Origin of the sequence: Halarcobacter ebronensis (genome assembly GCF_013201825.1) — a bacterium.
In the GTDB taxonomy this organism is placed as follows: domain Bacteria; phylum Campylobacterota; class Campylobacteria; order Campylobacterales; family Arcobacteraceae; genus Halarcobacter; species Halarcobacter ebronensis.
This window is the reverse complement of the sequence record NZ_CP053836.1, coordinates 461371-692056: the sequence shown is the minus strand read 5'-3', so window position 1 is coordinate 692056 and position 230686 is coordinate 461371. Positions and strand designations below refer to the sequence as shown.

Below are 230686 nucleotides of genomic sequence, written 5' to 3'. Positions count from 1 at the left end.
TTGGTTCAGGAAAACTTATTCAAGTTCTATTTGGTTTAGAGTATGAGTATGCTGTTGTACTTGTTGGGGTAATGATGATTATTTATGTAACTTTTGGTGGAATGCTTGCAACAACTTGGGTACAGATTATTAAAGCAATTTTACTACTATCTGGAGTTTCTTTTATGGGATTTATGGTTCTAAGCCATTTTGGATTTAGTTTTGAAGCTCTTGCAACAAAAGCAGTTGAGATACACAAAGATGGACAAGCAATTATGGAACCAGGAGGATTAGTTTCTGATCCAATTTCTGCAATATCTTTAGGACTTGCATTAATGCTAGGAACAGCTGGATTACCACACGTTCTTATGAGATTCTTTACAGTTGGAAATGCAAAAGAGGCTAGAAAATCTGTTGTTTATGCAACAGGATTTATTGGTTACTTCTATTTAGTAATTGCAATTATTGGTCTTGGTGCAATTGTATTTTTAAACTCTCCAGAGGGAGCTAAATATTTTGTAGATGGTAAACTATTTGGTGGAAATAATATGGCTGCTATTCACCTTTCACATGTTGTAGGTGGAAATGTATTTTTAGGATTTATTTCAGCTGTTGCTTTTGCAACTATTTTAGCTGTTGTATCAGGACTAACTCTAGCAGGAGCTTCTGCAATATCTCATGATATTTATGCATCTGTAATTAATACAAATGCAACAGAAGAGCAAGAGATTAGAATCTCTAAAATTGCAGTAATTGTTATTGGTATTATTGGTGTTTTACTTGGTATTGCATTTGAACAACAAAATATTGCATTTATGGTTGGTCTTGCTTTTGCTATTGCAGCATCGGCAAATTTCCCTATTCTATTTTTATCAATTTATTGGTCAAGACTTACAACAAGAGGAGCAGTTATTGGTGGATTTATTGGATTACTTACAGCTGTAATTTTGGTTATACTTGGACCAACTGTTTGGGTTAGTATTTTACATAATGAAGAGGCTATCTTCCCATACAAATACCCTGCTTTATTCTCAGTAACAGCAGCATTTGTTGGTATTTGGTTCTTCTCTATTACAGATAACTCTCAAAGAGCAAAAGATGAACAAAAAGCTTTTGAAGCACAAAGTGTAAGAGCTGAAACAGGATTTGGAGCAGCAGGAGCTGTTGACCATTAACAAATATATCAAAGGATTTTTTCCTTTGATATTGTAAAATTTTCAAAGGGCGAAGAGGTATAAAATGAGCATACATGAACAAATAGCTTTTATAAAAGAGATTCCACCTTTTGATAATCTTACAAAGTCTCAACTAGATTTTTTTGCAGAAAATCTTGATATTATCTATTTAAAAAAAGATGTTATTCTCCAACAAGAGGGAGTTGAACCCAAAAATCTTTACTTTATCATCAAAGGAATTGTACAAGAAAAACAAGCAGAGGAAGTAATCTCTATTTACTCAAATAGTGAAATTTTTGATCCAATTTCACTTATAGAAAACCGTTCAAAATACTCGTTTGTAACTGCTCAAGAGACAATTTGTTATATTCTACCAAGGGCTGCATTTATAAAAATCTTACATGAAAATCCAGCTTTAGAGAGTTTTTTCTTTCAATCAATTTCACAAAAACTAAATGCAAATATGGATAATGAAAAGAACAAAGATTTAGCAAATATGATGGTTGCAAAAGTAAAAGATGCAAATGTACATAGAGCTGTAATAGTTCCTTTTGAAACCACAATTTTTGAAGCAGTACAAATAATAAAAGATGAAAGAGTTCCAACTCTTTTGTTAAAGGATAACAAAGATGAGATTCATATTGTAACTGACTCTGATTTTAGAGAAAAAGTTATTTTAAACAGAATGGATTTTGATGATATAGTTGGAAAGATTTCAAACTCAGGACTTAAGTATGTAAATGAAAATGATTTTTTGTTTAATGCCCAACTTCTTATGACAAAACATAGATTAAAACGTTTAGTTGTAAAAAATAACAAAGATGAAATAGTTGGAATTATTGATCAAATTTCACTCTCTTCATTTTTTGCAACCCATACTTTTTCTGTCTCAAATGAGATTGATAATGCAAAAAATATTGAAGAACTTAAAAAAGCAAGCCAATCATTTAATAAAATAATTAAATCCCTTCACGCAAAAGGTGTAAAAGTTGATTTTATTTCAAGATTAATCAATCAACTAAATAGAAAAGTGATGAATAAACTTTTCCTTATGTTAGCTCCAAAAGAGTTAATTGGAAAATCAGCTCTTCTTGTAATGGGAAGTGAAGGAAGAGGTGAACAAATATTAAAAACTGACCAAGATAATGCATTACTTATTGATGATTCTTGTGAGTGTACGCAAGAACAAATAGAAGAGTTTGCAAAACTATACACAGAGACTTTGGTTGATTTTGGATTTCCTAGATGTGAAGGAAATATTATGGTTTCAAACCCTTATTGGTGTAGAAGATTAAAAGATTTTAAAGATTTAATTTATGAATGGGTAATGAAACCAAGTGGTGATAATTTTATGAATCTTGCTATTTTTTATGATGCTGTATGTGCTTCAGGAAATAGAGTACTTTTAGATGAGTTAAAAGAGTATCTTTTTAAAATAGGTTCAACTTCAAAAACCTTTTATATGCACTTTGCAAAAATCATTATGGACTTTAATGTTCCCCTTGGTTTTTTTGATGGATTTGTTTTTGACTCAAAAGATAAAGAGCACAAAGATGAAATAGATATCAAAAAAGGTGGTATTTTTATTATAGTTCAAAGTATCAGAACTCTTAGTTTAGAGCATAAATTAATGAGAGTAAACACCCTAAAAAGAATCCAAGAGTTAGAAAAAAAAGGAGAGTTTGATAAAGAGTTTGCCTCTGAAATAACTGAAGCTTTTAACTTTTTACTAACTTTAAAACTAAAATCAAATCTGGAAAAACTAGATAGCGGCAAAAAAATTGACAACTATATAAACCCAGAAAATCTTACAACAATGGAAAAAGATTTACTAAAAGATAGTTTTAAAATTGTTAATAAATTAAAGAAAAAACTTGAACACCACTATAAGTTAAATTATGTTTAAAAAGATAGAAAACTACTTTAATAAAAAAAATCTAAAAGATGAAAAATATCTATATCTTTTTGATAAACCTTCTTGTGAGGAGTATGTCTGTTTTGATTGCGAAACCACAGGATTAAACCCAAAAAAAGATGATATTATCTCAATTGGTGCTGTTATAATAAAAGAGAATACTATTCTTTCAAGTAAAAAATTTATTAAGTTTATAAAACCAAAAACAAAACTTCAAGAGGAAGCTATAAAAGTTCATCACATAAGAGAGTGTGATTTGGAAGAGGCAGAAGATATTGATAACGTTATTAATGAATTTCTTGAATTTATAGGAAATAGAAAACTTGTAGGTTATTTTTTAGAGTTTGACCTTGCTATGATAAATAAATATTTAAAACCCAAAATTGGTATAAAACTACCAAATAGAGCCTATGAAGTCTCTGCAATATATCATGATTGGAAAATTGAAAAAATTCCTCAAAGTAATATTGACCTAAGATTTGATACAATTATGAGAGAGTTACAAATTCCCACTATGGGAAAACATGATGCATATAATGATGCAATCATGACCGCTATGATGTTTATTAAACTCAAAAATCAACCAAAAGTTAAAATAAAATAGATACTTTTGTTGATATACAACATACATACATCTTAGAAAAAATATAAATTTTACACAATATAAAGGAGAGAGTCGATGTTAATTCTTGTTTTAAATGCAGGTAGTTCATCACTAAAATATCAATTAATTAATGCTGAAACAGGAGAGGTTAAAGCTTCTGGACTTTGTGAGAGAATTGGTATTGATGGAGTAATGAAACACGAGATTGCTGAGTATAGAAAATTGGTAATTGATCATCCAATGCCTACACACAAAGAAGCAATAGAGTTTATGTTAAATATCCTAACACATGATGATACACAAGTAATTGCAAGTATTGATGAAATTTCAGCTATTGGACACAGAGTTGTTCATGGTGGAGAGTATTTTAAAAGATCAACACTAATAAATAAAAGTGTAATCAGAAAAATTGAAGAGCTTATTCCACTTGCACCATTACACAACCCTGCACATATTTTAGGTATTAATATTTGTCAAGAGCTAATGCCTGGAAAACCAAATGTTGCAGTATTTGATACAGCATTTCACCAAACAATGCCTGAAGAAAACTACCTTTATGCTGTTCCCCATGAAGACTATACAGAACACCATTTAAGAAAATATGGTTTCCATGGAACAAGCCACTTCTATGTTTCAGGTGAAGCAATTAAAATGTTGGATAAAAAAGATACAAAAGTTATTGTTTGTCACTTAGGAAATGGTTCATCAATTTGTGCTGTTAAAAATGGTAAATCAGTTGATACAACAATGGGATTAACTCCACTTGAAGGTCTTATTATGGGAACAAGAAGTGGAGATATTGATGCAGGTGTTGTGCCATATCTAATGGAAAAAAAGGGTATGGATACTCACCATATTATTGATTATTTAAATAAAAAATCAGGAATCTTGGGAATTTCTGGAATTTCATCTGATTTAAGAGAAGTTATTAGAGCAGCTAATGAAGGAGATCATAGATCAAAAATTTGTATAGAGATGCTTTGTAATAGAATTAGAAAATATATTGCTTCATACACAGCTGTATTAGGTGGAGTTGATGCTATATGTTTTACAGCTGGAATTGGAGAAAATGCTGACTTAATTAGAGAAAAAGTTTGTACTGGTCTTGAATTCTTAGGTGTAGAAATTGATAAAAAGAAAAACAAAATAAGAGAGAGTACAAATAGGGAGATAAACAAAGATAGTTCTAAAGTTAAAATCTATGTTATCCCTACAAAAGAAGAGTATGTAATTGCTCAAGACACATATAAACTTGTAAAGTAAAAGAGTTCTCTCTTTTACTTTAATTTTAAATTCTGCGTTGGTGTTTTATCAAAATAGTTTTTATATGCTCTAAAGAAAGAGCTTGGTTCGCTATATCCTAAATAAAAAGCAATACTGCTAAAATCCATTTTGGTATTGTTTATATAGTGATTTGCTAAATTCATTCTAACAGATAAAAGTGCATCTCTAAATTTTTTGTTCTCTTGTTTTAAACTATATTGTAAAGTTCTAGTTCCCATCCCTAATTTTTGAGCAATAAACTCTATACTTATCTCATTTTCACCAATATTTTTAAGTATCTCTCTTTTTACTTTACTATAACAAGAGCTCTCTTTCATATCATCTAAAATTTTATTTGCTTGCATCTTAAAATACTCAAGCATTGCTGGATTTGAATTATCAACTTTTGTTAAGAGTGTTCTATGGTTAAAAAATATAGAGTTTTCACCTGCATCAAAAAAGATTCTCTCCCCAAATATCTTTTTATACTCATCTAAGTGGGAAACTCTCTCCCCTGAAAAGTAGGTTTTATCTGGAACAATTTTCTTATCTACTATTTGAGAAAGAATTGAAAGAATTGCACTTAAGTGAACTTCTGCATGAAAACTTGGTACAGGAATAGATGGATTTTCATTGATATAAATTGAAAGTTTATAGTACTCTTCACTTAGTTCTAAATGAAACTTAACAAATCCACTAATTAAATTCTGATAATAATTAAACTTCTCTATCATATCTTTTAAGGAATCTGCATTTAACATTAAATAACCAAGAATACCTAAAGAGTGATAGGTTATAGAACTTCCAATTTTTAAAGAGAGAGAAAAATCATTGCTTTTTTCCATACAATATTTAAAGATTTCAGATAGTTTTCTACTATTTATTTGATAATCAGTTCTTAGAATAATCTCTTTGTCTAAATTTGCAACCTCTAACATCTCTTCAATAGATATTTTTGTATTTGCTTGAAGAGCTTTTAATACATAATGAAAGGTTACAGATGAGACTTTTACCATAAAATTACCCCTATTTCGTAAAATGTCAATAGATATTTCACATTATAACATATACTTGCAGTCTTGATTGTGTATAATTTCTACAATTTAATGTATAAAAATTATTTGGAGGAGGATTAATGTCTAAATTAGAGATTAAAGTAGATGAGAGTTATGAGAGTTTTAAAAACATAGATTGTTTTGAAAATGCTTGTGTTGTTATTGATAATATGTTAAGGGTTCTTGAAAATCCAAAAAATATGAATATCTATTGGAAAAAAATCATTCCAATGATTCCTCAAGCATATTATACAAGAGATCCAAAAGCAGATACAAAAGAGGAGTTACTGTATTTGGTATGTTCAAATAGTTTCTATCTTGATGAACTTTTTGAAAAAGCAGAAGATGAAGAGGCAATTCATGCTTTAAGTAAATGTGAGCAGGAGTGTTGTTAAGAAAAGTAACAAAAGTCACATTATGTAAAAATAGTGTCTTTATTCTAAACACTTAATAGGAAAATTAAAATTCTTTATCTCTAAAACTATTTAAAATGCTATTTTTATGCTACGCTTTCATTATGTAATTTATAATGAAGGAAGCGAATAATGGGTTTAATAGAGAGTATTAAAGAGAATGCAAAAAGAGAGCTTAAAACTATAGTACTTCCAGAACCAGAGGATGAGAGAGTCCTAAAAGCTACGGCAATGGTTTTGGAAGAGAAAACTGCAAATGTAATCTTAATTGGAAACGAAGAGAAGATTAAAGCAGATGCAAACTCATGTGGTGCCAACATAGAAGGTGCTACGATTATCGATCCTAAATCTTATGCTGGAATAGATAAATATATTCACGAATTAATGGAATTAAGAAAATCTAAATGTATGACTAAAGAAGAGGCAACTGAACTTATGACTAGTGAGCCTAGATTTTTTGGTTGTATGATGGTAAGACTAGGTGATGCAGATGGCTTAGTTGCAGGATCAAACTCACCAACTGCTGATGTATTAAGAGCAGGAATTCAAGTAATAAAAACAGCACCAGGGATAAAAACTGTATCATCAGCATTTGTAATGGAAACAGCAGATGGTAAATTTGGAGACAATGGACTTCTATTGTTTGCAGATTGTGCAGTATTACCAGAACCAACAGCAGAACAATTAGCTGACATTGCTTCTAGTACAGCAGCAACAGCTAAATCAGTTGTAGGGTTAGAGCCAAGAGTAGCAATGTTATCATTTTCTACAATGGGAAGTGCTTCACATCCACTTGTATCAAAAGTACAAGAGGCAGTTCAAATATTAAAAGATAGAGCTGTTGATTTTGCTTTTGATGGAGAGATGCAAGCGGATGCAGCAATAGTTGAAGCAATTGGAGCAAAAAAAGCGCCAGATTCAAAAGTAGCAGGAAAAGCTAATATATTAGTATTCCCTGATTTACAATCTGGAAATATAGGGTATAAATTAGTACAAAGATTTGCAAATGCACAAGCGCATGGACCAATTGTACAAGGATTAGCAAAACCAGTAAATGACTTATCAAGAGGGTGTTCAGTAGAAGACATTGCAAACTTAGTAGCTATAACAGCAACACAATGTTAATAAAAGAAGGGGAAAAGACATGTTAGTATTTATTTTAAACGCAGGTAGTTCATCATTAAAGTATCAATTAATGAATCCAGTGATAAAAAAAGTTTTTGCATCAGGGATTTGTGAGAGAATTGGTATAGATGGGGTATTAAAGCATGAGTATGGGGATGGCAAAGAGCTTAAGTTAGAGATTGACATGCCTACACACAAAGAAGCTATTGAAGCTGTTTTATCTACTTTAACTGTGGGTGAAGGTAAGGTTATTGATTCAATTGATAGTATCCAAGCAACAGGACATAGGGTTGCCCATGGTGGAGAGTTTTTCCAAAAATCAACACTTGTTACAGAAGAGGTTATTGCTAAAATTGAGGCGCTTATTCCCTTAGCACCTCTGCATAACCCTGCAAATATTTTAGGAATGAAAATTTGTCAAGAGCTACTTCCAGGAAAACCAAATGTTGCTGTTTTTGATACTGTGTTTCATCAAACTATGCCTGATTATGCTTATATGTATGCCTTGCCTTATGATCAATATACTAAACACAAAATTAGAAAATATGGTTTCCATGGGACAAGCCACTACTATGTTTCAAATGAAGCTAGACAAATGTTAGATAAAAAAAGAAACACAAGAATTATTGTTTGTCACTTAGGAAATGGTTCATCTGTAACAGCTGTATTAAATGGAAAATCAATTGATACTTCAATGGGTCTTACTCCTGTTCAAGGTCTTATGATGGGTACTAGATCTGGAGATGTTGGTGCTGGTGCAATTAGTTATATGATGAAACAAGAGGGACTTGATATTGACCAAATAACTGAACTTATGAACAAAAAATCTGGTATCTTGGGAATCTCTGGAAAATCCTCTGACTTAAGGGAAGTTCTTGCTGCTATGCACGATGATGAAAGATGTAGATTAGCTGTTGATATGGTTGCTTATAATATCAAAAAATATGTTGGTTCTTATGTTGCTGCACTTGATGGTGTTGATGCTTTATGTTTTACTGGTGGTATTGGTGAAAACTCTGCACTTATTAGAGAGATAGTTTGTACTGGACTTGATGGTATGGGATTAGTTTTAGACCCAATCAAAAATAATAAAAATAGAAATGATGCAAGGGATATTGCAACAAATAGTTCTGCTGCTAGAATCTTTGTTATTCCAACAAATGAAGAGTATGTAATTGCTAATGACACTTATAAAGTTGTTATGGAATCATAACAATTTATAATAGAAAGAGAATCCATTTTTATTATCAAAAGTAACTATTTTTAACATCTAGAAACATTTTTGTGTAAAATTTTCAAAAAATAATTGCTTTTAGATAAATGCTATTTATATGCTACTCTTCAATATTATAATTCATTCAACTCACAAGAAAGGGCAAGGAATGGGTTTAATAGAGAGTATTAAAGAGAATGCAAAAAGAGAGCTTAAAACTATAGTACTTCCAGAACCAGAGGATGAGAGAGTCCTAAAAGCTACGGCAATGGTTTTGGAAGAGAAAACTGCAAATGTAATCTTAATTGGAAACGAAGAGAAGATTAAAGCAGATGCAAACTCATGTGGTGCCAACATAGAAGGTGCTACGATTATCGATCCTAAATCTTATGCTGGAATAGATAAATATATTCACGAATTAATGGAATTAAGAAAATCTAAATGTATGACTAAAGAAGAGGCAACTGAACTTATGACTAGTGAGCCTAGATTTTTTGGTTGTATGATGGTAAGACTAGGTGATGCAGATGGCTTAGTTGCAGGATCAAACTCACCAACTGCTGATGTATTAAGAGCAGGAATTCAAGTAATAAAAACAGCACCAGGGATAAAAACTGTATCATCAGCATTTGTAATGGAAACAGCAGATGGTAAATTTGGAGACAATGGACTTCTATTGTTTGCAGATTGTGCAGTATTACCAGAACCAACAGCAGAACAATTAGCTGACATTGCTTCTAGTACAGCAGCAACAGCTAAATCAGTTGTAGGGTTAGAGCCAAGAGTAGCAATGTTATCATTTTCTACAATGGGAAGTGCTTCACATCCACTTGTATCAAAAGTACAAGAGGCAGTTCAAATATTAAAAGATAGAGCTGTTGATTTTGCTTTTGATGGAGAGATGCAAGCGGATGCAGCAATAGTTGAAGCAATTGGAGCAAAAAAAGCGCCAGATTCAAAAGTAGCAGGAAAAGCTAATATATTAGTATTCCCTGATTTACAATCTGGAAATATAGGGTATAAATTAGTACAAAGATTTGCAAATGCACAAGCGCATGGACCAATTGTACAAGGATTAGCAAAACCAGTAAATGACTTATCAAGAGGGTGTTCAGTAGAAGACATTGCAAACTTAGTAGCTATAACAGCAACACAATGTTAATAAAAGAAGGGGAAAAGACATGTTAGTATTTATTTTAAACGCAGGTAGTTCATCATTAAAGTATCAATTAATGAATCCAGTGATAAAAAAAGTTTTTGCATCAGGGATTTGTGAGAGAATTGGTATAGATGGGGTATTAAAGCATGAGTATGGGGATGGCAAAGAGCTTAAGTTAGAGATTGACATGCCTACACACAAAGAAGCTATTGAAGCTGTTTTATCTACTTTAACTGTGGGTGAAGGTAAGGTTATTGATTCAATAAATGATATTGAAGCAATTGGGCATAGAGCAGTTCACGGAGGAGAAGAATTCTCAGGTTCAGTAATGGTAACAAATAAAGTTATTGACACAATGAAAAGATTAATACCTTTAGCTCCACTTCATAACCCAGCAAATATTCTTGGTATGGAGATCTGCCAAGAGTTAATGCCTGGAAAACCAAATGTTGCTGTTTTTGATACTGCATTTCACCAAACTATGCCTGATTATGCTTATATGTATGCTCTGCCATATGATCAATATACTAAACATGGTATTAGAAAATATGGTTTCCATGGTACAAGTCACTACTATGTTTCAAATGAAGCTAGACAAATGTTAGATAAAAAACACAATACAAGAATTATTGTTTGTCACTTAGGAAATGGTTCATCTGTTTCTGCTGTTTACAATGGGAAATGTATTGATACTTCAATGGGTCTTACTCCTGTTCAAGGTCTTATGATGGGTACTAGATCTGGAGATGTTGGTGCTGGTGCACTACAATATATGATGAGCCAAGAGGGAATCACTATTGATGAAGCATTAAATGTTATGAACAAAAAATCTGGTATTTTAGGAATCTCTGGAAAATCCTCTGACTTAAGAGAGGTGTTAGATGGTATGACAGCAGGTGATGATAGATGCAGATTAGCTGTTGATATGGTTGCTTATAATATCAAAAAATATGTTGGTTCTTATGTTGCTGCACTTGATGGTGTTGATGCTTTATGTTTTACTGGGGGGATTGGTGAAAATGCTGCACTTATTAGAGAGAAAGTTTGTGCAGGATTAGATGCAATGGGATTAGTTTTAGACCCAGTAAAAAATAATAAAAGAAGAAAAGATGCAAGAGACATTGCAACAAATGGTTCACACTCAAGAATCTTTGTTATTCCAACAAATGAAGAGTATGTAATTGCTAATGACACTTATAAAGTTGTTATGGGAAATAAATCTTGTTAAAAAATTAGAAGTCAAACCTAATACTGAATAATAAGATAAAGGGAGGAGAGTTTTACTCTTCTCCCTTTTTTAATAGGCTTTTAAAGTTGAGTTAAACATAACAGAGAAGTTTGTTACAGCTTCACTTATAACTCTGTCTAAAAACTTATCAAATTTATCCTCTTTTTTCCAAGAAGGCTTATCAACTTTTGATAGTTTTATAATCAAATTTTTTGCATAAGTAAGAGTTGCAACATCATCAACCAAACCAACCTCTTTTGCTTGAGAAGAGGTAAAAATATGTGCATCTGCAAATTTTGTATGGTCTTGAACTTTTAATTTTCTTGCCTTCGCCACATCACTTACAAACATTTGATATGTGTCATTTATAACCTTTTCAAGCTCTTGCTTTTCTGGTTCTGACCAAGCTCTTGTTGGGGTTCCTGACTCTTTATATTTTCCAGCTTTTATTGTTTGGGTTTTAACTCCAATTTTATTCATTAGCTCTTCAAGATTTGTACCTTGAAAAATAACTCCAATAGAACCAATCATAGCCCCAGGGTTTGCAACAATTTTATTTGCCCAAATTGAAGCATAATAACTTCCACTTGCCATAACTCCACTTGCATAAGCTACAACAGGTTTTACAGAACTTAACTCTTTTATTGCATGTGAAAGTTCAACAGAAGGAGCAACTGCACCACCAGGAGAGTTAACATCTAAAAGAACACCTTTTATATTGCTATTTCTTTTAGCTTCATCTATTTGTTCCATAACTTTTTCAATACTCATAATTGGACCAAATAGCTCAATTTTTTGCAAATTTGCCTGTTCTAAGCCATTTCCACTTGTTGCATCATTTGAACTTGAAACAACAAAATAGATGATTGTTAAAAAGACTATTGTTTTAAAATATTTTGTAATAAAATCAAGTATCGCAATAATAGGATAAAATAGTTTTTTTAAAGTATCAAACATCAATACCTCCAATGATAGTTTTATCTGTATTTTTTATATGTAAAATTATATTCATTTCTAAATACTCTTCATCTTCTACCTCATCAGGTAAGAAGATTGCTATTATATCAGCATCAAAACCTTTTTTAAGTTCACCTTTGTTTAAACCTAATGCCAAAGCACCATTTTTTGTAGCAGCTTTAACTAAAAGTTTGGCTAATTTTACAATATCATGTGAAGTATGAATCATAAGTGCATTTCTTAACTCATCAAACATAGACAAAGAGTTATTAGAGCTCAAGCCATCTGTTCCAATAGAAAAAGGAAGATTTATATCTATTAGTTTTTCTATATCAAGTTTAGAGTTATTTAAAACTCTATTTGAAGTTGCACAATGATTTATTACCGCCCCTAACTCTTTTATTTTTTCTAAATCATTGTTTGATGCCTCTACACAATGGGAAAAAGAAAGAGTATCTATTTTACTAAACTGTTCTAAAAACTGCATTGGTTTTGTAACAGCTTTTTCTTGTCCTAAAAAGTTTTTAAAAAACTCTAAAAAACCACCTTCATCTTTATGTAACCACTCAAACTCTTGTGGTGATTCTAAAAAGTGAGCAGAAACTTTTAAATTCTCTTCTCTTGCAAGTTTTAATGACTCTCTTACTAAAAAAGGGTGAACAGAGTATGGAGAGTGAATTGCAACACTAGGATAAAATCCCTCTCTTTTTCTCTTTTTAGAAAGCTCTAATCTAGATTTAAAATCTGAGAAAAGAGTATCTATCATATCTGGTTTGCTTCCAATAACTTCATTAAAATAAACAACATTTAAATCAGATTCAAAACAAGAATCTAAATCAAATGAATAAGAAGAGATTGCTCCAATTGTTGTTGTTCCACTTCTTTTTATAAAGTCCAATTTCTCTTTTATTAGGCTTTTTGTTGCTTTTTCAACAAGTTTTTCCCTTGAGGTTATAACTGAATTAAGCCAAGTTAAAAAGTTACCATATTTTAGTGTTGTTGTATTTGAAGAGAACTCTAAATGGATATGAGAGTTTATAAGGCCTGGCATTAAAACTGAGTTTTCACCTAAATCTTGAATCTCCAAAGAGGGATATTTCTCTTTTATAAATTCATAAGTTGCTACATCAATGATTTTTTTATCATAAACAATAGCACCATCTTTTATAATGGTACTATTTTCATCACAAGTTAAAACCCACGATGCTTTTAATGCTTTCATAGTTATTTTTGTTGAGCTTCAGCTTGAGCTTTTTGTTGTTGAGCTTGAACTGCTTTTACTTCAGAGATAATTTGAGTTAAAGCCATAAGTCCCATATGATAACCAAATGGACCAAAACCTGTAATAACACCTGTTACTGCAGCTGCTGTAACTGATTTTTGTCTATACTCTTCTCTTTTATAAATATTTGAAATATGTACTTCAATTGTTGGTAAATTTACTGCACTTAAAGCATCTTTGATTGCAATAGAAGTGTGAGAATAAGCTGCAGGGTTAATTAAAATCCCATCCACTTCACCTAAACACTCTTGGATTCTATCAACTATTTCACCCTCAAGATTTGACTGAAAAAATTCTAACTCAACACCATTTTGAGCTGCACCAGCTTTCATTTGTTCATGAATTTGTTCTAAACTCATCGGACCATAAATATGTTGTTCTCTAATTCCTAACATATTTAGATTTGGACCTTGAATTACCGCTATTTTCATATTATATTTCCTTTTATAATTTTTGGGTAAGATTATATTCTAATTTTGTTTAATTAAAAGGAAAACTATGAAGAACTACATTTTACTAAATGAAAATGCAATATATTATGAATGTGGCTTCTCATGCGACAATGTAGTTTTTTTAAACCTAGGAGATGACAAATATTTTATAACTGATGCAAGATACACAACTGAGGCAAAAGAGTTTGCAAAAGGGTGCGAAGTTGTACAGAGTTCTGACCTTGTTGAAGATGTAAAAAATATATTAAAAAAATCAAAAATCAAAAAGATAACTTTTGATCCAAATGACTTCAAACTCTCTTTTTATCAAAAAGTAGTAGAAAATACAAAAACAAAATTTGAAGCAATAGAGAATTTTTCTAAACAAAAAAGAATCATCAAAAGTGATGAAGAGATAGAACTTCTAAAAAAAGCTGCAAATATTGGAAGAGCTGGTTTTAAAGAACTTGCTAAATATATTAGAAAAAATGGTTACAATCAAAGTGAAAACTATCTTCACTTTAAAGCAATTGAAAAACTAAGTCATAGTGGCAAATACGATTTAAGTTTTGACCCAATAGTTGCAATAAATAAAAATGCAGCAAAACCCCATGCACTTCCAACAAAAACAAAACTAAAACTAAATGATTTGGTTTTAGTTGATGCTGGAGTTAAATATAAAAGATATTGTTCAGATAGAACTTGTACCTCAAATGTAAATTTTGAAAATTTCAATTTTAAAAGAGAACAAAAATTCAAAAATAAAAAACACCAAAAAATTTATGATTTGGTTCTAAAAGCTCAATTAAATGCAATCCAAAAAGCAAGGGTTGGAATGAAAGCTTCTCAAATTGACCAATTAACTAGGGAAATAATAACCAAAGGTGGTTATGGAGATTATTTTGTACATAGCACAGGACATGGAGTTGGACTTGATATCCATGAGTTTCCAAATATAAACTCAAAATCTGATGTTATTATTGAAGATAACATGGTATTTACAATTGAACCAGGTATTTATTTGCCAAATGAATTTGGAGTTAGAATTGAGGATACTGTTGTTATGAAAAATGGTAAAGCACAAATCCTATAATTTTTGATTTTTTAACAAAAATAAATCTTGACTAATTTTATAATGTATATTTTTTGGAACAAATTATGAAAAAAAAATTGACTTCACAATTAACTATTTTTAAAACTTCCAATTTCCCTAGAAAAATCAAAATAAACTCAAACAAAAAGTATTGTGTAACTATCGGTATTGGGGGAAATATTGGAAATACAAAAAAATTCTTTGATAAACTATTCTTATATTTAAAATCTGATACAAGATTTGATGTACTTATAACCTCTCCCCTACTTCTAAACCCTCCCTTTGGTTTTTTGGAGCAGAATCACTTTTTAAATGGTATAATTGCGCTCAAAACTAATCTAGCACCAAATGCTTTTTTAAAGAGTATGCAAAGATTAGAGAAAAGATTGGGAAGAAAGCGATCCTTTCAAGATGCGCCTAGGACCTTGGATATTGATATAATTTTTTTTGATAATAAAAAAATAAATACAGAAAAACTTATTATACCTCACAAAAATTGGGCCCATAGAGAGTCAGTGACTATTCCTTTAAAATATATGTAGAACAAGTTTTTTGTTCTCTTTAGAATTTTACTACTTTTAAAGTAGATATTAAATTTCAGTTCCTAAAAGGGACTTTTTAAAGGTTAAATATGAAAAAAGTAATGGTTGGGATGAGTGGAGGAATTGACTCATCGGTTACGGCATATATGCTACAAAACGAAGGATATGAAGTAGAAGGAATCTACCTAAAACTTCATAACAGAACAGACGGTTATCACGAAAAAAATCTTGGTTATATAAAAGATGTTGCTAATTTCTTAGGTATAAAATACCATATTTTAGATTTGGCAGATGAGTTTAAAGAGGAAGTTTATGACTACTTTGTTAACTCATACTTAGAAGGAACTACACCAAATCCATGTGTAAAATGTAATAGACAGATTAAATTTGGAGCAATGCTTGATTTTGCAAAAGAGCATGGAGCTTCATATCTTGCAACTGGTCACTATGCAAAAACAGATGGAGAGTTTTTTTATGAAGCTGATGATAAAACAAAAGATCAAAGCTATTTTTTATCACAAGTAACTAAAGAAGCACTTCCTTATATGATGTTTCCACTTAGCACATATAAAAAAGAGGATATTATCAAATTTGGTGAAAAACTAGATTCAGCTTATAAAAGAATTACAGAGAAAAATGAGTCACAAGAGATCTGTTTTGTTGAGACTGTTTATACTGATGTGGTAAAAAGACATGCAAATATTGATATGCCTGGAAATGTTTTAGATGAAGAGGGAAATGTTGTAGGAAAACATAAAGGATATATGCACTATACAATTGGTAAAAGAAGAGGTTTTACAGTTGATGGTGCCCATGAACCTCACTTTGTTACTAAACTAAATCCAACAGACAATACTATTATTGTTGGTAAAAAAGAGGCTTTAGAGATAAATAGTGTTGAGATTGAAAATCTTAATATGTTTATTGATGAAAAAGAGTTTGACTGTACTGTTAAGTTAAGATATAGATCAAAATCTACACCTTGTCATGTAAAACTTGAAAACAACAAAGGACAAATTGAGCTAAAAGAGCCAGTTTTTGGGGTAGCTTCAGGACAGCTTGCAGTTTTTTATAAAGATGAAAAGGTATTAGGTAGCGGGTGGATAAAAAACACTAAATAGTGTATAATTTTTTATGGAAAGTTTAGAAGAATTTTATCAAAGAATATCAGTAGCATTACCCCAAAATATTAATAGTGATATTGGTCATTTTAATATTTTCAAAAGAGGTGATCATTTAAATTGTTCTACTTTACCTTATAGTAGAAAAGATTATTTTAAAATAACTCTTTTAAAGGGGAAAAATAGAATTCACTATGCTCAAAAAACAGTTCAAAGTGACAAATATGCTTTGATGTTCTCTGATCCTTTGGTTCCATATAGTTGGGACTCTTTAGATGGTAAGAAAGATGGATATTTTTGTATTTTTACAGAATCCTTCTTTCACTATTTTGGTAAAGTAAGAGATTATCCCGTTTTCAAACCAAATCAAAACAAACTTTTTTTATTGGATGAAGATAGTTTAATTAGATGTGAAAAAATATTTTTAGAGATGGAAAAAGAGATAAACTCTGACTATGAATATAAAGATGATTTATTAAGAAACCTAACACTAGAGCTTATTCATCTTGCAATGAGAATGGAACCTGCAAAAGAGTCTTATATTGAACCTAAAAATAAAAAAAATAAGATATCAACACTTTTTAATGATCTTTTAGAGAGACAATTTCCTATAAATTTACCCTATGAAAGATTAGAACTTAAAAATCCAAATGATTATTCAAGACTATTAGATATTCATACAAATCATCTAAATAGAATATTAAAAGAGACCACTTCAAAAACTACAAGTGAGATTATTGCTTCAAGAATACTTGATGAAGCAAAAATTTTATTAAAACACAGCTCATGGAAAGTAAATGAAATTTCATACTCACTTGGATATGAAGACTCAGCACATTTCATAAATTTTTTTAAAAAAAGAGTTAATTACACCCCTCAAAAATACCGAACTCTTGAAAATGTTTGAATTGTGCAACTTTTGAGTTGATTAACGCATAAGTTAGATTTTGTTTTTTTGTTAAACTTTTCTTCTTATAAAATTAAATCGAGGTTCTAAAATGATTACAAAAAAACAATTATTAGTAATGTCCCTTTCTACAGGAATAAATGTTGCAAATATTTATTATAATCAACCAATATTAAATACTATTGCACAGGATTTAAATGTAAGCCACATGGCAGTTGGAAATCTACCAACTTTTTCACAAGCAGGATATGGACTTGGTCTTCTTTTAGTTAGTCCCCTTGGAGATAAAATTGATAGAAAAAAACTTATTATTATTTTGCATTATTGTTTAGCTCTAACTCTTGTTGGACTATCTTTTATCACAAATATTTATGTACTATATTTTTTAAGTTTATTAACTGGTCTGTTTGCTGTTTCAGCACAAGTTGTTATTCCAATGGCTGCAGCCATGAGCCCAAGGGAAAAAGGTAAAACTGTAGGAACTATTTTTAGTGGATTATTAGGGGGAATTTTAATAGCAAGAACTTTTAGTGGATATGTAACTGATTTTTTTGGAAATTGGCATTATGTATTTGCAATCTCTGCACTATTAGTATTAATGTGTAATTACTTCATAATTAAAACTTTACCAAATATGGAAACACATTTTGATAAAAGTTACCCTTCATTAATCAAATCATCAATTTTTCAACTAAAAAGATTCTCTCTTTTAAGAAGAAACTCTTTATTGATTGCTCTTTCATTTGGTGTGTTTTGTTCTTTTTGGACAACATTAACATTCAAATTAAGTGAAGAGCCATTTAATTATAACAGTGATGTAATTGGATTATTTGGTATTTTAGCAATTACAGGAGTTATTTTAGCTCCAAAAATTGGAAAACTTGCAGACAGAGTAAATCCAATTTTTACAAAATTTTTATCAGTTATTTTTTTAATTGTAAGTATCTTGGCAATTAGATGGTTTGAGGATTCACTTTTTGCATTTATCTTTGCAACAATTCTACTTGATATTGGTGTTCAAGCAATTCAAATTAGTAACTTAGCTCAAATTTATACCTTAGATGAAAAAGCTCACAGCAGAATAAATACAGCCTATATGTCAATTATGTTTTTAGGTGGAGCAATTGGAACTTTTGTTGGAGTTTTAGCTTGGCAAAATGGTGGATGGAATTATGTAACAGGGCAGTTACTAATATGGTCAATACTAGCTTTGTTTGTGCTGTTATATAGTTTGAAATATAATAAAATAGTAGATAATTAAACAAGCTAGCTATTTTAGATAGCTAGCAAAATTATTATTAGATTTTTTAATAAACTAATTTAAATGATTTTCCCTAAATTATGTATAAGTAATAAGAGGATATAATCCCAAAATAATAATACCACACACAGAAAAATCAAAAGGAAAATTTTATGGCAAAATTTAAGCTTTTTAGCGGTACTGCGAACCGTGAATTTGCTGAAAAAGTTAGTAAATACTTAAATATGTCCGTTGGAGGGGCAAGTATACAAAAATTTAGTGACGGAGAGATCTCTGTTCAAATACAAGAGAGTGTTAGAGGACAAGATGTATTTATTGTTCAACCTACATGTGCTCCAACAAATGACCACTTAATGGAACTTCTTATTATTATTGATGCTCTTAAAAGATCAAGTGCAAAATCAATTTCAGCAGTAATGCCTTATTTTGGATACGCAAGACAAGATAGAAAAGCTGCTCCAAGAGTTCCAATTTCAGCAAAACTTGTTGCTGATATGCTTGAAACGGCAGGAATTGATAGGGTTATTACAATCGATTTACATGCTGCTCAAATTCAAGGTTTCTTTAATATCCCTGTTGACAACCTTTATGGTTCAGTTTTATTTGTTGATTACCTAAGATCAAAAAATCTTCCAAATCCAATTATTGCAAGTCCAGATATTGGTGGGGTTGCAAGAGCTAGATCTTATGCAAACAAATTAGGATATGACTTAGTTATTGTTGACAAAAGAAGAGAAAAAGCAAATGTAGCTGAAGTTATGAATATCATTGGTGAAGTTGATGGGAAAGATGTAATTTTAGTTGATGATATGGTTGATACTGCTGGAACTTTAGTAAAAGCTGCTGAAGCTTTAAAACAAAGAGGAGCAACATCTGTTATGGCTTGCTGTACACATGGAGTTCTATCTGGTCCTGCTTTTGAAAGAATCAATGACGGTACACTTGATGAGCTTGTTATCACTGATACAATTCCAATGAGAGGAAGCAGTAATAAAATTACTGTTTTAAGCGCAACTAGAATTATTGGTGAAACAATTAGAAGAATTACAAACAATGAGTCAGTTAACTCTATTTTTATAGATTAAAATTATTTTATTTACTAAATAAAGAGTTAATTTATTTTTAGATAAAGTGGTGCATACACGCACAAAAAGGAAAAATATGAAAAAAATTCTATTATCTACAGTACTATGTGCAACAATGATGTTTGCTGCAAATAGTGAGTATAAATATGAAGTTACTCCAATGATTGGTGGAGCTATTACAGAAGGAAATCTAGATTTAGATAGACACTATGCAAATGCTGGTATTAGCATTGGTGCAAATTTAGATGAATCTATGTTTGATCAAGTTGAATTAGGATTTTTAAGAAGCCTTGGTGATGTTGACTACAAAAATGGAGTAAATGGTAATACAGATACTTCAGTAACTAGACTTTTCACTAACGTTATTAAAGATTATAAAATCAATGACACTATTTCATTATATGCATTAGCTGGTCTTGGTGTTGAATTTTTTGACAATGAATCAGATAATAATCAAAATGGTGTATTTGGAAACTACGGTTTTGGTCTTAAATACAAAATCAATGAAATGTTATCTCTAAAAACAGATATTAGACACTTAGTATCTTTTGATGGAGGAGACAATAACCTTCTTTATACTGTTGGTCTTGCTATTCCATTTGGTAAAAAAGCAACATCAGCTCCTGTTGTAAAAGAGGAGCCAAAACCAGAACCAATAAAAGAGGTTGCTCCAATAGACAGCGATGGTGACGGAGTTGCAGATATTAACGATAAATGTCCAGATACACCAAAAGGTGATATTGTAGATGAAAATGGTTGTTCATTAAAAGTAAACTTAAACATTCTTTTTGATTTTGATAGTGCAAGAATTAAAAACTCTTACGACTCAAGAATCAAAAAATTTGCTGACTTTATGAAAGCATTCCCATCTGTAAAAGGTAAAATTGAGGCACATACTGACTCAGTTGGTACTGAAGAGTATAACCAAAAATTATCAGAAAGAAGAGCTGCTTCAGTTGCAAAAGCATTAGAGGCTTATGGAGTTGAAAAATCAAGACTTAAATCGATTGGTTATGGTGAAACAAAACCTGTTGATACAAATGATACAGCAGAAGGTAGAGCACAAAACAGAAGAGTTGAAGGTTCTATTCAAAGATAACCTAAAAGTAGTTAGGCAAAAGCCTAACTGCTTACCCATTTCACAATAATTTTTTTACTTAACTCACTCATAACTTATTTTTAGATATAATCGCGGAATTTAATTAGTTCTTATTAGGAAAAAAGTTGCAAAAAAACATTAGAAACTTTAGTATTATTGCCCATATTGACCATGGGAAATCAACCTTAGCAGATAGAATAATCCAAGAGTGTGGATCAGTTACCGATAGGGAACTTAAAGCACAAATGATGGATACAATGGAGATTGAGCAAGAGAGAGGTATCACCATCAAAGCTCAAAGTGTTAGACTTGACTATGAAAAAGATGGACAAAAATATGTTCTAAATCTAATAGACACTCCAGGGCACGTTGACTTTTCATATGAGGTTAGTAGAAGTTTAGCTTCTTCTGAAGGTGCTTTACTTATTGTTGATTCAACACAAGGAGTTGAAGCACAAACTATCGCAAATGTATATATTGCAATGGACAATGATTTGGAACTACTACCTGTTGTAAATAAAATTGACCTTCCAAGTGCAGATCCTATGAGAGTATTAGAAGAGGTTGAAGAGGCAATTGGTCTTGATTGTACAGAACACAATCTAGTTAGTGCAAAAACTGGTCTTGGGGTAAAAGATTTAATTAACTCTATTGTTGACAGAATCCCTGCTCCAACAGGAGATGAAAATGCACCTACAAAAGCTTTGATATATGACTCTTGGTTTGACAACTATTTAGGAGCTTTGGCTTTAGTTAGAGTATATGATGGAAGTATAAAAAAAGGTCAAATGATTAAGATGATGAATACTAAAGTTCAACATCAAGTTTTGAACCTAATGTATCCACACCCTCTTCATAGAAAAGATACAACTGAGATAAAAACTGGTGAAATAGGTATTGTAATTCTTGGACTTAAAACCTTAGATGGAATTGCAGTTGGTGATACAATGACCGATGCAAAAAATCCTACAACTGAACCAATTGATGGATTTGAACCAGCAAAACCCTTTGTTTTTGCAGGAATTTATCCAATAGAGACTGATAAGTTTGAAGATTTAAGAGAGGCTTTAATAAAACTTCAATTAAATGACTCATCTATCTCTTTTGAACCTGAATCATCTGCTGCTTTAGGAAGTGGATTTAGAACAGGGTTTTTAGGTATGCTTCATATGGAAGTTATTAAAGAGAGACTTGAAAGAGAGTTTGACTTAGATTTAATAGCAACGGCTCCAACGGTTGTATATGAAGTTCTTAAAACAGATGGAGAGAAAATTTTAATTCAAAATCCAAGTGAACTTCCAGAACCAAACTATATAGATACAATTTTTGAGCCATATGTAAAAGCTACAATATTAGTTCCTGATGAGTTTTTAGGAAATGTTATTAAACTTTTAAATGATAAAAGAGCTATTCAGATAAAAATGGACTATATAGGTAAAAGAGTTCTTTTAGAGTATGATATTCCAATGAATGAAATAGTTATGGACTTTTATGATAAGTTAAAATCAACAACTAAAGGGTATGCTTCATTTGATTATGAACCAATTGAGTTTAGACCAGGGAATCTTAAAAAACTTGATATTAGAGTTGCTGGAGATATTGTTGATGCCCTATCAATTATTGTTCCAGAAGATAAAGCAGTTTATAGAGGAAGAGAGTTTATTAAAGCACTTAAAGAACTTATTCCAAGACAGCTATTTGAAGTTGCAATTCAAGCAAGTATTGGTAATACAATTATTGCAAGAGAGACGGTTAAGTCTATGGGAAAAAATGTTACTGCTAAGTGTTATGGTGGGGATATTACAAGAAAAAGAAAGCTTTTAGAAAAACAAAAAGCTGGGAAGAAAAGAATGAAAGCTATTGGAAAAGTAAACGTTCCTCAAGAAGCTTTTATGGCAGTTCTTAAAATCTAATATTTAACGCATCTTCTACGTTATAAAAAAGAGTTTTGCATAGTCATTTAGGAGACTAAACTCCTACGACAAAACTCTTTTCTCCGCCTTGAATCTACATCAAATCTTAGATTTTAAAGGTTTAAATTTCAATAAATCCAAAATACTTTTTTTATTAACTAACTCTACTAAGTTTTTCTGCCAACCACATTTTTATTATTGCTTGTCTACTTACTCCAATATGTTGTGCTTCTCTATCTAAAGATTCAACCATCCAAGTTGGGAAATCTATATTTACTCTTTTAGGAGTTTCATTTACTTTTCTAATATTTTTTGTATCAAAATATTCTAATATATCTTCACTGTTTTCATCAAATTTTTCATCTATTTGTGATGCTTTCATATAGCTCTTCCTCTTTTTTTCTTGCTCTTCTAACGGAGATAATTCTAATTTTCTCACCTCTATAGGTTATTATTGCTGCATAGATTTTGGTTTTTATTTTTCCTATTACTAAATATCTATCTTCATCTTCACAATTTTTTGATTTAAGTTCAATTGCAAAGTTATCACTCCAAAGCTCTTTTGCCTCTTCAAAGTCTATGTTATGTTTACTCTTATTTGAATTATTTTTATTTTTATCATACTCAAATATCATTATATTATATCATAATTATATACATTTGGTATAAATATTATATCTTTACAGTATATAATTAAACTCCTTGATTTATAATTCTTTATATTATATAATCTTGAGCATTATGAAATGCTTATCATGTGAACAACTATCTTTTTCTATTATTTGTAAAAAATGCCAAGTAAATTTGCTACAGTCCTCTTTTTATAAAAGAGAGTTAGAGCCTAATTTTTTTAACTACTCTTTTTATGGTTTTTCAGAGATAGAAGATTTATTAACTTCTAAATACTATTTTCATGGAGATAGGGTTTATAATATCTTAGCAAAGCTCTCATTTAAAAAGTTTGCAGCTAATTTTGTCTTTGATGAAGTTGTTTATTCTATTGGTATTGATGAACATACTAGACATGATTTTTCTCAAACTGCAATTCTTTCACATCATCTAAAATCTAAATTTATCAAACCTTTATATGGTAGATTAAAGGCTACAAATATAATAAAATATGCTGGAAAAGACTTGGAATTTAGACAAAAAAACAGAAGAAAATTTAAAACAAATTTAGAAAATGAAAAAATTATCTTGGTAGATGATTTAGTGACAACATGTACAACTATTTTAGAGGCAAAAAAGGTTTTAGAGAAAAAAGGTAATAAAGTTCTTTTCTCTTTAACCCTAGCTGATGCAAAGATTTAGTATAATTATTTTTTCTAAAAAAGATAAACTTTCCACTAAAAAGGACTTTATGTGATTGGAATCATCGATTACAATATGGGAAATCTTGCAAGTGTTTATAATGCCTGTGATATTTTAGATGCAAAAGCTTCATTTGTAACAAAACCTGAGGATTTAAAAAATTATGAGAGAATCATTCTTCCAGGAGTTGGTGCATTTGGTGATGCAATGGAAAATCTAAATAGTACAGGAATGAAAGAGGCTATTTGGGAGTTTTCGAAAACAGGAAAACCTATGATTGGTATCTGCTTGGGTATGCAACTTTTATTTGAGAGTTCTGATGAGTTTGGAGCACATAAAGGTTTGGGACTAATTGATGGAAAAGTTGTAAAATTTGATAAATCTAAAATGCATGAAGATACAAAAGTTCCACATATGGGATGGAATGTAATTAAAACAAGAAATGATCATACACTTTTTAATGGACTTGAGAATCCTTATCTTTATTTTGTACACTCATACCATGCTGTTACAGATGAAAAAAATGTAATAGGTACTACAGAGTATGGTTATGAATTTGTAAGTGCAGTTCATAAAGATAATATCTATGGATTTCAGCCTCACCCAGAAAAATCACATGATAATGGACTAAAAATACTAAAAAACTTTTTTAGTATAAAATAGCTTTTATTGGGATTTATCAGAGAGTACAACCTGATTTTTCCCATCTGTTTTTGCTTTATATAAAGCCTCATCAGAGTATTTATATAAATCTTTAAAATTCTCTAAGTATTGAGATGATTGAACAATAAGCCCGCCAGAGATAGTGACATAATTACTGCAAGCACTCCCTTTATGCTCTATTTTTAAATTCTCTATACTTCTTATAATATGTTTTGCGTACTCCAATGCTTTATCAATATCCATATCACTAAAAAGGATTGCAAACTCTTCTCCTCCCATTCTAAAAGCAAAATCTGTTGCTCTTTTTGTATGTGATTTAAGAACTTTTGCAATTTCACTTAATACCACATCCCCAGAGGGGTGCCCATAAGTATCATTATATTTTTTGAAATAATCAACATCAATAGTTAATAAAGAGAGTGTAGAGTCCTCTCTTTTTATTCTTCTAAGTTCTTTGTCAATCATTGTATTTAAAAATCTTCTATTATAAAGCCCTGTCATATCATCGTGAATAGAGAGTTCTTCCAGTCTTTTTTTATTTGTAATATCTTGTCTAATAGCTATATAATTCTCTATCTCTCCATTTTTTAATATTGGAGTTATTGTAATTTTTGACCAAGATACTTTATCTCCTCTACACTTGTTTTTTATCTCAGCTTTAAAAATATTTCCAGCTTTTATTGTATCCCACATATGTCTATAAAGGGAGTCAGGATTATCTTCATGTTTTAGTATACTATGTGTTTTTCCTATAAGTTCGCTTTTTTCATATCCAACAAAGTGACAAAAGGCACTACTTACATCTACTATAACTCCCTCTTTATCTGTAATAGAAATAAGCACATTTTCATTAATTATATCAAGTAGTTTTTCATTTTCAAAAAGTCTGTTTTGCAAAGATGATGTATTTAGGAAATCTGAAATTGTAGAGAGTAATTCGCTTAAATCAATAGGTTTAATCATAAATTTATCAACTTTAAGTTCAATAGCTTCTAGAAAAAAATCAATATCAGAGTATGCTGTAGTTACAATAATTGATAAGCCTCTTCTATTCATAGATTTTATCATCTCTAATCCACTCATTACAGGCATTTGTATATCAGTTATTACAATATCTGGTTTAACCTCATCAAATAGTTTTAGTCCCTCTTCCCCATTTGCAGCGGTATACAATTTCTTAACATATTTGCTAAGGAAATACTCTACTTCATCTCTAATTAACTCTTCATCTTCAACATAAAGAATAGTAGCATTTTTCAAAATATCTTTATTAATTTCTTTCATACTCTCTCTTAAACATCTACTAAAAAATAAAAATTCACTTTATTTTAATTATACTATCATAACAATTAAGTATCCCCACAGTTTTCTAATCTTTATATAAATCTCTAATAGCCAAAAATCCTTCAAGATTAGTCATAAAAAGTTCAACTAAATTTGGATCAAAATGTTTTCCACTCTCTTTAGTAATTAACAATAAAATATCTTCCAATGGCCAAGCTTTTTTGTAACATCTGTCACTACCTAATGCATCAAATACATCTGCAATTGCAGTGATTCTTCCAAAAATATGTATATCTTCACCTTTTAATCCCCTTGGATATCCTGAACCATCCCATTTTTCATGGTGTGTATAAGAGATTATTGCAGCTGCTTTTAATATAGGTCTTGTTGAAGTTTTTAAAATGTTATAACCAATCTCTGAATGGGTTTGCATAACAACCCACTCTTTTGCATCCAATTTTCCAGGTTTATTTAAAATAGTATCTGGGATTCCAACTTTTCCTATATCATGCATAGGGGAAGCTGTAAATAAAGTATTAATCTCTTCATTATTTAAGCCTGCTTTTTCTGCTAATAATTTAGAATATTCAGCTACTCTTTTTACATGATTTCCCGTCTCTTTACTTCTTGTTTCACCAACCTCACCCAATTTGTATATTATTTCCCTTTGGGTATCTTCCAACTCTTTATGTAGACTTTTTATCTCTGTTATATCATGTCTGATACTTAAATATTCACAAATCTCACCTTTTGCATCTTTTATTGGGAATAACATATATTTACAGAAAAATAAAGAGCCATCTTTTTTTTGGTTTGTAATCTCCCCTTTATAAAATTCATCCCTATATAAACACTCTCTAACCTCTTCTACATGTTTTATATATTCATCATAAGAGATTCTTTTATCTCTTATCTTATCGTATGCTTCCCCTATTAATTCAAGTTTAGAATAACCGCTAATTTCACAAAATGCTTCATTGACATATAAAAATTTCATATCTCTTGATAAACGAATTATTATATTAGCTTTATCAACTGCCTCTCTATAGAGTTTTTCTTTTCTTATACTCTCTTTTAAATTGGAAATATTTTTTTCATTTTGATATTTAAAAAACTCTTTTGATTCCTCAAGTTCCGTGATATCATTTCTTAATGCAATAAATTCAATAATATTTCCATTTACATCTAAAATTGGTTTTATAATACTATCAACAATATAATAGCTTCCATTTTTTTTCCTATTTTTGACTACTCCATGCCAACTTTTTTTAGATAAAATTGTTTCCCACATATCTTTAAAAGTTTCACTTTTCATTGTTTTATGTCTAATTATACTATGGGGTTTACCTATTAATTCTTCTTTTTTGTACCCTGAAATCTCTTCAAAGGGTTTATTTACATAGGTTATAATTCCATTTATATCAGTTTTTGAAACAATTGAACGTTCATCAACAATATCTTTATATTGTTGTAAAGTATTTAAAACTTCATAGTTGAATTTTTCTAAAATAATCCCCTTTGATAGCTCACATAAAATATCAAAAAGTTCATTTAGATCAATAGGTTTTATAAGATAATCATTTATATGTATTTTAATAGCTTCCAAAAAATAGTTTGATTCATTATAGGCAGTTGTAAGGATAATTTTTGCATCTTTGTTGTAGCTTTTAATCTCTTTACACATCTTTATTCCATCAAGTTGTGGCATTCTAATATCGCTTATTACAATATCTGGTTTATATTTTTTATAAAGTTCTAATCCCTCTTTCCCATTTTGTGCAGCATATAAAATTTTGACTTTTGATTCTAAAAAAAATGCTAACTCTTCTCTTATCTCTTTTGTATCCTCAACTATTAAAAGGGTGATACTTTTTAGATTTGATAAAAATTCTTCATTGTTTTTCATTTTAATCCTTATAAATAGGAAGTTTGATTATAAATATAGCTTCATTATCACTATTTATATTAGTAAGACTCCCATCCATATTTTGTTCAATTATTGTTTTTGCCATATAAAGCCCTATTCCTGTCCCTTTACTTTCACTTTTAGTTGTAAAGTATGGTTCAAATATTTTATTTTCTATCTCCTTAGCAATTCCACCTGCATTGTCTTTTATATAGATATAAACATGTTTAAAATCATTTTTTGTTTCAATAACAATTTTACCATTATTGATTTTATTCTCTATAAAGGCATCTTTTGAATTATTTAATAGGTTTAACAAAGATTGTAAAAATTCATTTGGATAACCAAAAACATTTATATTTTCATCAATGATTTTTTCAACTACTATATTGTGGTTTTCAAAAGAGGCATCCACTAGATGTAATGCATTATTTACAGATTCATAAATATTAAATTTTAGTTTTTCTTTATTTGGTTTAAAAAAATTCCTAAAATCATCAATGGTTTTTGACATATTTTTTGTCAAAAGATTTATCTTTTGGATAGATTTATTCATCTGTTTATCATCAACTTCACCCAAGTCAAATGAAAATTTTAGATTTTGAACAACTAAACTTAGTGCATTTAAAGGCTGTCTCCATTGGTGGGCAATATTTCCTATCATCTCACCCATTGCTGCTAGTTTTGATTGTTGTATCAATAATTGTTGCTGTTCTTCTCTTTTTTTTATTTCAGCTATAACCCTATCTTCTAAATTATCATTTAACTCTTTTAACTCTTTGGTTCTCTCTTCCACTTTATTTTCCAAATCAATTTTATAATTTGTTAATCGCTTTTGGGAAAGTTCCAAAGAGGAGATCATCTCATTAAAACTTTTTGCAAGCTCTCCTATTTCATCTTTACTATCTATTTTTACCCTTTGAGAAAGATCACCTTGAGATACCAGTTTTGAAGTATGACTTAGTTTAATAATTGGTTTTGAGACAACTTTAGCTAATAGAAACGAGATAAAAAATATACCCAAAAACATAACAACAATCAGATTTAAAATTTGTTGATTTATCTCTTTTAATTGAAGATTATATTCATCAAGGGATAACTCAAAAATCAAATCTGCCCATTTTATTCCTGTTAGTTCAACTGAATAAACATATCTGTAAACTTGTAAATTAGAGAGTTCAGATTTTACAATACCTGTAAAAAAACTTTTATTTTCAAAAGTATCATTGATTACTTTCCAACTCTCTTTTTTTATTAGAAAACTATTCCCATCTTTTTTTTGTAAAAAAACTGACATTACATCACTGTTTGTACTTACAAAACCAAAAAGTGATTCAAAAATTTTTACCTCATCCTCTTCAATAATATTATTTGAATTTAGAAGGGTTAATATCTCTCCAAAACTTTTTGCTTTATTTTCTAAATTCTTAATCAAAAATGTATTTTGTGAAACCTTTAATTGATAGATAAAAACACCTAAAATTGATGATAAGAAAATAAAAACAATAATAAAAATTTTAGCAAAAAGATCTAATTTCAATTATATTTTTCCTTTAAAGCATAATAATTATTATAATAGATAATCAAATCCTTATAATCATCCTCTGTTATTCTGTAAATAGTAGTGTAATTTAACATTTTAGATATTTTTTTAAAATCTTTATTATTGTTTATATTCTCTTTTATTCTAAAAACGGCATCAACAATTTTTGGGTCACAATCTTTGGAAAAAAAACCAATAGAATCGATTTGCCCTACTTTTGATTTTTCAATAATTTCAACTTTATTTTTAATTGAAGGATTTAATTCAAACATAGTATCCCAAACACTTTTTTTAACCACTGCATAATCACTTTTGCCAAAAAAAACTCTTAGGATAACACTGCTCTCTTTTGATTCATAATATATATTTTTTAAAAGCTTATTTGCACCTTTTTTATTTTTTTCATAAGAGTTTTTGTCAAGCCAGATTGTTCCTAAATCATCATTTTTCCGCATAACTAAAGTTTTATTATTTAGATTTTTAAACCCTTTTAAATTTTTTTGTTTATTGCCTATTAAATAGTAGGTGCTATATTTTTCTTTTCCAATATCTAAACTCCAAAAATCTTTTGCATTTTTGTAGATATCTTCTCTATTCTTAAAAAAAAATGGAGCATCAACTACAATCATATCAAGTTTTTTTCTTTTTAAGTCTTCATACATAGTCCCATTTTCTTCATAAAAATTAACTATAACTTTTCCATTATCCTCTTTTATTAACTCTTCCACCCAGGTTTTTAGTGCTACTCTTCCCTCTTTAAAGATAGAGAGAAGATTTCCACCTGTTATAAATCCAGCATTACCAATATAGTTGTACTTTTGTTCTCCAAAAAGGCAAGTAAAAAAAAATATTATTATTAAGCTTTTTTTCATTAAAATACTCTTTATGCTTATATTAGTGTCCATAATATTATCATAATTAATATTTTTTTTTCTGAATAATAATTTTGTGTTGAAAATATGATTTTTTGAAGTAATTTTAGCCAATTCACTGGAATAACTTTATATAATCTTGATTACAAAATTTTAAAGAGAGAAGAATGGATATACTACCTGCAATAGATTTGAAAGATGGAAAAGCTGTTAGACTTAGTAAAGGTTTAATGGATAGTGCAAAAATTTATTCAGATGAGCCTTGGATTGTTGCGAAAAGGTTTGAAGAGCTAGGAAGCAAATGGGTTCATATTGTTGATTTGAATGGAGCTTTTGCAGGGAAACCAGCAAATCTAGAACAAATTAGAAAGATTAGAGAGAATTGTAATCTGAAAATTGAGCTAGGTGGTGGTATAAGAGATGAAGAGACTATTAAGATGTATGTTGAGCTTGGAGTTGATAGATTAATTCTAGGTTCAATTGCTGTAAAGAATCCTCAGTTTGTAAAGGATATGGCTTCTAAATACCCTATTGCTGTTGGCATTGACGCAATGAATGGTATGGTAGCTGTTGAAGGCTGGGCAGAGGTTAGTTCTATGAAAGCAACAGATTTAGCAAAAGAGTTTGCCAATGCGGGAGTTGAAGCTATTATCTGTACTGATATATCAAAAGATGGTATGCTTTGTGGTGTAAATGTTGAATTTACAGAATCTATTGCAATAGCAAGTGGTGTTGATACTATTGCAAGTGGAGGAGTAAAAGATCTAACAGATATATCAAACTGCAAAGCAAATGGAAATGTGGCTGGTGTTATTGTTGGAAAAGCATTTTATGAAGGAACTTTGGATTTAGAAGAGGCTTTCAAAATCTTATAACACATAACCGTTGTCATTAGATATTTTTACAAAAGGTCAAATATGAATTCTAATAAAAAGATAACTTTGATTATATTTTCAATGGTTACTTTGTTAACTCTTATTATTGTTGCATTAGTAGCTATCGGCTCAAGGGAGAGTGGATATGAGAGTGCTAAAAAGAGAGCTTACTTAACAGCTGATATTGTAAAAAATGCTTTAACCTCCCATATGGTAAATGGAAATATGAATCAAAGGGATGTTTTTTTAGATAGTTTAGAGAGACTTAGAGAACTAAATGAACTATGGGTTGTAAGATCGCCTAAAATCTCTGAACAATTTGGTACAAAAACAAATAATGAAATCCCAAGAGATGAAATAGATGAAGAAGTTTTAAAAGGTGGGAAAGAGAAAGTTGTAATTAATGAATCAATTGAAAGAGCAACATTAAGAATAACTATTCCATATACAGCTTCATCTTTGGATAAACCAAATTGTTTAAGTTGCCATAATGCAAAAGAGGGAGAAGTTTTAGGGGCAATATCAATAAAATTTGATATTGAAGCAGATAGAATGTCAAGTATTAAAATACTACTTAATATAATTGCAACTGTTGTTATATTCTTAATCTTTATTCTTATTTTTATTAGTAGAAAAATCAAACCATATACAACTTCATTTGATTATATAACCGATGTATTAAAACAAGTACATGAAGGTAATTATTCAATTAGAGCAAAAAAAGGTTCTCTAAAAGAGGATAAAGAAGCCTTTATGTGGTTAAATGAAATCATAGAAAAATTAGAAACGGTTTTAACTGGTATTGAAAAAAATCTAACGTCATTTGTACATAATAGAGCTTCAAATGTAAATAATGACAAACTTCTTACTGCAAAAGAGATTATTGAGGATATTTCAGAGATTTACAACTATAAAAAAACTATTGAAACTGATTTATCAAAAGATGATATCTACTACAGATTAATTCAAGTTTTAAAAGATAAACTGAAAATTGAAACCTTCTTTATTTTTGAAAATGATTTAATAAAAGATGAGAGAACTGTTATTTATGCTCCAAATAATAGTATTTTACCATCTTGTAATATTAGAAAAGAGATAAAAGAATTATGCAGAGCTGAAAGAACAAAAAATATTGTTGCTTCAGAAGCATTCCCAGAAGTTTGTAGATTTGCAACTTGTGATAATCAATCTGATTATACATGTATTCCTTTTACAATAAATGACCAAAAATCTATTACAATTCATATTTTATGTAATGGGAAAGCTTGTGTTGACAATAACAAATACCAAATAGGTATTATCAAAAAATATCTTGAAGAGACTAAACCAATTTTAGAGAGTAAAATTTTAATGGATGTTCTAAAAGAGAGAAATCTAAAAGATGGGTTAACAGGTCTTTATAATAGAAAATATTTAGATGAATTTGTTGATAAAACAATCCCTAAAGAGTTAATCCAAAATGTTACTTATGCAGTTATGTTCTTAGATGTTGACTACTTTAAAATGGTAAATGACACTTATGGGCATGATGCAGGAGATGCAATCTTACAAAAACTTGCGCAAACAATGAAGAAAAATGTTTCTGATAGTGATGTTATTGTTAGATTTGGAGGGGAAGAGTTCTTAATAATAATGAGAAATCCAACTGAAGAGAGTGCAAAAGAGTTAGCCCTTAAAATGAACCAAGAGTTTGAAAAAATCATATTCAAATTTAATAATGAAACATTCAGTAAAACTGTAAGTATTGGTTATGCTTTCTATCCAAAAGATACTGACCAGTTCTGGAAATGTATTAAATATGCTGACCTTTCACTTTATGAAGCAAAAGAGACTGGTAGAAATAAAGTGATTAGATTTAGAAAAGATATCCTAAAAAATGGGGATAAAGCAGATTATTAAAACTTAACAGATATAAGCGTTTCGCTTATATCTGTATTGTGTCACTTTTAACGTCATCTTTTCCAATAAACTCTTTTGAGTTTGCGTTATCTAAAACTGCTATTGCAATTTTATCTGTATTTTCAGCTATAGATTTTGTTATATTTGCAACTGAAGCATTCTCTTGTGTTTGTTTATCCAAACTATTAATTGCATCATTGATCTGTTCAATTCCTTGAAGTTGCTCTTTTGAAGCCATTTCAATATCAGAGATAAGTTCAATTGTATGAGAAATATTTTCATTTAATTGAGTATATCCTTCAATCATTTTAGCTGCAATACCTTTTCCATCATTTGCTTTTAAGTTTGCATCTTCAACTAAGTCTTTTATCTCTTTAGCTGCTTCTGCACTTCTTGCAGCTAGATTTCTAACCTCCTGAGCAACTACGGCAAAACCTTTCCCAGCTTCTCCAGCTGTTGCTGCTTCAACTGCTGCATTTAATGAAAGAATATTTGTTTGAAAAGCAATTTGATCAATAATACTAATTGCCTCAGTAATAGCATTTACTTTATCATTTATCTCATCCATTGAACTTGTTGTCTCACTAGCTAATCTCTCTCCATCTTTTGCAGAACTTAAAACACCTTGAGAAAGAGATGACATTTTAGTTATATTATTTGAGTTTTGTCTAATATTTCCTGTTATCTCCTCTAGGGCTGCCGAAGTTTCCTCCAAAGATGCTGCTGCTGAATTTGTAGAGTTATTTAGTTTTTCAACATTTGATAAAAGATTTTTTGAACTTTCATCAAGTTTAAGTCCAACAGATTTGTTTTCAACTAGCATTTTGTTAATAATCTCTGCAAGTTCATTTAACCCTTGTGCAACTAATCCTGTATCATTTTTAACTCTAGCTGTAAAATCAAGCCCTCTATATTTTAATAACACCTCTTTTAATTGATTTACATCATCACAGATATTCTTACTTGTAACATCTAACATCTCATTAAATATTTTTTTAAGTTCTTCAAGGCTTTCATTATGTTTTACCTCTTTTAGTACCCTTTGTTTAAAACTTCCATTTTTTACGCTATTTACAACATTTTTTACCTCTTGAATAAGTGAAGCATCTTGTTCAAGATTATTTTTGATTTTTATTATATTTTTATCTACCTCTTTAGCCATTTGGGCAAATTCATCTTCCCCTTCTAATTGTAATAATTCTGTTTTTGAACTCTCTTTATTTAAAAAAGCAAAAAAACCATCAATACCCAAACTTAGCTTTTTTAGTGGTTTTATTACAATAGAAGATGATAAAAAATATAAAATCAAAGCAATAATTATTAAAGTAACAAGTAAAGAGATTATTATGATTGTTGTTATTTTTGTACTAAAGGCATAAACACTATCTAGGGAATCTGTTGCAACAAGGATTGAACCAAAAGATTTAAGATGTTTTACATAAGCTAACTTGTCATCGCCTTTAAAGGTATACTCTTCAAATCCATCTTTCCCTTTTATCATATTTTGGAATATAAAATTACCTCGGTCATCTTTTGTTTCATAAAGATTTTGCCCTTCTAAATTAGGATGGATTAGAAGTTCACCTTTATTGCTCATCATAAAAGCATAACCAGTTTCCCCTACTTTGACTTTTTTTATCTCATCCTTTAAAGAGTCTAAGACTTTACCAAACTCATAACCTATAAATATAATACCAATTACATCATTTCCTTTTTTAATTGGTTCATAAATAACAACATAATCTTTACCAAACAGTTTTACTTTTCCATCAAAGGTTTTTCCCTCTAACATTGATTGTAAGGCAGGTGATTTTTTCCCAAGCATTGTACCAAATGCCCTTGAACCATCCTCTTTTTTTAATGAAGTTGTTACTCTTACAAAATCATCTCCCAATCTTGCAAATATTGTGGCAACTGCACCACTTTTATTAGTGTAGTTATCAATATCTTTAAAATCATTATTTAGAAGTGTCTCTCCATTATAAAAAGCAGGAGCATCAATATCTCCAACTTTTTCTATTTTGTCTTTTTTTAAGATGAATTCATCTTTGAACTCAGCTTTCATAACTCCAAGTAGACTACTCATAGTAGATTCTAAATTATGGTCCAAAACAGAATATGCCATAGCAATATTGTTTGCACTATTTTTAAAATCTGCTTTAGCATTTTCATTTGCATAGTTAGAAATAATATTTGATAAAATTACTATAACTACTAAAAATACAACAAATAATAATGAGATAGTATAAGCTAGGAATTTGGAACTTAAAGATTTAAAGTTAAACATTTTCAACCCTTTAAAAATTATTTTCTTTGATTATATGTAATTTCTTTTTATATACCTATTAATTGCTTGAATCATGGAAACCTATGTAGAAAGCTTAATATGTATTTACTCTATTCTAATATTATTGAAATTATTTATACATTATTTATACATTTCATTTACTGTTTTAAAAAATTATTTATTTAATCTATCAATTTTTTTATTGATTTATTTAAAATTATTTTCATCTAACATTGTATAATGTAGTTCCAAACCTTTACTTGTAGCAACAAAACCATTTATATTTATTGTGCCTTCATGTACCATCTTATGGTGTTCTTTACAAAGAGGTATTAGATTATATTTATGGTTTGCATTTATATGTCCTATAAAACCTTCTTTATTTGCACGTGCTTGCTCTTTTATATGATGAACATCATCACAAGCTCTGCCACATATTACACAAGTGTTTGCAAATAAATCTTTATTGTATTTAGAAGATTTTCTTTGGGTTAGTCTCTCAATGGCACTATAATCATCAGTTATTCTTTTTCTTATCTCATTTGCCACAGATAAAAACTCTCTATCCATATGAAGTGATTTTGCATACTCTAAACCATACATAGATGAGCCACTTCCATATTTTAGTTTTCTATCAAAAATTAGCTTATCCTCTTCATCTTTATACATTACAGAGAGATGCAATGAGATTATATTTTTTAGTTTTGCTATCTCTTCTATTTCAGGCAGTTGATGCAGGTGAGTTGCAAATACAAAAAGAGACTCTAGTTTTGCTAATTTTAAAATTGCACTTGCAACAATAGAGAGACCACTCATAGTCTCAGTACTATGTGATATTTCATCACCTAAAATTAGTGACTGTTTTGTTGCTCTGTTAAAAATATTTTTTAACTCCAACATCTCAACTGCAAAAGATGAAAGTCCTTTTGCTATATTATCTGCACCACTAATTCTTGTAAATACCGAATCAAAAATAGCAAATCTCATTGATTTACAAGGTACATAAAATCCTGCTTGAGCTAAGATAACTGCAATCCCTATTGATTTCATCAATGAAGATTTTCCAGAAGAGTTTATCCCATAAAGCAAAATTCCATGCATTTTATTGTTATAGATATTTACAGGATTTGAGTTTTTTATAATCACATTGTTTTTGTACTCTTCATTTGTTAAAGAGAGCTCACCTAAGATAATATCATTTGGAACATAAATACCTTGTTCTTCATTTGCTTCTATTATTGGATGTCTTAAATCTATAAGCTCCAAAAAGTTTTCATCATCTTTTGTTTTTACTATTTTAGGACAAACATAGTTATATTTTTTTGCTGTTTTAATATTTGAAACAGTTAAATCAACCTCAGCAATAAACTGAACTAAATCCTCTAAAAGAGTTGCGAATTTTTTCTCAAATTCACAAAGTTTCTCTTTAAAAACAAGTTTATTAAGCTCAATAATTTTTCGTAAATTGTGTACATATTTATCTGAAATTGTATCACTTAAAGAGCAAGAGATTTTAACAGTTGTTGTCTGTATTTTTATACTAAAATCTTTAAATAAAAGAAGTTCATCATCAACTATTAAGTGCGAGTTTAAAAGTTGTTCTTTTATTGAGTTATATCTATTTTTTGTAAGAGATAAGAAAAATCCTTCCTTATCAAGTCTTTGAATAGAGACATAATTTGAATCAGAACTACTTAGAAAACTTAAAATATGAGTTCTTAACAGTTCTAATCTCTCATAAAGTTTGTCATTTTCTTTATTTAACTCATCAATTTTTGTATTTATTCCATCACAAACCATATTGCACTCAACATCTTTGAGCATATATTTGCCAGATACACTTAAATCAAAAGTTGATTCAATAGAGTCAATAAACATCTGTAGTTCCGCTAAAGAGCAAGGAGGAGTTATAAACTTGTAGTTTTCCATAAAACTCACTACCTCTTTAATGCTTAGAAGCGAGTCATACAAATAGTTTAACTCAAAAGGGTGAAGTCTATTTAGTTTTATTCTTCTTGTTAATCTTTCAATATCATAAATATTTGCAAGTTCATTCTCTATTGGAGTATGGTAATCATAAAGCTCTTTTGACAAAGCATATCTTCTTAAAAGCTCTTTACTCTCTTTTATTGGATGGGTTAATCTCTCTTTTAAGAGTCTTTTACCCATAGCTGTTGAAGTGTTATTTATGAGTTTTATCAAACTTGGATTATGGGTTGTCTCTATAATATTTAGTTGTTCTAAGGCGTTGTTTCCTAAGTAGATATATTTACTAACATCAAGTTTAACTGGATATGAAAGTTTTTGAATAATATTTGAATCATGTCCTATTACAAAATCTATTAAAATGGCTAAAGCTTCTGTACTTAAAGGAACTCTTTCCATATCAAGATGTTCAATTGAAGTTAATAAAGACTCTATATTAAAAACATTTTTAAACAGCTCATTTTGGTAATTGATTTTTGGAATAAAAGTTCCCACATGAAAAGTTTTTAACTTCAATTCCAAATAATCAATAACCTCTTTTTGATTTATATTTTTATCTTTAAAAGTTATTACTATCTCATTTGTTTTATGCATATTCATATAGTTAAAGATTTCATCAAGAGCAAAAAACTTATCTTCGCTTGTTCCATGAACTTCGTTGTAAAAACATTTCCCTGTTGTTACATCAATTGCAGAGTAACCAACTAAATAGATACCTTTTATCTCATCAATTATCAATGAAGTGATATTGTTTTCATCTTGGTCTATTACAAAATCAAAGTTTGTACCAGGGCTTATTACAGTATCAAGATATCTAGTTACTTTAGGTGGAACTCCCTTTTGTCTAATTAGAACAACTGTATATTTTTGCTCTGCTATTATTCTTGCAAGATGTTTTTCTAGAGATATTGCAGGAACTCCTGCCATAATTGGGTTCTCTTTTGAGTTATCTAAGATAGCTTTATTTTTTCTGGTTAATTGTATATTTAAAAGTTCAGCTATCTCTTTTGCTTTTCCTATCTGCTCATCATCATTATTTACTTCATATACTTCAAAAAAAGTACCAATTTCCATAAGAACTACAGTATTTTTCCCATACTTCTTTTCAAACATTTTTTGAAGGGTAAAATATGTAACAGTAAGTAAACTCTTTTTATCGTCTAATAACTCTTGAACCTCTTCTCTCAAAACTATTTTCTCACTCCTGTCCAATCTCTAATCATATCTCTTTGTTCTTTTGTTAAATCTGCATCTCCATGAACCCATAAATAACTTCTTAATGGCATTGCAACAAATGCAGTTCTATATATCTCTTTTAATTGTTTCTCTTTTTCTTCTTTTGTATAGTTTTCCCATTCTGAGAAATTTACCCAAGCTCGTCCATCATTTACATGTCCACTTATTACCCAAGAAAAAGGTGCAACATATGAGTACCAAGGCCATTTAACCTCATTTGAGTGGCAATCATAACATGCTGTTTTAAGTATTGACATTATCTGTTTGGGAGCTTTTATCTCTAACTCTTTTGCTGTAACTTTATTGACTTTTTCTGTTTGAATAAATTGCATTACTATAAAAACAGCCAACATAACTAAAAATGCTCTTTTCATTTTTTTTCCTAATCTACAAAAAGTGAATAAGGTCTTTTAATCTCTTCAATAAAAGCAGCTATTGATATATTTCTACTTTTTCTAAAGAACTCTTTCGAGTCAAAAAAGACCAATATAGTAGGAATAGAAAATACCGAAAATTTACTTGCTATCTCTTTATAAATATCAGCTTTTACTTCATAAAGTTCCATTTTAATAAAATTTTGAGATATTTGTTCCTCTATTTTTGGTTTTAAAGCTTTACAAACTGAACAGTTCTCTCCTGAAAAATATATTAGCAAAGGATTCCCTTCACTAATAATATTTTCCATTTCATCAAAACTACAAATGTTCTTCATTTAAAACAGGCTCCACGATTTTAGAGGTTAATTTTTCCTCTTCCTCTTTTATAAGTTTTTCAGTATCATTTTCTGGATTTTTATGATCTTTTCTATTTACAAAAATATCGTGTCTACTTAAACTTATCCCTTTCATATGACTTAAAGGGAAGGCAAAAGCTATACCTTTTCCTGTTGTTGTAATATGTAAAGAGTGAATAATTGATTTTATTACTGGATTTACTAAACTTTGAGGAAGCAAAAATAGTAACATCACACTATTTGCTTCAAAAGAGGATCTATAGAAATTATCCATTTGACCAAGCCCTATACCTTCTGCTCTTAAAACAGTAACACCTGGTGCTCCAGCTTTATTTGCAGCTTGAATGGCATCAATTTTTTTATCTTCAGGAACAAGAATAACAACAGCAGAAAAATCCATTGGTAAAGAGTGTCTTCTATCACTTCCATCAATATTTACTGTTGATAAATCCATATTCTCTGCATCAATTAATGCATCCCTTAATATATTGCTTGCTTCAATCTCTGCATTTGATTTAACTCCAAGTTTTTCTGTAACAATACCATAAAGCATAACTGTTATCATAGGAAAAAGTGAAGCAAAAGCTATAAGTCCAAAACCATCAATTAAAGGACTTCTCCCTTCAATATTTGTAGCAAGACCAATCCCTAAAGCTGCAACTAAAGGTACGGTAACTGTAGAAGTTGTAACACCTCCACTATCATATGCTATTGGAATAATATATTTAGGTGAAATCCAAGTTAAAAGAATAACAACAATATATCCAAAAATAATATAGTAGTGAATATGCCCACCATCAACAATTCTAAATGCTCCCAATGCTATACCAATGGCAACACCAAAAGCAACAAAAATCCTTAGTGCAAAATCATTAATTTTCCCATCACTAATCTCTTTTGCTTTTTTTGCAATTGCCATAAGAGCTGGTTCAGCCATAGTTGTAGAAAATCCAATTGCAAAAGCAAAAGCATATATCATAGTTATTGAATCTGATTTTGTAAGTTGATAAGCCATTGTCTCTCCAAGAGAGAATAACCCCATCTCTAAACCAAGAATAAAAGCATAAAGACCAACTATTACAAGAAAAAAACCTAAAAATACTGTTTTTAGATTATCTATTCTTTTTTTGATAACTCCATATTGAAAGAAAAGAATAATTACTAAGATGGGTGATACATCTTTGATAACTGAACCAATGCCTCTAACAACAGAGTGGATTGTTATATCTGTTGGAACAGAAACTTTTGCATTTACAATAACCGATGCAATCTCTTTTGCATCCACAAGATTGTAAACAGCTATTCCATAGATTTGAACAAAAATCATTGGAGTTAAAGAGGCAAAAGCGATAAGACCAAATCCGTCAATTACAGGATTTCTACCTTTTATATTTGAGGCAAGACCAATACCAAGTGCTGCTACAAGTGGAACTGTAACAGTTGAAGTTGTAACTCCACCTAAATCATAAGCAAGTCCAATTATCTCTTTTGGAGCAAAAAAAGTTATACCAACAACAAAAAGATATCCTATAATAATATAATAATGAATTGCATGCCCTTTATAGATTCTATAAACTCCTAAAAGAATTGCAAAACCTACAGAACCAGCAACAACTAATCTTAAAAAAGTGGAATCAATTCTTCCACTTGATATTGAAGCAGCTTTATCAGCAATAACAACTAACGCTGGTTCTGCAATTGTTGTACCAAAACCAATAAGAAATCCAAATATCAGAACCCATGTCATTGAGCCTTGTTTAGCAAAATCTCTAGCTAAACTCTCTCCAACAGGGAAAATACCAATTTCTAAACCTTGTAAAAAAATAGCAAGACCAACACCAACAATACACAGCCCTATTGTTGTTGAAAGCCACCCTTCTGGAACAGCTTGAATAATTGCCAATTGGAAAAATAAAATAACTACTATTATTGGGATTAAATCCCTAAATGAGTCTTTTAAAAGTTTAAGAAAAAAGTTAAACTGCATCATGAGTTACTCCTTCTAAATACTCTTTATAGACTTTTAAATCTGCACTTTTGCCTAACACAACCAAAACATCTCCTTCATCAATTTTATGGTTTATCCCTTTTGTATTAAAGATAAAGTTTTCTCCTAACTCTTTATCCATAATTCCTAAAATTAGAATATTGAACTTTTTATGTAGAGTTAAATCTTTAAAATATATTTTGTTTAACTTTGACTCCTTTGTTACATAAATTTCTGATATATTTAAGTCCAAACTACTAAAAAGTATTTGATCCAAAACATTTAGCATAAGAGGTTTACTCATATATCTATAGATTCTAAGAGCTCCTAATTCATTTGGATTTAAAACCTTAGTTGCTCCTGCTATTTGAAGTTTTTTTGCCTCTGATTTTGTTTTTGATACAGATATAATTTTTAATTTTTTATCTAAACTTCTTGCTGAGAGAGTAACAAAAAGATTCTTTTTATTACAATCACTTACACAAAAAATAGAGTCAACACTACCATCTGCAACTCCTATTTGTATAAGTTCATCATCATTTAGTAAAGTTGATTCTTGAACAACAAAACCATCTTTTGTAGCTCTTTTTATCTCCTCTTCTTCAAAACTTACAATTGTTATGAAGTAGCCTTTTTGATTAAGAATTGAAGCAATTTTTGAACCTAAAACAGTATATCCATAAATAATTATATTTTTTTTCATTAGTTTCTCGATTCAACTCTTAAAAGTTCAGATTTTAACTCTTTTAAAGACTCTTCAAAACCTATTACAATCAAAATATCTTTTTGTTTTAAAATATACTCTATATTTACAGGGTTAAAAACAAATTCATGATTATTTGCACTATCAATTACACCAATTAGTGTTAGATTATACTCTTCGAAATTTATACTATTTATATCATGACCAATAATATTCATAGTCTCAATAATTTCAATTTCATCAATAAAAGCAGAAATATTTTCATTTAAAAGCATACCATCCAGGGCTTCAAAAGCAACTGGCTGTCCAATAAACTCCCCTGCCACATAAGCTGTGATTTGATTTGAGTTTATTATAAAATCTGCTCCAGCAAGTTTTAATTTACTTTCAACTTCTTGTTCATTTACCAATGTAATTATTCTTATTTTTTTGTCTAATGCTCTAGCACCAAGTACAATAGAGAGATTTGTTGCATCATCTTCACTTAGAGCAATAATAGTTGTAGCACTTTTACCTATTCCTATTTTTTCAAGAAAACTCATATTTGTTGCATCACCTTTGATTGCTAAAACATTTTTATCTTTTGCTTTTAATATTTTTTCTTCATCCATATCTACAACTAAAATCTTCTTTTTTAGTTTTAAGAGTTCCTCTATAAGGTTTTTTGCCATTATGTCATAACCACAAATTACAACAAATTTATTTAGTTTTTGAACCTCATTTTCAACCCTTGTTCGTTTGATATTTTCCATTCTTTCTGCTAAGGCTGTTGTAACAATAGAGGTACTAAAAGCAATTACTAAAAATCCATTAATAACTAAAATAAGAGTAACAAACTTCCCTTCAGGAGTGATTGGAACAATATCCCCATATCCTACTGTTGAAATAGTTATAAGTGCCCAATATACTGCATCAAAATAGTGATTTATTTTATCATTTACCCCTTCTGGCCCTTCATAAACAAAAATAATTGTAGATCCAAAAAAGATTACAATACCAGTTAGGATTGCAAGGGTATATAACTCAAACTTTCTTTCAACAAATATATTTAAAAACTCTTTTAGAGAGTTTGTATATCTAAGTATTTTAAAAAGTCTAAAAAGTAAGAATATTCTAAGAACTCTAAGTGGTCTATATGCAGGAAGGATAGCAAGTAAATCAATGATTGACATGGGAGAGATAATAAAATCTATTTTCTCTTTAAAAGCTTTTTTAAGTGATCTTAAAACACTATATTTTTTTGATAGAAACAAGGCTTGTTCATAATCACTTATAACCCTTTTTCTAATATCACTATAGACCCAAAGTCTACCTAACCACTCAAAGGCAAAGATTCCAATGGCTACATACTCATATAGGTCTAATATATGGATTTTTTTATGGTTTACTTCATAAATCAAGATTCCAATGGTACTTAGAACTAAAAAAATCATACAAAAGTCAAAGTATTTTTTATATTTGTAACTATTGTTTTCTAATATATTTCTTGTAAAAACTTTAAAATTTGTATAATTTTTTGACGATTCAAGATAGTAAGAGAGACTAACTATACTGTTTTTCATAAAACTCTTTCAAAGAAGAGAGACCCTTCTCTCTTCTTTTATAATTTAAACTTGATGTTCTGTTTTTTTGCTTAATCTCTCTTTTTGAGAAAGATAAGAATTAACTGCTCCCAAATATGCTTTTGCCGTTGCAAGCATTGTATCAATACTTAAACCATGACCAACAAACTCAGGAGAAGAAGAGTCAAAAGCTACCCTTGTTGTTACTTTTGCTAAAGCATCTTTCCCTTCTGTTACAGATAATACTTTGTAATCTTTTAATTGACCATCATATCCAGTTAATCTATCTATTGTTTTAAATATAGCATCCATTGTTCCATCACCAATATTTGCATCTCTTAAAATCTCATCATTATGTTTAATTGTAACAGCTGCCATTGGCATTCCATTTGAACAATCAGAGATTTGTAATCCAATTAACTCATAAGTTTTATCTTGATTTAACTCTTCATCTGTAATTAACATTCTTACATCATCATCAGTTATATCTTTTTTCTTGTCAGCTAAATTTTTGAATTTTTCAAATGCTGCATTTAACTGTTCATCACTAACTTTATCAAACCCTAACTGATTTATTTTATCTCTAAATGCTGCTCTTCCACTATGTTTTCCTAAAATCAATGTTGAGTCTTTAAATACTCCAACATCTTCTGGTTTCATAATCTCATAAGTCTCTTGATGTTTTAAAACACCATCTTGGTGGATTCCACTTTCGTGTGCAAAAGCATTTTTCCCAACAATTGCTTTATTTTGTTGAGGCTCAACTCCTGTTATTGTTGCAACTAATCTTGATGTTGCATATATTTCAGGTGTATTTATTGTTGTATATAAATCCCCAAAGGCATCTTTTCTAGTCTTAATAGCCATTACAGCCTCTTCTAAAGCAGAGTTCCCTGCTCTCTCCCCTAAACCATTAATAGTTACTTCTATTTGTCTTGCTCCATTTAAAACAGCAGCTAAAGTATTTGCAGTTGCTAAACCTAAGTCATTGTGATTATGTACAGAGATTCTAGCTCTGTTACCTGCAAAATCACTTAACTCTTTTACCATTGCTCCAAGCTCTGTTGGTAATCTATATCCAACTGTGTCAGGTAAGTTTATTGTTGATGCACCTGCACTTATAACTGCATCCATAACCTCTTTCATAAATGAGATCTCTGATCTTCCTGCATCTTCCAATGAGAACTCTACATCATCCACAAAAGTTCTTGCATATTCAACCGCATGTATAGCTCTTTTAATAACTTCATCAGGAGTCATTTTTAATTTATACTGCATATGTATTGGTGAAGTTGCAATAAAAGTGTGAATTCTATGTAATGGTGCTTTCTCAACCGCAAGACCTGCTTGTTTGATATCATTTTCAATTGCTCTACTTAAAGAACAGATTGAAGACTTCTTAACAACTTCTGCTATTCTACTAACCGCATCAAAATCCCCTGGGCTTGCTGCTGCAAAACCTGCTTCAATAATATCAACCCCTAATTTTTCTAATTGTAAAGCAACTTTTATCTTCTCTTCTGTGTTCATCGAACATCCTGGAGATTGTTCTCCATCTCTTAAAGTAGTATCAAATACATAAATTTTATTTTTATCCATAATTATAACCCTTATAAATGTGTAATATTATACCTTTTTTTTATTGTAAAAAAAGTAAACCTAGTTTGTTGATTTTGTTATTTAATTGATTTTTGAATTAGAGTGATTTTTGAAGGAGCAGAAGAGTATTAACACTTTTTATGAAATTGTTGTTGAAAAAATCAAATATTTTCATTGTACTCTCCTATTTTTTTAAGTAAGGCATTATATTGGTTTAAAAAAAGTTTGTCAAGCTTTTTTTAGTGTTGCTAGTAAAGTTTCTCCCGATTGAACTTTATCTCCAATATTAACAGCTAGTTCAATATTTTTGGTAACTTTTATTGTAACTTCACCTTTTAGAAAAGTTCCAAGGATTTCACCTTTTTTTAGTTTATCTTTTTTTTCTATCGCTAAAAGATTACAAGCACTATGATATATTTGCATTGTAGAGTTTTTAAATTTAATTGTAGTTCTTTCATTAAGAAGTCTTGCCTTTAAACTTCCTAAAGGAAGATTAATTCCTCTTTTGTGTGAAACTTCAACTTTTCCATTTTCAAGGCTTCTTAATGAGTGTGTATCAAAAAATCCAACTTCAATTGTAATAACTTTGTTGAATCCATCTCTATCAATAGAGATTACTTTTCCTGAAATTGGAGCATAAAGTTCGTTGTCATTTAAGTTTGTAAGATTTACAAATTTTAGTCTAAAGATATAGATAAAAAATAGTAGTGCTACAAAAGATACAAAAGTCATAAAACTACACCCAATTAAGTAAAAGAATATTACTAATATAAATGAGCTAATTATTGCTTTTTTACCCTCTTTTGCAACAAAACTATCAAACATTACTATTTGTCCTCTTTATTTTCTTCTTTATTCTCTTCTTCACTATTAACAGGTTGTTCATTTGAAGTAGAATTTTCAGAACTATTTTCCTCTGAAGTTGAGTTTTGTGAATTATCTTCATTTGTTGTTAAATCATCTTCTGTTAATGCTTCAGAGTGTAAATCTTCCTCTTCAAACACTTCCCCACCGTGAGCTTTAATAATCTCTCTTACTCTCTCACCTGTGATTACTTCCACATCAAGTAGCTCTTTAGTCATCTCTTCAATTGCATCACTATTATCTTTTAATGATTGTAAAACAACCTCATATCTCTCATTTAACACTTTTTTAATGTAATCATCAAGATTTTTAGCCATATCATCAGAGAAATCTTTTTGAGATTGTCCGCCTAAAAATTGGTTAGTTCTTTTTTCTAAAACCATAAGTCCAGCAATATCACTCATACCATAGATTGTAGCCATAGATTTTATAATATCTGTTGCTCTCTCTAAGTCATTTCCTGCACCTGTACTTATCTCATTTATAAATACCTGTTCAGCTGCACGTCCTCCAAGTAATACATCCACCTCTGCAATAAGTTCATGTTTTTGCATTAGGTATTTGTTCTCTTCAGGTGTATTTAGTGTATATCCAAGTGCTGCAAGTCCTCTTGGAACAATTGATACTTTATTAACTTTTTTAGCACCTTTTGTAATTTCAGCAATTACTGCATGTCCTGATTCATGGTAAGCAACAATTTTTCTCTCTTTTGGAGAGATTCTTCTTGATTTTTTCTCTAAACCTGCAATTTGTCTCTCAACTGCCTCTTTAAAATCTTCATAGTTTACCTCTTCTTTAGAAACTCTACCAGCAAGTAGTGCCGCTTCATTAACAATATTTGCTAAATCTGCTCCAGCAAGCCCTGCTGTCATTCTTGCTACCTCTTCTAAGTCAACATCACGACCTAGTTTTACACCTTTGATATGAACATTTAAAATCTCTTTTCTACCTTCAAAGTCTGGTTTATCAACTAAAACTTGTCTGTCAAATCTTCCTGGTCTAAGAAGTGCTGGGTCAAGTACCTCTGGTCTATTTGTCGCAGCAAGTACAATAACAGGAGCTGATTCCGTTGAGAATCCATCCATTTCAGCTAAAAGCTGATTTAGAGTCTGTTCTCTCTCATCATTTCCACCCATTGGTCCACCAGCAGCTCTACTTTTACCAATCGCATCAATCTCATCAATAAAGATAATTGCTGGTGCTACTTTTTTTGCTTGTTCAAATAAATCTCTAACTCTACTTGCTCCAACTCCAACAAACATCTCAATAAACGCAGAACCTGAAACAGATAAGAACTGAACATCAGCTTCACCTGCAACAGCTTTTGCTAAAAGTGTTTTACCTGTACCTGGAGGTCCTACTAAAAGAACACCTTTTGGAATTTGAGCTCCAAGTTTAATATATCTCTCAGGTGCAGAAAGAAAATCAACCACCTCTTGAACTTCCTCTTTTGCCTCTTTATTTCCAGCCATATCATCAAAAGTTACATTTGGTTTTTCAGAATTAATCATCTTTTTAGAGCTTCCAATTCCAAGGATTCCTCCTGAACCTCCACCCATAGATTTTGACATTCTTCTAGCTAAAAACATCCAAATTGCGAAGAAGATAAAAATAGGTAACACCCATCCAAATAGAATATCTGCTATTAGGTTCTCTTCATTTATTCCACCATAAGCAATACCTTTACTCTCCAAACTTGGAATTAATGTATCATCTGGAATAACACGTCTTGCAGTATAAGTTGTAACTTGACCATTTGTTGGTTTTCCAACTGCTTTGATTTGAGTATTTCCTATTCCCACATACTCAATTGAACCATTATTAATCAGATTTTTCAAATCAGAATAAGCCACTGTTTTATTTTTTGCTTGTCCAAAAGAAGATATACTCGAATTTTGAGACATCATTGACTGATCATTTCCTTCTGGAAAAACTGCTTTGAAAACAAAAATTGTAACTATTGAAAAAATTACAAAAACTAAAAGTGGATTATTGTTAAAAAAATTATTGTTATTATCTCCACTATTTTTATTGTTTTTATCGCCCATTAATTAATACTCCCTTATTTTTTTAATACTACAGTCATCCACTCATTTTTGTGAATTAACTCTAACTCTTCCATATCTTGAAATTTGTTTAAAACCTTATCAATATGTTTATCCAAAATCCCTGATATTATTAAAATACCGTTATCTTTTAAGCATTTTTTCAAATCACTTGCAATTATAGTTAAAACATCCGCAACTATATTTGCGATAACAACATCATACTCCTTAGTAGCTTTGTTTGCACTACCAATCCAAGAGTTATTAAATATAACATTATTTAAATTATAATTTGTTTTTGTATCATTTATACATACTTCATCTGTATCACAAATGTCAACTTTACACTCAAGTTTTGAAGCAGCTATTGCTAAAATACCACTTCCTGTACCAACATCTAAAACTTCATCATCTCTATCAACAAATTCGCTTATTGCCTCTAAACAACTCGAAGTTGTTTCATGATGTCCTGAACCAAATGATAAAGCAGGATCAATAATAATATTTATTTTACCCTCTTTTGGCTTTTCCCAAGAAGGTCTAACATAAAACTTTCCAACTTCAACTGCTTTAACAGACTCTTGATACTGTTTTATCCAGTCCACATTCTCTTTTTTTGTTAAAGTCGTTTTACACTCAATTTCAAGAGCCTTTGCAAACTCTTTTACACCATATTCGATATCACTTAAATCATCTTCACTTCTTGCAATGATAGAGTTATCATTACACTCTTCAAGTGCCTCATTTGTTAAAGACCCTAAAAGGTCTAAAAACAATTCATAGTTTTTTGATGGTTTAATTATTAATTCGTAGTAATACTCTGACAAATATTATCCTTTGCAAAAAGTTAAATATTTTATCCAAAAAGTTTTTAAAAGAAGTTTTCTATCATGTCTCTCATGATTTGTGGTTCAGAAACTCTATTTATAATATCTCTAAACTCAGCAGCTCCATTATAGCCTTTTGAGTATGAGTGAAGAAGTTTTCTAAACATAATTGCCCCATGTATTCCATGGAAGTTTAGTACTGCATCAAAGTGTTCTAAAATAACTTCTCTTTTTTTCTCTTCACTAATATTTTCTATTCCATGTTTTAGCTGATAAAAAATCCAAGGTTTTCCAATTGCAGCACGTCCAATCATTACACCATCTGCATTTGTATATTTTAATACTTCCTTAGCTTTCTCATAATCTTTTATATCCCCATTTGCAATAACAGGAATTGATACTGCTTCTTTCATTGCTTTTATTGCATCATAATCAACGGGCGCTTTATATTTACCTGCTCTTGTTCTTCCATGAACTGCCATAAAATCAACACCACATGCCTCAACTACTTTTGCAATATCTACTGGAATTTTCTCATTTACGCCAATTCTAACTTTTGCAGTTGTGTACTGCTTTTTATTGTATCTCTTTACTGTTGTTAAAATCTCTTCAAGCTTTTTTAAATCTCCTAAAAGATTTGAACCTGAACCATGATTAAAAACTTTGGGAGCAGGACATCCACAGTTTAAATCAATACCGTCAATACCTTCTATATCATTTAATATCTCAACTGCATCTCTTACTAATTCAGCCTTATTCCCTGCAATTTGAACAATATATGGATCTTCATTAGGAGATTTTTCAATCATTTTTCTTGTTTTTTCTGATTTATATACAAGTGCATTTGAAGAGATCATCTCTGAAATAGTTAAATCAGCACCAAATTTTTTAACAACAGAACGGAAAGGTAAATCTGTATATCCTGCAAGTGGAGCCAACACCATTAAGGGTTGGCTGAAATCTATTTTATTTTTCATTAGTTATTATAAGAGATATTATCCAATGAGTACTGTTTCCCAGCCTCTTTTAAATCAATTAGAGCTCTAAAAGCTACAAGCTCATTTTTATCATGACCACTTAAAATATCTCTTACACTATCAATCATCTCTAATTCACAAAGGATATAAAGATAAGCATCTAATGCCTCTTCATTCTCTTCGCTTAGAGTTTCAAATAGTTCAATAATTCTATCAGGTGATAAAACCTCTTTATAGAGTTTAGCTAAAGTTATAAACTCTTTTTTTGAGTAATTTAAAGGTTTAATAATCTTTAGTAACTCATCTTTTGTAAAACCAAACTCAATATTTTCTGAGTCTTTCAAAAATAGCTTATATGCCATCTCTTTATCAAGTTTTACATTTTCATAAACTTTTTTTATTGTAGTCATTGCCTTATTTTCTAAAACATTAAAAAATGCAATTTTTACTACTTCTTCTGGGTACTGTTCAGATTTTTTTAATATATCCAAAGAGTAATCTGCTTGTTCATTGATTTTATTTATTAGATTTTGTTTTGCTAATTCAGAATTTGAATCTAGTTTTATCTCTTTTTCACTAACAAATTTTCCAGCTTTTATATCTTTGATATTAGAAACAATTTTATTTAATTCTTCACTTGAAGAGGTAAATGTATTATCTTTAACATCAAGTTTTAATTGACTTAAAATATTAAAAACGGTTTTAAACCCATTTGTTGATAATCGATTTTTTTCCTCTTTTTGTAACAGAAAAGTTTTTAATGATTCTAAAATTGTCTCTTCATCTTTTAAATAAGCTCTGTTTTTAAAGTAATTTACTGAACCATAAAAAATAAGATGTAAAAGGCTTAATACAAAAAGGACTATCATAGGTAATAGTACCCAAGCTACAACAGGCAAGTTTAATGAAAAATCAAAAAACTTAACTTCATAATTACCACCTTCTATACCAAATGCTGTAATTCCAATTACAACAATTAAAAGTAAAGAAAACCCTATATATGCTTTAAGTCCCACGTTATATCCTTTATTTCTATATTTTATTGTTCTACTTCATATATCTCTCTGCAAGGTGTACAAAACTTAGCAAATGGCTTTGCTCTAAGTCTTCCTATAGCAATTGACTCATCGCACATTTCACAAATCCCATATGTGCCTTTGTCTATTCTTTTAAGAGCGTCATCAATCTCTTTTAACTCATTCATTTGTTGATTTGCGATAATCCCCTCTTTAAAACTATCACTAGAAACTTCTGCATAATCAAAATCGTCTTTGCATTCAGAATCTTTCAAAGAATCTATACTGTCTCTACTTCCTTGAATGTTTTTAGAAATTTTATCTTTCCTCTCAAGTAAGATATTTTTCAATTCCTCTATTTGTTTACTGTTTGCCATATTTAACCCTATTAAAAAATTTTGCAATTATACAAAAATTTTGATAAATTACTTATGATACGGGTGGTTGTTTTTTATTGCAAGTCCTCTAAAGATCTGTTCCAATAAGACAAGAATGACTATTTTGTGAGCCATTGTCAAGGAACTAAGAGTGAGAGTTTTATCACATTTTTTTAAAAATTCTCTCTCAAATCCATAGGCTCCACCAATAAAAAAATTGATTTCACTTGAGCTTGTAATCAATTTTGAGAACTCAAAACTATCAACTTTATCACCTAAAACATCAAGGGCAATACAAAAACCTTTTAAATATGGTTCAAAAGCTTCACTATAAGATTTTTGTGCCTCTACTTCACTTATTGTCTGGGCTTTTGCTATATTTTTGTTAAAAATTGTATGAACTTCAACTTTTGCAAATTTTGAGCACATTTTAATAAACTCATTAGAGAGTTTATCAAACTCATCTTTGCTTGGTTTAACTATGGTATAGATATTGATTTTTGCCATAATCTACCTAAAAATCAAGGATTTAAAGCCTTGATTTAAAGATTAACTAACATTAGAAGTTTTTGAAAACATTGTTAATAAATCTGATAATGTTTTCTTCATATCATTTCTATTAACAACCATATCAATTGAGCCTTTTTCTAGTAAAAACTCTGCTCTTTGGAAACCTTCAGGAAGATCTGCCCCAATTGTTTGTTTAATAACTCTTTGACCTGCAAAACCAACAAGTGCTCCAGGCTCAGCCATTATAATGTCACCTAAAAAGGCAAAAGAAGCAGATACTCCTCCCATTGTTGGATCTGTTAAAACAGAGATAAATGGAAGGTTAGCTTTATCCATTCTTTTTAGTGCAGCTGATGTTTTTGCCATCTGCATTAAAGAAAAAGTTGACTCTTGCATTCTAGCTCCCCCAGAAGCAGAAATAATTATAAGTCCTTGTTGTTTTTCCATCGCTCTATCAACAGCTCTTACAATTTTTTCACCTTCAACAGAACCTAAACTTCCTCCCATAAATGCAAAATCAAATACAACAATCTGTACAGGAACAGCATTTATAGTACACTCGCCACTTACAACAGCAGAGTTTCTTCCTGTTTTTTTAAAAGCCTCTTCAACTCTCTTTTTATATGATTTTTTGTCTACAAATTTTAATGGATCTATTGGCTTCAAATCAGAATCATATTCAATAAATGAACCAGCATCAGCTAATATTTCTACTCTTCTTTTAGCACCAATTCTCATATGAAAATTACATTTAGGACAGATATTATTTTGATTTTCAACCTCTTTAAAAAACATCAAAGCCGAACACTCTGGACATTTAATCCAGTGTGTTGGTGCATCATTTTTTGTTGGTTGCTCTTTTTTCCCACTATCAAATGTAATTTTACTAAATAAGTTTTTTAAATCCATTATTTCTACCTTCTAAACTAAACTTTTTAATTTCTCAACTTCATCAAGTTTTTCCCAAGGGTAGTCGCTTTGTCCAACTTGTCCCCTAGATGCTACATCAGCATATAAAAATGTATTCTCAGATGGTTTATCTAAACCAAATTTATTTGTTATCCATTTTGGTGTTAAAGGATAGTTAGCCATTACTATTTCAGATAATTTATCATCATCAAATTTAGTAAAAGTACCCATCGTATCAACTGCAACAGAAGTTGGTCTTGCTACACCAATAGCATAAGAGATTTGTACAGTTGCTTTTTTAGCAAGTCCTGCTGCAACAATATTTTTTGCAATCCATCTTGCTGCATAAAGTCCACTTCTATCAACTTTAGTATAATCTTTACTTGATTGTGCTCCCCCACCAATTGGAGAGTATCCACCAAAAGAGTCAACAATAAGTTTTCTACCAGTTAATCCACTATCATGTAAACTTGAGTGATTTACATATCTTCCTGTTGGATTAATATGAATAATAGTTGACTCTTTGTCATACATCTCAGGTGGTAAACCTGTATCATCAATTAAACCTTGAATAAGTTCTCTTACTTCTTCAATTGGCATACCTTCAACAGAAGGTGCACTAACAACAATTGTATGAATCTTTTTAGGTTTACAATTTTCAAAATTCTCTTTTGAACCATAATCAACTGTAACTTGAGTTTTAATATCAACTCCTAGTTTATGATTATGATTTAAAGCATAATTATAAACTTTGTCTGCTAACATTCTTGCATAAGTAATAGCTGCAGGCATTAAATCGGCAGTTTCACAAGAAGCAAAACCAAACATAATACCTTGATCTCCTGCTCCTATTTCACCAGTTGTTTGATCAACTCCTTGAGAGATATCAGGACTTTGTTGGTTTAATAAAACTTGAACTTGTACATCATCTGGATGTAAACACTGCTCTTTTGTAAAAGCTGATTTTCCATCATAACCAATTTTTGCCAAAGCATCTTTTACAATTTTTTCATAATCTGCATTTGATAATTGGCATCTTGATTTAACCTCTCCACCAATTACAACATGTTTTCCAGCTACGAATACTTCCGAAGCAACTCTACTCTCACTATCTTCAATAATTAATCTATCAACGATAGAATCAGCAATAATATCTGCACACTTATCTGGGTGCCCCGGACTTACAACTTCACTTGTAAAAAGGTATTGTTTTTTGTTTTCCATTTTTGTTTTCCTCGTAGGTTTTCCATCTTTGTTTTCCATTAAACATATATCTGCTTTTTATCTTTAAATTAAAAAATAAAAAATTAATATTTATTCAACAGTTACGGACTTAGCCAAATTTCTTGGCATGTCAACATCATTCCCAAGTCGTATTGATATCTCCATAGAGAAAAGTTGCAATACAACTAACATTTCAAAAAACTCCAACATATAATGGTTAGTTTCTTGTATCTTAATAAAATCATCACATAATTCAAACTCTAATGAAGATATAGAACAAATAGTACTATCTCTAGCACTAAGCTCTTCAACATTTGATTTGATTTTGTCATATAATAAATTTTGTGGCATCAAAGCAATTGTAAATAGCTCTGGATCTGCCAATGCAATTGGACCATGTTTCATCTCTCCAGAAGGATAACCTTCCGCGTGAAGATATGAAATTTCTTTTAATTTTAGAGCACCCTCAAGTGCCAATGGGAAAAAGACATCTCGTCCTATAAAGAAAAAACCATGACCATGAAGATATCTTTTAGATAATCTTTTAGTCTTTTCATGAATTCTATCTTCCACAATCAAAGATTTAGGAACCTCTCTTAAAGCTTTTATTTCACTTTGAAGTAATTCACTAGAAATCGAACTGTTAATTTTAGCAAAATAAAGAGCCAACATCCATAAAACTACAGTTTGGGTTGAAAATGCTTTTGTAGAGGCTACACCTTTTTCTATTCCAGCTCTTGTTAAAATAGTAAAATCTGCAACTCTTGTCATTGACGAGTTATCAACATTACATACAACAACAGACTTTAAACCAGCCTTTTTAGCCATTTTAAGTGCTTCAAGAGTATCTGCTGTTTCACCGCTTTGAGAGATAACTATAAAAAGTGTATCTTTTGTTAAAAGTGGTTCTTTATATCTAAATTCACTTGCAATTTCAACATTACACTTAATTTTTGCAAGTCTTTCAAAAAGATAAGAAGAGGTTAAGCCTGCGTGATATGAAGTACCACATGCGCAAATTTTTATCTCATTAATACCATCTAAAAGTTCTGGTGAAATCTCATCAAAATTAATACTATTATCTTGAATTCTTCCTATCATACAATCACTTACAACATCACTTTGCTCATAAATCTCTTTTTCCATAAAAAATCTAAAGCCATCTTTTTGAGCAAACTGTTTTGATGTAGGAAGAGTGTTCCAAGAGTAGTTTTCACTAAAAAACTCAATATCTTGTGCACTTGAAACACCACCAACTCCATCTTCTAAATATACCACTTTTTTAGCAAGCCCAATTAAAGGAGCATCTGAAGAGGCAAACATAACTTCACCCTCTTCATTTCCTTGTGCCACAATTAGGGGACTTCCATTTTTAAAAAAGAAAATTTTTGTTGGATCAGCTTTTGAAATAAGTAGAATAGAGAAAGCACCTTTTAGTCTATTTATTGTATTTTTAAAAGCTTCAACTGTATCATTTAGTCTATTATTAAAATCTTCAAAAAGATGAACTATAACCTCTGTATCAGTTTGAGATAAAAATTTAATACCCTTTGAGATTAGTTCATCTTTTATCTCTTTATAGTTTTCTATAATTCCATTGTGAACAACGTAAGAGTACTCTCCTAAATGTGGGTGTGCGTTAAGTTCTGTTGGTTTTCCATGTGTTGCCCATCTTGTATGTCCAATACCAATTGGATAGGTGTCTAAAGTAGCATTTTCAATCTTATCTACTAGATTTGTAAGTTTTCCAAGAGCTTTAAATACATCTATTTTTTCATCATTTAAAAGAGCCATTCCTGTAGAGTCATAACCTCTATACTCTAACTCTTTTAATCCATCCAATATGAATTTTGTAGTATCTTTCTTACCAATATATCCAACTATACCACACACATTTTAGCCTTTGTTCTCAATTTTTAAAATCACAAATTTTATCTAAAACTTACTAAATAATCACTTCATTAAAACTTCGAGCAATTCCTTATGAATATATCCATTTGAAGCAACAATATATTTGTCCTCAAATAATTTGTACTCGCTATTTTGTAAACTTGTAACTTTACCTCCTGCTTCTTGCAAAATCAATAATCCAGCACTTACATCCCAAGCTTTTAAGTTCATTTCATAATAACCTTCATAGGTTCCTCTGGCAACATAACACAAATCAAGAGCAGCTGAACCTAATCTTCTAATATCTTGACATTTAGGGAGAACCCTTTTGATTTTTTTTATAACATCGTCTAAATCATCTTGATTGGTTCCACTTGTATATGGAAAACCTGTTGCAATAAGTGATTTTTGAAAATCATTTTCCTTTGAAACCTCTATTTTTTCACCATTTAGGAAAGCCCCTTTATTAAGTTTGGCTTCATAAAGTTCATCTAATATAGGATTATAAACAATTCCAATATATGGTTTTTTATTTTTGTAAACTCCAACAGAGATTGCTGTATGTGGTACTTGATTTACAAAATTTGTTGTGCCATCAATTGGATCAATAATAATTGAGTTATTAAATTCAACTTTACTATTATCTGACTCTTCAGCTATTAAATTAAAAGCTTTAAACTCTTTAGCAAACTCTTGCTTTAAAAAGTTTTCAACTGCAACATCATATTTAGTAACTAAATCTTTTTTTGCTTTAAAATTTACATCTTTTTGTGAAGAATAGCCTTCATAAACTATTTTTCCAGCCTCTTTTATTATTTCAATTAATCTATCTTTCATAAGTTTCCAATCAATTCATTTTTTAGAATTTTAACTAAATTAAGTTATACTCCGATTAATTTTAAAGGAGATAATACTTAGTGTTTATAGCAGTCAAAAAACAGACATTCTATTTTGGAGATTGTAAAAATTGTGAAGCTAAGTGTTGTAGTGGGAAAGATGGTATTGTATTTTCTCAAATTCTTTTAGAAGATTTTGAAAAAGTATATAAAAACTTTCCAATAGTTTTTATTTTTGGAAATTTAGGATATATAAAACCTGTAATACTTTTAACTAATGGGAAAGATTATTGTCCATATTTAAAAGATTTTAAATGTACCATTTATGAGAACAGACCACCAGTATGCAGAAACTACCCTTTAAGTGGAAATTTGGATAATAAAATCTACATTGATATTAATTGCCCAGAAGTTAATACAAACTATAGTAAAGAAAAAAAACTTATTGTTAGAAATGAAAAGTTAACTCCTGTATTTTATAATGACTTATATTTCACTTATCAAGATAGATATATTCAAACACATGAAGAGTTTGAAAAACTAAATAAAAATAATTTTCAAGAAATGATTACAATAAACAATATAAAGTTTTTTAAATATATTGGGGCTATAAATAATAACTTTTTAGAGTATCATAAATTATCTTTAAAAAATTTTGATAATTTTTTATAAATAAACTCCATATTTTATTTACATTTAATTTAAAAAGGGTGTATAATTACATTATCTTAAAACAATATGGAGGTGTCAATGATAATAAATTCACTTTTTGGTATTGTTAAATTTTAATAAAGATATATTAATAAATTTACTTACAAGTAGGTTTGTAAATATAGGTTTTATTTACAAATATAATAAAAAAGGGAAGAGGTTTGAAATCTCTTCCCTTTTTTTGTGGCTTGAAATATGCTATTTTCCGCCCTACGTGGTGCTTTTGCACATCACCCTAGTCTGCGTCGGGTAAAATCGTGAAGCAGTTCACGATTTTTTAACCCCAACTTACATCATACCTGGCATTCCCATTCCACCCATATCAGGCATTGCAGGAGTTGGTTTATCCTCTTTTACATCTGTTACTGTTGCTTCAGTTGTTAAAAGAAGAGATGCAACTGATACTGCATTTTGCATTGCAACTCTTTCAACTTTTGCAGGGTCAACAATTCCTGCTTCAAACATATCAACATATTGACCTGTTGCAGCATCAAAACCAAAGTTATCATTATCAGATTTTTCTACTTCATTTACTACAACACCTGCATCAAATCCAGCATTTATAGCAATTTGTTTCATAGGCGCTTTAATAGCTCTTAATACAATATGTGCACCAATCTCTTCATCACCTTCTAAATCTAATTTAACTTTAGATGCAGCTCTAATTAGTGCAGCACCTCCACCAATTACAATACCCTCTTCAACAGCAGCTCTTGTTGCAGATAATGCATCATCAACTCTATCTTTTTTCTCTTTCATTTCAGTCTCTGTTGCAGCTCCAACTTTAATAACAGCAACACCACCAGAAAGTTTTGCAAGTCTCTCTTGAAGTTTCTCTCTATCATAATCACTTGTAGTATTTGCAATCTCTGCTTTAATTTGATTTACTCTTCCTGCTACTGCTTCAGATGTACCACTTCCATCAACGATAGTTGTATTATCTTTATCAATAACAATTTTAGATGCAGTTCCTAAAACTTCAGTTCCACAAGACTCAAGTTTCATTCCCATCTCTTCAGATACAACTGTACCATTTGTTAATACTGCAATATCTTGTAACATTGCTTTTCTTCTATCCCCAAATCCAGGAGCTTTAACAGCCGCAATATTTAATGAACCTCTTAATCTATTTACAACTAAAGTTGCAAGTGCTTCACCATCTACATCCTCAGCAACAATTAATAAAGGTCTTCCAGATTGATTTACAGCTTCTAAAATTGGTAACATCTCTTTTAAGTTAGAGATTTTTTTCTCATAAAGTAAAATAAATGGATTATCAAGCTCTGCAATCATTTTTTCAGAGTTTGTTACAAAGTATGGTGATAGGTAACCTCTATCAAACTGCATACCTTCAACAACTTCTAATTCATCAGAAATACCTTTTGCTTCCTCAACAGTAATTACACCATCTTTTCCTACTTTATCCATAGCTTCAGCAATCATAGAACCAATTGCACTATCTGCATTTGCAGAGATTGTAGCAACTTGTTCAATCTCTTTTTTCTCTGCAACAACTTTTGATAATGTTTTTAAATTAGCTAAAATTGCTTCGCAAGCTTTATCCATACCTCTTTTAAGACTAATTGGATTTGCTCCAGCAGTTACATTTCTTAGACCCTCTTTATAAATTGAGTGAGCAAGTACTGTTGCAGTTGTAGTACCATCTCCTGCTTGATCAGCAGTTTTTGAAGCAACCTCTTTTACAAGTTGCGCTCCCATATTTTCTAAAGTATCTGCAAGTTCAATCTCTCTTGCAACAGAAACACCATCTTTTGTAATAGTTGGTGCACCAAAAGATTTTTGAAGAAGTACATTTCTTCCTCTAGGACCCATTGTAACTTTTACAGCATCAGCTAACTTTTCAACACCTGCGTATAATTTATTTCTTGCACTATCACTAAATTTAATCTCTTTTGCCATTACATAACTCCTATAATATTTTCAATATCAAGCACTAAATAATCTTCACCATCTAATGTAAACTCAGTCCCTCTGTATTGTTCAAATACAATTGTATCACCCTCTTTAAGTTCTTTTACTTCAGAACCAACTGCCTTAACAACAGCTGTGTTAGGTTTCTCTTTTGCTGAATCAACTAAGATGATTCCACTTGCAGTTTTTTGTTCAACTTCAGTTCTTTTTACAAGAACTCTTTTACCTAATGGTTTAAAATTCATTATATTTCTCCTATAAATTTTTATATTTTATTTTTTAGCACTCAAAATTTCTGAGTGCCAAATTATAAAAAATTTTTGATTAATTGTCAAGTAGTATGAGTACATTTGACTAAAGTTTTCTAAAATTAATTCTTGTGTCTATAAATATATTTCAAAAGAAGGTCATTTAAAGAGTCTTTTAATGTTAAATCAAAGCTATTTAGTTCATCTTCACACTTTTTTGCTAAGGTATTTGCACTATTAATTGCCCCATCTAAGCCTAAAAGATTTACAAAAGAGTTTTTTGCCCCATCGTGTTGGGTAGTTTTTCCTGCTTGCTCTTCACTTTGTGTCTCATCAATAATATCATCTTGAATTTGAAACAGAAGTCCTATATCAATTCCAAAATTATACAATCTATTTTGTGTATCCAAATCATATTGGGCAACAATTGCACCCATTTTAAGACTTGCTGCAATTAGTTTTGCTGTTTTGTGAATATGTAAAAACTCCAATTGATTTAGTTCAAGCTTTTGGTTTTCAAAATAACAATCAATTGCTTGCCCTATAATCATTCCATCAATTCCGCCATTACTTCCCAAAGCTTTGATTAACTCTACTTTAATATCATTGTGAAGTGGTGCATTTGCTATTTGATTAAAAGCCTCACTATTAAGAGCATCTCCAACTAAAATTGCTGTTACTTCATCATATTTTTTATGTAAAGTTTTAAACCCTCTTCTTAAATCTGCATTATCCATTGCTGGTAAATCATCATGGATTAAAGAGTAAGTATGAAGCATCTCTAAACCTAAAGCGACAGGAAAAGCATTTTCGATAAGCAGAGGTTTTTTTGATTTAACAACAGATAGTAAAAGCATAGGTCTAAATCTTTTACCTCCAGCTTTTAACATATCTCCTAAAGCTTCTTCAAAATATGGATGAAATGATTTTGATAATGGAAGATTATCAAGAAGATAATCTTCAAAACTTTTTAAAAGTTCTTTCATATTCTACTTTTGACCAAAAGAGTTAAAGCCATTAAACATACTCATGGCCATCATTTTTTTATTGTCATCAGATTGTTTAATCACATCATTAAGTGCAGATATTAAAAGAATTTGTAGAGAGTCTTTATCTTCTAAAAGTGAATCATCAATTTTTAAATCAATTACTTCTGAGTTTCCATTAATAGAGATTTCAACCATTCCTCCACCAGCTTTTGCAGTGAAGATTTTTGAGGCATTTTCCTCTTTGGCTTTATCAGCCATACCTTGAACTTGCCCCATAATTTCGTTTAGATTAATCTTACTTAAATCAATACCATCAAACATGATCACTTCCCACAAGTTCATTTGTTACTGATACGATATCATTCTTTTCATCTACAATAACAACAGTAGGAGAGTAATTTTTTAATTCTTCTTCATTATATGAAGCATAAGAGATAACAATAATTTTATCCCCTATTTCAACTTTTCTAGCAGCTGCGCCATTTAGGCACATATCTCTTTCCCCTGCTTTGCCTTTTATTACATAAGTTGCAAATCTCTCACCGTTATTTATATTTACTATTTCTACTTTTTGTCCAACTCTTAATTTTGAAGCGTTCATCAACTCTTCATCAATTGTAATTGAACCAACATAGTTTAGATTTGCGTCAGTTACAGTTGCTCTATGAATTTTACTATAAAGCATATCAAATGTCATTAGATTTGTCCCTCTATTGAGCTAAATTTATAGGTTCTCCCCAAAATTGTTCTGGAATCAAATATTCTAAAACAGGATTACCACCTACTATATGTTCGTCCACAATTCTATCAATTTTTTCCTTAGATAATTGACAGTACATATGATGTCCAGGTTCAACTAACATAACTGGTCCCATTTGACATCTACCTAAACATGATGTCCTAATTGGTTGAACTGGCCCCATAAGACCTTTTTGCATCATTGATGTTGCTAAATGATTAAATAAGTCTCTACTATACTCCGTAACACATGAAGGTTTTGGCATTCCAGGAGGTGCACTTTGTTCACATTTAAAGATATAAAAAGTTGGTTGTGGAATTGCTGGCATATCCATATCTATTTCCTCTAAGATAATTTTTAAGGCAATTTTAACAAATCTTTTTTAAACTCATCTAAAAAAGATATTTTAATAAGATTTTAAAATCTTACGTTATATACTAAACCCCAAATTCATTTAAAAAGGCTACTTATGAGAAAAATTATTTTTATTTTTTTCACATTTGCGTTATTTCTAAACGCGGCAAATCCTATTGCAATATTTAAGACCACTCAAGGTGATATGACAATAGAGTTAAGACCAGACATTGCTCCAAAAGCAGTTGAAAACTTTGTAACTCATGCTAAAAATGGTTATTATAATGGTCAAATTTTCCACAGAGTAATTAAAAACTTTATGATTCAAGGTGGAGATCCAACAGGTACAGGAAGAGGTGGAGAATCAATTTGGGGGAAACCTTTTAAAGACGAATTTTCTGAAAATGTAGTATTTAGTAAACCAGGTATTTTAGCTATGGCAAATGCAGGAAGAGATACAAATGGAAGTCAATTTTTTATTACAACAGTTCCTACACCTTGGTTAAATGGAAGACATACAATTTTTGGATATTTAATAGATGGTATACAAACACTTAAAGCTATTGAAAACACTCCAACTTCAGGTCAATATAGAGGGGATAAACCTTTAACAGACCAAAAAATCATCTCAATAACTATCAAATAGATATTTGAAAGGGATTATTTCCCTCCAAATATCTTATTCATTAAAGTTTTATCTCCATAACTAAGAATTTCACGCTCAAGTTTTTCTACTTTTTTCGATTCATTTTTAGCTTTCTCTTTCCAATAAGCTAATTTTTGAGATACAGATTCCACAGTTCCTAAAACTTCAACTTTATCTTTTAAAGAGCTTATCTCTTTATCTAAATCATCAATTTTAACTTCATAATTTACTTTTTGTTGTTTTAACTCTTTTCCATGCTCTTCTTGGATGCTCTCTAATTTTAGCTCCAATTTTTTTATCTCAATTTTTAAATCAGTGTTATCTTTTGTAAGTAGCATAAGTTTTTTGCCAATTTCAGGTGATGCAGCACTCATATTTTTTGCTTGTTCAAGTTCACTTTTTATTCTTCTATTTTCTAAACTATATTTTTCAAGGGTATAAATGTAATTATCTTTTTGGTGTTTCTCTTTTTCCAACTCTTGAGAAAGAGACTCTATTTCATAATTTAATTTATTTATTTTTTGATGAAGTTCAGAGACACTCTCTTTACTCTTTTTAAATATTTCACTTTTATCTTTTATCAAAGAGGATTGAATATCTCTTCTTTTTATTGCTTTATCAGTTACATCTTTTTGAATAATCAATGCACCAATAACTTCTGCATCATCATCCAAAAGAGATACTGCTGTTGTATCAGCATAATAGTATGACCCATCTCTTTTTATATTTTTTAGCTCACCATTCCAGGTTTTATTATGGTAAACACAATCATACATTTTTTTATATATTGAAATATCATTTTCATTATATTTTATTGTACTTAGTTCTTGTCCAACAAGTTCACTATTTTCAAATCCAGTAATTTCACAAAAGGTATCATTAACAGAAGAGATAATCATCTTTTTGTCTGTACGAATAACCATATTGTTACTATAAATAATCTCTTTATATTTTTTTAGTTCTTTATTTTGTTGATTAATTAAAAAATCGTGGTAGATATTTCTAGCAATTGAGTCTAATGCAATCATTAACTCTTTTATATCTAAAGGTTTTATTATATATTCAGAGACTTTTAGTTTGATTGCCTCAGATAAAAATTCGTTATCTGAATAGGCAGTTGCAAATATTGCAGGAATATCCTTATCAAACTTTCTAATCTCTTTTAGCATCTCTATCCCTGTTAAAACAGGCATATTAATATCGGCAATTATAATATCAATATTATCTTGCTTCTCTTTGTATAAAGTAAGCCCTTCATTGCCATCTTTTGCAGTATAGATTTTATCAAAGAAATTGGAAAGAAGCGCTGCAAGATCTGCTCTTACAGTGTCATCATCCTCCACATATAAAACTCTTAGTCTTTTTAAAAGTTTTTTATCTATACTTATTGCCATAGGTTATTTAATTTCCATTTCTGTAATCAAATCTATAAATTTAATAAAATCAAATGGTTTTAATAAATAGTGATCAACACCTAACTCTTTTGCCTTATTTATATAATCAGACTCAGTATGTGCAGACATAATAATAATTGGTTTATTATAACCCTTTTTTCTCAACTCTTGAATCATTGTTAAACCATTCATTATTGGCATATTAATATCAGTAATAATAATATCAATATCACTATTTTCTTCGATAATATCTAAAGCCTCTTGACCATTTTTTGCTGATAAAAAATTTACATCAAGTTTTCTTAATGTATCTGTTATAATCTCTACAAGATCAACTTCATCTTCAACAAACAATAGTTTAAGTTTTTTTAATTTTTCAATTTTATGATGCATAGAATTTATCTTAACCTTTTAGTTCATCTTTATTTACAACAGACTCAATATCCATAACTACTAACATTTGGTTGTTTGCTAATCTTACAAAACCTTTTAAGTATTTTGATGGGATAGCTGACCCCATATCTGAAACTGGAGCTAGTGTTGATACATCAATTCTTTGTACATCATCAACTTTGTCTACAACAATTCCTATCATTCTGCTATCTTCAGTTATAACTGCAATAACAGCTGTACTCTCATTATAAACAACTTGTCCTGTTTTAAATCTAACTCTTATATCTAAAATAGGCACAACTTCACCTCTTAAATTGATTAAACCTTTAACCCATTTAGAAGTATTAGGCAATACTGTAATATTGTCCGGATAAGTTAATATCTCTCTAATTTTTGGCAACTCAATTGCATACTTCATTTTTCCAAGTTCAAATGTCATGAACTCGCTTGTATTCGCATAGTTAACTACTTCGTTACTTTCGTTTGTTATATTTGTTCCCATCTATTTTCCCTCTTCTTTATTCCATAGTTTGTAAACTTCCTGAATAGAAGTAATTTCTTCTTTAGAAGGTTTTCTTCTACAAGAAAGATAACCTTTAGAACCATCACAACTTTCAAACGGATATATTGTGGCAAAAACCCAATAATATCCTCCTGATTTAGTAGCATTTTTTACATATCCTGTCCAAACCTCTCCTTTTTGTATTGTATCCCACAAAGATTTAAATGCCTTCTTTGGCATATCTTTATGTCTTACTTTACTATGTGGTTGTCCTATCAATTCATCCAAGCTAAACTCTGCTATTTTACAAAAATCATCATTTGCAAATCTTATTATACCTTTTTCATCTGTCTCACTAACTAAGAATGCGTACTCATCTAAAACTGTCTCTTGTCCTACTGCCATACTTTACTCCTTAGTTAAATTTCTTACTTTTAGCATCATTTACTAACTCTTGAGCTATTGTTGCAACTTCATTTGCAATTTTTTTCACTTGATTCGCTTCATTTGCATTCTCTTGTGTTACTCTATCTAACATTGTTACGGCATGATTTATTTGTTCTATACCACTCATCTGTTCTTTTGATGCCGTACTTACATCTTCTATTATATGTATTGTTTCACTTATATGGGTATTTAACTCTTTATATCCATCTTTCATTTTATCAGAGATTATTTTACCATCATTAGCTTTTTGATTTGCATCTTCTACCAAGGCTTTTATCTCTTTTGCTGCTTGGGCACTTCTACTTGCAAGGTTTCTTACTTCTTGAGCTACAACTGCAAATCCTTTACCTGCTTCACCTGCCGTTGCTGCTTCTACTGCTGCATTTAAAGAAAGGATATTAGTTTGGAAGGCTATTTGATCAATAACATTAATAGCTTCATTAATAGCTGTTACTTTCTCATTTATCTCATCCATTGAGAGGGCTGTTTTAGAAGCCAAATCTTCACCTATTGTAACAGAGCTTCTTACTGTTTTACCTAGGTTTGCCATTTTTGATGCGTTTTCTGCGTTACTTCTTGTTATTGAGGTTATCTCTTCTACTGCTGCTGCTGTCTCTTCTAGGCTTGCTGCTTGATCATTCGCTTTTTTTGCCAAGTTTTCCATTGAGCTTGTCATTATATTAGAATTTTCCTCTAACACTTGTCCATTCTCTAGGTTTGTTCGGGCATTGTTACTTAGAGCATCTCCTAGTTTATTAACACTTTGCATAACCTCTAAGAGGTTCTCTTTTAGGTTTTGTGAAATTTTTACTTTATCTTTAAAATCATCATTTGCATAATGTCCAAGTGTTCTAACAAGTTCTCTCATATTATTTTCAGTAACATCAAGCATTTTATTAATTGTAGTTTTCATTGTCATAATCATAGGATTATCAGAATTTCCACGAATTCTACATTTATAAATACCTTGTTCAACTTTGTCCATTGTTAAAACAATTTCACCAATTACTTTCATATCCTCTTTATTTTTTTTATCAAAAACATCAGCTGCCTCATTTAACATAATTAACATCTGACCAATCTCGTCATTTGTATAAACTGCTGGTTTATGAAATGTATTTATTTTAAATGATACAAATTTTAAAAAATAAGCAAAATTATCTCTAAATTTTTTAATACCATTTGTTACAATTTTTTTGAATAAATACATCGTAATAAAAGTAAATACAATAGTTAATATAACCATTATTCCTAACATTATAAATATTATCTGAGATGAATCATCAAGTAATTCATTAAATTTCTTTATATCTTCACCTATTACATAAATCCCAACAACTCTGCCTTTTATATCTTTAATAGGAAAGCTTGTATAGAAATATTTTTTACCGCTAAAATATCCATCTTTGTTTAGTTTGTTGATATCTATTGTTGAAAGCTCATTAGCAAAATCTTTATTAGCCTCTTTTTGAGAGATAAAATAGTTACTTACTTGATCCTCTTTTGATAAAGCATTACCTCTTTTGAATTTTTCATCCATCAAAACCAAAAGGTATTCATTATCTTTTTTAAAATCTGCAACTATTGAATTAAAGCCTTGAATATACTCTATAGAACCCAAATACTCTTTTTCTAAATTAAAAATTGGAGCCAAACCTCTTAAAACAAGTCCTGCTCTTCCAACTTCAATTGCAGTTAAAGGTTTTTGTGTACTTTTAACTTCAACTATTGTTTCACGAAAAGAGCTTAAATCATCACCATATTTATCAGGTGCCCAAGCTCTAAGAAAAGATTTAATATTTTTATCATGAATATGTATTTTTACATTTTTTAATGATGTTCCATTTTTCATAGCACCATCTATTCCGTTTAAAGATAGTTTAGCGCTGTCCCTATCGTTGTTTTCTAAAGCTAAAATAATATCAGTATTTAAAGAGAGCGTAATTGCATTAGAAAGAGCAATATCCATTTTTGCTTTAATTCTCTCGTTGATTAAAAGTTGAAAATGATTTTTTGCATTGAGTTCAACATTTTTTTTAATATTTGAAAGCATAAAATAAGATACAAGTGCAGCTAATCCAATAATTAAAGCTCCTGCAAGTATAAGTTTAGCTCTAATTTTATTGGCTATTGATTCAGAATTCATACAGTACCTTTTTCCCAATTATTCGTTAATTTTATCTTTTATAAACTTAAATTACTATTGTTTTTTTATGTTTGTTACCCTACAGGAAACTAATGTTTTAGAGCTTTGTAGAGTAATTATGTCATCAATTTTCAACTCTTCTAATTTTGTTATTTTATTATCCATTGTAACTTGAGCATAGCCCTCTAAATTTTTTTTATCGGGATGATTGGATTTGTATGTTTCTTGTAAAACATTAAGAGAGTTTTGTTTCATTTGTAAAACATTTTTAATATAGATTTGAAAATTCTTTTTTAAAAGAGATATCTCTTCTTGAATATAGTTAAACTTTGACTTTAAAGAGTTTTGTTCAAAAAGCTTTGTTATATTCTCCAATTGAGTTTGCTTTTGTAAAAGTTGATTTTTTAATCTATTTTGAAAATCATTTGATAAAGTATCTATATAGATTCTATGTTCATTTATATCAGGCAGTGCTATCTCCATTGCATTTGATGGAGTTGCGGCTCTAATATCAGCTACAAAATCTGAGATTAAAAAATCTATTTCATGTCCAACAGCTGAAATAATTGGTTTTTGACACTCATAAATAGCAGTTGCAACTATCTCTTCATTAAAAGACCATAAGTCTTCAACACTTCCTCCACCTCGTCCCACAACAATTAAATCCACATCTAAAGTTTGAGCAAATTTAATAGAAGAGACAATATCAAATTTTGCTTCATCACCTTGAACTAAAGTAGGAATTAACACAAGTTCAATAAGAGGCCATCTATGACTTGCAACTTTTTTCATATCTTCAATGGCTGCGCCTGTTGGTGAAGTTACAAGTGCAATTTTTTTAGGATATTTAGGCAAAGTTTTTTTAATTTCTGGATTGAAATAACCTTTTGCATGAAGTTTTGCCTTTAGCTGCTCATAAGCCAAAGCTAAAGCCCCCTGCCCTGAAGGTTCAATTTTATTACATAAAAGTTGGTAACTGCCCCTTGGAGTATAAACTGTTATGGTTCCTGTAATTACAACTTTTAGTCCAACTTCCAGCTGAAACTTCAGATATTTTGTATTACCTTTAAACATAACACATGAAATTGTAGAGTTTTCATCTTTTATTGAAAAGTAAATATGCCCTGAGTTGTGGTAAGTTAAATTTGAGATCTCTCCTTCCACATACACATTTATAAAAGTTGTTTCAAGAAGGGATTTAATTTGAGTATTTAACGTTGAAACTGAGATTGGTGAATTCAATTTTCTAACCTTGAAGCTAGAAAATTATAGTTTTCTAGCAATTATCAAAGTTGAAATTTTCATAGAAAAATCTTTTGTATAGATTGGTTCAAGTCCCGCTTGTTTTAACTCTTTACAAAGGTTTTCTGTTGTTAAAAATTCATCAATTGAATTTGGTAAATAAATATATGCATCTTTATTTTTTGAGATGAGTCCACCTAATGTTGGTAAAATTTTATTCATATAAAAATCTGTTAAATGATCAAGAAGTGAAGATTTCTCTTTTTTTGTAAATTCAGAAATTACAACTAATCCACCTTTTTTTAGAACCCTTGAAAACTCATCAAAAGCCTCTTGCCTTTGTACAACATTTCTAATCCCATAAGAGATTGAGATAATATCTGCACTATTGTTATCCAGAGGCATTTGTGCTGCACCAGCTTCAATAAACTCAACTTCTGGAAGTTTCTTTTTAGCTACATCCATCATCCCAACACTTGGATCTACTCCAATAATATTTTTTAAATTTATTCCATTCTCTTTTGCAATTTTTTTCCAAAACTCTATCATATCACCTGTTCCACAAGCAACATCAACTATCTTTTCTATATCTTCTTTATTATAAAGTTCAAAAGCTTTATTACAAGCTTTATTTCTCCAAGATTTATCAATTCCTAGACTTAAAACTCTATTAGCTATATCATATGTTCCTGCTATCTCATTAAACATTGACACAATTTTTTCTTGTTTACCCATTCATTTTCCTACATTTTATAATAAATATTTGCCAACTAAAAGACCAGCTATAAAACCAATATTTAACATGATTATTAAAAAAAGAACTGAAATCTTTTTGTCTTTTTCTGGCAGTTGTTTTAATACTTTTTTTTGCTCTATTAATGAATCATCTAAAGAGCGTCTTGCATAGTCAATACTATCAAAAGAGTTTCTTAGACTAAGTTCTGCTAATTCAAGCCTTTCAACAATCTCTTTGGCTTGTTTAAATGTCATATCACTCATTTTTTAATATCTAACCACTTATCTAAATCATAAAAAATTTTATTTAAAGTATCCAAAACATAATCTTTTGCTTCTGTTTGAATTCTTCTAAAAAAGAGATATTTTCTAGCACTCTCAATGTCACCTAACTCTTTTGCTCTCATTGCTTTTGCTGCAAAGTCAGTATTATTATAAGCCATTTCCCAAACTGTACTTCCTAAATATCTGCTCATTGTAATAACTTTATCATTTTTTACAGGGAAGTATTTTGGTTCTTTTATAAAATCACAAATTACAGAGTTACTCTCTAAATATTTGTGTCCAAAAAAGTTAATAAACTGCTCTTCAATATACTCTTGATCCATTGAAATTGCTCTATTTAAAGCAAATAAAACATTATTGTCAAGATTGTTTTCAATTTTCTTAATTTTCTTTAGCGTTGCAATGGCATTTTTACCATCTAATTCACCATCACCTAAAGGAATAATCCATTTTACATTACCAAAAGAGCCAACTTTTTTAATCTCTTCAAGAACCAATGAAGAGGTTTTATTTCCACCAACATCAACAATAATTTCATGGTTATCGTCCATCAAAATAAGTTCATCTAGTTCTATTAGTTTATTTGTGCCTAACATTCTTTTGTCAACAATTTCAGTTCTTGTAAAAGATTTACTATCATTGTTCTCGTCATCAATTTCAATATATGTTACTTTTTTGCCATGTTTTTTATATAGATATGGCGCAATAACTTGCATAGCAACAGTGGATTTACCTACACCACCTTTAGTTTGTGGAATAATAATCATTCTTTTACCCTTGCTTTTAATCTATTACTTTTCATAAACTCAACAATCTTTCCATGAAATCTGCAATATAGTTTATTTAAAGATATTTCGTAACCGTAAAGTTCAAATATTTTATCTAAATTTTCATTAATTCCATATTCACACCAAGCTTGTAAATCCTCATAGGTTTCAAATTCAAAACCCATATATGAGACTAATTTTTGGGTATATTTATCCACTACCATAAACTCTTGATGACAGGCATAACAAAGTATTGCATCTGCTGTTTCAAAGCCTATTCCTTTTTGCTCTAAAAGCCACTCTCTATTTACACTTTGGCAAAAATTATCAAAAGAGCCAAACTCTTCTAAAATATTTTTTGCTAAAAGTTTTAATCTTTGAGATTTTTGATTTTTAAAACCACTTGGGGCAATAGCCTCAACTAAAACTGTGCTATTTACTTCAATAATAGCTTCGAAATTAAGTATGTTTAATTTTTTTAGATTTTCTAGAGATTTTTCTACATTTGTCCATTTGGTATTTTGAGTTAAAATAGCACCTATTAAAATTTCAAAATCACTACTGCTAGGCCACCAATAAGAAGGCTCTTCTTTCAAAAGATTTTGTTTTTTTAGAAACTCTAATAGCTCATAACTATTGCTTATCTCATTAGATAATTGCATCTGTTTTTATTATCTCATCTTTATTGCAATATTTTTTTAGTTTAAAGGCATTGCTTGCTTTTCCATTTTCTATATCTACAACCATCATTTGAAAAACTGCTTTACAACTGTTTGGAACTTCAAAATGTCCACCTATTCCTGTGGTTGCTTTTTGAATTGGAATTCTCTCATCCATTCCAATTACATTATCTCTACATCCTGTAAGCCCAATATCTGTTAAATAGGCTGTACCTTCACAAACTTCCAAATCATCTGTTCCAACATGGGTATGAGTTCCACAAATAGCACTTACTTCACCCTTTAACATCATAAAAATTACTCTTTTTTCACTTGTAGCTTCACCGTGAAAATCTATAAAAATATTTTTTACATTTTTCTCTTTTAGTTCATCAAGCAATTTTCTAGCTACATTAAAAGGATTTTCAACAATAGGCATACCAAACTGTCCCATAAGGTTTATAACAGCAAGTTTTTCATTATTTACATCAAAGAGTTTGCAACCAGAACCAACTAATCCTTCTGGATAATTGTGAGGTCTTAGGATATTGTTATTCTCTAAAAGTGCAAACATATCACTTTTTTTATCAAAAGAGTGATTCCCACCAGTTATTGCATCAATACCCATTTTTAAAAGTTCATTACAGTTTTTAACAGTAAGTCCAAAACCATGACTAGCATTCTCTGCGTTTGCTATTACAAAATCAATATTGTAATTTTTTCGGATTTTTTCAAGATTCTCTTTAATGATTTTTCTACCTGGACGTCCAACAATATCGCCTATAAATGCTATTCTCAAAGTTACCCTTATCTTTCTAAATTATGCAATTGTATCTAGTATAAGGTTAGTTTTCTCTTTTAGTTTATCTCTTGTAATCTTATTTCAAATACTGCACCACTGTCACTATTGTATGCTTTGATTACCCCTTTTTGTTCATCAATTATTTTTTTTGCAATATTTAATCCAACACCCATTCCACTATGTTCTTTAGTGCTCATAAAAGGTTCAAAAATATTTGGCAAAATAGTTTCATCTATCCCTTTTGCATTATCACAAAACCTTACAACTACTTCGCCATTTTCTCTAAATATATCAATTCTAAGCTCTCTTTTTTCATAATCTTCAATATTTTTTAGCTCATCCAAAGCATTGTTAATTATAATAATCCAAACTTGCTCAAGTCTTTGTTTTTGAACCTTTGCAAAGATTTCAAAATCATTTTTTCCAATATTCGTTAATTTAAACTCTTGGTTATTTAAATAGACTCTTGTTATTAGTTTTGAGACATTGTATGCCATACTTAAAGAGGTAATAAGAGTTGCAAAAATATTGGTTTTTTCTTTAACCTCTGAAGATTGTTGAGACATCTCTCTCATCGATTCAACAATTATTGAAATTCTATCTATTGCATCAGATATTTTAGTGCAGCTTTCAATCATCTCCTCTTTCAATTTTTCATCTTTCACATCATCAATATCCATTTGCAACATCTCAAAATTTCCCTTTAGATATGTAAGAGGGGTATTTATTTCATGGGTTATTCCTGCGGCAAGAGTACCAATTGAAGTAAGTTTTGCACTTTTTAATTTCTCTTCTTGATGAGCTTTGTCTTTATCTATATTTTTTCTAACTTCCTCTTTAACTCTTTTTTCCAAGTTTTGATTTAATTCTTGAAGTTTTCTTTTATCTTCCAATGAGTTTACAACTAGAACAATATTTGATCTATCTGGAAGCATTTTTAATGAGAGATTCAAATATATCTCTTCCTCATTTTTTGTTAAAAAGATTAGTTCCATATTTGTTACAGAACCAAAATCTTTCAACTCTTCAATTATTCTCTCAAGAAGTTTTTTACTACTTTCATCTACAAGTTTAAAAATATTTACAGAGATAATCTCTTCATCTTTGTAGTTAAAAATATCGCAGAAAGCAGAATTTGATTTTTTGATTTCACCGCTTAAATCAATTAGTGCAATACCACTATATACGCTTTGGAAAATTGCATTTAACTGCTCTATTTGATAAAACAGATCTTCATACAGTTTTTCAACTTTTTTATTATCACTAATATCTTTTCTAATAATTGTGTAAGAGATAACTTTTTTATCACTATAATTTGCTTGAATATAAGACTCAACCCAATACTCTTCACCATTTTTTCTTTTTGCTAAAATCTCACCCTTCCAAAAGCCTTTTTTCTTCACAATATCTAATATTTCATTCTCTATCTGATCATATCTCTCTTGTGAATATAAAATAGAGTAATGATGTCCTATTAACTCCTCTTTTTCATAACCATAGACTTTACAAAAATATGAACTTGCATCTTCAATCATATACTTTTTGTCCATTTTTAAATACATCACATGTTGATCTATAATATGAAGACTCTCACTTAATTCAAGACTTTGTTCTTTTATTGAGCTAAAAAGAACATCTTTTTCACTAATAAGTTTTTTATTCATACTTGAAATAGGTAAAGTTAGCGCTGTTGATAATACAAGTGAAATTAAAAACATTAAAAATGCAATACTAATTAACTCTTCCAAGTTGTCTATTAAAAAGTATTTTAAATAAAGAGTTTCAAACTCTCCAACTAAGAGTAAATCCCTATTACTATTTAGTTTTGAATATTTGAAAATATATTTTTCACTAACAAAAAACTCTTTACTGTTTTTATTTATAGAAGGGAAAAGAGCTTCAATTTTTAAATTTGGATTATAATATTTTGACCAAGTGTAAAGGGAGTTTCTATCATAAATAATTTTATCATCTTCAATTAAATAGGAGATATTTTTAAAAGAGTCAATTATCCCATTAATATTGGTTTTTACTACAATAATCTCTTCATCATTAATCTTTTTAAAAACTTCTAAAAGATGAACTATAGGCAGAGTTATCTCATTTTTATCTTTTAATAATTCAATATTGCTAAAAAGAAGTTCATTTTCTTTTAGTTTTGATAATTTAACAAATTTTTGAGTCAGACTATCTTTATATTTCTCTTTTTTTACATTAACTTCATAGTTTAGTTTGCTATTTATAACTGAAATCTCTAAGATATTTTTGTTACTAAGTAAGATTGCTTCTATTGAGTTTTTTAAACTATCTTTATCAAATCTTTTTAGTGAGTTTAATAGAGTAACAGAGTTAACAATATCTTCTAAATTCTCTTTTGTTTTTAACAATTTTTCATCTAAACTTTTAACCTCAGATAAAAACTTATTTACACTATTTTCTTGAATTTTATTCTCAAATAATCCATAACCAAAATATAGAAAAGAGAAAAATACAATTGTACTAAAAAAGAGAAAAGAGAAAAAAAGTTTTGTAGAGAATTTTAGTTTCATAATACTCTCTTACTCTCTTTTTCTCTTTCATTAATATCTAACTCAATAAAAAAGCTACATCCATCATCTTCATTCTCTGCCCAAATTTTTCCATTTGATTTCTCTATTATAAGTTTTGCAAGATAAAGGGGTAACCCATCAACTTTTGTATAATACTTCGTACTAAAATTATAATCAAAGATTTTTGGGAGAATCTCTTTTTCTACTCCTCCTGCATTATCTTTTATTTTGATTAAAACTTTTTTATTCTCTTCACTTAGCGTTATTTGAATTTTTCCATTACTTATATTTTTAGAATGAAAAGCATCTAAAGAGTTAGTTATTATTCCAAAAATAACTTTTTTTAAGTCATGATAAATTCCATAAATTTCTATCTCTTTTGAGCCCACCAAAGAGAGTTGTACTTCTTTACTAGAGACTGATTCAAATACAGAATTTATTAGCCCATACACATTAAATTTATCATTATCTTCATCTTCAATAAATAATTTTCTAAACTCATTTAAGTTTTTTGATAAAAGTCTAATCTCATCTTTTAATAAAAAAATAAAATCTTTCAAATCTTTTTTTGTATATTTTGCCTTATCAACTCTACTATCAAAATCTAAAAGACTTGCATTTATATTTGAGATTGGTTTTTTCCACTCATTTGAAAAAGTGTCTAAAATTCTACTCATAAGTTTAATTTTTGATTCATCAACTTTTAACTTATCCATCGTTTTAATCTCATTTAGTCTCAAAAAAAGCTCTTTTTTAAGCAAAGAATTAACTTTTTGAAGTTGTTTTTCATCTGTAATATTAACTTTGATTGCCCTATAACCAATCACCTCTGATTCATCATTATTATATATAGGAGTAATATTCCCTCTTTCCCAATAAGAATTTCCATTCTTATCCAGATTTTTCACTTCACCTTCCCAAATATCACCTTTGGAAATCTTATACCACATCTTTTCAAAAAAGTTTTTAGAGATATCTGGGTTTCTTATTATACTTATTGGTCTACCTATTATTTCACTCTTTTTATAACCACTAATTTTGCAAAAAGCTTCAGAGGCATAGGTTATTATCCCTTGTAAATCTGTCTCAGCTATAATCACATATTTATCAATACTTTTTGTTATCTCTTGAAGTTTTCTCTGTATTATTAAACATTTACTCTTTTTAAGATTATAAAAATAGATAAACAGACCAAACATTAGTGCAAAAAGGGCTATTGTGATTGAAATCAAATCATATTTAAAAGCTAAATGTGCATATTCATCTGCTTTTCTATCCACAACAAAATAGCCAAGTTTATTATTACTCTTTGTATCAATTATTGGCAAAAATATTTTTATATATTCCAAATCTTGATTTTCATAAAAAACAGAAAATATTCTATTGCTTGCAAATCCTCTTTTTAAATCATTTCTATTTAAAGATAAATTTAGATTATCAACTCTACTACTATAAAAAGATTTTTCATAAACATAATTTGAATCAAGATTGTATTCCTGATAGTTTTCAAAGGCTTTTTTATTTAGACTATCTAAAATATTTTTACTAAAAATAAGTTGCGTAGAGAGCTCTTGATTTAAACTTAGATTGTGTAAATATTTAGGTAAATCAATTGAACTTTCAAAGATTGCTAGCAGATTATATTTATCATCAAAAACAGGTTTTAGAAAATTTAAATAAATACCATATGAAGCCAAAGTTATTTGACTGTTTTTCTCTTGTAAATAGTTATCAAGGAATTCTCTATGTGTAGGTATTATTTCATATTTGCCAAAACTACTAAAAATGAGATTGTAATCTTTCTTATATAAAGAGATTCCCTTTATATAGTAGTTTTTGAAAAAACTATAACTATCTTTTAAAAGTTTATCAATCTTTGTAAACCTATCTTTGTCTTCACTTTTAAGAAGAGCTATAAGTTCACTGTTTTTATAAATATGATTAAAAAAATATATATCGCTATACTCTTCTACACCATTTAAATAGTCTTTATACTTTTTGGTAGTTTCAAAATAGTATTTTGTTAGTATATGCTCTTTTTTTCTATTTTCAATATCTCTTATACCTATTATTATAAGAAGTATTGAAAAAATAGCTAAGAGAGTATAAACATTTATATATCTCTTAATAGACATAATTATTAATCAACTAATATCTTTTGAACCTTACTCTCTAATGCTTGAAGAGAAGAGAAAGGTTTCATTACATAATTTGTTGCACCCTCTTTGTGCGACTTTAGAACTTTGTCTAAGGTAGAGTATGCCGTCATCATACAAACTTTTTGAGAAGGATTTTTTTCCATTATTTTCTCTAATGCTTCAAGTCCATTCATTTGAGGCATCATAATATCCAATAAAATAAGGTCAAACTTTCCTTTTTCAATTGAATTAACAGCTACTACTGGATTTGAGAATGTTGTAACTTTATATTTTGCACTCTTTTCCAAATATTTTTGAATCATTTTTAATATCTCTAGTTCATCATCAATTACAGCAATTTCATAAATTTTTTCACTCATTATATTTCCTTAATTATCAAAAAGTTTTTCTGCAGCATCTCTCATTATTAGATTGTTTTTCTCATCTAAAATTTTATCCAAATAAACAAATACATTTTCACTTGCACTTTCAACTAAATCTACTTTCTCTTCAATAAGTTTTTTAGAACAAGATACAGAGTGCCCTGAACACTCTTTTGCCAAAGAGTTTGCTTCATTATGTACAACTGAATGGTGTTTTTCTAAATTTTTATAAGATGGAACCATACTAAACTGCTCTTTACCAAGTCCTGTTTCGTACCATTTACCTAATCTACAATTATGATGATCAACAGGATTAAAGTTATGCGCTCCACCAAAAATTAATTGATATAGATTGTTTTTATAAATAACATGGTCTAATTTAGCTAAGTTGATAAAGATTCTATTTGAAATACTCTCCACCTCAAAAACAGCTCTATTTGAATTTTTTTGAAAACCATTCATTAAATCACTTAAAACTAGAACTCTATCTTTTGTCTCATTTACAACCACAGAAACATTTTCAGAGCTTGTTTTGATTTTGTTTGTTTCACTTTGAATTGAGTCAACAACAGTTTTAATTTGAGTTGCTGCTTCAGCTGATCTATTTGCAAGATTTCTAACCTCTTGGGCAACAACTGCAAAACCTTTTCCCGCTTCCCCTGCCGTTGCTGCTTCAACTGCTGCATTTAAAGATAAAATGTTTGTTTGAAAAGCTATCTCTTGAATAATATTAATTACATCAGAGATATCTTTACTCTTTGCAACAAGTGAATTTACAATTTCGTGTTCAAGTTTAATTTCATTATGCAATTTCTCTGTATCATTAACTATACTATTTGTAAGATTAAGTCCATTTGTTGAACCTTCTGCTGTCTCTTTTGATTCTATCATCATAGATTTAAGTTCATCAAGTAAAACTAAATAAGTATTTTGCGTGGTTGTAAGAGAGTTTGTCATATTTTTATTGTGTCTCTCTAACAAACTTCCATCTTTTTTATCATGAATTGAAGTCTGTTTTAAAGATACTATTTTATAGTTATTTACATTTTTTGTGACAATTGAAGCTTCACAATCATTTAAAACAACTGTATCTAACTTCTCTTCGATTGCTTTTAAAACTACAGCTTCGTCAACTTCATGATTTTTTGCATTTTTATTTTTAAAAAGTAAGTGATTGTTTTTATCAAATAAAAGAAGCCCTTCTGATTGTGAGAAACCTACACATCCTTTGTATAATTGCAGTTCATTTTTAAGTAAATCAAACTCATCTTTTGTTACAGCTTTTGCATTCTGCGCTTCAAGGTGTGCAACTTTTTCATCCCTTTTTGATATCTCAAGTTTAAGATTTTCTATCTCTTTTTTAAGCTTTGATATCTCCTCATCTTTTATTTTTGTATTTGAGAAAAACATTTTTAATACCTTTAAAATCATGTATATCTTTAACGGCATTATTATAACTATTTTTTATGGGTTAATCAATTAATTTATTATTAAATAATTATGAATCTTTAACTTCACTGTTTAGGTGTTTTGAACAAAGTATTGCCTCTGAGAAGACTATTTGAAAATTATACCCCCCTAATTCTCCCGTCAGATCAAGGCATTCACCAATAAAAAATAATCTATTTTGTTTTTTACTTTCAAAGGTGCTATTATCAATTTCATCGAGTAAAATTCCTCCACTTGTAACTTCTGCTTTTGTGTATCCAAAGGTTCCAGCTGGACTAAACTGATAATTTTTCAATAATTCAAGTTTATTTTTTTCCTCTTTGCTTAAACTATTCACACTTTTATCTTCTAAAGAGATTGAAGTTAAAAACTCACTTAAGAATCTTTTTGGAAGAGGTAAAGCTGTACTTATTTTTTTATTTCCTTGTAAAAAACTTCCAATCTTTTTATTAGGTAAAAAATCAATTACAATTTTTCCTTTTTGCCAATATAAAGAGCTATTTAATACTGCTGGTCCAGAACAACCTTTGTGGGCAAAAAGTAAACTTCCAAAAAAACTTTTATTATCCACTTTTATCTCAACAGGAGTTGAAATACCACTTAAGTTTTTAAACCAAAACTGCTCTTTTTGAACTGTAAATCCAACAAGTGCTGGTTTTGTATTTGCTAGTGTATGCCCAAACTTTTTTGCAATATCAAAAGCAAAAGAAGAGGCTCCTAAACTCTCATAAGATAAACCACCACTTGCTACAACAACTCTTTTTGCTTTGATTGTATTTTTTGCGGTTATAATTGTAAAATCTCTATCATATTCAATATCTAAAACTTTTGTATCTAAATATTTTTTTACATGGGTTGTTAGTTTTGAGAACATCTCTATTACATCTTTTGATGAGTTACAAAAGTATGTTCCTTTTACAATTTTTGGATTTATTTTAGGATGAACGCCATTTTGATTTAAAAAATTTAAAAGCTCTTTATTTGAAAAGTTTTTTAGAATATTTTCACAGAAACTTTTATCACCTAAATAGTTAGAAGCTTTTACTTTTTCATTTGTTATATTGCATTTTGCTCCACCACTAACTCTTATTTTTTCGCCAATTTTTGAGTTTGAATCAATTATGCAGATATTTTGGTTTTTTAAATTGGATGCAAGCATTAAACCACTTGCTCCTGCACCTATTATTGCGATATCAAATACTATTTTTTTTCCTTTATGCATTTGAAAATATTTTTATTATCTTTATATTCATATTCAAGGTGATAGTTGTTTGCTCTTAAAATATTACTTACAATATAAAGTCCTAAACCAAATGAATTTTTCTGTTTATCTTCATTTGCAAAAAATGGTTCATAATAACTTTCCAAACTATATTCCAAAGGTTTTCCACTATTTTCAAATATTAAATTTTCATCTTCATTACTTATCATCACTTTTTTATCATCTGAATATTTAATTGCATTATCAATTAGATTTTTAACAGCAATTGAAAAGAGTTTGTAATTTATCTCTAGTTTTATATTTTGATATTTTTCAATAACTAAATTATCATCTAACATTAAAATATCTTTTGCATTATCAACAATATCATTTATAAAATAGTTCTTTTTCTCAAGAATTTTTGAAGATGAAATTAACTCTTCTATTGAAGCAAACTCATTAATTAAAGTCTCTAATCTGTTAAATACCTCTTTTAATTTTTCATAGTTCTCTTCATTTCTCTCAAGCTCAGTTAAAAACTTACCTTTTGTAATTGGAGTTTTTAGTTCATGCATTATATTTCTTATAAATACATTTCTTGCCTCTTTAAGATTTTGGAGTTTTTTGGCACTTCTTTTAAACTCTTTTGCAAGCAAAGAGACCTCATCTTTTCTATTTGTATCACAACACTCAAAATCAAAATTTTCATCACCTAAAGTACTTACTTTGTCTTTTAAAATTTTAAGAGGTATAAGTTTTCTAAGAGTTACTAGAAAAGATAAAATAAGTGCAATTAAGACAATTACGAAACCTAATATAATATATATTTTTGGATCTGTTGTTGTTTCCTCTTTATCCTCAATTAAAAATAGAATATTTCTTTTTTTAAGATACAAATATTGTTTATCTTTTAGTTTTAATACTCTAAAAAGTATATTTTTAAACTCCCTTTGGGCAAGAACTTCTGTATCTGGGTTATAAGAGATTTTATTTATTATGTCTCTATTTGTAATCAAATCAAAATTTACTGATTTTAGATCTTCTGTAAATTTTTTATTTTCTATATCTTTTCTAAAATGGTATCGCATAACCATTTGTGCAACGGGTCTATATTTTTCAAAAAGATAGTGTTCAACTCTTTTTTCATTTACTATCATTAAAATAGAAAAACTGATTATCACAAGAATAATTGAAATTATAAAACTTATTGTAATTGTAAAAAATATTGATTGTCTATTCATTTGTAAACTTATACCCCATTCCTCTTATTGTATGTAGATATTTAGGCTCTTTTGGATTATCTTCTATTTTATGTCTTATTCTGTTTATAATTACAGCTAGTGAACCTGAACTATCGTAATCTGAATTTAATAAATCTGAGTTTTCAAAAATATCGTCTCTACTTATTACAAAACCTTCTCTTTTCATCATTAAAGATAAAACCTCATATTCAGCAGCAGTCAATTTAATATATTTACCATTTTTTGTAATCTCTTTTTTATCCATATCTAGGTGGAATAGTTTTACTTTTTCCTCTTTTATATCTTCACTGTTATTATTAAATCTTCTAAGTATTGTTTTTATTCTAACTTCAAGTTCTCTTGGATTGTATGGTTTTGGTAGATAATCATCAGCTCCAAGCTGTAAAGCTGTGACTTTGTCAGTTATATCACTTCTTGCACTAGATATTATAATTGGGATATTAAAGTTTTTAACTATCTCTTTACAAACATCAAGTCCGTCCATTCCAGGAAGTGTTAAATCAAGTATAATTAAATCATACTTCTTTATTCTAAGACTACTAAGAGCCAAAAATGGCTCTTCATAGTTAGTTACTTCAATATTATACTGCTTTAAGTATTGAGTTAAAACTTCTGCTAGTTCTAAATCATCTTCTACCATAGCAATTTTTATCAAATTAATCCTTTTATCTATTCATCATTGGAGAGATTGGAGGCATTCTATTATCTCTTAAATCCATCAAAACTTTTAACTGCTCTTTTTGTTCAGGAGTCAAAATTTTGTAAATTTTACCAACCATTTTTGCTCTTGATTCTAACATATTATCTCTTTGTTGTTTCATTAACTCAAGATATTTATCTTCATCAAAACTATTTTTAGTAAATGCTGTTGATGGTTTTACTCTATTTTTAAACATCTCTTGTCTTAATAAAGCAATCTCATTCATTTGCTCAGGAGTTAAATTTAATTCTCTTAATAAAGAGATAATTCCATGACCCATAAATGGTTTTCCCATTTTCATTTTAGCATTGCACATACCCATAGGTGAAGGCATACCACCATTTTGCATTCCTGGCATTCCATTACCATAAGCAAAAAGTCCAGTTCCTAATAATCCTGTAAGTGCTACAGAGAGTAAAAGTTTATTTTTCATTTTAAATCCTTTTGTCTTTTTTTAGTAATCTTCTTTTAATTACATTGAAATTATGACATCAAGGGTTTAACTCATTTTTAATTCTATTTTAACCATATATTAACAAATACTATTTTCTTAAATATTGTAAAGTAGTTGATATTATGTCATCATCATCTTTTGATGGCGATTTTATGGTCTCTTTTGTATCATCAGCTTTTGTAAAAGTAATATTCATCTCATAAGAACTAATTGTTTTAATTCCTTTTGATAAAGCTAGTATTTTTATAATAATTAACTCTAAAAATTGTTTAGTTGGAGTATCTGGTTTACCAAATCTATCCTCCATCTCCTCTTCTATTATATAAACCTCATCTCTATTTTGACATTTAGAGAGTCTTCTGTATAATTCAAGCCTTACTCTATCTTCATAAATATAATCACTGCTAATATAGGCTGAAATAGCAAGTTTTATATCAACAGTTTTACTCTGCTCTTTTAGCTCTCCACTTAAAGTTGCCAAAGCATCTTCAAGCATTTTTAAATAAAGACCATAACCTATTTGTTTAATATGTCCACTTTGGGCTTCACCTATGATATTTCCCCCACCTCTTATCTCTAAATCTTGGTGAGCAAGAGCCGTTCCACTTCCTAAATATGAGTTTGATTCTAGTGCTACAAGTCTTTTGATTGCATCATTTGTGATTTTCTTTTTATCTTCAACCACATAATAACAAAACCCTTCTTTGTCACTTCTTCCAACTCTTCCTCGAAGCTGATGTAGATCTGCAATACCAAATCTATCAGCTCCATCTATTATAATAGAGTTTGCATTTGGAAGATGAAGTCCTGACTCAACAATAGAGGTTGCCAATAAAATATCAAACTCTTTATTATCAAATCTTTCTATTATCTTTTCAGCCTCTTCTGGTTTTATTTTTGAGTGAATTATCTCTACTTTTATATTTGGCAATAGTTCTAAAATATCAGCTTTTTTTGCCTCTATTGAAGCAATATTATTATGAACATAAAAGAGTTGTCCTCCTCTTCTTTTTTCCCTTAAAACAATCTCTTTGATAAGTTTGTCACTATACTCTTTTACATAAGTTCGCACTCCTAATCTCTCTTTTGGAGGAGTTAAAAGTGAACTCATACCTTTTAGTTTAGATAAAGCAAGATTTAGAGTTCTTGGGATTGGCGTTGCGCTCATAGAGAAAATATGTACATCTTCCCTTAACTCTTTTAGTTTCTCTTTTTGTTTTACACCAAACTTGTGCTCTTCATCTATTATTACAAGGGCAAGATTTTTTGTTTTGATTCCAAGTAAAGAGTGAGTTCCAACAACAAGTTGCAACTCCCCATTTAAAAGAGCATTTTTAATAGAGGTTTTCTCTTTTGCAGATGTTTTACCATCTAGTTTTGCCATTTTTACACCAAAACTTTCAAATCTTTTTCTCATACTTAAAAAGTGTTGTGAAGCCAAAAGTGTAGTTGGACAAACAAAAATAGCTTGATATCCATCTAAAACTGTTGCAAGTATTGCATTCATGGCAACTTCTGTTTTACCAAAACCAACATCACCACTTAAAAGTCTATCCATAACTCTTCCAGAGCTTAAATCTTCATAGATTTCTCTTATACTTCTAGTTTGATCTTTTGTATATTCAAAACCAGAAGTAAGAACAAAGTCGTTTAAGATTTTTTTATCTGTATTAATTTTTATACCATTTACAAGCTCTCTTGCTGCTGCTATTTTTATAATATCATTAGCAATTGCAAAGAGTTTCTCTTTTACTTTCTCTTTTAGTTTTGCAAAACTTCCACGCCCTAGTTTATCAACAACAGCATAAGAGTTTCCATCGGCAACATATCTATCTATGGAATCTATGTTTTCAACAGGCAAAAGAAGTTTGTCATTTCCTGCATAAGTAATTACAACAAAATCCCTTTTTGCTCCCATTACAACAACAGGCTCTATTCCTTGATATTGACCAATACCATGTTTTTCATGGACAACAAAATCACCATTTTGAAGCTCATCAATTACAAGTTTAATTCTCTTTTTTCTTCTCTTTTTTATCTCTTTATTTAAAGAGATAACAACTTCACTATTTCCAACAACATTTATAATAAATGAATCAAAAACATAGTTGATCTCTTTATTTGTTAGATCCAAATCAAAGGCTTTTACTTTGGCTTCAGTGGATGAGATAATAGTTACTTTTTTACCTTCATGGAAAGTTAAAAACTCTTTTATATTTGCTGGTGCAATCTCTTGATACTCTTTAGCTTTGTATATTTGAGGAAGGGTTAAAAACTTATCTTTATTTACTCTTTTCTCTTCAAAAACATAAGCTTCATCTAACTCATCTAAGGCTTCTTGGCTTATAAAAGAGTTTAGTTTTTGAGGAAGATACTCTCCAAGCTCACCTAAATACCAAAATCCCAAAGAGTGAATATCTTTGATAAAAGCATCAGATTCTACTTTTTCTATTTGTTCATTTATCTCTTCAAGTGTTTGTTCATCTAAAGCTAAAAAAGCTGGGGTTATTTTAAAAGAATCTATCTCCTCTTTAGAAGATTTTTGGTCTTCTATATCAAACTTTCTAATACTTTCAACTTCATCATCAAAGAGTGAGATTCTATATCCACTATCACTGCCTAATGGACAAATATCAATAATATCTCCTCTAATAGAGGCTTCTGCTTCAGAGGTTACAATATCTACAAAGTAATATCCCCAGTTGTATAGTTTTGATTTTAACTCTTCAATATTTATTGTATCTGCAAAAGAGATTTCAAAAGAGTCAAAACATTTCTCTTTTGGCAAAGGAAAAGAGATTGTTCTAAGTGGAGAGATTAAAATTTTATCCTCTTTTTTATATGAGTAATACTCATTTAAAACTTTTGTTATCTCTTGAAGTTCAGTTGAAAAAGAGAGTAAATCATCTCCAAAGTTTGCTCTAAAATCACTTAGAACAAAAGGTTTAAAACCTAAAAAAGAGACAATATCTGAAGCCATTTGAGCTTGAAGATCATCATTTACAACAAGAAGTTGACACTTTTTTAAACTATTTTGCTCTTGTAAATTTTTTAAAAATTCATAAATACTATTCACTATTTCTCTTCTTGTGCTAACTCAAACTCTTTTGTTGTTAAATCATAATAATAAGCTGGATAAGGCATCTCATTTAAAAGAAAAATTAGATTTGCTTTTCCTTTAAACTCTTGTTTTTGCAAAGCAACTTTAAAAACTTCCAAAATAAAAGCTTTTGTAGAAAAAAGAGTTGTAGTTGATTTTCCTGTATATGCAAATGACTCTCCTTCAACAACAATAAAACCCTCTTTTTTCAGATGTTTTTCAAATCTTGCTTTATCCTCTAACCCTTCAATTTCCAATAATACCAATAACTCTATTTGTTTTTCTTCCATTTTATCCTACCAATCTACTTAAAAGTCCAATAAGACCACCAAAAACTGCTCCCCAAATAACAAGCCAACCAAGATACTCTTTGATTATATCTTGTACCATCTGTTTTACCATTTTGGGAGTTAATTCATCCAATCTTTTATTTACTATTAGACTTATTTTTTCATTTATATCTTCATTTAAATTTTCTGATTTTAGTGTTTCATTTAAAATCTTTTGAAAAGAGTCACTTTTGCTTATATCAATAATTGATTTTTTCAGTTTTTCTACAAAAGGTTCCCTTAGAGGTTCTAATGCAGCTTCACCACCAAACATCCCAAGCATTCCACCAAAACTTGATTGCATAACTGCCTCTTTTAGGGAATCATAAGCAGGTGTAAAATCTGTTTTATCTAAAATCTTTTCAAAATCCACACTCTTTTTTGCACTATTAATTTCAACTTCAAAAAAGTTTTTTAAGTTCTCTTTAGAGAAAAATTGATTTATAATCAAATTATGAATAGAAGTTTTAAAAGCTTCAAATTTCTTCTCTATAATTCCTGAACCGTATAAAAAAGGCACCTTTTCAAAAAGCATATGAATAGCCAAAGTATTTGTAATGGAACCACTAAAAGCAAAAAGTCCAATATAGTAAATAAGCTCATAGTTATTTGCATAACCAAAGGCTAAAAGAAGGATTGTTACTAAGTTTGTTATAGTTGATTTGTTCATTTTGACAAAACCCCTTTTTGTAATAAAAAGGGATTTTATCATAAATTAAGTAATGAATCTATTTAAAGACCTTTACAGTTTGCATAGTAAGTAATTGTTGCTGGCCAATCTGAAAATATTGCTTTTACTTTTACTTTTACTTTTTGAGCTAATACATCAATTAATTCATACATATCACCATCATTGTTTATGGCTTCTTTTATTGAAGAGTAATACCACCCTCCTCCATTTGCTAGTGGTCCTGAACGCTCCATACTCCAAGTTATAATTCCAATACCATATTTTTGAGCTTCAAGGGCATACTTTGACGGAACAATTTTTTTATTTTCATCAAGAGTAACTAAGATTTGAAGAGGTGGAGCAATATATTTAATACCCATTTTAGAAAACTCTTTCATACTTGAAATCTGTTTTTGCATTCCATCTTTCTCTTCATAAACATCATCATCTAAATATACGGCTTGTTTTGCAAACTCTGGTTCATTTTTAATCCAATATTTTATATCTTCTATATCAAAAGATTGTGCAAAAACATCACTTGCTTTAACACCCGCTTGTTTATACTCATTAATCATCTGTTGAGCATAAACTTGTTGGGTATAGTTTCCATCAAATGGCATTTTTACACTTGGAGTTTTAAGTTCAGGAGTCATCTTAACTCCTAATTTTTTAAAAAGTTCTATACTCTCTTTGTGAGTCATTAAAGTTCCATTTTGAGTATAAAGGTCAGTTCTCCAAGATGGTGTTGAGTTCATATACTCTTCAACTGTTTTTGCACTTTTATCTTCTGAATCCATTTTTCCTTTTAAAGATTTAAACTGTTTTAAAGTAATATCAGAGGTACAACATAAAGCACTTGCCTCTTTGATAAGCTTTCCATCTTTATCAAAAACTGCTGGAGTAAACTCTTTTGTACACTGTTTAGCTAAAGGAGTTGACAAAATATTTGTTGTAGTGTGTAGATCACATTGAGAGTGTCTGCATACCAACTCTTTGTCTTTTGTAAAAGCAACATCACACTCTAAAATTCCTGCACCCATTTTAGCTGCAGCCATATAAGACTCTTTTGTATGTTCGGGAAACTGTAGTGGAGCACCTCTGTGTCCAATAGAAAAAAGTGTTCTAGATGGAGTTTTATCAACACAAGCTTGTAACTCTTTTTTTAGAATTCCCTCATCCATATCCTCTACTAAATAGTAGGGTCTAACACCTAGTTGAATATTCTCTTGTGCAAAAGCAGAAGAGAAAAAAGCCAAAACTAAACCAAAGAAAATTTTTGCGTATTTTCCCATTTTTCATCCTTCATTTTTATAATAAGGATGATTATAATGATGAAGAGTTACAAGATAATAACAATTCTACAGTATTATTTTGAAAGCTTTGTTATCATGCTCCACTGCTCTTGTGTAAATATCTTTTTAAAAGCATTTAGAGCCTCAATTTTTATATTTATGGCTTCCCTTTTTAATTGTGCAATTTTATCTAAGTCCTCTTTTAATTCATCAGGAGTTGCTCCTTTTAAAACTTTTCTTTGAACTCTTTTTTCAATAGGAAAAGCCTCTCTAATCAAAGCTTGAAACTTTGGAGGAAATATTTGTTTTACCTCTTTTGAAACACGTTGCATCTGTATATCAGTTACATTTAACTCTTTTAGATTATCTTTTAACACTTTACCAATATGAGGTAAAATTATTAACTCATTAATTTTAAATTTATCTGTTTTACTCTTTTGTTCTTGAGCATTTAATGTTAGCGCAAAAAGCATTACCAATATTATTGTCTTTATCTTCTTCATTTTCTCTCCTTAAAATTTATATTTTATCCCTGCATAAAAGTTTGATTGTGGGATTAAGCCTAAATAGTCATCCATTTGCTTGTCAAAGATATTATCAACTCCAACAAAAAAGTCTGTATCTTTCATAATATTTGTCACATTTAGTTTCAAATTTGTAATTGTATATCCACCAAGTTTAACCTCATCACTACTATACTGTTCTCCAACATATTTTGTTATTGTTTTTAATTCTACACTTTTTGTTAGTTTGTACTTTAAGGTTAGACCTGCAATTGATTTAGGAATTTCTACTAACTCTTTGTTTTCTATTTCATTTTTTGCATCAACATAAGCAAAACTCATATCAATATAAAAATCTTCTAAAGGGGAGAATGAAAGAGCAGATTCAACTCCTCTTATTTTAGTATCACTTATATTCTCAAAACTAGTATAGTTACTATATGTAACTTCTGAAATTCTATCATCTACATCCGTTTGATATGCATTAATTTCAAAGTCTGCAATATCAAAATCTGCTAATAATCCAACTTCAAAGCTCTTACTCTTTTCAGATTTAAGCTTATATTGTGAAGTTTTACCATGCGAAGAATCAATAACTTCAGCTCCAAGCTTCTTCTTTCCTGTAGGTGTTGTTTGATCAACATAGAGTTCTCTATCATCAGGACTTCTAAAACCTTCTGAGTAGTTTGCTTTTAAAAATAGATTATTAGTTAATCTATATACTCCCCCAAAACTAAAAGAGACTTCATCCTCATCAATTGATGTTTTATCATATCTTGCACCATAAATAAGTTTTAAATTTTTTAAAATATCATACTCATGTTGAGCAAAAAATGAAGTATATGTTCTATTATTTACATTAAATGCTGTTGAAGTAGTATCATTTATTCTATGTTCTGCACCTAAAATATATCTATTATTTTCACTTATAGTATGTGTAAATTGAAGGTTGTTATTTAAATATTTAATTACCGACTCATTCACACTAAAAGCAGATGCTTCATATGATGAGTAACCTAGTTGTGAATATAAAGGAGTATATGATTTTCTATCTTTTTTATATCTTGAATATGCTATATTATAATTTAAATGCATATTGTCATTAATAAAGTAGTCTAATCCTGAGGCAATATCTAATCTTTTGTTTTTGTTATATTGATGTGCAGGAACATACTTTGTCATAATATTTCCAGAACCTCCTGCATAAGCAGTAGCATAACTATCACTTATATACTCCCCATCTTTTTCCTCTTCTAAATATGAAAAATCAAAATATAAAGATATTGCATCATTTAAATTATGAGAAATTTTTGTTCCAATATTTTTAACTTCTAGGTTATATAAATAGTCATTATTAACACTATAAGAATCTGATAATGCTGAAGCTAATGTGCCATAATTACCTGTGGCAGGAAGAGTAGAATTTGAAGGTGATTTTTCCACCCCTGAATGCATAATTTTTATATTTGCAACTTTATCTTTACTATAGCTATCCCTATTTATATAGTTAGTAAAAAGTGTAAATGAAGTATCTTTAAACTTTTTTGAGACAATAAAATCAGCACTTCTTTTGTATTCTCCACCAATAACTTGTATAGACCCACGAAGTTTGTCTTTTGTTGCTTTTTTAGTGATAATATTAATTACTCCACCCATAGCATCACTACCATAAAGTAGACTTGAAGTACCTTTTAGTATCTCAACTCTTTCAATCATATCCGCTGCAATTCTCTCTAATTCAAAAATTTTTGAAAATTCACCATTTACTCTTCTTCCATCAATTAGTATTAATGTATCTGCATGCTCCATTCCCCTAATACGATATGTACTACCTGAAGGATTAATATATACACCTGCAACACTACTTAATATTTCAGATAGATTTGAAGCTCCACTATTTTCAATTTGCTCTACAGATATAATTTGTACAGCAGTAGTAAGCTCTTTTGCACTATTTTCAGTCTTCGTTGCAGTTATTACTACATCATTAAAAGATTGTAGACCTTCTGAGTACAAATACATTGATGAAACTACACTTGAAAGAAATAATCTATTAATATTCATCTTTATCCTTTATTATGATAATTATTATCAATATAATAATTAATAAAGAATTAGATTACTCTTAAATATTACATAAATTTATAAAATAATTATAAGTACTGATTATATATGTAGAAAAATAGATATAAAAAAGAAGCTTCATTTAGAAGCCCCTTTTTAATTGTCTATATTGTTTAATTAATTTGTTTGATGATTAAATTCAGGAACTATCTCTTTTAATTTAGAGATTTTATCTTTACATATAAGAAGTTCTTGAATATCTGCATTTAGTTTAGTAATGTCATATGCTGTAGAGCTTGCAACCATTATTGATTCATAGTCAGTTTTTTTATCACTATCATTAATAAGAAGTTCTTCATAGAGTTTTTCTCCTGGTCTTAAACCACAAAATTCAATATTTATCCCCTCTTTACCACTTAACTCTATCATTTTTTTAGCTAAATCTACAATTTTTACAGGCTCTCCCATATCCAAAATAAAAAGCTCACCACCCTTTCCAATAGAGGCTGCTTGAAGTACTAACTCACAAGCTTCTGGGATAAGCATAAAGTATCTTGTAATATCAGGATGAGTTACAGTAATTGGTCCACCTTTTTCAATTTGTGTTTTAAACTTAGGGATTACACTTCCGCTACTTCCTAAAACATTTCCAAATCGAACTGAGACTATTTCTGTATTTTTGTTGTTCACATTTTGAGCATAAAGCTCACAAACTCTTTTTGTAGTACCCATCACATTTGTTGGACGAACTGCTTTGTCTGTTGAGATTAGAACAAACTTTTGAATCGAATATTTAATGGCTAAATCAATAGCATTTTTAGTTCCAATAATATTGTTTGAAATTCCTTCTAAAATATTGCTTTCAACCAAAGGAACATGTTTATATGCAGCTGCATGAATAACTATCTGAGGTTTATATTTTTCAAAAGTAGTCTCTAGAAGTTCAAAATTTCTAACTGTTTGCATAACTGGAACTACAATATCACTTTTGAGCTCATCTGTAATCGAGTAAAGATTAAATTCACTATGGTCAACTAAAATAAGCTGTTTAGCTCCATATTTTTTGCACTGTCTGCTTATCTCACTACCTATACTTCCACCAGCTCCAGTTATAAGAACTACCTTATCTTTTATAAAAGTTTCTATTTTTTTCTTATCTAAATCTTTTGGATGCCTTGCCAGCAAATCTTCAACTGAGATGTTTTTAAGCTGTTCACTAAAAGCTTTATTTGATAAGATATCTGAAAGAGAAGGAAGAATTCTAATCTCTTTAAAGTATGGACTTAATTTCTCATAGATTTCTTTAATTCTATCTTTTGAGGTACTAGGCATAGCTATTACGAGCATATCATATCTTTGATTAGCAAGCTTCTCTTTTAATACTTTTGGCGAAATTATAGGAATAGAGTCAATAGTTCTTTTTTGTAAAATCCTATCATCATCTACAAAGTATTTAACTTTATATTTACTGTTTTTAAACTCTTCTTCAAGTTTAATACCAGCCTTACCAGCTCCATAAATAACTGCCTTTTTTGTTTTTTCAACTCTACTTCTATTTACTAAATAGTAATATGAATACATTGAAAAGTTTATACCAAAAAGATAAAAAGCAAGTTCCGAAGCCATAAAAGCAAATCTATATTCTCCATAATAAAAAGGCATATAGATACAAAAAGCTATTATATAAACAGTACTTTTCATTAAAAAAGTTTTTTGACTAGCTTTACTCCAAGACAGAGAGTAATCTCTAAAAATAAGAAAAGAGCAAAGAGCTCGTATTAAGACTACACCAAATACAACATCTAAAGAGAAGTGAAGATGAAAAATAAAAAATGTCCACCAAAAAGTTATAATAGAAAGTGAAATAATAACTACAAAATTTAAAATACGTTTATCAATAAAATACATTATGAAAAAGCCTTTTTACTATTTATGAATTGCATTATACTAAATAATAATATTAAAGATAATAAAAAAGCTACGTAAATATTAGGAATAAAGTAAACAAATCCCAAAATAATAAGGTTTATAATAATTGAATAATTTGTAACTTTAAAATGACTCCAGTTTGCTTGAGTAAGTCTTTGATAAGCATGTTTTTTATGTGCTTGGGAAAGTTTTTCTTTGTTTAATTTTCTTCTTATAAGAGTATAAGTTGCATCAAACCAAAAAAGAGAAAAAAGAGTGATCCAAATCCAAAAATTTAAAGAATCTTGATTTGTGTAATAGATTGTAAATATTGCAATATTAAAACCTAAAAGTGTACTTCCCACATCTCCCATAAAAATTTTAGCTTTATTATAATTCCAAAATAAAAAACCTAGAACTGCAACGACTAATATACCAAAATGATAACCACCAAAAATTAGTAAACCAGCAAGACCTAAAAATACTGCTTCACTTCCGGAATAACCATTAATGCCATCTAAAAAGTTATATAGATTTATAAACCAAATAATCATAAAAAATGCAAAAATATTTGTAACAAAATGATTTTCGATTGTAAAAAAGCCTAAATTTAAACTATTAAATCCACCTAATAAGAATAAAGCCAAAGCTGCAACAGAAGCCTGAATAAGAAGTCTAAATTTGGCACTTAATTCATAAATATCATCAAAAAAACTAACAAAAGAGATAATAAATCCTACTAAAAGTGTATTAAAAAGTGTTTCATCAATCTGAGATGTAAACTTTAAATAAACAAGTCCTATAAACCAAGTAATTGCAATTGCAATTCCTCCCCCATGTGGAGTTGGAGTGGTATGTGAACTTCTTTCGTTTACCGATGCAACTAAAGATTTTTTGATAGCATAGTTTTTTATTAGATAAGTTAAAATAAAAGAGAAAATAAAAAGAAGTAAATAAAACAACTATTTTTCTCCTTTTATCATAAACTCTATTCCCTCTTCAATTCTATAAGGATTTTTTAGATTTAATCTCTTTTTCGTAAGAGTATTGTTAACTTCTAAACTGCCATAAAGTCTTTTATGAAAGCTTGGTTTTAATAGTTTTAATAAAAATTCAAAAAATGGTACTTTTATTAGATATATCTTTCTATCAAGATTTTTAGCTATTAATTCAATAAGTCTAGTAGTACTTATTGGCTCATCATCACTAGCCAAAAAAATTCCACTTTTTTGTTGAGTTGCAACTTCATCAATCATATGACATAAATTTTGAATAGATATGAAGCTTCTTTTATTTTCAATTCCACCAAGAGGTATGATAGGAATTTTTTTTACTAGTTTTACTAAACTATCTATATTTCCAGGTGCGTCCTTACCATAAACCATAGGTGCTCTTATAACACTTACTACAAAATTATCCTCATTTAGTTTCAAAAGCTCTTTTTCTGCTTCTAGCTTACTTTTTCCATAAGGTGTTATTGGATTACAAATAGTATTTTCATCTAGTTTTTCTTTTTCTTCACCATAAACAGCAATAGTGCTTATAAATACAAACTGTTTTACACCATTTTCTTTTGCTAGTTTTGCTAATTTTACAGGATAATCTACATTTATCTGATAATATTTTTCATAATTATGCTCTATTTTTTGATGTACAAGAGCAGCACAATGTACTAATACATCAATTTCTGTAAAATCTATATTCTTTAATTCTTGGTTTAATAGTGAAAATTTTGCAATAACATATTTATTTTTAATATAATTTATAAAATTTCTTCCAACATACCCATTACTTCCTGTTATTAATAATTTCATTTAGTTTGAGATCTCCAATTCTTACGTATAAGATGTGCATATATAGTATTTTTTTCAATATAATTAAAATCTTTTTATCAAAGAATAATATATATAATGAATAAAATAATAACTACTTTTAAAAATATTTAAATTCAAATTATTCCTATATATATTCCATGTCCAACTTAATACTTTAATTTTATTAGAAGAAATAGATTTATTTAAAATTCTATACTTAGCTAATGATTCATTTAATCCTTTTGTATAGTTTATATCTTTCATTATCTTAAGCCATAAAGTATAATCTTCATGTCTTACATCATCCATATAATATTTACCAATTTTATTAGTATCATATATACCTGTTAAATTTCCTATTCGATTCGATTTTAACATGTCTTTATAAGTTATAACTTCTTTTATATATCTTGTATTAATATGCTTGTTATTTTCATTAATTGTTTCATAAGCACTATATGTTAAAACTAAATTATTCTTTTTCATAAAATCAATTTGTTTTTCAAGTTTATTATTAAACCAAATATCATCACTATCTAAAAATGCGATATATTTACCTCTTGCTTCTTTAGTTGCAATATTTCTTGCAACGGCAGGACCTTTATTTTTTTTCAGTTTTATTAATCTAATACGATTATCTTTTTTAATATATTTATTTATTATATCATTAGCTTTGTCAGGAGAACAGTCATCTACTATTATCATTTCCCAATTTTTATAAGTTTGAGCTAAAACTGATTCTATAGTTTCAGATATAAACTTAGCTGAATTATAAGATGGTGTAATTATAGAAACTAATTCATTTTGCATTATTTTTATCCTTAATTATATTTTCCCAAGTATTGAAATATTTTTGCATAATTTTATTAACATCAAATTTTTCTATTATGTTTTTTTGACCTTTTTTTGTAATATTTTCTAAAGAATTATGATCAAAATCAATATTATTAAGAAAGTTACACACTTGTTCTTTATTCTCAAAAATAAATCCATTTTCTTTATTTTTTATAAGCTCTTCGATACCTATTGTATAGGTAGTAATACAAATACATTTTCTAAGCATTGCTTCTTTCAGAACATTTGGTAATCTTTCTGCTTTATATCTTGACATTAAAATAAAAAAGTTTGTTTTATTCATATAATTGAATAATTCATTCTGCGATATATGACCTAAAAATATAATATTCTTTTTTAAAGAATATTGTTCAATTCTTTTTTGCAAATTTTCTTTATAAGGTCCAGCACCTGCAATAAAAAGCTTTGAAGAAGAATACTTTTTAACAAAATCTGCAAATACATCAATAACTTCATCAATCCCTTTCTCTTTAATAAGTCTTGATGCTATTAAAAAAGTGATATTTCCACTTTCAAGTTTTTTTTCATTTACATTATCTATTATTTCATCACTTACTACCGTTCCACGATGTAATACTTCTATTTTTTCTTTTTCTACTCCCATAGTTATGAGTGCTTCAACATTATCATAAGAGTGAGTAAATACTTTTTTGGCATAGTGTGACATTTCTACACTTCCTTGGTATTTTGTCTCTAAGTCATGAGCACCCAAAAACATAGTAAAAGGAACATCGGGCATATACTTTTCTAAAAGATATAAAAGCATAGATGGATAATGTCCCCAAAATAGATGCACAATATCAGGTTTATTTTTTTTAAGTAGTCTATAAATAAAAAATATTGAAGGTAACAGAACAATACTTTTTATAATATCTTTTAGATTACAATTTACTTTAATAATCCATTCTATTATTGAAAATAATTTTAAAGGATTAGATATCATAAATATTATTGCCATCACAAAGTTTAAGAAATCTAGATGCTTAATAGTTAAATCATCACAATCTTTATGCCTTTGGTTCATCAATTGATTAAATTGTTTATGCTTTGGTCTAAGACAATAAACATCTATCTTGTTACCTAACTTTAAAAGTGCATTTACATCTAAAGAAGCAAAGGTTTCACTTGGTACTGGAAACTGCATACTTATGTATGAGATTTTCATTATAAGCTACTTTCTTTTAATTTCTTACTTTCCATCACCATACTTGAAATAAATAAAATATAAAATACAAAAGTGATATAAAGATATGATGTACTTTTTGTAAAATGTACAATGAAATATAAGAGTGTAAATCCTAGTAAATATCGTTCTTTATTTTTATTCAAGATTATTAATCGCATTGCCAATACAAGAATAATCCCCACAAAAGAATAATACAAAATAGATGTAATGAAACTTCCTTCAGAATCATCATAGTTAGTATTAAATCCTGAGATGCTAGTTCCAATGAAGTTCTCTGAAATTAACATCTTATGATGTATTCCTATACTTTGTAATCCTGTTGACGAAGTAAATTTATTGAAAATAGATTTTTCAAAAGTCGTATTTTCTATATAATCAACTAGCCAAATAGTTGAAAACACTATAAACACCAAACCAATAACTTTAAATGAAAACTTGCTCTTAAATAATGTATATAAAATAAATATCATCAATAAAATAATATAAGCTGTAAGTGATGAAGTTAAAATAACGGCAAATATAATAAAAAATTGAAATAAAACTTTTCTTTTTATATTTATTAAGTGTATTAAAAATATAACAGGAGAAGCTAAAAATGCAAATTGTTGTGGTTCTTTACACCATGATGATAACTTTAAAGTAGGTAATCCAAAAATGGTAAAAGAATTATTTGAGTCTATATCTAAAAGTGATAAATATAATGGGAAACTATATATTCCTCTTGGATCATTATCTATCCCTCTTACTAAAGATTTATCGACTATCCACGCTGTCAAATCAACACTATTTGATATAATCAAAATAAATGCTACAAAAGAAAATATTGACATTATTATCACTAAATAAATATATGGTTTTAATATTAAATCAAGAATTTTCTCTTTTTCATAAATATATTTCATACTAAATAAGACAACTAAAATTGTCATAGCATTAAGAATGATTTTTGTGTTAAATGTCATTGAAGGAAAATCCATACTTACTACTGCATTAATATTTTCAAAAATGAGTAAAAAAAAGAAACTGAAAAAAAGTAAATTAATTGTAGTAATAGGAAAAGCTATTCGTGTTTTTTTCAATCGTGAGAAAACTAGTAAAATGGCAAGCATTAAAGCTATATTTACTATTGTAGGATGATATGCATCTATAAATCCAAACTTTACTAGATATGGGAAAATAGTAAAATCCACAAATAAAAAATGTAATAATGCAATTGTAATTAAAAAATTATAGACTTTGTACAAACTAAGCATATTATAATTATCCTAATTTTTTATAAGTTTCAATATATTTATCGACAATAATATCCCAATCAAATTCTTTGGCTTTTAAAATATTATTTTGAGCAAACTTTTTATATAAATTATCATCATTCATAATATGGATGATTTTATAAACAAAATCAACACTACTTTCAGGATCCAATAGGTACCCATTTTCTCCATCACTAACTAAATCTCTACATCCTTCAACATCAGTCGTAACTATTGGCAACCCTGCCGCCATTGCTTCTATGAGAACTATTCCAAAAGTTTCTATGTAGCTTGGAAATACGAACAAATCACTTGCTTTATATAAACTAATCAAATCCCTATGCGGAATTACAGGAACCCCATCTTCAAAGTCTATCCCAAATGAATCTAAAAGTAAAATATTTTCTTTTATATCATCAGTTAAATATTGATATAGATCATCTGAATTGTCTCCTACTATTACAAAAATAAATTTCGTAAAATTTCTATCTCTTAATCCTTTAGCCACTTGAAATAGCAGTTTGAAATTCTTTTTTGGATGGTTTCTGCCTACAGATAAAAATAGTTTGAAATCTTTTGGAATATTATATTTTGTATATATTTTTTCTTTGTCTATTTGTATTTCATCAAATAAATTTGTACTTACTCCATTTGTGATATTCACTATACTCTCATCAGATACATTTAGTTTTTTATACTCTTCATATACTGAGTTTGAAATAGATATCAAGCATGGCATTTGAATTAGTTTTATTTTTATAAACTCATCTATTTTGCTATTTCTTCTTACCCCATAGTCTCCTCTATCTGAGACTTGTATATCAGAACCTGCACATCTTACAAGATAGGGAATTTTGTATTTTTTTGCATAATCAACAAATGAAACACCAGCAGGATACCCCATAGTGATATGCCAAATATCAAAGTTATATTTTTTTTGTAAATAACTATAAACAAAAGTATATATGGCTTTAGCCACACACTCTGAAAGATAACTAAAAAGATGAAATATCTTTGGAGGCAAAATATATACCTCATAAGGTAATTTATCTAAATATTTGAAATTTTTAGAGTTATATGGAGCTATTACAACAGGTTCAAGTCCTTTTGATATAAGCCTTAGAGCAATATTATGAATTCCAACCTCCACTCCACCAATAGAAGGAAAAAAGGTAGAAGTTAAGAGTGCTATTTTTTTAATATCTGTTTTCATTTTTTATTTTGTTGATTATATTAAAATATTCTTCATCAATAACTTCAGAAGATGTTTTTTCTAATATTTCTTTACTATTATATATTAAATTTTCTCTAGTTATTTTATTCGCTTCTATAACCTTTTTGGCAAATTCTTCTTCATTTAATTCTAAAACAAAACCTCCAATGTTATCTTTAATCGCTAGATTAGTTACATCTTCTATAAAATTTGAAACTACAGGGACACCACATGCCTGTGCTTCGTATATAGGTGTCCCTAACCCTTCAGAGAGAGAAGGAAATAAAAAAATATCACTCATTTGTATATATTCATTAAAATTATCTATAAATCCACTTTGTAAATCAATTCTATTCTCTAAATGACACTCTCTTATTTTATTACTTATCTTTTGAAAATTACCAATATCCTGCTTTTTTAGAGGTCCAGCTAAAAGCAATTTAAAATTATTAGGAAGATACTTCATCATCTCTACAAGAAAGATATGATTTTTTGAAGGTCTATAGTTAGCTAAGTGTACTAATACTATATCATCTTGACTAAATTTAGATAGATTAGCCCTTAACATATATTTTTTGTCATAGTTTATAAAAAACTTCTTTTCGTCAATTGGATTTGGTCTTTGCCATATATTTTTTATATCAAATCTTTTGCATACATATTCAAGTCTTTTTGAGATAGCCACCATTAATGTATTCTCTTTTTTAAAAGTTTTGCTCATCTGTTTTTCAAATATAGGTGGATAAAGAGGATTATCCATTTCATTACAAAGTTCTCTTATTATTGGTTTATCTAAATAATTAAAATAAAGTGTAAAAAAAGTAACTGACCAACTATTTCCAAAAGTATGAACTAAGTCAAATTCATCTTTTCTATCTTTTATATATTTCCATGATTTATAAAGCTCTCTTATCATATTAAATAGAGTGAAAATTTTTCTTTTTATGAGATTACAATTATCAACTTTAAATTTTCTGCCTATTCTATACACATTATCATAATATTTATCATTTTTATATATTAAAGAATTAGTTACGATACTATAGTCAACGTTAAACTTTTTTGAAAGTCTTTTATAAGTATTTTCAGCACGATACCCTGATCCTGAGTATTCAGGACGAAATTTGCTACTCACCACTAATACTTTCATTTCTTTTTAAATCCTATGTATATTTGATCCACATTATTAAACTCAATTTTGGGAAGAATTTCATTAGATTCTTGCTTATACTTATTGAAAAAGTAATCATACTTATCCGATATATTTAATGGATTATTAGTTTTACTATTATGTCCAAATATTAATATTGCATCATTATTCATCACATTATAAATTTTATCAATTGCTTCTATTAATTTATCACTTTCATTTAATCCCCACCCATAAACTCCATTGAATTGTATAATATCAATAAAATTATTTTGAATATATTTATCAATGTTCTCAATATAATCATTAATAAAAAAGGCACGTCCTGAACATTTTTCTTCTTTATTATTAGGTTCAATAATATATACATCATTATTTAAGTAAAAATAAGAATAATGTAAATTATACTTCATTGAACCAATAAGTAGTATTTTTTCATTTTTTGATGAAGGATAGTACTTAGGCATTATTTCTAATTCTAAATACTTTCTTCCTAAACCATTTTTTCTACATAAATTAAAAAACCTTATAAATTTCATATATGTTAATCTACTAAATAAATTATTCACAAAATGTAGCATACCACTGTAAAATAGAATTTTTAACATAATAAGAGAAAGATTACATTTCATAATATGCCTTCAATTTTTCTTGTAAAATACTTACTGGTTCATTATGAATACCTATTCTTTTTATATAATATTTATCAAATAAATTATTATCCCCTTTTTCTGTAGTAAAAATATTTAACTTTCTTGATTGACAAATTTTTATACTATCAGAATTAAAATGTATGGCTTTCCCAAAAGGGTAAGCAAAATTAGAAATCTTTGTATTCAATTTTTTTTCTAGTACATTTATTGATCCAATTATTTCCTCATGTTGCTCTTCATATTTCAATTTTGATAAAATTGGGTGAGTTTTTGTATGTGCGCCAAAAGTCACTAAGTTTGAAGAGTTCATTTCAAAAATTTGATTCCAATCCATAAACATATCTCTAATTTGACTATTCTTTATATAGAAGTTTATTTTTTCAATATAACTATACTTAAAAAATAATTTTAAAATATTGACAATATTATACTTAATTAATAATGGAGTTAAGAAAATATTAATTTTTGATAAAAAGATAAAAGAAGATTTTTTTTGTTTAACATATTTCAATAATAAAATCCAATAGCCATTTGTCTTTGATACAAAATCAGTTGATATAAAAAATAATATAGGTATTTCATACTTTTTTAGTAAGGGGAAAACATACTTAAAATTTCCAACATATCCATCATCAAAAGTAATCAATAACTTTATTTTAGAAGTCTTTTTATAAATATTATTCACATCAACTATTTCAAAAGTATTCCTATAAAATTCTAGATGATCTATAAAATTATCGATACTTGTACATAATGAATTATCTAAAAACTCTGTATTTATTGGGAGAACTTCATGATACATAACAACAATTATTTTATTTTTCATTTTTATCACCTTTAAAAAAGTTATCATACCAAAAACTGAAATTTATTACATTATAATAGGTCCTAAAATCATTCTTAATTATTTCATCTAAACTCATTTCCCACAAATCATAACCTAAAATATCATTAACTATTATTTTAACATCCTCGTTTATATTATCAAAAATCATACTAATTTTTTTATTATTTTTCATATATTTCTTATAGTCTAACCAAGAGCCACTTGAATTATTTTTATTAGACTGCAAAATATTTTTAAATTTTTTGAAAATAAGTAATAATGATGCAACGTATTTATTAGTTCCTATTCTCATTTTTTTATCAGAATGTACAATATCTAAAGTAAGAATATTCAATTTTTTCAAAACTTCATTATATAAATCACCATCAATTTTATACATAATAGGAGTATTTAAATATACTTCAATAATATCATTATCTACAAATACAATATCCCAATCAAATTCTCTTTGTAAAGAAATCCTTGTAGTAAACGTTTCTTCCTGAAACAAGGGAAAAATTCTTCTCTGTTCAATTTCAAATGGTAAATCAAAATTATTGTTAAATATTTTTTTTTCTCTATTTAATATTTTTTGAAAATAATATTTCTCTACTTCTACATCCGTACCAAAAAAAGATCTCTTATAATTATCTAATTTACTAATTGGAAATTCTTTATTAAAAATTTTTATTTTATGTGTATTCAAGGCTATACCTTTAAACATCCAATCTGCAAAACATCCCGTTAAAATGGAACTATATTTTTTTAATATTTTATTATCTTTTTCATGAATAAAATGATCATGTCTGAAACAAGACATACCACAATTATTTTTAACAGAATCATATAAGCTATCTACATAATAATCTTTATTTCTTTTTATTAAAATATGTTTTTTTGATAACCTATTTGTAATTTGCTTAGAAATATAAAGTTCAAAATTTTCTTCATCATAAAATGTTATTGCCTCAATATCATTATTCAAGCTATTAGTAAGAATAGTTCGAGAATCACCTCCACCACTTAGCATTACTGCCTGTGTACCATACCATTTAGTAGTTCTTCTTTGTATTGACATTATTAATGCCTTTGCAAACTTATCAATCAAAACTTGTTTGTCAAAAATAAATTTAAATTTGAAATCAAAATATTTATATTTATTATAAGTTTTTTTTGAAAAGTCCCAACAAATATAACTAGAATTATCTAAACTTTTAATTTCACTATAATACGTGTTTGGATGATAGATAAATCCCTTATTTATGAACTCTGCTATAGAAACTTTATCTAGAGTTTTTTTATTGATATATCTCGATAAAATATCTGGATTTGTAGAAATCTGAAAATTATATATATCTTCAGCTTCGTTAATATAAACAGGAAAGACGCCTACTTTATCAGTAATTAATATCATTTTATTTTTATTATAATCTAAAATAACTATTGTAAATGCTCCATTTAAATTTTTACAAAAATTATTTAATTTACTTTTACAATATTTATTAATTAAATGTTTTGTTATATAAGATTTTTCATTCTCTTTATAATTACACCATTCACTAATTTCAATAACAGGTCTACCAAGAATAATCATTCTAACATTTAATTCTATATCAAAAAATTCATTCCAATGTTCTAAAGAATAATTTTGTTCTAAATGGATGAATTTTCCATTAAATTCTATATCTGTTAGAATATTAATAGGTTCATTTAATATTGTTAGAAAATTCAAGTTAATTCCTTAACAATTTTAGCTGGATTCCCAGAAATTAAACTATTATCCACAAATATACCTCTTACTATTGATCCAGCACTAACTACACAATTGTTACCTAATCTTGAACCTGGTAAAATTATACTGTTTGCCCCAATCCAACAATTATCTCCAATGATAATTGGTTTTGAGTTTCCTTCTGTATTTATTCTATTCTGAGGATTATCAACATACAAATCATGACCACTTCCATCAAAGATTTGACAATTTGCTGCAATCAAACAATTTCTCCCAATCTCAATATATTCATATGAATGAATACAACTACCATGTATTCTAGTATTTTCTTTTATAATAATTTTAGCGCCTTCTCTATCTGCATATAATTTAACAGGAGTATACATATTTAAATGATATTTCAAATTATCAGAATTTAACTTAACACCATTTCCCAATTCTAGTAAGCACCCATTTTTAATATTAATTATTGGTTTTTTTATAATTGAGATTTTGCCATGAGTTTTAATATTTTTGTTAAAAAAAAGCATTAATTTAAATAAACGAGAAAAAATTTTTCTAAACATTTTTTATTAACCTTTCAATTTTAACTAAGAACTTCAATATTTTTTTTCTAAAAGTTTCAAAAAAGTATAATTTATCTTTTGTAAAATAAAATATTTTTTCCGAAAATTTTAATTTCTTAATGCATCCAAATTCTTTTAAATAATCAAGATATTCAAACTTAGAAATTTTGTTAGTTTCTTCTAAAAACATAAATTTTTCTGAATATTGAGATACAAAATTAATTTGTGAAGATTTAAACTTTTTACTGTTTAGAGAATATTCCTTTACAATATTCTTTAATCTTACATCAAGATATCTAAAGAAAATATATTCTCTCCAAATAGTTTTTAAAATAGAATTATTTTGTATATATTCAGAACTTTTTTTAAAATTTATTCTAAAATTCTCAAATTCTTGATTCCTTAAGATACTAATACTCATTGCACTTATTTTATAAGGAATTATCTTTATCTCAAATATCTTATTATTAATAATGTTGATATTTAGCAAATACCCTATTGTCTCCATATATCTGCTCTTTTTTCTAAATATTCCAAAGTTTCCTAATGAATAAAATATAGGAACATCTTTATATATTTCAAGCCCTTGTGGAACATGAGGGTGATGTCCAACAACTAAATTAGCCCCCTCATCAACAAAAGTTCTATATAGTTCTTGTATATGAGGAGGAGGAGTCGGGATAAATTCAACCCCAGCATGTGCAATAAGGATAGTAAAATATCCTTGTTGTTTACACTCTCTTATTTGGTCTATTATATTATAAGATTCAATATCTGAAGCTCCAATATGCCCATTGTATTTTTCATTTGATTCTTCGCCTTCTGCTGTATTTATAACTGCTATTTTTTGACTATTTTTTTCAAATAGATAAGGTTTATAAATATCCACTTTTGATAATCCTGCTCCTACATATTCAATTTTATATTCTCTTAAGTGTTTGATAGTTTCCGTTAATCCTTTAGCCCCATTGTCCAGAATATGATTATTTGCCAGACATGCAAGATGAGTATTAATACTTTTTAGAGAACTTAAGACTTCTGGTTTATCAATAAGTCTTACAGCACTTTTTTCAAAATCTCTTTCTTGAGTATCTATAACTGTTTCAAGGTTTACAATATTTAGATCTCCATTATGAAAATACTTAACCAATTCTCCATAATAAGCTTCTTCTTTTTCTATTAAGATATCTGAAATATTGCCAAGAGAAGGAGCCCAATCTCCTGTGATGTTTATGTTTAATATATTTGTAAATTTATAATCTTCAGTATCATTTACTCTTAAATTTGCATTGTTTACTTTTAACAATTATTTTTTCCTTATATGAAGTGTCCATATGTTTTTTTAGAAAAATCTTCAACTTCAATAGAATCTTTTTTTGTAAAATAATGATTTCTCCAGAGAGTACCATTTGTGTCAGGATATGGATATGGCATAGTCAAAGGCTTATTTTCTTCTACTAGTCCTTTGTTTGTAATCAAATATGCTTTATAGCCAAAACTTTTCATAAGATTGAACAACTTATATTTATCTCTATCTAAAATCATAATTTCTAAAATAAAATCAATATTATTTGTATCTAATGTATCTAAACTATTTTCTAATACATTTAGTTCATTGCCTTCAATATCTAATTTGACTAAGCTTCTTTTACTATTGGTTAACAATGTTTTCAAACTAATAGTTTTTACAGTTTTTATTTCATATTGTATAAGCTTATTTCCTTGAGAACTCCTAAAATCCTTATCTACTGAGCCAATTGCGGAAAGCTTATTTTCCCCCATGTTTAAGGGTATATAAAATTCTACACTTCTATCATCATTAGCGTCTATTGCTTTTGAAACAATATCAAAGTCAAAGTTATTACGACTTTTCAACTTTGTAATATAGTCTATATTTCTATCAAGTGCTTCTACTGCTATACACTTTACACTATTGTGGTTAAGTGAAAATACGATTGAATAAAACCCTATGTTTGCTCCACCATCAACAAAGGTATCTATGTCAAAATTATACTTTTCCATAAATATTTTCAATTCTGGCTCATGCCCCCACCATCCGTAAGATGCTATTTGCTTAAGAACTGCATTTGAACCTATATCATTAAGCATGATTTTTTGTCCACAATATTCAGTATCAACTTTTTTAATTAGTCCAATATCTATAAGTTTTGATTTAATATAACCTAATAAAAACTTTTTAGCACTAACTTCTTCATACATTTTATTTCCTTATATTTAGTATTTTGATTATTACTCATTATCCAAGTTTATATTTTGATTATTACACATTTTTTTAAATTCACAATTTGTGTGGTACAGTTCAAAGAAATTGCCACTAGCTTCAATTTTACCATTCTTTAAAAAAATTATTTCATCCATTTTAAATAAAGTAGATAGCCTATGGGCAATAACAAATGTAATTTTATCATCTTTTAAAGAGATAATATTTCCCATAATCTCTTTTTCAGTATTTGCATCTAATGCACTTGTTGCCTCATCTAAAATTAATACATCAGGCTGTTTAATTAATTCTCTAGCTAAACAAATCCGTTGTTTTTGTCCACCAGACAATGTAGTTCCAAAACTTCCTATATTTGACTCCAAACCAAGATCATCTACCAATTTACTTAGCGCTGATATTTTAATATATTGTTCTACATCCTTTTCATACTCTTTATTCCAACTTATTATATTATTCAACAAAGTATCTTCAAAAACAAAATTTTCTTGTGAAACATATGCAATTTTTTCAGATAATTTTCTAATATCAATTTGATTTACATTTGTATTATTATATTTCATACAATTATCTTCTGCTATATATAAACCGCTTATCAAATTAATCAATGTTGTTTTACCTGCCCCAGTATTACCGACTATTCCATAAATTTTACTTCTCTCAAACTTATAAGAAATATTATCTATAATTTTCTTGTTTTCTATTTTGAAAGATAAATTATTTAGTGTAATTGTTTTAAGTAGTTCATTAAAATATATTTTATTTTCATTATTTTTATTTTGTGAATTTTTTAAAGTATTTTCAAAATCTATAATTTTAAAAGTCGATGCATGTACAGCTAAAATTTTTTGGTACATATACTGAAAATTTGTAAAAGTAGTAAAAACTTTATATAAAAAAAGAGCCACAAAGGCTATTTCAATATTTGATTTCCCTTCATAAATATTATTATAAGAAACCATCAAAAGTATCATTAAAATACCTATAGGTTCACTAGAACGTTTTGTTAATCCACCTAAAAAAGCTTGTTTATATTTTATATGTGAATACTCATCACTTGATTCTTTCATATATTTATTGTAAGTATTAATACAATTTGTCACTTTCAAATATTTTAAATAAACAATTAACTCTGTCAGATATTTATTAATTCTTTCTGATTTATTTAATATTTCATAGGAATAATATTTAACTTTTCTATTTAACTTTTTATAAACCAACATTATAAAAATACCAAAAATGATCATTACTAAGGTATATTTAACATTTAAAAAAAATGCCATACTTAAGTATCCTATCATTAATGTACATACAACAGATATTTGCATAATATAAAAGAAAAGTTCATAAGCTTTTTCTGTCTCTTTTGTCAATAAATTATTGATTTCAGAAAAACTATATTTATTAACTTTTAAATAATCTGCATGCGTAATGATATCCACGATTTTCTTCCGTATATTCGATAAAAAAATATTCGAAATCTTATGGTATTTATACTCTTGAAATACAGATATTATAAATTTGCTTAAAAAAATTATAAAAATAAAGATTGATAAGTTTATTATATTATAATTGATATTAAATAATGAAAGTGTATATTTAATATACTCTGCAAATTTACCGTTATAATCAGGTTGAAAAATAGGTAATAATAAACTCATTCCTATTAATTCAAAGAAGCTTACTATTATCCCTAATATAAATAGAAATAATAAACTATGATCAATATTATTTTTAAAGAAATAGTACAATTTCAACACCGTTTTTTAAACCTCTGAAATAAAACTTTAAAAAAATGTGTTATTGAAACCTCAAATTTATAGCTAATTAATTTTTTATAAAATCTTATTGTATAATATGGGTTTAACATTCTTTTTATTCCTAATTCTTGAGAAATAAGATTTTCAATAATATAATTTTGTATGTAATTTGTGGGATAAGATAATAATTTTCTATTCTCATCACTTAAACATTTTTCAAACATTTCACAATACTCTTTTTGAACATTAAAAATATCAAATTTTTTAAAAGTATTATTAGCATGTTTCCTATAATACATTAAAGAATCAGTATTATAAGCAATATATCCTTTATTTTGTAAAAGTTCAAACCATAAATGATAATCAAAAGATTTATATTCATTTTTAAATTTATACTTATTAAATACCCATCTTGGATACATAACACTTGAACAAACTATACTTGGCTTATTTTTAATACAATATTGAAGGTATTCAATATTTGATATATAATCTTTTGTATGTAATATCTTAACTTTTGACCCTTGATTAATATCATTACTAAAATGTTTTGTAAGGACATGACACATCAAAACATTATCTTTTTCTAAAAAATATTTTAATGAAGTTTCTACAATATCTTTAGAATAAATATCATCATCATGATAAATGCAAATATACTCTCCTGTTGCTTGTTTAATTAAAAAATTCCAATGATCTTCCATAGGTATTAATTCTTTTTGTTTAATATATATAATTCTTTTATCTTTAATATTTTTAATATACTCTTCAGTATCTATACTATCAGGATAATTATCAGATATTATAATTTCAATATTTTTATATGTTTGATTAAGTATAGATTCTAAACTACTTTTAAATAAATCCGTTCTATTTCTTGTCGGTATTAAAATTGATACTTTAGAATCACTATTCACATCCACTCCTTAAACTTTGATCACTCCATAGATATTCCCATTTTCCAAAACGACCAACTGTTTTTATATTTAATTTTTTTAAGTAGTCCAAAACTAATTTTCTATCATCTTCCATATAGTGGTAGAAAATAACATTTCCATATTTTAAAATTTTACAATCTTTCACAAATATATCTTCTTTATTAAAAATATTCATTTTTTCGGATTTTTCTATAATATGATCAATTAATTCATTATTAGATAAATTTAAAGTTTTATCTTTTGAGAAATAAATCTCAAATTGAAAAGAGCTACATCCAACTGGTACATTATTTGAAGATTTTATACTAGGACTATAACATCTAGATGCTAAGATATCTTCATCATAGATATAAAACCACAGGTATTTCGGGATATTAGGTTTTCTTAAACCAATAGAAACTAAAGCTATACTTGTGTATTTTAATTTTTCACATGCATTTTTTACTATAGTTGGCATATCTTTGATTAAATTTTTATATTCTGGCAATGGAATACTAGATATTAATTCACTATAGCTTTGACTAGTTTTATCTTCAAAATAGACAATTTTATTTATAGAATCAATCTTAATTACTTTTTTATTTAATCTAATATCACAATCTTTTCTCATAAAGTTTAAAAAAGATTTATAACCGCCTTTTACAGGATATCGCATTTCATTTGCATAATATGTATTTGGCGTTTGTTTTTCAAATGCACCTCTTAAAACTTCTTTTATATTTGGCTGATACATTCTATTTCCAACCCATGAAATACTCAATTCCTTTGCTTCTAATGTCCAATACTTTTTAGTATATTCTAAAGGAAATTTCTCACTAAAATAGTTACCATATTGAGCCCTTAACCACTCTTCATAATTTTCTATATTGCATTTTTTATTTGAATTTTCTACAAAATCACTTATTATTTTAATTTTTTCATTTAAACTTAATGGTTCTAAATTATTCTGAGCAGGGTGCTTTAGCCAACTCCCCTTATAATAGTTATATGCTAGTGGATTATGAGTAATATATTCAGTAGATTTTGAAAACAATTCTTTCACATACTCATCACTTGTAAAAGATAAATGTATTGCTTTATCAAATCTAAAGCCATCTATTCCAAAATTTCCACATAGTCCACCCCAGTCATCATCTTTTTCAAAAACTATGTTTTCTATACCTTTTTGATTTAAATGATAACTGGCTGATATACCAGAAATTCCAGCACCTAAAATTACAGTCATTTATTTACTTTCCACAAATTCTCTAATTTTTTTAATCATATAGTTAATTGCATCATCACCCATACCAGGATACAAACCTATCCAAAAACTATCATTCATAATTTTATCTGTTACTTTTAAATTCCCAACTACTCTATAATCAGTATTTAAAACCATACTATCAAACATAGGATGTTTTGTCATATTCCCTGCAAATAGATTTCTTGTTTGGATGTTATTATTTTCTAGGTATTCAACTATCTCATTTCTTGTAAATTTTGCTTCATCTGTAAGTGTCATCATAAATCCAAACCAGCTAGGATCTGAATTTGGCTGAATTTCTACAAGTTGAAGTTCTTTAAGGTCTTTGAGCTCACTATATAATTTCTTTTGATTCTCTTTTCTTTTTTCCACAAAAGTTGGGAATTTTTCTAGTTGTGCAACACCAACAGCAGCTTGCATATCAGAGACTTTTAAATTAAATCCAAAATGGGAATAAACATATTTATGATCATATCCTTTGGGTAATTTGCCAAATTCTTGTTTAAATCTTTTTCCACAAGTATTATCAATTCCACTTTCACACCAACAATCTCTCCCCCAGTCTCTTAATGAAAGCATAATTTTTTTAAGAAGTGGATTATCTGTATATGTTGCACCCCCTTCACCCATTGTCATGTGATGAGGAGGATAAAAAGAGCTTGTACCAATATCTCCCCATGTTCCTGTTAATTTTCCATCATATGTTGAACCAAGAGCATCACAATTATCTTCAATCAACCATAAGTTGTGTTTATCGCAGAACTCTTTTACAACCTTAATATTAAAAGGATTTCCTAGAGTATGAGCTATCATAACAACTTTTGTTTTAGGACTTAACGCTTTTTCAAGTTCATTTACATCTATATTTGCACAAGTTAATTCCATATCAACAAACACTGGAACTGCTCCATACTGCACGATAGGAGCTACAGTAGTAGGAAATCCAGCAGCTACAGTAATAACCTCATCACCTCTTTTAACTTGTCGCTCTTTTAAAAGTGGTGAAGTCAAAGCATAAAAGGCAAGTAAGTTTGCACTACTTCCAGAGTTCACTAAAAATGCCCATCGTACATTTAAAAACTTCGCAAGATCTTTTTCAAATTTTTTAGAATAATCTCCATATGTAAGCCAAAAATCTAATGAACTATCTATTAAATATTGCATTTCCTTTTCGTCAAAAACTCTGCCCGCATAGTTAACTCTAGATTCACCTTCAATAAACTTTTTATCTTGCAGTGGTTTATGAACTAACTCATAATATTCTTTTGTTTTTTGTAAAATTTCTTGCTTCAATTGCTCTTGCTTTGTCATCAACTTTTCCCTTCAATTATTCTTTTTATTCCCTCTTCAAAAAAAACTTTTGGTTTCCATCCTAAATTTAAAATTTTATCAAGATTTACTTCTATATTCATATTTTCATTATCTCTATAAGGAATTACTCCAAAATTTAACTTAGTATTTAAAACTTGTTTATTATAAATTTCTTCATAAATCTTTTTAACAAATTTTTTAACTTCAATACTATGTCCACTTCCAAGTTCAAACTCCTCATAATTTGAGAATTTATCGATATTTCCAATAATAATTTTATATGCATTAACAATATCATCAATATAAATAAAATCTCTTTTTTGAACTCCTGATGTTAAATCAATTTTTTCTACATTTTGCTCTAATTTATTAACCAACCAATAAATAAATTTATTTTCATCATCTTCAAGTCCATACATATGTTCTATTTTTATATTTATCATTTTTGTATTTTTATTTGATAGAAATTTCATCCAATCTACAAATTGGGCTTTTGAAAGAGCATATGCATTTATTCTCCTATCAAGTAGTGTATCTGCATTTACAAATGCTTTTATATTTGATGCAATCGATACTTCCAAAAGATTCAAATTAAACATTAAATTTGTATCTAAAACAGATGTTAATTTATTATCTTTTCTACCATAATTTATAACTGTATTAACAACTATATTAATTTTGTGATTTTTAAATATTTGTGATAATTCTATTTTATCAATATCATAAATTACTATACTGTTCAAAAATTTGTCAATTCTAGAAATATTTGAAGTACTTCTTTTTAAAGCAATTACCTTATAACCATCTCTTATAAATAATTTAAGAAGATAGCTTCCTAAAAATCCTGTTGAACCACTCAATAATATGGTCATTTATTTAATAGCCCATTCAATATTTTTAGCTTTTGCATCAGTAATATAACTTTCTAAATCTTTTTGGGTTAAAACTTTTTTATCTTCTTCATAGTATGCTTTATACCATTTTACAGTTTTTTCAAAGGTAGTATCACTATCCCACACATCTTTCCATTTAAGTTTTATATGAGCTTTTGAACAATCAAGTTTAAGTAATTTTGCTTCATGAAATTGATTTGAATCTTTATTTATCTCATAATCTATTTTATTCCAATGTTTCTTTACATTTTTTACTACTTCTTCAACAGTAATACTTCCTTCATCACTTGGTCCAAAATTCCAAGCTTGGGCAAACTCTTTTTTTTCTTCTAAAAGCTTTTGACCAATATGTAAATATCCACTTAAAGGTTCTAATACATGTTCCCATGGTCTCGTAGCATATGGATTTCGTATACTTACTTTTTTATTAAGACTAACTGAAACCATAATATCAGTAATAAGTCTATCTTTAGCCCAATCTCCACCACCTATAACATTTCCTGCTCGACATGTTGCAAGTAATGTATTATGAGTTTTCTTATATTCTTTTAAATTAAAGTATGAATTTCTATATGATGATGCTAATAAATCAGCACATCCTTTAGATGAACTATAAGGGTCATATCCCCCCATTGGGTCATTTTCTCTATATCCCCATATCCATTCTTTATTTTCATAGGCTTTGTCACTTGTTATATTTACAATAACCTTTAGATTATGTTTTCTACAAGCTTCAAAAACTTTCAGTGTTCCTATTACATTTGTCTCATAAGTTTCAATTGGATTTTCATAAGATAGTCTTACGAGTGGTTGAGCTGCAAGATGAAATACAATATCTGGTTTATACTCATCAAAAACTTCATTTAGCTTATCTAAATCTCTAATATCTCCAATAATTGAAATAATATCTAAAGCCAATAGTTCTATATGACTTGGATTTGTTGGTGTTTCTAATGAGTATCCAATAACTTTTGCTCCCATTTTATGAAGCCAAAAACTGAGCCAAGAGCCTTTAAATCCCGTATGTCCTGTAACCAATACAGTTTTGTCTTTATATATTTTAGAAAATAAATTTTCTATTACCAAGTTTTCCATGGAGCCTTACCACTTTCCCATAATTCATTTAAATCATTTTTATCTTTTAATGTATCCATTGGTTTCCAGAAACCTTTATGCTTATAAGTAAACATTTCTCCATCCAATGCTAAATTTTTAAGTGGTTCCTGTTCAAATGTAGTTAAGTCATTTTCTATGTAATCAAATACTTTAGGCTCACATACAAAAAATCCAGCATTTACCCAATGTCTATCCCCTTTTGGTTTTTCATGAAAACTTTTAACTTGATTATCCTCGGTCATTTCTAGTGCACCAAATCTACCATCAGGTTGGGCAGAAGTCATTGTAATTAATTTACCATGTGATTTATGAAATTCCAAAAGTTTTAAAATATTTATATCACTTACACCATCACCATAAGTTAACATAAAAGGTTCATCCCCAACAAACTCTTTTGCTCTTTTTACCCTTCCACCAGTCATACTATTTATACCTGTATCCAAAAGAGTTATTTTCCAAGGTTCACTAGTATTATTCAATACTTCAATATTTCCATTTTTCATATTAATTGTAATATCCCTTTGATGAAGAAAATAGTTAGCAAAATATTCTTTTATAAGATACCCTTTATACCCAAGTAAAACAACAAATTCATTAAATCCATATTTTGAGTATATTTTCATTATATGCCAAATAATTGGTTTACTACCAATTTCTACCATTGGTTTTGGCTTTAAATCTGTTTCTTCACTAAGACGTGTTCCAAAACCACCTGCTAATAATAATACTTTCATCACTTTAATCCTTATTAATGTAGTATTCTTTTATAATATCATCTTTGTCATTATCTTCAATATTAAAAAAATTTATTGTCTCTATTAATATTTTCTCATCTACTTTTAATATATTATCTTCCCAATATCCTTCTACTATTTTTACTGCTTTTTGTAGATTTCTTTTATTCTTTATATCAAATGGACGTTGTAGTGTATCTATAAGAATTATATCTTTCCCTGCACATAATGACTCAACAAATGCACTCCCAGCCATATCACAAATAACAATATCTGCTTCACTTAAAGCTTCTATCATAAGATTAGTAGATTCATGCTTTGCTATTTTCCCTAAAATATTTTCCTCTTGAAAAAAGCCTTTTGGATGTTTTTTATATATTACATCAAAACCATTTTTTTGCAACATATCAATTAAATATTTTTGCCAATCAAATAATAAGGGGTCAATAATTTTAGCATAAGGAAACTGTCTTAATTCCCCAACAAAAGAGTTTGGAATATATAGTATCCTTTTTCTATTCCCTATTTTCTTACCAAAATATTTATTATATATTTTAGTATGGTATTTAGATCCCAAAGATATCACATCAATATTTTTATTTAATTCATAGACTTTATTCTTTGCAAAATTTCCCCACTTTTTACCATATGTATAAAAATAATCTGTTTGAAAAAATTCACTTTCCCAGTACCAAGGATCATTAAAAAAGCACCTGTCTCCACCGTGGTAAAAACGAGAAACTTTACAATTTTCTTTTTTAGCGATTGTCGATAATAGCCTGTTATAGTAATTGTTCCCTGTTCCAGTAATTACATTTTTTGCACTTTTTAAGAATCCATTATAACTTTTTAAATCATTATGTGCTCTTGATAAAAGAGTATTTATTATAAATTCTATTGATGCTTTATGATCTTCAAATAGTTTAAAATATTCATTTTCTATTTTTTCTATTAAATTATTTGCCAACTTTTTAGCTATTTTATCTGTAAAATAACTTCTATTTGTATTTATTTTAAAATAATAACTAGGAGACAGATATATAGTCTTTAAATTACTTTTATTTACAAACTCCGTAACTAATTGATTTTTAGAAATAATTATTGCATCAAAAAAATTTTTTGGAATATATTTAATTAAAAAAGAATACAAAGATTTGATTTTACTTCTTTTAAATCTTTTTTTCTCTAATTCGATTGAAAATATACTATCAATAACTTGTTTCTTCCAGATTTTATCTATATAAATACTACTATCTTGAGAGTAAAATATATGCTCTCTTTTCTCCTCCAATATTATATAATCATAAACATGTGTTAAATATGTAGATAAAGATTGATATATTATAGGTGATGAAATATTAAAAAGCTCAAATTCTTTATCATCTAAATCTATTTCGTATAACCACTTATAAATATCTTGTGCAAATTCATCATACTTTTTATGACTTATATGCCAAGTTAACCTATCATTGTTTTCAAAATAATTTAACACTATTAAAGAGTTTATATCTAAATATCTATTCATATTTCCCCACTTAACTCAATATTGCTATTAAACTTTTTTAGCATTACTAGTGTAATAAATTTTGTCCATCCTATTTTTTTATTAAGAAATAAATTAATATAAATATTTTCATTAAATCCTATATCATTAACAATAGTTTCAAGCCATTCCCCATAAGGTATACTAAAGCCTTTTTTATCTCTATATATAATTTCAGAAGGAAGTTCTTTTTCAAATGCTTTTGCTAACAATACTTTTGATACTTTTTTATCATATTTTATAGAAGGCTCTATTTTTGTTACATAATCAACTAAATTCGTATCTAAAAAAGGTATTCTAATTTCTAAAGAGTTTGCCATGCTACTCATATCATCTTTGGCTAAAAGTTGATTTTCTAAATAGAGTTTAACTTCATAATAAGATACTTTATCATCATACGCAAGGATATTTGAGCTATCAAATTTCATAAAACAATTTAATATTATTAATAATACTTTTTCAATTTTAAGGTTTAATATATTTGCAATTTGTGAAGGGGTAAAAATTTGCTTGCCCGGTAAATATAAACTTAAATCAATATTTTTTAAATACAATGATATATCTTTAGGTATTTTTTTTGATCTTATTAATTCTTTAAATTTTCGTAATAAAAATATCCCATAAAGAGGGCTTTTATTTTCTCGAAGTTTTTTTGCATTTAAAAATGTATCATAACTATAAAAAATTTCATCTGCACCTTGCCCTGCTAAAATAGATTTTAATCCTGCTTTTCTAGCCATTTTTGATGCTAAATATGTATTAAAACCATCCATATTTGGCTGATCCAAAATTTCTAAATATTGTAGAAATTCTAATTGAAAAATTTCTTTTGTAATATGATAATCATAATGTTCGGTTTTGAATTTGTCTACTACAAGTTTTTGATAATAATCTTCAGAAAAAATTTTATCTTCAAATGAAACTGAAACAGTTTTTAACTTTGTAACGTATCTTGATGCAATTGCAGTAATTATAGAAGAATCTAAACCTCCAGACAAAAATGTTCCTACCGGAGTATCACTTACTAAATTATTCTTTACTGCATTTGTTGTAAGGTCATGTATATTTGCAATAATATTTTTATAACTGTCTTTTATCTTAGGTTGATATTCAATATTATAATATTGCTCCAATATTAAATTATTTTTTTTGTACCAAGCATAATGCCCTGAAGGAAATTTTTGAATATACTTATTAATAGTTATTTTAGGAGGTAAAGATCCTAGTAAAAGGAACAAAACAGAAGATTCCAAACTTTTCTCATCGGAAATATATTTTTCGAGTGGCTTAACCTCTGAACAAAACCAAAAGTCTTCATTCTCATTATAAAAGAAAAGTGGTTTTATTCCATACCTATCTCTTGCAAGGAAAAATATATTTTCAATATTATCATAAATAGAAAAGGCAAACATTCCACTCAATTTTTCAACAATTTTCTCTTTAAATTCAATAAAGCCATTTAAAATAACTTCTGTATCTCCATTTGTTATAAAATTATAACCTAACAACTCTAATTCGTGTTTAATCTCTTTATAATTATAAATTTCTCCATTATAAATAATTGTATATCTTTTATCAAAACTTGACATAGGTTGATTAGATTCTTGATGTAAATCTATTATAGAAAGCCTTACATGCCCTAAACCTACTTTATTATAGAATTTAAAACTTTTGTTATCTGGTCCACGATGCCTAATCCCGTCCAAAATATTTTTTAGTATCTCTTGTGAATTATTTCTTAGTGAAGAAAAACCTATAATCCCACACATAATATATTACTTTTCCAAACTTTTAAAAATTGCTAATATTTTATCCGTATTTTCTTCAATAGTATATTTTTTAGCCTCTAATAAACTATTTTTAGAATATATATCATACAATTTTTTATCATTAATAACTTTTTCTAAAGAATCACAAATACTTTTAATATCACCAAATTTACATATCAAACCATTTAAATCATTTTTTACTAATTCGTTTACTCCTACAACATCCCACCCAATAGTTGGTAGAGAAAAATTCATAGCTTCTATTATAACATTAGGACAGGCTTCACGATGTGTCAAAAATAAAAAAATATCACTTGTTTTATATAAATTAAAAACATCTTTTCTCAGTCCAAGGAAATTAACATACTTATTATATTTCTCTATTATGCTATTATAATAATTTATATCATTGTATCCACCAACAAAAATAAACTTATAGTTTGTCTTATTTGAAAAATATTTTGCAACCTCACAAAAGTCTTCAACTCCCTTAGCTTTTGTTACTCTTCCAACAGACAAAATCAATATATCACTATCGTTGTATCCTAATTCTTTTTTTAGACTTTTATAATTATTTTCATTGATTTGTGTTATACCATTATACACTACATCAATTTTATCACTTTTCATACCATATTTAAACGAAGCAGTTTGTTTTGCAGCATAACTAACTGCTATACATCTATCAGCTTTAGAAAAATCAAAACCAATTAATTTATTGTATAAGTTTTTTAAAACTTTCTTTGGATACAAAATTTCTTTTATATTAAAAAACTCAAGTATCTTGTTCTCATTAAATGCATTATGATGATGTATAGTAATTGGAATATTCCATTTTTTATCTAAAAAACTTAAAAGATAAGGAAAGTGTACATGAATATGAATAATTTTTTCTTCTTCTATAATGTCTTGTATTCTTTTCTTTACTTCTCTTATTTTAAAAATACTTTTAATTGACATTGAAGGAAAATTTACATATTTGACATTTACATTATTTTCTAACATTAAAGTATAAAATTCATCTTTAGCATTATATAATACTAAATATGGGATATTTCTTTTGTTTAATTCTATACACCTATAAAAAACATTTTTTGCACTACCTTCAATACCGCTTTTAGTTCTTTGCTCTTTTATAAATAAAATTTTCATCTAATTATTATTTCCTAAAATATATTTGCTAAACTCTCTCACTACACCTTCTCCACCTTTTTTTGATAACTGTATAATATTTAGTATATTTTTAATTTCGCTTAATGAATTAGCTGGACAAGCTGCTACACCTACCTTTGAAAGAAGCTCTTTACAATTTATATCATCCCCGATATATGCAACTTCATCAAGGCTAATACCTTCTTTTTCACAAATATTTTTTGCTACTTTTAACTTTCCTCCATGCTCCACACCTTGGTACAGATAATCAACTTTCAATTTTTTTGCTCTATTTTCAACTATTTTTGTTTTTTCACTTGTGATTAATCCTGTCTTTATGCCTGCTTTTCTTAAAAGTTCAAAACCTTTTCCATCATGGGTATTAAACTTTTTAAATTCCCCTCTATTTGAGCTATAATACATTCCAGCATCTGTTAATGTCCCATCCACATCACTTAAAAAGAGTTTTATTTTTTTGCATTTTTTACTATTTTTCTCTTTTAATATATGCTCTCTCATTAAGCTTTCAGCAATATGCCAATCAAGAGGTTCATCTATTTCTACAGAGGTAAACTCTTCCATTACATACAAATCGATCTCTCCTGAAAGCCTATTTTTACTCTCTAAAATATTTTTTACTCTATTTATATAAAAAGCTCCATTTTCTAAAAAATAGCCTTCAAAGTTCTGTCTTCTAGGTCTTTTCTTATAATCATAATTTAAAGACTCACCAGCTTTATTCCAAAAAAATCTTTTTTGATTTACAACTGTTAAAAGGGAATCTTTACCAGACTCTTTTAGTTGATTAATTGCCCCATCAAAATCCTTTGCCTGAGTTAAAGGAGAAGTTGCTTGAACAAGTATAAAAAAGTCCTCATCATTTTGTTTATGCTTTCTTAAGAATTCTAACATCGCATCTTCTGTAGATGAACTATCCTGTGCATTTACTTCATCTCTTTTATATATAACACTCTTTTTAAAATTAAACTCTTTTACCTTTTTGGCAATCCCATCACAATCAGTAGCTACATATACTAAATCAATATTTTTTGACTCTTCAATAGCTTTTAAATTCCAATAAACCAATGGTTTGCCACAAAACTCTTTTATATTTTTAAAAGGGATGGATTTACTCCCACATCTAACTGGAATAAATGCTATATTCATAAAAATCCTTTTTTCTCTTCTGAACTAAGATTTCTAAAATTAATATTATATTTTAATATTTTTGCAGGATTACCACCAATTAAACAATTATCTGGAAATTGTCCAATTACTAATGAATTTGCTTGTATAACACAGTTATTTCCTATCTTAGTATTTTTTAAAATTATACTATTTGTACCAATCCATACATGTTCACCTATAAATACATCTGCACAAAAACTTTTTTTTATTTTAGAATTATATAAAATTTGATGAAAATCACTTCCTAAGATTTGGCAATTCCATGAAATTTCACAATTATTTTTAATAATTATATTAGCATTACCATTGGTTTTTATCATAGTATTCTCATTAATATTTGTATCAAATCCTATCTCAATTACACCTTTACCATTATTCTCTATTTTACAACCTTCTCGAATAATACTATTTTTATTAATTTTTATCTGTCCACCATTTTTTGAAGTAATGATAGTTTTACTTAAACCTTTTTCACCTATTTTCTTAGCATCAATGTTTATTGCATATTTTAAGCCATTTATATACACTTCACCTAAATTACACATTTCTGATATAGAATATTTATAGTAGTAAAATTTATTTCTTAAGTATCTCATTATCATAAACTTTTAAATTATAATGTAAAACTTGCCATTAAAGTATCCGTTGCACCTAAACTTGCTAGTTGACTTTCATAAGCTTTAGTTAGTTGATCAGAATCTAAAAAATTATCCCATTTTTCATGCCCACCTGGCTTATTTTTGCTTAGCCAATAAAGATGATTAGATAAAGGATACCTTTGAATATGTTTTATAAATTCTACTTTTAATCCAGCTTGTTTTGCCAATATAGAAAGAGTATGCTGTGTATATAAATATAAATGACAACTCCAATAAGTAAAATTGGAAAAAGCTTCACTTTCATAAATTGTTAGTAAGGCATCATTAGCATTTGGAACTTCAATTATCAGTTTTCCATTTTCTTTTAGTTTTTCTTTTAGTTTTTCCAATATTTCTAAAGGCTCTTTTATATGTTCAATTACATGAAAAGAGGTGATAATATCAAACTGTTTATTACACTGATCAAGACTACTATAAAGTTCAATATTTTCTTTTTCATAATAAGGCTTAACAGCTTTTTCTAACTCAACTCCACAAACATCTTTAGCTAAAGTTTGTGCCTGTTTTAAAAATCCACCATTTCCACTACCAAAATCAAGAATCTCTTTATTTACAATACTGTTTTTTATGAAATTAAACCTTCTAGTATCATCCTCATTTGTTTGTTTTCTCCATTTTAGAAAATCAAAACTCTCATGCATATTTGATAACTCATAAAAATTATCATCAATTATATCTTCAGATAAAAAAACTAATCCACAATCACAACATTCAAAAATCTCTAAGTTTTTGTTGTCTCTTACACTACCTTCTCTTTTTTTATGATTTTGACTACCACAAAGTTTACATTTCATTTTATTTACTTTCTATTTTTTAACTTATCTCTTTGTACTTGTTCAATTGGAAGAATCTCATCATTTTTATAATGTAAAGATTCATATGCTTCATTTAAACTTTTAACTAACAATTTTAATTCATCAGGTTCTAAAGAAGCCCCATGGTCAGTACCTTTCCAAGTTTTATCTTTTGTAAAATGTCTTTCAATCCATCTAGCACCTAAAGTATATGCAGCTACATCTAAGGCAACACCTAAATGATGTCCTGAGAAACCTATTTCATTTACTCTTTCTCCATAATTTTCATATAACCAGTTGATTTCTAAAAGAGATACATCTTTAGCAGGTACGGGATATCCAGAAGTACATGAATAAATCAATAATCTACTTTTTGCTTGATTAGTTTCTTCAAAAAACTTTACTATCCCTTCAACTTCCTCTTTAGTAGTCATTCCAATAGATAATTGAACTTGTCCTTTATATTCATCTCTTAGGACTTTTAACATTTCAAAGTTATTATTACAAGCAGAAGGAACTTTTAGAAACTCTGGATTAAACTCGCACATCTCTTTAGCACTTGTTACATCCCAAACAGATGTTGAATAAATAACACCTATAGAATCACAATAATCTTTTAACTGGGAATGTTGTTTTTTAGTAAACTCTAAAAACTCTCTATGTTCTCCGTATGTTTTTCCATATGAATTTTCAAGAACAGGATGAGGAGTATCATATTGTTCTTTTGTTAATAACTCTTTATTATTTCTTTTTTGAAATTTAACATATTTTGCTCCAGAATCTTTTGCTAAATCTATTAATTCTTTTGCAATATCAATCTCACCTTTATGATTACATCCTATCTCTGCAATAATTTTTGGTTCTTTATAATCATATTCAAATCTCATTTTTATACCTTATCATATTTATTTTCTACCATATTTATCTCTATATCTTATAATATCATCTTCTCCAAAGTATTCACCAAGCTGAACCTCCGAAAAAATTAGATTCTCGCTACTTTCATTAATTATTTGATGCTTGCACTCTTTTGGAATATATACATATTTACCAGGAGATACACGTATTTCTTCTTCTCCTAATATTACTTTCCCTTTCCCTTTAATAATTATCCAATGCTCATCTCTTTTTGCATGCTTCTGAAAACTTAGCTCACTGTGAGGGAATACTATTATTATTTTACTTTGAGCATCAGGTGTTAAGATAGTACTTTTGTAAAAACCCCAAGGTCGATTATATATCTCATGTTCTAAAGTATTTTCATTAAACTGACTGAAATCATAACTTAAATTAAAATCTATATTTTCTAAAAGCATTATATGAAACTGCCTTTTTGTAATTATATTAACCAATTTTTTATCTTTATTAATTATTGGGAGAAAATCAATCTTCTCTGATTTAAATTTTTCACAAACCTCACTAAAAGAAGATGTTAGATATAAATATTGAAAATCATGGCAATAAACATTATCAATTTTATCTTCTAAAGTAAAAGAATTTAAAAATGCACGCCTTATATCCCCATCTGTAACTACTCCTAATAAATATTTTTTATCATCAAGGCAAATTAAAAATCTTTTTTTATTCTTCTGTAATTTTTCTAATGCTGTTTTAATAGTATCATTATGCATTATTATTATACTATTCATTTTTATTATAATTTCCCATCTGATTTATCTAAAATTGATTTAATATCAAATACTACATTTTTTTTTGTTTTTAATTTTAATTTTCTAAACTCATTATGTGCAACTGCCAACACTATTGCAATATACTCTTTCAAATTTAAACTATTATTTGGTATTAAATCAAAACCATACTCTCTTTTAACGTCTTTTGAGTCAGCCCAATAATCAGTAACTGATACATCACATCCAAACTCTTCTAATTCTTTTATAACATCAATAACTCTACTATTTCTAATATCTGGACAATTTTCTTTAAAGGTAATTCCTAATACTAAAACTTTTGAGCCCTCAATTTTATGTCCTCTTTTTATCATAAGTTTTATAACTTGATTAGCAACATAAATTCCCATATTATCATTTAGTCTTCTACCTGCTAGTATAATTTCAGGATTATAACCAACACTTTGAGCTTTATGAGTTAAATAATATGGATCAACACCAATGCAGTGACCCCCAACAAGCCCCGGTCTAAAAGGTAAAAAGTTCCATTTTGTACCTGCAGCTTCTAAAACATCATTTGTATTAATCCCTAATTTATTGAAAATAATTGCTAATTCATTTACAAATGCAATATTAATGTCTCTTTGAGAATTTTCAATAACTTTTGCCGCTTCTGCAACTTTTATAGTTGGGGCTAGATGAGTACCTGCCGTAATAATTGAAGCATAAAGCTCATTTACCTTTTTCCCTATTTCAGGTGTACTTCCAGATGTAACTTTAAGTATTTTTGTAACTGTATGTTCTTTATCACCTGGATTAATTCTCTCTGGGCTATATCCACAAAAAAAATCTTTATTAAAAATAAGATTTGAAAACTTTTCAAGTACAGGCACACACTCTTCTTCAGTAGCTCCTGGATAAACTGTTGATTCATAAATTACTATATCATCTTTTTTAAGAACTTTTCCAACTGTTTCACTTGCCTTTATTAAAGGAGTTAAATCTGGTCTTTTATTTTTATCAATTGGAGTTGGAACAGTCACTATATAAATATTACAATCTTTTATATCTTCCATATCAAGTGTAAATTTCATTCCATTAGAAAGAGCCTCTTTTACTTGAGTTTCATTTAACTCCAAAGTTCTATCATATCCACTATTTAATTCATCTATTCTCCAAGAAGAGATATCAAATCCAACTACGCTATATTTTGAAGAAAATGCATGGGCTAAAGGTAGCCCAACATATCCTAAACCTATCACACAAATTTTAATCATCTATTTTATTTCCTTTACTGTCAAAACCAAAAAAGTCTAAGTACCAATCAATAAAACTATTCACCCCATTTTGTACTGAAATTTGGGGTTTATAATTTAAATCTTCTACCAAATCACTTACATCAGCATATGTTGCAGGTACATCTCCTGCTTGAATTGGCATCATGTTTTTTTCTATCTTTTTACCTAGTTTATTTTCTATAGCTTCGATGAAGTCCATAAGTTTTACAGGATTATTATTCCCTATATTATAAATTTTATATGGTGCAGATGAAGTAGATACTTGCCCACCTTTCCCGTTCCAATTTTTATCTATTTTTGCTGGATTATCTATAACCCTAAGAACGCCTTCAACAATGTCATCAATATATGTAAAGTCGCGTAACATTTCACCATTATTAAATACATCAATTTTTCTGTTTTCTAAAGCTGCTTTTGTAAAGAGGAAAAGCGCCATATCAGGTCTTCCCCATGGCCCATAAACAGTAAAAAACCTAAGTCCTGTTGTAGCTATACCATAAAGATGAGAGTAAGTATGAGCCATAAGCTCATTTGATTTTTTTGTAGCTGCATATAAAGATATTGGATGGTCCACATTATGATTTGTTGAGAAAGGTAACTCTTCATTTAATCCATAAACAGATGAAGAGGAAGCATAACAAAGGTTTTTAACATTATTATGTCTACAAGCTTCTAAAATGTTTATAAATCCAACAATATTACTATCAATATAAGCATCAGGATTAGTCAAACTATACCTAACACCAGCTTGAGCTGCAAGATTACATACTGCATCAAATTTTTCATTTTTGAAAAGACTCATTAAAGCTTCTTTATCTTCAAGATTTAGCTTAATAAATTTATAGTTAGAATTTTTATTTGAAGTTAAAAGTTTACCGTAAGGTATATCTTTACCCTCCTCCAAAGTATCAATAATTCCACATCTTTGAAGTCTTCCATACTTTACATTTTGGTCATAGTAGTCATTTATATTATCAAGTCCAACTACCTCATCACCTCTTTGAAGTAATTTTAAAGCCAAATGACTACCTATAAAACCTGCTGTTCCTGTAACTAGTATTTTCATATTACATTTCTCTTTTTAAATCTTTTAGAAAATTAATAAAAAATACTAAAAAAATAGATAATAAAAAAGAAGTTACAAAACTAATAATAATCATTAATCTTTTTTTTGGTTTATTAATTAGTTGATCTCCAATTTTTATTTTTCCAATTTTTTTAGTATTAAAATATTCTTTATCTTTATATAAATTAATTTTTTCTTTTTCAATCTCTATTATTTTATTATAAATTTCATTTATTTTATTTTCTATTTTTTCTCTTGCATTATCCTCTACACTTATTTCAAGTAATCCATAACTTCTATTTGGAATTTCAATAATACAGTTGAAATCTTTTTCTAAAATATATTTTAAATTATATGGTTTTTCAATCAAATTAACACTATCTAGTTGATTATTGTATTCTCCAATTTGAACTAAAAGAGTTCCTTTAAAAATTGGAATATAGGGTTTAAAATAAAACAAATATAAAATTGACATTAATGTAACAAAGAAAGTAAAAAGCATTATAAACATTCGATTATTCCAAAGCAGTTTTATTAATTCTTTTAAATCTATTTCGTCATTTTGAATTATATCTTTATTCTCCAAGCATATCCTTTCTTTTATTATAAGTCACTATTAAAAAGATCTCTAGTATAGACCTTCTCTTTTACATCTTCTATCTCTTTAGACAACCTATTTGCTACTATAACATCAGAGACCTTTTTAAATTCATCTAAGTCTTTTATAACTTTAGAATTAAAAAAACTCTCATCTTTCAGATTTGGTTCATAAATTACAACAGGGATACCTTTTGCTTTTATTCTTTTCATTATTCCTTGTATTGCAGAACTTCTAAAGTTATCAGAACCTTCTTTCATAACAAGTCTATAAATTCCTACAATTTTTGGATTTTTGACAATTATTGAATCTGCTATAAAATCCTTTCTTGTTGTATTAGCATTTACTATTGCTTCTATTATATTACTTGGTACATTTTTATAATTTGCAAGTAGTTGTTTTGTATCTTTTGGTAGGCAATAACCACCATAACCAAAGCTTGGATTATTGTAGTGGTTTCCAATTCTTGGATCTAATCCTACTCCTTCAATAATCTCTTTTGTATTTAAATTATGCATTTGTGCATAAGAGTCAAGTTCATTAAAATATGCAACTCTCATTGCTAAATATGTATTTGAAAACAGTTTAACAGCTTCAGCCTCAGTTGAGTCTGTAAAGAGTATTGAGATATCTTTTTTAATTGCCCCTTGAGCCAAAAGATTTGCAAAAACTTCTGCACGTTCTGATTTTTCACCCACTATTATTCGTGAAGGGTATAAGTTATCATATAAGGCTTTACCCTCTCTTAAAAACTCAGGTGAGAAAACAATATTATCTGTTTGAAACTCTTCTCTTACTTTTTTTGTATAACCAACAGGAATTGTTGATTTTATTACCATTGTTGCATTTGGATTTATCTCTAACACATCTTTTATTACATACTCTATTGATTTTGTATTAAAGTAGTTTGTTTCAGTGTCATAATCAGTTGGCGTTGAAATAATTACAAAATCAGCACCTTTATAAGCCTCTTTTTTATCTAAAGTAGCTCTAAAATTTAAATTATCTTTTTTTAAATATTCTTCTATCTCTTTATCTTCAATGGGAGAGATTTTTCTATTTAATAATTGAACTTTTTCAGAAATTATATCCAAAGCTATCACTTCATTATGTTGAGCCAACAAAAGCCCATTTGATAGTCCAACATATCCTGTACCAGCAATAGTTATTTTATACTTTTTATTATTCAATATTAATCTCTTTATTATGTGTTTGTTGTATTTAAATTAAATGCGATTTTAACTAATATAAGCTTTTTTTTTACTAAATTCACTTTACAATAAACCAGGGATTTAATAAGTCAATTTTGTTATAATAAAGTGGTTTTTTATTTTCAAATTGATAAGTCATTTTTCCACTCTCTCTAACTATTGCATCAGCTGCTGCTGTATCCCATTCCATTGTTGGTCCAAGTTTTGGATAGATATCTGCCTCGCCACTAGCAACCATACAAAGCTTTAGTGAACTTCCTTTTGAAATTTGAACTATCTCTTTTGTTTCCAAATTATCTATAAACTCTTGCGTCTGTTTCGTTTGATGAGACCTTGAAGAAACTACATGTAATAGACTTTTCTTATTCTTATTTATTTTTATTGGTAACTTAATTCCATTTTTAAAAGCACCCTCACCTTCCTTTGCCCAATATAAATCATTAAGAGCTGGGGCATAAACAACACCTAATACAGGAATACTCTTTTCTATAAGTGCAATATTAATTGTAAACTCATCATTTTTTTTAATAAACTCTTTAGTTCCATCAATTGGATCAATACAAAAATAATACTCCCAATTTTTTCTAATCTCAAAATCAACTTGTTTATTCTCTTCTGACATTATTGGGATATTAGGATAGAGTTTATATAAAGAGTTGCAGATAATTTCATTTGCTTGTAAATCTGCTTTTGTTAAAGGTGAACTGTCTTCTTTATAACAAACATCGAAATCTTCATTATAGATTTCCATCACTGCTTTTCCAGCCTCAATTGCTATTTTTTTTATATCTTCAATATTAATATTTTTAATCATAATAATATTATATTAAAGAATCTATTAGTTGTGCATTAGTTGTCAATTTTTTCTAGCTTTGTAGGCTCACCCTTTTCTACTTTTTTATATACATTTATTAATGGTTTTACATGAGCATCTCTTCCATATATAAAGCTTTGTTCATCAACTATTATTTTATATGCTTTATTTAACTCCAAAGCTCTACTTTTTGAGGGTAAAATTAAATATGAAATATCATTTTTTATTTTTTCTATTTCATCTTTTTTTACTCTATTCTCTTTAGTAAAAAATCTATTTTTCACTTCACTATTTGCTCTAAATTCATCTCCTGAGTTATTCTCTTTTAAATATCTTACATACTCAGTATTTTCATCTTTAAGCTTTTTATCTTTTATTCCTATTAAACCTTTTTGACTCCAATGATACCAACCATTAGCAAAAGAGTCATTTTCAAGTTTTCTTTGAAAAACAAATGTTGAGTCTGCAATTACCCCAAGATTACTATGACACCCCATACAAAAAAGTGTCTCTTCATAACTTTGTGGTCGAAGTTCTCCTTTAGCATCTTCAATAAAACCTTGATAATACCAACCCTTTTTATTATTAAGACCACGTTCAATATCTCCAATATAAACATCAATTCTATCTGGAAAATCATGTGCTTCTTTTATCTCTTCCATTCCTAAATTTTTTAGTTCTCCATAGGTAAACCAAGAGGTTTTTTTTGCATATCGAAACTCTTTTATTCTATCTGCCATTTTTATTTTTTCATCAGCTTCAATATCTATATATCTAACAGTATGAGCAAACTCTGTTCCAACAGGATAAAGACCTGGGGCAATTAAAATTTCACTATTAAGAAGTTTTTGCCTTGCCTCTCCCACATAACTCATTGAAAAATCTTTTATTTTTTTTGCTTTAAAATCATATTTAGGTTTTAGCCATTTAAAAACTATTTTTGAAGCAAGGTCTAGTTTTCCATTTTGATTTAAATCTACCCCATAAACTTTTTCATCAACCTCATCAATACTTATATCTTTTTGTTTTATTAGAGACTCAATAATTGAAAGATTTAGTTTGTAAACTTCTAAATCAAAAGCTTTTTTTTCATTTGTTTGAAAAAGTTTTGGAAGTCTAATTAGAACATCATCAGTACTTCCATTTGTTGGCCAAAAAGTTCCTAAAAAAGGTCTATAAGCAAAGGCTCTCCAACCTGTAAACTCTTTACTGTTTGTTCTGTCAAACCCCTCTTTATCAAAACTAAAATTTACATCTGGAATATATCCATCCCATTTTCCATTATTATTAGAATCCCAATTCTTATCAAGATTTTCCAATTTTGATTTTAAAATAATATTTCCATTTTTATCTTTGTAATTGTCTTCCCTTATATATTTTAATATCTCTTTATCGCTTATATTTTTTACCTCTTTGGTTCTATCTTTAAAAAGATTTATCCAAGGATTTTTTAAAGCACTCTCCGGGAAATCATAACTCTCTTGTAACTCTTCATCACCTAAAGTATAGTTTGGCTCTTTATTTTTTGTATGGCAAGAAAAGCAGGGATTATGTAAAATATTTTTATTTGTTTCATCCACTGTTTTTGTATAACATTGACTTGTAATATAGGCAGTTGGATTATATAAAACTCTGTTTTTCAAATCAAATGCATTTGCAAAATGGGTATAAAATAATAAATTAAATAACAGTAAAAATCTAATCATTTTCTCTCTTTTTTAAATTTTCAATCTTCCATTCTACTTTTTCATTATTACAAGTTGATAACAGTTTTTAAATCTTTCATTTATGTAACTTTTTTGTAATGAATTTCATTTAGAATTACAATATATTTCAAGGAGAAAAAATGATTGATGTGCAAAAAGAGATTGAGAAAAAGTTCCCAAAGGTTGCAAAAAAACCAAACTTTTTAAGTAAGTCCTTAATAAAGATTGCAAAAAAAGTGATCCATGAAAACTCAATAAATGAGTTTTTAGAGAAGAACTCGCACTTAAAAGGTTTAGAGTTTATAGATGCTGTACTTGATTATTTTGAGTTTGATTATACTGTTTCAAGTAATGATTTGCAAAATATCCCTTCATCAGGCAAAGTAGTAATTATTGCAAATCACCCTTTAGGTGGACTTGATGCCCTATCTTTACTTAAACTTGTAAGTACAGTTAGAAAAGATGTAAAGATTGTTGCCAATGATTTTTTAGTTGGAATAGATGCTTTAAGTTCACTTTTAATCCCTATTGATAACTATAAAATGAGGCAATCAAAAAAAGATATTCAAAAGGTTTATGAAGCTTTAAACAACGAACAAGCTGTTATTATTTTTCCAGCTGGTGAAGTAAGCAGAGCAAGTGCAAATGGGGTGAAAGATCCTTCTTGGAACAAAGGATTTTTAAACTTTGCAATGAACTCAAACTCACCAATTCTTCCTATTTTTATTGGAGGGAAAAACTCTAAAACTTTTTATACTATGTCTTTAATAAATAAAACATTTTCAACCCTTCTTTTATCTAATGAGATGTTTAAAAAACAATCAAAAAATATAAATATCAAAATTGGTGAGATTATCCCAAATGAGAACATAAAACCAAGAGGATTGGATAAAAAAGTTATTGTAAATCTTTATAAAAGACATATTTATGCCCTAAAAAAAGGTAAAAAATCTTTTTTTCTAACACAAAAAGCTATTGCCCACCCACAAAAAAAAGATGAGATTTTAAAAGAGTTAAAGAAGTCTCAACTCTTAGGTGAAACCCTTGATGGGAAAAAAATCTATTTATATGATTATGAAACAGATTCTGTTGTTTTAAGGGAACTTGGAAGATTAAGAGAGCTTAGTTTTCGAAGAGTTGGTGAAGGAATAAACGCAAAAAGTGACACAGATAAATATGATATCTATTACCAACATATTATTCTTTGGGATGAGAATGATTTAGAGATTGTTGGCTCATATAGAATTGGTAATGGAAACCTTATCTTAGAAAAAAAAGGCTTAAAAGGATTCTACTCAAATACTCTTTTTAAATATGACACCAAATTTGAACCCTATTTAAAAGACTCAATCGAACTTGGACGTAGTTTTGTTCAACCAAAATATTGGGGAACTAGAGCTTTAGATTATTTGTGGTATGGAATTGGAGCTTATTTAAAAGCACATAAGGAAATAAAATATATGTTTGGACCTGTATCTATTTCTGGAACCTTTCCTTCATTTGCAAAAGATATGATGATATTTTATTATTCACACTACTTTGCAAATGATGAAGAGATAGTTGAAGCAAAACTTCCTTACCAATACTCATCACATATTATGGATTTAAAAAATGTATTCCAACTTGATGATAGAAAAAAAGATTTTAAAGTTTTAAAATCTACACTAAATGATATGGGTGTTGCAGTGCCTACTTTATTTAAACAATACTCAGATGTTTGTGAGGATGGGGGAGTTAAATTCTTAGCATTTAATGTTGATCCAGATTTTTCAAACTGCATAGATGGAATGATTTTAGTTGATGTTTCTACACTAAAAGCAAGTGCAAGGAAGAGATATATAGGAGAGTAATCTCCTAATCTCTTTTTATAATATTATCTTCAATAAAGTCTATTTTGCACTCTTTTGTTTCATTAACCAAAGCTCTTGCTACAATATCATCTTCAACAATAATATGCTCCAAATGTAAATTCTTAAGCTCCTCTTTCTCTGAAAATCTTGTAACTTTTACAATAGTTTTTGTATTTAGTGTCAAATCATTAATAACTTCACATATTAGATGAACTTTTTCAGGATTATCAATGGCAACAATAACTGCACAAGCTTGTTTAATATTAACCGATTCTAAAATATGTTTATGAGCTGCATTTCCAAAAATAATTGGTTCATCATCCAAATATCCCATCTCAAAATATTTTAGGTTGTGTTCTACTATTACATACTCATGTCCATCAACTCTTAAATTACTTGCTATCTCTTGTCCTAAATGTCCATATCCAATAACAACAATATGACCTTTTGTATCTTTATCTATATTGTAAGTATTTGATATGGCAAGAGTATCTTCTGGTATCAACTTCCCTGCCAAATTTGACATATTTTTTAAAACTATTGGGGTTAATATCATAGAGATCACTATTGTTACAATAAGTATTTGAGAATAGGTTGGATTTATCAAACTTGAACTTCGTGCAAGTTCTAAAATTGCTAAAGAGAACTCTCCTATTTGAACAAGTGAAAGTGCTGTTTTAAAAGCAACTCTTTTTGTATCATCTATTCTAACAATGGCATATATAATTATATATTTTAAAGAGAGTAAAACTGGAAGTAAAACAAGAATAATCAAAATATTGTTAGCAATTACAGAGAAGTTTATCTGCATCCCTACAGTTATAAAGAAAACCCCTAAAAGAAGATTTCTAAAAGGGGTTAAGTCAGCTTCTACTTGATGTTTAAATTTTGTTTCACTAATCATCATACCTGCAACAAATGCTCCAAGAGAATAGGTAAAGCCAAAATGGTTTGCTAAAAAAGAGGCACCAATTGCAATTAGTAGAACAGAAGCAACAAAAAGCTCATCTGATTCAGCCTTTGTAACATGTTCAAAAAAAGGCTCTAAAAGATATTTCCCAACTATATATAATAAAGCTATTAAAACAAAGGCTGCAACTGTTGTATTAAAAATAAGCCCTACAACATCTTTTCCTGTTGTGGTAAAAAAACTAAGCATAAGTAAAATTGGAATTACTGCAATATCCTGCATAATAAGAATTCCAAGAACTCGCTGACCATGACGTTTTTTTATCTCATTTGTCTCATTATAAGTTTTTAAAACAATTGCCGTTGAAGATAGAGATAAAGCTGCACCAATTACTAAAGAGGTTTTTAAATCAAATCCTAAAATATACATACAAATAAGTACCACAAAGGTAGTTGTTACAATAATTTGCAAACTTCCTGTTATAAATACCTCTTTTCTCATTCTCTTTAGATGTTCAATAGAAAACTCTAAACCAATTGTAAACATTAAAAAGACTACACCAAACTCTGCAATCTCTTTTAGATCATGATTATTAACTGCATTATGTAAATCAAAAACATAGGCTATTATAGTTCCTGTTACTATATAACCAATAATAGTTGGCAAATGAACTTTTTTTAATATTATGTTTACAATAATTGCAATTAAAAGTGTCCATACTATAATACCTAACATCTTTTACCCCAAACTAAATGTAGTGCATCTGCTTATACCCTTCAAGTCTTTTTTTATAAGCTGAATTAAGCATTGCGTTTTTATTATCAAGGAAATCTATTGCTAAACACTCTTGATTTCCTCTACCTATTCTTCCTAGATATTGAACTAGTCTACCATAATATGAGATTGGTGTTGCAAAAATTATTGTATTTAGATGGGGAAAATCTATCCCTTCACCAAAATATGAAGTAGTTGCCAAAATCAAACTCTTCTCTTCAACAAGTTTGATTTTCTCTTCTTGCTCTTTTTTACTTAAACTCCCATGGATAGACACATAATCAATATTTTTGGCATTTAACATCTCTTCTAAAATATTAATATGTTCTATTCTATCAGTTAAAAGTAAAATTTTCCTTTTACTATTTAAAATAATTTGTTCAAGAATCAAACCGTTTCTTTTTTCATCTCTTGATAAATCATTTATAAGTTCTGCATAGGTTTCACTACTACTTCTAAACTCTGTTTTTATAACCTTTAGATGATTTGTTCCATCCCTTTTACTTTTATATTCATAGGCAATTTCACCAAGCTGTTGAAAAAGTATTGGTTGAAGACCATCTTTTCTATTTGGAGTTGCGCTAAGTCCTAAAATATATCTTCCAAAAAAGTTTTTAACAATTTGTTCAAAGGTAACTGCTGGAATGTGATGACACTCATCAACTATTACAAAAGAGTACTCATTGATAATATCAGGGGAATTTTTTAAACTCTGCATTGTTGCCACATCTATTTTACCATTTAGACTATTTTTACTTTTACCCAAATATCCTATTTCACTCTTTTTATAGCCAAAATAGTCAACAAATCTCTGTCTCCATTGATCAAGTAACATATTTTTATTTACAACTATCAAGGTTGAACACTCTCTTAATTCAAACATTTTTGCTCCAAGCAAAGTTTTCCCAAAACCAGGAGGTGCTACACAAATACAAAAATCATTTTTAGATATTTTTTCTATTGCTTCTTGTTGCTCAGGTCTTAATGTAAACTCAACTTTTTTTGTCTCAATTTTTTCTAAATATGTTCTATTTTCTATCAGATAATCTACACTATACTCTCTAAAAAACTCTTTTATTTGATAAATTAAACCCCGTGGAAGTTTTAGATACTTTTCGTCCTCTTCAAAATTTTTTATAACCTTTGGAGTGTTATACAAAGGTTTTCTTAATTTCAATAAAACTTTTATTTGTGGGTTATCAAAAGAGGCAAAAGCTTTAAGCCTATTAATAAAAGTTTTTGAGAGATTTTTTGTTGGTATATATAAAAAATCATAAAGTTTTATCTCCAATCTAAAACTTGGTGTCTCTATATCTTCTAAAATAGGATTTATTGAACTTACACTCTCAAAATCTATATATTTTTCTACAGTTTTCAAAGGCAATCTTTTTATTTTTTGCAAAACTTCCCACTGGTCATCATAAATAGAATTTGTAAAAGCATCAAAAAATACTGTTCTATTCTCATCTCTAAATTTTAGATGTAGAGGTAATTCAATTGGCTCTTCTAAAGAGGCTTTTGATGAGAACTCTTTGTTTGGATATATTTTTGCACTAATATTTGTTTTTCTTAAAATATACTCTGCAAATTTTCTTGCCTCTTTTGCACTAATGCTCCTTTCAAAAAAGAGCCATGCAAAAACAGAATTATAAGAACTATATTCAAATAAAAAGTTCTCTTTTAAAAGAGTAAAAGAGTTTAAAATCTTTGGAATATCACTTTGCAACAGTTCTAAAACAACAAATCTAACTCTATTTTCATCATCAATTAAGTATGAGGCAAGTTGAACTTGACCCCTTAAATGTAGTTCTAAATCTTTGTTAGTAATAGGAAGAAAGTTATTACCCTTAAAGCTTTGGCTAACTGGGTAAAAACTCTGTTTTAAGCCATCTTTGCTTATCCATTTTTTCGCAAAGATGCTTTGGGTATTTATAAATGTATTTTTAAAAAGATCAATCTTCTCTTCTTTAGTAAGCTCTCTTTTAAATCTACTTTTAGACTCTTCTAACTTATCCTCAAGCTCTTTTATTTCAGCTTCAATTTTATCCTTTTGAGAATAAAGCTCGTTTAAACGCTCATAAATTTTTTCGTTCATGTTCAAGTTGTTGTGCAGGACTTAATATTATATTGTTGATTTTATTTTCAACTTCATCATATTTACTAGTAAGGTTTGACCCTTTTCTAATTCCCTGACCTTCAAATTTCCCATCTTCTTCTATAATTAATTCATTATATTTCATATTTCCAATTACTTTACCCTCTGAAAGTATTTGAACCTGATTACAATCTATTTTGCCATCTAAAAGACCACTTACTATTAGATTATTTGCTTTTATATCACCAATTACTTCACCAGTTCTTCCAATTGAAATCATATCCGCTTCAAGAATAACACCTTCAAATTTTCCATCAATATGGATACTTCCTTCAGTTGTAATACCTCCAATAATGCAGGTACCTTGTGCTATTACGGTTGCACCATTTTGAACTGTTCGTTTATTAGCTTTACCAAAGATTCCCATTGAACTCTCCTTTCTTCTGTAAAAATACTATTATAATTTCCTAACTCCCAAGAAATAAAATTTTTTGGGTCTAAAACTTTCAAACCTGATCGTACTTCATAGTGTAGATGTGGAGCAGTACTTCTACCACTATTTCCACTAAGTCCTATCTCTTGATTTTTCCTTATTACATCTCCAGTGTTTACATTAACTTTATATAAATGCGCATAAATTGTCTCAAAACCAAAATTGTGTCTTATTTTTATTACCCGTCCAAAATCACCATCATTTTTTGTTTGAACATAACTTACAACACCATCTGCTGTTGCGTAAACAGTTGTTCTTCTTGCTGCTTTTAAATCTATTCCTCTATGAAATTTCTTTTTGTTTGTGACAGGGTGTATTCTATATCCAAAGGGAGAAGTAACTCTTGTCTCTTTTAAGGGGGAACCACTTGGTATTGATGTTAACATATACATTCTTACAATTGGGCTCATTTTTCTTAAGGTTTCAGCAGTTATTTGTTCTTTCTCTTTATCTCCTTTAAGTCCAATCATCTCTTCTATGTGATCTAATTTAGAACTTAAAGCTTCTATATCTTTTACTTTTCCTTTAATTTGTAGAGAATAGAACTGATTTTGAGCTTGCAGTTTTTTTTCTTTTTCAACAAGAGTTTTAATCTCGTCCTCTTTTAGACTTATTTGCTTCTCTTTCTCCTCTTTTAAATTATCCATTCTAGTATTTAATTCAGAAATAAACCAAAAAGAAGCTCCAATAACAACTACCACAGCTAAAATAATAATTATTATTAGTTTTTTTATTACTTGATGTACATTAAAGGCCCTTGTACCTTGTACATCAGAGATTGTTATTATTAATCTATCTTTCATCTACACTCATATTTTTTAAAAAATTTTCTACAACTGAGAATGATCCAAATACTAAATATTCTTCATCAGCCTTGATACTATCATAAGTAGATACTATTATATTCAAATTTTTACAAATTTCTAATAAATTATTTTCATCTGCTATTCTTTTATTCACAATTTTGCAAATAGTAAGCTTAGAAATTATAGGTTTTAGTATCTCTAAAACAGATTTGTAATCTTTATCTTTATATGAATTATAGATTAGATGTACTTTTTTTTCTTCAAACTCTTTAACTAAAACTTTTGCTGCAAGCGGGTTGTGTCCCACATCAATGGTTATATTTGAAGCAATTTTTTGGCATCTTCCAAATAGTTTAATATCTTCAAAAAGTGATAAATCTATTTTTATATTTAACTGCTTTAAACTCTCTACAACCAAAGCTAAATTTCTATTAATAAACTCTGGAAATTTTTTATTTAATCTATATTTGTCAAACTCTTTTACAGAAATTATCTCAATATCTCTATCAAACTCTTTTTTTAGTTCCTCTTTTACTTTTATAGCTGTAGAATAAACTTCATTATGAATTTGATAGCCAATTAAGATTTTATTATCCGCTGAACGCATCTTTGTTTTTGCTATTTTTTCAATTGAATCTCCAAGAAAATCTTGATGGTCTAAATCTATTGTAGTAACCAATGTTTGTTGGCTTGGAACTACATTTGTTGCATCAAATTCTCCTCCAAGTCCAGCTTCAAATACTAAAAAATCTAATCCATCACTTAAAACTAAAGATAAAAGAGTTGTATATTCAAAGTAGGTAAGTTTTTCTAAAAGAGGCGTTGTCAAATAGTGCTGAAGCTTTTTATTTGCAAAATTTAATTCAAAATCTAAACTATCTCTTCCATTTATCCAAATTCGTTCATTAAATTTTAAAATATGTGGAGAGCTGTAGTGTAGTGTTTTATATCCATTTTTAACTAAATAGTGAGAAAGAAGTCTTCCTGTACTTCCTTTTCCATTTGTTCCAACAATATGAATAAGGTAAGGAATTTTTATAAACTTTGAGAGAATTTGCCAAGATTTCTTTACAATAGAGAAATCTATTTTGTCATAATACATTGTTTTATGACTTAAAATCTCCTCCAAAGAGGATGTTTTTATATTCAACTCAATCCTCTTTTTTAAAAGAATAGATAGCAATTTTTGAAACTACCTCATCTAAAGCTTTACTAGAGGCTTGTCTAATAGCATTAAATCTGTTTGCATCACTAATTTCAGCTCCAGCGTCAATAGAAAAATTATAATCTCCCCTAACTGAAAATGATTTTTTTACTCCCCTTTTATTTAGATTTACAAGAATATTTACAACAGCTTTATAAACTTTTTCATAACCTTGATTATCATATTGTACAACTCCCATAGATACAGAATTTAATTTTAAATCTAAAATTGTATCTGCTTCATTTGGGTTAGTTACTATATTTGAGCCTAATCTATGGATTATAATCTCATTCATACTATCTTTTATAATTGCCGCGTTTCTTGGATCTTCTAATGAAATTATTAAGTTTACAAAAACTTTATTTCCTATTTGATCTTTTGCATAATCAACTGAAGGTTTATAACCACACCCTTGAAATAAAATAACTGCAAAGAAAAAGAAAAGTATATGACTAAGTCTCATTTTATCCCTTTATAACCAAGTTTACAAGTTTGTTTGGAACAACAATCTCTTTTATTATCTCATTACCTTCCAACCATTTAGCTGAATGTTCTTTGGCAATTGATAAAATTTCATCTTTTGAAGCATTTGGACTAACTTCAATTTCACATCTTTTTTTACCATTTATTGTAACTGCAAGGATAATAGAATCTTGTTCAAAAACTTCATCTTTTATCTCTATCTTATTATTAAAGTTCTCTTTATTAAATAGTTTATCCGAAAGCTCCCAACATAAATGTGGAATAATTGGCTCTAAGATATTTGTTAAAATATAGTAACCTTCTGCCCAAACAAGTTCATTGTTTTGTACTTGAAGAGCATTCATTGCTTCCATTGATGCAGCAATTAGAGTATTAAAAGCATATGTTTTATTAAATACATCATTTGATTTTTGTAAAGCTTCATATACTTTTCTTCTAGCCTCTTTTTCCTCTTTATTAAGTGTTTTATGCTCTATCTCTTTAAAGTTTTTAACTGCATTTTCTGTAACATTTGAACTTCTGTCAGTAAATCTTTTTATAAATCTAAAAGCTCCATCAACTGCACTATCGTTCCACTCTAACTCTTTTGTTGGTGGTGCTGCAAAAAGGATAAACATTCTAGCTGTATCTGCTCCATATTTTTCAACAATTAAATCTGGATCTACAACATTCCCTTTAGATTTAGACATTTTTGCCCCATCTTTTAAAACCATTCCTTGAGTTAATAGTTTTTTAAATGGTTCCCTTGAGTTTGTATATCCTAAATCATTTAATACTTTAGTGAAAAATCTTGCATAAAGTAGGTGTAAAATTGCATGTTCAATTCCACCAATATATTGGTCAACATCCATCCAATAATCACTATCTGGTTTTGAAATCCCCTCTTTAGTCCATTTTTGCGGATTTGTTGCATATCTTAAGAAGTACCAAGATGATTGAACAAAAGTATCTAATGTATCAGTCTCTCTTATTGCATCTTTCCCACATTTTGGACATTTACACTTTTTCCATGTTGGATGATTATCTAAAGGGTTTCCTTCCCCTGTAATCTCAACATCTTCTGGAAGAGCTATAGGAAGATTTTCTGTTTTTTCGGGAACTAAACCACAAGAGTCACAATGAACAAAAGGGATTGGAGCTCCCCAATATCTTTGTCTTGAAACTCCCCAATCTCTTAGTTTAAAGTTAATCTGTTTTGTTCCAAGTGAATTTTGTTCAAAATGGTACATAATAGATTTTTTTGCTTTTGTATTTTTATGCCCTGTGAAACTCTCTGAATCTATAAGTTCGCCCTCACCTGTGTAAGCTTCACTCATTTTTTCAATTATCCCATCAGGTCCAACAATTACTTGTTTGATTGGAAGGTTATACTCTCTTGCAAACTCAAAATCTCTTTGGTCATGTGCTGGAACAGCCATAACAGCTCCCCCACCATACGAACTTAATACAAAGTTTGCAACCCACACAGGTATTTTTTTTGCTGTTAAAGGATGAATTACATCTATTTCTAAAGAGATACCCTCTTTTGGCATAGTTGCTCTATCCCTTTCACTTACTTTTTGCATAGCTTTAATAGCTTCAATTTTTGAATCAGGAAGTAGTTTATTTTCAACTATATATTTTACAATTGGGTGTTCAGGAGCAAGTGCTGAGTATGAAACTCCATAAATTGTATCTGGTCTTGTTGTAAATACTTTATAAGAAGCAAACTGTTTATCAAGTTTATATCTAGACTCTTTTGATAATTCAAAACTAAACTCTAAACCTTCACTTCTTCCAATCCAGTTCTCTTGCATTGTTAAAACTTGTGATGGCCATTGTCCCTCTAAAGTTTTTAAATCATCAAGCAGTTCTTGAGCATATTTAGTAATTGCAATGTAATAACCTGGCATCTCTTTTTGTTCAACAGGAGTATCACATCTCCAACAACAACCCTCTTCCACTTGTTCATTTGCTAAAACAGTGTGGCAAGGTTCACACCAGTTAACTATTGTAGATTTTCTATATAAAAGACCAGCTTCATACATTTTGATAATAAACTCTTGTTCCCATCTTGTATACAACTCATCTGAAGTAGCAAACTCTCTTTTTGTTGAAAAAGATAGTCCAAGAGCTTTTAACTCATCTCTCATATAATCAATATTTTCATAAGTCCATTTTTTTGGATGTAGTTTGTGTTTTATTGCTGCATTTTCTGCTGGCATACCAAAACTGTCCCAACCAATCGGGTGAAGTACATTAAAGTCTGCTTTTCTAAAATATCTTGCAAAAGCATCACCTAAACAATAGTTTCTAACGTGTCCCATATGAATTCTACCACTTGGGTAAGGGAACATACTCAAAATATATTTTTTCTCTTTTTTTAAATCATTTAGTGGTTCAAAACTTCCATTTTCATTCCAATAATTTTGCCACTTAGCCTCAATTTCCTTTGGATTATACTCCATTAATATTCATCCTTATCTTGACTTTTTGCGCTCTCAATTAATGCTAATGCGATTGAGAATAGATTTGCTACAATTGCACCTATTGCAAGGGCTGTAGCCATAGGCTCATCACCAATAAAGGTTAATACCATAAATGCAGGAATAAGGTGTAAATCTGCAACCAATGAACTTGCTAATAACTCTGCTGCGAGTAAGTTTTTAACACCGATTTTTAAAATAGTTGATATAACATTAACCCCTGCAGCTAAAAAAAGCGCCACAGCATTTGGCTCATAAAGAAACCCTGCCGTTGTAGTTAAAGACATAAGTGAAAAGAATATGTAAGTGACCTTACCCCAATCCATGATATAATCCTTCGTATTTGTTCTTAAAGGAGATATTTTATCTAAAATATCATAAAAAAGAGTTTGTAAGCGCCTATCTTATTTGATTACTCTGTTATTCTTAGCACTTATTATTAATTGATAAATTAGATAAAGAATAACAAGTTTTAAAAGAAGTTCCAAAATCAAAACTGCGCCAAAATCTAACTCAAAAAAGTGAAGTGGGTTTAGATTATTTAAAAGAAACTGTAGTGAAAAATCATTTGTTACAACAAAATAAAGACCAACCAAAGTTATTATTAGAAGTCTAAATCTATTTTTTGCACTATCAAAAAAGACAATATTGAAAATACAGTACCAAACAAAAGCAGTTACAGCCAAACCAACTAAAATCTCAGTTGTAAGAGTGTGAGGAATATCTACAGAGTACTCTACATACTTGTCAACAAATATAAACTCTACAATAGCAGCTACAACTTCAAATAAGAATATCCAAAATAAAACTAACTTCCAGTTTGTTGAGTTTTGTGAAGTTATTTTATCAAAGTTATCTTTTACTTTTTTTAGTTTCTCTTTATTCATAGTGATTTCTCATTTTAAATGTAGTTTTAATATTTTATTATTTTTTAAATTATAACATTAATTAGTATTAAAAGGGTGTTAAAAAATAGATATTTTTTAGAAATCATTTTTTACTTTCGTCTTGTATTTTGTCTAATTTATAAAATCTATTGTTTTTAATCTATGCGTAAAGTTTCCTTGTGACATTAAGTCACAAGATTTCCTTTTCTTCTGTGCCAACTGAAATTGGTCACGCTTACAACCTTTTTACCTGCAAGCAGGATTACATGTTGAAAAAGGTTGTGCCTTGTGCTTGCACTCTCTTTGAGAAAAGCAATCAAACAGTTGTTAAAGCTCTTACAGAGTTTCTTCGATTTTTACTTTTTAAAGCTAGTCTGAACTAAAGAGTTAGTCGCGAAATTTAAAGAATTAAAAAATCTTTGATTTTTTATCAATATCCTTTCCAACCTCTACAACTACCAAAAAGATAGAAAAATATTTATGAAACCGCGTGAGGATTGTTTGACGAAAGAAAAGATACTAAATGTATCTTTTATGAAGGAGTTCCGCAACGCAATAAATATTTTTATATTTTTGAGGGTATTTGCTTTAGCAAACAGTGAAGCCGTTGGTGGTTTTTTGCAATACTTTTTTCTATAAAAAAGTATTAAAGCGCTATTCTTTGCAAGAGAGAGCAAGAGAATTTAAAAGCTTCAGCTTTTAGAAGAAGAAGTTCTTTCCATAAATAAATGTCACAAAAATATTTCTATATAAAGGTTTTTATTTATTTAAATTTTGAGGATAAATCAAGAAAGAAAGATGATTTATAAGTGATTTTACTGAAGTAAATGAGCGAAATAAATCATCGCATCTGACGACGATTTATTCCAAAAGGTGAATAAAGAAAAATCTTTATTAAACTGTTCCCTTCTCATACATAGCTCTCATTTTCTCTTTCTCTTTTTGTCTTTTTAACTTATCAGCCTCTTTAGCTCTAAAGTTTGTAACAGAGAATTTTAACTGTACCAAAAATGATGCAGCGATAAAGATAGATGAGTAAGTACCTACAATAATACCTACAACAAGTGTAAAGGCAAAACCATGGATAATTTCTCCACCAAAAGCAAATAGTGTTACAACCACAAAGAAAGTTGTTAATGAAGTAAGTGTTGTTCTAGATAGTGTTCTACTTACTGATTCATTTACTACACTACTAAGTTCAGTCTCTTTTGAACTTTGAATTCCCTCTCTAACCCTGTCAAATACAATAATTGTATCGTTTAGTGAGTATCCAAGAAGAGTTAGAATTGCTGCTAGAATATCTAAGTTTACTTCCACACTAAAAAGAGAGATAGCTCCCATTGCTATTGTAATATCGTGGGCTAAAGCTAAAATAGAAGCAACTGCAAATCTCCACTCAAATCTAAAAGATACATAAATCAAAATTACAAAAAGTGAAAGACCTAGAGCCATAATCCCTTTTTCTCTAAGTTCTCCACCAACTTTTGGTCCAACCATATCAACTCTTCTTACTTCAAAGTTTCCTGTTGAATCCAAAATTTTGTGCATTTGGTCACCAATATCATTTTTAAGATTTGATGAAGAACCTGTTATTCTTATTACTACTTCTTGAGGTGAACCAAACTCAGTTATTGATGAACCTTTGTATTCAGTATCGTTTAAAACATCTCTAATTTTATCAATTGGAGCTTTTTGGTCATACTTAACTTGTACAATAGTACCACCTGCAAAGTCAATACCAAAATTTAATCCTTTTGTTGTAAGAAAAAAGATTGAAGCAATAAGTAAAATAGCTGACAAACCAAGAAATGGGATTCTTTTTCCCATAAAATCATATACTTTTTCGTTGTTAAAAATTTCCATTATTTAATCCCAAACCATTTTCTTAAGTTTTTATCTTTGGCAATTTTTGGCATTAATGCTTCATAAATACCATGAGTTCCTAAAATTGCAGTTAACATTGAAGCTAAGATACCAATAGAGATAGTTACAGCAAATCCTTTAACTGGCCCAGTACCATAAGCATATAAAATCACAGCTGCTAATAAAGTTGTAATATTTGCATCAAGAATTGCGCTCATTGCATTTGAGTATCCATCCTCTACAGCTTTTGGTATAGACATGCCACTTCTTAAAAGTTCTCTTATTCTCTCACTGATAATTACATTGGCATCAACAGCCATACCAACTGTTAATACAATACCAGCCATCCCTGGAAGTGTCAAAGTCGCACCAAACATAGCCATAATAGAGATAATAATAAAGATGTTTGATACTAAAGCAACATTTGCGATAACCCCTGCATTTCTATAATAAACGATCATAAAGATAAATACAGCAGCAAAACCTGAAATAAGAGCCATCATTGAAGCATTAATTGAATCTGCACCCAAACTTGGTCCAACACTTCTTTTTTCAAGTAGTTCAACTGAAGCAGGAAGAGCACCAGATCTTAAAGCAATAGCAACATTTCCAGCTTCTATAGTTGAGAAACCACCAGAAATCTGACCACTTCCTCCACCAATTCTTTCTCTGATATTTGGAGCAGAATAGACTTTTCCATCAAGAACAATTGCCAATCTTTTCCCCACATTTTTACCTGTAAAATCACCAAAAATTCTTGAACCACTTGAATTAAGTGTAAAATTAATAATTGGTTGGTGAGATTGATCAAAAGCAACTTTTGCATCTATTACTTGACTTCCATTTAAGATAGGAATCTCTTTTACTAGATATTTAATTTTTGGATTTCTACTATCCTCTAAAATAATATCTCCATATTGTGCTGCTTGATAAGTTGTTAAAGCATAAACTTGATCAGCTCTCTCTTCATCAACAGCCATTAGCTCAAGATTTGCTGGCTTTGAGATAAGTTCCCTTGCTGCTTTTTCATCTTCAGCTGTTTTGATACCTGGAAGTTCAACAACAATATCAGTTTCACCTTGTCTAATAACAGTAGGCTCAGCTAAACCAAACTGGTCAAGTCTATTTCTAATAGTTTCAACAGCTTGTGCAACAGCTAAATCTTTTGTTGTAACTTTTTCTGCTTCTGTTAAAGTAACGTTATAGTTTAAGTTCTCTTTTGTTACTTTAAGTCCTTTTATGTTCTCAAGCATTGTGTCAACTTTTGGCAGTTCATCTTTATCTAAAACAGTAAATTGAACACTTCCATCTTTAATAGATAATTCATCTATTAAAATCTCTTCATCCTCTGCAAAATATTTTATAGAGGTAGCAACTGATTTTACTTTTGATGTTACGGCTTCTTCAGTTTTTACTCCAAGAAGCATATGTAATCCACCTTGCAAATCAAGTCCCAAAGAGATTTTTTTACCAGAATCAGTTTGTAAAAAAGAGGGGATAGAGAATGCAACTCCAAAAATAATACTCAGCATAAAAATAATTAGTCTATAATTAAAGATTTTCAATCTTAGTCCTTAGGTGTGAGTGTATAAAACATAGAAAGTTAAAACATGTAAGGATACATGTTTTAAAATTTCATTTAGTCTAATAGTTTAGCGACAAACTCTTTTGCAAGCTTCATCTCGCTTCCATCATGGTTTTTAACTAATAAAAATTCATCTTCGACTTTAGTAATTTCTACCATTAAGCCACCATTTGTTACAATTTTGTCACTTTTTTTTAATTCTGCAATCATTTGCTTATGCTGTTTAGCTTGTTTTTGTTGCGGTCTTATGATTAAAAAATAAAAAATTGCGAATAACGCCACTAGAGGTAATAATGAGCTTATTAAATCTGCACTTGAACCTTGCATTAGATTTCCTTTTAAAAGAGATTATTCTATGTTTTTAGTAAAACGCGACAATTTTAACAAAACTTATATAATAAAAGGCTTGATGATAGCTTTATTTTTTAGTGCCTTTATATATCTAGCTCATTTTAATCTTGAATCAAAACTTTTTAATACCATACTTGGATTACTTGGAATATATTTTGTTTTAATATCAAAAAAACAGACACTTTTTTTTACTGGTTTTTTTATTGGACTCTTTTGGTTTTATTGGGTTGGAAACTCATTTGTTTATTATGATTTAGCTTACTTAAAACCTATTGTTCCCTTTGCTTTTGCTCTTGTTTATGGTTTTTTATTCTTTCTTATCTCAATTGTTGAATTTACCTTTTATAAAGCTGCTATTCTTTTTATTTTTTCATATATTCACCCCTTTGGTTTTAACTGGTTTGTTCCAGATTTAGTCTTTATAAATAGCTATTTTAAAGCAGACAAACCCTCTTTTGCAATTGTTTTAATCTCTCTTTTTCTTTTTATAAATTTTAAAACCAAATGGAAAGTTTTTGCTTTGCTTCCTCTTCTTTATATCTATACAAATAGTGGAGAGTATATAGATAATCCTAAACTAAAAATCTCAATGCCACAAATAAATGTTAATCAAGATAGAAAATGGGCAAAAGATAATCTTTCAAATGTTATTGATGAAAATTTTAGATTAATAGAAGAGGCAATAAAAGAGAAAAAAGATTTGATTATTCTTCCAGAGACTGCTTTTCCCATTGTTTTAAACAAAGATGAATTTGTTTTAACTAGACTTTTTGAGTTATCAAAACATATTAACATAGTTGTTGGAGCTTTATATTATGAAGATAATAACTACTACAACACCACCTATTATTTTAATAAAATGAAAGCAAAAATTGCCAAAAAAGTTGTTCTGGTTCCTTTTGGAGAGAAGATTCCTTTACCAAAATTTATGGTTGACTTTATAAATAATACTTTCTATAATGGAGCTCAAGATTATAAAGAAGCAAAAACTCCAACTGATTTTGAGATTAATGGAATCAAATTTAGAAATGCTATTTGTTATGAAGCTACAAGCGAAACACTTTTTAAAAATTTAGATGGAATTAAATATATGATAGCAACTTCAAATAATGCTTGGTTTACCCCTTCTATTGAGCCAACTCTACAAAATTTGCTTTTAAAATATTATGCAAAAAGATATGATATTACAATCTTACACTCAGTAAATGGGAGTGAAAACGGGATAATTAGACCTTAAAGCTCTTTTTTATCTCTTCTAATATCTTATCTTTTTCTAGTTCATCTTCAATTTGTAAGTTTAAAGCGTAATCCAAAATCTCTTTAAACTTTTTATTTGGTTTAAATCCAAGTTTTATTAAATCTCTTCCTTGAACCAAAGGTTTTACACCTTCATGGGAAATATTCATTAGCCTTGCATGTTCCAAAAGCCATTTTACAGCCTCATCACATTTATCTTTATTTTTTATTTTTCTGCCTTTGCAATCTGCAAGACAAACTATACAAAGATCTTCAATACTACATTTAAGAGATAACCTTTTTACAGCTTTTAAAGAGGAGTCAGCTTTAAAAAGTTGAAAAGGTGCCAAGTGATTTTTTACTAAAGGAACTACTTTTTCTATAAATTTTTTCTCTCTTGTTAGTTTTTGTAGAAAAGATATTGTTGGTTCAACACCCAAAGTCTCATGCTTATGAGAGGTTATTCTTCCATCTATCTCTTTAGTGCAAAAGGGTTTTCCTAAATCATGGCATAAAACTGCAAAAAATAGATAAAGGTCTTTATACTCATCTCCAGTTTTTAATTTTGCCATCTCATCAATACTAAGTAGAGTATGAACCCAAACGTCACCTTCGGGATGAAACTCTTTATCTTGAACACAATTAACCAATGCCTCTAATTCACTATAATATTTCAAAATACCTAACTCTTTTAAAAGCTCTAATCCAAGTGAAGGTTTTTGTGATTTTAAAAATAGTTTTTTAAGCTCTTCAAAAACTCTCTCTTTTGGCAAAGATTCAAACTCTTTAGTTAAAACCATCTTTTTGCAAAGTTTAGAAGTTGAACTATGAAGGGTTAGATTAAATCTTCCAACAAACTGAACAGCTCTATAGACTCTAAGTGCATCCTCTATAAAAGTTTCATCTTTTATATGTTTTAAAATACCGTTTTTTAAATCTTCTAATCCATTGTATGGATCTAAAAACTCTTTTGTAAAGTAGTTATATCCTATTGCGTTTATAGTAAAATCTCTTCTTAAAGAGGCTTCCATAAAAGAGAGTTTTGAAGAGGTTATAACTTCAAAAGCTCTATGCCCCTCTCCAACTTTTTTTTCGACTCTTGCTAAGGCAAAATCAAAGCTATACTCTTTTGTTGTTAATAGAAGAACACCAAAAGATTTGCCAACCTCTTTGAGCTGTCCAAACTTTTTTAAAGAGTCTTCAATTTGCTCTAAAGAGTCAATATTATATAGTTCAATATCATAATCTTTTGATGGAATATTTAAAATGTGGTCTCTAACACAACCACCAACGAGTATTGGCAAAACACCAATACTCTTTAATTCATATAAGATATCCTCTAAAATTTTAGGGATATTAATCTTTGTTGTAGTGATGAACATCCCGTTGAGGATAAGGGATAGTTATCCCCTCTTTATCTAATGTAAGTTTTATATTTTCAGTTAAATCAAATTTAAAAGCCCAATAATCAGGAGTATTAACCCAAGCTCTAACAACAAAGTTTACAGAAGAGTCAGCCAATTCTGATACAGCTACTGTTATATCTTTCTCTTTTAATACTCTTTCATCTGCTTCAACAATAGAAGTTAAAATCTCTTTTGCTTTTTTAATATCATCATCATAAGAGATTCCAATAAGCAAATCAACTCTTCTTTGAGGTTTTGCATTAATATTTGTTATTGATCCACTTGTAATTGAACCATTTGGAATAATCATCTTTTGATTATCAGGAGTAATCATAATTGTATTGAAAATTGATACCTCTTCAACAGTTCCTGTAACTCCAGCTGCATTGATAACATCTCCAACTTTAAATGGTCTAAATAGAATAATCATAACACCAGCTGCAAAATTTCCTAAAGAGTCTTTTAGAGCTAAACCAATTGCAAGACCAGCTGCACCTAAAATTGCAAAAAATGAAGTTGTATCAACACCTAGTTGTTTTAGTGCTGTTAAGATAACAATAACCATTAAAACATAGTAGATAATGTCATCTAAAAAATTTGCCAATGTTTTATCAAACTTATCATTTTTAAGCATAAGTTTTTGCGTGATATCAGCAATTTTTTTTGCTAACCATTTTCCTATAATAAAGATTACAATTGCAATTGCAACATTTAAAGCATAAAGTCCTATCATATCCGAAACAGTCTCAACACTTCCCATTTTATCTCCTAATTTTTTTGGCAATTATACCATATATAGTTACAAATAAGCTTCAATATTATTTAAGTTTTTCTAGTAGATAGTTTGTAACCTCATCAACTTTTATTTCAGTTTTTTCCAAAGTTTTTCTATCAACTACTTCAACTAAACCATCTTGAAGTTTTTTACCAACTACAACTGCATAAGGGAAACCTATAAGCTCAAAATCACTCATTTTGAAACCAAATCTTTGTTGAATTCTATCATCAATCAAAACCTCAACTCCTGAAGCTTTTAAAGAGTTATATATTTTCATTCCCTCTGCTAACTCATCTTCATTTTTTGCATTTGAAACTATTATATCAACCAAAAATGGAGCTGTCTCTTTTGTCCAAATACAACCTTTTTCATCATGGTTTTGTTCAATTACAGCTGCAACTAATCTACTAACTCCAATTCCATAACATCCCATAACAAAAGGTTGTGCTTTTCCATTTGAATCTAAGAATTTTGCATCCATTGCTTGTGAGTATTTAGTTCCAAGTTGGAAAATATGTCCAGCTTCAATCCCTTTTTTATACTCCAATTTTCCACCACAACAAGAGCAAGTATCTCCCTCTTGAACTGCAATAAGATCTGCAAAATTTAGATTTTGTAGTGAAGTTAAATCTACACCTTTATAGTGATAGTTTTCTTCATTTGCTCCACAAACTAGATTATTATCCTCTTTTAACTCATTATCAACAAATACTTTGATATTTTCAGGTAAATCAATAATTCCACAATATCCTGGAACTAAGCCTGCTGCTTTTACCTCTTCTTCACTTGCATCTTCCAAACTTAAAGCAGCGACTGCATTACAAGCTTTTGTCTCCTCTAGCTCATCTACTCCTCTTACAAAAAACAGAACAACTTCAGATGAGTTTTCATAAACAGCTTTTTTCATAACTGCTTTCATTGAATAAAAAGCATCTGCTTTTAAAAAATCACTAACTTCTGCTATTGTTTTACAATTTGGTGTTTTTACTTTTTCTAAAGATACTGTTTCCAATGGCTCTTTTTTGTTTGGTTTTCTAACTGCTGCTTCAATATTTGCTCCATATTCACAACTTGGGCAAATTACAAGAGTATCTTCCCCTGAGTTAGCTAAAACCATAAACTCTTTTGAACCACTTCCACCAATAGCTCCACTATCTGCTGAAACTACTCTATAATCAAGTCCTAATCTATTGTAAACATTTTTATATGTTTGCTCCATAAGATTGAACTCTCTTACTAAATCTTCATGGCTAGCATGGAAAGAGTAGGCATCTTTCATTAAAAATTCTCTACCTCTCATAAGTCCAAATCTAGGTCTTGCTTCATCTCTAAATTTTGTATAGATTTGATAAAGATTAATTGGTAAATCTTTATATGAAGTGATTCTGTTTTTTACCATATTTACAACAGCCTCTTCATTTGTTGGGCTTAAAACAAATCCCATACCTTTTCTATCTTTGAATTTTAAAAGTTCAGCTCCCATGGCAGTTGCTCTACCTGACTCTTCCCAAAATGATAAAGGAGTTACAAAACCAAATTGCACTTCATTTGCACCGCTTTTGTCCATCTCCTCTTTTACAACTGCTCTAATTTTATCTAATACAATTTTTCCTAAAGGCATATAATCATAAATACCAGCACCAGTTTGAAGTATAAAACCAGCTCTTATTAAAAATTGATGCGAAGGAAGTGTTGCATCACTTGGTGTCTCTTTTGTTGTTGGTATAAACATTTGAGAAAATTTCATTTTTATTTAATCCTATTAATTTATTTTAAATTTATCACAGTCATGACTACTTGACATATTTACATCAGATTTTAATCCAAAAATTGATTGTACTGTGCCAACTACAATATCACACTTATTCTCTTTAGAGATAGTTTTTATTTGATTTTGAGGTTGATGTAAATACTCTGCAATTACTGTTTGGCAAAGTTTTCTAATATTTTCCTCATCATCTTTTCTAATAAATCTCTTTTTCAAAGCAGTTTTTATCTTTTTTTCTATAATCTCATCAGCTTTTAAATACATATGTTTAACAACTGGTTCAATCTCTAGTGATTTTAACCACTCAAAAAACTCTAAAGACATTTTATTTACTATTGAGTATGCAGTTTTCGCCTGCTCTGCTCTTAAACTCATATTACTATTTACAATATCTTGTAAATCATCTACAGAATAGATCATAAGATTTGGTGATTCAATATCATCTATATCTCTTGGAACAGCAATATCAAACCAATATCTCTCAAAACTACAATCTTTTGTCATCTCTTGGGTAATAATTGGATATGGAGCTGAAGTTGCTGTTATCATAACTGGGAATTCATTTAATAACTCTTCTAATTTACTATACTCTTCAACTGCCACATATTGTTCGTAAGTATCTGCAAGCATTTGTGCTTTTTTAATATCCCTACTTGTTAACACAACATCAAAACCTGAAGAGAGAAGGTGTTTTATTGTAAGTTCACTCATCTCTCCTGCGCCAATAACAAGTGCTTTTACCCCAGAAGTATTTCCAATAATCTCTTTTGCTTTTGCAACAGCTGTACTTGCAACTGATACTGAACCTGTTCCTAAACTTGTAGCATTTCTAACTGCTGCTGCACACTTAAATGAGTAGTGCAAAGCTCTTGGAAGGTTTTGGTCACAGTAATCTTTTGCCAAAGAGAATCTAAAGGCATCTTTTAACTGTCCAACAATTTGTGTTTCACCAATAACCAAAGAATCAAGAGCAGAAGCAACTGAAAAAAGATGGTGAATTGCCCCATCATTTTCATAAATATCTGCTCTATCATATAGATTGTCAAAATCTATTTTTGAGTAGTCACTTAATTTTTTTATAATAGCTTTTGAGGCTTTATCCGTACTATTTACAGAGGTAATTATCTCAACTCTATTACAGGTTGAGAGAAGGATTGCCTCTTTTACATTTTCATCACTTACTAACTGTTTTAAAAATCTATCTTTATTCTCTTCATTTGGAAATGCCAGTTTCTCTCTTGTTTGAATATCTGTATTTTTGTGTGAGAAACTAATACTTAAATAACTCATAATTAAACTCTCTTTGCATATCTATATTTTAAAATTCTCTATTTATCATTGCATACATAATTTGAACTAAAGACTCATTGTTTTCATCTTTTACTGCATCAATTGCTTCAAGTCCTAGCTCTTTTGCTAGTTTTATTGAATCTTCTAAAGCTTTTGTTTGAATCATCTGTTCTTTTATCCAATTTGACTCTTCTAAACTTAAACTCTTTTTGTATAAAGATTCAAGTTTTGTTTTATCTTCAACTCTTTCATGAAGTAGAAGATATGGAATAGTAACTTTACCTTCAACAAAATCTAACATAGCAGGTTTTCCTAAAGTTTCACTATCTTGAGTAATATCCAAAATATCATCTATCATTTGAAAAGCAAGACCTAAGTTTTTTCCATAAAGTGCATATTTGCTTTTCTCTTTTTTAGACAAAATTGCAGCTGCTTTTGCTGAAGCCTCTATAAGTGAAGCTGTTTTTTTATAAATCATATCAAGGTATTTTTCATAAGAGGTATTGAAACTTTGTGTTAAATCCACATCTAACATCTCTCCAATACTTAAAAGAGTAACTGCATTTGCAACTGTGTAAGCTATCTCTTTATCCATTTGACTAAGTTCAGTAAAGGCCTTTGAGTAAAGTACATCTCCAAACATAATTGCTGTTTTATTATCAAACAAAGCATTAATAGAGGCTTTTCCTCTTCTTGTATCTGCTTCATCTATTACATCATCATGTAGAAGTGAAGAGGCATGAATCATCTCAATAACTGCGCAAAGTTTTATTGACTCTTCATTAACTCCCGTAATTTTTAGGATAAGTTTACTTCTTAACATCTTCCCTGTTGCAAGTAAATCAAGTAACTCTAAACTCTTTTTATCATTACACTCAACTACAAACTTCTTTATCTGCTCTTTAACTTTTTCTAACTCTTCCACAATAAACCTTATGAATCTAATCTAGTGACTATATCTCCTGTTAATTCAACATATAGTCCTTTTTTCATCTGCTCTACTTCATCTAAATTTCTAATAACATACTCTTTGATTACTCTATTTATATCAAACTCTTCATCCATCTCTTTTGATAAAAGTAGCTCCATTACTGCAAGTTTCTCCAAGAGTTTGTCAAATTCATCTTCAACAATCTCTTTATTTGCACTTCTTGCTATATCAAAATATTTAGATTTTGCAGATCCAATAAAAATATCATCTTCATCCTCTAAAAACCAATCTTTTGACATACTATTTACTCCTTTAAAAGGTCCCATTTTAAAGGGACCTTTTATTTTATAACTTCATTAAAGAGAACAACGAGTTGTTCTTAGCTTTCTAATCTAACTCTTACAGATTTTGCATGAGCTGTTAAACCTTCTGTATCAGCTAATATGGCACAAGCTTCACCAAGCTCATTTATAGCAGCTTTTGAGAAGTTTATAATAGAACTTTTTTTCATAAAATTTTCTACATTTAAAGGACTATAAAATTTAGCTGTACTTCCTGTTGGAAGTGTATGATTTGGTCCTGCTATATAATCTCCTATTGGCTCAGGAGTATTCTCTCCTAAAAATATTGCACCAGCATGTTTAACTTTTGGCAAAATTTCAAAAGGATTTGCTGTCATAACCTCAAGGTGCTCAGGAGCAATTTCATTCATTAAATCAATTGCCTCTTGCATATTAGAAGCTACAATTATTGCTCCCCTATCTTCTATAGATTTTCTTGCAATTTTTTCTCTACTTAGAGTTTTTAAATAGTTCTCTACCTCTTGTGAAGTTTTATTTGCAATCTCTTCATCAATTGTAATCATAATAGAGCTTGCCATCTCATCGTGCTCTGCCTGTGAGAGTAAATCAATTGCCAAATATTTAGGATTAGCGCTACTATCACTTAAAACTCCAATTTCTGAAGGCCCAGCAATCATATCAATATTTACTTCACCAAATACAAGTTTTTTTGCAGTTGCAACAAAAATATTTCCAGGTCCTGTTATTACATCAACTTTTGGAATTGTTTGTGTTCCATAAGCCATAGCTGCAATTGCACTTGCACCTCCAACTTTGAAAGCTTTACTTACTTTACAGATGTGACATGCTGCAAGAAGTAACTCATTTACTTCATTATTTGGTGTTGGAGTACAAACAACTATCTCTTCAACTCCTGCAACAAGTGCTGGAATTGCATTCATTAAAAGTGAACTTGGATATGCAGCTTTGCCTCCAGGAATATAAAGCCCTGCTCTATCAACAGGAGTTACTTTTTGACCTAAAATTGTTCCATTTTTTTCAAAATCTAACCAAGATTTAGGAAGTTGTTTTTCGTGATATGTTTTGATTCTATCATAAGCTGTATGAAGAGCTTTTTTTAAGTTTTCATCTAACTTTTCATAAGCTTTTTTCATTTCATCTTGTGAAATCATAAGCTCAGAATCACTCTTTACTTCCCATTTATCAAACTTTGCTATATGAGATTTTAGAGCTTCATTTCCATTTTCAATAATCTCATCAATAATTCCTGTAACTATTGCGGAAACCTCTTTGATATCTGTTTTTGCTCTTGATAAAATATTTTCAAATTCTGTTTTAAAATTTGAATTTGTTGTCTTTATAATCTTCATTACATCTTTCCTAATATCTCTTTTGTTATCTCTTCTATTGTTCTATTCTCTACATTTACTATAATATCTGCAACTTTTTCATAATCTTTAACCCTTTGGCTATAGATATTTTTTGCCTCTTCTAAATTTGTAAGAAGTGGTCTTTTTTTAAGTTTTGCTTGTGCATTCTCTGAATTATTTATTCTTTTTAAAATACCATCAAAGCTAGATTCCAGGTAAATTATTTTCCCAATATTATGGATATTTTCTTGTCTAAAAAAACCACCACCAGTTGAGATGATTGTATTATCTACATTTTTTTCAAGCCAAAGTGCGCACTTTTTTTCTAAGTTTCTAAAGTAAGGTTCACCCTCTTCACTAAAAATCTTTTTAATCTTTTTGTTTTCAACACTCTCTATTAAATCATCAGTATCTATTGCAAAATAATTTGATGCTTTTACTAAGGCTCTTGCTATTGTGCCTTTCCCAACACCCATAAAGCCAATTAAAATTATATTGTTTTTTTTATCCAATTAAAATTACCTTATATCAAATGCGCAGATTATACCTAAAGTTAAGTAAAATATTAATTTTTATTGTAAAGGCAGCCTCATTATAAACTCTGCACCTTTATAGCTTTTATCATTGTAATTAAAATATGTAGTTCTTGCTTCTATTGAACCTTCCATATGTTTTTCAATAATCATCTGCGTCATATATAAACCTATTCCAGTACCTTGTTTTTTATGTTTTGTTGTAAAATATGGCTCAAAAATACTTTTAAGTATCTTTTCATCTATTCCACCAGCATTATCTTTGATACTTACAGTTATATTTCTCTCACTCTTTTTAATATCAATAAAGATATATTTCTCATCTTCAACTTTTTCTAAAGCATCTTTTGCATTATAAAAAATATTTATTAGTGCTTGTGTAAACTCATTTTCATAGCTGTTGATTGTTATATCCTCTTTGTTTAAAAAAACAAGCTCAATAGAGTTTGTTTTTAACATACCCTCTATTAGACTTATATTTTTTTCAACTGCTTTTAAAATTGAAAAATCAATCTTCTTTTTATCTGTTTTGAAAAAATTTCTAAAATCTTCTATGGTTTCAGATAAGTGCTGTGAAGTCTCATTTATTCTACTTAAATCTTTTAATTCATCTTCTAAAGTTGATATTCCTAAATCTCTTTTTAGCTCAATCCCCGTAGCTAAGGAACTAATTAAACTAAGTGGTTGTCTCCATTGGTGTGCAATATTTTCAAGCATCTGCCCCATTGCTGCCATTTTTGACTGTTGGAAAAGAAGCTGTTCTTTCTGTTTTGTCTCTGAAATATCCACAACAACAGAGATTCTTACACTCTTTGAGTTGATAATTGCATTTGTTCCTTTGGCTATAACATCAATAATTGTGCCATCTCTTTTTATACCTTTAGCTTCATAACTTTTATAATAATTGCTTGTTCTATTTTTTGCAATAACTTTATAGGTTTCAATAGGAACAAAGGTTCTTATATGTTTACCAATAATATCTTTTTTTGAATCATAACCAAACATTTTATGAGCTACTTCATTAGAGTCAATACAGATATCATCTTCAAAAATAAATATTGCTTCATGAACAGAGTTAATCATTACTTCAAAATCTTTTATTGAATTCTCTAATTTCTTTTTTGTTTCAATTAACTCAGTATTAGATTTATTAAGTTTTTTCTGCTGTTTTTTTAGTACTTTATTATGTTTTGTAACTTGTAGATGTCTATAAAATAAAAAAATACCTATTATTAAAAGCAGTAATCCCATTTGATAAAAGAGTTCATAATCAAATCCTGATTCAACTTTTATAGAGATATAGTTATTGATTATCTCTTGTTTTGTCTTCTCATCTATTGATGCCACTGCTTTTTGTAAAATTTCAAAAAGAGTTGAATCATCATTTCTAACACCAATACTTAAATCAGAATTATAATCAAACTTTCCACTGATTTTTAGTTCTCCAATATACCTATGTTGGAGATTATATGCAACTGTAGGCAAAGCACCTACAAAACCAAAAAGTTCCCCTTTTGCAACTTTTTTTAATCCCTCTTCAATATTTTCTACATCAACTATTTTATTCTCTGGATAAGCACTTCTTAAAAGTTCATTTATTGCATACCCTTCAACTATACCTACATTCTCTTTTTTTATAATTTTACTTGGTTCAGAAATAAAAAGCTCATTTGTATTAGTTGCTATAACTAAAGGAAAAGAGACATAAGGAGTTGTAAAATTCATATATTTTAATCTGCTTGGAGTAGCTAAAGCAAGAGAGAAGATATCACATTTTCTCTGTTTTGCAAACTCCATTGACTCTTTCCAAGTTTTTGTAGGAATAAGTTTTATTGGGATACCAATTTTTTCTGATATTATTGACATAAACTCTGAAGTCATTCCTATATGTTTACCGTTCTGTATTTTTTCATAAGGCATCCAATTTGGATCGATACACATATTAATAACTCTTTTATTAGCTATATACTCTTTTTGCTTTGAAGACAAAGATAAAACAGAATCTTTATTCTGTCCAAAATCAAAAACTATATCATCTATATTTACATCATTATTTTTAATCAAACCATCACTAATTAGCTCATTTAAATTTCTTTTTAATAGTTGTTTATTAACTTCACCAATCTTATAAATAGTTGGCATAATAAGTTTATCAATCTGTTTTGCCTCAAAGCTAAGTGCTGCTTTCTCTTTTCTTTTTGAGTATTTGTTATATATAACATCAACTATTTCATCTTTATGTTTAAGGGCATATTCCCAACCTCTATTTGTAGCTTCAACAAATTTTTTTACTAAGTCTGGTCTTTGTTTAGTTGTCTCTAAAGTTGTAAAAACATTAACTCCAGAACCATAAATTCCATAGGTTTGAGGATCAATAATATTATATGGAATATTTGATTTCCTAATATAATAGAGTTCATTTGATAAATATGCACTCATGGCATCTATATTACCCTCAATAAACTCTTTTGCAGAGTAGCTATGTTGTATAAAATTATATTCATTATTTTTGATATTAAATTTTTTAAAAAGTGTATTTAAAGTTGAAACTTCCATCTCATTTTTTTCAGCCATTATTCTTTTGCCTTTTAAATCAAAAGGAGTAACAATATCTTGCTTTGTAACAAGAACTAAAGCTGAACGTTTAAAATAGTTGGCAATAAGTTTTAAAGAATCTTTCCCTTTTTCCAAGTTAAGTAAAGAAAAATCATAAATAGAAAAGGTACTCTGTCCTGACATTAAATCTTTAACAATATCAATACCATCTTTAAACTCTTTTATTTCAACATCAAGTCCTACTTCTTTGTAAAAGCCTTCCTCTTTTGCAGCAATAAATCCTGCATATTCAAATTGATATTTCCAATTTAATTGAACAGAGATTTTTTCAAGATTTGTTTCGGAAGAGATAAGGGATTGTACACACAAAAAAAAGAGTAAAAGTTTTTTTATCAAGTTGAAATTCCCCTATGAATTTTTTCTTATAGTATCAAAAACTTCATTAAAATTTATAGGTCAGTCAAATTTTCTTTTGTATCTTTCAAGCATAGTACTATTGCCTAAAATTCCACCTTGATGGATATAAAGTATCTTTTTATTTTCAAAATAATCACTTGAAGTTAAAGCTAAAAAACCCAAAGGATCATAGAGTAAATCAAACTCAATATTGGTACTTGTTTTAAGCTCTTTCCAAATCTCATAAAACTCTTTATAAAGTTTTCCAAAATGGTATTTTTTAGGCATTTCTATTATTTTTGGATGAAACTTTTCATCTTTTTCCAAATGAAAAAACTGTTTTTTAAGATAACTGCTTCCCCCCACGCAAGCAACAGTAATAACCTCAAAAGGAAGATTTTTTTGTAAAAATAGTGCCGTTGTACCTGTACCGCTTGGAAGAGCTATTTTTAAATTCTCAATTTTATTATCTTTTGCCCAATTTTTAATCTCTTGTGCAAGAATTTTTATACCATACTCAGCCTCTTTTACTCTTCCACCCTCTTCTATAAAAAGTTCCTCTTCTTTTAGATTATTTTGTATAAATTCAAAAATGTCACAATCATTTTTTTCAATTATATTTGCACCATTTTCTAAGGCTGCTTTGTAATTTCCCTGGGGATTTTCTTTTAAAAAACTTGCAATATGATTTACATAAAAATCAAGTTTAACTTCTTTTAGTTTTGCTAATACAGATAATGAGTATAGTGAGTTTGCTTGAGGGGAACCATAACCAACAATCTTTTTTATACCACTAATATCTTTTTGTAAAAAGTAGTAAAACTTTCTAGCTTTATTGCCAGAAAAATTTTCATCAAGGAGGTCATCTCTTTTAATATATATCTCTTTGTCTCTTAATTTGACTTTTTCTATTGGTGAGTTTTTATAATTCATTAACTTTATTATACTAAAATACGAGAAAAATATTATAAGAGGATATATGAATTTAGTAGAATATATAGATAAAGGCGGAATCATCGTCTATATTTTGATTTTTTTAAATGTAATAGGGTTTACAATTATTCTTTGGAAATTTTTAACAATTCCAAGAAAAAATGCAATGATTAAAAATATAAAATCAAAACTTGATTTAACAAATAGAAGTACTTTAGAGATACAAATAGAGTATGAGATTAAAAAATTAGAATCTGGGCTTACTTATATAAAAAATATCGCTTCTGTTGCACCTTTACTTGGTCTTTTAGGTACAGTTTATGGAGTATTTAAAGCTTTTGAAGAGATTACACAAAAAGGTTTAGGAGACCCAACAATTTTTTCAGGTGGAATCTCTGTTGCTCTTATTACAACTATTGCTGGTTTAATTGTTGCAATTCCCCATCTATTTGCCTATAACTATTTTATTTCAACAATTGATACAATTGAATTAAAAGCAAAAAAAGAGTTACTTGAAAAATGAAAAGAAGAGAACCTATTGGTATAGATTTAACACCAGTAATTGATGTTGTTTTTATACTTTTGATATTTTTTATTGTAACTTCTGTTTTCAAAAAAGAGGAGTTGGCTTTGATGCTAAATCTTCCCCAATCTAGTGCAAAAGCAGCCCAAATAGATAATGATCAAATCTTTATTGAATTAAACCAAGACAAACTTGCAATTAGAGGTATTAGTGTAAATTTTGAATCATTAGAAGAGAGTTTAAAAGTAATCAAAAATAAGAAAAAACCAGTAATTATTAGAATTGACAAAGATACAAAATATGATAGAGTTACAAAGGTTTTAGATTTGCTTCAAAAGTATGATTTAAATAATTTAGCTTTAGTTACGGAAGAAAAAGAGTAAGGACTAGTCAAAAGACTAGTTCTTACCAATTGAACACAAATCAGAATAAGCTACTTCAAGTCTAGCTATCATGCTCTCTTGTCCTGCTCTTATCCATTTTCTTGGATCATAATAAGATTTATTAGGTTTATCTTCACCCTCAGGGTTTCCAATTTGTCCTTGTAGATAATCATAGTTCTTAGCTACAAAACCTCTAACTCCATCCCAAAATGCCCATTGTGTATCTGTATCAATATTCATTTTAACAACCCCATAAGTGATTGCATCTCTAATTTCATGAAGAGCTGAACCTGAACCACCGTGGAATACAAAGTCAACTGGTTTTGAAGTAAGATTTAATTTTTCTTGAATATATTTTTGTGAGTTATCTAAAATAACTGGACTTAAAACTACATTTCCTGGTTTATAAACCCCATGCACATTACCAAATGAAGCTGCTATTGTAAAGTTTGGTCCAACTTCACTTAGTTTTTCATAAGCATAACAAACCTCTTCTGGTTGAGTGTATAAAAGTGCATTATCAACATCAGAGTTATCAACACCATCCTCTTCTCCACCTGTAATTCCAAGTTCAATCTCTATTAGCATATCAATTTCACTCATTTTTTTAAAGTATTCAACACAAGTTGAAACATTCTCTTCCAATGAATCTTCTGATAAATCTAACATATGAGAAGTAAATAGAGGTCTTCCTGTTTTTTCAAAATGTGTTTTTCCAGCTTCTAAAAGTCCATCTATCCAAGGTAATAATTTTCTAGCTGCATGGTCTGTATGTAAAATTACAGGAATTCCATATGCTTTAGCTAAAATATGAATATGTTGAGCACCACTTATTCCACCTAATACTGCTGCATCTTCACTCTTAAGACCTTTTCCAGCAAAAAACTGTGCTCCACCATTTGAAAACTGAATAATGATAGGAGATTTAACTTTAGCTGCAACTTCTAATACAGCATTTACAGAATCACTTCCAACAACATTAACTGCAGGTATTGCAAAATTATTCTCTTTTGCATAAGCAAAAACTTTTTTTGCTTCACTACCACTTAAAACACCAGCTTCAACGATATCTAACACACCCATATGTTTCTCCTGAACTATTTAATTATGATTTTTGCTTTTGTTTTTAACTCTTCTGCCTGAGCTCTAATCTCATCTTGAAATTTTTCTTGAAAAATTACTTGATTGATTTTCCCTTTTACTTCATCAAAAGTCAAAGTTTTTGGAGCTTCTTTTCCCTCTAAATAGATTACATGGTATCCAAATTGAGTTTTTACAGGTACTTTTGTATAAGTTCCAACTTTTAATGCACTTGCAGCTTTAGAGAATTCAGCAACCATTTGATTCTCTGAGAATTTTCCTAAATATCCACCTTTTGGACCACTAGGACCAACAGATTTCTCTTTTGCTAATTTAATAAACTCTTCTTTTTTGTCTTTTGCTTTATCTAAAGTTTTAATAATATCTTTAGCTTCTTTTTCATCTTTTATTAAAATGTGTCTTGCTTCAAGTGTAGCTGGTACATTGAATTTATCTTTGTTTTTATCATAAAAATCTTTTAGTTCTTTATCTGAAACTTTGATTTTTTTTGCTTCATTTTGCATCCAAATCTCTAGAGCCAACTCTTTTTCAAATTTTGCTAAAGTCTCTTTATATTTAGCATCTGAAGAAACACCAGCTTTAATAGCTTTTTCTGTTAAAAGTTTTTTCTCAACAATTTGATCTAAAACTTGATTTTTTGATTTTTTTGGAAGTTTTTCAAAATCTATATTTGGATTTCTAAGTGCGATTGCAATATCTTCTTTAGTTATCTCTTCACCATTTACTGAACCATAATCTGCAGCATTTAAAGAGATAGCAGAAATAGCCAATGTAGCTATTATACTTGTGACAATTTTTTTTGTTTTAAACTTAATCATAATATTCCTTATAATTTTAATAGCGCTTATTCTATCTTTTTTTTACTAATAAAAAGTTAACTAGGTAAAATTAAGTAATCAAGTTGGAGCCATTTTAAGATTTTTTTAATGAAGATAAATTTTTCTTTTAATATAAAAGTTAATTTTATTATTATTTTCTAACTATTTTTTTGCATTTTTACTAACATTTTTTACAATTTCCAACATAATTTTGCAAATTTTTAAAATTTAGCTTAAAAGACCTTTAATTTTTACTAAATTTATGATATAATTCCGTCAAAGTTTAAACTTAACTTAAATTTAAGCTAACGAATAATAAGGGAAATCTATATGAGAATATTAATTATCGAAGATGAAATCACGCTGAATAGAACACTGCAAGAGGGATTAACTGACTTTGGTTACCAAGTAGATGCAGCTGAAAACTACAAAGATGCTGAATATTTCATTGATATTAGAAACTATGATTTAGTATTAACAGACTGGATGTTGCCAGATGGTGATGGTATAGAACTTTGTAAGATAGTTAAAAATAGAAGCTCTAGAACTGCGGTTGTTATTCTTTCAGCAAGAGACGATAAAGATTCAGAAATTGAAGCATTAAAATCAGGAGCTGATGATTATATTAAAAAACCTTTTGATTTCGATATTTTATTAGCAAGAATTGAAGCAAGATTAAGATTCGGTGGAACAAATGTAATTGAGATTGAACAACTTTCAATTAATCCAGACGAAGAAAAAATTGAATTTAACGGTGAAGAGATTGAATTAAAAGGTAAACCTTTTGAAGTATTAACTCACCTTGCTAGACATAGAGATCAAATTGTTTCAAAAGAGCAATTATTAGATGCAATTTGGGAAGAACCAGAATTAGTAACTCCAAACGTAATTGAAGTTGCAATTAACCAAATTAGACAAAAAATGGATAAACCATTAAATATTTCTACAATTGAGACTATCAGAAGAAGAGGATACAGATTCTGTTATCCTGATTCAAACGAAGAAGCATAATCATTTAAATGACTAAGATTATGCATGTGAAGAGCATTTACAAACAGTTTCACCAGAAACTTGTACTTGCTACTTCACTTCTTATTTTAATTTTATCTGCAATTTTTTACGGCTATACAAAATCAACTATTTTTGATGAGATTCAAGACTCTTTATACAAAGATGCACAATTAATATATAAAATCAGTAAATCAACAAATGTTGATACAAGAAGCTTTAATATAATTACTCACAGTGGTATTAATGTTGATATTGTAAAATTGGAGCATATTCCACAATCAGCATATACAACTTTTAAAGTTAAAGATGACCATTATATGCAAATTTTATATCTTTTTAATCCAGCAACAAATGAATATATTAAAATAGTTAAAAATATAAATTCATCTCTTGATATGCTAAATAAAATTTTTAACAACCTACTTCTAATTTCACTTGGTGGATTGCTAATGGTTGTATTTTATGCATTTACAGTTTCTAAAACACTTCTTAGACCAATTATTCAAATTACAAATAAATTATCAAATATGGATGAAAACTATCTATCACAAATAAAAAAAGATAATCTTCCAATTGAGTTTCATCCACTTGCAAACTCTATTAACTCTTTAATGACAAGAATAGAGACTAATATAAAATTTAAAAAAGAGCTTTTTATTGGAGTAGCACACGAACTTAAAACTCCTCTTGCAGTAATGAAACTTAAAAATGAAGTTACACTAATGAAACCAAGAGATCCTGAAAAATATCAAGAGACTATGAAGTTAACAATTGAACAAATCAATGATATGAATAAAATGATCACTTCTATTTTAGATATTGGTAGAGCAGAAGGTGCACAGTTTGAAAAACCTGAAGAGATAGATTTAGTACAATATCTACAAAGAAAAACAAATGATTATAGAATGCTAAGTGCTAAAAAGAAAATTATTTTAACATTTTTCTCTAATGTAAATCATCATGAAGTATATCTTCAACCAACACTAATTAATCAAATTATTCAAAACTTTGTTCAAAATGCAATAAAATTTACACCAGATGATAAATCAATTGCAATTAGACTTAATAAAGCAAAAGATTCAACTACAATAACTATTACTGACGATGGTCAAGGGATTGATGAATCAATAGACCTTTTTGCACCGTTTAAAAGAATGGGTAAAGAGAGTGGTGCAGGACTTGGACTATTTTTGGCAAAAAATGCAGCAGATGCTATAGGAGCAACAATCACACTTAAAAATAGAACTGATGATAAATCAGGTTGTGTGGCAACTATTACTTTACCAAACAAACCTAGACATAAAAAAGATTAAACAAAATCCTCTCTTCTAAATTAGTATTTATAAAATAAAAACTAACATTTTATATTATATTCTTGTTATTTTCTAAAAGTACTGTTTTTTTTCATATTATTCTAAATTTTATTATTATTCTAATACTATCATCTGATAATCTTCTATTAATAAAAAAATACAAAAAGGAGTATTAGATGTTTGGTTTTGGTAAAAATGAAGAACAAGCAGGAAGATTATCTGCAATGGAAGAAAACTTTGCAATAATCTCTTTTAAACCTGATGGAACAATATTACATGCAAATAAAAATTTTTTAGATGCTTTAGGATATACATTAAAAGAGATTGTAGGGCAGCACCATAGATTATTTTGTGATAAAAATTATATTAAGTCACTGGAGTATTCAAAATTTTGGGAAGATTTAGCAAAAGGAGTCTCTCAAATTAATGAATTTGAAAGATTTAGAAAAGATGGTAGTTCAATATGGATACAAGCATCTTACACACCAGTAAAAGATAATAAAGGGAAGGTTATTAGAGTTGTAAAATTTGCTCAGGATATAACCGATTCAAAAAAAGTAATTGATTCAGTAAAAAAATCTATAAATATTGCAAAAACAGGAATTTTGAATCAAGAGATAAAAGAGACAACAACTAATGAATCAATTGAAGAACTAAAAAATGGAATAAATGAACTGTTTCATATAGTTTCTACAAAGGTTGCAGGGGATCTAAACAAAGTATCAGAAGCTTTAAACTCTTTCCAATCATTAGATTTTTCATATAGAATATCTGATGATGAAGGTGAAACCTCTATTGGTTTAAATAACCTTGCAAATGTTGTAAATGATATGCTTGTTGAAAATAAAGCTAACGGGCTAACTTTAGATGATAGTTCAAATGTACTGCTTCAAAATGTAGATATTTTAAATCAAAACTCTAATGAAGCTGCTGCATCATTAGAAGAGACAGCTGCTGCACTTGAAGAGATTACAAGTAATATTTCATCAAATACGCAAAATATTATTAAAATGGCAGAATTTGCAAACGAAGTAACAGCTTCAGCAAATGAAGGAAAAGAGTTAGCACAACAAACTACAAAAGCTATGAATGATATTGATGATGAAGTAAATGCAATAAATGAGGCAATTACAGTAATTGACAAAATTGCATTTCAAACAAATATTCTTTCACTTAATGCAGCTGTTGAAGCAGCAACTGCAGGAGAGGCTGGAAGAGGATTTGCTGTTGTTGCACAAGAGGTTAGAAATCTTGCAAGTAGATCTGCTGAAGCAGCAAAGGAGATTAAAAACTTAGTTGAAAATGCTACATCAAAAGCAAATAATGGAAAAGTTATCTCTGATAGAATGATTAAAGGTTATATTGGTTTAACAGAAAATATTTCTAAAACTATTGAATTAATATCAAATGTAGAATATGCTTCAAAAGAGCAACAATCAGGAATTGTTCAAATAAATGATGCAATTAATAATCTTGATCAACAAACACAACAAAATGCAACAATTGCTTCACAAACCCATGATATTGCAATGCAAACAGATGAGATAGCGAAGCTTATTTTAAAAGATGCAAATGAAAAGAATTTTAAAGGGAAAGATGCTGTAAATGCAAAAATTATAAAAAGTGTCCATGCCTCTTAATTAAAAAAGTAGAGATAATAACTCTACTTTTTTTAAAATTAAACAAAAATCTCTCTATGTTCTATTTTAGTACACTTATTTTGTACTACTTTCATGCCTGCTTCAATTGCTTTTTTTGCTGCATCATTATTTACTAATCCAAGTTGTGTCCAGATTGTATCCACATCACCTCTTTTTATTGCAGCATCAACAACTAAGCCTATAACATCAGGTTTTCTAAAAATATCCACCATATCAACTTTAAAAGGAATTTCATCTAAACTTCTATAGACTTTTTCTCCTAAGATTTGATCCTCTTTAGGATAAACAGGAACAATTTTAAATCCTGCATTTTTAAGATATTTTCCTACCATATTACTTGCTTTGCTTTCATCGGGAGATAGTCCAATAATAGCAATTGTTTTTGTATTATCAAAAATCTCTTTTATCTCATCTTTGTTACTGTTTACAGAAGGAAATTCGCACTCCATAATAATCCTTTTTTATTTTTATGCTTATTATAGCAGATTTGAATAATAATATTTATAAAAACTTTCTAAGCATTTTTGCCTAGAAAGTCTTCTAAAGTTTTGGTTATTTTTATTTGTTTTTTGTAGAGAGATATAGAGCTAAACTGTTTAGTTGCTCATCATTAATTTCAGTTTTTCTAAAAAATGGCATACTAAATTTTCCATTTCTAACTATATATTTTACAAAATCTGCATCTAACTCTTTTCTTTCTTCTAGTACAGGAGAAATATCTGTTCCTTTATATACTATTTTTAGTGCGTCTGTTGCAGGCATTCCCACTCCATGGCAATGGATACACCATTTATCAAATACTTTTTTACCTTGGTCAAATTTACTTGAATCACTTGCATACACTGTTGCAGAAGCAAGGAGTAGCAGTAATAATATTTTATATATATTTCTAAGCATTTTTATCTCCTCTTAATCTTTTTGGCCAAATTCCTCCTCTACCTGGAGCAATAATACCATTTGGATCTATGGTATCTTTTAATTGTTCTGCAAATCTTTTTAGAATATTGTCATTGAAGTTATAAACTCCTGATACAATATCTTGGAATGGTGGTGCAGCTCTATAATCTCCCCAACCATGTTTAGCAGCAACTTTTACCATAGTTGTATAAACTTTTCTCATTTTTTCATTTATCTCTTTATCTTCTCTAGAGTTAGCAAATCCAATCATAAAACAAAAGGCTCTATACATCCAAGTTCTTGGGTGTGAGAATGGTGTAATCATAGACTCCATTCCAAGTTCATAGAAAGTATCAATATAAATCTCTTGACATTTTAAAAGCTCTTTACCATCCCTTGGAATAATAGGTGAGAACCAAACATGGCCATCTTTTGGACCAAGCTCTTCCCCTCTAGTACTTAACCAGAAAATCTCTAAGTTTGGAATACCTAAAGTTACTTTATGTTTCAAAGATTTTTTTTGCTCTTCTGTCAATGGTAGGTCATAATCCTCAGTAACTTCGACTTTTGAGCCCTTGATTGCTTTTGAAAATCTCTCTTTCATATAGTTTATATTTGCAGCGACTGCATCTTTTGTACCATATAAAGAAACATCAATTCTCCAATATGGAATTTCATTTCTTAATGCATAATCTTGAATTTTTTCAATATCTGGTTTTCCATTTTTAGAAGTTAAATATGATTTTAATTCAGGATTCATAGGTTTACCATACTCTGGATTTAATGGACTTCTATACAAAGGCCATCCAACAATAGAGGAGTCCTCCAAATAGTTTAAAATCTCCACTAAAGGGATTAAATCATCTCTTCTTGGAACTGTAATAGCAGCTAAAGTATAGTGCTCAGGTTTTGGCATCATCCAAAATCCCATTTTTGTTACAATCCCAAAATTTGATTGAGAAAAAAGCCCATCCACATATGGTCCATACCCATATTTATTCTCTGCGAAGGTTTTTGCTCCTGGTAGAGCTCCCATTGCAGTTCTCATTAGTTCACCATTTGGAAGTACTACCTCCATACCGCAGTGATTTCCAAAGTGATCCCTAAATTGTCCATGTAAATAACCCCATCCATGGTCAAGTGAGTTTCCAACGGGACTTCCCCAACCTGGATCTGGTATATCCATCATAACATTTAGATTATTCTCTTCAATATAGTTATAAAGGTCAAAATATGAAACCCCTGGCTCTAAGATACAGTAATTTCTTTTATCATTTACCTCAATAATTTTGTTCATTCTTTTTAAATCCACAACTACATCACCCCTATTATTTGGAGCTGATGAACCATATCCTAAGTTTTTACCTGTTGATATAGGGAAAATAGGAATTTTATATTGATTTGCAACTTTTACTATCTCTTGTACCTCTTCAGTACTTTTTGGAGCAACTGCAAGAGAAGGGATTGGTTCCTCTGGTTCATCCCAATATGGAGAGTAAGCATCCCTATATAAATAAACATCTTCTTTTGATTTAAATACCCATTTTTTACCAACAATTTTTTCAAACTCTTTAATTGCTGCTAAAAAATCCTTTTTATTAACTCCATTTGGTAATATCATAGTATCTTCATTTTTTGACATATCTTCTCCTTTAACTAACTCTTGGTGCAATTATCCAAGAGTATAAAATCTCTTTATTGGCACTGCTATCTGCCACACTTTTTAAATCACTTCTTATTTGTGCTTTTTCATATGGATAACTATTCATATTTAAAGCCAAAGTCTCTGTCCAGCTATATTTTCCTAAGTTGTTTTTGATTTTTGCAAATTGATTTTTTGTAGTTTTAATATTATGTATTGCATCTTTTCCATCAATTTTATGTTCCGCATTAAAATATAGAACCATTCCCCTATCAAAAGCAACTTTTTGTAAAACAAACAGAGTCTCATAAGTAGTCAATCCTGCAATTGCAGTATCATTTTTTATACCCCAAGTAGGTCTTATGACTTCACTCCACAGATTGGAAATATCACCATTAATCTCATAGGTTTTAGTTCCCAGTGCTGCCATTTTTTTGGCAAACTCTTCACTTCTTTTAACACCTTTATCATAAATCACATAGTCCAAATCAATTATGTTTTGTTTTTTGTTATCAAATATTAGTGTCGATAAAGGTTGTGAGAAAGCTTGTGTAGCAAAAATAGTCATTCCTAAACTCGTACTTTTTATAAAAGAACGTCTAGAAATATTGTTCATCTTGTCTCCTTTCTTTTTATCGATAGTAAAATTGTAAATGAAAAAAATCTCAAAAAACTCTCATATTAAGATTTATTTTGTATCTAATATGAAAAGTTATATAATCTTTTCTATTCTTATAGATATGTAGAGGAATCTAATGTTCAATGAAATCCTAAATATTATTGCTAAAATTCCAAATGAGAAAAAAGCAAAATTATATTCACTATCTTTTTTATTAATAGGTATATTTGGGATCTATCTTGTAAATAGTGTATCAATGTTTATAATCCAGCATACAAATAAATTTGAGGGCACTAAACTTCCACTACTTTTAGGAATCACTTTTTTTATAGTTGCAAGTATATTTTTATACTTCTTTTTAAGAAGTATTGCAAAAATAGAAAAAGAGGCAAAAGAGAAACTAATACTTTTTCAAAAACAGGAGAGTGAGAATCTAAAGCTTATAAACTTTGTACTTGATAATACTGCAGATGCCATATATTGGTTTAAATTTGATGGGAATATTGTATATGTAAATAATAGACTATGCAAAATGCTTGGGTATAAAAAAGTTGAACTACTTGACATGCATATCTCCAAGATAGATAAAAGATTTGATGAGATAGAAAAAACCATTATTCAAAAGAAAAAACAGTATAACTATTTTGAGTCTCAACTAACCACAAAAGATGGAATAACCTTTCCTTGTTTTATAGCTGCAAACTACTTTTTAGTAAATGAAGATGAAGAGTATGTTTGTGCTTTTGCAAGGGATATTACAGAACAAAAAAGAAAAGAGAATATAATAACTACCTCTTTAAAAGAGAAAGAGATTTTAATAAAAGAGATTCACCATCGGGTAAAAAACAATCTTCAAGTTCTCTCTTCACTACTTTCAATGCAAAAAAGAAGAGAAAAAGATAGCAATATAAACAGTCAACTTGACAAAACAAGAAGTAGAATCTATGCAATTGCTTTAGTACATGAGATTTTATACCAAGGTGATAATTTAAGTGAAATTGATATGAATCAATACCTTGAAAAACTTTGTCTTGCTATGAAAGATATCTATAATCTAGGCGATAATATAAAAATAAATATTGATGTTTCAAAAGATGTAAATTTAGGAATAAATTACTCGGTTTTAACAGCCTTAGTTATCCATGAACTACTACTAAACTCAATCAAACACGCTTTTAAAGAGAAAAAAGAGGGAGAGATAGATATTTTTATTCATAAAAATGGTGATGAGATTAATTTTGGATTGAAAGATACAGGTAAAGGTTGTAGTAAAGAGGATTTAAAAAATAGCAACTCTTTGGGATGGCAACTAATTGAATCTATTGCAGAACTTCAACTAGAAGGTGAACTAAAATTAGATACAAAAAATGGCTTTTACTGTGAAATTACCTACAAACTTAGAGCTGAAGAGAATTAATGAAAAAAAGTATTTTAATAGTGGAAGATGAAATTGTAACAGCAATGGATATAAAAGAGGCGCTTGAAGCCTTTAGGTATAATGTAATTGGTATTGCTAGTAGTATCAAAAAAGCTTTATCTTTATTGGAGCAAAATCGATGTGATTTAGCCATTTTAGATATAACATTGAAAAAAGGTGAAGATGGTATAAGTTTAAGTGACACTATTTCACAAAAATACAATATACCATTTATCTTTTTAACTGCAAATGATAAAAACCATACAATAGAGAGAGCCATAAAACATGAACCATATGGATATATTATAAAACCCTTTAAAGATGCTGAACTAAAGGCTGTAGTTGAACTTGCATTAACAAAATTTTCAGCTAAGCAAAAACTTGAAAAAGAATTAGAGACAAATCAAAAACACTTTATGGCTTTAGAAAAAAATCTAGAGGAGAGTGAAAAAAGATATATAAAAAAAAGATTTTGTACTTTAAAGTTTGGTTATCTCTTTGATAGAGAAGAGAACAGACTATTTTTAGAAAAAAAAGAGATTCCACTAAATAAAAAAGAGATTATGCTTTTTGATATTTTGCTTGATAATGAGAATGCCATTGTAAGTAGTGAAGCCATAGAAGATTACTTATATAATGGAGACTTAGTGGGAGAAGGTGCACTAAGAAATGTGCTATTTAGATTAAGACAAAAAGTTGATAAAGCCCTCATTACTAGACACTCAGGAGTTGGATACAAAATAGAGATAAAATAGTCCAATAATTGCGATTGTTTTTGTATTATCAAAAATCTCTTTTATCTCATCTTTGTTACTGTTCACAAAAAGGGATTCGCATTCCATAATAATACTTTTTGTTTAGCTTATCACTAAATATACAAATAAAAAAGAAAAATTGAATTTTAATACTTAAAATAAATTAATTTTATTAATTAAGACAATTTCCATATTCCTTCCATATTTAATTTTTATAATTAAGCAAATTTATTTAAAGGAGAAGAATGAAAAAGATTACATCAATCGCATTAACAACATCACTATTAGTAGGAGTTGCTTTTGCAAATGAAAATAGCATGAAGCATGAAGGAATGAATCATAGTGGAATGAATCATGAAAAGATGATGAATAACAACAAAATGGATAATACTCAAATGATGAATAATGGTAATATGAATCATGAGGGAATGAATCATAATGAGATGAAAAATCAAAATGAAATGACAAATCATAATATGATGAATCATAATGAAATGACAAAAAGCAAATAATTTTTACTTTTAAATATATAACTATATAAAGATAGTTTTAAATTTAGAAAACTATCTTAATAGTTAACAGATACATAAAAACTCATATCAAACTCATTATCCAAACTTAGAAAATTATTTTTATGATAAATTATATATGAGGGTTTTGTTGTTGTCTCATAATCGCTATTTAAAAGCCACTCATGGTAAACCCAATTTATAAATTTCAGTATATCTCCTTGGTGCCCTTTTAAATCAAACTTTGCATAAACTCCACTTGAGATTTTGAATTTTGGCACTCTTTGAGATAATAGTTCACTTTTTTCATCAGTTTTAATACAAGCAATATATTGGCACTCATTAAGTGGAGTAATAACTGGGTTATCATGTAATAGTGCAATATGTTTATACTCTTTTATATCATTATTTAAAGCCAAAGTATGCAACTTTTGCCAAGTTGGTTTAATATTTATATTATAACCTTTATTTCTAATGTAATAACACTCAATCTCTGGCATCTTTACAATACTTGGTATTAATCTTGAAAATTCTGCTTTTGACTCCATAGCTTTTTTAGATTGACTCATAATTTTATTTGAATATACTTTATAACCTCCACTTCTCCATAATTTTGGTGACATCTCAAATCTGTTTGTGAAAGCTTTAATAAAAGAGGAGTGAGAACTATATCCACACAAATTTGCAATATTTGAGATAGTTGAGTATCTGTTTGTCAAAAGAAGATTTGCAGCTTTTTGAAGTCTAATTGATTTAATACTCTCATAAATATTTTTTCCAAAAGCCTCTTTAAAAATTCTATGCATATGAAATTTACTAATATTTAAATCATAACTTAACTCTTCAATATCAATATGGGTGTCTATATGAGTATAAATATAGTACATAATATCATTTGCAATTTTGGTTCGTTTTTCTAAGGTCTCTTTTTTCATAAATTAATAATATCAAAAATAGAATAAATTTTAAGCACTAATAGACAATGTTATAAGCATAATTAAATAAAATATTTAGCATAAAAGATAAAGATTTTTTGATTTTATAATCTTACAATATGGAAAAAATAAATAAAAGGTTCAATATGAATAAGATATCAAAAGTTTTAATAGCAAATAGAGGTGAGATAGCTCTTAGAATAATAAGAGCCTGTAAAGAGTTAGAGATTACAAGTGTTGCAATCTTTTCAGAGGTAGATGTTGAAGGAATTTGGGTAAGAAAAGCAGATGAGTGTTATCCAATATTAGGAGATGTTCTACAAGCATATCTAAACTATGAGACAATTATCTCTGTTGCTAAAAAAGCAAAATGTGATGCAATCCATCCTGGATATGGATTTTTAAGTGAAAATGCAGATTTTGCAAAAGCCTGTGAAGAAGCTGGTATCATCTTTATTGGTCCAAAACCTGAACATATAGCACTTTTTGGAGATAAGATGGCATCAAAAGTTGCAATGAAAAAAGTTGGTGTTCCAGTACTTGAAGGGACTAATGAACCAATTGAAGATAAAAAAGAGGCAAAAACAATTGCTTCTAAAATAGGTTATCCTGTTATTATCAAAGCTGCCTTTGGTGGAGGAGGTAGAGGGATGAGAATAGTAAGAGCTGAAAATGAGTTTGACAAAATGTTTGAAGCAGCTACAAATGAGGCGGTTAAATTTTTTGGGAATGGTCAAGTATTTATAGAAAAATATGTTGAAAACCCAAGACATATTGAAGTTCAAATTATTGCAGACAAATATGGAAATGTTGTGCATTTGGGAGAAAGGGATTGTTCTATTCAAAGAAGACATCAGAAAGTAATAGAAATAGCTCCATCTCCAAAACTAAATAATGAAGTAAGAAAAGAGCTTTTTAGAATCTCCACAAAGGCTATGTTTAAACTTGGATATGAGAGTGTTGGAACAGTTGAATTTTTGATTGATCAAAATGATAACATCTACTTTATTGAGATGAATACAAGAGTTCAAGTTGAGCATCCAGTAACAGAGATTATAAGTGGTATAGATATTATTCAAAGAATGATAGAGATTGCAGATGGTGATAAAATGAAATATATGCAAGAAGAGATAAAATTTAGAGGTTATGCAATAGAGTTTAGAATCAATGCAGAGAATCCTCAGAAAAATTTTATGCCTTCAACAGGTACAATAGAAAGATATTTAACTCCAAATGGACCAGGAGTTAGACTTGATTCAAGTGCCTATACAGGATATAAAGTTCCTGCAAATTATGACTCAATGATTGGAAAACTTATAGTTTGGGCACTTGATTGGGGAGGTGCTGTTAAAAAAGCAAAAAGAGCATTGGATGAGTTTACTTTGGAAGGTTTTCCAACTAATATTCAACTTCACAGAGAAATTGTAAGGGATGAAGAGTTTAAAAAGGGGAAAATTACAACTAACTATTTAGATAAAAATATGGATAAATTTACCCTTGATGCAAAAAATCACCTTGAAGAGGAAGAGAAAAAAATCGCTTCAATTATGAAGTTTATTGATAGTGTAAAATCAAAAAATGTAAAAGTGAGAATGTAAAGTGACTATAGAGGATTTAAAAGAGGGGAACAAACTCTTTAAAAAAACAAAATTTAACGACTACAAAAATGACTTTAGAACTCTTGTTGAGAAAGGGCAATCTCCTGAGATTTTATTTATAGGTTGTAGCGATAGCAGAGTTGTTCCTGATCTAATTATCTCTTCTAAACCTGGAGATATGTTTATTGTTAGAAATGTAGGAAATTTTGTACCTCCATATAAAAATGACAATGACTTCCATGGAACAACAGCTGCAATTGAGTTTGCCTTATCAGTTTTAGATGTAAAACATATAATTATCTGTGGGCACTCATATTGTGGAGCATGTAAATCTTTATATATGGATTTAGAACATAATGACTCTTTGGTTCATATGAAAAAATGGCTACAACTTGGAATGAAAGCAAAAGAGATGGTATTAAAAGATTTTGATATTAAAATTGACGAACAAAGAGTCTACAGAGAGACTGAAAAAAAATCTGTAATCTGTCAATTGGAAAATCTTTTAACCTTTCCCGAGGTTAAAAAAAGAATTGATGAAAGAAGATTGAGTATTCATGGCTGGTACTACAAAATAGAAGATGGTTCTATTGAGTACTACAACAGAGAAAAAAAAGTTTTTGAATAGTTTTTATTTAAGTGAATCTAGTTTATCTTGTATAAACTTTTTCACTTCGTTGTAGTCAATACTCTCTTTAAAATCATCAAATTTACAACCAGCAGCATTTGGATGTCCACCACCATCTGCAAGCTTTTGTGCAATAAAAGATACATCAACTTTTCCATCAGCTCTAAAAGAGGTATTTCCTTTTCTACTTATATCAATAAAAAAATCATAATCCTCATTTGCAACTAAAAAAGCATTTGCAGGAATCGATATAGAACCTAAAGTATATGTTAAAAGTCCTTTATGCCCTTTATATGTTACAGTTAAGTTCTCTTTTAAACTCTCTAAAGATTTTACCAAATACTTTGCACTTAGATTATCAATGGTATCATCATTCCCATCACCCATTAAAAATCTCTTCTTTAAAAAATGGACATCATTGTCAAGTTTTATATTTGCACTATTTTCATTAATATATTTAGCAGACTCTTTTAATAAAAAGTGTCTAAACTCTCTATTTAATTCTGGAAATAAAATTGCATTTACCTCTTTTACTTGACTAACCATAGATAGTAATACTTTTCCAAACTCAAAGCTTGAAGTTCCAACATCCACCCAAATATCAATTGCATTTATACTATGAATCAATGGTTCAAGCCAAGTTTTTGTCTCTTGTGAAAAACCATCAAGCTCTTTATTTATGTAACTGTAAGTAATAAGTGTAGCACATCTTGAAGTATCTAAATAATACCAAGAAAACTCTTCTGCACTCTTTTGCCCAGTTCCATGATGATCCAAAAGTTGAAGTTTTATATTAAAACCATCACTATTCATCTCATCAATTTTTTTATTTAAATCTTTTGATTCTTGTGAAGTCAAGTTTAAATCAGTAATTAAAAAAAGAATTTCATCACTTTTATATGCTTCAATGTCATTAAACATTTTATTTAGATTTAGTTTTACCTCTAAACCATAATTTGCATTATAAAAAAATCCTTTTTTAAAATACTCTTTTGTAATTAACTGACAACCATATCCATCTAAATCGGTATGCGATAGGTGAAAAAGGGTCATGAAGCAATATCCTTTAGCGTTAATTCCTCTAAAAAGACATTTATTCTACTTTGTAAGTTGTTCAAAACTGGCCATAAATTACATGCATTTGCTAAATCTGAAGGGCAAGAGTTTACTGATGGAGAACACTCAAAAACAGAAGGAATTTTCTCTTCTGCAACAGTTGTAATCTCTAAAATTGTAATCTCATCATAGGGTTTTTTTAGTACAAAACCACCATTTACTCCCCTGTGAGAAATAACAATATCATTTTTTGCTAAATTTTGCATGATTTTAGCCAAAAAAGATTTAGGAATATTAAGCTCACGAGATAACACGTCCACGTTTTTAGGGGTATCACTCTTTGCAATTGAAATTAATGACAACAATGCATATTCGCTCTTTTTTGTAAGTAACATATATTTCCTAAACTTTTGAATTTTTAATAAATATCTATTTTACTAGAAGAAATATTAATTTAGTTTATTTTTTTCAATTAATTTTAAACTTTATTAAAAAAAAAGGTTGCAAGATAGCTTGCAACCTTTTATAATAGTTATAAAAAGCTAATTATTTAGCTCTAATTCCTAAGTCAGCTACTAATGAAGTAAATTTAACATAATCAGTTCTTCTTAAATATGCTAAAAGTCTTTTTCTTTTACCAACCATTTTTAAAAGACCTAATCTTGATGAGTGATCTTTTTTGTTAGTTTTTAAATGCTCAGTTAAAACTTTAATTTGCTCTGTTAAAATAGCAATTTGAACTTCTGCTGAACCTGTGTCTTTATCGTCTCTTCTGTATTTCGCAATAATATCTGCTTTTACTTCCTGATCTAAAGCCATTTTCGACCTCCTAATAGGTGTATATAATCTCACTTAAACTTAAGTGGAGGCGTATTTTATTCTATTTAACATTAATATTTGTTTAATTAAATAGTTAACTATAATATGAAGAAAAATTTGGTATTATTTCTAAAAAACAAAGTACAACTATGAATGAAAATTTAAAAATTATTGATTTTGAAAATATATATGTAAGTTATGAGATAACACCTGTGCTTGAGAATATCAATTTGACTATAAATCAAGGGGAACATTGGGCCATTTTAGGACAAAATGGAAGTGGAAAATCTACACTTATAAAACTAATATCAAATGATTTGTATCCAAATACTAAATATAAATTTAGAAAAAATCTTTTTGGAAAAGAGAGATGGAGTATTTTCGAACTAAAAAAGAATTTAGGGATAATTACAAATGATTTACACAACTATTTTGAAAAACATGGAAATTTTTTAACAGCCTATGAAGTTGTTCTAAGTGGTTATTATAGTTCAATAGGAATATTTAAACACCAAGATTTTACCAATGAACAACATGAAAGAGCTTTGGAAGTATTAGAGTTTTTAGAAATTTTAGAGATAAAAGACAAGAGAGTTCACCAAATGAGTACAGGACAACTAAGACGTTGTGTAATTGGAAGAGCTTTAATACATAAACCAAAAGCTTTTATCCTTGATGAACCAACAACAGGACTTGATATAAAAGCTCAAGTTAGTTTTTTGAATATTATTAGAAAACTATCTAAGAACTCTTCAATTATTATAGTAACTCACCACTTTGAAGAGATTTTTCCAGAGATTGACAATATTGCATTGATGTACAATAAAACAATCTATAAAAAAGGGAAAAAGGCTGATATTTTAACATCAGAAAATATCTCAAAAATTTTTGATTCTAAAATAACTCTTGCAAATGAAAATAACAGATACTATGTAAAATCAATTAATTAATCTCTTCCCTTGCAAAAAATCTCTTTTTGTGTTACAATTTGTATAAATTTAATCTAAATTAAAGAAAAGGAGAGATTATGGAAAAAATTCCTGAAATTTTAAATAACCCAATTAATCCCTCTTTTAATTTAGCAGAGATGGAAATCTATAATTTAAAAGAGGCCTTAGAATTAATAGAATTAGAAAAACTTTCATTTTCTATTTTTGTAATCTGGCAATGTGCCATTTCAAATCTTCAAAGAAGAGTTGAAACTTTTAATATTGAAACTTTTTTAAATACCAACAAAAATAGAGAATTGTATAACAAATCAGCCTCATCATTAAAAGAGAGATGGCAAAATATAAATGAATATGAGATAATAGAATTTTGTGAAAAATCATCTATTATTACAAAGGTTTCAGCCCATATAATAAGAACACTATATTGGATGAAATTCTCAACAGAAAACGAAAAAATTTTTACAAAAAATGAAATTTTCTCTCTTCTTTATCTTTTAGAACAAAATCTATTTTTATCAAAATTCAAAATTGATAAAAGAGAAAACGTTTTAGAAAGTAGTACAGAATTTAAAAGAAGAAAAGAGGATGAGAACAATGAAATAAAAAACGCAACTACTCATCAAGAGTTAGTTCTTAAAAATGGAATGAGAGAATTCCAAAATACTCTTTTAACTAATAATAAAAATGATACACTATTAACTGCTTATATTTAAAAAAGGTAGTTATTAGTGCGCATTTTTATTCTTGAAAAAGGTTTTATATATAAACTCTTTATGTTTATTGCATTTTCAATTTTTGCTTTAGTGATGTATCAAGGATACTTAAAAGGTGAGTTTATTTATAAACTTCTATTTTTTGGCTCAATTGCTCTTTGTTCATTTCAAATTGCTTCTATTTTTTATGTTATTTTCGTAAAAAGAGAGATTGAAATCTCTATTGATGAAAATTCAGTTTCTTGGAAAATTTTTGATAATAAAAAAGTTGTAAAAGAGGTTACAATTATTAGAAAAACTATTAAAGAAGTTAAAACAGAAATTGCCTATTTAACTGGAAATATCTACTCAAACTTTGCTGTTACATTTATTTTAGATGATAAACAAGAGATAAAACTAACAGATGGTTTAATATATGATTTTGGACTTACAAAAGCTGAAGAGTTAACAAAATTTCTTCTAGAAAATGATTTAGGAGATAAACAAGATATAAAACTTACAAAACTTGTAAAAGAGTTAAATATAGATTTAACAAAAGAACAAAAATTTACAAAAAAAGCTGGTGATTCTTTCTATTTAGGGGTTATTTCGAAAAGAAAAAAAGAGTTTCTATCTTTAAGACTTCAAATTGAGGCTTTATATAAAGATTACACTATTATTGAGACAAACACAAATAATGCCTACTTAATAAAAAGTTCAAAAAATGGCAACAGTTTTATCTTCTTAAAATCAAATGTTTTTGGCTACTTTATAGAGTTTTATAAAGTTGAAAAAATTGAACAGATAAAAATGTTGCAGGAGATGGGAAGGCAAAAAATTAGCCTTCTTTAATATCATCCCCCTGTTTCATAAAATGCCCTTGAAGAGATTTTTGAGTCTTCTGACCATCTATTCTTTTCAGGTTTTTTTGCCAATACATCTTTTAAAATTTCAACTGCTTTTTTAATATCTTTATTTTTTATAGCCTCTTTGATACTTTGGGCATCTTCAAAATATAGACATGGAATTAAAACTCCACTTGCAGTCAATCTTATTCTATTACATGTAGCACAAAAATCATCTTTATGGGGTTCAATTATCCCAAAAACATAACCATCTTCCATCTCATAATCTTGTGAAGGTGAACTTCCTGTTCTTTCAACTTTTTTAAACTTGTAATCTTTCCCAATAATCTCTTGAATTTGCTCAGAAGTATAACCCTTTGCACCACTGTGTGCATGTTCATTTTCCATAAATTCAATAAATCTGATTGGATATTCTCTTTTTCTACAAAATTCAATTAAATCAACAAGTTCTTTATCATTTACGCCCCTCATTGGAACACAATTTATTTTTATTTTTAAACCTGCATCATCTGCTGCTTGAATCCCTTCTAAAACTTTTTTTAGAACATTCTTTTGTGCAATTTTTTCTGCAACTTCTTCTTTTAATGAGTCTAAAGATACATTTATTCTTTTTAGCCCAGCCTTAGCTAATTTATCTGCAACTTGAGGTAAAAGATACCCATTAGTTGTTAAAGCCAAATCAATACCATCTTTATACTCTGCAATCATTTTTACAAAGTTATCAAGCCCTTCTCTTAAAAGTGGTTCTCCTCCTGTAATTCTTACTTTTCTTATTCCTTCGTCAATTGCGACTTTGACGAATTCAAACAACTCCTCATAACTTAAAAGTTCTTCCCTGGGAACCCATGAGAAAGGTTTTTCTGGCATACAATACTGACATCTAAAATTACACCTTTCAGTCACGGAAACTCTGAGGTAATCAACTTCTCTTCCATGCCCATCGATTAACATCTGCTTTCCTATTCAAAATTTTTCTAGCTTAATATAAATAAACTTAAAGGTCCTAAAATATGTTAAAGTAAATTAAAAATTAAACATTGTATATTATCTAATATTCGAAATAAAATTTATACTAAACTAAATAAGGTATAATTTTGCCAAAAAGAGAGTTAATGAAAGGTAAAGTTTATTTAACCGGTGCTGGACCAGGTGATATTGATCTTCTTACAATTAAAGCACTAAAAATGATTCAAAGTGCAGATATAATAATATATGACAGACTTGCAAACCCCGAAATTTTGAATGAAGCAAAAAAAGATGTAAAATTAATATTTGTTGGAAAAGAGAAAGGGCACCATAGTGTTCCTCAAGATGAAATAAATGAAATAATTTATCAAAGTGCCCTAAAATATGAGTCTGTAGTAAGACTTAAAGGGGGAGATCCTTTTGTTTTTGGAAGAGGAGGAGAAGAGGCCTTGTACTTAAAACAAAGGGGAATTGAATTTGAGATTATCCCTGGAATAACTTCAGCTATTTCAGTTCCAGCATATGCAGGAATTCCTGTAACAAATAGAGGAATCACTCCCTCTTTTAGAGTTGTAACTGGACATAGAAAAAGTAGTGAAAATATTGCAAATATAAATTGGAACTCTTTTATTGAAGATGAAACTATTGTTTTTTTAATGGGTTTACACAATATTGAATTAATAGTTTCAAAACTTTTAGAGGTAGGAAAACCAAAAAATTATCCTTGTGCAATCATTTCAAATGGAACAACAAAAAATCAAAAAGTAATTGTTGGAACTTTAGAAGATATTGTAAAAAAATCTAAAGAGGCTATCTCCCCTTCTATTATAATTATAGGAGAAGTGGTAAAATTAAGAGAAGATCTTAAATGGTTTAACTAATCTTTGAAATTCTCTTCAAAATATTTATCAACCATATTTTTTAAGTTTTACATTCTCTTTTCACCTTTTGGATGAGTTTTTCTATACTCATCTAAATAGTTTAAAAACTCTCCAAAATTTTTAGGAAGTTTACTTTTACAAAAATATATCATTTGCTGTAACTATTACAATATCAAAACCTTCTATGTCCCCTTTTTTTATACTCTCTTTTTAGATAATTTAAACTATTTTGTACAATAAAAGTATCTATTTTTTCATCAGTTGGTGGTGAGATTATTGTTACATCTTTGCAAAATTTTAGAACCATTTCTAATCTTTTTAATGCAATTTTTCCTACTCCAACTATTAAAATCTTTTTATTTTCCAGTGAGTAAAAAATCGGTAAATAATCCATTTTACGCCTTTTTTATGATGTTATATCATAACAAATAATTCTTTTTTATTGAAAATTGTAAATTGCATATTAATTATACAAATAATTACAGAAAAGTTGCATTTTGCACATTATAATTGTTAATGCTATTTGGTTGCTACTAAGAATATATATAATAGTAACTCCAAAACCAACAAAAGGAAAAAATATGAAATTACTTAAATCTGTGTCGTTGAGTATTGCTGCTTTAGCTATTGCAGCAACTGTATCACAAGCTGATACTTTAGATACTACTAAGAAAAATGGTTACTTAAGTTGTGGCTTAAATACAGGGTTACCTGGTTTTGCATCTCCTGATTCAAAAGGTGTATGGGCAGGAATCGATGTTGATGCTTGTAGAGCTGTAGCTGCTGCTATTTTTGGTGATGCTTCAAAAGTTAAATATGCTCACTTAAACGCAAAAGAGAGATTTACAGCACTTCAAAGTGGTGAAGTAGATTTGTTGGCTAGAAATACAACTTGGACAGCTACAAGAGATACTTCATTAGGTTTAACTTTCGCTGCTGTTAACTACTATGACGGTCAAGGTTTTTTAGTTTCAAAAAATATTGGAGTAAAATCAGCAAAAGAGCTTGATGGAGCAACTGTTTGTATTCAAGCAGGTACAACAACTGAGCTTAACTTAACTGACTACTTCAAAGCAAACAAAATGGAGTATAAACCTATTACATATGATACATCAGCACAAACTATTGAAGGTTTTGAAGCTGGTAGATGTGATGTTTTAACTTCTGATGCATCTCAACTTTATGGATTAAGAACAACTTTAAAAGATCCAAATTCAGCTATCGTTTTACCAGAAATTATCTCTAAAGAGCCTTTAGGTACAGTTGTAAGACAAGGTGATGATAAATGGTTTAAAATTGCAAGATGGGTACATATTGCAATGTTAAATGCTGAAGAGTTTGGTATTACATCTGCAAATGTAGATGAGATGCTAAAAAGTGAAAATCCAGATATTAAAAGATTTTTAGGTGTAACTGGTAACTTTGGTGAGTTTTTAGGTCTAGATAACAAATGGGCTTACTATATCATTAAAGAAGTTGGTAACTACGGTGAAGTATTTGAAAGAAATGTAGGAAAAGGTTCTCCTTTACAAATTAGTAGAGGTCTTAATGCATTGTGGAAAGATGGTGGAATCCAATATGGAGCTCCAATTAGATAATCTAATTATCTCAAAGCTACTAATTTTTTACAAATCTAAGAGGGGGAAGTGTTCTTCCCCTTTTTTCTTTTAAGGTGAAAAAAAATGACAAAACACAAAAAAAAGCCACAAGCATCCGTTGCTTTTTATAATAATCCTGAAAATAGAGCACTTATCTATCAGGTTATAGTATTACTAGCTATTTTTTTATTTACATATTTTGTTTTAAACAATATGTTTGTAAATATAGAAAAACGTGGGATTAATACAGGATTTGATTTCTTACATAATGAAGCAGGATTTGGTATTTTACAAACTCTTATACATTATGATGAATCAGATACTCATGGAAAAGTATTTATAATTGGACTTCTAAATACACTTTTAGTATCTTTTATATCAATATTTTTTGCAACAGTTATTGGACTTCTAATTGGAATTGGAAGACTTTCAAAAAACTTTATGGTTGCAAAACTATCAATGGTTTATATTGAAACCTTTAGAAATATTCCTATTCTTTTGCAAATTCTATTTTGGTACAATGTTGTATTAGCCTCACTTCCAACTCCTAAACAATCACTATCTTATTTTGATACAATTTTTTTCAATAATAGAGGTCTTTATATACCAAGACCTATTTTAGAAAGTGGTTTTATAGCTGTATTTATTGCATTTATTCTAGGGATAGTTGCAGTTATATTTTTAAGGAAATGGTCAAAGAAAAGGCATGAGGAAACAGGAGAAGAGTTCCCAATAGTTTGGACATCAATAGCTATATTAATAATAGCACCAACATTGGTTTTTTTTATTAGTGGAAGTCCTGCAACTTTGGATTATCCAGCTTTAAAAGGGTTTAACTTTAAAGGTGGATGGAGTTTAATTCCTGAACTCTTAGCTTTGACTTTTGCACTTAGTATTTATACAGCAACATATATAGCTGAAGCAGTAAGAGCTGGTATTGAAGCTGTTCCAAAAGGACAAAAAGAGGCTGCAAACGCCTTAGGATTAAAAGATTATATAATTCTAAAAAAAGTTGTTCTTCCTCAAGCTCTTAGAGTAATAATTCCTCCTGTAATCAATCAATATCTTAACTTAACAAAAAACTCTTCCCTTGCAACTGCAATTGGATATCCAGAGTTAGTTACTGTTTTTGCAGGAACATCCCTAAATCAAGTTGGACAATCAATAGAGATTATTTTGATGACAATGGCAGTCTATTTAACAATTAGTATTTTCATCTCTTTAATTATGAACTACTTCAATTCAAGAACAAAGATAAAGGAGAGATAATGGCTATCTATAGTAAAAAAGAGAGCCGACCAGCTCCTGTTAATACAAAAGGTTTTACATATTGGGTTAGAGAAAATCTATTCTCTTCACTATCTAGTACAATATTAACTATTCTGTCTTTTGCACTTATACTTTATGTTGTGCCACCACTTCTTAATTATTTGATTTTTGATGCCACTTGGAGTGGAACAAAAGAACAAATAACTGGTCATGGTGCAAGATGGATATATATTTATGAAAAATTTAATCAATTTATATATGGTTTTTATCCTGAAGATCAATATTACAGACCAAACTTAATTGTTGGTATTTTTATTCTTTATATTGTTCTTTTTAGAAAAATTAGAAATATTAAATTTAGAATTTTTATTATTGTATCTTTCCCTTTAATTTCCCTTTTACTTCTACATGGAGGATTAGGTTTAGAGATTATTCCAACGCAAAAATGGGGTGGATTACTTTTAACAATTGTTGTTGCTTCTGTTGGTATTCTTGCCTCTTTTCCTATTGGTATTGTTTTTGCTTTAGGAAGACAATCAAATATGCCAATTATTAGAACAATAAGTGTTATGTATATTGAGTTTATTAGAGGTGTTCCTTTAATTACACTTCTATTTATGTCATCAGTAATTCTTCCTCTATTTTTCCCTGAAGGGATGGATTTTGACAAACTTCTTAGAGCTTTAATTGGTATTACTCTATTCCAATCAGCATATATTGCAGAGGTTATAAGAGGTGGTCTCCAAGCTATTCCAAAAGGACAATATGAAGCAGCAGATTCAATAGGTCTTTCATATTGGCAAACAATGGGGTTAATTATTCTTCCTCAAGCGCTTAAAATATCAATACCAAATATTGTTGGTGCATTTATTTCACTATTCAAAGATACAACTCTTGTATTGATTATTGGTCTATTTGATATGCTTGCAATGGTAACACTAACAGCAACAGATGCAAATTGGCTAGGGTTTGAAACAGAAGGATATGTTTTTGTAACCTTAATTTACTGGATAATTTGTTTTAGCATGTCAAAATATGCTAAATCAATAGAGAATAGATTTAATACAAATCATAGATAATAGGAAAAGAAAATGGCAAAAATTATAGATAATATGATTGAAATGAGCAATGTTAATAAATGGTATGGAGATTTTCACGTACTAAAAGATGTAAATCTTCAAGTTAAAAAAGGGGAAAGGATTGTAATTTGTGGTCCTTCTGGTTCTGGTAAATCTACAACAATTAGATGTATCAACAGGCTTGAACCTTTTCAAGAGGGTAGTATTATTGTAAAAGGTATGGAATTAACAGAAGATGTTAAGAGAATTAGAGAGATTAGAAAACATGTTGGAATGGTATTTCAACACTTTAATCTTTTCCCTCATTTATCTATTTTAGAAAACCTAATTCTTGCTCCAACTTGGGTTTCAAAAGTTCCAAGAAAACAAGCAATTGAAACAGCAATGCACTATTTAGAGAGAGTAAAAATTGCTGAACAAGCACACAAATATCCAAACCAATTATCTGGTGGACAACAACAAAGGGTGGCAATTGCTAGATGTCTTTGCAACAATCCAGATATTATGCTTTTTGATGAACCAACCTCAGCACTAGACCCTGAAATGATTGGAGAGGTTTTAGATGTTATGACAGAACTTGCTCAAGATGGAATTACTATGGTTTGTGTAACACACGAAATGGGATTTGCAAAAAAAGTTGCTGATAGAGTAATTTTTATGGATGCAGGTCAAATAGTTGAAGAGAATACTCCAATTGAGTTCTTTGAGAATCCACAATCTGATAGACTTAAACTATTTTTAGAACAAATTTTAGATCACTAAAAGAGAGTTTTCTCTTTTAGGTTCTTCCTTAACTTGATGCTAGCCAGATACCAATTCCTATCATCATTGTTCCAGCTATTTTATTTATAAGTTTAACATTCGAACTATTTTGTAAAATCTTTCTTAATGTACTTCCTCCACTTGCATAAATAATAAGACATGAAAACTCTAAAGATAATATCATTAATATCAAAATTGGAAGCTGAGATATCATAGGTAATTTTTCATCAATAAAAGGTGGAAGTAATGCAATAAAAAATGCCCACCCTTTTGGATTTGCAATTGCTGTTATAAATCCTTGCATTGCAAGAGATTTTTTTGAAATATCATATTGGCAACTTTTATCAAGTTTAAGTGCCATTTTACCCTTTGACATCCACATTTGAATACCCAAATAACCTAAATACAAACCTCCACCATATTTTAAAAATAGAAATATTGTTGGGTATTTAAGCATAATAGTTGCAACACCAATTACAGAAGAAGTTGCAACAAGACCAACACCAAGTAACTCTCCATACATCATATAAAAAGTTCTTTTTAATCCAATACTCATTCCCATGCTAAGAGCCAAAGTCATACACATTCCAGGAGTAATTGAAACAAAAAAGAAAGTTGGTATAAAAACTAAAAGTAGTGTGAAATTTATTAAATCCAAAATAGTGCCTTTTAAAATTTGGATTATATATCAAAAAAGATAAAAAAGAGGAGAATTTTCTCCTCTAGTCTTTAGTTTAATTAAAATGAAATAGCTTCGTAAGCTATACCTAAACTCTTTGCAACAGCCTCATTTGTCAATTTTCCATCATAAGTATTAAGACCATTTAATAGATGTTTATCATCAGATAGAGCCTTTTCTAATCCTTTATTAGCTATTGCTAAACCATGTCTTAATGTTGTTGCAGTAAGTGCTAATGTTGAAGTTAAAGATACAGCACCTGGCATATTTGCAACACAATAGTGAACAACATCATTTACAACAAAGGTTGGATTATCATGGTATGTTGCTTTTGAAGTTTCAAAACATCCACCTTGATCAATTGCCACATCCACAATTACAGAACTTTTTTTCATAAGTTTTAAATCATCTTTTCTTACAAGTTTTGGAGCTGCTGCACCAGGAATTAAAACTGCACCAATTACCAAATCAGCCTCTTTGATTGCTTTTAAAATATTTGCTCTATTTGAAAATAGTGTATTAACTTGAGAACCAAATAAGTCATCATAAAAAGCAAGTCTTGAAGCAGAAATATCAAGAACTGTTACATTTGCTCCTAATCCAACTGCCATTTTGCAAGCGTTAAGACCAACAATTCCACCACCTATGATTACAACATTACCCCTTTGTACACCAGGAACTCCACCTAAAAGAACTCCTCTTCCACCAAAAGGTTTTTCTAAATATTTTGCACCCTCTTGAGCTGCAAGTCTTCCTGCAATTTCACTCATTGGAGTTAAACAAGGAAGTCCACCCTCAGGACTTGTAATTGTCTCATAAGCAACTGCTTTTACTTTTTTATCTAATAACATTTGTGCTTGTGGTTTATCTGCTGCTATATGTAAGTAAGTATAAAGGATTTGCCCTTCATGGAAAAGGTCATACTCCTCTGGCAATGGCTCTTTAACTTTTACAATCATTTCACTTTCATCAAAGATTTTCTTTTTGTCTGCTTCAATAATAGCTCCAACTGCTTCGTATTCAGAGTTTTCAAATCCTGCACCAATACCTGCATCTTTTTCAACAAATACAGTGTGTCCATTTTGTACATAAGCCTCCACACAACTTGGAGTTAATCCAACTCTATATTCATGTACTTTGATCTCTTTAATCAAACCTATTTTCATTTTAATTCCTTTAAATATTTTAATTTAATTAAATTATATCATACATTTTAATCTAATAATGGATATTTTTTAAACAAATTAAATTTTTTTAATGGGTTTGATTGTTAGCTGAAAAGAGGCATTTGCCTCTTTTATGAGAATAGTTTTTTAAAGAAATTTATAAAATTTCCATCTTTTACATTTAACATCTCGTAAGCTTTGTTAATTGAATCAACTCTTTTTGTTGTAAAAAGTAAAATTGCTACATTTAGTTTAACTATTTTAATTAATTCAGGAGTTGGATTGTTAATGATTTCAACCATTCCTTCCAGAGCTAAATCTTCATATGTTTGATTATATTCAATATCCAAATCTAAGAGTTTAATACTCTCTTCAACTATATTTCCATCTTTTTTAATCCAATATTTAAAATCATTAAATACTTCAGGTGCACCTTCACTACCTTTTATGATTACCAAGTTTTCATAACTATCACCAAAAAGTTTATTATACTTTTCCACATAGGGTTTATGAAAAGCAGAAGTAAGAGCGTATTTTGAGTTTGCAGGATTTAAAAGTTTTTCTACTGTATTAAAAATAGTTCTCATATATAGTTTTTTTCTAAGTGAAGTAAGAGCTGAAAGCTCACTAAAGTACTCTTTTCTATCAAAAAAGTGTATTCTTTCATCTAGCTTGACAGCAGTTGCTAACTCTTTTACTGTTACTCCATTTTTTGCAGGTTGAAGTTCATCTCCACTTATTACAATATCAAAAGGTTCAATATCCTTATATCTACTAAAAAAATCATTTAATATTGGAGCGTATAAAGGAAAAAGATAAGGTTGATTTGATTTTCCATCATAAGAGTAACCAAGCTCAACTGATTGAGGAAGAGTTTCTCTTTTTATATATTTTTTAAAGGTTTGTAAACACCCTTTTAACTCATCATCAGATTCAAGTTTTACCCTTAAAAGCATTAAAAAAGCTGCTGCTTGTTCACTCTCACACTTCTGTTCTAGAATACCTTCTATAGCCTCTTTAATCTCTTCTTTTGTTAAATCTCTATTTGATTTTGGTCCAGTTCCTACTGCTTTTATATATTTAAAAAAATTCATTGCATATCCATTTTAAAAATTTATCCTATTTTATCACAATATAAATAGAAAAATATTGTAGAATAAAATATGAAAAATCTTATTTTGATAATTGCTATTTTAAGTATCAAACTATTTGCTTTTGAAACCAATATAAAACAGATGTTTGCCATAGGAATTTTTGACGAAAATGGAGTTGGCGAAAATATCCAAAATGTTAGAAAAACTAAAAGAGATTATAATGGTACTTGCTATACAAAGATATTTTTAAGAGGAGAAATATCTAATACCAAACCAACTGTTAAAATTGGAGACTCTATAGGTCATTATGAAAATTCTGAACCTATTACGAATAAAAATAATATTATTATAGGAAAAATAATAACTTTTAAACACTATACAGTAACAAATGGAGTAATAGAAGTTTTTCTAGGAAAAGATCTTTATGATGCAAGAGTATTTGTTAAGTAAATCATAATATTCACAAGTTATAATAACTAGAACAAAATTTAAAATAATAAAATAGGTTAATATGGATTATCAAAAAGAATTCTCTAATAACTTGCTTCTTGAAGCAAAAAATTTAAAAGTTTTGTATGCAGAAGATACTCTCTCTGTAGCAGAGGCAGTGTCAAATATCTTAAAGATTTTTATAAAGAATATCGATCTTGCACAAAATGGTAAAGAGGCTCTAGAAAAATTTAGAAAAGATAAATATGATCTGATATTAACAGATATTAATATGCCAATAATGAATGGAATTGACTTAATAGAGCATATTAGGGAGCTTGATTTACATATTCCTATTATAGTTATCTCTGCACATGGGGAGCAGGAGTATATGGTAAAAGCTATTCAAGCTGGAATTGATGGCTTTATCTTAAAACCACTTGATCCAACCCAATTTAAAAATGTTATTTTAAAAGTATTGGAAAAAACACTTGTTTATAAAGAGAGTAAAAAAAATCTTGCACTTTTGAATCAGTATAGAGATATTACAAATAAAGCTTCAATTATTTCAAAAACAGATACAAAAGGGATAATTACCTATGTAAATGATAATTTTATAAAAATATCAGAATACTCAAAAGAGGAACTTATAGGAAAATCTCACTCTATTATAAGACACCCAGATAATCCAAAAGAGTTTTATAAAAAGATGTGGGAGACTATAAGTATTGAGAAAAAACCTTGGGAAGGTGTTGTTAAAAATCTCTCAAAAAGTGGAAAACCTTATTTTGTAAAAACAATTATAAAACCTCTTCTTGATGACGAAGGAAATATTATTGAATATATTGCACTTAGAAATGATATAAGTGAAATAATGAGTGAGAAAAAACAACTATTAAGTTACCTAGAATCAACAAAAAACTCCCTTTTGATTATGATTCAAATAGAAAATTTTGATATTTTGGATAAATTTTATGATGCAAAAACAATTGAAAAAATTGAATCAATCTATGGGAAAACTCTTTTAGACCATATGCCAAATAATAAAAGTTTTAGTAGAATTTTTACTTTAGGAGATGGGTGTTTTGCCCTACTAGAGGATTTTGATGAAGCGGACACTTCATACTCAAAAAAATTGATTCATATCCAACTAGCGCAGTTTGTAAACAATGTAAAAGAGAGTACTATTGAACTTGAAAATATTGAATATGATATAAGAGTTATTGTAAGTTATAGCTTTGGACATAATAATTTATATGAAAATGTGCGATATGGGATAGAAAAAGCAGTTGAAGAGAATAAAAATCTAATCTTTGCAAATCAACTTCTTGAAGAGGCACAAGATACTGCAAAGAGAAATCTTGAAACAATTCAAATGGTAAAAAAAGCTTTAGACAACTCAAGAATTGTATCTTTTTTCCAACCAATAATAAATAACTCAACAAAAGAGATTGTAAAATATGAGTCTTTGGTTAGACTTATAAATGAAGAAGGAGAAATTGTCTCTCCATATTTCTTTTTAGATGTTTCAAAAAAAGGGAGTTATTATACAAAAATCACAAAAAGAGTTATTGAAAACTCTTTTGAAATATTAGATCATATAAAAGATAATATAAGTATCAACCTCTCTGTTTTAGATATAGAGAATCAAATTATTAGAGATACTTTATATAAACTAATTTCAAAAAGAGAGTATAAAGGAAGAGTAACCTTTGAACTTTTAGAAGATGAAAACATAAAAGATTTTAGACTTGTAAAAGATTTTATTAAATCTGTAAAAAGTATTGGAGATGTAAAAATTGCCATTGATGACTTTGGTAGTGGTTACTCAAACTTTGAAAGACTTTTAGAGTACTCTCCTGATATTTTAAAAATTGACGGAAGCCTAATTAAAAATATTGAAACAGATAATTTTAGTAGAAACTTAGTTGAAACTATTGTAACTTTTGCGAAAAAACAAGGGCTTGAAACTATTGCAGAGTATGTTGAAAATGAGAAAATTTATAATATTTTAACAGAACTTGGAGTTGATTACTCACAAGGTTTCTATTTTGGTAAACCTATGAAGTTGATGTAAGAAGTCTCCTTCTTACATATACTTTTCTAAAACTGCAGGTATTTTTACGCTACCATCTTCTTGTTGATAATTTTCCATAATAGCCACAAGTGTTCTTCCTACAGCTAAAGATGAACCATTTAAAGTGTGAGCTAAAGTATTTTTCTTTCCATCTTTATATCTGATTTTTGCTCGTCTTGCTTGAAAATCTCTTGTATTAGAAATAGATGAAATCTCTCTATATTTCCCTTGTCCTGGAAGCCAAACTTCAAGGTCAATAGTTTTAGCTGCACTAAAACCTAAATCTCCACTGCAAAGCATCACTTTTTGGTGAGCTAATCCTAAAGATGTTAACAGATCACTTGCACATGAAACCATCTTTTCAAAAATCTCATCAGACTCTTCTTGTTTTGTAATTGCCACCATTTCTACTTTGTCAAATTGATGTTGTCTAATAAGTCCTCTTGTATCTCTTCCTGCACTTCCTGCTTCTTTTCTAAAACAAGGAGTATATGAAGTCATCAATAAAGGTAACTCTTCTATTGGAAGAATCTCATCATTATATAAATTTGTAAGGCTAACCTCTGCTGTTGGAATAAGATATAGATCCTCTCCTTCAATTTTAAAAAGATCCTCTTCAAATTTTGGAAGTTGCCCTGTTCCTTGAAGAGTATTAGTATTTGCCATAAAAGGAACATACCACTCTTCAAAACCTCTACTTCTATTAAAATCTAACATATAGTTAATAAGTGCTCTCTCTAATCTAGCACCCTGCCCTTTAATTGCAGAAAATCTTGATTTTGCTAATTTAACACCTCTTTCAAAATCAAGCCAGCCATTATTTAAATCCCAATGCTCTTTTGGTTCAAAATCAAATTTTGGTTTTTCTCCTATTTGTCTAAGTACTACATTTTCACTCTCATCAAGCCCAATAGGAACAGTGTCATCAGGAATATTTGGAATACCAAGAATTATAGAAGAAAGGTTATCTTCCAAAACTTTTACCTCTTCTTCAAGTTCTTGTTTTTTTAATTTTAAACCATTTATCTCATTTTGAAGAGAAGCAATATCTAAGCCCTCTTTTTTATATCTTCCAAACTCTTTTGACAATCTGTTTTGAGATGCTGTAACATCTTCCATCTCTTGTCTTTTTGTTTTTGTATTCTCTGAAAGACTTTTCAAATTATTTAAAATCTCTGCATCTACTCCTTTTTTTATTAAAGATGCAGCTACTGTATCAAAATCATTTTGAAGCAATTTTATATCAATCATAATACTCTTTCCAAATTTTTTGCAAATTATATCTAATTTTTTACATAATAAGTTAAAGCAAAACTCTTTATAAATCTTAGTTGTCATGAAAGGTAATAAATTAAGACTTTTTTTACTTACAAATGATTACAATTATCAAAATTGAATTAGGTATAAAATTGATTGATAAAATAAATTTACTATATAAAGAGCTAAACAAACCGCTGTTAAACAGCAAGAAAATAGGACTTTTTATAACTTTTTGTGCAATACTTGGTGGTCTTCTGGTTGCTTACACTGCAATGACTTTTTTGGTATATATTATTCCAGGAAGTTTGGGAGAGTCTATTACTATGCCACTATTATTTAATACTTTAGCTTGGTCAATTGCAGCACTTTGGATTTCAGTGTCAGCTTCAAAACTAATTGCTCTAAAAAGAGTAATTATACCTACAACAATATTTATCATTTTAATTTTTATATTCTATTTAAGGTAAATAATGACTCATAACTTATCAAAACAAGAGAAAAATAAAATTTTTAAACAAAAACTCCAAAGGGTTCATGCAACAACTGGAATAAGTTTTTCACTGCTAATGTATATGGCTCTCTTTTTTGGAATTTTTGCAATTTTGTTGCCTTTTATTCAAGTTTGGGAAAAACCTTCAAGACATTTTAAAGCAGCTGATATTACAAAGATTGACTACTCTTCAATGATTGATCCTGTAATCTCTGACCCTGATTTTCCAAAAAACAATATAATAATTACCTTGCCTGGATACCAACATGATCCTGTGCTAAAAATATCACATCAATTTGTTGAGCCAATAATTTTTAATCCAAATAATTCACAAAAGTTAGAGAATGAAGGTGATCAATCTCAACTTGCAAGTTTTTTAAATACAATGCATTATGGTGGTCCATTAAAGAGTTTTGGATATACAGTTTTTGGTTTTATGGCAGTTGCAGTTATGTTTTTAGTAATTGGTGGTTTAGTTCAAGTTATCACAATAAAATATAAAGATAATGGAAAAAATAATCAAAGCAAATTTTCAAAGTGGCATAGGAAAATTTTTACTTGGCTTTTCCCTCCTTTTATAATAATTACCCTAACGGGAGCTATGATGAATATAGGTTTTATTGGTTCAAAACCAATGACATATATTACATCAAAAGGTGAATCCTCAGAGATATGGAGATATGTAGGACCTGTTTTATATCCTCAAATAGCTCATATAGAAAGAACTAATGAAAGCTCTACAATGTTGCCAATAAGTGAACTTATTAAAAAAGCTCAAAAAATAAACCCAAATGTTGATTTTCAAAAACTTACTTTAATAAATTGGAAAGATAGTAGTGCAAGGGTAAAAATAGAAGGGTATAATCCATATATGCCTTTTTTAAATGGTATCTCAAATAGACCAAGTATAACCCTTAGTGCGAAAGATGGTTCACTTATTGAAGATAAAAGAGTATTGGACAAACACTGGTCCTCTTTGGTTTATGATAGTATCTATTTTTTACATCTTCTTTTTGGTGTAGATACTGCAACTAGACTTTTAATCTCACTTTTAATGCTTGCTTCGACTTTTGCTTTGGGATTTGGTGTTTTATTGTATTTGGAGAAAAAAAGTAGAAAGTTTCCAAAAAAAATCCCTATATATAACTGGATGGGAAAACTCTCTTTAAGTGTTATGGTAGGTGTAATTCCTTCAACTGGACTTCTCTTTTTACTTCAATGGATTTTACCATTTGATTTACAAGATAGATTTATATGGCAAAAGGGTTTGTTTTTTATTTTTTGGCTTTCAACTTTAATGTGGTCTTTTTATAGATTGGAATCATATAAAGCAGCAAAAGAGTTTCTGCTTCTTGGAGCAATTTTCTTTATATTAGCACCCCTTGCACATTTTTATGGAAGCGGTTTCTCTCCTGAATCTTTATATAAAGAAGAGATGTATGAAATTTTAAGTGTTGATATTGGACTTTTTCTATTTGGAATTATTCTATTTATAATCTCAAAAATACTTCCTAAAAATAGAGAACAAATAGAAATTTTTTGGAAAAAAAGACTTTAAAAGGAATTCTTATGAAAAAATATATGTTACTTACAATACTCTTTTGTTCATCTCTTTTTGGACACTCATTATTAATGAATGTAATGGATAATGAAGATAATACAATCACCATTGCAGGTGAATTTACAACAGGACAATTAGCTCCTGGAGCAATGCTTAGACTAGAATCATTAGTTAATGGAACTATCCTTTTTAAACAAAGACTCCCAGAGTCAAGTGAACTAACAGTTGAAATACCCAAAGAACCTTATCAGATAGTTCTTGATGGTGGACCAAGTCACCAAGTTGTTGAAAAAGGAATTCCTCCACAAGAGGGTTTCAAAAAAGAGGCTCTTAATAAAGCTTTAGTAAATAGTAGTACTCTATCTCAACCAAGAAGTACAACAAATGAATGGAATAACTCTACAGTAATACTATTTATATTAGCTTTCATATTAATTGGTTTTACCATATATTTTAGTAGATTGAACACAAATAAGATATTGGCACAAATAAAACAAAAAGATTAAAATTTTTATGTTGCACTACTATAAGGAGATTGAAAGATTTGTCCATAAAATAATTGGAAATAAAGAGTATGTAACAGATATTGTTCAAGAAACATATTTAAAAGCTCTTGAAACTAATTCAAAAACTTCAATAAATAATAAAAGAGCTTTTTTGTATAAAATTGCAAAAAACTTAGTTATAGATACAGCAAGAAAAGAAAAAAATATTAAAAAAATTGTTTTTGAAGAAGAAAAGTATGTAACTCCAAATGAAGAATTTCCTGAAGAGCAAATTCTTGAACTTGTTAAACAAAATATGATAAAAGAAGCTATAGAAACTCTTCCTTCAAGAAGTAAGCAAGCCTTTGTTTTGCATTTTGTAAAAGGATTAGATACACAACAAATCTCTAAAAGTATGGGAATAAGTGTAAATGCAACACAAAAACATATAAGCCGTGCAACACTAAAAATAAAAGAATATATCACTTTCCAAGGTTGGGATTTAAATGAATAATAAAATAGTGGAAGAACAAGCTTCATATTGGTTTGCCTGTAATAAAGAAAATATCACTTTAGAAGAAAAACAAAAATTTAGAAAATGGCTAGATGAGGATAATACTCATAAACAAGCTTACAATTATTTAATAAAAATCGAATCCCTTTGTAACTCTTTAGATGAAAAATATTTAGATAATCTAATAGATGAAGCTCAAAAAGGAGCAAAAAAAACAAAATTTTTTGAATATACAAAAAAATACTCTTTTGCTGCAACGTTACTTGTTCTAATATTCTTTTCTATATTTCAAGGAGTAAACTACTATTCTCCAATATATGAGAGTAATCTTAAAACAAATATTTTAACAAACCAAATAACTCTTTTAGATGGAACAAAATTAGAAATTGATGCTAAAACTAAACTAGATGTAAAACTCTATAATAAACAAAGAGTAGTCAAACTTTATTATGGTCAAGTGATGTTTGATGTTGCTAAAGATAAATCAAGACCTTTTAATATAATATCAGAAAAGACAAATATAAGGGTAGTAGGAACTGCATTTGAAGTTAAGAATCTTGATAAAATTACAACAATAAGTGTAAAAGAAGGAGTTGTAAAAATTTCTAAAATTATGGAGAATGACACACTCCAAACTCTTGCACTACTTAGTAAAGGAGAAAAAATTATTCTTGATGAATATGGCAAAATTCTAAATTTGTCAACAATACCAATTGAAGATATTGCCACTTGGAAAAGTAACTATCTCATATTTGATAATACTTTAGTTAAAGATGCAATAAAAATATTCTCAAGATATACAAATGACAAAATCAAGATTAATTATGAATTCCAAGAAAAACAACTAATTACAGGACAGTTTAAAAATTCACAAATAGAAAAATTCTTTGATTCTTTAACAACTCTTTATCCAATTGCCATTGAAAAAAAAGAAAACACTATTAGTATCAATAAAAAACAATAACTATAAAATTTTAAAATTTATATATTTTTGATGTCCTCTTTTTTAAATATCTCCGTCTTACATTATAGAGAATAATTCTCAAAATCATTAGTTAAAAAAATAAGGAAAGAAAAATGAATCTTTTGAAAAAATCTTTAATTGTGCCAGCTTTAACACTGCTTTTATACTCAAATGTATATGCTGAAAAGATTTACAATCTAGAATCTATGCCTCTTAAAGAGGCAATAGAAAGAATAAGTGAAGATATTGGATTACCATATATTGTAGATAGTAATCTACTAAAAGATAAAAAAATACAAAAAATGGAAAATATAAAAGGTTCTAAAAATGCACTTTCAATTATCTTAAAAGAGTGTGGACTTGAAGCAGAAATAAAAAATGACACTATTATTATCAAAGAGAAAAAATCTGAAAATACAAATTCTTTAGGTGAAATAAATGTTCTAGCGAGTGCTGATGGTTTAGCTGAAGACGGATATCTATCAAAAGATATTTCAGGTATAGGTCTATGGGGAAATAGAAGTTTACAAGACACCCCTTATCAAATGAGTGTTGTTTCACAAGATATGATAGAAAACACTGCAAGTGGTATTGACCAAGTTTTTAAAATGAATCCTGTTGTTCAAGTAAAAACAACTTCTACTTCTTCACATAGTTGGAATACTCCAAATATGAATATAAGAGGATTTGATGTATCAGGAAATCATATATTAGATGGTATTCCTTTTTCTTGGGTAGAGGGTGTTACAACTGAAGAACTTGAAAGATTAGAAGTATTAAATGGTTTAACAGGGTTTTTATATGGTGTGGGTTATGTTGGAGGAGCAGTAAATTATGTAACAAAAAAACCAACTTTAGAGCGACATACAAATCTTACTATTGGAACTACTGGAAATGAAGCAGCTTATATACATGCTGATTTAGGTGGAAAAATTGATGAAAAAGGAAAATTTTCTTACAGATTAAATGCTTTAAAACAAAATGGTGAAACATCAATTGAAAATCAAAAAATAGATAGAGAATTAGTAGCTGGTGCATTGGATTGGAGAATTACTGATGATTTAATTTTTACATTTGATGCATCTCATAAAAAAAATAATACAGATAAATTAACTAGCTATTTTGTAAGTAGTCAATCTGCAACTATTTTAAATCCTAAACAAGGTTATGCACCAGATTGGACTTTTTCTGATAGTTCACAAGATAGATTGGGATTTAAATCATTATGGCAAATCAATGACAATATAAAACTTAGAACTGCATATATTCATCTTGACCATGAAAATGATATGTCTATGCCTTATGTTTATGATAATTCTGATGGAACATATAGCTTCAATTATTATAGAGCTTGGCCACAAACATCAACAACTCAAGGTGCTTATGTTTATGCAGATATTGATTTTAATACATTAAAAGTTGAGCATACTTTAACTATGGGAGTTTCAGGTAATAAAACTAAAAGTAATAGCATTGATGGTGCTTGGGAATGGGTTAATTTAGGAAATTATACATTAGAGCAATTAAACAATATTTCAAGACCAACTTATGTAGGAAATGAAAATAATAAAACTTATCTATCAAGTCGCAATGAAAAAACAAATATTATGATAGGTGATGATATAAGATTTAATGAAAATTGGAGTGCATTAGTTGGTTTTAATTATGCAAAAGTGGAAGAAAAGAATTACAATATTGATGGTGAAAAAACAGGTGGATATGATGCAGATGATATTACTCCCAGTATATCTTTAATCTATAAACCATTTGAAGATCTAACAACTTATGCAACTTATATGGAATCTTTAGAAAGTGGTACAATTGTTGGAGATTTATATTCAAATGCTGGAGAGATATTTAATCCTTATGTAAGTAAACAATATGAAGTTGGAGCAAAATATTCTCTTTCAGAAAATTTACTTTTAAGTTCAGCACTCTTTAGAATAGAAAAAGCAAACTCTTATGAAGAATCAGAGGGAACAGGATTAAAATTAACACAAGATGGTTTAGTAATTCATCAAGGATTAGAATTAACTTTAACTGGAAAAGTAACAGAAAATTTAACAGTTGTTGCTGGTGGAACAATTATGGATTTAGAAATAGATAAAGCCAATGCAAACGAAGGTAAAAAGCCAACAGATACAGCTTCTAAAATGGCAAAACTATATGCAGAATATAATATTCCATTTATTCAAGGGTTAACAATAACTGGTGGAGCTTATTGGACAGGAAAATCATATAGAGATGGAGCAAATACAGATGTTATTCCATCTTATACAGTTTATGATGGAGGATTAAGATATAAAACTAAATTGGATAAATATCCAACAACTTATATTGTTAATGTTACAAATCTAACCAATAAAGAGTATTGGAGAAGTTCAACATCTTTTGGTGAACCATTAAATATAGCCTTTTTAATGAAAATGGAGTTCTAACTATAAAGAGACTAAACCTTAACTAATATAAATATTATGAAAAGCTGAATATAAAATAAACATATAAAAATTGTTTTAACCTTTACTATTGTAAAATCTCCATTTATGAAGGAGTATTAATGAAAGCAATAGAGAAATTTTTGGCCAGTTTTTTAAGTGAAGATATTGGAAAGTTACTACTTAGATTTATGTTAGGCTTTTTAATGTTATTTCATGGTTTATTCAAATTTCAAAATGGTATAGAGGGGATAAGAAGATTAGTAGCTAACTCAGGTTTCCCTGAATTTGTTGCTTATGGAGTATATGTGGGAGAAATTATTGTACCGATATTACTTATTTTAGGTCTTTACACAAGAATAAGTAGTTTTATTTATGCTATTACAATGTTTTTTGCAATCTATTTAGCTCATAGTTCATCTATATTTGAACTAAATTCAAAAACAGGTGGAGTAGTTGTTGAAACTCCTCTTTTATTTCTACTTGGTGCTGTTGTTCTTATGTTTATTGGAGCAGGTAAATATAGTGTTGACAAAAACTAATTACTATATTGATTAGATTTTTACACTAAAACAAGCACCCAATTTTTTATTCTCAACCGTAAGTTCTCCCTTGAAATGAGAACTTATGATTGTTCTTGACATATAAAGCCCTATTCCACTTCCTGCATCTTTTGTAGAAAAATATGGTTCAAATATTTTATCTATTATTTTGCTATTAATCCCTCCGGCATTATCACAAACTGTAGTTATACTTTTATTCTCTACAAGATCAACTCTAATTACAATTTTTGGATTTGTAATTGATTTTAATATTAGTTCATCTTTTGCATTAGTAATTAAATTCAAAATTACTTGTGAATACTCATTTTTATACGACCTTACTTTTTTATCTTTAATAACTATAAATTCTAGTTTTATATCATAAATATCTAAAAGTGGTTTCATAATATCAATTGAGTTTTGTACAGCTTGAGAGATATAAAAAAGCTCTTTCTCTTTTTCAGGTTTATAAAAATCTCTAAAACTATTAATTGTATTAGACATAAAATCAATTTGTTCATTAGACTCACAAATTTTATCTTTTACAAACTTTCTATCTATTTTTTCATCTTCTAAAGCCAGTTGTAAATTCATATTTATATAGCCAAGATGTGTTAGTGGTTGTCTCCATTGATGGGCTATATTATTTATCATTTCACCCATTGAGATTAATTTACTTTTATGAATAAGAAGTTTCTCTTTTTCATTTTGTTCATCTACTAAATCTCTTAACATAAGACCAAGGGCAAAACTAAAAATCAAAGACTCTAAAGGCGTAGCAATATGGATACCATATATACTACTAAAAGGGAACATATAATTTTGTAATATAAAAAGGAAAAATGACATAATAAGCCAACCAAAGGTGTAAAAAATAGCTTGTTTATTCCCTTTGTATACTGCAATTACTCCTGCAATACTTGGAATAATAAAACCAACTGAAAATGACATATATTCATATAAGATTGAATATTTAAATATTGTTATAGCAAAAAGATCAACAACATTTAGATATATAAAAAAGTTTAGCAACTTGTCCATTTTGGGCATTAACTTTTTTGTCTCTAAAACCTCTTTTGCAAAAAGTAGTGTTAATAGAAAAGCAGATGTTTCAAAAAGATCTATCACTGCTTGTTCAGTATTTGTTACATAAGGTCTAAAGCTTAAATATGTAAAACCTATCAAAGAACAAAGAACACAAAACTGCATTAAAGAGTAATATAAAAAACATTTTCTTTTTGTTGAAAAAAAGATTACAAGATAATAAAGAAAAGCACAAAAGATTATTCCATACGCTACGCCATATAATATCCCTTCATAAGGGAGAAGATATCTATATTCAAACTGATTTAATGGTGTAAATCTAAACTCACCTCTTTTTGGTTTTTCATAGTTGTAATTAAAAAAAATTGTATTTGGTGTATTCTTATCAAGTTTTATTATCGCAATATTATTTACTCTTTTATACTCAACATTTGTATAAATTAGAGAATCAAAATCAGAGATAATGCTCATATAATACGTTTCATTTTTTAGCTCATCTTTTTTTAGCACCATTTTTATAGAGAACTCTTTTAATTTAACATTATCATACTCTTTATAGTTATACTTTGTTAACAATTTATAAGTTTTAAAATCTTCTGAAATATATAAAGCACTAACAAGTTTTTTATAAAGATTTGATGAGTATAAACTAGAGATAAAAAAAAGGACAAAAAAGAGTGCTTTCATAAAGTTAATCTATTTTATACCCTATCTTAGAAATATTTTTAATAGTATCTTCTGGAAGTTTTTTTCTTAAGTCTCTAACTAATAATCTTATTGCATTTTCACTCATATACTCTTCACCCCATACAAAATTTTGTAACTCCTCATAACTAACAGCTCGCGGTGATTTTTTACAAAGCAATCTTAAAAAAGCTTGTTCATTTTTTGCTAGTTTTATGCATTTTTCATTATCTATTAATAACTCCGATGCCATATCAAAATAGCACTTTTCATTAAAATATTTTTTATTATCCTTATTATCAAAAACCAACTTTGCACAACTCATTAATAGGGGATAAATTACCTCATGGCGTATAGGTTTAGGAAGGTATTTTACAAGTCCTAAATCAATAGCATCAAGAAGATATTTTGTATCTGTAAAAGCTGAAAGAACAATAAACTGCGTATTTTTATCGCTCTGTCTTATTTTTCTTACCATATCCAAGCCATTTAATTTAGGCATTTTAATATCAGTAATTACAACATGAGGTCTCTCTTTATTTATTATCTGCATTGCCTCAATTGCATTACTTGCCTCTAATACAGTATTGAATAAACGATTTAAATAAGAGACTGCATTTTTTCTAATTAACTCTTCATCTTCAACATATAATATTTTTAAATTTTTATACTCATTTTTTGACATAAGGAATTATACATAAAAAATTCTTTAATTTTAATAGTGATTATCATTAGTGAATAAACAGACAGAGAAAATCCCTGTCTGTTTATTTTAGAAAGTATATTTAAGTGTTAGCATAGCACTTCTTGGTGTACCATATACCATACCATTAGCTCCAATTCCATCATAATATTTTTTATCAAAAAGATTATCAACATTTAGTTGTAAAGATGTACTTTTATCAATTTTATATGAAGCCATTGCATTAACTAAAGCAAATGCATCTTGTGTAATTCGTCCTAATGTAGTATCAGTATAGTATTTACTTTTATAATTAACTCCTGCTCCAATTGCAAATTTGTTAAAGGTATATTTTCCAAATAAGTTTGCAGTTGTTCTTGAAGCTTTTGTATTATATTTTGTTCCATCTGCTTCTTTTGCTTCAAAATTTGCAATTCCAAAATCTAAAGTAAAATTATCAGTTACTTTTCCTGAAACATCAAATTCAAAACCTTTACTTGTTACTCCATCAGCTTCAATACTTGCAATTGTTGTAGTCCCTGGAACAAAAACTCCACTTGGATTATCTTTTGCTACTTTATCTTGTTCTATTCTAAATATTGATAATGAAGTATTTAATTTTCCATCAAAATATTCACCTTTAATCCCTGTTTCATAAGATTTTCCTTCAATTGGATTTAAGTAATTTCCACTACTATCTTTTGAACTTTGAGGTTGAAAAATACTTGTATAACTTGCATATACTGAATGATTATCATCTAATTCATATACTAATCCCACATAAGGAGTTACTTCATTGTCAAATTTTCTACTCTCTGTAGAGGGATTTGAACTTGTATATTCCCACGATGATAATCTTGCTCCAGCAATCAATTTTAAATCATTTGTCAAAGAGAATTTTCCTGCTAAATAGACCCCTTTTTGTTCTATTTGTTCAGGGGCCGTAATATAAAGAATATCAGATGCAGTCGAAGTAGGATAAGCAATATTATAGTTAAAATAATTTGTTAAAGCTGTATAATATCCATCTGGATAAATTCCATCATACTGAGTAGTTTTGTTTAGATTATATGAAGCACCTAAAATCAATTGTTGAGTTAATCCACCTAGTTCAAAAGGAACATCTATATTTACATCATAGTTGTCTTGTACATTTTCAGTTTCAGCGAGCCAATCCATATATTGTATACCACTGCCATCAGCTTTATTAATTGCTCCATTAAAATATAAAAGTGCTGTATCACTACCAATAATATCGTGAGAATAAGAAGCATTAAAAGTTATATCTTTATATAAGTTTTGTTTTAAATCTGCAAAAACAGATTTAATTTCACTATTCCAATATGTCCAATCTTCTGATACTGTTTGTGATCTATCAAAATCTGTTCTAGTTCCATCAGAATAAAAAGCTGGTAAACCTCCCCATCTAATTCCACTTCTATCTAACTTTTGATATGAACCTCCAATTGATAAGTATGTTGTATCTGTTAAATCTGCATCAATTACACCATATATAACATTGTTCTCTTTTTCATATTTATCCATGTAAGAATCACTACTTTCATGTTTTACAACCAATCTTCCTCTTACACTTCCGCTCTCATTTAATTTTGAGCCAATGTCTGCAGTTAAACCATAAGAGTTCCAAGAACCAGCACTTAAAGAAACATCCCCTGTAAACTCTTTACTATTTGCTCTTTTTCTAACTAAATTAATACTCATTGAAGGGTTTCCTGAACCAGTTGTTAGCCCATTTGCTCCTCTAACTATTTCAACTCTTTCGAAAATTGCTAAATCAATGTCTCGTTCATTATATTCACTATAAGTTGGCATACCATCAATTTTGTAGTAATCAATTGTAAAACCTCTTGCAGTTGAATGCATTCTTTCATCCCACTGATCAATTGTAACTCCTGTCACATATCTTAGCATTTGCTGATATGAAGTAACTCCCATATCCTCAAGTTTTTGTGCTGTTAATACACTTACAGATTGGGGCGTATTTCTTAATGACAAATCCAATTTTGTTGCCGTGCTCATTGAATTAACTGTATATGACTCCTCTTGTGAATCTGTTGCTAAAACCTCAACATTCCCCAATGATTTTTTTTCTGTGCTCTCATTTTCACTTTGTGCATACAATCCTGACTGTAATGCCAAAGCAGTAAAAACAGATAGTGCGAATATCTTTTTATTTTTAAATTTCATAAGTCTCCTTTTTATTGATACCAATTATCAAAATCTATAATTATGGAATTATTTCTGAATTTTTCTTATATCATCTTTAGCTTTTACACAATCATGACAACTAAAAAATAAAATGAAAATTTTTGTAGTCTACACATCTTTTTCACATCTTTTTCAATTAAAATATAAAATGTCAAAATTAGAATTTATAAACAGTCCCATTAGAAATGCAAAACTTGAAAAAGATAAATTAGAGATGATTTGCAGCTGCTTTGTGGAAGATTTTACAGCAAGTCAAACTGCAAAAAAAATCAATATAAGTAGACAAACAATAAATAGTTACTACAAAATATTAAGAACTTATCTTATTGATCAACAAAAGATGTTAGATAATATATTTTTATCTACTATTTCAAATAAAAGTACTCTTACTATTAAATACTTTATTTATAATAGCAATGTGATTTTTTATGTGCAAGACAATGACAATACTTACTTTTTAAGTAATGAAAATACTAATAAACTTGATATTTTTATAAATAGTTCTCTTAAAGATTCTTTACTTAAACATAAAAGAGCAAACTGTGCAAGAGTTCTTTATAATACAAACACTAAAGAGTATTATGTATCAGGTTTTTTAAAATCTTCCCATGATGTAGATAACTTTATAACCAATCGACTAAAAAAATTTAGAGGAATAAACAAAGAGAACTATGTTGTGCATATTTCAGAATCTTTTATAAGATACAACAATACCAACTCTTCATTAAAAAAACAGCTGCTAGACTTTTTAAATATTAAATACTAATTTCACCATTTTTTGTATTTTTATATTAATGATTGTAAAATCACTCCATGAATGAAGAACTAAATATCCCATACTACAAATTAATTAATTTAGTAGAAAAAGTAATAAACCCTTTTTCAAGGGAGACTATAACAGAACAAATTAAAAGTGAATATGGAAAAGGCTTTTTGATTTGGCACAATCTTGGTAATGGTATTGCTACTTCTGCAAACAACTATACTCTTAACAAAAACTACATAATATCTTTAGAATCAGATGTTCCTGGTGCAGTAATTATTTTTAATTTGGGAGAAGATATTATCTATAGATTTAAAGATGGCAAAAAGTACGAATTAAAGAAAAATAGATTCTTTGTTGGTTTCTCTTCTGATGAATTTATAGTTCAAATGTTACTAAAAAAAGATTTTAATTACAATACTTTAACTATAGGAATAAAAGAGGAACTTTTTTTAAGACTTACAAATAATTTTGAAATTCTAAAAGAGAAGATGGAAGAGGCAAAAGAGAAAAACTACTCTATTTTAGATGGAAGTGAAATTGATCCTGACCAATTGGAGATGTTAAGTAGTTTTAAAGAAAAAATAGTAGATGAAAATTTACTAAACAAACTCTACTTTGAATCAAAAACAACAAATTTAATACACTATACAATAAATAAACTACAAAAGATTATCAATACAAGTTCAATATTAGATACTAGAAAAATTGACTCTTTAGAGAGAGCAAAACAGATTATATTAACAGAATATAACAGTTCTTTATCTATAAAAGAGATTGCATATAAATCTGCAATAAATGAGTGCTATTTAAAAAAAGATTTTAAAAGCTATTATGGAATGACAATCTATGAAATGCTTCAAAAACATAGAATGGAGATGGCAAAAAAATTTTTAAAAGAGAACTATAGCGTTAAAGAGACAGCTTTAAAAGTGGGTTATAAACATATTGGTAACTTTAGTAAACTTTTCACTTCATATTTTAATACAACTCCAAGTAACTATAAAAAAGAGTTAGAAAACTAAATTTTTCCCTATTTTAGATAAAAATTTCCCTATTTTGATATTACAATATTGATAATAAGTATCAATATATGATAATATTCGCTCCAATTATTCACATAGGAGCAAAAATTTATGAAAGTTAGTAATTTCAAAAGTAGTATATCTATTACACTTTCTGCATTGCTTACAACTTCACTTTTAGCTGATGAAGTAAAAAGCAAAGAGACTGAAAAACTAAATGATGTCACAATTGTTGAAAAAACAACAAGTGATTATAAACCTGTAGGCAAAGTTGAAATAAACAGAACAAATATTGGTTTAGAAGATAGTGCAAAATCAATTCAAGTATTTAATGAAGATTTCTTATTTGATTATCAACCTCAAACTTTAACAGACATTGTAACAATGTCATCAAATACATCTTTTAGTGGAGATAACAATGGAAGAAACAATGTCTATATTATAAGAGGTTTTTCTGGAGTTCCTGTTTTAAGAGATGGATTTAACTTAAATAATGCAATTACAAATACAGAGATTTTCAATTTCGAAAGAGTTGAAGTTCTAAAAGGACCTGATTCTTTACAATATGGGGAAGCTAATCCTGGGGGATTAATAAATTTAGTAAAGAAAAAACCTCAAAAAGAGAATCATGGAGAGATACAACTTGAAGTAAAATCAAACCCATCATTTAGCCCAAAAATTGACGTTGGTGGAGCAATAAATAGTGATGGCTCATTAAGATATAGATTAGTATCATCATATCTTTATGAAGAGGATACAAAAGATTTTAATACAGATACAAAAAGAGTCTTTATTGCACCTTCTGTTGCTTATGATATAAATGACCATCACACTGTGACATTTATGACGGAGTATTTAGATGAAACTACTCCTGCTGATTACGGTACTTTTGTAAATAGTAAAGGGAAAATTGTTGGAGATAAAAATTTAGTTACCTCAAGTCCAGATGCCGAATTTGACAAAACTCAACAAATTATTGGGTTTGATATAACTAGTACTTTTGATACTTGGGATTCAAATTTTAGATATAGATATATTGACTTATCAAGGGATAATGACTCTATTTATAATGTAAGTAGCTATAACGAGACTACAAATCAAATTTTAAGATATTTTGCAACACAACACTTTGATTCTGATGAACATGCAGCGCAGTTTACAATCAATAAAGAGTTTAAAATTGCTAATATGAGAAATAGAATTAGTTTAGGAGTAGATGCAAAAAGATCTGACACTGAGACAAATGGTTATTTTGATACTTCAATTCCATACTATCTAAATGCAAGTAATCCTGTATATATACCACTTACTTCACTTTCAGACCATCCTGCTGCTTTTGAATATGTAAATACAAATACTATTACAAAATCTTTTGGTGGTTTTATTCAAGATCATTTGAATATTACAGATGATTTAATCTTTAGTGCAGGTATTAGATATGACAAAGTAAAATCTGAAAACCTAAATAGAGTTAGAGCTACTTTCCAAGAGTATAATAGTTCTGCTTATACTCCTCAATTTGGCTTAGTATACAAGATTACATCACAAACTTCTATTTATGCTAATTTTTCAAAATCATTTAATCCTCAATCTTCTACTTATATAAGTAGTGATGGTGAACTTTTGGATCCAGAAGAGGGAAAGGGGTTTGAAGTTGGGTTAAAACAAAAACTTTTCAATGACAATTTTACTCTTACATCAGCACTATTCAAAATTGAAAAAGAGAATGTTGCTCAAACTGATCCAGCCAATGCTTTATATTATGTTGCAAGTGGTAAACAAAAAAGTGAAGGATTTGAAGTTGATTTAGCTGGTGAAATTTTACCTGGATGGTCTTTGATTGGATCTTATGGATATACAAAAACAAAAGATGTAGATAATTCAAACAATGAACTAACTGGTGTGCCAAAACATAGTGCAAACTTTTTTACTACATATGATTTAGGACAAATTGGATTAAAAAATATGTATGTGGGAGCAGGAGCAAGATTTTTAGGAACTAGATATGCAAATACAAGTAACACTATAAAATTAGACTCTACAATTATTTATAATGCAATGCTTGGATACAAAAAAGACAATTGGAAAGTTAATCTAAGCCTTAAAAATATAACAGATGAATTGTATGCAGAAACAGCTTCTACAAGTAGAGTTCAAATTGGTGAGCCAAGAAGTGCAATGTTAACAGTTAGTTACTCATTCTAATGGATTTTTTTAAAATGAGTACCCTTTACAAATATCTCTGCACACCTGAAAAAAATGGTAGAAAGATTGGATTGTTTAGAATTCTTAGCGCAATTTTTGGAGGATTAATAGTGTCATATTTAGGTATGACACTATTGGCATTTATAATCCCCGTAGAGATTGCAAAGAGTGCAATAATCTCAATTATGTTTAACACTTTTGCTTGGGCAATAGCTGCTACTTGGATAAGTTTGTCTTTTACAAAACTTGAAGCTTTGTTAAGATTTTTAGTTCCCTCTTTCATCTTTGCAATTTTGCTCTATATTTTATATTAGGGCAGAACAGATGAAAAAATCTCAACTATTTAAACAAAGACTATTTAGAGTCCATATAGCAGCAGGCGTAACCTTTTCTTTGATAATGTATCTTTCACTCTTTTTTGGAGTATTTGCAATAATGCTTCCTTATATAAAAAATTGGGAAAAACCCTCTAGACATTTACAAACAGTAAATATCACAACTGTAGATTACAACTCTATGATTGATGAAGTTTTCAAAGATCCAAACTTTCCACAAGACAATGCTTTAGTAAATCTACCTGGTAGAATGAATGACCCAATGGTAACAATTTCACATAGATTTGTTCAACCAATTGCTTTTAATCCACTTACTGGAGAAAAAGTAGAAGATGAGAGTAAAAAAACATCAGATTTAGCAAATTTTTTAAATGAGTTGCATTATGGAGCTCCACTTAATTTTATTGGAAGACTCTCTTTTGGTTTTGTTGCTGTTGGAACAATGGTTCTTATAATAACAGGTTTAGTTCTAATTTATCTATTTAATTTCAACAATCAAGGGAAAAATCAACAAGCTATTTTTTCAAAAATACATGTAAAAGTTTTTACTTGGCTCTTTGTTCCTTTTTTTCTAATAGTTCTTAGTGGAGCAGTTATGAATGTGGGATTAGTAAGCTCTTCTGTGATGTCAAAAATATTAACCAAAGGGGAAGCTAATGCCATTGATGGCGTTGTAGGCAAAGTTCTTTTTTCTCAAAAAGCACCAATAAAAAAAGAGAATGAAAAAACAAAGATGTTACCACTATCTCAACTTATAACAAAAGCTCAAAAGATAAATCCAAATTTAACATTTAAGCAAGTTAAACTTATAAATTGGAATGATAAAACAGCTAGAGTTGAAATAATAGGTTATAACCCCTATAAACCATTTTTAAATGGAGGTGTTTTCAATCTACCATCTGTTACTCTAAGTGCAGTTAATGAAGAGCTAATTGAGAACAAAAAAGTTTTAGATAATAGTTGGCCTGTTTTTGTTGCAGAAACTATATTTTTCTTACACTTTCTCTTTGGAATTGATATTTTTTCAAGAGTAATAGTTGCTTTAATGATGGTTCTATGTTGCATTGCAATAGGTTTTGGAGTTATGCTTTGGCTTGAAAAAAAAGCAAAAAAATTTGACTCAAAAATCCCTTTTTATCACTGGATGGGAAAACTCTCACTGGCTTGTATGATTGGAGTTATTCCTGCAACTGCAACACTTTTCCTCCTTCAATGGAGTTTGCCTTTTGATTTAGAAGATAGAGTTTTATGGCAAAAAGGGATCTTTTATAATGTATGGTTATTTACACTATTTTGGTCTTTTTACCGAATAAATTCATATAAAGCAGCAAAAGAGTTTCTTTTTATAAGTGGTGTTTTTTTTATATTGTCATCACTATTTCACTATATATATTTAAAAACAACTCCTATTGCTTTAGTAGAAAATAGTATGACAAATATATTTGGGGTTGATTTTACACTTGTAATTTTTGGATTAATACTTATTTATGTGGCAAAAGTATTACCAAAAAACAGAGAAAATGCCAAAATATTTTGGCCTAAAAAAGAAAAAAAGGTTATAAAATGAATAGACTAATAAAAGTGGCAATAGTTGCCCTCTTTCCAATTTATCTGTATTCTCACTCTTTAGTTTTAAATTTAATGGACAATGAAGATGGAACAATTACAGCATCAGGTATGTTTAACACAGGAGAGAGTGCTGCTGGGGCAATGGTTAGAATTCTTGCCATTGAGTCACAAGAGATTCTGTATGAAAAAAGGCTTCCTGAAAGTTCAGAATTGACAATTCCAATTCCAAATATTGCATATACAGTTCTCTTAGATGGTGGACCAGGGCATGCGGTAAGTAAACCAGGTATTGAACCCCAAGGCGGTTTTGTAAAAGAAGAGATGCCAAAAGAGGGGAAAAACAAAAAAGAGCAACCTAGTAGAACTAATATGCAAATCTCATCTAGCAATGCAGTGACATACTCTATTATAGTTGCTTTTCTTTTACTTTTTGCAACAATATTTATAAGTATAAAAAACACAAATAAGTTGCTACAAGAGCTAAAAAAATAGTTATAAAAAAGAGCATGACAAGAGTTTAAATGTATACAAAATATATAGCTATTTTGTGATTCTTGTCATGTTTTAAATAAAAATAAGTTTAGTTTTACATAATATTGATTATAATTCTCAAAATATAAACTTGAAGGATGTTTTATATGCAGTTAGTTAAAATAACTCTTCTTTTACTTTTTGTAAATAGTTTAGTTTTTTCAAATCAAATTGAAAAATCTATGGAAGTAATTGAAAATACGAATAATAAATTGGTTGATTATCAAAAACAGATTGATGTTCATGATGAAAAACACACACAGTTAGTTGGTGAATATCGTTATGTTAACGAACAACTCAAAAGTACAAAAAAATACAATACCCAACTCTCAAATATAATAAGTTCTCAAAAAGAGGAATTAGCAGATATTGCTCAACAAATAAAAGATATTGAGCAAACTCAAAAAAATATTTACCCTTTGATGAGTGATATGATAAAAAGTCTTAAAAAACTTGTTGAATTGGATATCCCTTTTTTAATGCAAGAGAGAGAGGAAAGAATAAAAACTCTTGAAGAGACTTTAGATAGAGCTGATATCAAAACAGCTGAAAAATTCAGAATAATCCTAGAAGCTTTTAAAATAGAGTATGACTATGCAAAAAATATAGAAGCCTATCAAGAGATTTCAGATGGTAAAACTTTTAACTACTTAAGAATAGGTAGAGTTGCTTTATATAAACAATCATTGGATTCAAAAGACTATTTTGCATGGGATAATGAGTCTAAAAAATGGGATGAGATCAATGATTCAAATGTACAAACAAATATTAGAAAAGGTATAAAAATTGCAAAAAAACATGAAAATGTTGCCTTTTTACAACTTCCATTTAATAAAAAAGAGGAGTTCTAATGTTAAGAACATTTATACTATTTACCCTATTTACTGGCTCAATTTTTGCTTTACAGTTAAATAACCTACTAAATGATATTAAAAATGATGCGTCAGTTGAACTACAACAAGAGAAACAAAGACTTCAAGAGTTTATTCAAAATGAAAAAGAGCAACAAAAACTTCTAAATGAGGCTAAAACTGTTTTAGCAAATGAAAATAAAAGAAGCATTGAACTAAAAAAAACATTAGACAAAAATGAAGAACTTTTAGCTTCACAAGAGGCTATTTTGTTAGAAAAGACTGGAGACTTAGGTGAAATGTTTGGAAGTGTAAGACAAACTTCTGCAGATTTTTTAACAAACTATCAACACTCTCTAACTGCTTCACAAGGGGAAAGCAAAGAAGCCCTTTTTGAAAAGTTTTCAAACTCAAAAAGACTACCAAATATAGAAGAGCTTAAAAGTTTATGGCACGGGATGCTTGATGAGATTATTAAAAGTGGAAATGTTGAAAAATATAGCGCAAATGTTATTTTAAATGATGGAGAAAGAGTTATTCAAGAGGTTACAAGAGTTGGTCTTTTTGCAGCAAAATCTGATGGAAAATATTTCAACTATTCAAATGATATGAAAGCTTTAGTTGAACTTGCAACACAACCAGAAGAGAGTGGTTCTTTATTTGGAAGTGATGAAAATCTTTTTGTAATAGATCCAACAAGAGGAACTCTATTTGAACTTTTAAATAATCAACCAACTTTAATGCAAAGGGTAAATCAAGGTGGAGTTGTAGGTTATATAATCATTGCTCTTGGACTTATAGGACTTGTTTTTGCAATCTATAAAAGTGTTGTTTTAAATCTTTATCTAACAAAAATCAAAGCTCAAATGAAAGATTTGGCAAATCCAAAAGAGAACAACCCTTTAGGTAAAGTTATCTCTGTATTTAAAAAATACAAAGATTATGAAATAAGTGATTTAGAACTTAAATTAGCTGAGTCAATTCTACAAGAAACAACAAAAGTACAAAAAGGACAAAGTTTTGTAAAACTTTTATCTGCTGTAACTCCTCTTTTAGGACTTTTGGGAACTGTAACAGGGATGATTGCTACATTTCAAGCAATCACATTATTTGGTACAGGTGATCCAAAACTAATGGCTGGAGGAATCTCAACTGCACTTATTACAACAGTTTTAGGACTTGTTGCTGCAATTCCTTTATTATTTACATATACATATATCTCTTCAAAATCTGAAGCAATTGTTTCTATATTAGAAGAACAAAGTATGGGAATGTTAGCAAAGAGTATAAAGTAGATGTTAGGGCTTATATTTGATGATTTTAGCTCTTTCTTTGATAAAGGGGGAGTTGTACTTTATGTGGTATTTATAGTTGCAATATTTCTTTGGACTTTGCTTCTTGATAGATATATTTATTTATATCATGGATACAAAAAATATAAAGATACTCTTTTAGCAAATATAAAAATTGAAAATTTTGAGAGTAGATTCAAAGATCCAATAAAAGAGTATTTGGTTGAAGAGTCTAAACAAAAACTAAACTATGGTTTGAGTTTTATAAAAACTCTTATTATAGTTTGCCCTTTAATTGGACTATTAGGAACAGTTACAGGGATGATTGAGGTATTTGATGTAATGGCTGTACAAGGTACAAGTGATGTTAAATCTATGGCAAATGGAGTCTCAATGGCAACTATTCCTACAATGGCTGGGATGGTAATAGCTTTAAGTGGAATTTTGTTTGAAAAAAGACTTGAACTTGCAATTAAATACCAAATAGAAAAACTACATATTGATATTTCAAAGGTTATGTAATGAGAAAGTTTTCACAAAAAATAAATAAAGAAGAGACAGAGATAAACCTAACTCCAATGTTGGATGTTGTTTTTATTATGCTTATCTTTTTTATTGTAACAACATCTTTTGTTAAAGAGGCTGGAATAGATGTAAATAGACCAAGTGCATCTACAACAGAACAAAAAACAGAAGCAAATATTCTAATTGCAATAAAAAACAGCAATGAAATATGGATTGATAAAAGGGTAGTTGATTTAAGAGCTGTTAGGGCAAATATTGAGAGACTAAAAGCAACAAATACTCAAAATAGTATTGTAATACAAGCAGATAAAGAGGCAAAAACAGGTCTTCTTGTAAAAGTTATGGATCAAATTAGACTTGCAGGGATTACAAATATTTCTGTATCAACTCTAAAGAATTAAAATGCGTCTTTTTTACTCTTTTATATTAGCAATTTTTATTAGTGTATCTATCTTTTTTGGAATGCAGCAGATGATTAGTGCAAACAACAATTTACAAACAAAAAATGAAAAGCCAATAGTTCTAAACTATTTAAGAGAACAAAAAGATATCAATGTTGAAAAAGAGAAAAGAGTTAAACCAAAAGAGCCTGTAAAAAAAATTGAGCCTAAAAAACTTGATATAGTTAAAACTGATATGGAAAAAATCAATAAAGATGTAAAAATCAAACCTTTAACTCTTGCAAGAAATATTGATCTTTCAGCAATCTCTTCACTAAATGGGGCACAAATTGCAGTAAATAGTGGGCTTTTTGATGCAAATTCACTTCAAACTCTAAGCAGAATAAACCCTGTTTATCCAAGAAAAGCAAAAATTAGACAAAAAGAGGGATTTGTTCAACTTCAATTTCATATTTCTAAAGAGGGACAAGTTTCAGAGGTTGTAGTTTTAAAATCTGAACCGGAAGGTTTTTTTGAAGACTCTTCTATAAATGCCATTAAAAAATGGCGATTCAAACCAAGTGACAGTGCAAAAGATGCAACAATTACATTCAATTTTAGGTTGGCAAAATGAAAAAAATAGGAATTCTTTTACTACTTTGTTTTAGTTTAGTGTTGGCAAAAAGCTCAAATAGTATGTCTAAAAAAAGTTACGAAACGCTAATAGAGTCTCAAAAACTTATGGAAACAGGCAAAGATAAAGAGGCAAAAAAAAATCTTCTTGAACTTTTAAAAACAGAATTAAATGGTTATGAAAAATCTTTTGTTTTTCAAACTTTGGCAAATATTGAGATAAATGCCAATAACTATAAAGGGGCTATAAAATATTATAAGACAATTATTGAATTAGATGTTTTAGAGCCAAAAAGTATAGATAATATGAAGCTTTCATTGGCAAAAATTTATCTAAGTGAAAACAACTATAAAACCTCTATAAAGATTTTAACTTCACTGCTTGAAAGTGAATTTATCAATAAAACTGATGTATATGAAAATCTTGCTTATGCAACTTACTACGATAAAGATTTTAAAAAAAGTATTCTATATATAAACAGTGCAATTTCAAGTAATAAAGAGCCTAAAGAGAGCTCTTATCAGATTCTTTATTCATCTTATGTTGAGTTAAAAGAGTATAAAAATGCAATTAATACTCTTAAGTTTATGGTAAATAATTGGCATAAAAATGAGACCTATTGGCTTCAACTAATTGCTTTATACCAAGAAACAAATGAGCTAAAAAAAGCTCTGTCAACTTTTGAATTAGCATATAAAAAAGGTGGTGTTGCTCCTAATAAAAACACCCTATATTTTGTAAATATTTTAATTCAAAATGAGCTCTATTTTAAAGCTGCACAGACTTTAGAAGAGGCTATGAATAAAGGTTATGTTGAAAATAGTAAAAAGAATTTTGATCTGCTTATCTCTTGTTATGATTATGCAAAACAGAAAGATAAAGTTAAAGAGATTTTAGCAAAATCAGATTATGCAAGAAATAGCAAATATCAACTTCTATTGGCAAATATTCACTTTAATGAACAAAACTATAAAAAAACCATTGAGACTTTGGAAAAAGTCTCTATAAAACAAGGAACAAAAGAGGATGGGCAAAGAAATACTCTTTTAGCTCTTAGTTATTATGAGTTAAATGAGAAAAATGAAACTGTAAAATATTTACAAAAAGCTATAAATAATCCCCATGAAAAAACAAGAGCTTTAAATATCAAAAAAAGCTTACAAATCTAATACAAAGGAGACAAATGAAAAAAGGAATTCTATTTTTTTTATTTTTTTATTTTTTCAATAGCTATTTATTTGCACATTTTCAACTAATCTATACCCAAGAGAGTGCACTAAAAAATGGTAAAAAAATTGAGTTAAAAGAGGTATTTACTCACCCTTTTACAGATGAATATACTATGGATATGGAAGGTGTTGAAGAGTTTTATGTTGTAAATAAGGGTAAAAAAACAGATTTAATTAAAACTCTTGAACCTATAACTTTTCAAGGGAATAATGACAAAGGAAAAGCTTATAGTTCAAAGTATAAAGCTTCTAGAATGGGTGATCATCTTTTTGTTTTAGTTCCAAAACCATATTATGACAAAATTTCAGATGAGTATATTCAACAATATACAAAAATGGTGCTAAATGTAGCTGGACCACCAAGTGATTGGGATACAGAACTTAAGTTAGATGCAGAGATAGTTCCTTTAACAAAACCCTATGCTATTTGGACAAATAGTAATTTTACAGGGATAGTAAAACAAAAAGGGAAACCAGTACCTTATGCAAAAATTTATGTTGAGTACCTAAATAGAGATGTTGATACAAAAAACAATAAAATGGGCCCATCAAGAATTGAAGCGCCACAAGGAAGTTTTCTTTCACTTGAGATAAAAGCAAATAAAGATGGTGAATTTACTTTCTCTATACCAAAAGCTGGTTGGTGGGGATTTTGTGCCAAAGAAGTTGGTGCTAAAAAAGAGTACAAAGGTAAAAAGTTAACTCAAGATAGTGTTATCTGGGTTCAAGCAAAAGATATGAAATAGTATTTTTTATTATTCATTAAATCTCTCTTTTATGACTATTTGATATAATTTTTATATCTTAAGTTTGAGAGATTTAAATGAAAAGATTTTTTGCAATTAGTTTTCCAATAGTTCTTACTGTATTTATACTATTTTATATTACTTCACAATTTATTCAACCAAGTCCAAAAAAAGAGATTACAATTGCCACAGGCTCAAAAAATGGCACATATTATAAAACTGCACTAGAGTATAAAAAACTCCTTGAAAAAGAGAATGTAAAAGTAAATATCTTAACAACTGCTGGTTCAATTGAAAATATCAAACTTCTAGAAGAGAAAAAAGCTGATATTGCTTTTATTCAAAATGGTACAACAATCAATGAAGAGAATAAAGATATAAAATCTTTAGCTTCAATATATTATGAACCCCTTTGGGTCTTTTATAGAAATGAAGGGTATCAAGTTGATTATATTATTCAGTTTATTTCAAAAAAAATTTCAATTGGAAATATTGGCAGTGGAACAAGGGATTTAGCAAGTAAAATATTAGCTGACAATAGTATAGATGAAAAAAATTCTACAATAGTTGATATAGATAATAAAGATGCAAAAAACGCTTTACATGATGGAAAAATTGATGTACTTTTTATTGTCTCATCACACGAATCAGAACTTATAAAAGAGCTATTAGCAGATCCTAAAATAAACCTATTTAGTTTTAAAAGAGCAAAAGCATATAGTAGGAAATATACTTTTTTAGAGGCTTTACCTTTATATGAAGGGACTCTTGATTTATATAAAAATCTTCCAGATGAAGATATAAGCCTTCTTTCAACAACTGCAAATTTAGTAACAAGAGCCGAGTTTTCTGATGAGTTAAAAAGACTCTTTTTAAAAAAAGCAATGCAAATTCATAGTAAAAAAAGCCTTTTTGCAAAGGCAATGCAATTTCCAAATTCATACAATATGAAAATTGATTTGGATGAAGAGGCACAAAGATATTTTGAGTATGGAGATACTTGGCTTGAGAAAATATTTCCCTATTGGATTGCTTCAAATATTGATAGATTAAAACTTTTGATTATTCCTCTTCTGACTCTGCTATTTCCTCTTTTTAAAGGAGTTTTTCCTCTATATAATTGGACTATGCGTTCAAAAATATATAGATGGTATGAAGAGATTAGAGAGATAGACAATGAAGTTGACAAACTAAAAAAAGATGAACTACAAAATTATCTACAAAGACTTGAAAAACTAAGAGAAGAGATAAGCAAAGAGACTAAAGTTCCACTTTCATTTATGGGGGAATACTATAACTTGCAGCTTCATTTAGACCATATAAATACTAAAATTATCAAATTATGCCAAGAGGCTGTTTAACAAGCTCTTATTATTATTTTTGATATAATTCCCAAAAATTAATTAAGGGACATATTTTGAGAATATTATCAGGAATTCAACCAAGTGGTATAATTCACATTGGTAACTATTTTGGAATGATTAAAAAAATGGTTGAATCACAAGATGATGGTGAGCTTTTTGCTTTTATTGCATCATACCATGCCTTAACTTCTGTAAAAGATAAAGAGTTTTTAGAAAGAAATATCTTTGAAGCAGCAGTAAACTTTTTGGCTCTTGGTATGGATCCAGAGAAATCTACTTTTTGGGTTCAAAGTGATGTCAAAGAGGTTCTTGAATTATATTGGCTCTTATCAAATCATACTTCAATGGGGCTACTTGAAAGAGCTCACTCTTATAAAGATAAAACTGCAAAAGGGATTCAGGCAAATCATGGTCTGTTCTCTTACCCTGTACTTATGGCAGCAGATATTTTACTTTATGACTCAAATGTTGTTCCTGTTGGAAAAGATCAAATCCAACATGTGGAGATGACAAGAGATATTGCAACAAGTTTTAACAATGTATATGGTGATGTTTTAGTACTTCCAACTGCAAAAGTAGATGAAATTGTTGCAACAGTTCCAGGAACAGATGGCGCTAAAATGTCAAAATCTTATGGAAATACAATTGATATGTTTGGACCTAAAAAAACAATTAAGAAACAAGTAATGTCAATTGTAACTGATTCAAAAGATTTAAATGAAGCAAAAGATTATACAACTTGTAATATATATAAACTTTGTGAACTATTTATGAGTGAAGATGAGCTAAAAGAGTTACAACAAAGATATGCAACTCCTGGAGAAGGTTATGGACACTTTAAACTAACCCTTTTAGATAAAATAAACGAACATTTTGAACCATATGCAATAAAAAGAGAAAAGCTTTTAAATAATCCTAAAGAGGTAAAAGAGATTTTGGCTTTTGGAGCAAGTAAAGCTAGAAAAATTGCAAGTGCAAAAATGGAAATTATAAGAGACCTTGTAGGATTATAATGAAAACAATACCATCAGTTTATGAAATTGCTGTAACAGATGTAATAACTGTAGATATGGATAAAACCCTTAATGAAGCTATTGAAAGAATGGCTTTATCAAATCTTAGAACAATTGTAATTATAAATCAAGAAGAGAATACCTTTCATATTTTAACTACAGTTATGTTATTAAATTTTAAGATTTTTAATATTGATAAAAGTACCCCTTTAAAAGATTTATCAATACCTCAAGCAAAAGAGTTAGACAAAAATCTAAATCTACTTACAGTATTAAACTATATAGATTTCAGTGATGAATATATGGTAATTACAGATAAAAATAAACTTGTTGGAATTGTATCATATACAGATATTGTAAATAATATCGACCCACAATTTTTAATGGAAAAACAAACGATTTTTTCATTGATTCACCAATATAAAGCAGTAACAACCAAAAAAGAGAATAGCACTTTTAAAGTGATTAATCTAATGAAAGATTATAATAGTGACTCTGTTGTAATTGTTGATGAGAAACAAAATCCTATTGGAATCTTTACAACTAAAGACTTTATACATATTATTCATAATGATTATGATTTAGAAAAACCTGTTAGCAACTATATGAACTCCCCTGTTGAAACCTTAAGTGATGATACAACAATCGCTGAGGCAATCAATTTTATAAAAATGAAACATTATAAAAGGGTTGTTGTTGTAAATAAAAAAAACCAAGTGATGGGGATCATTACCCAAAAAGAGTTATTAAGGGTTGTATATAGTAAATGGGTTGAGATAATAAAAGAAGAGGGTGCAAAAATCTCAAAAACAAATGAGCAACTTTTAAAAGCAACAAATGAACTAAAAGAGAAAGTTTCTTTAGATTATTTAACAAAAATATATAATCGAAATAAATTTGAGGAGCTCCTTGACCTTTATATTAGCAACTATAAAAAAGATCAAAAAATATCTTTTTCTTTACTTATGATAGATATTGATAATTTTAAACTTCTAAATGATACCTTTGGGCATCTTTTTGGAGATAATATTTTAAAAGAGATGTCAAAAATTTTGACTTCTAGCTCTAGAAACAGTGATGTTGTTGCAAGATGGGGTGGGGAAGAATTTGTAATTATTTTACCTAACACAACGCTAAAACAAGCAGTAGCTGTGGCAGAAAAACTAAAAACAAAAATTGAAAAACACCAATTTGAAAATGAACATAAAATAACTTGTTCTTTTGGAGTTGCCCATTTTAATAAGACTGATAATAAAACTGAACTATTTAGAAGAGCTGATGAAGCACTTTATAAAGCTAAAAAATCGGGAAAAAACAGGGTTGAAGTGGAACAACTATAATTATTATCTTTAGTTTTTTTTACAAATAAAAATAAGTTTATCAGTTTGTTCAAACCCATGAAGATTGAACTCTCTTACCTCTTCAATAGAAAAGTTCGCTCTTTTAAGTAGTTTTTTTAATGCCTCTTTTGAGTGATAATATTGAGTAATAAAATCAGACTCTTTTTTATATAAGTCATCTTTTGATTGGGAAAACAGAGTAATATTAGTAATAAGTTTATCATCTTCAAAAATTGCATCAAGTGCTATGAATTTATCTTCTAAATCTATTGTTATGCACCCTTGGGCAACCTCATCAAAACCAAATAGTGAGTTTACATCAAAGATAAAATATCCATTGTCATTTAAAACTTTATATGTATCTTTAAAAAATTTCTCTAACTGTTGTTTTGGAATATAGTTTATTACATCAAAAATTGCTGTGGCACAATCAAACTTTTCAGATAGATCCTCTAAAGCAATAGATTGAACATTTTCAATCCCTCTTTTTTTGCAAGCTTCAATTTGATCTTTACTTAAATCGATCCCAAAAGAGTTTATACCATTTAGAGTTAGATTCTCTAAAAAATAGCCCTGACCACAACCAATATCTAAAATATTATTAAGCTCTTTAGTCATAACCAAAGCCATAAATTCGCGATGAAGAGCATAAACTTCTTCTTGGAAATCTAAATATGGCTCAATTTTTGAATAAAGATTTAATCCCATTAAAGTACCGCTTCTATTCTATCTTTTAGATTAAATATTAAATCTTTTTTTGCGTAATATGAGTTTTTATTTACTATTAAATGAGCTGAACTTTCCATAATAGTTGGTCCCACTTCTAAACCATTTTGTTTCATAGTTGTTCCAGTTTCAACAATATCAACTATACAATCAGCTAAATTAACTAAAGGTGCTAACTCAATTGAACCATAAAGTTTTATGATTTTAACTGCCATTGCTTTGTTTTCAAAATATCTTTTTGCAATTTTTTCATGTTTTGTTGCAACTGTTATTTGACTCTTTGTAAAATCTAACTCTTGACCTTTTAGTAAGCCAAAAGCAACTTTACAACGTCCAAGTTTTAAATCAAGAAGTTTTATTAAGTCATACTCTTTCTCTTCAAGTACGTCAAGTCCAACAACACCTAAATCTGCTGCTCCATGCATTACATAAGTTGGTACATCTTGGTTTCTTACATTCAAAAATTTAAATCCAGCTTTCTCTAAAATAAGCTTTCTATCTTCAAAAATAAATTTTTCACCAAAAGCTTTTTCAAACTTATCAAGTGTCTCTTCTGCAATTCTACCTTTAGGTAATGCAATTGTTAGCATCAATTATCCCTCTCATATTATTAAAAATCAAATCTCTTTTATAGTTACTGTTTTTTATAAACGTACTTAAAAACTCTCCATCACCACCTGTGAAAATAACTTCTTGTTTTTTACTTATTTTTTTTATAGGTTCAATTATTGATTGGATTATTCCATAAGATATAGCATCTTGTGTACAAAGTGGGATTTTATCTAAATTTACCTTTGTATTAAAAGCAAAGGACAATTTCTGAGATATTTGGGGATAGACTTTTTTAAGAGAACTTAATCCTGGAAGTATAAATCCCCCTTTGTGTTTTCCTTTTTTTATAATGTCAACAGTAATTGCACTTCCTGCATCTACAATAATGGCATTTTCTACTCCTAAACAGGCCATTTTTCTATCAAGTCCCATTCCAGAATAAGAGGTGTCAAAGTTTATATAAGGCTCTAAATCAATAGTTTCTTTATAAAAGAGTTTTAACTTTGTAGTTGCTTTTTCATTTACAGAGATATAGTAAACTTTCCCATCTAAACTTGGAAGAGTGGAATCTAAACTATACATTTGCTCTTTGTCATCTATAAAAAAATGAAAATTGGTATTTCCAATATCACATAAAATCAACTCTTACTCTCCATTTATTGTCTTCTAAAAATTTTTTTGCTTTTGAACATAAAGCAGTTTGAATTAATAACTCTTTTTTCTTAAAATTATGTTGCATATAACTTGATAACTTTTCTTCTAATATAAATAGCTCTTCTGCATTTTTTCTAATAAATCTACTCTTTGAATCATATACAAAAAGGGCATAATATTCCCCTTTTATTGATGTTGCAACAAAAATTTTTATTTTTTTTCTTGAATTTAATTCTTTTGGAGAAACCTCTTTAAAAGCTTTAAATAGAACTCCATTTTTATTATAATATTGAGTTAACTCTTTCAATATTTACCTTTTTTCTTTTATGGTTCTAATTATATTAAAAAAAAGATTATAGAGATAATTTTATATACTCCTTTCCAAATAAAATTTGTCAAATATACAAAAATAATTTTATCAATATGTTATTTTTTATACTTTGTTTTACATTTTTGTAACTTATCTTTGTTATAATAACCCCTTAATACATAATTAGGATTAAAATGAACCGAGTATTTAGGTTTCTTTCAATTTTGCTTTTGCTAACTAGCTTTTTATATTCTGCACAAACATCATTTAAAGTATCTTATGCCCCTGATTATGCTCCCTTTTCATATTTGGAAAATGGCAAACCAGAAGGTTTGTTAGTAGACTATTGGAAACTTTGGGCAGAAAAAAATAATTATTCACTTGAATTTATAAATGGAAAATATTGGGGAGATGCTATTGAGTTAGTAAATGAAGGTAAAGTTGATTTTTTTTTAGGAACAAATCCTTATAAACCTTGGATGAAAGCCTCAAAAAGTATTTACAAAACCACTATTTCACTTTTTATCAATAAAGATTTCAGTAAAGATTTTAATCTAAATGCACCCTATTTAATTGGTATTATAGGTAAAGGTTTAGAAGAAACTACAAAAAAGAACTTCCCAAATTCTGAAATTTTGGTATATAAAAACTATACAACTCTATTTAAAGATTTTTTGGCAAAAAAATTGGATTTGATTTTTGATGACAAAACTGCAATTGAGTTTTATTCTTTACGAAATGGTTTTTTTCACAAAATAAAATCTTTAGATCTATTGCAAATTCCAACTCCTATTTATGCAATATCAAAAGAGGAAAATCTTATTGAAGTATTTAATAAAGGTTTTGAAAAAATAACTCAAGAGGAACTTTATGATATTGAAAATAAATGGATTATAAATAATGAATTTCAAATATATAAAAAAAGTTTTGAATTAACAAAGGAAGAGAAAGAGTTTCTAAAAAATCATAAGTTTAATGTCTCAATATCAAAAGCTTGGGAACCTTTTACTTTTATTTCTAAATATAATAAACCAACAGGAATCTCTTATGAAATCTGGAATATTTTTGTTAAAAAACTATCTTTAGATTGTACTTATCATGTTGATAACACTTTTACAAAACAATTAAATTCTATAAAAACAAAAAAAAATGATATTATTTTTAGTGCTGGTGAAACTGAAGATAGAAAAGAGTATGCCCTATTTACAAAACCATATATTGAGTTTCCTATCTCTATAGTAACGTTAAAAGATGAGAACTTTATAGAAAATATTGAGACAATTTTAAATAAAAAAATTTGCCTATTAGAAAACTCAACTGCCCATAAACTTTTAAAAGAGAAATACCCTGATGTTGATAAAAATCTAATTTTGGTTAAAAATACTAAAGATGGTTTACAAAAAGTTATTCATAAAGAAGCATATGCCTATATTGGAATTAAACCCAATCTTCTATACAATATAAATAATCTTGGTCTAAATGAATTGAAAATAAGTGGTAACACTGGTCTGACATATAAAATCTCAATAATGGTTAGAAAAGATTATCCCCTTTTAAAATCTGCTTTAGAAAAAACAATAGATTCAATAGACAAAGAGAGTATTTCAGATATTGTTGGGGAATGGACCAATATTCAGTTTAAAGAGAAGTTTAATTATAAAACATTAATTATTATACTGATTATTGTATTTGTGATTTTTATTGTATTAATCTATATAAATCAAGCTAATATAAAAAGAAATAAAATACTTAAAGATTTGGTTGATGAGAGAACCAAAGAGTTAAAACTCTTAAATCAAGAATTGGAAAAAAGAGTTCAAGAGAAGACAAAAGAGTTAATAAAAACTAACTATTTACTTGATGAAGCTCAAAAAATAGCAAGGCTTGGAAGCTTTAGTTATAACTTTAAGAAAAAAGAGCTAATTTGGAGTGATGAACACTTTAAAATTTTTGGTTTCTATCCAAATGAGATAAGACCCTCTATTACAAAATTTATCTCTTTTATTCACGATGATGATAAACAAAAAGTTAAAAAACATCTCTTTAAAATTATGCACAATGACAAAAGAAAAGTTATTGAATTTAAAATTATTCTAAGGGACAATACAAAAAAATATCTACAACTTAGTACAAAAGTTTCAAAATATGACTCCAACGGTAAAGCACAAATAATCTTAGGAACAATAATAGATTTAACAAAAGTAAAAGAGCTGGAACTTCAAAAAAGAGAAAAAGACTCAATGCTAGCTCAACAATCAAAAATGGCAGCATTAGGTGAAATGCTTGAAAATATTGCCCATCAATGGAGACAACCTCTTTCAGTTATTTCAACAGCATCAACAGGATTACAGTTACAAATAGAACTAAATGACGAAATCCCTAGAGAAACTCTTTATCAAAGTGTAAAATCAATAAATGAACATACTCAATATCTCTCTAGAACTATAGATGATTTTAGAAACTTTTTTAATCCTAAAAAAGAAAAAACCTTCTTTAATATCTCTTCAACAATTGAAAAAGCACTCTCTTTGGTAAGTTCAAGGATCAAAAAAGAGAGCATCTGTATAATCCAAGAAGTTGAAAAGGTTGAGATTAAAACTATAGAGAGTGAACTTATTCAAATTTTACTAAATATCTTCAATAATGCCATTGATGCTCTTACACAAAATAACATAGAAGATAAATATATTTTTGTGACCGTTTTTAGAAAAAATGATTATCTACACATTAAAATAAAAGATAATGCTGGAGGTATCCCTAAAAAAATCATAAACAGAGTTTTTGAACCATATTTTACAACTAAACATAAATATCAAGGTACAGGTATTGGACTTTATATGTCAAATGAGATTATTACAAAACATCTAAATGGAATAATTAAAGTTTCAAACAATAAATTTGAACATGAAGAGAAGGATTATACAGGGGCATTGTTTGCCATCTCAATACCAATTAGTGAATAATTAATCATACAGTTATTAAGAATATAATAGAATTTTAAAAAATCCCCATTAAAGTTGAGAAGAATTTGACATACGAAGAACAAACAAAAATTACAAAAACTGTAATAAAAGCCGCCGTACTAATGCTTGAGTATGGAGCTGAAAGTAGACTAATAGAGACTGTTGCCCAAAGATTAGGGCACGTATTAGGCGTTGATTCAGTTGAAGTTTCATTAATTCCTTCTGCAATTGTACTAACAACACTTAGCAATAAAAAAACACAATCTTCAACAACAACAAGAAGAGCTCATCATAAACCAATAAATATGTCTATAGTTTGTGATGTACAGAAGATGTGTTATAAAGCAGAAAAAGAGAATCTTGATATTGATTTTATGATTAAAACTATGAAAGAGATTGAACCAAACTACTATAACAGTTGGTTGATAGTTTTTATGGTTGGTGTCTCTTGTGCTTCATTTGCATATCTTCATGGTTCTGATTTAATGGGTATACTTATTACTTTTGTTGCTTCTTCTGCTGCTATGTTTACAAGACAAGTTTTAGCAAGAAAAAAATTTGTTTTAATAATCACTTTTGGAGTTACTGCTTTTGTGGCAACTTTTTTTGCCGCAATGTCACAAATTTTTCATCTAAGTTCAACTCCTGATATAGCGCTTTCTTCAAGTGTTCTTCTTCTAGCCCCTGGTTTTCCTTTTGTAAACTCTGTTTTAGATGCAGTAAAAGGTTACTTAGCAATGGGTTGGGGACGTTGGATGCAAGCTGTACTTCTTACTTCTGCAACTGCTGTTGGAATAGTTTTAGCTTTTACTCTATTAAATATGGAAGGTTGGTAAGATGAGTGCAATAATTATTGATTATCTATTAGCGGCTATCTTTTCAGGTATTCCTGCTGTTGGTTTTGGAATGGTATTTAATGTTCCAAAAGAGACTCTTTTGAAATGTGCTTATGGTGGAGCTATTGCTTACTGTTCTAGAAAGTTTTTAATGGATCTTAACCTATCTTTGGAGCTTTCAACCTTTTTAGCTTCAACTATTGTTGGTATAGTTGCTCTATATTGGTCAAGAAAATATATTGTTCCAAGACCTGTTTATACTATTGCATCAATAATTCCTATGCTTCCTGGAACTTATGCCTTTTCTGCAATTATAAATTTAATAACAATGAATGCCCACGGAGTAACACCTGAACTTATTACAACTTTTGTTGATAACTCACTAAGAACAATTATAGTTTTAGGTGGAATTGGTTTTGGACTTGCACTACCATCACTTTATTATATAAGATATAATCGTCCTATTATTTAGGACTTTCTTATATTAAAAAGTGCTTTTATAAAAAAATATAAAACAAAAAGGAAAACAATAGGTAGAAGTATAGTTTGAAATACAAAAACAATAATCAAATCAACAATATACTCACTTGAATTATTAGCTGCATCTGTATACTCTTCTATCTTTTTTTCATAATAGGAGCTATCAAATTTTTCCATAACTTTATTTATAAAAGAACTTTGTTCTTTCTGTTTAATTGTTTCTTGGGTTACGCTACTTACACTATCTTTTACTTGAATAATATTCTCATTTAACTTTTCTATATTGTATTGTGGTTTTACAAAGTAGTTGTAAGAGATATCATTTACATAACTTATCATGGGTATTGCAAATCTTAAAAAGAGTAAAACAAAAGTTGCTTTGAAAAATATCTCTCTTATTTTTTCATCTTTTTTAAAACGTTTAAAAAGCCATATATTAAAAGTTACAATAAAAACTAAAAGAGTTATATTATAAATATCATTTGTTACAAAACCCAATAAAATCTTTTGGATACCAAGAGATATCATACTTGCAAGCATTACCAAAGAAAATTGTTCAACTAAATCATTTATAGGATCTAAAACTTGCCCTATTGCAACAACTACAAAAGGCAAATCAAGCTCAGTTCCTTGAGCAAGTGAGATTACTCCATTTAAAGCCTTTGCACTTCCAAATACAATAACAGCTTGTTTAAAAGAGTTATCAACTAACTTTTTTGCATCATCATCAATAGTAAAGCAAAGAGCCAAAGCTAAGGCTAAAACTGTAAAAATAGAAAGTAATACCCTATTCCAGTTATTTAAAATAAATTGTTTCATAACTATTTCTTTAAAATCTCTAATCTTTGAGGACGAATGGTAATATCAGTAATAACACCATCAAAAGCCAAAATATCTAAAACTGTTTTTGCTATATCTTCAGGTAAGATATGAGCCTCTTTGTTTTCACTTGGTTGAAAATTTAGAGTATCAAAGAAGTTTGTTTTTGTCAAATCTGGATTTATATTTGTAACCTTTACATCACTTCTTCTTAACTCTTCAAATAGTGCCAAAGAGAAATCTCTAAGTCCACTCTTTGTAGCAGTATATAGTGCTGAAAATTTAGAGTGTCTTGTTGCCTCTATTGAAGCAATATTTATTATATGCCCTTTTGTTTTTTTAAGGCTTCTAAGGCATAAATTTGCAAGAATAATTGGTGCAGTTAAATTAACATCAATTAACTCTTTTATTTTTGATAAAGAGATCTCTTCATGGGGTTTAAAAACTCCAACTCCAGCACAGTTTATTAAAACAGAGATATCTTTATCTTTTAATATCTCTTTTAGCTCTGCTTCTAAAGCTTTTATATCTTCAAGTCTACTTTTTAATCTAATGATTTCAAAATCACTTTTTTCTAAACTTTCACAAATAGCTTTTCCTATTCCTGAAGAGTAGCCAGTGACAATTGCTCTTTTTTTCAACTTTTTCTCCACTTTTTAATAAGCCCTTTTTTCATTTTTATTCTAATATAAAAAAGAATCATAATGGCTAATAAAATTAAAACTGTAACTATAATTACTTTTAAATACTCATCAATTAGCTCTTTATTTGAACCAATAAAGTAGCCTAAAAGAGCCAAAATTAGTACCCAAATTCCAGCACCCAAACTTGTATAAAGTGAAAATTTCCACAAATTCATCTTTGCAAGTCCAGCAGGAAGTGAAATATATTGTCTAACAGCAGGGATTAATCTTCCACTGAAAGTTGAAATATGCCCATGTTTTGCAAAAAAATCTTCCATTTTTTCTAAAGTTTGCTCTTTTATTAAAACATATTTCCCATATCTACTTAAAAACTTTCTTCCAAATTTCATTGCCAAATAGTAGTTAAAAATTGCTCCGCAGAGACTTCCAGCTATTCCAGAAAGAATTGCAAAAACTAAATTCATCTCACCTTTATAGGCTAAGTATCCAGCTGGAATCATAACAATTTCAGAAGGAAAAGGGAAAAAAGAACTCTCTAAAAACATCATTATAAAGATTCCTAAATATCCTAAACTTCCAACAGTATGAACAATAAGATCTACAATATTAGTTAACAATATTATCCTTTATTTTTCTAATTCCTGATTCTACCAAAATTGAATTAATTGTATCTTGAATAAATTCAATACTTACCTAAAGTATTGTAAAGATATTTTAAGTAAGTATTGAATAGTATTTGAAAAAAGGATATTACAATATGAAAAAAACACTAATAATTTTAGCACACCCAAATTTTGAAGAATCTAGACTAAATAAAACCCTTATTAATACAATAAAAAATGAAAAAAATATAACTATAAATAATCTATATTCGGAATATAAATCATTTGACAAAATTGATATAAAAAGGGAACAAACACTACTTTTAGAACACGATAGAATAGTATTCCAATTCCCATTTTATTGGTTTAGTTCACCAAGTCTTTTAAAAGAGTGGCAAGACAAAGTTTTAGAGTATGGTTTTGCGTATGGGAGTGAAGGGGGAAAACTCAAAACAAAAGAATTTAAAATTGTAACAACAATGGGATCACCTGAATTTGCATATCAAGCAGGTGCATATATTCAAGTAAGTATGAACGAGTTATTAAAACCTTTTGAGACAATGGCTAAATTTACAAGGATGAGTTATACTATGCCCTTTTATGTATATAAAGCTTTAAAAATAAGTGATGAAGAGTTAGAACAAAAAGCTTTTGAATATAAACAAACTCTTCTTAATGAAGATTGGAGTTCCTCTTTATCAAAATATTTAAATAGCTAAATTATTTACTAAGGGGCAATTTTATAGTAAACTCTGCCCCTTTGTGTATCTCCCCTTTATACTCATAAGTTACATTATGAACTTCAATACTACCTTTTAACTGTTTAGTAATAATTTGATAGGTCATATAAAGTCCTAATCCTGTTCCTATTGATTCATGTTTAGTTGTAAAATATGGGTCAAAAATTTGATTTAATACTTCCCTTTTTATCCCCCCTGCATTATCTCTAAAATGCAAATGAAGGAGATCTCCCCTTCTATGACTTGAAAGGAAAAAGAGTCTTTTTCTATTTTCATCAACATTCTCTACTAAAGCATCTTTGGCGTTATTATAGATATTAATCAAGGCCTGGGTTAATATATTTTCATTGTTTTCTACAAATAAATCCTCTTTATTACTATCTTGTATAAAGGTAATAAAACTATGAGAAAAAGAGTCTTTTGTTAGATTTAAAAGTTTTTCTAAAGTATCTCTTACATTAAATACTTTTATTTGTGTCATATCCCCTTTAAAGAAACTTCTAAAATCCTCTATTGTATCAGAGAGATATTGTGTATATTTATTAATATCATCTAAAACATTTAAAACTTTCTCTTTTGGTATCTCATTGTTAACATCCATCTCTAAAAGTAATTTTAAACCACTTGATGAAGTTGAGATTATTGATAAAGGTTGTCTCCATTGGTGGGCAATATTCTCTAACATCTCTCCAATTGCTGCTGTTCTTGATTGTTGAAGAATTAGCTTATCTTGTTTTCTCTGTTTTGTAATATCACTAAAAAGTCCTATATAGTTGCAGATATGCCCATTTTCATTATATATTGCATTTATTGTTAACAACTCTTGGTAGATTTTCCCATCTTTTCTTTTGTTGTGAATCTCTCCACTCCAATAACCATTTGTTTTAACCTCTTCCCAAAGCTCTTTGTAAAACTCATCATCATGAACACCAGATTTTAAAATAGAAGGATTTAATCCAATTACCTCTTCTAGTTTATAACCTGTAATCTTCTCATAGGATTTGTTTACATTTAAGATATTTCCATCTTCATCGGTTACTAAAATTCCATCATGGGTATGTTCAAATACATTGTGAGCTTGTTGCAAGTCACTCTCCAACTCTTTTCTTTTTGTAATATCTTGAATTGTTCCAAAATAACTTGAGATTTTCCCATTTCTATCAAAAGAGAGTTCACCTAACATATGAACCCATTTTATTGCTTGTGTTTTTCTGTTTACTACTCGATATTCAATATCAAACTTATCTTTTAAAGCAACTACATCTTTAAAATATTTTGTAACTCTTTTTCTATCCTCTTGATGAATAAGAAGTTGCCAAACTCTTAAGCTCTTCTCTTTGTTGTTATCAAAACCAAAAATTTCATCAATAATATATGAATTTGTAAAGATATCTTTATTTGCATTATAATTATAGTGCCCTACCCTTGCAATCTTTTGAGCCTCTTCTAGCTCCTCTTCAACTTGTTTTAGTTCAGTTACATCTTGCACAATCCCAGTTATTCTAACAACTTGATTATTTTCTACTATTGGATTTCCAATAACCCATATTTTTCTAATCTCATCACTTTTATAGATTCTATACTCAAAGTTAAAAGAGAGTTTCTTTTTTACAGCTCTGTTAAAAATTCTTCTATATCGTCTTTTATCATCTTTTACAACTAACTTTTTAAGTGTCTCAAAATCTACAAATTGACCTGTTTGAATTCCAAAAATATCATTTGCAATTTTTGAAAACTTAATTATGTCTTTTTTTATATCCCATTCCCAAGTACCAAGTTTTGCAATTTTTGCAGCGTTATCTAGAGTCTCTTTTACTGTTTTAAGCTCCAAGTTGTTTTGTTTGATTATATTTTTGTCAGTTATATCAATACTAAAAATAGAATATCCAACTCTCTCATTATCATCATTTTTAAGAGCTGAGATAGTGCTAAAAATCCAATATGTAGTTCCATCTTTTTTTAGACTTTTGCACTCCTCCTCTAAGATTTCATTATCTTCTAAATTTTTTATTTTTTTTATAAATTCATCTTGTATATCTGGATACAAAAATTTTGAATATGATTTGCCCAAAAGCTCTTCTTTAGTATATCCTGATACTTTGCAAAAAGCATTTGACACACTAGCAATTACTCCATCTAAATCTAAAGTTGCACTAATAATAAATTTATCAATCAAATTTATATGTCTCTCAATAGTCCTATTTATTTTTTGTACTTCTATTCTTTGAGTCTGTTCTTGTTTATATTTTTTGGTTAAATCTTGATTTAATTTATCTAAGCCGTTATAACTCTCTAATTTTTTCAGACTATCCATAACCATAGTCATATCATTGTGAGCACCAATCATTCTAATTGGTTTACCATTTTCATCTCTAATAGCCAAACCTCTACATCTAATCCAAACTACTGAACCATTTGCATGTTTATATCTTAATATTTGATCATAGGGATAAGAGGAATCTTCTAAGTGTTTATGAAAGTTGTCAAGAGCTAATTTTAGATCTTCTTCATGGACTAGTTTTTGCCACTCAATAGATTTATGTTCTTTATCTTTTGGATCAAAGC

215 protein-coding genes and 1 pseudogene (2 of these 216 running past the window's edge) are annotated in these 230686 nt (G+C 28.7%); 72 read left to right on the top strand and 144 right to left on the bottom strand.

Annotated elements, in window-relative coordinates; translation table 11 throughout:
• The 4 genes from AEBR_RS03435 to AEBR_RS03420 all read left to right on the top strand — a co-directional run.
• A protein-coding gene (locus AEBR_RS03435; protein ID WP_129088006.1) for a cation acetate symporter crosses the window boundary here: on the top strand, positions 1-1154 show its 3' portion. 496 nt of this gene lie to the left of the window's left edge; only the last 1154 of its 1650 coding nucleotides appear in the window; the start codon falls outside the window, past its left edge; the stop codon is at positions 1152-1154.
• A gap of 64 nt (positions 1155-1218) precedes the next feature.
• Entirely contained in the window at positions 1219-3060 is a 1842-nt protein-coding gene (locus AEBR_RS03430; RefSeq protein WP_129088007.1) for a putative nucleotidyltransferase substrate binding domain-containing protein, read from the top strand.
• The gene (locus tag AEBR_RS03425) at positions 3053-3673 is read left to right on the top strand and encodes a 3'-5' exonuclease (protein WP_129088008.1); all 621 of its coding nucleotides are present in this window, start codon (positions 3053-3055) and stop codon (positions 3671-3673) included. The genes AEBR_RS03430 and AEBR_RS03425 overlap by 8 nt, the downstream gene beginning before the upstream one ends.
• A gap of 75 nt (positions 3674-3748) precedes the next feature.
• On the top strand, positions 3749-4936 hold the full coding sequence (locus tag AEBR_RS03420; RefSeq protein ID WP_129088009.1) for an acetate/propionate family kinase: 1188 nt from the start codon (positions 3749-3751) through the stop codon (positions 4934-4936).
• A gap of 14 nt (positions 4937-4950) precedes the next feature.
• Here AEBR_RS03420 and AEBR_RS03415 read toward each other — a convergent pair whose 3' ends face one another.
• The gene (locus AEBR_RS03415) at positions 4951-5952 is read right to left on the bottom strand and encodes an AraC family transcriptional regulator (RefSeq protein WP_129088010.1); all 1002 of its coding nucleotides are present in this window, start codon (positions 5950-5952) and stop codon (positions 4951-4953) included.
• Positions 5953-6071: 119 nt separating this feature from the next.
• Here AEBR_RS03415 and cowN point away from each other — a divergent pair, with 119 nt between their 5' ends.
• From cowN to AEBR_RS03390, 5 genes are all read left to right on the top strand, one after another.
• Positions 6072-6386: a N(2)-fixation sustaining protein CowN gene (gene cowN, locus AEBR_RS03410; protein ID WP_128982279.1), complete on the top strand. Its 315-nt coding sequence runs from the start codon at positions 6072-6074 to the stop codon at positions 6384-6386.
• 150 nt (positions 6387-6536) lie between these two features.
• Positions 6537-7529, top strand: coding sequence for a phosphate acetyltransferase (pta, locus tag AEBR_RS03405; protein ID WP_129088011.1), 993 nt, complete (start codon positions 6537-6539; stop codon positions 7527-7529).
• Positions 7530-7548: 19 nt separating this feature from the next.
• Positions 7549-8742 carry an acetate/propionate family kinase gene (locus AEBR_RS03400; RefSeq protein WP_128982283.1) on the top strand — a complete coding sequence of 398 codons (1194 nt, stop codon included), beginning with the start codon at positions 7549-7551 and terminating at the stop codon, positions 8740-8742.
• Positions 8743-8911: 169 nt separating this feature from the next.
• The gene (gene pta / locus AEBR_RS03395) at positions 8912-9904 is read left to right on the top strand and encodes a phosphate acetyltransferase (RefSeq protein ID WP_129088011.1); all 993 of its coding nucleotides are present in this window, start codon (positions 8912-8914) and stop codon (positions 9902-9904) included.
• A 19-nt stretch (positions 9905-9923) separates the two neighbouring features.
• Positions 9924-11129 (top strand): acetate/propionate family kinase, encoded by a 1206-nt coding sequence (locus AEBR_RS03390; RefSeq protein ID WP_129088012.1) that lies wholly within the window; start codon positions 9924-9926, stop codon positions 11127-11129.
• Positions 11130-11198: 69 nt separating this feature from the next.
• On the opposite strand, the gene sppA is transcribed toward AEBR_RS03390, so the two are convergent.
• From sppA to aroQ, 3 genes are read right to left on the bottom strand one after another with little or no spacing between them, the layout of a single operon-like run.
• Positions 11199-12086, bottom strand: coding sequence for a signal peptide peptidase SppA (sppA, locus tag AEBR_RS03385; protein ID WP_129088013.1), 888 nt, complete (start codon positions 12084-12086; stop codon positions 11199-11201).
• Positions 12079-13308: an aminofutalosine deaminase family hydrolase gene (gene mqnF, locus AEBR_RS03380; RefSeq protein WP_129088014.1), complete on the bottom strand. Its 1230-nt coding sequence runs from the start codon at positions 13306-13308 to the stop codon at positions 12079-12081. Before mqnF ends, sppA begins: the two co-directional genes overlap by 8 nt.
• A 2-nt stretch (positions 13309-13310) precedes the next feature.
• Positions 13311-13799 carry a type II 3-dehydroquinate dehydratase gene (gene aroQ / locus AEBR_RS03375; RefSeq protein WP_128982291.1) on the bottom strand — a complete coding sequence of 163 codons (489 nt, stop codon included), beginning with the start codon at positions 13797-13799 and terminating at the stop codon, positions 13311-13313.
• 52 nt (positions 13800-13851) lie between these two features.
• Between aroQ and AEBR_RS03370 the strand changes: the two genes are divergently transcribed.
• From AEBR_RS03370 to lepA, 8 genes are all read left to right on the top strand, one after another.
• Positions 13852-14892, top strand: a complete 1041-nt coding sequence (locus tag AEBR_RS03370; protein WP_267284948.1) for an aminopeptidase P family protein — start codon at positions 13852-13854, stop codon at positions 14890-14892.
• Between the two features lie 65 nt (positions 14893-14957).
• Complete coding sequence (folK, locus tag AEBR_RS03365; RefSeq protein ID WP_129088016.1) at positions 14958-15434, top strand: 2-amino-4-hydroxy-6-hydroxymethyldihydropteridine diphosphokinase; 477 nt, start codon at positions 14958-14960, stop codon at positions 15432-15434.
• Between the two features lie 89 nt (positions 15435-15523).
• On the top strand, positions 15524-16555 hold the full coding sequence (gene mnmA, locus AEBR_RS03360; protein ID WP_129088017.1) for a tRNA 2-thiouridine(34) synthase MnmA: 1032 nt from the start codon (positions 15524-15526) through the stop codon (positions 16553-16555).
• Positions 16556-16568: 13 nt separating this feature from the next.
• Positions 16569-17462 (top strand): helix-turn-helix domain-containing protein, encoded by an 894-nt coding sequence (locus AEBR_RS03355; RefSeq protein WP_129088018.1) that lies wholly within the window; start codon positions 16569-16571, stop codon positions 17460-17462.
• Positions 17463-17553: 91 nt separating this feature from the next.
• Positions 17554-18723, top strand: a complete 1170-nt coding sequence (locus tag AEBR_RS03350; protein WP_129088019.1) for an MFS transporter — start codon at positions 17554-17556, stop codon at positions 18721-18723.
• A gap of 152 nt (positions 18724-18875) precedes the next feature.
• Complete coding sequence (locus tag AEBR_RS03345) at positions 18876-19808, top strand: ribose-phosphate pyrophosphokinase (protein WP_128982305.1); 933 nt, start codon at positions 18876-18878, stop codon at positions 19806-19808.
• Positions 19809-19884: 76 nt separating this feature from the next.
• The gene (locus AEBR_RS03340) at positions 19885-20907 is read left to right on the top strand and encodes an OmpA family protein (protein WP_129088020.1); all 1023 of its coding nucleotides are present in this window, start codon (positions 19885-19887) and stop codon (positions 20905-20907) included.
• A gap of 125 nt (positions 20908-21032) precedes the next feature.
• On the top strand, positions 21033-22820 hold the full coding sequence (gene lepA, locus AEBR_RS03335) for a translation elongation factor 4 (protein WP_129088021.1): 1788 nt from the start codon (positions 21033-21035) through the stop codon (positions 22818-22820).
• A gap of 154 nt (positions 22821-22974) precedes the next feature.
• Here lepA and brnA read toward each other — a convergent pair whose 3' ends face one another.
• Both brnA and AEBR_RS03325 read right to left on the bottom strand, forming a co-directional pair.
• Positions 22975-23202, bottom strand: coding sequence for a type II toxin-antitoxin system BrnA family antitoxin (gene brnA, locus AEBR_RS03330; RefSeq protein ID WP_129088022.1), 228 nt, complete (start codon positions 23200-23202; stop codon positions 22975-22977).
• A complete protein-coding gene (locus AEBR_RS03325; RefSeq protein WP_129088023.1) occupies positions 23180-23455 on the bottom strand; it encodes a BrnT family toxin in 276 nt (91 codons plus the stop codon). The genes brnA and AEBR_RS03325 overlap by 23 nt, the downstream gene beginning before the upstream one ends.
• 106 nt (positions 23456-23561) lie before the next feature.
• On the opposite strand from AEBR_RS03325, the gene AEBR_RS03320 reads away from it, so the two are divergent.
• Together AEBR_RS03320 and hisH are read left to right on the top strand one after the other, a co-directional pair.
• Positions 23562-24131: a ComF family protein gene (locus AEBR_RS03320; protein WP_129088024.1), complete on the top strand. Its 570-nt coding sequence runs from the start codon at positions 23562-23564 to the stop codon at positions 24129-24131.
• A 51-nt stretch (positions 24132-24182) separates the two neighbouring features.
• Positions 24183-24794, top strand: coding sequence for an imidazole glycerol phosphate synthase subunit HisH (gene hisH, locus AEBR_RS03315; protein ID WP_129088025.1), 612 nt, complete (start codon positions 24183-24185; stop codon positions 24792-24794).
• A gap of 3 nt (positions 24795-24797) precedes the next feature.
• On the opposite strand, the gene AEBR_RS03310 is transcribed toward hisH, so the two are convergent.
• The 4 genes from AEBR_RS03310 to AEBR_RS03295 all read right to left on the bottom strand — a co-directional run bounded on the left by AEBR_RS03310 (position 24798) and on the right by AEBR_RS03295 (position 30399).
• Positions 24798-26078, bottom strand: coding sequence for a GGDEF domain-containing response regulator (locus AEBR_RS03310; protein WP_129088026.1), 1281 nt, complete (start codon positions 26076-26078; stop codon positions 24798-24800).
• An 85-nt stretch (positions 26079-26163) separates the two neighbouring features.
• Positions 26164-27984: a PAS domain S-box protein gene (locus AEBR_RS03305; protein WP_129088027.1), complete on the bottom strand. Its 1821-nt coding sequence runs from the start codon at positions 27982-27984 to the stop codon at positions 26164-26166.
• A 1-nt stretch (position 27985) separates the two neighbouring features.
• Positions 27986-29524 carry a HAMP domain-containing sensor histidine kinase gene (locus tag AEBR_RS03300; protein WP_129088028.1) on the bottom strand — a complete coding sequence of 513 codons (1539 nt, stop codon included), beginning with the start codon at positions 29522-29524 and terminating at the stop codon, positions 27986-27988.
• Entirely contained in the window at positions 29521-30399 is an 879-nt protein-coding gene (locus AEBR_RS03295; RefSeq protein ID WP_164969519.1) for a PhnD/SsuA/transferrin family substrate-binding protein, read from the bottom strand. The genes AEBR_RS03300 and AEBR_RS03295 overlap by 4 nt, the downstream gene beginning before the upstream one ends.
• Before the next feature lie 167 nt (positions 30400-30566).
• Between AEBR_RS03295 and hisA the strand changes: the two genes are divergently transcribed.
• Together hisA and AEBR_RS03285 are read left to right on the top strand one after the other, a co-directional pair.
• The gene (hisA, locus tag AEBR_RS03290) at positions 30567-31274 is read left to right on the top strand and encodes a 1-(5-phosphoribosyl)-5-[(5-phosphoribosylamino)methylideneamino]imidazole-4-carboxamide isomerase (protein ID WP_129088030.1); all 708 of its coding nucleotides are present in this window, start codon (positions 30567-30569) and stop codon (positions 31272-31274) included.
• Between the two features lie 42 nt (positions 31275-31316).
• Positions 31317-33173, top strand: a complete 1857-nt coding sequence (locus AEBR_RS03285) for a GGDEF domain-containing protein (protein WP_129088031.1) — start codon at positions 31317-31319, stop codon at positions 33171-33173.
• Positions 33174-33198: 25 nt separating this feature from the next.
• On the opposite strand, the gene AEBR_RS03280 is transcribed toward AEBR_RS03285, so the two are convergent.
• The 19 genes from AEBR_RS03280 to AEBR_RS03190 form a co-directional block, all read right to left on the bottom strand.
• Positions 33199-35460, bottom strand: coding sequence for a methyl-accepting chemotaxis protein (locus AEBR_RS03280; protein ID WP_129088032.1), 2262 nt, complete (start codon positions 35458-35460; stop codon positions 33199-33201).
• 207 nt (positions 35461-35667) lie between these two features.
• A complete protein-coding gene (locus tag AEBR_RS03275; protein ID WP_129088033.1) occupies positions 35668-38634 on the bottom strand; it encodes a MutS-related protein in 2967 nt (988 codons plus the stop codon).
• A gap of 2 nt (positions 38635-38636) precedes the next feature.
• Positions 38637-39056 carry a heme-binding domain-containing protein gene (locus tag AEBR_RS03270; protein ID WP_129088034.1) on the bottom strand — a complete coding sequence of 140 codons (420 nt, stop codon included), beginning with the start codon at positions 39054-39056 and terminating at the stop codon, positions 38637-38639.
• An 8-nt stretch (positions 39057-39064) separates the two neighbouring features.
• The gene (locus tag AEBR_RS03265; protein WP_129088035.1) at positions 39065-39394 is read right to left on the bottom strand and encodes a thioredoxin family protein; all 330 of its coding nucleotides are present in this window, start codon (positions 39392-39394) and stop codon (positions 39065-39067) included.
• Positions 39378-41405: a DUF1538 family protein gene (locus AEBR_RS03260; RefSeq protein ID WP_129088036.1), complete on the bottom strand. Its 2028-nt coding sequence runs from the start codon at positions 41403-41405 to the stop codon at positions 39378-39380. Before AEBR_RS03260 ends, AEBR_RS03265 begins: the two co-directional genes overlap by 17 nt.
• Positions 41392-42105 carry a potassium channel family protein gene (locus AEBR_RS03255; RefSeq protein WP_129088037.1) on the bottom strand — a complete coding sequence of 238 codons (714 nt, stop codon included), beginning with the start codon at positions 42103-42105 and terminating at the stop codon, positions 41392-41394. Before AEBR_RS03255 ends, AEBR_RS03260 begins: the two co-directional genes overlap by 14 nt.
• Positions 42105-43667 (bottom strand): NAD-binding protein, encoded by a 1563-nt coding sequence (locus AEBR_RS03250; RefSeq protein ID WP_129088038.1) that lies wholly within the window; start codon positions 43665-43667, stop codon positions 42105-42107. The genes AEBR_RS03255 and AEBR_RS03250 overlap by 1 nt, the downstream gene beginning before the upstream one ends.
• Before the next feature lie 45 nt (positions 43668-43712).
• Entirely contained in the window at positions 43713-45266 is a 1554-nt protein-coding gene (locus AEBR_RS03245) for a 2-isopropylmalate synthase (RefSeq protein WP_129088039.1), read from the bottom strand.
• A 228-nt stretch (positions 45267-45494) separates the two neighbouring features.
• On the bottom strand, positions 45495-46091 hold the full coding sequence (locus AEBR_RS03240) for a phosphatidylserine decarboxylase (protein ID WP_129088040.1): 597 nt from the start codon (positions 46089-46091) through the stop codon (positions 45495-45497).
• A gap of 2 nt (positions 46092-46093) precedes the next feature.
• A complete protein-coding gene (gene ftsH, locus AEBR_RS03235; RefSeq protein ID WP_129088041.1) occupies positions 46094-48178 on the bottom strand; it encodes an ATP-dependent zinc metalloprotease FtsH in 2085 nt (694 codons plus the stop codon).
• A gap of 14 nt (positions 48179-48192) precedes the next feature.
• Positions 48193-49002 carry a 50S ribosomal protein L11 methyltransferase gene (locus tag AEBR_RS03230; protein WP_129088042.1) on the bottom strand — a complete coding sequence of 270 codons (810 nt, stop codon included), beginning with the start codon at positions 49000-49002 and terminating at the stop codon, positions 48193-48195.
• A gap of 44 nt (positions 49003-49046) precedes the next feature.
• On the bottom strand, positions 49047-49979 hold the full coding sequence (locus AEBR_RS03225; protein ID WP_129088043.1) for a tRNA dihydrouridine synthase: 933 nt from the start codon (positions 49977-49979) through the stop codon (positions 49047-49049).
• On the bottom strand, positions 49979-50995 hold the full coding sequence (locus tag AEBR_RS03220; protein WP_129088044.1) for a hypothetical protein: 1017 nt from the start codon (positions 50993-50995) through the stop codon (positions 49979-49981). Before AEBR_RS03220 ends, AEBR_RS03225 begins: the two co-directional genes overlap by 1 nt.
• Before the next feature lie 23 nt (positions 50996-51018).
• Positions 51019-51372 carry an RNA polymerase-binding protein DksA gene (gene dksA / locus AEBR_RS03215; RefSeq protein ID WP_128982355.1) on the bottom strand — a complete coding sequence of 118 codons (354 nt, stop codon included), beginning with the start codon at positions 51370-51372 and terminating at the stop codon, positions 51019-51021.
• Positions 51373-51420: 48 nt separating this feature from the next.
• Entirely contained in the window at positions 51421-51879 is a 459-nt protein-coding gene (locus AEBR_RS03210) for a 23S rRNA (pseudouridine(1915)-N(3))-methyltransferase RlmH (RefSeq protein WP_129088045.1), read from the bottom strand.
• Between the two features lie 42 nt (positions 51880-51921).
• On the bottom strand, positions 51922-52791 hold the full coding sequence (accD, locus tag AEBR_RS03205) for an acetyl-CoA carboxylase, carboxyltransferase subunit beta (protein WP_129088046.1): 870 nt from the start codon (positions 52789-52791) through the stop codon (positions 51922-51924).
• Between the two features lie 12 nt (positions 52792-52803).
• Positions 52804-54015, bottom strand: coding sequence for a methionine adenosyltransferase (gene metK / locus AEBR_RS03200; protein ID WP_128982361.1), 1212 nt, complete (start codon positions 54013-54015; stop codon positions 52804-52806).
• Positions 54016-54105: 90 nt separating this feature from the next.
• Complete coding sequence (gene glmS, locus AEBR_RS03195; RefSeq protein ID WP_129088047.1) at positions 54106-55908, bottom strand: glutamine--fructose-6-phosphate transaminase (isomerizing); 1803 nt, start codon at positions 55906-55908, stop codon at positions 54106-54108.
• Between the two features lie 60 nt (positions 55909-55968).
• Positions 55969-56742 carry an inositol monophosphatase family protein gene (locus tag AEBR_RS03190; RefSeq protein WP_129088048.1) on the bottom strand — a complete coding sequence of 258 codons (774 nt, stop codon included), beginning with the start codon at positions 56740-56742 and terminating at the stop codon, positions 55969-55971.
• A gap of 80 nt (positions 56743-56822) precedes the next feature.
• On the opposite strand from AEBR_RS03190, the gene AEBR_RS03185 reads away from it, so the two are divergent.
• Complete coding sequence (locus AEBR_RS03185) at positions 56823-57413, top strand: YkgJ family cysteine cluster protein (protein WP_129088049.1); 591 nt, start codon at positions 56823-56825, stop codon at positions 57411-57413.
• A gap of 327 nt (positions 57414-57740) precedes the next feature.
• Here the strand turns inward: AEBR_RS03185 and groL are convergent, their stop codons facing one another.
• The 6 genes from groL to AEBR_RS03155 form a co-directional block, all read right to left on the bottom strand.
• Positions 57741-59372, bottom strand: a complete 1632-nt coding sequence (gene groL / locus AEBR_RS03180) for a chaperonin GroEL (protein ID WP_129088050.1) — start codon at positions 59370-59372, stop codon at positions 57741-57743.
• On the bottom strand, positions 59372-59629 hold the full coding sequence (gene groES, locus AEBR_RS03175; protein WP_128982372.1) for a co-chaperone GroES: 258 nt from the start codon (positions 59627-59629) through the stop codon (positions 59372-59374). The genes groL and groES overlap by 1 nt, the downstream gene beginning before the upstream one ends.
• Positions 59630-59754: 125 nt before the next feature.
• Positions 59755-60618 carry a polyprenyl synthetase family protein gene (locus AEBR_RS03170; protein WP_129088051.1) on the bottom strand — a complete coding sequence of 288 codons (864 nt, stop codon included), beginning with the start codon at positions 60616-60618 and terminating at the stop codon, positions 59755-59757.
• Between the two features lie 3 nt (positions 60619-60621).
• The gene (locus AEBR_RS03165; RefSeq protein ID WP_128982376.1) at positions 60622-60942 is read right to left on the bottom strand and encodes a YbaB/EbfC family nucleoid-associated protein; all 321 of its coding nucleotides are present in this window, start codon (positions 60940-60942) and stop codon (positions 60622-60624) included.
• Positions 60935-61318, bottom strand: coding sequence for an aspartate 1-decarboxylase (panD, locus tag AEBR_RS03160; protein ID WP_129088052.1), 384 nt, complete (start codon positions 61316-61318; stop codon positions 60935-60937). The genes AEBR_RS03165 and panD overlap by 8 nt, the downstream gene beginning before the upstream one ends.
• 13 nt (positions 61319-61331) lie before the next feature.
• Positions 61332-61694, bottom strand: a complete 363-nt coding sequence (locus AEBR_RS03155) for a (2Fe-2S) ferredoxin domain-containing protein (protein WP_129088053.1) — start codon at positions 61692-61694, stop codon at positions 61332-61334.
• 135 nt (positions 61695-61829) lie between these two features.
• Here AEBR_RS03155 and AEBR_RS03150 point away from each other — a divergent pair, with 135 nt between their 5' ends.
• Positions 61830-62360, top strand: coding sequence for a peptidylprolyl isomerase (locus tag AEBR_RS03150; RefSeq protein ID WP_129088054.1), 531 nt, complete (start codon positions 61830-61832; stop codon positions 62358-62360).
• 14 nt (positions 62361-62374) lie between these two features.
• Here the strand turns inward: AEBR_RS03150 and AEBR_RS03145 are convergent, their stop codons facing one another.
• The 60 genes from AEBR_RS03145 to AEBR_RS02850 form a co-directional block, all read right to left on the bottom strand.
• Positions 62375-63754, bottom strand: coding sequence for a response regulator (locus AEBR_RS03145; protein WP_129088055.1), 1380 nt, complete (start codon positions 63752-63754; stop codon positions 62375-62377).
• A 3-nt stretch (positions 63755-63757) separates the two neighbouring features.
• Positions 63758-64147, bottom strand: coding sequence for a response regulator (locus AEBR_RS03140; RefSeq protein ID WP_128982386.1), 390 nt, complete (start codon positions 64145-64147; stop codon positions 63758-63760).
• A gap of 10 nt (positions 64148-64157) precedes the next feature.
• Positions 64158-64649 carry a chemotaxis protein CheW gene (locus AEBR_RS03135; protein WP_228712199.1) on the bottom strand — a complete coding sequence of 164 codons (492 nt, stop codon included), beginning with the start codon at positions 64647-64649 and terminating at the stop codon, positions 64158-64160.
• Entirely contained in the window at positions 64650-65054 is a 405-nt protein-coding gene (locus AEBR_RS03130; protein ID WP_129088459.1) for a PAS domain-containing protein, read from the bottom strand.
• A gap of 10 nt (positions 65055-65064) precedes the next feature.
• Positions 65065-67242 carry a methyl-accepting chemotaxis protein gene (locus AEBR_RS03125; RefSeq protein WP_172658843.1) on the bottom strand — a complete coding sequence of 726 codons (2178 nt, stop codon included), beginning with the start codon at positions 67240-67242 and terminating at the stop codon, positions 65065-65067.
• A 54-nt stretch (positions 67243-67296) separates the two neighbouring features.
• Positions 67297-68484 carry an exodeoxyribonuclease VII large subunit gene (xseA, locus tag AEBR_RS03120; protein ID WP_129087018.1) on the bottom strand — a complete coding sequence of 396 codons (1188 nt, stop codon included), beginning with the start codon at positions 68482-68484 and terminating at the stop codon, positions 67297-67299.
• A 24-nt stretch (positions 68485-68508) separates the two neighbouring features.
• The gene (ubiE, locus tag AEBR_RS03115) at positions 68509-69219 is read right to left on the bottom strand and encodes a bifunctional demethylmenaquinone methyltransferase/2-methoxy-6-polyprenyl-1,4-benzoquinol methylase UbiE (RefSeq protein ID WP_129087017.1); all 711 of its coding nucleotides are present in this window, start codon (positions 69217-69219) and stop codon (positions 68509-68511) included.
• 15 nt (positions 69220-69234) lie between these two features.
• Positions 69235-69474, bottom strand: coding sequence for a hypothetical protein (locus AEBR_RS03110; RefSeq protein WP_228711979.1), 240 nt, complete (start codon positions 69472-69474; stop codon positions 69235-69237).
• A gap of 5 nt (positions 69475-69479) precedes the next feature.
• A complete protein-coding gene (locus AEBR_RS03105) occupies positions 69480-70271 on the bottom strand; it encodes a nucleotide-binding protein (RefSeq protein WP_129087016.1) in 792 nt (263 codons plus the stop codon).
• Positions 70268-70933 carry a 3-methyladenine DNA glycosylase gene (locus AEBR_RS03100; protein ID WP_129087015.1) on the bottom strand — a complete coding sequence of 222 codons (666 nt, stop codon included), beginning with the start codon at positions 70931-70933 and terminating at the stop codon, positions 70268-70270. The genes AEBR_RS03105 and AEBR_RS03100 overlap by 4 nt, the downstream gene beginning before the upstream one ends.
• Positions 70920-71729: a TIGR00282 family metallophosphoesterase gene (locus tag AEBR_RS03095; protein ID WP_129087014.1), complete on the bottom strand. Its 810-nt coding sequence runs from the start codon at positions 71727-71729 to the stop codon at positions 70920-70922. Before AEBR_RS03095 ends, AEBR_RS03100 begins: the two co-directional genes overlap by 14 nt.
• Before the next feature lie 59 nt (positions 71730-71788).
• On the bottom strand, positions 71789-74281 hold the full coding sequence (locus tag AEBR_RS03090) for a PAS domain-containing sensor histidine kinase (protein WP_129087013.1): 2493 nt from the start codon (positions 74279-74281) through the stop codon (positions 71789-71791).
• A complete protein-coding gene (locus tag AEBR_RS03085; RefSeq protein ID WP_129087012.1) occupies positions 74278-76416 on the bottom strand; it encodes a PAS domain-containing protein in 2139 nt (712 codons plus the stop codon). The genes AEBR_RS03090 and AEBR_RS03085 overlap by 4 nt, the downstream gene beginning before the upstream one ends.
• A 5-nt stretch (positions 76417-76421) precedes the next feature.
• A complete protein-coding gene (locus tag AEBR_RS03080) occupies positions 76422-76799 on the bottom strand; it encodes a response regulator (protein ID WP_129087011.1) in 378 nt (125 codons plus the stop codon).
• A gap of 9 nt (positions 76800-76808) precedes the next feature.
• Entirely contained in the window at positions 76809-78212 is a 1404-nt protein-coding gene (locus AEBR_RS03075; RefSeq protein WP_129087010.1) for a methyl-accepting chemotaxis protein, read from the bottom strand.
• An 88-nt stretch (positions 78213-78300) separates the two neighbouring features.
• A complete protein-coding gene (locus AEBR_RS03070) occupies positions 78301-79473 on the bottom strand; it encodes a BaiN/RdsA family NAD(P)/FAD-dependent oxidoreductase (protein WP_129087009.1) in 1173 nt (390 codons plus the stop codon).
• Entirely contained in the window at positions 79452-80693 is a 1242-nt protein-coding gene (locus tag AEBR_RS03065) for an ArsS family sensor histidine kinase (protein WP_129087008.1), read from the bottom strand. The genes AEBR_RS03070 and AEBR_RS03065 overlap by 22 nt, the downstream gene beginning before the upstream one ends.
• Complete coding sequence (locus AEBR_RS03060; protein WP_128980177.1) at positions 80686-81369, bottom strand: response regulator transcription factor; 684 nt, start codon at positions 81367-81369, stop codon at positions 80686-80688. The genes AEBR_RS03065 and AEBR_RS03060 overlap by 8 nt, the downstream gene beginning before the upstream one ends.
• A 10-nt stretch (positions 81370-81379) precedes the next feature.
• Positions 81380-81847: a Spy/CpxP family protein refolding chaperone gene (locus AEBR_RS03055; protein ID WP_129087007.1), complete on the bottom strand. Its 468-nt coding sequence runs from the start codon at positions 81845-81847 to the stop codon at positions 81380-81382.
• Between the two features lie 109 nt (positions 81848-81956).
• A complete protein-coding gene (mfd, locus tag AEBR_RS03050) occupies positions 81957-84944 on the bottom strand; it encodes a transcription-repair coupling factor (RefSeq protein WP_129087006.1) in 2988 nt (995 codons plus the stop codon).
• On the bottom strand, positions 84944-85258 hold the full coding sequence (locus AEBR_RS03045) for a hypothetical protein (RefSeq protein WP_129087005.1): 315 nt from the start codon (positions 85256-85258) through the stop codon (positions 84944-84946). The genes mfd and AEBR_RS03045 overlap by 1 nt, the downstream gene beginning before the upstream one ends.
• A gap of 1 nt (position 85259) precedes the next feature.
• Complete coding sequence (locus AEBR_RS03040; RefSeq protein WP_128980169.1) at positions 85260-85967, bottom strand: DUF445 domain-containing protein; 708 nt, start codon at positions 85965-85967, stop codon at positions 85260-85262.
• A gap of 62 nt (positions 85968-86029) precedes the next feature.
• On the bottom strand, positions 86030-87259 hold the full coding sequence (locus tag AEBR_RS03035; protein WP_129087004.1) for a glycerophosphodiester phosphodiesterase family protein: 1230 nt from the start codon (positions 87257-87259) through the stop codon (positions 86030-86032).
• Positions 87260-87333: 74 nt separating this feature from the next.
• Complete coding sequence (locus AEBR_RS03030; RefSeq protein ID WP_129087003.1) at positions 87334-87762, bottom strand: hypothetical protein; 429 nt, start codon at positions 87760-87762, stop codon at positions 87334-87336.
• 9 nt (positions 87763-87771) lie between these two features.
• Entirely contained in the window at positions 87772-89826 is a 2055-nt protein-coding gene (locus AEBR_RS03025) for a TonB-dependent receptor plug domain-containing protein (protein WP_228712171.1), read from the bottom strand.
• A gap of 177 nt (positions 89827-90003) precedes the next feature.
• Positions 90004-91734 carry a UDP-N-acetylglucosamine 4,6-dehydratase (configuration-retaining) gene (gene pglF, locus AEBR_RS03020; RefSeq protein WP_129087002.1) on the bottom strand — a complete coding sequence of 577 codons (1731 nt, stop codon included), beginning with the start codon at positions 91732-91734 and terminating at the stop codon, positions 90004-90006.
• Positions 91734-92696 (bottom strand): MraY family glycosyltransferase, encoded by a 963-nt coding sequence (locus tag AEBR_RS03015; protein WP_129087001.1) that lies wholly within the window; start codon positions 92694-92696, stop codon positions 91734-91736. The genes pglF and AEBR_RS03015 overlap by 1 nt, the downstream gene beginning before the upstream one ends.
• Positions 92697-93548, bottom strand: coding sequence for an NAD-dependent epimerase/dehydratase family protein (locus AEBR_RS03010; RefSeq protein WP_129087000.1), 852 nt, complete (start codon positions 93546-93548; stop codon positions 92697-92699).
• Between the two features lie 63 nt (positions 93549-93611).
• On the bottom strand, positions 93612-94358 hold the full coding sequence (locus AEBR_RS03005; protein WP_129086999.1) for a glycosyltransferase family 2 protein: 747 nt from the start codon (positions 94356-94358) through the stop codon (positions 93612-93614).
• Positions 94348-95568 carry a glycosyltransferase family 4 protein gene (locus AEBR_RS03000; RefSeq protein WP_129086998.1) on the bottom strand — a complete coding sequence of 407 codons (1221 nt, stop codon included), beginning with the start codon at positions 95566-95568 and terminating at the stop codon, positions 94348-94350. Before AEBR_RS03000 ends, AEBR_RS03005 begins: the two co-directional genes overlap by 11 nt.
• On the bottom strand, positions 95568-96779 hold the full coding sequence (locus tag AEBR_RS02995) for a hypothetical protein (RefSeq protein ID WP_164969470.1): 1212 nt from the start codon (positions 96777-96779) through the stop codon (positions 95568-95570). Before AEBR_RS02995 ends, AEBR_RS03000 begins: the two co-directional genes overlap by 1 nt.
• Before the next feature lie 70 nt (positions 96780-96849).
• On the bottom strand, positions 96850-98055 hold the full coding sequence (locus tag AEBR_RS02990; RefSeq protein ID WP_129086996.1) for a glycosyltransferase family 4 protein: 1206 nt from the start codon (positions 98053-98055) through the stop codon (positions 96850-96852).
• Entirely contained in the window at positions 98039-99205 is a 1167-nt protein-coding gene (locus AEBR_RS02985) for a glycosyltransferase family 4 protein (RefSeq protein WP_129086995.1), read from the bottom strand. Before AEBR_RS02985 ends, AEBR_RS02990 begins: the two co-directional genes overlap by 17 nt.
• A complete protein-coding gene (locus AEBR_RS02980) occupies positions 99202-99837 on the bottom strand; it encodes a hypothetical protein (RefSeq protein ID WP_129086994.1) in 636 nt (211 codons plus the stop codon). Before AEBR_RS02980 ends, AEBR_RS02985 begins: the two co-directional genes overlap by 4 nt.
• Entirely contained in the window at positions 99827-100684 is an 858-nt protein-coding gene (locus AEBR_RS02975) for a polysaccharide deacetylase family protein (RefSeq protein ID WP_164969469.1), read from the bottom strand. The genes AEBR_RS02980 and AEBR_RS02975 overlap by 11 nt, the downstream gene beginning before the upstream one ends.
• A complete protein-coding gene (locus AEBR_RS02970) occupies positions 100674-102416 on the bottom strand; it encodes an asparagine synthetase B family protein (protein ID WP_129086992.1) in 1743 nt (580 codons plus the stop codon). Before AEBR_RS02970 ends, AEBR_RS02975 begins: the two co-directional genes overlap by 11 nt.
• On the bottom strand, positions 102413-102982 hold the full coding sequence (locus AEBR_RS02965) for an acyltransferase (RefSeq protein WP_129086991.1): 570 nt from the start codon (positions 102980-102982) through the stop codon (positions 102413-102415). Before AEBR_RS02965 ends, AEBR_RS02970 begins: the two co-directional genes overlap by 4 nt.
• Entirely contained in the window at positions 102975-104288 is a 1314-nt protein-coding gene (locus AEBR_RS02960; protein ID WP_129086990.1) for a CapA family protein, read from the bottom strand. The genes AEBR_RS02965 and AEBR_RS02960 overlap by 8 nt, the downstream gene beginning before the upstream one ends.
• Positions 104289-104299: 11 nt before the next feature.
• Entirely contained in the window at positions 104300-105202 is a 903-nt protein-coding gene (locus AEBR_RS02955) for an FkbM family methyltransferase (protein WP_129086989.1), read from the bottom strand.
• Positions 105203-105232: 30 nt separating this feature from the next.
• Entirely contained in the window at positions 105233-106981 is a 1749-nt protein-coding gene (locus tag AEBR_RS02950; RefSeq protein ID WP_129086988.1) for an ABC transporter ATP-binding protein, read from the bottom strand.
• Positions 106975-107898 carry a glycosyltransferase family 2 protein gene (locus AEBR_RS02945; protein ID WP_164969468.1) on the bottom strand — a complete coding sequence of 308 codons (924 nt, stop codon included), beginning with the start codon at positions 107896-107898 and terminating at the stop codon, positions 106975-106977. Before AEBR_RS02945 ends, AEBR_RS02950 begins: the two co-directional genes overlap by 7 nt.
• The gene (locus tag AEBR_RS02940; protein WP_129086986.1) at positions 107891-109144 is read right to left on the bottom strand and encodes a protoporphyrinogen/coproporphyrinogen oxidase; all 1254 of its coding nucleotides are present in this window, start codon (positions 109142-109144) and stop codon (positions 107891-107893) included. Before AEBR_RS02940 ends, AEBR_RS02945 begins: the two co-directional genes overlap by 8 nt.
• The gene (rfbH, locus tag AEBR_RS02935; protein WP_129086985.1) at positions 109145-110476 is read right to left on the bottom strand and encodes a lipopolysaccharide biosynthesis protein RfbH; all 1332 of its coding nucleotides are present in this window, start codon (positions 110474-110476) and stop codon (positions 109145-109147) included.
• Positions 110476-111348 (bottom strand): NAD-dependent epimerase/dehydratase, encoded by an 873-nt coding sequence (locus AEBR_RS02930; RefSeq protein ID WP_129086984.1) that lies wholly within the window; start codon positions 111346-111348, stop codon positions 110476-110478. Before AEBR_RS02930 ends, rfbH begins: the two co-directional genes overlap by 1 nt.
• Complete coding sequence (gene rfbG, locus AEBR_RS02925; protein WP_164969467.1) at positions 111349-112464, bottom strand: CDP-glucose 4,6-dehydratase; 1116 nt, start codon at positions 112462-112464, stop codon at positions 111349-111351. It lies immediately after the preceding gene.
• Positions 112449-113219 (bottom strand): glucose-1-phosphate cytidylyltransferase, encoded by a 771-nt coding sequence (rfbF, locus tag AEBR_RS02920; RefSeq protein WP_129086983.1) that lies wholly within the window; start codon positions 113217-113219, stop codon positions 112449-112451. The genes rfbG and rfbF overlap by 16 nt, the downstream gene beginning before the upstream one ends.
• A gap of 4 nt (positions 113220-113223) precedes the next feature.
• The gene (locus tag AEBR_RS02915) at positions 113224-114744 is read right to left on the bottom strand and encodes a hypothetical protein (protein ID WP_129086982.1); all 1521 of its coding nucleotides are present in this window, start codon (positions 114742-114744) and stop codon (positions 113224-113226) included.
• The gene (gene asnB / locus AEBR_RS02910; RefSeq protein ID WP_129086981.1) at positions 114741-116531 is read right to left on the bottom strand and encodes an asparagine synthase (glutamine-hydrolyzing); all 1791 of its coding nucleotides are present in this window, start codon (positions 116529-116531) and stop codon (positions 114741-114743) included. Before asnB ends, AEBR_RS02915 begins: the two co-directional genes overlap by 4 nt.
• Before the next feature lie 6 nt (positions 116532-116537).
• Positions 116538-117683: a glycosyltransferase family 4 protein gene (locus AEBR_RS02905; RefSeq protein ID WP_129086980.1), complete on the bottom strand. Its 1146-nt coding sequence runs from the start codon at positions 117681-117683 to the stop codon at positions 116538-116540.
• Positions 117684-118850 carry an acylneuraminate cytidylyltransferase gene (locus AEBR_RS02900; RefSeq protein WP_129086979.1) on the bottom strand — a complete coding sequence of 389 codons (1167 nt, stop codon included), beginning with the start codon at positions 118848-118850 and terminating at the stop codon, positions 117684-117686. It lies immediately after the preceding gene.
• The gene (locus AEBR_RS02895) at positions 118847-119467 is read right to left on the bottom strand and encodes an acyltransferase (protein WP_164969466.1); all 621 of its coding nucleotides are present in this window, start codon (positions 119465-119467) and stop codon (positions 118847-118849) included. The genes AEBR_RS02900 and AEBR_RS02895 overlap by 4 nt, the downstream gene beginning before the upstream one ends.
• A gap of 17 nt (positions 119468-119484) precedes the next feature.
• Positions 119485-120324 (bottom strand): class I SAM-dependent methyltransferase, encoded by an 840-nt coding sequence (locus AEBR_RS02890; protein ID WP_129086977.1) that lies wholly within the window; start codon positions 120322-120324, stop codon positions 119485-119487.
• Between the two features lie 5 nt (positions 120325-120329).
• Positions 120330-121211, bottom strand: coding sequence for an N-acetylneuraminate synthase family protein (locus tag AEBR_RS02885; RefSeq protein WP_129086976.1), 882 nt, complete (start codon positions 121209-121211; stop codon positions 120330-120332).
• Between the two features lie 18 nt (positions 121212-121229).
• Positions 121230-121973, bottom strand: a complete 744-nt coding sequence (locus AEBR_RS02880) for a CBS domain-containing protein (RefSeq protein ID WP_129086975.1) — start codon at positions 121971-121973, stop codon at positions 121230-121232.
• Between the two features lie 5 nt (positions 121974-121978).
• Positions 121979-123229 (bottom strand): nucleotide sugar dehydrogenase, encoded by a 1251-nt coding sequence (locus AEBR_RS02875; RefSeq protein WP_129086974.1) that lies wholly within the window; start codon positions 123227-123229, stop codon positions 121979-121981.
• A complete protein-coding gene (locus AEBR_RS02870) occupies positions 123222-124316 on the bottom strand; it encodes an NAD-dependent epimerase (protein WP_129086973.1) in 1095 nt (364 codons plus the stop codon). Before AEBR_RS02870 ends, AEBR_RS02875 begins: the two co-directional genes overlap by 8 nt.
• A 1-nt stretch (position 124317) precedes the next feature.
• Complete coding sequence (locus tag AEBR_RS02865) at positions 124318-124902, bottom strand: Wzz/FepE/Etk N-terminal domain-containing protein (RefSeq protein ID WP_164969465.1); 585 nt, start codon at positions 124900-124902, stop codon at positions 124318-124320.
• Positions 124903-124919: 17 nt separating this feature from the next.
• Entirely contained in the window at positions 124920-126104 is a 1185-nt protein-coding gene (locus tag AEBR_RS02860; protein WP_129086971.1) for a nucleotide sugar dehydrogenase, read from the bottom strand.
• A gap of 79 nt (positions 126105-126183) precedes the next feature.
• Positions 126184-126939 carry a 3'(2'),5'-bisphosphate nucleotidase CysQ gene (gene cysQ, locus AEBR_RS02855; RefSeq protein ID WP_129086970.1) on the bottom strand — a complete coding sequence of 252 codons (756 nt, stop codon included), beginning with the start codon at positions 126937-126939 and terminating at the stop codon, positions 126184-126186.
• A 35-nt stretch (positions 126940-126974) separates the two neighbouring features.
• On the bottom strand, positions 126975-128645 hold the full coding sequence (locus tag AEBR_RS02850; RefSeq protein WP_129086969.1) for a hypothetical protein: 1671 nt from the start codon (positions 128643-128645) through the stop codon (positions 126975-126977).
• 140 nt (positions 128646-128785) lie between these two features.
• On the opposite strand from AEBR_RS02850, the gene olsF reads away from it, so the two are divergent.
• On the top strand, positions 128786-130495 hold the full coding sequence (olsF, locus tag AEBR_RS02845) for a bifunctional ornithine lipid synthase OlsF (protein ID WP_129086968.1): 1710 nt from the start codon (positions 128786-128788) through the stop codon (positions 130493-130495).
• A gap of 4 nt (positions 130496-130499) precedes the next feature.
• Here olsF and AEBR_RS02840 read toward each other — a convergent pair whose 3' ends face one another.
• The 12 genes from AEBR_RS02840 to yajC all read right to left on the bottom strand — a co-directional run bounded on the left by AEBR_RS02840 (position 130500) and on the right by yajC (position 144387).
• The gene (locus tag AEBR_RS02840; protein WP_129086967.1) at positions 130500-132140 is read right to left on the bottom strand and encodes a cation:proton antiporter; all 1641 of its coding nucleotides are present in this window, start codon (positions 132138-132140) and stop codon (positions 130500-130502) included.
• Positions 132141-132153: 13 nt separating this feature from the next.
• Positions 132154-134274: a DEAD/DEAH box helicase gene (locus AEBR_RS02835; protein ID WP_172658841.1), complete on the bottom strand. Its 2121-nt coding sequence runs from the start codon at positions 134272-134274 to the stop codon at positions 132154-132156.
• The gene (locus AEBR_RS02830) at positions 134255-134701 is read right to left on the bottom strand and encodes a bactofilin family protein (RefSeq protein WP_128980078.1); all 447 of its coding nucleotides are present in this window, start codon (positions 134699-134701) and stop codon (positions 134255-134257) included. The genes AEBR_RS02835 and AEBR_RS02830 overlap by 20 nt, the downstream gene beginning before the upstream one ends.
• Complete coding sequence (locus AEBR_RS02825) at positions 134647-135570, bottom strand: M23 family metallopeptidase (RefSeq protein ID WP_128980076.1); 924 nt, start codon at positions 135568-135570, stop codon at positions 134647-134649. Before AEBR_RS02825 ends, AEBR_RS02830 begins: the two co-directional genes overlap by 55 nt.
• Positions 135560-136723, bottom strand: coding sequence for a bifunctional folylpolyglutamate synthase/dihydrofolate synthase (locus AEBR_RS02820; RefSeq protein ID WP_228712168.1), 1164 nt, complete (start codon positions 136721-136723; stop codon positions 135560-135562). Before AEBR_RS02820 ends, AEBR_RS02825 begins: the two co-directional genes overlap by 11 nt.
• 1 nt (position 136724) lies before the next feature.
• Positions 136725-137240 (bottom strand): LPS assembly lipoprotein LptE, encoded by a 516-nt coding sequence (locus AEBR_RS02815; protein ID WP_129086966.1) that lies wholly within the window; start codon positions 137238-137240, stop codon positions 136725-136727.
• Position 137241: 1 nt separating this feature from the next.
• Positions 137242-139707 (bottom strand): leucine--tRNA ligase, encoded by a 2466-nt coding sequence (gene leuS, locus AEBR_RS02810; RefSeq protein ID WP_129086965.1) that lies wholly within the window; start codon positions 139705-139707, stop codon positions 137242-137244.
• Entirely contained in the window at positions 139707-140051 is a 345-nt protein-coding gene (locus AEBR_RS02805; RefSeq protein ID WP_128980070.1) for a DUF6394 family protein, read from the bottom strand. Before AEBR_RS02805 ends, leuS begins: the two co-directional genes overlap by 1 nt.
• 78 nt (positions 140052-140129) lie before the next feature.
• Entirely contained in the window at positions 140130-140612 is a 483-nt protein-coding gene (locus tag AEBR_RS02800) for a hypothetical protein (protein WP_129086964.1), read from the bottom strand.
• A gap of 894 nt (positions 140613-141506) precedes the next feature.
• Positions 141507-142475, bottom strand: a complete 969-nt coding sequence (gene secF / locus AEBR_RS02795; protein ID WP_128980064.1) for a protein translocase subunit SecF — start codon at positions 142473-142475, stop codon at positions 141507-141509.
• On the bottom strand, positions 142475-144007 hold the full coding sequence (gene secD, locus AEBR_RS02790; protein WP_228711975.1) for a protein translocase subunit SecD: 1533 nt from the start codon (positions 144005-144007) through the stop codon (positions 142475-142477). Before secD ends, secF begins: the two co-directional genes overlap by 1 nt.
• A 107-nt stretch (positions 144008-144114) precedes the next feature.
• Complete coding sequence (gene yajC / locus AEBR_RS02785; RefSeq protein ID WP_129086963.1) at positions 144115-144387, bottom strand: preprotein translocase subunit YajC; 273 nt, start codon at positions 144385-144387, stop codon at positions 144115-144117.
• A 28-nt stretch (positions 144388-144415) separates the two neighbouring features.
• Here yajC and AEBR_RS02780 point away from each other — a divergent pair, with 28 nt between their 5' ends.
• Positions 144416-145648: an apolipoprotein N-acyltransferase gene (locus tag AEBR_RS02780; RefSeq protein WP_129086962.1), complete on the top strand. Its 1233-nt coding sequence runs from the start codon at positions 144416-144418 to the stop codon at positions 145646-145648.
• Here AEBR_RS02780 and AEBR_RS02775 read toward each other — a convergent pair.
• From AEBR_RS02775 to AEBR_RS02730, 10 genes are all read right to left on the bottom strand, one after another.
• Positions 145638-147029: a CCA tRNA nucleotidyltransferase gene (locus AEBR_RS02775; RefSeq protein ID WP_129086961.1), complete on the bottom strand. Its 1392-nt coding sequence runs from the start codon at positions 147027-147029 to the stop codon at positions 145638-145640. The genes AEBR_RS02780 and AEBR_RS02775 overlap by 11 nt on opposite strands.
• Positions 147004-147813 carry a mechanosensitive ion channel family protein gene (locus AEBR_RS02770; protein ID WP_129086960.1) on the bottom strand — a complete coding sequence of 270 codons (810 nt, stop codon included), beginning with the start codon at positions 147811-147813 and terminating at the stop codon, positions 147004-147006. The genes AEBR_RS02775 and AEBR_RS02770 overlap by 26 nt, the downstream gene beginning before the upstream one ends.
• A gap of 58 nt (positions 147814-147871) precedes the next feature.
• Complete coding sequence (locus AEBR_RS02765) at positions 147872-149578, bottom strand: proline--tRNA ligase (RefSeq protein WP_129086959.1); 1707 nt, start codon at positions 149576-149578, stop codon at positions 147872-147874.
• A 15-nt stretch (positions 149579-149593) separates the two neighbouring features.
• Positions 149594-150889 (bottom strand): glutamyl-tRNA reductase, encoded by a 1296-nt coding sequence (gene hemA, locus AEBR_RS02760; protein ID WP_129086958.1) that lies wholly within the window; start codon positions 150887-150889, stop codon positions 149594-149596.
• 28 nt (positions 150890-150917) lie between these two features.
• Complete coding sequence (locus AEBR_RS02755; RefSeq protein WP_129086957.1) at positions 150918-151814, bottom strand: polyprenyl synthetase family protein; 897 nt, start codon at positions 151812-151814, stop codon at positions 150918-150920.
• Positions 151815-151822: 8 nt separating this feature from the next.
• Positions 151823-152119 (bottom strand): DUF2018 family protein, encoded by a 297-nt coding sequence (locus tag AEBR_RS02750; RefSeq protein WP_228712167.1) that lies wholly within the window; start codon positions 152117-152119, stop codon positions 151823-151825.
• Between the two features lie 80 nt (positions 152120-152199).
• Positions 152200-153492 carry a histidinol dehydrogenase gene (hisD, locus tag AEBR_RS02745; protein WP_129086955.1) on the bottom strand — a complete coding sequence of 431 codons (1293 nt, stop codon included), beginning with the start codon at positions 153490-153492 and terminating at the stop codon, positions 152200-152202.
• Positions 153492-154004 (bottom strand): shikimate kinase, encoded by a 513-nt coding sequence (locus AEBR_RS02740; protein WP_228712166.1) that lies wholly within the window; start codon positions 154002-154004, stop codon positions 153492-153494. Before AEBR_RS02740 ends, hisD begins: the two co-directional genes overlap by 1 nt.
• A 60-nt stretch (positions 154005-154064) precedes the next feature.
• Positions 154065-156977, bottom strand: a complete 2913-nt coding sequence (locus tag AEBR_RS02735) for an ABC transporter substrate-binding protein (RefSeq protein ID WP_129086954.1) — start codon at positions 156975-156977, stop codon at positions 154065-154067.
• A 60-nt stretch (positions 156978-157037) separates the two neighbouring features.
• On the bottom strand, positions 157038-157910 hold the full coding sequence (locus AEBR_RS02730; protein WP_129086953.1) for a 1-aminocyclopropane-1-carboxylate deaminase/D-cysteine desulfhydrase: 873 nt from the start codon (positions 157908-157910) through the stop codon (positions 157038-157040).
• 46 nt (positions 157911-157956) lie between these two features.
• Between AEBR_RS02730 and AEBR_RS02725 the strand changes: the two genes are divergently transcribed.
• Together AEBR_RS02725 and AEBR_RS02720 are read left to right on the top strand one after the other, a co-directional pair.
• Entirely contained in the window at positions 157957-158433 is a 477-nt protein-coding gene (locus AEBR_RS02725; RefSeq protein WP_129086952.1) for a MotA/TolQ/ExbB proton channel family protein, read from the top strand.
• Positions 158430-158816 carry an ExbD/TolR family protein gene (locus AEBR_RS02720; protein WP_129086951.1) on the top strand — a complete coding sequence of 129 codons (387 nt, stop codon included), beginning with the start codon at positions 158430-158432 and terminating at the stop codon, positions 158814-158816. Before AEBR_RS02725 ends, AEBR_RS02720 begins: the two co-directional genes overlap by 4 nt.
• Before the next feature lie 15 nt (positions 158817-158831).
• On the opposite strand, the gene fbaA is transcribed toward AEBR_RS02720, so the two are convergent.
• Together fbaA and AEBR_RS02710 are read right to left on the bottom strand one after the other, a co-directional pair.
• Positions 158832-159899 (bottom strand): class II fructose-bisphosphate aldolase, encoded by a 1068-nt coding sequence (gene fbaA / locus AEBR_RS02715; protein ID WP_129086950.1) that lies wholly within the window; start codon positions 159897-159899, stop codon positions 158832-158834.
• 14 nt (positions 159900-159913) lie between these two features.
• On the bottom strand, positions 159914-160735 hold the full coding sequence (locus tag AEBR_RS02710; RefSeq protein WP_172658840.1) for a peptidylprolyl isomerase: 822 nt from the start codon (positions 160733-160735) through the stop codon (positions 159914-159916).
• A 330-nt stretch (positions 160736-161065) separates the two neighbouring features.
• On the opposite strand from AEBR_RS02710, the gene hsrA reads away from it, so the two are divergent.
• The 3 genes and pseudogenes from hsrA to AEBR_RS02695 all read left to right on the top strand — a co-directional run.
• On the top strand, positions 161066-161746 hold the full coding sequence (hsrA, locus tag AEBR_RS02705; protein ID WP_128980027.1) for a homeostatic response regulator transcription factor HsrA: 681 nt from the start codon (positions 161066-161068) through the stop codon (positions 161744-161746).
• Positions 161747-161754: 8 nt separating this feature from the next.
• Positions 161755-163059, top strand: a complete 1305-nt coding sequence (locus AEBR_RS02700; RefSeq protein ID WP_228711974.1) for a sensor histidine kinase — start codon at positions 161755-161757, stop codon at positions 163057-163059.
• Positions 163060-163235: 176 nt separating this feature from the next.
• Positions 163236-164672 (top strand): annotated as a pseudogene (locus tag AEBR_RS02695) (methyl-accepting chemotaxis protein); the annotation flags it as partial.
• A gap of 65 nt (positions 164673-164737) precedes the next feature.
• Here AEBR_RS02695 and AEBR_RS02690 read toward each other — a convergent pair.
• From AEBR_RS02690 to AEBR_RS02675, 4 genes are all read right to left on the bottom strand, one after another.
• Positions 164738-165169, bottom strand: coding sequence for a CoA-binding protein (locus AEBR_RS02690; protein ID WP_129086947.1), 432 nt, complete (start codon positions 165167-165169; stop codon positions 164738-164740).
• 109 nt (positions 165170-165278) lie between these two features.
• The gene (locus AEBR_RS02685; protein WP_129086946.1) at positions 165279-165617 is read right to left on the bottom strand and encodes a c-type cytochrome; all 339 of its coding nucleotides are present in this window, start codon (positions 165615-165617) and stop codon (positions 165279-165281) included.
• A complete protein-coding gene (locus AEBR_RS02680) occupies positions 165610-167259 on the bottom strand; it encodes an FAD-binding oxidoreductase (protein ID WP_228712165.1) in 1650 nt (549 codons plus the stop codon). Before AEBR_RS02680 ends, AEBR_RS02685 begins: the two co-directional genes overlap by 8 nt.
• A gap of 10 nt (positions 167260-167269) precedes the next feature.
• Entirely contained in the window at positions 167270-167875 is a 606-nt protein-coding gene (locus tag AEBR_RS02675; protein ID WP_129086945.1) for a hypothetical protein, read from the bottom strand.
• A 139-nt stretch (positions 167876-168014) separates the two neighbouring features.
• Here AEBR_RS02675 and AEBR_RS02670 point away from each other — a divergent pair, with 139 nt between their 5' ends.
• The 3 genes from AEBR_RS02670 to AEBR_RS02660 all read left to right on the top strand — a co-directional run bounded on the left by AEBR_RS02670 (position 168015) and on the right by AEBR_RS02660 (position 170562).
• Positions 168015-169295 (top strand): sensor histidine kinase, encoded by a 1281-nt coding sequence (locus AEBR_RS02670; protein WP_129086944.1) that lies wholly within the window; start codon positions 168015-168017, stop codon positions 169293-169295.
• Positions 169295-170050, top strand: a complete 756-nt coding sequence (locus AEBR_RS02665; RefSeq protein ID WP_129086943.1) for a response regulator transcription factor — start codon at positions 169295-169297, stop codon at positions 170048-170050. The genes AEBR_RS02670 and AEBR_RS02665 overlap by 1 nt, the downstream gene beginning before the upstream one ends.
• Before the next feature lie 245 nt (positions 170051-170295).
• The gene (locus tag AEBR_RS02660) at positions 170296-170562 is read left to right on the top strand and encodes a hypothetical protein (protein WP_129086942.1); all 267 of its coding nucleotides are present in this window, start codon (positions 170296-170298) and stop codon (positions 170560-170562) included.
• 56 nt (positions 170563-170618) lie between these two features.
• On the opposite strand, the gene AEBR_RS02655 is transcribed toward AEBR_RS02660, so the two are convergent.
• Complete coding sequence (locus AEBR_RS02655; protein WP_129086941.1) at positions 170619-171494, bottom strand: AraC family transcriptional regulator; 876 nt, start codon at positions 171492-171494, stop codon at positions 170619-170621.
• A gap of 146 nt (positions 171495-171640) precedes the next feature.
• Here AEBR_RS02655 and AEBR_RS02650 point away from each other — a divergent pair, with 146 nt between their 5' ends.
• Both AEBR_RS02650 and AEBR_RS02645 read left to right on the top strand, forming a co-directional pair.
• Entirely contained in the window at positions 171641-173092 is a 1452-nt protein-coding gene (locus AEBR_RS02650; RefSeq protein WP_129086940.1) for an acetyl-CoA carboxylase biotin carboxylase subunit, read from the top strand.
• A 1-nt stretch (position 173093) separates the two neighbouring features.
• Complete coding sequence (locus AEBR_RS02645; RefSeq protein ID WP_129086939.1) at positions 173094-173720, top strand: carbonic anhydrase; 627 nt, start codon at positions 173094-173096, stop codon at positions 173718-173720.
• A 3-nt stretch (positions 173721-173723) separates the two neighbouring features.
• Here the strand turns inward: AEBR_RS02645 and AEBR_RS02640 are convergent, their stop codons facing one another.
• From AEBR_RS02640 to rpsO, 3 genes are all read right to left on the bottom strand, one after another.
• Entirely contained in the window at positions 173724-174773 is a 1050-nt protein-coding gene (locus tag AEBR_RS02640) for a DHH family phosphoesterase (protein ID WP_129086938.1), read from the bottom strand.
• On the bottom strand, positions 174770-175171 hold the full coding sequence (locus AEBR_RS02635) for an Rrf2 family transcriptional regulator (protein ID WP_129086937.1): 402 nt from the start codon (positions 175169-175171) through the stop codon (positions 174770-174772). The genes AEBR_RS02640 and AEBR_RS02635 overlap by 4 nt, the downstream gene beginning before the upstream one ends.
• A gap of 151 nt (positions 175172-175322) precedes the next feature.
• The gene (rpsO, locus tag AEBR_RS02630) at positions 175323-175595 is read right to left on the bottom strand and encodes a 30S ribosomal protein S15 (RefSeq protein ID WP_129086936.1); all 273 of its coding nucleotides are present in this window, start codon (positions 175593-175595) and stop codon (positions 175323-175325) included.
• Between the two features lie 149 nt (positions 175596-175744).
• Between rpsO and AEBR_RS02625 the strand changes: the two genes are divergently transcribed.
• The 3 genes from AEBR_RS02625 to AEBR_RS02615 all read left to right on the top strand — a co-directional run bounded on the left by AEBR_RS02625 (position 175745) and on the right by AEBR_RS02615 (position 178089).
• Positions 175745-176545, top strand: a complete 801-nt coding sequence (locus AEBR_RS02625; RefSeq protein WP_128980010.1) for an ABC transporter ATP-binding protein — start codon at positions 175745-175747, stop codon at positions 176543-176545.
• A gap of 77 nt (positions 176546-176622) precedes the next feature.
• Entirely contained in the window at positions 176623-177258 is a 636-nt protein-coding gene (locus AEBR_RS02620; RefSeq protein WP_129086935.1) for a hypothetical protein, read from the top strand.
• 60 nt (positions 177259-177318) lie between these two features.
• A complete protein-coding gene (locus AEBR_RS02615) occupies positions 177319-178089 on the top strand; it encodes a hypothetical protein (RefSeq protein WP_172658839.1) in 771 nt (256 codons plus the stop codon).
• 2 nt (positions 178090-178091) lie between these two features.
• Here the strand turns inward: AEBR_RS02615 and moaA are convergent, their stop codons facing one another.
• Positions 178092-179054, bottom strand: coding sequence for a GTP 3',8-cyclase MoaA (gene moaA / locus AEBR_RS02610; protein WP_129086933.1), 963 nt, complete (start codon positions 179052-179054; stop codon positions 178092-178094).
• 161 nt (positions 179055-179215) lie between these two features.
• Here moaA and cobA point away from each other — a divergent pair, with 161 nt between their 5' ends.
• Complete coding sequence (gene cobA, locus AEBR_RS02605; protein WP_129086932.1) at positions 179216-179950, top strand: uroporphyrinogen-III C-methyltransferase; 735 nt, start codon at positions 179216-179218, stop codon at positions 179948-179950.
• Positions 179951-180122: 172 nt separating this feature from the next.
• Here the strand turns inward: cobA and AEBR_RS02600 are convergent, their stop codons facing one another.
• Complete coding sequence (locus tag AEBR_RS02600; RefSeq protein WP_129086931.1) at positions 180123-180344, bottom strand: NAD(P)-dependent oxidoreductase; 222 nt, start codon at positions 180342-180344, stop codon at positions 180123-180125.
• A 187-nt stretch (positions 180345-180531) separates the two neighbouring features.
• Between AEBR_RS02600 and AEBR_RS02595 the strand changes: the two genes are divergently transcribed.
• The 4 genes from AEBR_RS02595 to AEBR_RS02580 all read left to right on the top strand — a co-directional run bounded on the left by AEBR_RS02595 (position 180532) and on the right by AEBR_RS02580 (position 184658).
• On the top strand, positions 180532-181548 hold the full coding sequence (locus AEBR_RS02595) for an amino acid ABC transporter substrate-binding protein (RefSeq protein ID WP_129086930.1): 1017 nt from the start codon (positions 180532-180534) through the stop codon (positions 181546-181548).
• Positions 181549-181632: 84 nt separating this feature from the next.
• Complete coding sequence (locus tag AEBR_RS02590; protein ID WP_129086929.1) at positions 181633-182817, top strand: amino acid ABC transporter permease; 1185 nt, start codon at positions 181633-181635, stop codon at positions 182815-182817.
• Complete coding sequence (locus tag AEBR_RS02585; protein WP_128979994.1) at positions 182817-183896, top strand: amino acid ABC transporter permease; 1080 nt, start codon at positions 182817-182819, stop codon at positions 183894-183896. Before AEBR_RS02590 ends, AEBR_RS02585 begins: the two co-directional genes overlap by 1 nt.
• 12 nt (positions 183897-183908) lie before the next feature.
• A complete protein-coding gene (locus AEBR_RS02580) occupies positions 183909-184658 on the top strand; it encodes an amino acid ABC transporter ATP-binding protein (RefSeq protein WP_323807950.1) in 750 nt (249 codons plus the stop codon).
• Between the two features lie 28 nt (positions 184659-184686).
• Here the strand turns inward: AEBR_RS02580 and AEBR_RS02575 are convergent, their stop codons facing one another.
• The 3 genes from AEBR_RS02575 to AEBR_RS02565 all read right to left on the bottom strand — a co-directional run bounded on the left by AEBR_RS02575 (position 184687) and on the right by AEBR_RS02565 (position 187597).
• Positions 184687-185316 carry a LysE family translocator gene (locus AEBR_RS02575; protein ID WP_228712164.1) on the bottom strand — a complete coding sequence of 210 codons (630 nt, stop codon included), beginning with the start codon at positions 185314-185316 and terminating at the stop codon, positions 184687-184689.
• 80 nt (positions 185317-185396) lie between these two features.
• The gene (gene ald / locus AEBR_RS02570; RefSeq protein WP_129086927.1) at positions 185397-186503 is read right to left on the bottom strand and encodes an alanine dehydrogenase; all 1107 of its coding nucleotides are present in this window, start codon (positions 186501-186503) and stop codon (positions 185397-185399) included.
• Positions 186504-186634: 131 nt separating this feature from the next.
• A complete protein-coding gene (locus AEBR_RS02565) occupies positions 186635-187597 on the bottom strand; it encodes a glycosyl transferase (protein ID WP_129086926.1) in 963 nt (320 codons plus the stop codon).
• A 69-nt stretch (positions 187598-187666) separates the two neighbouring features.
• Here AEBR_RS02565 and AEBR_RS02560 point away from each other — a divergent pair, with 69 nt between their 5' ends.
• Positions 187667-188047 (top strand): hypothetical protein, encoded by a 381-nt coding sequence (locus AEBR_RS02560; protein WP_129086925.1) that lies wholly within the window; start codon positions 187667-187669, stop codon positions 188045-188047.
• Positions 188048-188108: 61 nt separating this feature from the next.
• Positions 188109-190103, top strand: a complete 1995-nt coding sequence (locus AEBR_RS02555; RefSeq protein WP_129086924.1) for an EAL domain-containing response regulator — start codon at positions 188109-188111, stop codon at positions 190101-190103.
• A gap of 12 nt (positions 190104-190115) precedes the next feature.
• Here AEBR_RS02555 and serS read toward each other — a convergent pair whose 3' ends face one another.
• Positions 190116-191354 carry a serine--tRNA ligase gene (gene serS, locus AEBR_RS02550; protein WP_129086923.1) on the bottom strand — a complete coding sequence of 413 codons (1239 nt, stop codon included), beginning with the start codon at positions 191352-191354 and terminating at the stop codon, positions 190116-190118.
• Positions 191355-191512: 158 nt separating this feature from the next.
• Between serS and AEBR_RS02545 the strand changes: the two genes are divergently transcribed.
• From AEBR_RS02545 to AEBR_RS02515, 7 genes are all read left to right on the top strand, one after another.
• A complete protein-coding gene (locus AEBR_RS02545) occupies positions 191513-191830 on the top strand; it encodes a hypothetical protein (RefSeq protein WP_228712163.1) in 318 nt (105 codons plus the stop codon).
• A gap of 3 nt (positions 191831-191833) precedes the next feature.
• Entirely contained in the window at positions 191834-193411 is a 1578-nt protein-coding gene (locus AEBR_RS02540) for a PepSY-associated TM helix domain-containing protein (RefSeq protein WP_129086922.1), read from the top strand.
• Positions 193412-193422: 11 nt separating this feature from the next.
• Entirely contained in the window at positions 193423-193920 is a 498-nt protein-coding gene (locus tag AEBR_RS02535) for a hypothetical protein (RefSeq protein WP_172658838.1), read from the top strand.
• Between the two features lie 7 nt (positions 193921-193927).
• A complete protein-coding gene (locus tag AEBR_RS02530; protein ID WP_129086921.1) occupies positions 193928-194413 on the top strand; it encodes an RNA polymerase sigma factor in 486 nt (161 codons plus the stop codon).
• The gene (locus tag AEBR_RS02525) at positions 194406-195377 is read left to right on the top strand and encodes a FecR family protein (protein WP_129086920.1); all 972 of its coding nucleotides are present in this window, start codon (positions 194406-194408) and stop codon (positions 195375-195377) included. The genes AEBR_RS02530 and AEBR_RS02525 overlap by 8 nt, the downstream gene beginning before the upstream one ends.
• Before the next feature lie 113 nt (positions 195378-195490).
• Positions 195491-197815, top strand: coding sequence for a TonB-dependent siderophore receptor (locus tag AEBR_RS02520; RefSeq protein ID WP_129086919.1), 2325 nt, complete (start codon positions 195491-195493; stop codon positions 197813-197815).
• Positions 197816-197934: 119 nt separating this feature from the next.
• Complete coding sequence (locus AEBR_RS02515; protein ID WP_129086918.1) at positions 197935-198354, top strand: DoxX family protein; 420 nt, start codon at positions 197935-197937, stop codon at positions 198352-198354.
• 12 nt (positions 198355-198366) lie between these two features.
• Here the strand turns inward: AEBR_RS02515 and AEBR_RS02510 are convergent, their stop codons facing one another.
• From AEBR_RS02510 to AEBR_RS02500, 3 genes are all read right to left on the bottom strand, one after another.
• Complete coding sequence (locus AEBR_RS02510; protein ID WP_129086917.1) at positions 198367-200085, bottom strand: sensor histidine kinase; 1719 nt, start codon at positions 200083-200085, stop codon at positions 198367-198369.
• Positions 200086-200089: 4 nt separating this feature from the next.
• On the bottom strand, positions 200090-200767 hold the full coding sequence (locus tag AEBR_RS02505; RefSeq protein ID WP_129086916.1) for a response regulator transcription factor: 678 nt from the start codon (positions 200765-200767) through the stop codon (positions 200090-200092).
• A gap of 87 nt (positions 200768-200854) precedes the next feature.
• Entirely contained in the window at positions 200855-202972 is a 2118-nt protein-coding gene (locus tag AEBR_RS02500; RefSeq protein ID WP_129086915.1) for a TonB-dependent siderophore receptor, read from the bottom strand.
• 169 nt (positions 202973-203141) lie between these two features.
• Here AEBR_RS02500 and AEBR_RS02495 point away from each other — a divergent pair, with 169 nt between their 5' ends.
• The 16 genes from AEBR_RS02495 (at position 203142) to AEBR_RS02420 (ending at position 218795) form a co-directional block, all read left to right on the top strand.
• Positions 203142-203759 (top strand): hypothetical protein, encoded by a 618-nt coding sequence (locus AEBR_RS02495; RefSeq protein WP_129086914.1) that lies wholly within the window; start codon positions 203142-203144, stop codon positions 203757-203759.
• Positions 203760-203806: 47 nt separating this feature from the next.
• Complete coding sequence (locus AEBR_RS02490; protein ID WP_129086913.1) at positions 203807-204781, top strand: helix-turn-helix domain-containing protein; 975 nt, start codon at positions 203807-203809, stop codon at positions 204779-204781.
• A 111-nt stretch (positions 204782-204892) separates the two neighbouring features.
• Positions 204893-206986, top strand: coding sequence for a TonB-dependent siderophore receptor (locus AEBR_RS02485; protein ID WP_129086912.1), 2094 nt, complete (start codon positions 204893-204895; stop codon positions 206984-206986).
• Positions 206987-207000: 14 nt separating this feature from the next.
• Complete coding sequence (locus AEBR_RS02480; protein ID WP_129086911.1) at positions 207001-207300, top strand: hypothetical protein; 300 nt, start codon at positions 207001-207003, stop codon at positions 207298-207300.
• A 10-nt stretch (positions 207301-207310) separates the two neighbouring features.
• On the top strand, positions 207311-208888 hold the full coding sequence (locus tag AEBR_RS02475) for a PepSY-associated TM helix domain-containing protein (RefSeq protein ID WP_129086910.1): 1578 nt from the start codon (positions 207311-207313) through the stop codon (positions 208886-208888).
• A complete protein-coding gene (locus AEBR_RS02470) occupies positions 208885-209382 on the top strand; it encodes a hypothetical protein (RefSeq protein ID WP_129086909.1) in 498 nt (165 codons plus the stop codon). Before AEBR_RS02475 ends, AEBR_RS02470 begins: the two co-directional genes overlap by 4 nt.
• Positions 209383-209528: 146 nt before the next feature.
• On the top strand, positions 209529-210272 hold the full coding sequence (locus AEBR_RS02465; RefSeq protein ID WP_164969464.1) for a DUF3450 domain-containing protein: 744 nt from the start codon (positions 209529-209531) through the stop codon (positions 210270-210272).
• The gene (locus AEBR_RS02460; RefSeq protein ID WP_129086907.1) at positions 210272-211567 is read left to right on the top strand and encodes a MotA/TolQ/ExbB proton channel family protein; all 1296 of its coding nucleotides are present in this window, start codon (positions 210272-210274) and stop codon (positions 211565-211567) included. Before AEBR_RS02465 ends, AEBR_RS02460 begins: the two co-directional genes overlap by 1 nt.
• Positions 211568-212086, top strand: coding sequence for a MotA/TolQ/ExbB proton channel family protein (locus tag AEBR_RS02455; RefSeq protein WP_128979938.1), 519 nt, complete (start codon positions 211568-211570; stop codon positions 212084-212086). It begins immediately after the preceding gene.
• Positions 212086-212490: an ExbD/TolR family protein gene (locus AEBR_RS02450; protein ID WP_129086906.1), complete on the top strand. Its 405-nt coding sequence runs from the start codon at positions 212086-212088 to the stop codon at positions 212488-212490. Before AEBR_RS02455 ends, AEBR_RS02450 begins: the two co-directional genes overlap by 1 nt.
• A 1-nt stretch (position 212491) precedes the next feature.
• The gene (locus AEBR_RS02445; protein WP_128979934.1) at positions 212492-213103 is read left to right on the top strand and encodes a TonB family protein; all 612 of its coding nucleotides are present in this window, start codon (positions 212492-212494) and stop codon (positions 213101-213103) included.
• Positions 213100-214272 carry a tetratricopeptide repeat protein gene (locus AEBR_RS02440; protein WP_129086905.1) on the top strand — a complete coding sequence of 391 codons (1173 nt, stop codon included), beginning with the start codon at positions 213100-213102 and terminating at the stop codon, positions 214270-214272. Before AEBR_RS02445 ends, AEBR_RS02440 begins: the two co-directional genes overlap by 4 nt.
• Positions 214273-214286: 14 nt before the next feature.
• Positions 214287-215078: a DUF4198 domain-containing protein gene (locus tag AEBR_RS02435; protein WP_129086904.1), complete on the top strand. Its 792-nt coding sequence runs from the start codon at positions 214287-214289 to the stop codon at positions 215076-215078.
• 77 nt (positions 215079-215155) lie between these two features.
• Positions 215156-216439 carry a TAXI family TRAP transporter solute-binding subunit gene (locus AEBR_RS02430; protein WP_129086903.1) on the top strand — a complete coding sequence of 428 codons (1284 nt, stop codon included), beginning with the start codon at positions 215156-215158 and terminating at the stop codon, positions 216437-216439.
• A 56-nt stretch (positions 216440-216495) separates the two neighbouring features.
• Positions 216496-217455, top strand: a complete 960-nt coding sequence (gene trpS, locus AEBR_RS02425; protein WP_129086902.1) for a tryptophan--tRNA ligase — start codon at positions 216496-216498, stop codon at positions 217453-217455.
• Positions 217455-218795 carry a diguanylate cyclase gene (locus tag AEBR_RS02420; RefSeq protein ID WP_129086901.1) on the top strand — a complete coding sequence of 447 codons (1341 nt, stop codon included), beginning with the start codon at positions 217455-217457 and terminating at the stop codon, positions 218793-218795. The genes trpS and AEBR_RS02420 overlap by 1 nt, the downstream gene beginning before the upstream one ends.
• A gap of 9 nt (positions 218796-218804) precedes the next feature.
• Here the strand turns inward: AEBR_RS02420 and AEBR_RS02415 are convergent, their stop codons facing one another.
• From AEBR_RS02415 to AEBR_RS02400, 4 genes are read right to left on the bottom strand one after another with little or no spacing between them, the layout of a single operon-like run.
• The gene (locus AEBR_RS02415; RefSeq protein WP_129086900.1) at positions 218805-219503 is read right to left on the bottom strand and encodes a class I SAM-dependent DNA methyltransferase; all 699 of its coding nucleotides are present in this window, start codon (positions 219501-219503) and stop codon (positions 218805-218807) included.
• A complete protein-coding gene (hisG, locus tag AEBR_RS02410) occupies positions 219503-220111 on the bottom strand; it encodes an ATP phosphoribosyltransferase (protein WP_128979920.1) in 609 nt (202 codons plus the stop codon). Before hisG ends, AEBR_RS02415 begins: the two co-directional genes overlap by 1 nt.
• On the bottom strand, positions 220089-220715 hold the full coding sequence (locus AEBR_RS02405; protein ID WP_129086899.1) for a type III pantothenate kinase: 627 nt from the start codon (positions 220713-220715) through the stop codon (positions 220089-220091). The genes hisG and AEBR_RS02405 overlap by 23 nt, the downstream gene beginning before the upstream one ends.
• Positions 220702-221034 carry a hypothetical protein gene (locus AEBR_RS02400; protein ID WP_128979916.1) on the bottom strand — a complete coding sequence of 111 codons (333 nt, stop codon included), beginning with the start codon at positions 221032-221034 and terminating at the stop codon, positions 220702-220704. The genes AEBR_RS02405 and AEBR_RS02400 overlap by 14 nt, the downstream gene beginning before the upstream one ends.
• 197 nt (positions 221035-221231) lie before the next feature.
• On the opposite strand from AEBR_RS02400, the gene AEBR_RS02395 reads away from it, so the two are divergent.
• From AEBR_RS02395 to AEBR_RS02385, 3 genes are all read left to right on the top strand, one after another.
• Positions 221232-224000 carry a transporter substrate-binding domain-containing protein gene (locus AEBR_RS02395; protein ID WP_129086898.1) on the top strand — a complete coding sequence of 923 codons (2769 nt, stop codon included), beginning with the start codon at positions 221232-221234 and terminating at the stop codon, positions 223998-224000.
• 65 nt (positions 224001-224065) lie between these two features.
• Entirely contained in the window at positions 224066-224836 is a 771-nt protein-coding gene (locus tag AEBR_RS02390) for a threonine/serine exporter family protein (protein ID WP_228712162.1), read from the top strand.
• A 1-nt stretch (position 224837) separates the two neighbouring features.
• Positions 224838-225308, top strand: coding sequence for a threonine/serine exporter family protein (locus AEBR_RS02385; protein WP_129086897.1), 471 nt, complete (start codon positions 224838-224840; stop codon positions 225306-225308).
• Here AEBR_RS02385 and AEBR_RS02380 read toward each other — a convergent pair.
• Genes AEBR_RS02380 through AEBR_RS02370 form a run of 3 tightly spaced genes read right to left on the bottom strand, consistent with a single transcriptional unit; the run spans position 225305 to position 227396 of the window.
• On the bottom strand, positions 225305-226135 hold the full coding sequence (locus AEBR_RS02380; RefSeq protein ID WP_129086896.1) for a hypothetical protein: 831 nt from the start codon (positions 226133-226135) through the stop codon (positions 225305-225307). The genes AEBR_RS02385 and AEBR_RS02380 overlap by 4 nt on opposite strands.
• A gap of 2 nt (positions 226136-226137) precedes the next feature.
• Positions 226138-226776 (bottom strand): SDR family oxidoreductase, encoded by a 639-nt coding sequence (locus AEBR_RS02375; RefSeq protein WP_172658837.1) that lies wholly within the window; start codon positions 226774-226776, stop codon positions 226138-226140.
• Positions 226773-227396, bottom strand: a complete 624-nt coding sequence (locus tag AEBR_RS02370) for a DedA family protein (RefSeq protein WP_129086895.1) — start codon at positions 227394-227396, stop codon at positions 226773-226775. The genes AEBR_RS02375 and AEBR_RS02370 overlap by 4 nt, the downstream gene beginning before the upstream one ends.
• Positions 227397-227536: 140 nt before the next feature.
• Here AEBR_RS02370 and AEBR_RS02365 point away from each other — a divergent pair, with 140 nt between their 5' ends.
• Positions 227537-228100, top strand: coding sequence for an NAD(P)H-dependent oxidoreductase (locus tag AEBR_RS02365; RefSeq protein WP_129086894.1), 564 nt, complete (start codon positions 227537-227539; stop codon positions 228098-228100).
• Position 228101: 1 nt separating this feature from the next.
• On the opposite strand, the gene AEBR_RS02360 is transcribed toward AEBR_RS02365, so the two are convergent.
• Positions 228102-230686: the 3' portion of a sensor histidine kinase gene (locus AEBR_RS02360; protein WP_129086893.1), read on the bottom strand. 169 nt of this gene lie beyond the right edge of the window; the window shows 2585 of its 2754 coding nt (coding positions 170-2754); its start codon lies off the right edge, out of view; the stop codon is at positions 228102-228104.

Excerpts from the sequence above, each read along its gene's own strand:
- ubiE (WP_129087017.1), bottom strand. The coding sequence starts at position 69,219 with ATGGGTAAACAAGAAAAAATTGTGTCAATGTTTAATGAGATAGCAGGA.
- AEBR_RS03430 (WP_129088007.1), top strand. The coding sequence starts at position 1,219 with ATGAGCATACATGAACAAATAGCTTTTATAAAAGAGATTCCACCTTTT.
- cysQ (WP_129086970.1), bottom strand. The coding sequence starts at position 126,939 with ATGATTAAAAATATTAATATTGAAGATATAAAAAAAATAGCAATTGAG.
- AEBR_RS02900 (WP_129086979.1), bottom strand. The coding sequence starts at position 118,850 with ATGAATATAGCATTTATTCCAGTTAGATGTGGGAGTAAATCCATCCCT.
- AEBR_RS02640 (WP_129086938.1), bottom strand. The coding sequence starts at position 174,773 with ATGACCCTTTTTCACCTATCGCATACCGATTTAGATGGATATGGTTGT.
- AEBR_RS03030 (WP_129087003.1), bottom strand. The coding sequence starts at position 87,762 with ATGAAGAAGATAAAGACAATAATATTGGTAATGCTTTTTGCGCTAACA.
- AEBR_RS02870 (WP_129086973.1), bottom strand. The coding sequence starts at position 124,316 with ATGAAAATACTAGTTACAGGAACAGCAGGTTTTATAGGTAGTCATTTG.
- AEBR_RS02980 (WP_129086994.1), bottom strand. The coding sequence starts at position 99,837 with ATGAAATGTAATCTTTCTCTTATTATGTTAAAAATTCTATTTTACAGT.
- pglF (WP_129087002.1), bottom strand. The coding sequence starts at position 91,734 with ATGTATTTTATTGATAAACGTATTTTAAATTTTGTAGTTATTATTTCA.
- AEBR_RS03250 (WP_129088038.1), bottom strand. The coding sequence starts at position 43,667 with ATGAAAAACAGTATAGTTAGTCTCTCTTACTATCTTGAATCGTCAAAA.
- AEBR_RS03025 (WP_228712171.1), bottom strand. The coding sequence starts at position 89,826 with ATGAATATTAATAGATTATTTCTTTCAAGTGTAGTTTCATCAATGTAT.
- AEBR_RS02530 (WP_129086921.1), top strand. The coding sequence starts at position 193,928 with ATGTTGCACTACTATAAGGAGATTGAAAGATTTGTCCATAAAATAATT.
- AEBR_RS02660 (WP_129086942.1), top strand. The coding sequence starts at position 170,296 with ATGAAAAAGATTACATCAATCGCATTAACAACATCACTATTAGTAGGA.
- rfbG (WP_164969467.1), bottom strand. The coding sequence starts at position 112,464 with ATGGAAAACTTGGTAATAGAAAATTTATTTTCTAAAATATATAAAGAC.
- groES (WP_128982372.1), bottom strand. The coding sequence starts at position 59,629 with ATGAATTTTAAACCATTAGGTAAAAGAGTTCTTGTAAAAAGAACTGAA.
- AEBR_RS02440 (WP_129086905.1), top strand. The coding sequence starts at position 213,100 with ATGAAAAAAATAGGAATTCTTTTACTACTTTGTTTTAGTTTAGTGTTG.
- AEBR_RS02940 (WP_129086986.1), bottom strand. The coding sequence starts at position 109,144 with ATGACTGTAATTTTAGGTGCTGGAATTTCTGGTATATCAGCCAGTTAT.
- AEBR_RS02815 (WP_129086966.1), bottom strand. The coding sequence starts at position 137,240 with ATGAGACTTAGTCATATACTTTTCTTTTTCTTTGCAGTTATTTTATTT.
- AEBR_RS03310 (WP_129088026.1), bottom strand. The coding sequence starts at position 26,078 with ATGAAAGAAATTAATAAAGATATTTTGAAAAATGCTACTATTCTTTAT.
- AEBR_RS02770 (WP_129086960.1), bottom strand. The coding sequence starts at position 147,813 with ATGGGAAGTGTTGAGACTGTTTCGGATATGATAGGACTTTATGCTTTA.
- AEBR_RS02395 (WP_129086898.1), top strand. The coding sequence starts at position 221,232 with ATGAACCGAGTATTTAGGTTTCTTTCAATTTTGCTTTTGCTAACTAGC.
- AEBR_RS02765 (WP_129086959.1), bottom strand. The coding sequence starts at position 149,578 with ATGAAATTTTCTCAAATGTTTATACCAACAACAAAAGAGACACCAAGT.
- AEBR_RS02365 (WP_129086894.1), top strand. The coding sequence starts at position 227,537 with ATGAAAAAAACACTAATAATTTTAGCACACCCAAATTTTGAAGAATCT.
- asnB (WP_129086981.1), bottom strand. The coding sequence starts at position 116,531 with ATGTGTGGGATTATAGGTTTTTCTTCACTAAGAAATAATTCACAAGAG.
- AEBR_RS02690 (WP_129086947.1), bottom strand. The coding sequence starts at position 165,169 with ATGGAGTGCGAATTTCCTTCTGTAAACAGTAACAAAGATGAGATAAAA.
- AEBR_RS02730 (WP_129086953.1), bottom strand. The coding sequence starts at position 157,910 with ATGAATTATAAAAACTCACCAATAGAAAAAGTCAAATTAAGAGACAAA.
- AEBR_RS03130 (WP_129088459.1), bottom strand. The coding sequence starts at position 65,054 with ATGGCAGTAGGACAAGAGACAGTTTTAGATGAGTACGCATTCTTAGTT.
- AEBR_RS02750 (WP_228712167.1), bottom strand. The coding sequence starts at position 152,119 with ATGTCAAAAGATTGGTTTTTAGAGGATGAAGATGATATTTTTATTGGA.
- AEBR_RS02430 (WP_129086903.1), top strand. The coding sequence starts at position 215,156 with ATGAAAAGATTTTTTGCAATTAGTTTTCCAATAGTTCTTACTGTATTT.
- AEBR_RS02725 (WP_129086952.1), top strand. The coding sequence starts at position 157,957 with ATGAATTTAGTAGAATATATAGATAAAGGCGGAATCATCGTCTATATT.
- AEBR_RS03100 (WP_129087015.1), bottom strand. The coding sequence starts at position 70,933 with ATGCAATTATCTAATGAGATAAGCAATAGTTATGAGCTATTAGAGTTT.
- AEBR_RS02850 (WP_129086969.1), bottom strand. The coding sequence starts at position 128,645 with ATGATTAGATTTTTACTGTTATTTAATTTATTATTTTATACCCATTTT.
- brnA (WP_129088022.1), bottom strand. The coding sequence starts at position 23,202 with ATGAAAGCATCACAAATAGATGAAAAATTTGATGAAAACAGTGAAGAT.
- AEBR_RS02515 (WP_129086918.1), top strand. The coding sequence starts at position 197,935 with ATGAAAGCAATAGAGAAATTTTTGGCCAGTTTTTTAAGTGAAGATATT.
- AEBR_RS02880 (WP_129086975.1), bottom strand. The coding sequence starts at position 121,973 with ATGAATAGTATAATAATAATGCATAATGATACTATTAAAACAGCATTA.
- AEBR_RS02475 (WP_129086910.1), top strand. The coding sequence starts at position 207,311 with ATGAAAAAATCTCAACTATTTAAACAAAGACTATTTAGAGTCCATATA.
- mqnF (WP_129088014.1), bottom strand. The coding sequence starts at position 13,308 with ATGAAAGCATTAAAAGCATCGTGGGTTTTAACTTGTGATGAAAATAGT.
- AEBR_RS02615 (WP_172658839.1), top strand. The coding sequence starts at position 177,319 with ATGTTTATTGCATTTTCAATTTTTGCTTTAGTGATGTATCAAGGATAC.
- AEBR_RS02635 (WP_129086937.1), bottom strand. The coding sequence starts at position 175,171 with ATGTTACTTACAAAAAAGAGCGAATATGCATTGTTGTCATTAATTTCA.
- AEBR_RS02540 (WP_129086922.1), top strand. The coding sequence starts at position 191,834 with ATGACTCATAACTTATCAAAACAAGAGAAAAATAAAATTTTTAAACAA.
- AEBR_RS02560 (WP_129086925.1), top strand. The coding sequence starts at position 187,667 with ATGAAAAATCTTATTTTGATAATTGCTATTTTAAGTATCAAACTATTT.
- hisD (WP_129086955.1), bottom strand. The coding sequence starts at position 153,492 with ATGAAGATTATAAAGACAACAAATTCAAATTTTAAAACAGAATTTGAA.
- AEBR_RS02650 (WP_129086940.1), top strand. The coding sequence starts at position 171,641 with ATGAATAAGATATCAAAAGTTTTAATAGCAAATAGAGGTGAGATAGCT.
- AEBR_RS02775 (WP_129086961.1), bottom strand. The coding sequence starts at position 147,029 with ATGTTCATCACTACAACAAAGATTAATATCCCTAAAATTTTAGAGGAT.
- aroQ (WP_128982291.1), bottom strand. The coding sequence starts at position 13,799 with ATGAAAATAGCGGTAATTCAAGGTCCAAATCTAAATATGTTAGGAATT.
- AEBR_RS03035 (WP_129087004.1), bottom strand. The coding sequence starts at position 87,259 with ATGGGAAAATACGCAAAAATTTTCTTTGGTTTAGTTTTGGCTTTTTTC.
- AEBR_RS03140 (WP_128982386.1), bottom strand. The coding sequence starts at position 64,147 with ATGCATCATAAAATTGAAAAATTAAAAAAACTTAAACTATTGTTTGTT.
- AEBR_RS02620 (WP_129086935.1), top strand. The coding sequence starts at position 176,623 with ATGGAAAAAATTCCTGAAATTTTAAATAACCCAATTAATCCCTCTTTT.
- AEBR_RS02825 (WP_128980076.1), bottom strand. The coding sequence starts at position 135,570 with ATGAAAGATAGATTAATAATAACAATCTCTGATGTACAAGGTACAAGG.
- AEBR_RS03425 (WP_129088008.1), top strand. The coding sequence starts at position 3,053 with ATGTTTAAAAAGATAGAAAACTACTTTAATAAAAAAAATCTAAAAGAT.
- serS (WP_129086923.1), bottom strand. The coding sequence starts at position 191,354 with ATGATTGATATAAAATTGCTTCAAAATGATTTTGATACAGTAGCTGCA.
- AEBR_RS02965 (WP_129086991.1), bottom strand. The coding sequence starts at position 102,982 with ATGTTTAGAAAAATTTTTTCTCGTTTATTTAAATTAATGCTTTTTTTT.
- AEBR_RS03005 (WP_129086999.1), bottom strand. The coding sequence starts at position 94,358 with ATGCAAAATGAATTAGTTTCTATAATTACACCATCTTATAATTCAGCT.
- AEBR_RS03165 (WP_128982376.1), bottom strand. The coding sequence starts at position 60,942 with ATGTTTGATGGTATTGATTTAAGTAAGATTAATCTAAACGAAATTATG.
- AEBR_RS02490 (WP_129086913.1), top strand. The coding sequence starts at position 203,807 with ATGAATGAAGAACTAAATATCCCATACTACAAATTAATTAATTTAGTA.
- AEBR_RS02485 (WP_129086912.1), top strand. The coding sequence starts at position 204,893 with ATGAAAGTTAGTAATTTCAAAAGTAGTATATCTATTACACTTTCTGCA.
- panD (WP_129088052.1), bottom strand. The coding sequence starts at position 61,318 with ATGACATTTGATATGCTTTATAGTAAAATTCATAGAGCAACTGTAACT.
- AEBR_RS02535 (WP_172658838.1), top strand. The coding sequence starts at position 193,423 with ATGAAAAAATATATGTTACTTACAATACTCTTTTGTTCATCTCTTTTT.
- hisA (WP_129088030.1), top strand. The coding sequence starts at position 30,567 with ATGGATATACTACCTGCAATAGATTTGAAAGATGGAAAAGCTGTTAGA.
- dksA (WP_128982355.1), bottom strand. The coding sequence starts at position 51,372 with ATGGCAAACAGTAAACAAATAGAGGAATTGAAAAATATCTTACTTGAG.
- AEBR_RS03260 (WP_129088036.1), bottom strand. The coding sequence starts at position 41,405 with ATGATGCAGTTTAACTTTTTTCTTAAACTTTTAAAAGACTCATTTAGG.
- AEBR_RS02800 (WP_129086964.1), bottom strand. The coding sequence starts at position 140,612 with ATGAATAAAGAGAAACTAAAAAAAGTAAAAGATAACTTTGATAAAATA.
- AEBR_RS02890 (WP_129086977.1), bottom strand. The coding sequence starts at position 120,324 with ATGAAATGTAAACTTTGTGGTAGTCAAAATCATAAAAAAAGAGAAGGT.
- AEBR_RS02680 (WP_228712165.1), bottom strand. The coding sequence starts at position 167,259 with ATGTCAAAAAATGAAGATACTATGATATTACCAAATGGAGTTAATAAA.
- AEBR_RS03390 (WP_129088012.1), top strand. The coding sequence starts at position 9,924 with ATGTTAGTATTTATTTTAAACGCAGGTAGTTCATCATTAAAGTATCAA.
- AEBR_RS02975 (WP_164969469.1), bottom strand. The coding sequence starts at position 100,684 with ATGAAAAATAAAATAATTGTTGTTATGTATCATGAAGTTCTCCCAATA.
- AEBR_RS03255 (WP_129088037.1), bottom strand. The coding sequence starts at position 42,105 with ATGAAAAAAAATATAATTATTTATGGATATACTGTTTTAGGTTCAAAA.
- AEBR_RS03320 (WP_129088024.1), top strand. The coding sequence starts at position 23,562 with ATGAAATGCTTATCATGTGAACAACTATCTTTTTCTATTATTTGTAAA.
- AEBR_RS02595 (WP_129086930.1), top strand. The coding sequence starts at position 180,532 with ATGAAATTACTTAAATCTGTGTCGTTGAGTATTGCTGCTTTAGCTATT.
- AEBR_RS02805 (WP_128980070.1), bottom strand. The coding sequence starts at position 140,051 with ATGGATTGGGGTAAGGTCACTTACATATTCTTTTCACTTATGTCTTTA.
- AEBR_RS03340 (WP_129088020.1), top strand. The coding sequence starts at position 19,885 with ATGAAAAAAATTCTATTATCTACAGTACTATGTGCAACAATGATGTTT.
- AEBR_RS03170 (WP_129088051.1), bottom strand. The coding sequence starts at position 60,618 with ATGAAAGAACTTTTAAAAAGTTTTGAAGATTATCTTCTTGATAATCTT.
- AEBR_RS03245 (WP_129088039.1), bottom strand. The coding sequence starts at position 45,266 with ATGGATAAAAATAAAATTTATGTATTTGATACTACTTTAAGAGATGGA.
- AEBR_RS02720 (WP_129086951.1), top strand. The coding sequence starts at position 158,430 with ATGAAAAGAAGAGAACCTATTGGTATAGATTTAACACCAGTAATTGAT.
- hisG (WP_128979920.1), bottom strand. The coding sequence starts at position 220,111 with ATGCTAACAATTGCATTACCTAAAGGTAGAATTGCAGAAGAGACACTT.
- hsrA (WP_128980027.1), top strand. The coding sequence starts at position 161,066 with ATGAGAATATTAATTATCGAAGATGAAATCACGCTGAATAGAACACTG.
- cobA (WP_129086932.1), top strand. The coding sequence starts at position 179,216 with ATGAAAGGTAAAGTTTATTTAACCGGTGCTGGACCAGGTGATATTGAT.
- cowN (WP_128982279.1), top strand. The coding sequence starts at position 6,072 with ATGTCTAAATTAGAGATTAAAGTAGATGAGAGTTATGAGAGTTTTAAA.
- AEBR_RS02450 (WP_129086906.1), top strand. The coding sequence starts at position 212,086 with ATGAGAAAGTTTTCACAAAAAATAAATAAAGAAGAGACAGAGATAAAC.
- AEBR_RS02840 (WP_129086967.1), bottom strand. The coding sequence starts at position 132,140 with ATGTTAGGTATTATAGTATGGACACTTTTAATTGCAATTATTGTAAAC.
- AEBR_RS02710 (WP_172658840.1), bottom strand. The coding sequence starts at position 160,735 with ATGATTAAGTTTAAAACAAAAAAAATTGTCACAAGTATAATAGCTACA.
- AEBR_RS02875 (WP_129086974.1), bottom strand. The coding sequence starts at position 123,229 with ATGATTAAAATTTGTGTGATAGGTTTAGGATATGTTGGGCTACCTTTA.
- AEBR_RS02915 (WP_129086982.1), bottom strand. The coding sequence starts at position 114,744 with ATGAATAGATATTTAGATATAAACTCTTTAATAGTGTTAAATTATTTT.
- AEBR_RS02505 (WP_129086916.1), bottom strand. The coding sequence starts at position 200,767 with ATGTCAAAAAATGAGTATAAAAATTTAAAAATATTATATGTTGAAGAT.
- hemA (WP_129086958.1), bottom strand. The coding sequence starts at position 150,889 with ATGAGTTATTTAAGTATTAGTTTCTCACACAAAAATACAGATATTCAA.
- ald (WP_129086927.1), bottom strand. The coding sequence starts at position 186,503 with ATGAAAATAGGTTTGATTAAAGAGATCAAAGTACATGAATATAGAGTT.
- AEBR_RS03010 (WP_129087000.1), bottom strand. The coding sequence starts at position 93,548 with ATGAAATTATTAATAACAGGAAGTAATGGGTATGTTGGAAGAAATTTT.
- secF (WP_128980064.1), bottom strand. The coding sequence starts at position 142,475 with ATGGAAATTTTTAACAACGAAAAAGTATATGATTTTATGGGAAAAAGA.
- AEBR_RS02500 (WP_129086915.1), bottom strand. The coding sequence starts at position 202,972 with ATGAAATTTAAAAATAAAAAGATATTCGCACTATCTGTTTTTACTGCT.
- rpsO (WP_129086936.1), bottom strand. The coding sequence starts at position 175,595 with ATGGCTTTAGATCAGGAAGTAAAAGCAGATATTATTGCGAAATACAGA.
- moaA (WP_129086933.1), bottom strand. The coding sequence starts at position 179,054 with ATGTTAATCGATGGGCATGGAAGAGAAGTTGATTACCTCAGAGTTTCC.
- AEBR_RS03345 (WP_128982305.1), top strand. The coding sequence starts at position 18,876 with ATGGCAAAATTTAAGCTTTTTAGCGGTACTGCGAACCGTGAATTTGCT.
- AEBR_RS03040 (WP_128980169.1), bottom strand. The coding sequence starts at position 85,967 with ATGAACAAATCAACTATAACAAACTTAGTAACAATCCTTCTTTTAGCC.
- AEBR_RS02895 (WP_164969466.1), bottom strand. The coding sequence starts at position 119,467 with ATGAGATACTTAAGAAATAAATTTTACTACTATAAATATTCTATATCA.
- AEBR_RS03240 (WP_129088040.1), bottom strand. The coding sequence starts at position 46,091 with ATGTTTGATAGTTTTGTTGCAAAAGAGGGTAAAAAAGCAATAATTAGC.
- AEBR_RS03070 (WP_129087009.1), bottom strand. The coding sequence starts at position 79,473 with ATGCATAAAGGAAAAAAAATAGTATTTGATATCGCAATAATAGGTGCA.
- AEBR_RS02655 (WP_129086941.1), bottom strand. The coding sequence starts at position 171,494 with ATGAAAAAAGAGACCTTAGAAAAACGAACCAAAATTGCAAATGATATT.
- AEBR_RS02600 (WP_129086931.1), bottom strand. The coding sequence starts at position 180,344 with ATGGATTATTTACCGATTTTTTACTCACTGGAAAATAAAAAGATTTTA.
- AEBR_RS03055 (WP_129087007.1), bottom strand. The coding sequence starts at position 81,847 with ATGAAAAATAAACTTTTACTCTCTGTAGCACTTACAGGATTATTAGGA.
- AEBR_RS03080 (WP_129087011.1), bottom strand. The coding sequence starts at position 76,799 with ATGAGTGAAAAAATTTATGAAATTGCTGTAATTGATGATGAACTAGAG.
- AEBR_RS03295 (WP_164969519.1), bottom strand. The coding sequence starts at position 30,399 with ATGAAAAAAAGCTTAATAATAATATTTTTTTTTACTTGCCTTTTTGGA.
- AEBR_RS02495 (WP_129086914.1), top strand. The coding sequence starts at position 203,142 with ATGTCAAAATTAGAATTTATAAACAGTCCCATTAGAAATGCAAAACTT.
- AEBR_RS02700 (WP_228711974.1), top strand. The coding sequence starts at position 161,755 with ATGACTAAGATTATGCATGTGAAGAGCATTTACAAACAGTTTCACCAG.
- AEBR_RS02665 (WP_129086943.1), top strand. The coding sequence starts at position 169,295 with ATGAAAAAAAGTATTTTAATAGTGGAAGATGAAATTGTAACAGCAATG.
- AEBR_RS02580 (WP_323807950.1), top strand. The coding sequence starts at position 183,909 with ATGGCAAAAATTATAGATAATATGATTGAAATGAGCAATGTTAATAAA.
- AEBR_RS03090 (WP_129087013.1), bottom strand. The coding sequence starts at position 74,281 with ATGAAACTAAAATTCTCTACAAAACTTTTTTTCTCTTTTCTCTTTTTT.
- AEBR_RS02385 (WP_129086897.1), top strand. The coding sequence starts at position 224,838 with ATGAGTGCAATAATTATTGATTATCTATTAGCGGCTATCTTTTCAGGT.
- accD (WP_129088046.1), bottom strand. The coding sequence starts at position 52,791 with ATGGATTTAAAAAACTTATTTAGTAAAATTACATTTGATAGTGGGAAA.
- AEBR_RS02420 (WP_129086901.1), top strand. The coding sequence starts at position 217,455 with ATGAAAACAATACCATCAGTTTATGAAATTGCTGTAACAGATGTAATA.
- AEBR_RS02675 (WP_129086945.1), bottom strand. The coding sequence starts at position 167,875 with ATGAACAATATTTCTAGACGTTCTTTTATAAAAAGTACGAGTTTAGGA.
- AEBR_RS03190 (WP_129088048.1), bottom strand. The coding sequence starts at position 56,742 with ATGAAAGATAGATTAATTGAAATAATAAAAGAGGCTGGAAAAATAGTT.
- AEBR_RS02520 (WP_129086919.1), top strand. The coding sequence starts at position 195,491 with ATGAATCTTTTGAAAAAATCTTTAATTGTGCCAGCTTTAACACTGCTT.
- AEBR_RS02830 (WP_128980078.1), bottom strand. The coding sequence starts at position 134,701 with ATGGGAATCTTTGGTAAAGCTAATAAACGAACAGTTCAAAATGGTGCA.
- AEBR_RS03150 (WP_129088054.1), top strand. The coding sequence starts at position 61,830 with ATGAGAAAAATTATTTTTATTTTTTTCACATTTGCGTTATTTCTAAAC.
- AEBR_RS02525 (WP_129086920.1), top strand. The coding sequence starts at position 194,406 with ATGAATAATAAAATAGTGGAAGAACAAGCTTCATATTGGTTTGCCTGT.
- AEBR_RS02555 (WP_129086924.1), top strand. The coding sequence starts at position 188,109 with ATGGATTATCAAAAAGAATTCTCTAATAACTTGCTTCTTGAAGCAAAA.
- AEBR_RS03355 (WP_129088018.1), top strand. The coding sequence starts at position 16,569 with ATGGAAAGTTTAGAAGAATTTTATCAAAGAATATCAGTAGCATTACCC.
- AEBR_RS03045 (WP_129087005.1), bottom strand. The coding sequence starts at position 85,258 with ATGGAAGAAAAACAAATAGAGTTATTGGTATTATTGGAAATTGAAGGG.
- AEBR_RS03135 (WP_228712199.1), bottom strand. The coding sequence starts at position 64,649 with ATGGGAACAAATATAACAAACGAAAGTAACGAAGTAGTTAACTATGCG.
- AEBR_RS03350 (WP_129088019.1), top strand. The coding sequence starts at position 17,554 with ATGATTACAAAAAAACAATTATTAGTAATGTCCCTTTCTACAGGAATA.
- AEBR_RS02445 (WP_128979934.1), top strand. The coding sequence starts at position 212,492 with ATGCGTCTTTTTTACTCTTTTATATTAGCAATTTTTATTAGTGTATCT.
- AEBR_RS03210 (WP_129088045.1), bottom strand. The coding sequence starts at position 51,879 with ATGGCAAAAATCAATATCTATACCATAGTTAAACCAAGCAAAGATGAG.
- AEBR_RS02985 (WP_129086995.1), bottom strand. The coding sequence starts at position 99,205 with ATGAAAGTATTAGTGGTGAGTAGCAAATTTCGTCCTGAATACTCAGGA.
- rfbF (WP_129086983.1), bottom strand. The coding sequence starts at position 113,219 with ATGAAAGTATTATTATTAGCAGGTGGTTTTGGAACACGTCTTAGTGAA.
- AEBR_RS02885 (WP_129086976.1), bottom strand. The coding sequence starts at position 121,211 with ATGAGATTTGAATATGATTATAAAGAACCAAAAATTATTGCAGAGATA.
- sppA (WP_129088013.1), bottom strand. The coding sequence starts at position 12,086 with ATGTTTGATACTTTAAAAAAACTATTTTATCCTATTATTGCGATACTT.
- AEBR_RS02905 (WP_129086980.1), bottom strand. The coding sequence starts at position 117,683 with ATGAAAATTTTATTTATAAAAGAGCAAAGAACTAAAAGCGGTATTGAA.
- ftsH (WP_129088041.1), bottom strand. The coding sequence starts at position 48,178 with ATGGGCGATAAAAACAATAAAAATAGTGGAGATAATAACAATAATTTT.
- yajC (WP_129086963.1), bottom strand. The coding sequence starts at position 144,387 with ATGCAAGGTTCAAGTGCAGATTTAATAAGCTCATTATTACCTCTAGTG.
- AEBR_RS03000 (WP_129086998.1), bottom strand. The coding sequence starts at position 95,568 with ATGAAAATCTCATACATAAGTATGCAGTTTCCAGTACCAAGTGAAACC.
- AEBR_RS02460 (WP_129086907.1), top strand. The coding sequence starts at position 210,272 with ATGTTAAGAACATTTATACTATTTACCCTATTTACTGGCTCAATTTTT.
- AEBR_RS03415 (WP_129088010.1), bottom strand. The coding sequence starts at position 5,952 with ATGGTAAAAGTCTCATCTGTAACCTTTCATTATGTATTAAAAGCTCTT.
- AEBR_RS02670 (WP_129086944.1), top strand. The coding sequence starts at position 168,015 with ATGTTCAATGAAATCCTAAATATTATTGCTAAAATTCCAAATGAGAAA.
- AEBR_RS03305 (WP_129088027.1), bottom strand. The coding sequence starts at position 27,984 with ATGAAAAACAATGAAGAATTTTTATCAAATCTAAAAAGTATCACCCTT.
- AEBR_RS03125 (WP_172658843.1), bottom strand. The coding sequence starts at position 67,242 with ATGAATTCTGAATCAATAGCCAATAAAATTAGAGCTAAACTTATACTT.
- AEBR_RS03420 (WP_129088009.1), top strand. The coding sequence starts at position 3,749 with ATGTTAATTCTTGTTTTAAATGCAGGTAGTTCATCACTAAAATATCAA.
- folK (WP_129088016.1), top strand. The coding sequence starts at position 14,958 with ATGAAAAAAAAATTGACTTCACAATTAACTATTTTTAAAACTTCCAAT.
- AEBR_RS03325 (WP_129088023.1), bottom strand. The coding sequence starts at position 23,455 with ATGATATTTGAGTATGATAAAAATAAAAATAATTCAAATAAGAGTAAA.
- rfbH (WP_129086985.1), bottom strand. The coding sequence starts at position 110,476 with ATGACAAAGCAAGAGCAATTGAAGCAAGAAATTTTACAAAAAACAAAA.
- AEBR_RS02465 (WP_164969464.1), top strand. The coding sequence starts at position 209,529 with ATGCAGTTAGTTAAAATAACTCTTCTTTTACTTTTTGTAAATAGTTTA.
- AEBR_RS02380 (WP_129086896.1), bottom strand. The coding sequence starts at position 226,135 with ATGAAACAATTTATTTTAAATAACTGGAATAGGGTATTACTTTCTATT.
- AEBR_RS02955 (WP_129086989.1), bottom strand. The coding sequence starts at position 105,202 with ATGTATGAAGAAGTTAGTGCTAAAAAGTTTTTATTAGGTTATATTAAA.
- mnmA (WP_129088017.1), top strand. The coding sequence starts at position 15,524 with ATGAAAAAAGTAATGGTTGGGATGAGTGGAGGAATTGACTCATCGGTT.
- AEBR_RS03270 (WP_129088034.1), bottom strand. The coding sequence starts at position 39,056 with ATGAAAAGAGCATTTTTAGTTATGTTGGCTGTTTTTATAGTAATGCAA.
- AEBR_RS03085 (WP_129087012.1), bottom strand. The coding sequence starts at position 76,416 with ATGTCTATTAAGAGATATATAAATGTTTATACTCTCTTAGCTATTTTT.
- AEBR_RS02930 (WP_129086984.1), bottom strand. The coding sequence starts at position 111,348 with ATGACCATATTATTGAGTGGTTCAACAGGATTTTTAGGAAGCTATCTT.
- AEBR_RS02835 (WP_172658841.1), bottom strand. The coding sequence starts at position 134,274 with ATGAACGAAAAAATTTATGAGCGTTTAAACGAGCTTTATTCTCAAAAG.
- AEBR_RS02590 (WP_129086929.1), top strand. The coding sequence starts at position 181,633 with ATGACAAAACACAAAAAAAAGCCACAAGCATCCGTTGCTTTTTATAAT.
- AEBR_RS03155 (WP_129088053.1), bottom strand. The coding sequence starts at position 61,694 with ATGGATATGCCAGCAATTCCACAACCAACTTTTTATATCTTTAAATGT.
- AEBR_RS02510 (WP_129086917.1), bottom strand. The coding sequence starts at position 200,085 with ATGAAAGCACTCTTTTTTGTCCTTTTTTTTATCTCTAGTTTATACTCA.
- pta (WP_129088011.1), top strand. The coding sequence starts at position 6,537 with ATGGGTTTAATAGAGAGTATTAAAGAGAATGCAAAAAGAGAGCTTAAA.
- AEBR_RS02990 (WP_129086996.1), bottom strand. The coding sequence starts at position 98,055 with ATGAAAACAGATATTAAAAAAATAGCACTCTTAACTTCTACCTTTTTT.
- AEBR_RS03075 (WP_129087010.1), bottom strand. The coding sequence starts at position 78,212 with ATGTTTTTCTCAAATACAAAAATAAAAGATGAGGAGATATCAAAGCTT.
- AEBR_RS03110 (WP_228711979.1), bottom strand. The coding sequence starts at position 69,474 with ATGACATTTAAACAAGCCAAAGAGATTGTTGAAAGGCTTGAATTAGCA.
- AEBR_RS02625 (WP_128980010.1), top strand. The coding sequence starts at position 175,745 with ATGAATGAAAATTTAAAAATTATTGATTTTGAAAATATATATGTAAGT.
- AEBR_RS02415 (WP_129086900.1), bottom strand. The coding sequence starts at position 219,503 with ATGGGATTAAATCTTTATTCAAAAATTGAGCCATATTTAGATTTCCAA.
- AEBR_RS02685 (WP_129086946.1), bottom strand. The coding sequence starts at position 165,617 with ATGCTTAGAAATATATATAAAATATTATTACTGCTACTCCTTGCTTCT.
- AEBR_RS03400 (WP_128982283.1), top strand. The coding sequence starts at position 7,549 with ATGTTAGTATTTATTTTAAACGCAGGTAGTTCATCATTAAAGTATCAA.
- olsF (WP_129086968.1), top strand. The coding sequence starts at position 128,786 with ATGATTGATGTGCAAAAAGAGATTGAGAAAAAGTTCCCAAAGGTTGCA.
- AEBR_RS02780 (WP_129086962.1), top strand. The coding sequence starts at position 144,416 with ATGTTTTTAGTAAAACGCGACAATTTTAACAAAACTTATATAATAAAA.
- AEBR_RS02480 (WP_129086911.1), top strand. The coding sequence starts at position 207,001 with ATGAGTACCCTTTACAAATATCTCTGCACACCTGAAAAAAATGGTAGA.
- leuS (WP_129086965.1), bottom strand. The coding sequence starts at position 139,707 with ATGGAGTATAATCCAAAGGAAATTGAGGCTAAGTGGCAAAATTATTGG.
- AEBR_RS02455 (WP_128979938.1), top strand. The coding sequence starts at position 211,568 with ATGTTAGGGCTTATATTTGATGATTTTAGCTCTTTCTTTGATAAAGGG.
- metK (WP_128982361.1), bottom strand. The coding sequence starts at position 54,015 with ATGGAAAACAAAAAACAATACCTTTTTACAAGTGAAGTTGTAAGTCCG.
- fbaA (WP_129086950.1), bottom strand. The coding sequence starts at position 159,899 with ATGGGTGTGTTAGATATCGTTGAAGCTGGTGTTTTAAGTGGTAGTGAA.
- AEBR_RS02585 (WP_128979994.1), top strand. The coding sequence starts at position 182,817 with ATGGCTATCTATAGTAAAAAAGAGAGCCGACCAGCTCCTGTTAATACA.
- secD (WP_228711975.1), bottom strand. The coding sequence starts at position 144,007 with ATGCTGAGTATTATTTTTGGAGTTGCATTCTCTATCCCCTCTTTTTTA.
- AEBR_RS02435 (WP_129086904.1), top strand. The coding sequence starts at position 214,287 with ATGAAAAAAGGAATTCTATTTTTTTTATTTTTTTATTTTTTCAATAGC.
- AEBR_RS02470 (WP_129086909.1), top strand. The coding sequence starts at position 208,885 with ATGAATAGACTAATAAAAGTGGCAATAGTTGCCCTCTTTCCAATTTAT.
- AEBR_RS02565 (WP_129086926.1), bottom strand. The coding sequence starts at position 187,597 with ATGAATTTTTTTAAATATATAAAAGCAGTAGGAACTGGACCAAAATCA.
- groL (WP_129088050.1), bottom strand. The coding sequence starts at position 59,372 with ATGGCAAAAGAGATTAAATTTAGTGATAGTGCAAGAAATAAATTATAC.
- pta (WP_129088011.1), top strand. The coding sequence starts at position 8,912 with ATGGGTTTAATAGAGAGTATTAAAGAGAATGCAAAAAGAGAGCTTAAA.
- AEBR_RS03280 (WP_129088032.1), bottom strand. The coding sequence starts at position 35,460 with ATGTTTAACTTTAAATCTTTAAGTTCCAAATTCCTAGCTTATACTATC.
- AEBR_RS03225 (WP_129088043.1), bottom strand. The coding sequence starts at position 49,979 with ATGAAAAATAAAATAGATTTCAGCCAACCCTTAATGGTGTTGGCTCCA.
- AEBR_RS03105 (WP_129087016.1), bottom strand. The coding sequence starts at position 70,271 with ATGATTATTATTCCACAAACTAAAGGTGGTGTAGGTAAATCCACTGTT.
- AEBR_RS03065 (WP_129087008.1), bottom strand. The coding sequence starts at position 80,693 with ATGAATAGACAATCAATATTTTTTACAATTACAATAAGTTTTATAATT.
- AEBR_RS03145 (WP_129088055.1), bottom strand. The coding sequence starts at position 63,754 with ATGGCAATAAGTATAGATAAAAAACTTTTAAAAAGACTAAGAGTTTTA.
- AEBR_RS03285 (WP_129088031.1), top strand. The coding sequence starts at position 31,317 with ATGAATTCTAATAAAAAGATAACTTTGATTATATTTTCAATGGTTACT.
- AEBR_RS03265 (WP_129088035.1), bottom strand. The coding sequence starts at position 39,394 with ATGAAGAACATTTGTAGTTTTGATGAAATGGAAAATATTATTAGTGAA.